The sequence below is a fragment of the Dactylosporangium sp. CS-047395 genome, from assembly GCF_050942185.1.
Lineage (GTDB): Bacteria > Actinomycetota > Actinomycetes > Mycobacteriales > Micromonosporaceae > Dactylosporangium.
Genome location: NZ_CP192015.1, coordinates 3,897,133 through 4,123,038, shown reverse-complemented (window position 1 = coordinate 4,123,038; position 225,906 = coordinate 3,897,133). Strand labels below are relative to the sequence as shown.

Here is a 225,906-nt window from a genome sequence, read left to right as displayed (position 1 = left end):
GCGCACCTGTACGAGAGCGCGGCCCTGGACGGCGCCGGCGAACTGCGGATGTTCCGGCGGATCACGCTGCCGCTGCTGCGCCCGATCCTCGCGCTGGTGCTCGTCGTGTCGCTGATCGGCTCGTTCCAGATCTTCGACACCGTGGCCGTCACGACCAAGGGCGGGCCGGTCGGCGCCACCCGGGTCATCTACTACTACATCTACCAGCAGGCCTTCACGTACTTCCACATGGGCTACGCCGCCGCGGCCGCGATGGCGCTCGTGCTGATCCTCGGCGTGCTCACGTTCGTGCAGATGCGCCTGCTGCGCGCCTCCCGATCCGATCTGACCTGAGAGGCGCAGCGATGACACGCCGCTTCACGCCGGGCAAAGTCGTGGCCTGGCTCGTGCTGATCGCGTTCCTGGTGCTCACGATCGCACCGTTCTACTGGATGGTCCGCACCGCGCTCACCCCCGCCGCGGACATCTATGCCGATCGCACCGCCGTGTTCCCGTCCCACCCGACGATGGTCAACTTCTGGCGGGTGCTCGGCCTGGTCGACGCGCAGACCGCGCGCGACGCCGGCGGTTCGGGCGCACAGATCGACTTCGTGCGGTACACGATGAACTCCATCATCTACAGCACGCTCATCGCGGGCGTGCAGACCTTCTGCTGCGCCATGGCCGGATACGCCTTCGCCCGGCTGCGGTTCCCCGGCCGGGACCTCGTCTTCGGGGTCATCATCGCCGCGCTGATGGTCCCCCCGATCTTCACGCTGCTGCCCAACTTCACGCTCGTGAAGAACCTCGGCGCCATCGACACGTTCTTCGGCATGGTCGCCCCGAACCTGCTCATGACCCCGTTCGCGGTGTTCTTCCTCCGCCAGTTCTTCCTGTCCATCCCGCGCGAGGTGGAGGAGGCGGCAATCATCGACGGGGCCGGCAAATGGGGCGTCTTCTGGCGGGTCATCGTGCCGATGAGCCGCGGCCCGCTCATCACCATCGCGCTCACCACCTCGGTGTGGGCGTGGAAGGACTTCCTGTGGCCGCTGCTCGTCGGCCGCGGGGAGCAGACCCGGGTGCTCACCGTGGCCCTCGGGGTGTTTCTCCAGCAGTCCCCCAACACCCAGCCGGACTGGACGGGGCTCATGGCCGCCTCCACGCTGTCCGTCCTGCCGGTCCTCGCCCTGCTGATCTTCCTGGGCAAGCGACTGGTGCAGTCCCTGAATTTCACCGGCATCAAGTGATCCTGAAAGGGAATCCGATGTTCAGACGATCCCGCACGGCGGTGGCCGTCGTCTCCGCCGCGGCGCTCGCCCTGCCGCTGCTGGCCGCGTGCTCCGACGAGTCCGGCTCCGACAGCGGCGGCAAGGTCACCCTCCAGTACTGGCTGTGGGACGACAAGCAGCAGCCCGCCTACCAGGCCTGCGCGGACGAGTTCGCCAAGGCCAACCCGAACGTCACCGTCAAGATCTCGCAGACCGCGTGGACGCAGTACTGGCAGAACCTCACCACCCAGCTCGCCAGCGGTGCCGCGCCCGACGTGTGGACCGACCACGCCTCCTACTATCCGCAGTTCGTGTCCAGCAACCAGATCCTCGACATCCAGCCGTTCGTCGAGAAGGACAAGGTCGACCTCGGCCAGTACCAGGGCGGGCTCGCGGATCTGTTCGTCAAGGACGGCAAGCGCTATGGCCTGCCGAAGGACTGGGACACCATGGCCCTGGTCTACAACACCAAGTTCGTCACCGACACCGCCGGGCTGGACAAGCTCACCTGGAACCCAACGGACGGCGGCACCTTCGAGCAGGCGATCGCCAAGTCCACTGTGGACGCCAACGGCAAGAACGGGCTCGACCCGGCCTTCGACAAGACCAAGGTGAAGGTGTACGGCTTCCTGCCCGAATGGGCGGACGGCTCGCAGGGCCAGAACGGCTGGGGCGACCTCGCCGTGTCCAACGGCTTCACGTACCTGGACAAGAACCCGTTCGGCACCAAATACAAGTACAACGACCCGAAGCTCGCCGAGACCATCGCGTGGTTCAAGCACATCACCGACGCCGGGTACGCGCCGAAGTACGACAAGCAGTCCACCCTCGGCCGCGACGCCGTGATGGACGCCGGGCAGGGCGCGTTCACCGTCGCCGGCTCCTGGACCATCAGCACCTACCTCGGGACCGGGGCGAAGCAGCAGTACGCGTTCGCGCCGCTGCCGACCGGCCCGGCCGGGCGCAAGACCGCCATCAACGGCCTGTCCGACGCCATCTACGCCGGCACCAAGCACCCCAACGAGGCGTGGGCGTGGGTCAAGTTCCTCGGCTCCTCCGCCTGCCAGGACATCGTCGGCGAGAAGGCCGTCGTGTTCCCGGCCATCAAGACCGCCGCCGACAAGGCCCTCGCCGCCCACAAGGCCGCCGGCCGCGACGTGCACGTCTTCACCGACGAGGCGGCCGCCCCCGGCGGGACGTTCTTCCTGCCGATCACCGACCACGGCAACGAGGTCAGCCAGATCGTCCAGGACACCCTGCAGGGCGTGATCCTCGGCCAGGGCACCCCGGCCGACGCCCTGAAGAAGGCCAACGACCAGGTCAACGCGCTCTTCAAGTAACTGCGTGCATTGAACTAAGGAGAACCATGGCACAGGTCGTCGAGCTCGGCGGACGCCACTTCGCCCTCCAGCACTCCGGCGACGGGACGCCGCGCCCCACCCCGGGCGGCATCCTGCTTCCCCCGGGCCGGGTCGCGATCCTGCACGGGCTCGGCGACGCCTCCTTCTACCGGCACGGCCAGAACTCGTGGAGCCCCTGCGGCTGGCGCCGGCTGAGCGAACCCCCGCTGCGCATCCCCAACCCGACCCGGCTCGTCACCGCGGACGACCCCGCCTTCGACGACCCGGCCCGCCACCACGGCTCCGCGGTCGCCGCGCTGCAGGGCCCGGACGGCAACACCCTCCTGCTCGGCGCCCTGGGCCTGGACACACCGCGGCTGGCCGCCGACCACGACACGCTCACCGGCTGGTACGCCGGCGACGGGGCCGAGTGGTTCGCCGCGTACGGGCCCGAGCAGGAGGTGTTCGCCGCGTACACGGACCAGCTCGCCGAGCGGTTCGGGCCGGCGCGGCGGCGGGCGGGGAACGTCTGGTGCAGCTGGTACGCGTACTACGAAACGGTCACCGAAACCCAGCTGCACAAGGACATCGCGGACCTCGTCGGGCTGCCGTTCGAGGTCGTGCAGGTCGACGACGGCTGGGAGGAAATGGTCGGCGACTGGCAGCCCAACGGGAAGTTCCCCAGCGGCATGCGGGATCTGGCCGGGCGGATCACCGACGCCGGCTTCGTCGCCGGGCTGTGGCTGGCGCCGTTCATCGCGCTGCCCGGGTCTCGCCTCGTTGCCGAGCATCCGGAGTACCTGCTGCGTGACACGTCCAGCAATTTGGTCGTCGCCGGCTCCAACTGGGGCGGCCCGTACTACGCCCTGGATCTGGCCCGCGACGACGCCCGCGCGTATGTGGCGGCGCTCATCCGGACCGTCGTGCACGAGTGGGGCTTCAAATACTTGAAGCTCGACTTCATCAACGCGGCCGCGGCTCACGTCGAGGGCCGCCCGCGGGAGCACATCTACCGCTCGGCGCTCGAACTGGTGCGCGAAGCCGCCGGCGACGACGTGTACCTGCTCGGCTCGGGCGCGATCCTGCTGCCGTCGCTGGGATTGCTCGACGGGCTGCGCTCCGGGCCCGACGTCGCCCCGATGTGGGACAACTACGCCACCGTCGACCCGTCCGACGCCACCGCGCGCAACGCCGTTGTCAACAGCGTTCACCGGCTGTGGTGGTCACCCCTCGCCGAGGTCGACCCGGACGTCATCTACTTCCGCAGCAAGCTCAACCTCCTCACCCCGCAGCAACTGCAGTGGCTGCGGGACCTGGCCGACGTCTGCGGGTTCCGGGCCATCTCGGACCCGCCGTCCTGGCTCACGCCGCACGAGCTCGAGGAGCTGCGGGTGTACCTCGAAGCGACCCCGTCCATCCAGCGCCTGGACCGCTACCGCTTCGCCATCGACGGCCGTGAGGTCGACTTCGCACCCGCCGTCGCCACCGACGGCCAGTTGTATCCGATCTCATGAATCCGATCTCATGAATCCGGCCCCGATGCTGCCGTCCGTTCGCCGCCAGCGGATCGTCGACCTGCTGGCGGCGCGGGAGTACGTCACCATCGAGGAGATCCGCGCCGCCACGGGGGCGTCCGCGGCCACCACCCAGCGCGACCTGACCGAGCTGGCGTTGGCCGGCGCCGTGACGCGCATCCGCGGCGGGGCGACCCGGCCGCCGTCACCGCGCGGCGAGGAACGGCTGCTTGCCGCGTGCCTGACCCGGGTACGGCAGGCGTTGGACCGCAAGGACCTGACCACCGTGGAGGTGGCGCTGCAGCAGGCCCTCGACGCCTGCGGCCGCCTGCGCCGCGCCTCCTGACGGTACACATGGCCGGCACAGCTCGGCCTATGTGGTTGGCGTCGATCGAGCTGGCCGGCCGACCATCATCCCGCGGCGCCGCGCCCGCTCCAACTCGATGCCAAGAGACACCGCGCCACCCTCGCAGCGCGTGATCGAAATGCTCGAGCTCCTTAATGCCGGCGAGCAGGTCCGGACTCAGCAGCTGCAGCGCGGGCTGGGCTCGGCCAGAGGGTGGCCGGCTCAGGCGTTGGCGGCCACGTCGGTGCCGGCGCCGCGGCGGCGCAGCCGGACCTCGGTCCGCCGGTGCTCGGGCAGGGTCTCCTGCTCGGCGCCCTCCACCTCGAAGCCGGCGTCGGCGATCATGTCCAGGTCGCCCTGGCCCGGCTGGCCCTCGCTGGTCAGGTAGTCGCCCAGGAAGATCGAGTTGGCGACGTACAGCGCGAGCGGTTGCTGGCTGCGCAGGTGGATCTCACGGCCGCCGGCCAGGCGCACCTCGGAGTCGGGGAACGCGAAGCGCACCATCGCCAGGATGCGCAGGCAGCGCTGCGGCGTGAGCTGCCAGGTCCCGGCCAGCGGGGTGCCCTCGAAGGGCATCAGGAAGTTGACCGGAACCGAGTCGGAGTCGAGCTCGCGCAGGCCGAGCACGACGTCCACCAGGTCGGCGTCGGTCTCGCCCATGCCCGCGATGAGGCCGGAGCACGCCGACAGGCCGGAGCCGCGGGCCTGCTCGACGGTGCCGACGCGGTCGGCGTAGGTGTGGGTCGTGCAGATCTCCTCGTAGCGCTCGCCGGCGGTGTTGAGGTTGTGGTTGTAGGCGTCGGCGCCCGCCGAGCGCAGCTTCGCCGCCTGACCCGCCTTGAGCAGGCCGAGGCAGGCGCAGATCTCCACGTCGGGAGACTCCTGCTTGATCGCGTCGATGACGTCGGCGACCCGGGAGATGTCCCGGTCGCTGGGGCCGCGGCCGCTGGCCACCAGGCAGACCCGCTCGGCCCCGGAGCGCACGCCGGCCGCGGCCGCGGTGGCGGCGTCGGCCGCGCTGAGCCACGAGTACTTCAGCACCTCGGACGTCGAGCCGAGCCGCTGCGAGCAGTAGCTGCAGTCTTCGGGGCACAGCCCGGACTTCAGGTTGACCAGGTAGTTGAGCTTGACCCGGCGGCCGAAGTAGTGCCGGCGGAGCTGGAACGCAGCGGCGAGCACGTCCATGATCTGCTCGTCGCGGGTGCCGAGGACGGCGAGGAGCTCCGCGCGGTCCGGCCGTTCGCGACGCTTGCCCTTCGCGACGAGGCGGGCGAGCAACGATTCCGCTGGACTCAGCACTGCGACGAACTCCGTTCCCGTAGGGGTGTCGGCGCCTGCCGGCGAAACCACGAGTGACAAGTGAGCAGACCGAGACCAGGTTCGGCAATCCCTGTCCGGAAGTGCGGCGACGGCGCTGCGTCATCGTTGCGCGGTCGCCAGGAGCGCGGTGGCCACCTGCCTGGCGGACCGGGCGGCCGCGGGATCCGCATCCAGCGCGGCGGCGATGTTGGCGCCGTCATAGAGCAGGACCAGCTGGGTAGAGAGCAGGCGCAGGTCGCTGAAGCCCGCGGCGGCGACGAGAACGGCGAACAGCTCGTGCAGCCAGGTCCGGAAGTCCTTGGTGGCCGTCTCCTCGACGCTGCCGGGCTGCGCCTCGGCGGCGGCGTTGAGAAAGGCGCAGCCACGGAAGCCGGGCTCGGCGAAGAGGTCGGCGAGCGCGTCGAAGACGGCCAGGATCTTCTGCTCGGGGTCGTCGACCCGGGCCTGGTACTCGGCGACGCGCTCGGCCCAGAGGGCATGCCGGTCGTGCAGGTAGGCGCGGACCAGGTCGTCCTTGCCGTTGAAGTTGTAGTAGAGCGACCCCTTGGCCACGCCTGCCTCTTCGAGGACGCGGTCGATGCCGACACTGCGGATGCCTTCGTTGTAGAAGAGCCGGTCGGCAGCCTCGAGCAGACGCTTGCGGGCGGAGGTCACGAATCCAGCTTAAGCGTGTCGGGCGTCACTTGGCTTTTTAGACAGGTCTGTCTAATACTCGGTTTTAGACAGACCTGTCTAAACGAGGTTGGGGGAGATCATGAACGAGCTGCGTGGCAAGACGGCCCTAGTCACCGGGGCCACGAGCGGGATCGGCCGGGCGACGGCCACCGCGCTCGCCGCCCGGGGAGCCACCGTCATCGTGCACGGACGGGACGCCGGGCGCGGCGAGCAGGTGGTCAAGGAGATCGAGGCGGCGGGCGGCTCAGCTCGCTTCGTCGCGGCCGACCTGACCGACCCGGCGCAGGTGAGCGCGCTGGCCGGGCAGGCGGGACCGGTGGACGTGCTGGTCAACAACGCGGGGCGGTCGTGGTTCGGGCCTTCCGGTGATCTCGCGACCGCGACGTACGACACGATGTTCGACGGCAACGTGCGTGCGGCGTATCTGCTCACCGCCGCGTTGGCCCCGGGAATGGCCGCTCGCGGATCCGGGTCGATCATCAACGTCGACAGCATGGCGGGCCTGGTCGGACTGGCCGGTGGTGCCGCCTACAGCGCGACCAAGGCGGCGTTGTCCGCGATGACGCGCTCCTGGGCGGCCGAGTTCTCGCCGGCCGGCGTGCGGGTCAACGCTGTCGCCCCTGGCCCGGTCTACACCAGCGGGGCCTCGACCGACCTGATCGATGGGCTCGCCGCCACCACGCTGCTGGGCCGGGCGGCCGATCCGACGGAGATCGCCGAGGTCATCGCGTTCCTGTCCACCGACGGCGCCGGCTACATCACCGGCGCGACCATCCCGGTCGACGGTGGTCGCACGGCCGTCTGACCGCCCCGCCGCCCGTGGCCGTTCAGCGCCGCGGGCGGCGGGCCGCCTTGTCCGCGTACATCGCCGCGTCGGCCCGGTGCAGGACCTCGTCCAGCGGGCCGCCGACCGCGACGCCGATGCTCGCCCCGATCGGCACCGCCGTGCCGCCGATGTCGGCCGGCGCCGTGAGGGCGGCGCGGACCCGGGCGGCGACGGCGTGCGCCTCGTCGAGGCCGGCGTCGTCGAGCAGGATCACGAACTCGTCGCCGCCGAGCCGGATCACCACGTCGGAGGCCTTGACGCAGCCCCGCAGCCGCTGCGCGGCGATCCGCAGCAGCTCATCGCCGGCGGCGTGGCCCATGGTGTCGTTGAGGTTCTTGAAGCCGTCGAGGTCGAGGTTGAGCACGGCGACCGGCCGCGGCGCCTCGCCGTCCGCGGTGCGGCCCGCGTGCTCCTGCAGCAGCGTGCGATTGCCCAGGCCGGTCAGCGGGTCGTGCCGGCTCTGGTGGCGCAGCTCGGCCCGGGCGGCGTGCAGCTCGGCGAGGTACCGCGCCGCCGCCCGCGACCGCATCCCGTCCAGCAGCGCGATGACGAGCCCGAGCCCGATGCCGGCCAGGAGGTTGTCCAGGGGCATCGGGTGGCCGTACAGCCGCGAGGTGAACGCGAAGAGCAGCGCATAGGACACCGAGACGCCGGCCCACGTGAGCATGGTGCCCAGCAGCTGCAGGCGCACCGCCGCGACGAGGATCGGCATGAGCATGAGCGGCCACGTGGCCGCCTGCGGCAGCGCCGACATGAACGCGGTCAGCGCGACCATCGCGACCGTGTCCAGCACCACCTGCACGATGCCGCAGCGGCGGTACCGCCGGTCGTCCCGCCCCCACCGCAGCGCCCCGAGCGCGCACCCGTTCGCCGCGACGAGCGCCACGAGCGCGGCCACGACGAACTCGCGGCGCGGGTTGAGCAGCACCGGCGCGCCGGGCGGCTGGGTGAACCCGATCATCGCCGCCGCGACGAAGCCGAACGCCCGGATCACGATCCCGGTGCGCTCGGTCGCACGCCGCCGCCGCTGCTCGGCCGGGTCACCGGCATCGGTCCAGGCGGGCGAGGCGCTCATCGCCTCTCCCATCGGCCGGGCGGCGCCGACCCTGTGGGTTCTGCGGCACCGCCTGAGGTCAGCGGGTCCTGCCGGGCGGGACGACCAGGGTGTTGAACGAGTCGGCGGGCAGGACGGCGGAGATCATCCGGTCGCCGAGCCGGTACCGGACGGGCAGGTCCTCGCCGAGGTCGTTCTGCGCCACGATGACGGTGCTGCCGTCGGGGTTGGCGAACATGAGCTGGTTGTCGTAGCCGGCCAGGCTCCAGGTGTCCAGAACCCGGGCGCCGGGGCGGACGTGCGCGGCGACGTGCTTGAGGACCTGGTAGTCGTACGTGAACCGGTAGCCGCGGGTGTCCGGGTCGACGACGACCAGGGAGTTCTGGGTCCAGCCCCATCGGCTGCGGCCACCGTCGAGCAGGCTGATGTTCCAGTACAGGTAGGCGTTGGTGCCGTTGCGCAGGTAGTGCCGCATCAGGGTCCAGGCGTAGCGGGCGTACCGCCAGTCGTTACGACCGTCGCCGCACTCCTGTTCGGTCTGGTAGATCCGCAGCCGCGGGTACAGCCGGTGCAGGGCGCCGACGGCCTTCTTGCCCTCCCACTGCACGCCGAGCCCGGTGACGTAGGCGGCCGCCGCGGGATCGGCGAGAACGTCGCCGAGGAGCCGGTCGTCGCCGCGTTCGAGGGTGCCGAGGAAGATCTCGACGCCGCGGGCGGCCATCTCGGGCCCGAGGTGGGCCAGGAACCGGGCGAGCCCGGCGGGGCTCCAGGTGCAGCTGGGAAACACCTGCGGGGAGTTGAACTCGTTCTGCGGCATCACCATCTCGATCGGGATGCCCAGCTGCCGGTACGCGTCGACGAACCGGCCGAAGTAGGCGGCGTAGGACCGCAGGTGGGCGTCGTCGAGCCGGAACATGTCGGTGCCTTCGGTGCCGGCCTGCTCGGGCCGCAGGCCGTTCTCGACGTCGTCGCTGGCCGGACCCGGCATCGCGCCGGCGTAGTGGCCGTTCGTCTTCATCCAGGTCGGCGGGCTCCACGGCGACGCCCACAGGCGCAGCCCGGGTTGCTGGGCCCGGGCCGCGCGGATGAACGGGACCAGGGTGTCGAGATCGTTGCCGACGTCGAAGTGGTCCAGGCCGAAGTCGCCGGGCGTTTCGTCGTAGGAGTACCAGTCGCGGGAGAAGTCGTTCGCGCCGACCGGCATCCGGCACAGCGAGAGGCCGGCGCCGACGCCGGGCGCGAACAGCTCGCGCAGCACCGCGTCGCGGCCGGCGTCGTCGAGCAGCGCCAGGGAGGTCCAGCCGAGCTCGTTGAAACAGGCGCCGAACCCTTCGATCCTCTGCTGCGCGCCGGCCTTCACCATGACATCCGGTACGCCCGTCACGGCGGTCACGGTCAGCCCGTCGCGGGCCTGCCAGGCGGCGTCCTGCGTCGTGACGATCCAGGTGGCTTCCATGGTCACATGCTCTCAGTGCTCCGCTCGCGCCCGGCCTGCCAGGTCGCCCACAACCCGGCGTACACGCCGCCGGCCGCGACCAGTTCATCGTGGGTTCCGGTCTCGATGATCCGGCCGTGGTCCATCACCACGACCCGGTCGCAGGCCGCGGCCTGGGACAGCCGGTGCGCGATCACCAGCCCGGTCCGCCCGTGCAGGGCCGCCGCCGCGGCGCGGTCCAGCAGGCCCGCGTGGGTCGAGCCGGCCTCGGCGGTGGCCTCGTCGAGGATCGCCAGCGCCGGGTCGGCCAGCACCAGCCGGGCGAGCGCGACCTGCTGGGCCTGCGCGTCGGTGAGCGCGTGGCCGCCGCCGCCCACCAGCGTGTCCAGCCCGTCGGGCAGCCCGTCCAGCATCGCCGCGGCCCCGGTGGCCTCCAGCGCCGCGCGAAGGTCGCGGTCGGTCGCCCCGGGCGCGGCGAGGGTCAGGTTGTCGCGCATGGTCTCGGCGAAGACGTGCACCTCCTGGGTGATCACCGCGGTCCGGTCGGGGCGGGAGACGGTACCGGTGCCGGGTGGGTGGATGCCGGCGAGCACCGCCGCGAGGGTGCTCTTGCCCGCCCCGGAGGCGCCGACGACGGCCACCTGCTCACCGGCGCCGATGGTGAGGGTGATGGCGTCGAGCACGCGGGGGCCGTCCCCGTACTGGAACGCGACGTCGCGGAGCCGGACCGCGGTGTCCCCCGCCGTGCCCGGATCGCCGGCCTGAGCAGCGGGGCTTCTGGGGCTGGTGGGGACGGTGGTGATGCCGATGATGCGGGCCAGGGAGGCGGCGGCGGACTGGATGGTGTCGAAGACGAGCAGCACCTGGTTGACCGGGTCCAGCAGCCGCAGGACGAGCAGCATCGCGGTGGTGGCCGCGCCGACGGTCGAGGCGCCGTGGTCGATGAGCACGAAGCCGGTGACCAGGACGGTGACCAGGGACAGGCATTCGGCGACGTTGAGGCGGCCGCTGAGCATGCTCTGCACCGTCCGCGCCCGCAGCGCCTGCCCGACGACGGCCCAGGAGGCCCGCATCACGCTGCGGTGCCGCTGCTCGCCGAGGCCGAACCCGAGGACGGTGGCGTAGCCCCGCTGCGATTCGATGATCTGCTGCGCCCGGGTGCTCATCGCCGCCCGTTCGGCGGCGTACACGCCCGGTCCGGTGCGCAGGTACCAGCGCATCGCCACCGCGTAGACGGGCAGCACGACGACGAACGCGGCCGCGTACGGCCATTCCAGCGCCAGCAGCCCGGCCAGCGACACGACGATCGTGAACGCGGTGGTCGTGAGCGCCCCGATGACCGCCGGGGCGGCGTCGGCCACCGCGGTGACGTCATCGCTGGTCCGGGCGATCAGGTCGCCGGTGCCGGCCCGCTCGACGCGGTGCTGCGGCAGGGCCAGCGCCCGGCCGACGAGCCGCTCGCGCAGCCCGGCGAGGACCGTCTGGTAGAGCCGGGTGGCCAGCACGGTCGTGACCGCGGTGCCGGCCGCCCCGAGCAGCGCCGAGACGCCCATGACGGCGGTGACCGTGAGCACGGTGCCGAGACCGGCCGTGCCGGCCCGCACCGCGTCGATGAGCACCCCGATCACGACCGGCGGGACCAGGCCGACGGCGGTGCCGGCGATCCCCAGCACCACCAGCGCGGCGAGCCTGGCGCGGTGGCCGCGGCCGAGCCGCCACACCTCCCGTACCGTCTGCCGGCCGGTCGCGACCGGAAGCCCGTCCTCGGCCGGCGCCGCTTCGGCTGTCGTGGTCATCGCGCCGCCGCCCGGTAGGGTGCCGGCTGGTTGGCGTGCAGGTCGATGACCCGGTCGCAGCGGCCGAGGAGGGCCGGGGAGGAGGCGATCAGCACCGTCGTACGGTCCGCGCGCAGTCGGCGGAGCCGCTCGGCGATGGTCTGCTCGGTGACCGGGTCGACGGCGGTGGTCGGATCGTGCAGCACCAGGACGGGTGCGTCGGTGGCCAATGCCCGGGCGAGCGCGATCCGCTGCCGCTGGCCCCCGGAGAGCCGGTTGCCGTTCTCCCCGACCGGGGCGTCGAGGTCGGTGGCGAAGTCGTCGCACGCCGCCGCCGCGAGTGCCGCGGTCAGCCGGTCGGGTGCGCTGGCGGGGGTGGTGAGGTTGGCGCGGATCGTCCCGGTGAACAACATGGTGCGGTGCGGTGCGACCGTGATCCTTGCGCGGTACTGCGCCGGGCTCAACTCGCCCGCCGGTCGCCCACCGAGCCGGACCTGGACCGCGTCGGCTCCCCCGTAAAGCAGGGCGTCGGCGAGGCGGGCGGCGGTTCGGTCGTCGGCGCGTATCCCGACCAGCTCGCCGGGCCCGACGCTGATAGCCGTACCAGAGAAACAAATATCCAGGTGGCCGGCGCCCGGCGCGGAAAAGGGCGGCGCGGGCTGCTGCGGGCGGCACGTGTCGAGGATGCGTGCCGCCGAGGCGTGGGCGTTGGCGAGGTTGGGGATGGACAGGCTCGCGATGCCCTGGATCTGGGGCAGCAGCGCCTGCGTGAGACCGGCCGTGGCGATGAGTTCGCCGATGCTGAGCCGGCCGTCGAGCGCGAACCAGGCCGCCAGTCCCGTCACGGCGGCGACGAACACGCCGTTGACCACGCCGGAGACCGCCTGGAACCGGCCCAGCAGCCCGGCGTTGCGCTTCGCCCCGTCCAGCGTCTCCTGGCTGGCCAGGACATAGCGGCGGACGGCTTCGCGCTCGGCCCGGATGCCCTTGATCACCCGGTAGCCGGCGACCAGGTCGGTGGCCCGCCCGACGGTGGCCGCCAGCAGCCCCTGGTACACGCGGGTGCTGCGGGCGAGGCGCTTGCTGAGGATCCCCATCAGCCACACCACCAGCGGGGCGCCGACGAGCACCAGGACCCCGAGGAACCAGTGGATGACCAGCAGCGAGGCGGCGATGAACCCGATGGCCGCGATGCGCGCGACCGGGATGGTCGTGAGCAGCACGGCGTTGGACAGCCGGCCGACGTCGTTGGTCATGGTCGACACCACACCGCCGTCCGGGGCCCGCGCCGCATTACCACGGCCGTCGACGGGGTGGAGCACCCGGATGGAGAGCGTGGTCCGCAGCCGGTGCTGCAGCATCTGTACCGCGTGGACGTTCAGCCGGTTGGACAGCCGCGCGGCGAGCGTCAACGCGGCGTACAGCGCCACCAGCACCGAGATCCACAGCACCAGCTGGCCGCTGTTCCCGGTGGCCAGCGCCCGGTCGATCGCGAGCCCCATCACCACCGGCACCGCGGACTCGCCGACCTGCCACACGACCGACAACACCATCGCCGGTACCGTGACCCGCGGCACCGAGAAGATCACCCGGGCCAGGAACCGGCCGGGGCCGTCCGCCGGGCCGACCGCGTAGGGCCGCACGGCCGGCGGGGCCGGCGCGGCCTGTCCCAGGACCGGCAGCCGGCGGGTCAGCGGCCCGCGGCCCAGCCCGGCCGGGTCGGTCCGGGTCACGACCGCTCCGCGGCTACGGGTTCCGCCTCCGGCGGGAAGCACCACTGCAGGGCGTCGGCGAACAGTCCGCGCCACCAGGCGTAGTCGTGCCCGCCGGCGAACTCCCGGTAGGCGGTGTCGTAGCCCCGGCTGGTGAGCACGTGGTCCAGCCAGCGGCTGTGGGTGTTCGAACCCTCCAGCTCGCCGACGTCGTGGAAGATGCGCAGCGGTACCGGTGCCGCGGCCAGGAAGTCGGCGATCAGCGTCGGCACAGGGGTGCGGCGCAGCAGCTCACCGGCGCCGGTACCCCACGTGAGGTCGGGGTGGTACCCGCACGACGGGGACTGGATGACGGCGTTGCCGAACGCCGCCGGGTGACGCAGCGCCGTCCACGCGGCGCACAGGCCGCCGAAACTCTCCCCGGCCAGCGCCACGTCGCGCGGGTCCCGCGACAGGGGATACCGGCGGCGCAGCCACGGCAGCAGCTCGTCGGCCAGCATCCGCGCGAACGCCGGATCACACGTCAGCTCCTGGTAGCGCCGCGCGCCGGGCTGGTCGACGAGAACGACCGCGCACGGGCGGATCCGTCCCGCCCGGAGCAGGGCGTCACGAACGCTGGGCGCGCTGTGGCCCGGCGTACCGTCGAGGTGCACCACGAACGGCAGGGCGCTGTCGTCCGGGAACTCCCCGGGCGGCATCGAGACCCAGATGCGGCGTTCGTTGCCCAGCACCTCGCTGGCCAGCACGGCCGGCTCCAGGGCCGGGGCCGGTCGCGCCTCGGCCTGATCGAGCCAGGGCAGCGGCTCCGCGTCGGGCAGCACGGCCACCGAGGCGCCGGAGAACCGCTCCACCGAGCACTCGCAGAACCGCGGTGGCGGATTGAACGGGTCCGCGACCCGCTCCTCCCCCGCCGGTCCGGATCGGCTGAACGTGTAAGCGAAGCGCAGGTCGGCCCGCATCCGCAGGGTGAGGACGCGAAACGGCGTTCCGGCCACCGGCAAGAACGAAGTGCCGATCCGGTTGTACCCGATGTTGGGTCCGATGACGACCGCCAGCGTGACCGTCGCGTAGTCGCCGGGCTCGTCGACGAACGTCACCTCCACCTCGCCGCCGGCGACCGGGCCGACCAGCGGAGCACCCGTCTGCGCGAGGTGCCGCCGGAACCGCTCCGGGCTCCACGCACCGGTCGACACCCGCTCGACGAACGGGTTCATGCCTGCTTGCCTTCCGGGCGGGCGGTTCGGGTACGGCCGAGCGGTACCACCTGCGGTGTGCCCGCCACCGGATCGGGCACCACCAGGCAGCGCAGCCCGAAGACGTCCTCGACCAGCTCGGCGGTGACGATCTGCTCAGGGGTTCCCTCGGCGACCACGTGCCCGTCCTTCATGGCGATCAGGTGGGTGCCGTAGCGGGCGGCGTGGTTCAGGTCGTGCAGCACGGCGACCAGGGTGTGGCCGGCGTGGTGCAGGTCGGTGAACAGCTCCAGCAGCTCGATCTGGTGGGTGATGTCGAGGAAGGTGGTCGGCTCGTCGAGCAGCATGATGCCGGTGTGCTGCGCGAGCGCCATCGCCACCCACACCCGCTGGCGCTGACCACCGGACAGCTCGTCGACCGGGCGGCCGGACAGGTCGGTGACCGCCATCTGGTCCATCGCCCGGGCCACGGCCTGCTCGTCGGCCTCGGTCCACTGCCGCAGGAATCCCTGATGCGGGTACCGGCCCCGGGCGACCAGGTTGGCCACGGTGATCCCGTCCGGCGCGATCGCGCTCTGCGGCAGCAGCCCGACCCGCCGCGCCACCTCCTTGGTCTTGAACGAGTTGATGTCCGCGCCGTCCAGGACCACCTGCCCGGCCGACGGTTTCACCAGCCGCGACAGGCCGCGCAGCAGCGTCGACTTGCCGCACGCGTTCGGGCCCACGATCACCGTGAACGACCCGTCCGGGATCGACACCGACAGGTCGCGGGCGATGACGCGGTGGTCGTAGCCGATCGTCGCGCCGTCGATGTGCAGGCGCGGACCGGCGGCTGCTCCCTTCGGCGTGGCCAGGTCGGTAAGGGTGGTCATAGCCGTCTCCTCGCTTCGACGAACAGCAGCCAGCCGAGGTAGCCGCCGCCGAGCATCACGGTGATGATCCCGACCGGCAGCGGGGTCGGGGCGACGTGCTGGGCGATGGAGTCCGCCGCCAGGCACAGCAGGGCGCCGACGAGGGCGGCGGGAACGAGCGTGATCCCCGCGGTGCGGGTCAACCGGCGCGCGATCTGCGGCGCCACCAGGGAGATGAAGGCGATCGGCCCGGACGCGGCCGTGACCGTCGCCGTCAGCGCCACCCCGACCACGATCAGGCCGAGGCGTGCGGGTGCGACCCGTACACCTTGGGCGGCCGCCGCATCGTCGCCGAGCTCCAGCTGGCGCATCGGCCGGCTCAGCAGCCCCGCCAGTGTCAGCAGGACCGCGATGGCGGCGCCGCCGATGACCACCTGGTGCCAGGATGTGCCGTTGAGGGAACCGGCACCCCACGCGGCCGCGGACATCGCCTGTTGCAGGGTGGCCTTCAGGATCAGCCAGGTGTTCAGCGAGAACAGCATCGCCGAGACGCCGATGCCGACGATGATCAGCCGGAACCCCTGCACGCCGTGCCGATAGGCCAGCAGGTACACCAGGAGCGCGGTGGCCATCCCGCCCAGCAGCGCCCCGCCGACCAGCTGCAGATAGCTGCCGTTGACGACCAGGATGACGAGCAGCGCGCCGGTGTAGGAGCCCTGGGAGAAGCCGATGATGCCGGGGTCGGCGAGCGGGTTGCGCATCAGCGACTGGAACACCGCCCCGCTCACGCCGAGCGCGGCCCCGAACACCACCGCCGCGGCCACCCGGGGCAGCCGCCACTCGACCACGATGTCGTGCACCAGCCCGGTCTCGCCGCCGGTCAGCGCGGAGACCACCTGCCCGGGACCGAGCTGGTACGAGCCGGTCATCAGCGCGAGCACGGCCAGCGCGGCGACCGCGAGCGCCAGCACCGCGCCGACGACGATCGACCGCCATTCGAGGCGGACCGCGAACCGGCGGTTGCGCAGCGTCAGCACGCGCCGCCCGAAGTCCACCCGTCCCGGTCCCGGCAGCCGAGCCGTGCGCGCGTTCACAGCCCGCTCGCCCTGGTACGGCGGACGAGGGCGATCAGCACCGGAGCGCCGACGAAGGCGGTGACGATGCCGACGGGCACCTCGCTCGGGTGCAGCACGACCCGGCCGAGGATGTCGGAGGCCAGCAGCAGGCTCGGGGCCAGCAGCACGCTGTACGCGAAGATCCAGCGCTGATCCGGGCCCACGATCCACCGTGCAACGTGCGGCACCATGAGCCCGACGAACCCGATCGGCCCGGCGATCGCCGTGGCGCCCCCGGCGAGCAGGGTGAGCGCGATGATCGCCAGGACGCGGGTGCGGGCCAGCCGGACGCCCTGGGCGACGGCCAGCTCGTCGCCGAGGGCCATCGCGTTGAGCGGGCCGGACACCGCGACGGCCAGGATCAGGGCGAGGGCGAAGCACGGCAGGATCGGCCACACCAGCTCCAGCGGCCGCCCGACCAGCGAGCCGGCCACCCACGACCGCATCGCGTCGAACGCGTCCGGGTTGGTCAGCTCGAGCGCCGACCCGGCGCCCCCGAGCACCGCGCCGACGCAGACCCCGGCGAGCACCATGACGACCGGCGACTGCCCCTGCCGGGTCGACCCGAGGGCGAGCACCATAAGCGTCACGAGCAGCGCCCCGGCGAACGCGAACCACACGTACCCCCGGATGTCACGGACGCCGAACACGCCGATGGCGACCGTCACCGCGAACGACGCACCGGCGTGCACGCCGAGGATGCCCGGATCGGCCAGCGGATTGCGCACCAGCGCCTGGATCAGCGCACCGGCGACGCCGAGGGCCGCGCCCACCGCGAGGCCGACGACGGTGCGCGGCAGCCGGAAGTCGCGGATGGCGAACTGGTCGATGTCGGCGGACGGATGGAACAGCGCGTCCCACACCACCGACGGCGCGATCGTGGTCGACCCGATCATGACGCTCAGCACCAGCAGGGCCAGCAGCACCGCCAGCGTGACGACCAGGCCGATCATCCGGCGACGACGCGGCCCGGGCACCTGCACGGTGCCCGGACCGTCGTGGTGCACGGCGAGAGCGGTCACTTGCCGGCTGGCAGGCTCGCCAGCGCGCGGTCCAGGGAGTCCAGGTACCGGTTGACCGCGCCGTAGGAGTTGTTGCCGGGGCAGAAGACACCGATCGCGCGGCCCGAGGTCGCGGCCGGAAGCGCCTTCCAGGTGTTGGTCTCGACCACCGGCGCGAAGGTCGTGGTCGGCTTGCCCGCGGCGTCGACCGGGTAGGTGATCACGTCGTACTTGGCCAGACCGGCGAGCTGCTCGAACGGCAGGGCCGTGTAGGCCAGCGGGTCGGCGCCGTCGGCCGCCTTCGGGAAGTTCAGGCCGAGGTCGTCCTGGGCGATCTCGACGCAGCCGATGTCCGCGATGACGAACGTCCCGGGATCGGAGCTCGCGTAACGGTCGACGTTGACGAACTTGGTACTGGCGACCACGGCCGAGTACTGCTGCTTCACCTTGGTGATGTGCCCGTCGTACTCCGCCTTCTGCCGTCCGAGCGCCTCGGTCACGTTGCCGGCCGCCGCGAGCCCGTCGGCGAGGGCCTTCCACTCGGTGTCGAGCCCCCAGAAGACGGTCGGGGCGACCGACCCGAGCTTGGTCTCGATCTCCTTGAACTCGGCGTCCGGGATCTGGACCAGGATGAGGTCCGGTTTGAGGCCGGCGAGCTTCTCGAGGTCGACCTCGTCGCCGAGGTTGGTGGCCTTCTCGAACGTCGCTCGCTGGTCCGCCGGCAGCAGGCCGAGCTCGGAGTCGCGCACCTTGGTGACGCCCACCGGCTTGCCGCCCATGTCGACGAACGGCAGCCCGGTGTTGCCGATCGTGACGACCCGCTGCGGATCGGCCGGGACCTGGATGGTGCCGTTGTCGGCCTTGACGGTGCGCGTCGTGCTGGCCGGGTTGTCGGCTTTGTCGTCGCCGTCGCCGTTGCCGCAGCCGGTGAGGACGAGCGCGGCGCTCACGAATGCGGCGGCCACGGCCGCGCCGCGCCGTTGCCGAGATGCCATGGTCATGTGCGTATCTACTTTCTCTGGATGTTCGCGATCTGCAGTTCATGGACGGTGGTGCCCCAGCCGACGGTGTGCGTCCGGGTGCGGACGAGGCCGGCGCGGCCGATGACGGCGTCGAGTTCGGCGGCGGTGCGGACACCGGAGCCGTGCACGCAGAGGGCCAGCAGGTCGGCCTCGCCGTCGTGCTCGTCCAGGTCGTCGAGGTCGAAGGTCTCCTCGACCAGCAGCACCCGGCCGCCCGGCCGGAAGTTCTCGGCCGCCCGGCGCAGCGCGTGGGCCGCGTCGGCGTCGGGCAGGGACTTGAGCGCGCGGATGATGAACACGGCGTCCGCGGCGGGGCTGGGCTCGAAGACGGACTGCTCGGCCACGCCGACCCGGGCCCGCTGCCGCTCGTCGGGGATGGTGTCCGGCAGGTCACGGCGGAGCCAGTCGGCCTGGGCGGGCAGCGCGCAGATCGTCACGCGAAGGTCTTCGTGGACGGCGACAAACTCTCCCGCCTGGGTACCGGCACCGCCGGAGTGCAGCACCAGATGCCCGACGCCACTGAGGATGCCGGACGTGGCGATCGACTCGGCCAGCGCCGACTGGAACTTGGCCAGGCGTTCCAGGTACCGGTCCTCGTAGTCCTGCTCGGCCCGCACCTCGGCGTAGGTCTGGCCGGTGACGGAGGCGTACGACGGCCGGCCGGTGCGGATCGACTCGGTGAGGCCGTGGATGCCGAGCCGTTCACGCCCGCCCACTCCGGCCGGGTGCAGCGCGTCGACCATGAACTCGACGGTGAGGACCTCGCCCACCGGCGTCAGGCCGTAGTGGCCCGGTGCCGTCTCGGTCAGCACGTCCAGGGCGTGCAGGTAGCGCAGCAGCTTGCCCAGCGCCCGCGCGTCGGCGTCCGCCTTGACGGCCAGGTCCTCGACGCCGGTCACGCCGCGGGAGATCAGCTCGGGTAGGCCCAGCTCGACGGCGGTGCGGATCGCGATCGGCGCGACCAGTTCGGTCAGGTCGTGGAGCTTCTCGAACGGGGTCTTCGTCTTCTCCGGGTCGGGCACCGCGCCGTCGGTCTCCAGCGCGACGACCTCGCCACGGCGCCAGTACCCGATGAACTCGACGTCCTCCTTGGCCACGCCCCGCTCTTCGACCAGGTGGCGGCGCAGGTCCCGCACGGCGGTGCGCTCCCCGGCGACCCAGGCGAACACCCGCCCGTCCCACCAGCCGGTGTTGCGGACCGCGTCCACCAGCAGGGTCGTCGTGCCGGCCCCGGCGCCGTCGCGCACCAGCCAGGTCACCTCGACGTGGGGCAGTTCCCGCAGGGGCAGCCGGTGGGCGTCCGCGGCGACCTCGATGAACACCTGCGCCCGCGCGTCGTCGGGCAGCTCGTCGAGCAGGCGGGCGATCGCCGGGATCGTCGTGTCGTCGCCGGCGGCGAGCAGCCAGTCCGCGCCGGCGGGGAACGCCTTCGAGCTGCCGGGACCGGTGAAGTGGATACGGTCGCCGGGCTGGGCGCGGTAGGCCCAGGTGGTGCCGACCCCGATGCCGTGCTTGACGAAGTCGATGTCCAGCTCCCCGGCCTCGGGGCGCCAGCGGCGGACCGTGTACTCCCGGGCCAGCGGCCGCGGGTGCTTCGGCGCGCTGAGGCCCTTCGCCTGCTGGACCGGCAGTACCGGCTCGGGCTGGCCCGGGTAGCGGAACAGCAGGCTGATCTCGTCGTCGAAGCCCGAGGAGTCGAACGCCGGCTGCGGGAAGCCGTTCGGCGAGGTGAACGCGCCCAGCTGCGCACCGGCCAGCGTGATCCGCCGCATTCCCGGCGTCAGGTCCGCCACCCGGACGACCTCGACCTCCCGCAGGGTCAGTGGGTGCACCGTGAGCCGGCGTGAGGTCTTCGGCATGCTGAGGGCGGCCTTTCCGATCGCGTCGCGGAGGTGTGCGGGCCGCGCACCGTTCCCGGCGAGTGGCCAGGCTAAGGTTAGGCAAACCTAATATGCAATGGTGTGCGTAGACTGCCATATTGTTTAGGGCGTGACGGCCCCGGCCCCGGTTCCCGATGACGTGAGCGACCCGCCGCCGATCCCGGCCGCCCGGTCGGACTCGACGGGGCGTCCCCGGCGCCCGCTGCTGCTCTGGGTCCGCACCGGCACCGCCCACATGCACCTCGACGGGGAGCCGACCTTCCACCTGGCCGCCGGCCAGGGCGCCTGGATTCCCGCGGAAGGCTGGAACCACCGCGCGATCATCACCGAGCCGGGGACCGTCGCGTTCCCCCTGTGGCTCCATCCCGGCACCGGGCCGCTGCCGGCACCGACCCGGTTCGCGGTGCCCGCCGGCTGGCAGGACTGGCTGATCCAGTACTTCAACCTGCAGGTCACGCCGCTCACCGGACGTGGGTACTTCCAGGACGCGATCGCCGACCTCCTTCCCGGGCCGCCTACGCCGCCTTCGTCGCCTTCGCCGCTGGAATTGCCGGAGCTGCCGGGCGCTTCGGCGGCACGAGGAGTGGCCGAGGAGTTGATTCGCGACCCGGCGCTCGACCTCACCGTCGAGCAGTGGGCGACCAGGGCGCTATCCAGCCCGCGGACCCTGCGCCGCGACTTCCTCGCCGATACCGGACTCACCTTCGAGCAGTGGCGGCTGCGCAACCGGCTGATCGCAGCCGTCGAGTTCCTGGCCGCCGGCTACGGCGTCGACCAGGTCGCGGCGCGGGTCGGCTTCGCCAGCCGCAACGGCTTCACGCGCGCGTTCAAGGACCAGTACGGACTGACGCCGCACGAGCTGACCCGCAAGCTCGCCGCCAGCTCGGCCAGCATCGACCTGACCCAGCGGGCCACCGTGGCGAGGCAGACCGACGACCTCCTGCGCATGGTGCGGGGCGACAGCACCCTCGCGGCCGCACCCGACCTGCTACCCTCGGCCCGCACACCCCCGCACGCCAACGACAAGCACGTGCTCACCTGGATCTACCGCGGCAGCGGCTACCTCGACACCGGCGAGCACCGCTACGAACGGCAGCGCGGCGTCGCCACCTGGATCCCCGCCGGCACGGAGCACGTCACCGGCCTGCGCGAGAACTCCATCTCGCTGCCCCTCGGCACCGCCGGCCCGGCCGACCTCGCCCTGACCGAGCCGCTCCAGGTGCAGTTCCCGCCCGCCTGGGACGACTACCTGATGTTCTGCGCCGTCAGCGCCCGATCCGGGCTGCACCCCGACGACTACGACCCCCGGCACATCCTCGACCTGTTCGCCGATCAGCTCGCCGCCCAGCGAGCGCTGTCGGTGCCGATGCCCACCGATCCACGGTCCCGGGCGGCGGCGCTGGACTACCTGCGCCGCATCGGCACCCCCGGCGAGCCGGCCGACGTCCCCGCCGACATCCACCGGGCCTTCCGCGAGCAGACGGGCATGACCTTCACCCGCTGGCGCTACACCGCCCGCATGCGCGTCGCCCGCGACCTGCTCCTCGGCGGCGCCAGACCCAGCGCCGTCGCCCGCCGCGTCGGCTACGCCCACCTGCCGACCTTCAGCGCCGCCTTCTCCCGGTTCCACGGCCTGTCACCCCGCGCATTCCAGGACCGCGAGGTCGGCCCGACCTGACCAGCGGCCCCGTCAGCACCGCCCGGCGAGGGCCGCCCGCCGGACGGACGGCCCACTCGCGCCGGCTTCGCGCGTCACATCTCGACGGTGCGGTTGTCGACCGGGAACTCGTCCGGGTTGTTCCGCTGGATCGCCCGGCCCATGCCGAGCAGCTGCTTGACCTTGCTGGTCGGAGCGTCCCAGAACTCGGCGGTGTCGGCATGCACCTTGATCAGGGCCAACCCGGGACTGCGCGGGCCGTCGGGAAACCACGCCTCCAACGGCTTGGACCACAACTGCTCGGCCTTGGCCGGGTCGTGGACGATCTCGGCGGTACCCGCGATCGAGGTCCATTCGCTCTTCTTGTCGTTGGACAGCGACACGTTGACCCGCGGCTCGGCCTGGATCTGGCGCACCTTGTCGGAATCGCCGTCGGCGAAGAACCACAGATCCCCGTCGAACTCGGTCTCCTGCACGGCCATCGGCCGACTGACATGATCCCCGGCGGCGGTCATCGTGGTCAGCATCGCCGACTGCGCCCTGCCCACCAGCTCAATGACTTTGCCGCGGCCGTCCTGAACGTCTGCCATTCGTCTTCTCCGATCACCGGTACCGACAGATTCTGCTACCCCGTCACGAGTACCCGCCGGAATCCGGCTCTCACCTCCCTGTTGCCGGGGTTACGCTCCGAACACGGAGGAGCGCCCGCGCAACCTTCGCGCGAGCGCTCATCCGTTTGCTGTGGGTTGGTGCCAGAGCTGGTCAGACGCCGCGGACGTTCTCCGCCTGCGGACCCTTCTGCCCCTGGGTCACCTCGTACTCGACCTTCTGGCCCTCAGTGAGCTCACGGTACCCACTGCTGGCGATGGCCGAGTAGTGGACGAAGACGTCCGCTCCTCCGTCATCCTGCTGGATGAAACCGAAGCCCTTTTCGGAATTGAACCACTTGACGGTGCCGAGAGCCACAAATCCTCCTGATCTTGGCGGGAAGCCGCCCAACCCCGGACGATACCCTGGCCGGGGCCCGGCCGTCACCGCCCCCCACCAGTTGGGTGATCCTGGCGACGCCGGCGCCCGCCGTCACTCCGGCCGGCGGGCGGCGATGGCGGCCTGAATGCGCCGTACCGTGCGCAGCGCCTTCTTCGCCGCCGCGCGGACCTCGCCGTCGAAAACCGTCACCCCGCGGTCCTCGGCCTGCAGCCGCTCCAGCGTCGCCACGACCTGCTCGTCGCCGGTCGAGCCGAGGGCGACCGCCGCCCAGTAGCGACGGTTCGGGTCCGGGTCCGCGGCCGCCTCCATCAGCCGCGGGATGACCTCCGGGGCGAACAGGGCCAGGCCGCTGGCGAGGTAGCCGATCCGCGGGAACCGGCGGCGCTCGAACGCCTCCCACAGCGCTTCCAGGGCCGCGGCGCCACCGATCTCGGCGAGCGCGTCGGCGGACCGCTGACGCACCCACTCGACCTCGTCGTCGAGCAGCGGCCGCAGCGCCGCGACGACGGAGGCATCGGAGGCGTCGCCGAGCACGCCGAGCGCCTTGATCGCCTCGTCCACCACGATCCACTGCGGATGACCGAGGAGCTCGACCAGCTGCGGCACGGCCGCGCGCACGCCCATCGCGGCGCAGCCCATCGCCGCCCAGGCCTGGCAGTTGTACCGCGTGTCAGCCAGCGCCTCGAGCAGCGGCTCATGCAGGCCGGGGTCGGCGAACACGTCCGCCTGGTTCATGGCCCGGGTGTAGATCGACCGGTGGTAGTCGCGGTAGTCGCGGACCATCGCCTGCAGCGCCGCGATCGCCGACGGGTCGCCGTGGTCGCGGGCGCGGTCGAGCAGCCGGTAGAGGTGCTCCTCCCGGCTGTCGAGGTCGCCCCGGGCCAGGTCGGCGAGGTCGGGATGCACGGCCGTCACGACCGGCATCATACGGCGCGGCCGGCGGAGACCGGTCACCTTCCGGGAGGTGCGCCGATCCGGGCCAGGTGGGCGGCCCCGCCTGGAATGCAGCCGTCGCGTTCCTGCCGCGATCCGTTGACCTCGCGACACGGCCGGAAACGTTCCACGGAACGTTCCCGCCGCGCTGCGGTCCGTTTCGCCGCCGATGCTGAGGCGTCGGTCCAGCCCGATCGACATCTGGCAGTAGGCGGAGGGGGCAGCAATGAAGGTCGGGAGCAGGCTCGCCCGGCTCGGCACGGCGGTGGCCGTCGTGGCGGCCGGGGTGGTCGGTGTCATCGCCGGCGGGGGCGATGCACAGGCGGTGGTCACGAACTCCTGCAGCAATCCGGTGCTCGCGACCAACCTCAACGGGTGGGGCTCGCTGGACGGCGGCTGGGTGACGCGCGACCCGGTCGGCGATCTCGCCGGCGCGAGCTGGGCGTTCGCCACCGGCGGGAAGAAGTTCTACATGCCGCAGCTGGCGGTGACCGCCGGGCAGACCTGGACGTTCTCGGCCCGTGACCGTCTCATCGGCGCGACGGGCACGGCAAAGATCGCGGTGGACTGGTACGGCGCCGGGGGTACGTACCTGTCCCAGAGCAATGACGCGGCCGCGGTGAACCTGCCGGCGTCGACGACGACCGGTGGCACGTGGACGGCGGTCTCGGCGACGTACACCGTCCCGGCCGGCGCGACCAGCGCTCACGTCCTGCAGTTCGGCAACGTCGGGTCGGCGACCGGCACGACCTTCAAGGCGACGATGTGTGACTACCAGCCGGCCAGCGACGAGGCCGCCGTCCGGTACGGCTGGGGAAGCCCGGCCACCTCCCAGTCCGACGAGTACAACGGCACCTCCGTCGACCTGACCAAGTGGGGCCTCTTCGGCGCCGCCGGCGGCGCCACCACCGGGTGCTCCCCCGGCCACAACGGGCACGGGCAGCGCTGCGCGTCGCAGACGAGCGAGGGCGGCGGCTACCTGTCGGTGGCCGGCACGGCCGCCGGGGTGACGGGCGGCCTCTGGGCACGGACGACGCCGTTCAAGTACGGGCGGGTCGAGGTCCGCGAACGTGCGGTTCCCGGTACGGACAACGGGGGCGCGGCCTACCACGCCGTCCCGCTGCTGTGGCCGGAGAACAACGCCGACTATGTCAACGCGGAGATGGACTTCGCGGAGCGCAACGTCGGGGCCTCGACGGTCGATCTGTTCGTGCACCACGACGGTACGCAGTCGCACTGCTCCGTCGCGATCGACTCCACCCAGTTCCACAACTACGCGCTCGACTGGCAGCCCAGCTCGGTGACCTGGTACGTCGACGGGGCGACGATCTGCACCGTCAACGTCGCGATCAACTACTTCGTCCGGACCAACGGCGGCGCGCAGCTGGACATGCTGCCCGCCGACGGCACGCTGATGCGCCCGGCCCACCAGGATGTCGACTGGATCCGCATGTATCCGACCGCGGCCACGCAGTACCACTAGGCTCCGGCAGCACCGACGGGCCGCCGACCACCGGGTCGGCGGCCCGTCACTGCGCGACCTTCATGTTCGGTGCCCGGTTGGACACGATCCGCGCGTCCGGAGGCAGGGCGAGCTGCTTGTTGTGCTGCACGGACGTTTTCCAGTCCGTCGCGACGGCGGCCGGCACGTCCACGACGTACAGCAGCCGCCGGGAACGGACGACCGAAGCGGTCAGGTTGTGCACGAACGTGTAGTCGCCCGGTGCGGGACGGTCGAGGTACTCCTTGGCGAAGAACTCCGGATGCGGTGGTTCCCCCTGCTCGAGCAGCTCGACCATGAGGATGAGCTGATCGTCGCCGGGCGGTGCGCATGCGATGTGCACCGTGACCGTGCTGGTGGTCACGGTGGTCGGCGGCACGTCGACCGAGGCCAGGTCCCGGCCGCCGCACCACGCGGGTTGCCGGTTGGCCGCCTCCGGTTCCCGCTCGGACCGGCGATCGGACATGATCACCCCGGCCACGACCGCGATGACCAGCACGAGCGCGGCGACGCCGACGACACGTAGCCACCGTCGCCCGGCCGGCGGGGTCGGCACCTCGGGCGGATCGGGTGGGGGTGCCGGCGTTTCCGGGGTTGCCGCCGGTTGCGCCGTTGGAACCGTTTGCGCCGCCAGCCACAGCTGCCGCATGGTCGCCACGCTGGTCCCGCAGTATTCGGCCCAGCGTTCCGCCTGGTCCAGGCTCGGCCTGGCGTGACCGTTCAGCCATCGGCTGACGGACGCCTTCGACGAGTACACCGCGTTGGCCAGTTGGTGGAGGCTCGCGTCGGCCTTGTCCCGGCCGAGCCGCAACTCCTGAACCAGCGACGCTTGCGCGTCGGACAGGTCGACGGGCAGCTCACCGAGCCGCCCGGGGGCGCGCCGCCTGGCCATCCGATGCCTTCCTGAAGGTCCGGCCGTGTCCGATGCAATGATGCCGGTCGATTACCTTGAGCACCAGCATCGATACACATCGTGCTCAGGAACGTTTCGGCTCCGGACCGCCGACCGGCCCACCTGTGGCGGAACGATCCCTGGAACCGTCCCGGCCTGTTCGCGGCCGCCACGAGACGGCCAGCATTCGACCGGCAAGCATTCCAACCGGAAGGAGCTACATCGATGCGTACCCGCATTCGCCGTCTGGTCGCCGTAGCCGTCGGCACCATGCTGGCGGCGACGCTCTTCCTCGTCGCCCCGGCCGCGGCACCCGCGTCGGCGGCGGCCGGCACTGACCGGCTGACCGCCGGCGAGTCCCTCGGCCCGGACCAGTACATCGTCTCGACCAACGGGGCATACCGGCTCGTCATGCAGGGCGACGGCAACCTCGTGCTGTACGGCCCGGCCGGGCCGGTGTGGGCGACGTACACCAGCGCCGGCGCATCCGTCCTGGCCAACCAGACCGACGGCAACCTCGTCGTCTACCCGAACGCCGGCGGCGTGTCCTGGGCCAGCGGCAGTGGAGGCGGCGGCGGAACGCTCGTCGTCCAGGACGACGGCAACCTGGTGCTGTACGGCTCCGGCGGCCCGACCTGGACGACCTACACCGGTGGCGGGACCTCCAAGCTCGCGGTCGCGGCCGCGATCGCGTTCGCGAAGCGCCAGCTCGGCAAGCCCTACGTGTACGGCGCCACCGGCCCGAACAGCTACGACTGCTCAGGTCTGACGCAGGCCGCATACGCCAACGCCGGCGTCGGCATCCCCCGCACGTCCTACGACCAGTGGGCCCACTCCGCTCACGTCAGTCAGGCGGCCCTGCAGCCCGGTGACCTGGTCTTCTACAACGCCGCCGGGCATGTGGCGATCTACGTCGGCAACGGCCAGATCATCGAGGCGCTCCAGACCGGCACCCTCGTCCGCTACGACTCCATCACCTACCCCGGCACTCCATACGGCTACGGCCGGGTCGCCTGACATTTCCTGCGTCCGAGGTCCCGCCGGTGCGGCCGGCGGGACCCTCGTGCCGTGCGGGTTGCGAAGCGTCGAACAGCCTGCGCCGAAAGATAAGATGTCTGGGCGCGACGGCGACGAGGAGAGCAATGTGGCACTGACGGACGAGGCGATCACCTGGCTGCGTACCTCGATCCAGTCCGGTGAGCTCCCGCCCGGCGCACGCCTGCCAACCGAGGCCCAGCTCTCCGCCGAGATGGGCATCTCGCGCAGCGGCGTCCGCGAAGCGGTCAAGGTCCTCGAAGCGGCCCGCGTCCTCGAGGTCCGCCGCGGCGACGGCACCTACGTCACCAGCCTCGCGCCCCGGCTGCTGCTGGAGGGCGTCGGCCTCGCCGTCGAGCTGCTGCGCGACGACACGCTGCTGGAGGTCATGGAGGTACGCCGGATGCTCGAACCGGTCGCCACCGGGGTCGCGGCGCTGCGGATGAGCGACGCCGACCTCGACGAGCTCGGCAGCATCCTCGACGACATGCGCGACGCCAAGGACGATGCCGAGCGGCTCATCGGCTACGACGCGGCGTTCCACCGCACGGTCATCGCCGCGACGGGGAACGAGACGCTCACCTCGTTGCTCGACGGGCTGTCCGGGCAGACGCTGCGGGCCCGGGTCTGGCGGGGGCTCATCGAGGGCAACTCGTCGCATGTCACCCTCGCCGAGCACGAGGCCATCTACCGGGCCCTGCAGGCCCGCGATCCGCTGCTGGCCCAGGCCAGTGCGCTGCTGCACGTCAACACGTCCGAAGCCTGGCTGCGGGCGGTACTGGCGCAGGCCTGAAGAATCACCGCGCCAGCCAGCCGCCGTCGACCGGGATGATGGCGCCGTGCACGTAGCGGGCGGCGTCCGAGGCCAGGAAGACCGCGGCGCCGGCCACGTCCTCGGGCCGTCCCCAGCGCCCCGCCGGGATGCGGTCGAGGATCGAACGGTTCCGGGCGGGGTCGTCCTGCAGGGCCTGGGTGTTGTCGGTAGCGATGTAGCCCGGTGCGATCGCGTTGACGTTCACGCCCCGGCCCGCCCACTCGTTGGCCAGCGCCCGGGTCAGGCCGGCGATGCCCGACTTCGCGGCGGCGTACCCGGGCACCGTGACCCCGCCCTGGAAGCTCAGCATCGACGCGGTGAAGATGATCCGCCCGGCGCCGCGGTCCAGCATCGTGCGGCCGACCGAGCGGGCGAGCACGAACTGGGCCGACAGGTTGACCTCGAGCACATGGTCCCAGTCGGCGTCGGAGTGCTCGGCGGCCGGCGCACGGCGGATGGTGCCGGCATTGTTGATGAGGATGTCCACGTCGCGCAGGCCGTCGGCGAGTTCATGGACAGCGGCGCGATCCGACAGGTCGGCCCGGATCGGGGTGAAGGACCGGCCGTGGGCCGTCACCCGCGCTGCGGCCTCGCTGCCGTGGTCCTCCATGGAGGCGCTGACGCCGATGATGTCGGCTCCGGCGGCGGCGAGGGCCTCGGCGATCGCCAGGCCGATGCCGCGCCGGCAGCCGGTCACCACAGCCAGGCGGCCGGACAGGTCGAACGGGTTCACGCGTCTCCCCCGCAGTCGAGCAGGACCTTGACATCGCCGCCGTCCTCGAGCGCCCGGAACGCCTCGGTGACGTCGTTGAGCGGTACGACCCGGGAGATCAGCGCGTCGGCCGGGATGGCGCCGCGGTGGACGAGCCGGACCGCCTCCTCGTAGTCGTCGCGCTGGTAGACGCGTACGCCGATCATCTCCAGTTCGCGCCAGAACACCCGGTGCAGGTCGACCTCGCGGGCGGCGGGATGGATCGCCACCACGACCAGCCGGCCGCGGACGGCGAGGAGGTCCGTCGCGGTGCGCACACCGGCGGCGGAGCCCGACACCTCGAACGCGACCTGCGCGCCGGCGCCGTTGGTGGTGTCCTGGATCAGGGCGGCGACGTCGTCGGCGGTGGGGTCCACAACGGACAGTCCGAGTCGCTTGGCGACCGAGCGCCGATGCGGGTCGATCTCCAGGACGGTCACCGCGGCGCCGGTCGACTCGGCGACCTTGGCGATCAGCAGTCCGACCGGGCCGGCGCCGATGACCACGGCGTGCTCCCCGGCCGTGAGGCGGGAGCGGCGGACGTCGTGGACGGCGACGGCGGTCGGCTCGATGAGGGCGGCGTGGCGCAGTGGAAGATCAGGCGGCAGCGGTACGAGCGTGCGGGCCGGAACCGTCCAGGAGCGCTGCATCGAACCGGTGGAGTCGATGCCGATGAAGTTGAGGCGGTGGCAGATGTGGGTGTGCCCGGCGCGGCAGGCGGGGCAGCGGCCGCACCATTCGAGGGGCATGACGGTGACCGGGTCGCCGACGTTGAAGCCGGAGACGCCGCTGCCCAGCGCGGCGATCCGGCCGGACATCTCGTGGCCGATGACGGCCGGGGTGCGGACCCGGTGGTCCATCGCGCCGTGCAGGATGTGCAGGTCGGTGCCGCAGATGCCGGTGTAGGCGACGTCGATGCGGACCTCGCCGTGGCCGGGCGGGACCGGGTCGGCGTCACGGACGGCGAAGGTGCGGTCGCCGAGATAGAAGGCCGCGCTGGTCATGCGTTCTCCTCGGACAGATGCCACACCTGCTGCATCGGTGCCCACCAGTGGCCGGTGCCGGGCTCGGCGAGCGACTCCTGGCAGGGGTCGGTGAGCTTCCACCACTCCTGGGTCACCGGGTCGGCGGCGATGCGGGCCTGGTCGGCGTCGTGGTCGGTGCCGACGTACTCGTAGTAGCCGAACAGCAGGTCGTCGTGGATGAAGATGGTGTAGTTGCGGAAGTTGGCCGCGCGCAGGGTCGCCTCGACGCCCGGCCACACCGCGGCGTGCAGGTCCAGATAGGTCTCGCGGTGTTCGGGCCGGAGCCGGATCACGGCGGCAAAGCGTTGCACCGTTGGGGTTCCTTCCTACAAACGACCGAAGAGGTGGTACGTCCGGGCCGCTGTACCGGCATAGATCGCCTCGGACTCCGCCGGCGACAACGGGGGCAGCGCCCGAGCCAGGGCATCGCGCACGCCACGGTAGTCGGCGGCGAGCAGGCAGACCGGCCAGTCCGAGCCGAACATGAGTCGTTCGGGTCTGAACAGCTCGACCGCCGCCAAGACGAACGGGGCGAGGCCGTCCGGGGTCCAGTCCGGCCCGGCCTCGGTGACCAGGCCGGAGAGCTTGGCCGTCACGTTGTCGTGGGCGGCCAGCGCGGCGAACCCGTCGCGCCAGCGCTCCAGCCCGGCCGCCCCCTCGTCGATGCGCGGCTTGCCGAGGTGGTCCAGCACGAACCGCAGCCCGTCGACGGCCTCGGCGGCGCGGGCCGCGGCCGGTAGCTGGTCGGCCCGGATGACGAGGTCGAACACCAGCCCGGCGGCCGCGACGGCAGCGAGCCCGCGCCGCACGTCGGGACGGTCGAGGTAGTCCGGGTCGGCCTCGCCCTGCACCTGGGAGCGCAGGCCGACGAGCAGCTCTCCGCCGGGCAGCCGCCGGTAGTCCCGCACGTCGCCGGCGACGTCGCCGGCGACGTCGACCCAGGCGACGACGCCGGCAATCGGGCTACAAAAAGCTGCGATCGCCAGAAGGTCGGCCGCCTCGTCGGGGTGGCAGCGTCTGCCCTCGACAAGGACCGTCGCGTCCACGCCGTTCGCGTCGAGTTCGACGCGCAGGTCGTCGGCGGTGAAGGGGCGCCGGATCGGTTCGAGGCCGGGCTCGTCGAGCCAGGAGTAGCCGCGCGCCGGGTCCCACAGGTGGTGGTGCGCGTCGATGATCACGCGGCGGCGCCGGTCTGCCATTCCGGGCCGTCCGGGAACCGGTACGCGGCCAGGGTGCCGCCGAGGATCTCCGCGCTCATGCCGGGGGTCGTCGGGGTCACGTACCGGCCGCCGCGCACGAGGACCGGGTCGGCGAAGTGCTCGTGGAGGTGGTCGACGTACTCGATGAACCGGTCCTCGGTCGTGCCGCTCACCGCGATGTAGTCGAACATCGCCAGGTGCTGCACGAGCTCGCACAGCCCGACGCCGCCGGCGTGCGGGCAGACCGGGACGCCGAACTTGGCCGCCAGCAGCAGGATGGCGAGGTTCTCGTTGACGCCGCCGACCCGGCAGGCGTCGATCTGCACCACGTCGACCGCGCCGGCCTGCAGCAGCTGCTTGAACATGACGGCGTTGTGCACGTGCTCGCCGGTGGCCACCTTGATCGGGGCGAGCGCCTTGCGGACCGCGGCGTGGCCGAGGACGTCGTCGGGTGAGGTCGGCTCCTCGATCCAGTACGGGTCGAACCGGCTCAGCTCGCGCATCCAGCCGATCGCGTCCGGCACGCCCCAGATCTGGTTGGCGTCGACGGCGATGCGCACGTCCGGCCCGACGGCGCGGCGGGCGATGCCCATCCGGCGCACGTCGTCCTCCAGGTTCCCGCCGACCTTGAGTTTGATCAGCCGGTACCCCACGTCGACCGCGTCGACGCACAACCGTTCGAGTTTCTCGTCGTCGTAGCCGAGCCATCCGGGCGTCGTGGTGTACGCGGGATAGCCGCCGTGCAGCAGCCGCTCCTCCCGCTCGGCCCGGCCCGCGGCCTTGTCCCGCAGCAGCTGCAGCGCCTCGTCCTCGGTGAGCGCGTCGCGCAGGTACCGGAAGTCGACCTGGGCGACGAGGGCCTCCGGCGACAGCCCGGCCAGCAGCTGCCACAGGGGCTTGCCGGCCCGGCGGGCGGCCAGGTCCCAGACCGCGTTGACCAGTCCCCCGGCGGCCATGTGCACGACGCCCTTCTCGGGGCCGAGCCAGCGGATCTGGCTGTCGCCGATGAGCCGGCGGGCCAGCGCGCCGGGGTCGGCGACGAGCTCGGCGACCGGCTGCCCGACGACCATGGCGGCGAGCGACCGTACCGCCGCGACCTGGATCTCGGTGCCGCGGCCCACGGTGAACACGAGCCCGTGGCCGGCCCCGCCGGTGGACGTGCGCAGCACCACGTAGGCGGCTGAGTAGTCGGGGAACGGGTTCATCGCGTCGGACCCGTCGCGGTGCCGCGACGTCGGGAACCGCACGTCGAGGACGTCGACGGACGTGATGCGCTCGGTCACGATGCTCCTGGGTTGCTAGTGCCGCGGCGCGGCGTCAGGTCTGGGCTTTGCCGCCGGTCACCCGGGAGACCACGAGGGCCACCAGGATCACGGTGCCGTTGAGGAAGTTCGTCCACTGGGCGGGGACCCCGGCCAGGGTCAGCACGTTGATGATCATGAAGAGGAGCAGGACCCCGGTGAACGCGCCGAACAGCGTGCCCTTGCCGCCGTTGAGGCTGACGCCGCCGATGACCGCGGCCGCGAAGACCTGGAAGATCGCGCCGCTGCCCTGCGCCGCCGGCACCGCCGCCAGCCGGCCGCTGATGAGCAGCCCGGCGAGGGCCGCGAGCGCGCCGGCCACGATGAGGGCGAGCCAGAGGATCCGGTCGGTGCGGATGCCCGCCGCCCGCGCCGCGTCGGCGTTGCCGCCGATCGCGTACAGCGCCCGGCCGGAGCGGGTGTAGCCCAGCGCGACGACGCCGACCGCGAACAGCGTCAGCGACAGCCACACCGAGGCCGGCACGCCGAGCCAGATGGCCGAGCCGAGGTACGTCATCGACTCCGGCAGCGCGAAGAACGTCTTGCCGCCCGAGACCCCGGTCAGCAGGCCGCGCAGCACGATGAGCATGCCCAGCGTGACGATGAACCCGTTGAGCCCGAACCGCACGATCAGCAGCCCGTTGAACGCGCCGACCAGGGCGCCGACGAGCAGCACGACCGGCACCGCGAGGGCCGGCGGCAGCAGGTGCACGCCCAGGCCGTGGGTGACCGCGGGGTCGACCACCAGCCAGGCGGCAATGCCGGGGGCGAGCCCGAACGTCGACTCCAGCGACAGGTCCATCTTGCCGGTGATGAGCACGATCGTCTCGGCCAGCACGACGATGGAGATCTCCGACATGCTCTGCAGCACGTTGATGATGTTGTCGGAGCTGAGGAACACCGGGTTGACGATGAAGCCCACGACGGCGACCACGAGGATCGCCGGAACCAGCGCCACGTCGCGCAGGCGGGCGATGGCCGGCGGGCGCCGGACCGCCGCCGGCACGGCCGGAGCGGAGGCCGGAGACGAGGCCGGAGGAGAGGCCGGGAGCGTGTCAGACATGGTCGAGGTCGACCCCTTCCATCATGGCGACGAGTTCGTTGTCGCTCCAGCCCTGGCTCAGCTCGGCGACGACGGCGCCCTGGAACATCACCAGGACCCGGTCGCAGATGCGCAGATCGTCGAGCTCGTCGGAGACCACCAGCACCGCGGTACCGCCCCGGCGCACCTCCTCCACCGCGGTGAGCAGGGTCTGCTTGGACCGCACGTCGACACCCGCGGTCGGGGTGATGAGCACGAGCACGGCCGGCTCACCGGCCAGCGCCCGGCCCAGCACGACCTTCTGCTGGTTGCCGCCGGACAGGTCGGCGACCGGCACCCGCGCACTGTCGGCCTTGATGGACAGCTCGCCGATCGTGCGCTGGGCGAGGCGTTCGCGGCGCACCGGGGAGAGCAGGCCGTACCGGCGGATCCGATTTTGAACGGTCATCGTGACGTTCTCGGCGATGGCGAGCAGCGGGACGAACCCCTCGCGGTGGCGGTCCTGCGGCACCAGTCCGACACCGGCCGCGAGCGCGTCGGACACGCTGCCCGGCCGCAGGACCCGCCCGCCGACGGTGACCGTGCCCGCGGCGGGCCGGCTCAGCCCGGCGATCGCCTCGGCCACCTCGACCTTGCCGCTGCTGCCGCCGCCGGCGATCCCGATGACCTCGCCGGCCCGGGCCCGCAGCGACAGCAACGCCCCCGATCGGGTCGTCAGGTCGTCCACCGAGAGCAGGACCGGAGCGTCCGTCGTACCGCGTCCGGGCGCCGCCTCCGGCAGGCTCACGTCCTCGCCGGTCATCGCCGACACCAGCGCCGGCCGGTCGAGCTCGGCGACCGCCGCGGTGACGATGTGCCGGGCGTCGCGCAGCACCGTCACCCGGTCGCAGAGCTGGTAGATCTCCTGCAGGTGATGGCTGATGAACAGCAGCGTCACGCCCTGCTCGCGCAGCGCCCGCAGCCGCGTGAACAGCCGCTCGATCCCGGCCGCGTCGAGCTGCGCGGTCGGCTCGTCGAGGATGATGAACCGGGCGCCGAACGACAGCGCCCGGGCGATCTCCACGAACTGCCGCTGCTCGACCGACAACGTCGCGGCGGCCCGGCGCGGGTCGACGTCGACGGACCATTCGGCGAGCAGCCGCCCGGCCTCGCGGTACAGCGTCCGCCACCCGATCAGCCGCCCGGGCCCGCGGGTGTGCCGGTTGAGGAACAGGTTCTCGGCCACGGTGAGGTCCGGGATGATCGTCGAGCGCTGGTACACGCAGGCGACGAGCCGCCGCCACGCGTCCCGGTCGCCCAGCGGCGGTGCGGGCCGGCCGTGGAAGGCGATCGCCCCTTCGTCCGGCGCCTGCAACCCGGTGAGCAGGCCGACCAGCGTCGACTTGCCGGCCCCGTTGCGCCCCACCAGGGCGTGCGCCTCGCCCTGGTGGATGACGATCCCGGCGTCGGCGAGCGCGACGGTCGGCCCGAACCGCTTCGTGATACCGACCGCCTCGACGACGGGCCGATCGGCGGTGCTCATGCGTTGTTGCCCCAGAGGGTCTTGTCGTCGAACTTGACGGTCGGCTGGCCGCCGATGGTCGCCCCGTCGAGGGTCACCAGCGGCGCCGCGAGCTGGTCCTCCAGCACGCCCTCGCGGACCTGGATGATGACGCTGCCGTGGTCGGTCGGGCCGGCCTTGAACGTCTTGCCGTCCAGCGCGGCCTTGGCGTAGTACAGGCCGTACTTGGCGAAGAGGTCGGCCGGCTGGCTGACGGTGGCGTCGATGAGGCCGCCCTGGATGTCCTTGAGCTCCTCCGGGATGCCGTCGTTCGACACGACGAAGACGTGCTTGGGGTCGGTCGGCGGGACCTGCAGGCCGCGCTGCTTGAGGATCTGCAGGGTGCCGGACAGGGCGAAGGAGGACTCCATGTAGATGCCCTTGATGTCCGGGTCGGAGGTGAACCGGGTCTGCAGCTTCGTCGCGGCGACGTCGCCCTTCCAGTCGGTCGCCTCGCCGTACACCGTGATGCCTGGATAGTCCTTCTTCATGCACTCGTTGAACGCCTCGGTGCGGTCCCGCCCGTTGATCGAGTCCAGACCACCTTCGAGCATGACGACCTTGCCCTTGCCGCCGAGCTTGGTGCCCAGGAACTGGCAGGCCTTGGTTCCGTAGGCCCGGTTGTCGGCCCGGACGACCATGTAGACGTTGCCGGTGTCGGGCCGGGTGTCGATGGTGACGACCGGGATCTTCTTGGTCGCGAGCTGCTGCAGCGTCGGGGCGATGGCCGCGGTGTCCTGCGGCGCCATGACGACCGCCTTGACGCCCTGGCTCTGGAACGTCTGGACGTTGGAGATCAGGGTGGCGATGTCGTTCTGCGAGTTGGTCGTCTTGAGCTCGATGCCGAGCTCCTTGGCCGACTCGGGGACGTACTTGATGTAGGAGTTCCAGAAGTCCGTGTCCGAGCGGGGGTAGTCCACGCCGATCAGCGGTGCGGCGGTGCCGTCGGCGGACGACGAGTCGGCCTTGTCGCAGGCCGCGGTGAACGAGGCGGTGACCAGCACCGCTGCCAAGCCCAGTCCGAGAACAGCCTTTCGGTTCACTGGGTCTCCTTGTGTGGGCGGGGTGTAGACATCTGATGTATTTATAGATCAGAGGTCAGTCCACGTCTAGAGTCCCCACAAAGGCAGCGAGGAGCGGGCTACACATATGATGTATAGCCCGCTCCTCCGGAAAAACGCGTCAGCTGCGCAGGCTCCACCGCTGGTTCGACCCGCCGTTGCAGGCCCACAGGATGAGCTTCGTGCCGTTGGCCGTCGCCGCGCCGTTGGCGTCCAGGCAGAGCCCCGACTGCACGCCCCGGACGGTGCCGTCGGAGTTGACGTTCCACTGCTGGTTCGCCTGGCCGTTGCAGTCCCAGATGATCGCCGCGGTCCCGTTGGCGGTGCCCTGGCCGCTGGCGTCGAGGCACTTGTTGCCGTACACCGTCAGCTGCCTGCTGGAGGTGGACGTCCAGCGCTGGCCCGAACCGCCCCAGCAGTCGTACAGCTGCGTCTGGGTGCCGTTGGTCGTGCTGGCATTGGGCACGTCGACACACCGGCCGGACTGCGCGCCGACGATCTCCACGTTGCTCTGGCCGCCCCCGCCGCTCGAAGCCGCGTAGCCGGCCGCGGTGATGTTGGCCTGCACCGCGTTCTCGGTGGCGTCGGACGGGTAGCCCGACGTCATCACGCCCTCGTAGAAGGTGCCGGCCGAGCCGTGGCTGTTGTCGCCGCCGATGCCGAGGATGATGGCACCCTCCTTCTTCATCGGGTTGTACCCCGACACGTTCGGCCGCTTGCCGTCGTAGAACGTCGACAGGCCGCCCGATTGCGAGTTGCCGCCGCGGATCGCCCAGTGGTTCGACTCGCCCTTGACGATCGCCGTGACGAACCGGTAGTTCACCGACGGGTCGTTGGCGTTGTACCCGGCGTTGACGCCCGAGAAGAGGCCGTTCTCCAGGTCCGCCATGATCCACGGGCCGTTGCCGGTGCCGTAGCCCCAGACCTTGATGTTGCCGAAGTAGATGGCCTCCATGGTGCCGTTGCCGTTGTCCCGGCTGTTCGTTTCCGCGTTGCCGTAGTCGAAGCAGCAGCCGCCGTTGTAGTGCGTGCCGTCGAAGATGGCGTACATCCCCTCGGCCGCGTCGCCCTTGGCCACGCCGTTGGTGTTGTTGTTGCGGTAGCCGGTCCCGGCCGCCACGTACACCCCGTAGGCCTTGTGCCCGGCGATGGAGATCGGCGCGGCGGTGGCGTCGGCAAGGTTGTCGTAGCCACCCGCCGCCGGACCCTGGAACCCGCCGGGCGGCGCCTGCGTCAGCCGGTTGTTGCGGCCCGACTGGTCATAGATGATCGTGATCAGGCAGGTGGTGTTGGCGCAGAACGAGTCCTGCGCCGAGGCGTCGGCATAGCCACCCGCGGCCAGCACGCCGATGTCCCGGGTCGCGTTGTCCGAGGAGCGCCGCACCTGGTACAGCGGGCCGCTGTAGGAGCCGTACAACGCGCGGGTCGTGCTGTGCGCGGCGACGCACGGGGTCCCGCCGGACGCGTAGATGTCGCACGGCTGGCTCGTCGCGGCCTGGGCGGCGGTCGGCACGGCGAGCGCGATCGCCCCGCCGGCGAGAAACGTGACGGCGGCCGCAAGTACCGCCGCGGTCTTCCTTCTGTAGCGCATGATGACTGCTCCGTTCCAGGGTCAGCTCCGGTTCCACCGCTGGTTGGCGGCGCCGGTGCAGGTCCAGAGGATGACGGTGGTGCCGTTGGCGGTGGCGGCGCCGTTGACGTCGAGGCACAGCCCGCCCTGCGCGCCGCTGATCGTGCCGTTGGCATTGAGGTTCCACCGCTGGTTCGTGCCGCCGTTGCAGTCCCACAGCTGGGCCTTGGCGCCCGCGGTCGCGTTCAACGGCGCGTCCAGGCACTTGCCGAGGGCCTGGATCGTCTGGCCGCTGACCGTCCAGCGCTGGTTGGTGCCGCCGTTGCAGTCCCAGATGACGGGCTGGGTGCCGTTGGCGGTGTTGCTGTTGGGCACGTCCAGGCAGCGGCCGGAGGCGGCGCTGACCAGCGTCGTGCTCCCCGACGGCGACGGCGAGCCGGTGCCGCCGCCGCTGACCCGGAACACGACCGTGCCGTGGCCGGGCACACTGGCCGAGATGGCGCCGCTCGTGCTGCTGGTCCCGCCGGTCCAGGCGTCGAGCAGGGTGAACGAGGAGCCGCTCTTGCCCACGGCGGCCGCGGTGGTCGACACCGTCGTGGTGCCGCTGCCCTGGTTGAACAGCGCGACCGCGACGTCCCCGTTGGCCAGCCGCTTGGCCAGCACCCGGCGGGTGCCGTCGTTGAACACCTGGGTCGCCTGCAGCCCGAGGGCGTCCTGGTTGATCCCGATCAGGGTCCCGTTCTTGAGGATCGTCTGGGTCGCACCGGACATGGACCGGATGTCGTTGCCGGCGATCAGCGGCGAGGCCATCACCGCCCACAGCGCGAAGTGGCTGCGCATCTCGGTGTCCGTCATGCCGCCCCGGCCGACCTCGAGCATGTCGGGGTCGTTGAACTGCCCCGGCGCCGCATATCCGGCCAGCGGCACCGTCACGTTGACGATGTTCTGGATGCCCATCGGATAGCCGTTGCTCTGGCCGGTGTCCCACGCGTTGGTGATGTCCTCCGTGGTCCGCCACAGGTTGGCCACGTCACCCCAGTTGCGCTGCGGGCCGGTCTTCGCGTGGATGCTGTTGGGGTTGATGCTGTACACAATGGGCCGCCCGGTCGCCGCCAGCGCGTCGCGCATCTTGGCGAAGGTGCTCACCTGGTCGCTGATCGAGCCGTTCGGCGAGCACCAGTCGTACTTCAGGTAGTCCACGCCCCACGCCGCGAACTGTCGCGCGTCCTGCGCCTCGTGCCCCTGACTGCCCGTGGCGCCCGGATACGAGCCGAAGTACTGCGCGCAGGTCTTGTCCACCGGCACCTGGTACAGCCCGAACTTCAGCCCCTTGCCGTGCAGATAGTCGCCGAGGGACTTCATCCCGCTGGGAAAGCGTGACGAGTCACCCTGCAGGTTGCCGGAGCCGTCCCGGTTCGGGTTGAACCAGCAGTCGTCGACGACCACGTACTGGTAGCCCAGATCCCGCATCCCGGAGCTGACGATCGCGTCGGCCATCTGCCGGATCAGCGTCTCGTTGATGTTGCAGCCGAAGGTGTTCCACGAGTTCCAGCCCATCGGCGGGGTGCGGGCCACGCCGTTGCCCAGCGCCTCGGCGGGGGCCGGGCGCAGGACGGTCGTGGCGGCCGCCAGCACCAGCAGCACGCCGGCCAGCGCACTGGCGACGCGGCCGCGCCTGGTCAGTGTTCCCATGTCGAAATCTCCAAGCCCGGTTGATGGCCAGCTCGCGTCTGGCGGAACGGCGGCGGCCGATGTGAGCGCTAACGTAACGCGCCCGACATCGGTTGGCAATGCCATCGACAAGTACGAAAAACCGTTATGTCGCAGGCCCGACGCGGGTCACGGCAGCAGTATGGGAGCGCTCACACGGTGGGGATACCGTTGAGGGTGAAGGCGGCCGGCGCAGCGGTGTTGCCGGTGTGCGTCGCCTGGAAGCCGAACTCGACGGTCGCACCCGGGGCGATCGCCGCGTTGTAGCTGACGTTGCGGGCACTCACCGATCCGCTGGTGGGCGAGAAGGTGGCGCTCCAGCCCGAGGTGATCGCCTGGCCGGCGGGCAGGGTGAAGGCGAGCGTCCAGCCGTTGATCGTCGAGCTGCCGGTGTTGGTGATCCCGACCGTCGCCGTGAACCCGGTGTTCCAGGTGTTCATCGTGTAGGTGACCCGGGGACCGGCCGCGCCACCGCTCGGCGAAGCGCTCGGCGAAACACTCGGCGAAGGGCTTTGGCTTTCATCGATGGTGGCCACGAAGGTCATGGCGCTGCGCGCGGGCAACGCGACCGTGAGCGAGCCGTTCGCCATCCGCAGCGCGCTCTGCGGCGCCACGTTCTGGCTCGCGTCGGTCAGCCAGTTCGCCACGCTGCCCGACGCGGTGGTGCCGGCCAACGTGAACTGCTGCGTCACCGCCGAGGTGTTCTTGTTGATGGCGACGATGACGACCGTGGAGCCGTTGCGGTACGCCGAAACGTACACATTGGACGCCGGGTTCGCCGTCGCGTCGATCCGCACGTACCCGGGCCGCACGAACCGGGCGAAGTGCGCCATCATCGCACCTCGCTTGCTGATCCGGCCGTCTTCACGCATCGGGCCGTAGCTGCGCCGCAGGTACCACCACACGTACGCCTGGAACTGCGCGTCGACCATGGCGTGGTGCATGTGCTCGGCCACGTCCAGCGCCCCGGGCCACGCGTCCGCCGAGTCGGAGCTGTTCGGGTAGTACACCTCGGTCATCCACAGTTCCTTGCCCGCACCCTTCTGCTGAAACAGCGGGTAGGGGAAGTTCGCGTACGGCGTGCCGTACAGGTGCGCCCCGATGATGTCCACATTGGCCAGTGCGGCCGGATCGTTGAGAATAGGGTCGGACATGGACTTCACGTACTGGAACGACTCCGGCGCGATCACCCGGGTGCCGATCGAGCCCGCGTTCGCCTTCAGGAAGTTCACGAGCTCGGTCGCCGTCCACCACGTCCACGTCGAGGCGTAGTCGGGCTCGTTCTGCACCGAAATCGCGTACAGGTTCACGCCATTGCCGCGCAGGTAGCTGGTGAAGTCGTTGAGGTGCTGGGCGTAGGCGCCGTACGCGCTGTATTTGAGCCGTTTGGCGTTGGTCTGGCTGCCGCGGGTGAACGTCTCGGTCATGCTCGCCGGCGGGTTCCACGGCGAGGCGAACACGGTCACCCCGAGCGCGGCCGCCCGCTGCGCCGTGGCCAGGTCGCGGCCCCAGTCCGACTGGTTCTCGTTCACCGGGATCCGCAGCATCGAGAAACCCAACTGCCCTTCGCCGGTACCGAATGCGGTGTCCCGCTGCGCCGCGGTCAGATCGCCGATCCACAGGGCGTGCGCCATCGCACCGAACCCGCGGATCGTCTGTCGCGGCGCGGCCGGATTCACGTTCGCCGCGGCCGCCGAGGCTTCCCCTGCCTGCAGCACCGACGCCGCGACGGCGAGCACCGGCACCGCCCCCATGGTCGCCAGGACACTTCGCCGGCGCACCACACCTGGCCGTTGCTGATCGTCGGTCATGCCTGTCCTCCTGGTCGTCAAAGCCGCTGTGAGCGCTCACAACCATGAGCAGCGAATGGACGGCGGTCAATCGGAGCCGCCGGAATGGCGGACCCGCCCCGCACCGGCGCCGTGAAACTTGCAGCCGTCAGCCGGCCCACAGGACGTCGGTCACGTACTCCACCGCTTTGGCCAGATAGCGGCGGTACGTGCTCAGCGGCAGCCCGAGCACCTCCGCCGCCGCCTCCTGGGTCGGCGCCGGCCGCACGTACGTGCGGTGCAGCACCGCGTGCAGCTGCTGCCCCTTCGGCAGCTCGCCGACCCGCAGGACGGCGTCCTCGATCGCGGCCCGCAGCTGCGCGGCGTCCGCGGCCAGGGCCGAGCCCACCAGCGGGTTGGCCGCGAGCCGCTCGGCCCGGTGCAGGGACTGCAGCGCGGCCCGCACGGCGGCGTCGAAGCCGGCCCGGCTCAACGGCGCCGGCCGCAGCAGCGCCGCCGGGGCGGGCCCGGAACCGCCCGTGTGGCCGCGCTCGTACATCAGGTCCAGCCAGACGCCGACCGGCAGCCGCCGCCAGTCGATGCCGAACCCGACGTGCGGCACCCCGCCGACCTCGACCCGCACGAGGGGCGCGAAGGCGAGGTAGTCGAACTTCGGCGCCCAGAACTCCTCGTCGACCACGATCACGAACGACCAGGCCAGGGGGCGGGTGAGCCATTCGGTCAGGGCGGACACCGGCCCGGCGACCACCATGTACGGGTCGCGCTGGTGGTCGTCGACCCCGGCCGCGAACCGGTTGATGAGGACCTGTTCGCCGGGGCGGAGCGCCACGTGGTCGAGCACGGCCCGCACGACCGGGTCGCGGTCCTCCAGCGGAGAGCCGCTCGGGCACAGCACATGATGGGAAAACCCGGCCACCCGATCACCGGTACGCACCACCGCCAGCCGCTCGGGCTGCTCGGCCAGCCAGGCCCGGGCGAGCGCGGCGCTCACCGGCCCCTCGAAGCGTTCGATGGTCGCGCACACCTGCTCGTGCTCGTCGGCGCGGGCCGGCACCACCGCCGCCGACCCCTGCGTCCGCAGCGCCGCGATCACCGCGCCGAACGGACCGTGCCGGTGGATGAAGAACAGATCGGCGGTGCGCAGACCGGCGACCGCGTGGTCGAACACGAGCCGCTCCCAGGCCCGGAACCGCTCGGGTACGCGCCGCTGGAACTCGGCGACCAGCACGTCGCGCGCGAGATCGTGGACGGCCAGCCCGGCCGGGCCGCGGCTGACGAACGGCAGCCGGGCCAGCCACTGCCACACCGCGGGGGCGTCCGCGCCGACGGTACGGGCGAGCAGCTCCTCCGTCGTCGTCCACGCGATCGCGCAGGTGGCCAGGCCGGTCAGCTGGGCCGGCGCCGGCACGTCACCGACGAACGACTGCAGCAGCGTCGAGATCAGGTCCGGCGCGTCGGCGAGCGTGTCCGGCACCTGCCCGCGGGCGGCCAGGTCGGCCAGCAGCGCCATGGTCAGCGGGTGCCCGGCGCCGAGCGCGCTCAGATGCGGCCACACCGACGCTTCCACCCCGGCGTGGGCGAGCAGCTGGGCGGTCTCGGCGGGGCCGAAGAGGTCGAGCCGGTACACCGTCATCAGCTCCCGCCACCCGGCGTCGGCGCGCCACGGGGCGGCCGGCGGCTCCCGGCCGGCCAGGACGACCACGGTGTCGGCGTCCAGGCCCGGCACGAACTGGGCACGCAGCCAGCCGTCGATCGGGGTGAGCTGCTCGTAGCCGTCCACGAGCAGGACCGTCCCGGCGGGCAGCGGCCAGCCGACCGCCTCCCGCAGGCCGTCCGGGGACGGGTCCACGTCGCGCCCGTCGACCTGAATCACGGTCCGGCCGGCCGCGCGGGCCCGGGCACCCAGCTCGGCCAGCAGCGTGGTCTTGCCGATGCCGCCCTGGCCGTGCACGAACAGCACCCGCCGCGCCGACCGCCCGCCGACCGCCGCGTCGAAGGCGGCGAGCTCCTCCCGGCGGCCCACGAACCGCTGCCGCCGGGCCGACTCGAGCACCTCGCCGAGGGACGTCGACACGTCATCCACTGTCCACCCGGCGGTGCCGTTTGAACAGCGATTGACAACTGTTTGACCTGGCAACTGAGCACCGTGCGGGCCGATCCTCGCGGCATGAGGATCCTTGTCACCGGCGGTACCGGCTTCGTCGGCTCGCACAGCGTGGCGGCACTGCTCGCCGCGGGCCACGACGTCCGGCTCCTCGTCCGCTCCCCCGGCCGCATCGGCCCGGCCCTGGAACCGCTCGGTGTGCGCACGCCGGTGGATCACGTCGTCGGCGACGTCACCGACCCCGGCTCGGTCGCCCGCGCGCTGCCCGGCTGCGACGCGGTCCTGCACGCCGCCGCCGTCTACGACCTCGACGCCCGCGCCCGGCCGGCGATCGCCCGGACGAACCTCGCCGGGGCGGAGACCGTGCTGCGGGCGGCGGTCGACACCGGCTGCGACCCGGTCGTGCACGTCTCCAGCACCGCCGCGCTGCTCAAGCGGCGGGCCACCGTGACACCGGACTCGGCGCTGTCGAGCACGCCCGGGACGTACATCCAGTCGAAGGTCGCGTCCGAGGCCGTCGCCCGCGCGCTGCAGGACACCGGCGCCCCCGTGGTGATCGTGCAGCCCGGCGCCGTCCTCGGCCCGGACGACCCGCACCTCGGCGACCAGGCCCGGCGGCTGCGCGACATCGTGCGCGGCCGGTACCCGATGTGGCCCAGCGGCGGCCTGCACGTCGTCGACGTCCGCGACGTCGCGGCCGTACATGCGGCCGTTTTCACGCAACCGTCCAAGCCCCGCAACTACCTGGTCCCCGGCCACTTCGTCGACGGCGCGACGATGTTCGCGACGCTGCGGGTGCTGACCGGCCGCCGGCTGCCGTGCCTCGTCGTGCCGGCCGCCGCGATGCTGCCGATGAGCTGGACGATGTCGACGCTGCAGCGGGTGGCCCCGTTCCGCCTTCCGGTCGACCACGAAGGGGTCGTCTTCACCGGTACCGCAACCCGCTGCGACGACTCCCGCGCCCGCGACGACCTCGGCGTCGAGCCGCGCGCCCTGCTCGAGACGTACGGCGACACGATCCGCTGGCTGCACCGCACCGGCCAGCTGACGGACCGCGAAGCCGGCACCGCGGTGTCCCGATGACCGGAGAGCGACGCCGGCACCGCGGTGTCGCGGCGAGCGGGCCGCGACGCCGGCACCGCGGTGTCCCGATGAGCGGACAGCGACGCCGGCACGGCGCGGTGTCCCGGTGAGCGGACAGCGACGCCGGCACCGCGCGGTGTCCCGGTGAGCAGGCAGCGACGCCGGCGCCGCGGTGTCGCGGCGAGCGGGCCGCGACGTCGGCGCCGCGGTGGTCCGATGAGCGGCTGGACGGCCAGCGTCGCCGCGACCGCCGTGTCGACGTACGCGCTGGACGCCTGGGCCGCCGCGGCCGGTGTCGCCCTGGTCGCGTCGGGTTTGCTGGACGGCGTCCCCAAGTTCTGGACGGTGGCCCTATTGCTGGCCAGCTACGCGGCCTGGGGGTTGGGTCTGCGCACCAACCTGCGGGCGAACGCGGCGCTGCTGGCGAGCACCGGCACGAGTACCAACGTCATCTCCAAGGCCGCCCACGACCTGACCCGCCGCCTCACCACCAACGCCCGCGCACCAAGGCTCGCGGCGGCGATCGGCTACACCGGCACCCAAATCGCGGCCGAAATCCCCTATTACGCGGGCGCGTTCGGCACCGCCGCCCTCAGCGACACGGTCGGCACCGAGGAGGCCGTGCTCTTCCTCGCGGGCGCCAACCTCGCCGCCGGCGCGTACGAGTACGGCCTCGCCCGCCTCACCCGCACCTTCCTCGGCCGGCGCCGCCGCCGGTACGCGTCGTTCGACACCGACTGGGTCCCGGCGCAGTACCTGACCGGCTACTACCGCACGGTGGAGCCGGACGAGATCGCCACCATCGCCTTCCTCGTCGCCGCGATCCGCCACGCCGAACCCGGCCGCCCCGTGCTGTTCTTCGGCACCGGCCCCACCCTCCACCACGTCTTCGCCGCCGCCGAGATCGCCTCCGAGATCCACCTCAGCGACTACCTCCCGGCCAACCTGACCGAGATCCGCCGCTGGCTCGACCGCGACCCCGCCGCCCACGACTGGCGCCCGTTCGTCCGCTACACCCTCCAATGCGAGGGCATCGCCCACCCGACCGACGAACAGCTCACCGCCCGGGAAGAACTGACAAGAGCCAAAATCACGTATTTGGTGCCGGTCGACGCAAGCCACCCCCGCCCGCTCGACCGCTCCTACGCCACGGTGATCAGCCCGTACTGCGCCGACTCCGCGACCGGTGACCGCGCCACGTGGCAGCTGTTCATGCGCCACATCACCGGCCTGGTCGAGCCCGGCGGCCTGTTCGTCACCGCCGCCCTGCGCCGCTGCCGCGGCTACACCGTCGCCGGCAAGACCTTCCCCGGCGCGAACATCGACGAGCACGATCTACGCGCGGTGCTCCGCCCCGAGTTCACCCCGGACGGCGGCACGATCGAGGTCCGCCGGACGGGCCAGCACACCACCCACGGCTACTCCGCGATCGTGCTCTGCCACGCTCGCCGACGATTGCCGCCGCCCGTCCTTCAGCCAGCCTCCGGAGGACACATATCCGCAGAAGCGGCCATCGGTGAGCTGCCGGTGCACATGGTGACGGCCACGTCTAGGTCGGCGTCGGGGTTATTGCTACCAGTGATCCGTGGCCAAAGTGCTGCTGCCCGCGACACCTGGGCCCGGTGTTGGTCGGCAACACTGGGCCAACAAACTCCTGTAACCGCAGCTGTGTCTGCGCGATAGTTCGCGGCATTGTGCACGCTGGCTGGCGGACGTTCGGTGCGCGATCCCATGAAGCTCCGCGATCTCAGCCCGGCGGCGCCCCACTCAACGTCGTGAACCCCGGGCATGACAGAGACCGAGCTTCCGCTGGCCGGGGCGCCAGGTTTGTCATCGATGGTTGCGCGGCGCAGCAGGAGGGCGAGCATTGTTGCGAGCATCGCGGCGGCGTCCGGGGTTGGAGGCGACCAGCGCGGGTGAGGGCGGCGGCGGTGGTGCTGACGGTGAAGAGCAGGCCGCTCGCAGCTGGAACAACACCACCATGATCGATCAGGGTGCACCGGTGAGGTCATTCCCGTTGCAACAGGGGCAGCGTGACAACACCGACCCGTAGTGGTCAGCCACGGTCGGCAGGCATGTCGGGGCCGAGTCGTGGCTGGAGTGCGATCGCTTCGTTGCCACTTCGACCCAGCCGTGGTCGCGATCTCCTCGCAACCGTTTCTGGCCGATGCGGGACGACTTTGATGCGGTTGACCTGGCCTTCGAAGGCGCCAGAACCAGCCATGCGCGCGATGCGGATCCGGAGCCCGGTCAGTCAACCCGGATCCGCAGGCGGCTCGGCAGATTTGCGGCGCCGCCGTCTACGTCTCTGGGTCTGGCCGGCAGGAGGCGTCACGGGACCTTCGACGGGTTTCCCGCAGTTGGTCCGGTGCGGCTTCCGGTTGGGAGGTTGCTCGTGCGCTGGTGGTGAGTTCAGCGCGTCGAGCACGTGTAGCGCATGGACCCGTTCTGCGGGCGTTCGATCGCGGCCGAGGGACCACAGTGCGACGAATGACCGGGTGAGGTGCTGCAGGCTGGAGCCGCCGCCGCGGGACGGTCTACGTCGCAGGAGGGCAAGCACAACGGCTGCCATGGCGGGTACAGCAAGCGCTGCGATACTTTCAACCAGCCCAAGCTTCATCGGAGTCCTCTCAACCTCTTGATTGGAACCAAGAGGATGAGATCTCCGTCTGGCCGAGTACGATACGCCATGACCTGGGCTTCCGCCCACGGTCTTGGCGGGCTTTTGCGCCATGTGCAACACTGGTCAAGTTTCGGTCTTGATCATTTCGTGCACTGGCCATTTGGCTCTACCGTGTTGAGGTTTTGCTGTGCGCAGAACCGGACTACCGTACGGAGTCCCTGACTGCCGGCGAGCGCTTCGCGCCTTCGCTCTCATAGCAGCTCAAGCTACGTATGGCCATATCGTGACCGGCAATCAACAGACGCCTCCCAGACCCAGTTGGCGTGCGCACGCGGCAACCGCACTGGTCTCTCTCTAAGGTCATTCGCATCGAGTCCGGCGCCATTGTCCGTTCATTGTCGAGCATTCCCAGCCGGCAAGCCCGTCCAGCGCAGCGAACGAGTAGTTCCTGGCCCGGCGCGCACTCCCGCCCGCATCAGCGCTCGTCACCACCGCAGCGCGAGATCATCGCCATTCATGTTTCTCGATCATATTGATGCGATTTCGGCCCTAGCCGGCGCAGTGCGATCCAGGAACGGGCTGAAGTACTGCGCTGACCAGACGATCTGAGGTCCCAGCCCACGATGAAAACCCCCTTGCCGTTCGCGCCGGGTCGCTGTGGCTCGGGCCGTGGATAGCATCGACTCGAACGGCCAGACTTACACCGGCCGGCCGCAGGTGTGCAAACGGTCGTAGACTCTCGCGAGCCACCGCCTGTACGGTCCTGGCAGTCCCGTCGGGCTCCCTACGCGGACCGTCCCAGGCGGCGTGTGAGAGCAAGAAGTCGATACCTACCGCCTCGTGCTGCAGCATCTCCCCAGAAGCACACGCGGACCCGCGGGCTGCAACCCGGCACGGCCGCTACTGAAACGTCGGCTGCCGCGCGACCCACGGAATGAGGTGTGCAGCTTCCGTCGTCGGCAATGAGCTGCTCCCGCCACGTCGGCGGCGGTGATGTGCTGGTGCGTCCACCGGTGGAAGACCAGCCAGCCGCAGTTGGCCACGCCCAGCGGCGGCTCGGCGGCCACGGCGAAGACGTCTCGACCGCGCGGGAACCGCCCTCTGAGGAACAGGTCGACGCAGTGCTGCACCAACTCTTCCTCCGCGGCCTTCCCGTCCCGCCACGACGACACACAGGCCGGCCAACGGTACCGCGGGCAGCAGCGCGGCGCTACTGTACTGGTCGGCGTCCGGCCGCCCGTCAGCCGGCGTCCGGCGGGCGGGTCTCCTCGAGGCGGCCGTCGACGAGGCGCAGCCAGCGGTTCACGTTGATCCCGGCCAGGAAGCGCTCGTCGTGGGAGACCACCACCAGCGCCCCCTCGTAGGCGTTCAAAGCGCTCTCCAACTGCCCAACGCTGACCAGATCGAGGTTGTTCGTCGGCTCGTCGAGCAACAGCAACTGCGGCGCCGGTTCGGCGCCCAGCACGCACGCCAGGGTCGCGCGCAGCAGCTCACCGCCGGAGAGCACGCCGACCGGCAGGTGCGCGCGCGGGCCGCGGAACAGGAAGCGGGCCAGCAGGTTCATCCGCTGGGCGTCCGGGGTCTGCGGGGCGAACGCGGCCAGGTTCTGCGCCACCGTGCGGGCCGGGTCGAGCAGGTCGAGGCGCTGGGAGAGGTACGCGATGCGCCCGTCGGCCCGTTTGATCTCGCCGCTGTCGGGTTGCAGGTCGCCGTTGATGAGGCGGAGCAGGGTGGACTTGCCGGCGCCGTTCGGGCCGAGCAGGGCGATCCGTTCCGGGCCGCGGATGGAGAGGTCGACGCCGGTGCCGGTGAACAGGGAGCGGGCCTGCAGTCGTTCGGCGGTGAGCAGGGTGCGGCCGGCCGGGACGTTGGTGCCGGGCAGGACGATGGCGATCTTCTGGTCGCTGCGCAGGGCGCGTTCGGCCTCGTCGAGGCGGGCCTTGGCGTCGCCGACCCGGGCCGCGTGGACCTCGCCCGCCTTGCCGGCGGACTCCTGGGCGTCGCGTTTCATGGTGCCGGCGAAGATGCGGGGCAGGCCGGCGCTCTTGAGGTTGCGGGCCGCGTTGCCGGCGCGGCGGGCCGCGCGTTCGCGGGCCTCCTGGGCCTCGCGCTTCTCGCGTTTGAGGTCATGTTCGGCGCTGCGGATGTTCTTCTCCGCGACCTCCTGGGCGGCGCGGACGGCGTCCTCGTAGGCGGTGAAGTTTCCGCCGTGGAAGCGCAGGTCGCCGCGGTCGAGTTCGGCGATGCGGTCCATCCGGTCCAGCAGGGCCCGGTCGTGGCTGACCAGCAGCAGGCAGCCGGTCCACTGGTCGAGGACGTCGTAGAGCTGGTGGCGGGCGTCGAGGTCGAGGTTGTTGGTCGGCTCGTCGAGCAGCAGCACGTCGGGCCGCGGCAGCAGCTGGGCGGCGAGGCCGAGGGAGACGACCTGGCCGCCGCTGAGGGTGTCCAGGCGGCGGTCGAAGCCCAGCTCGCCGAGGCCGAGCCGGTCGAGCTGGGCGCGGGTGCGCTCCTCGATGTCCCAGTCGTTGCCGATGGCGGTGAAGTGCTCCTCGGCGGCGTCACCGCCTTCGATCGCGTGCAGCGCGTGCAGCAGCGGGGCGATGCCCAGCACCTCGGCGACGGTCAGGTCCCCGGCCAGCGGCAGGCTTTGCGGCAGATACCCGATCGAGCCCTGGACCGTGACCGTGCCGCTCGTCGGCCGGTGCTCCCCGGCGATGAGCTTGAGCAGCGTGCTCTTCCCGGCGCCGTTGGGTGCGACGAGGCCGGTCCGCCCGCCGCCGATCGTGCAGGTCAGGTCCGCGAAGACCGGGGTGTCGTCGGGCCAGGAGAACGAAAGGCTCGAGCAGACGATGTACGCGTCAGACATGGGGCAGCAACCTCGAGGTGAGAGCGGGAACACGGCCGCGAAACAACGAAGTCGTCGTGGCCTGTCATCGCTCGTCTCCCCATCCGTCTGATCATTCGCGATCCACCGTAGCACCACAACCGCGGGACGGCCGCCCCGGCGGGGACGGCCGTCCGAAGCGAGCTACCGGGCCAGGTCGGTGCCGCGGCCCCTCATGTACGGCTGGCGGACCCACGACTTGAACGCGGCCAGCGCGGCCGGGGACGAGCCCGGCGACCAGGGCTCCTCCTTGATCACGTCGAAGTAGGTGAGCAGCTTGACCGCCGGGAACGCGCCCCCGCGCAGCGCCGTGTTCATGGCGTCGATCCACTGCGCCTTGTCGCCGCCGTCCTCGGTCGACGCGAACTCGCCGAGCATCACCGGGCGGTGCGGGGCGACCGCGCGGGCCTTGGCGTAGGCGGTGGCGAAGGTCGCCTCGAAGCTCGTCCAGTGGTCGCCGGCCGGGTCCCAGGACGGGCCGAAGCCCCAGTTGTACCCGTCGATGCCGACCCAGTCGACGTACGCGTCGCCGGGGTAGGCGGCGGCCGGGTCGTTGTAGGGCTCGTCCGGGGAGGAGCCGTTGTTGAAGGCCCACGCCCACTGCACGTTGCGCGCGCCGGCGGCCGTGACGAGGCGGTGTACGTGCCGGTACGCCCGCACGTACAGGGAGGGGTCGTTGTTGTTGTTGGCGATGCCCCACGGGTACCAGTTGCCGTTGAACTCGTGGCCCCAGCGGACCAGGATCGGGCGGCCGACGGCGGCGAACTCGCGGGCGCGGGCCTTGATGTAGGCGTCCCACGTACCGTCGATGATGTCCTGCAGGTGGATCTGGGCGGGGTCGGTCGCGCCGAGCGCGGTGTCCCACGGCTCCCAGGTGTAGTGCGGCATGATGCCCTGGCGCCAGAGGGCCCTGGCCTCGGCGACCGGGAACGGGCGGCCGCTCGCCCAGCTGTCGAACCACATCACGCTGGCGGGCGTGACGCCGTACAGATGCTTGACGTCGGCCGCGATCGCGGTCGGGTCGCCGTCGCGGAACATGCCCAAGAACCGGGTGGGCGGCCCTCCGTGCGCCTCGGCGGGGCCGGAACCGAGGCCGGCCACCACCAGCCCGGCGGCCGCCGCGCCCAGCAGTGCTCGTCTGCGCATGTTGCCTCCATATCGATGAGAGCGCTCTCTGCGTCGCGGCTGACTATAGACGAAAGTCGTTGGTAGCGCTTCCAGCAATCCTTGACAAGGGACCGGCCGTCCGCCCAAGCTGAGCGTAGGCCGCACGATTGGAAGCGCTTCCAATCCGGCCGTGCACGGGATCCCGCCAAATCCCCGGCTCGATGTACCAGATGGAGACACAACCATGTGGAGGACCCGATTGACCGCGCTGGTCATCGCGACGCTCGGCATCACCGCCGGGCTGAGCGCGACCAGTGCGCAGGCCGCCATCGGCCCCAGCTTCACGGACAACTTCAACGGTTTCGACACCGGCCGCTGGCACAAGGCCGACGGCTACAGCAACGGCAGCATGTTCAACGCCGGCTGGCGCGCCGACCACGTCTGGTTCAGCGGCGGGGTCATGGGCATCAACCTGGACAAGACCCCCTGCCCGGGCGGATGCTCCGGCAAGCCCTACGCATCCGGCGAGTACCGCACCAACGACCTGTTCACCTACGGGCGCTTCGAGGCGCGGCTCAAGGCCGTCAAGAACCCCGGCACCGTGACCTCGTTCTTCACCTACACCGGGCCCAGCGACGGGCAGCCCTGGGACGAGATCGACGTGGAGATCCTGGGCAAGAACCCCACCCAGATGCAGACCAACTACTTCACCAACGGCGTCGGCGGCCACGAGACCGTCATCAACCTCGGGTTCGACGCCTCGGCCGGGTACCACAACTACGCGTTCGAGTGGTGGAACCAGGGCACCATCAACTGGTTCGTCGACGGGCGGCTCGTGCACCAGGAGACCGGCTCACGCGGGGCGCTGCCGACCCATCCGAAGCGCATCATGATGAACCTGTGGCCGGGGATCGGCGTCGACGGCTGGCTGCAGCCGTTCACCTACCCGGGCCGGACGCTGACCGCCAACTACGACTGGGTGAAGTACACCAAGTACTGAGCCGTTCTCACGCGGACTCCCGCACCACGATCCCGGTCGGCAGGATGACCGACACCGGTTGGCCGCCCTCCAGCAGGTCGACCAGGATCCGGGCGGCCTCGCGGCCCAGCGACTGCACCGGCTGGTGCATGGTGGTGAGCGTCGGATCGGTGTGCAGCGCGATCGGCATGTCGTCGAAGCCCACCACCGCCACGTCGCCGGGGACCGTGCGGCCGGCCGCGCGCAGCACCCGCATGGCCCCGGCCGCCATGTTGTCGTTCGCGGCGACCACGGCGTCGAGGTCCGGTCGTGCGCTCAGCAGCGCACGCATCGCCTCGGCGCCGCTGGCCTCCATGAAGTCGCCGGGCGCGGTCGCGCCCGGCTCGAGCCCGGCCAGCCGCAGCGCCTCGGCGTAGCCGCGCAGGCGTTCCCGGCCGACCGCGGTGTCGCCGGGCCCGGTGATCATCGCGATCCGGCGGCGGCCGGCCCGGATCAGGTGCTCGGTCGCCGCCCGGGAACCGCCGGCGTTGTCGACGTCGACGTAGTGCGGCGGCGTCCCGTGCAGCGGCAGGCCGATGAACACGGTCGGCAGCCCGGACTTCGCGGCGACGTCGACGAGCGGATCGGCACCCCGCGTGGCGACCAGCATCACGCCGTCGGCCCCGCGGGTCTGCAGGAACGTCTGCAGCCGGCGCAGGCCGTGGTCGTTCGTGGCCAGGCTGAGCATGAGGTGCAGGTCGGTCTTCTCCAGCGCGGCCGAGGCGCCGACGATGACCTGGGCGAAGAACGGGTCGCCGAACACCTCGGGCCCGTCGCCGGAGACCGCCAGCACCACCACCCCGGTCTGCCGGGTGGCCAGGGCCCGCGCGCTGCGGTTGGGCGTGTACCCGAGCTCCCGGATCGCCCGCTCGACCGCGTCCCGCTTGGCGTGGCTCACGTTCGGGCCGTTGTTGATGACCCGGGAGGCGACCGTGCGCGACACTCCGGCGCGCTCGGCGACCTCGTCGAGGGTCGGCGGCCGGGAAGGGACCGGCGACATGCGGTCATGGTAGCTCAACCACCGGCGACGACGAGGCCGGTCACCGCGGCGGTGACCGGCCTCCCCCCGTTGTGCGGAACGCGTTCAGCAGTCGGGAATCACGACGCCGCTGTTGTCCTTGGCCACGTCGTTGCCCCAGCGGCTCAGGTAGTACGCCGAGACGTACTGCCCGGCCGGCCCGACGTCGAGGTCGGTCCGCAGCCAATAGTGGTTGTAGGAGCTGCCGCTGCCGATCTGGCGGCCCCAGACCTTGCAGTACACGTAGTTCGTGCCGGCGTACAGCGTGCCGGTCTGCGCGGTGCTGCTCGGCGAGGCGTACCCGGGGGCGTTGGCGAACGTGTCCACCCAGTACTTGCCGGCGGCCGGCGGGGGCGGCGGTGCCGACGTGCAGTCCTTGATGACCGAGCCGCCGTTGTCCCGCGCCTCGTCGTTGCCCCAGCGGCTCAGGTAGTAGGCGGACACGTACTGGTTGGCCGGGCCCTCGTCCGGGTCGGTCTTGAGCCACCAGTGGTTGTAGGAGCTGCCACTGCCGATCTGCCGGCCCCAGACCTTGCAGTACACGTAGTTCGTGCCCGCGTACAGCGTGCCGGTCTGGGTCGTGCTCGTCGGCGAGGCGTAGACCGGGGCGGCCGCGAACGTGTCGACCCACGCCGTGCCCGGGTTGGTCGGCGGCGGCGCCGGAACCGTGCTGCCGTCGGGGTTGTAGAGCCGGATCGCGCCGTAGTAGTCGCCGTAGCCCATCACCGCCGACACCCGCACGTAGGAGCCCGAGTTCGGCGACTCCACCATGTAGCCCTGGCCGATGTACATGCCGACGTGGTGGATGTTGCCGGAGGTCCCGAAGAACACCAGGTCGCCGGGGAGCAGCGGGGCCAGGCCGGAGCCGCTGTACCAGCGCCCGACCGCCCGGCTGGAGCCGAACTGGCCCTGTGCCGTGCCGGCGATGACGTCCGCGCCGACGGCCAGGTAGTAGGCGTACCGGACCATGCCCGAACAGTCCAGTCCGCGCACGTGGCAGTCGTTCGGGGCACCGTTGGACGCGTCGCACGCGCCGTAGGACAACCCGGGCGTCGGGCCGTGGCCGCCGCCCCACGAATACGGGGTACCGATGAGTCCGCAGGCTTGGTTGACGGCGTTGTTGGCCTGGGCCGCGGCGCCGGACTGCTTGATGTTGCAGGCCGTCGCCGCATCGGCGGGCGTGGCCCGGCCCGCGACCGAGAACACGGTCGCCACGAGGACGAGCGCGACCAGCAGGGCCGGCCAGCGCAAGCGGTGCAAGGTGTTGGTCATGCCGCCGAACGTATGGACGCCGACGCATACGCCGGCTAAGCGCGGACTAAGCGCGCACCATCCTGCCGCCTGACTGCCGCATCCCCAGCTCAGCGGGCCCGCGCGCGGCATAGTCGCGACTGAGCCGCGCGTATGGTCGCGCTCCCTAGGGTTCGGCCCATGCGAACCCGTATCCTGCTCGCCCTGGCCGTCCTCGCGGCGGCCCTGCTCGCCACCCCGGGCACGGCGTCGGCCTACGACGGCTCCCCGTGCAGCCGCACGCAGAACACCGTCTACACCATCTTCAAGGTCCAGTACTGTCCCTTGTGGACCGGTGGGGTGCCCGTCTACGACCTCAGCGCCGTGTGGAGCGGCGGGAACCAGGCCCCGGTCGGGTACCTCACCTACGGCGGCTGGTCCAACTGGTTCAACGGCCAGGCCCAGTTCGGCGAGTACTACCTCAACGGCAGCGTGCACAACAACTGGTGGGCCTTCACCCAGGCCGACAACGGCGCCTGGGGCTGGGTGCCGGAGGTGTACTTCAGCGGTGGCAACAACGACGAGAAGGACGCCGGGCTCTACGACTGCGCCTCCGCCGGCAACTGGTGCACCCTGCCATGAGACGGGCCGCGGCGTTACTCCTGCTCTGCGCCGCGTTCGTCGTCCTCCCGGCGCTGCCCGCCAGCGCCGGGACCTGCGGGCAGACGAGCGCGACCACGGTCGACCCGAACACGGGCTGGCGCTTCACCAGCCGCTGGACGTGCGGCAACACCAGGGGCGCGCGGTTGTACGGCGACGCCGCCTACGGCACGCCCACCGCGTACATGGACAGCACGACGAGCTGGTTCCTGTGCTACCGGCGCGGCGAGGCGCACTCCGGCGGCAACGACGTCTGGTACTACACCCTCGGCGACCGCCCCTTCCCCGGCATGGAGGCGCGCGGCAACTGGGGTTACATGCCCGCCGTCGACGTGTACACCAGCACCGACCCCTGGCCCGGCATGGCACCCTGCCCGGAGGCGTTCTCCCCGCCCGCCCGCACCGACGGCCGGCGCCCGGTGCTGTTCGTGCACGGCTACGACACCGCCGGCGACAGCTGTTCCTCGGTGTGGGCCAACGCCAAGCAGATGTACCGCAACCACGGCTGGACCGACGCGCAGCTCAAGACCGTCACCTACTACGGCGACTACACCGGCTGCGACTACCGCCTCTACGGCAACGGCACCCGCGACATCCCCATCGAGCAGCTCGGCAACTCCCTCGCCTGGCTGATCTGGAACACCTGGTCGAAGTTCGGGGTGTCGATCGACATCGTGGCGCACTCGATGGGCGGCCTGGTCACGCGGGCGGCGATCACCGGCACGCAGTACCCGGGCACGGCCCCGTCCACCAGCCAGGCCTGGCCGCCGTACCTGTACGTCGAGGACGTCAGCACCCTGAGCACCCCGCACGCCGGCGCCTGGGCGTCCTCCTCGATCACCTGCATCGCGGCCTGGCACAACACGCAGTGCCGGCAGATGAGCGCGGACGACCCGTTCATGCGCGACTGGATCCAGGGCCGGGCCAACCCGCAGGCGCAGGTGCGCGGCGGACGGGGCGGCACCGACTGGACGATCGAGGGCGCGGCCGACGACGGGCTCATCTACTTCGACAGCGCGCTGGACTTCGACGCCACCGCCAAGATGGGGCACAAGATTCTCTACAACCCCGGGCAGGGCCTCAGCCACGCGGGCATGCGCACCGCCGGACCCGGCTCCTACGGCATGTACTACTGCGACTACTACAACCCCTGCGACATGACCCCGCCGTTCGCCAACCCGTTCTCGTACCCCAACTACGACCTGAGCGGCTGGAACACCAACGGCGCCGGCACCGCGCCGGTCGAGGTCGCGATGTGGGGCAACTATTACGCCAATGGACGCTGAGCAAACACTGGACCGGGTGCCGCCGAACCGGCAGAATCGACGCCGGCAGATTTCTGCCGCAGTCGCGCCTTCCGGCACCCGGTCCAGAGGCATCGCATGGACGCATCGGCCCAGGCAGGGCCCCGATCGGTCCCCGTCGGCGTGCTCATAGAACGGCACCGGCGGCGGGCCGGACTAACTCAGGAGTTACTCGCCGAGCGCACCGGGATCAGCGTCCGGGCCCTGCGCGACATCGAACGGGACCGGGTCCGCACCCCGCACGCCGGTTCCCTGCACCGGCTCGCCGCCGCCCTCGGGCTGAGCGAGCAGGAGCGCGACGAACTGCTCGCGGTGCTCGACCGGGACGGCCGCGAGCGGCGCGAGAAGACCGAGGTCGACGTGCTCGGCCCGCTGACCGTCTCGCGCGGCGGGCAGCCGATCGGCATCGCCACCTCGGCCCAGCGCGGGCTGCTCGGCCTGCTCGCGCTGCAGGCCGACCAGCCGGTGTCTCGGGACGAGATCGTCGAGACGCTGTGGGGCGCCCGACCGCCGAAGACCGCGGCGACCCAGGTCCACGCGGCCGTCGGGCGACTGCGCGCGATCCTCGAACCGGACCACGGCCGGCGCTCGGCGGACGGGGTACTGCCGTTGACGCACAACGGGTACCGGCTGCGCATCGACGGCGACGCGGTGGACGTGACCCGGTTCGCCGGGCTCGTGGCCCGCGCGGCGAAGATCGGCGCGACGGTGCCCGGCGACGCGCTGGGCCTGCTGGAGGAGGCGCTGCGGTGCTGGCGCGGGCCGGTGCTCGCCGACGCCAACCCCCGGCTGCGCGGGCATCCGGCCGCGGCCGCGCTGGGCCAGCGGCGCCTCGCCGCGGCGCTGCGACTGGCGGACCTCGCGATCGAGCTGCGGCTGTACGAGCGGGCCGTCACCCCCCTCTCCCGCCTGGCCCGCGACGAGCCGTTCCACGAGGGGCTGCACACCCGGCTGATGCTGCTGCTGGCCGGCGGGGGCGAGCGGGCGGCCGCCCTGCGCCTGTACGCCGAGGTCCGGGCCCGCCTCGTCGACGAGCTCGGCGTGGAGCCGTCGCAGGAGATGCAGGCCGCGCACGTGCGGGTGCTGCGCGACGAGGTGCCGCAGGCCCACGAGACGGTCGAGGTGCCCCCGGTCCGGGAGGGCGCCGCCGCCGCGACGGTCCCGGCCCTGCTGCCGCCCGACATCCCCGACTTCACCGGCCGCGCGGCCGAGCTCTCCGCGGCCCGCAAGCTGCTCACCGGCGGCAAGGACGCGCTCGTCGTGGTCGGCGTGGCCGGCATGGGCGGGGTCGGCAAGACGGCGTTCGCGGTGCACCTCGCGCACGGCGTGGCGGCCGGCTACCCCGACGGCCAGCTCTACGTGAACCTGCGCGGCATCGACCCGGCCCCGGCCACGCCGATCGAGGTGCTGGCCCGGTTCCTGCGCGCGCTCGGCGTCGACAGCCACGCCGTGCCCGACGACGAGGTCGAGGCCTCCGCGTTGTACCGCAGCCGCGTCGCCGGCCGCCGCATCCTCGTAGTGCTCGACAACGCCGCCGCCGAGGACCAGGTCCGCCCGCTCCTGCCCGGCTCGGCGACCTGCGCGGTCATCGTCACCGGCCGGGCCCGGCTGGCCGGCGTGGAGGGCGCCCGCTGGTTCGACCTCGGCGACTTCGCCCTCACCGACGCGCTGCGGCTGCTGGGCGAGGTGGCCGGGGCCGACCGGGTCGCGGCCGAGCCCGCCGCCGCGGCCGATCTCGTGCGCCTGTGCGGGAAACTGCCGCTCGCCGTCCGGGTCGCCGGCGCCCGCCTCGCCGCCCGCCCCGGCTGGCGGCTGGCCGACCTCACCGCGCTGCTCGCCGACGAGCGCCGCCGCCTCGACCGGCTCACCGCCGGCGACCTGGAGGTGCGCGCGTCGCTGGCGCTGAGCTACCGCGGGCTGAGCGCCGTGGCCAAGCGGCTGCTGCGGATGCTCGGCCTGTTCGACGCGCCCGACGTGCCGGTATGGCTGGCCGCCTGCCTGCTGGAGGCGCCGCCCGACGACGCCGTCGAGCACCTCGACGCGCTCGTCGACGCGCAGCTGCTGATGCTCGCCCGCACCGACCAGATCGGGCAGGTGCGGTACCGGCTGCATGATCTGGTCCGGCTCTATGCGCGCTCGCTCGCGGAACCGGACGAGTCGGCCGGCGCGCTGAGCCGCGGCCTCGGCGGCTGGCTGGCGCTGGCCGAGCGGATGGCCGTCGGGGTGCCCGGCCCGTGCTTCGCGGTGCTGTCCGGCCCGGCCGCCCGCCCGCCGGTGCCGGACCTGAGCCGCTTCGACCCCCTGGAGTGGTTCGACGCCGAGCGCTCGGCGCTGCTGGCCGCCGTCCGCCAGGCGTGCGAGCACGACCTCGACGACCTGGCCTTCAGCCTCGCCGGCACCCTGGAGAAGTACTTCGACCTGCGCGGCATGTACGAGTCCTGGCGCAGCACCAACGAGCGGGTCATGCACCTGTGCCGGCGCACCGGCAACACCCTCGGCGAGGCGGTCATGCTGCGCGGCCTGGCCGAAGTGCGCGCCTGGAACAGCGCCGGCCCCGGCGCGATGGCGGGCCTCGAGGCCGACGCCCGCCGGCTCACCGACCTGTTCACCGCCCTGGCCGAGCCGCGCGGGATGGCCGACGCGGCCGTGATGCTCTCGTGGGGCCTCGTGGCCCGCGGCGCGCACGCGGAGGCCCTGGCCGCCGCCGAACGCGGGCTGCGCCTGGCCACCGACGCCGGGCACGTGGGCGGCCGCGCCCGCGCTCACGTGGCGATCGCCGTCGCCCTGCGCGAGCAGGGCCGGTCCACGGGCATCCTGGAGCACCTGTTCGCCGGCCTCGACGACGCCCGCGCGCTGGGCAATCCGCGCTACGAGGCCGCGGTCCTGCAGTTCCTCGGCATCGGCCACGGCGAGGCGGGCCGGCTCGACGAGGCCCTCGCGTTCCTGGAGGAGTCCCGGGTCATCTCCCAGCGCTACCGGGACCACTACGCGCTGGCCCTCACGATGCTGGCCCTGGCCCGGGTGTACAGCAAGCAGGCCGACCCCCGCGCCCGCGCCGCCGCCGAGGCCACCCTGGCCCTGGGCCGCGAGTACACGATGTCGCACCACGTCGCCGACGCGCTGGGCGTGCTCGGCGAGCTCGACCTGGCCGAGGGCCGGCCCGCCGCGGCGCTGGACCGGCTGCGCGAGTCGGTGCGGCTGTGGCGTACCCGCGGCTGGTCCTCGTTCCTGGCCGCCGCCCTGCGGACCCTCGGCGACGCGGAGCACCCGGCCGACCCGGCCGCCGCCCGCGCCGCGTGGACGGAGGCCCGCGGCCTGTACGCCGGCCTGGGCGCCACCCAGCAGACGGCCGAGCTGGACGCCCGGCTGAGCCGCTAGGGCACCGGCACCGGCGCCGGGGCGGCGACCACGTCCCGCACCCGCGGCCGGCGCACGCCGACGATCAGCAGGTAGCCGACCATCCAGAGCTCGCCGACGGAGGCGGGGTAGGCGAGCACCTCGGCGACGGTCTCGGCGCCGGGCACGAGGTACCGCACGAAGGCGCTGATGACGTAGCCGACCCCGCCGCCGACGAGGATCCAGCCCAGGACCCGGGGCATCCAGCCGGTCCGCAGCGCGCACCAGCCCATCGGGATGAGCCACAGGCCGAAGAACAGCGCGGCGACCCCCCACACGTCGTCGCTGATCTGGTACAGCAGCTGGACCGTGGCGGCCGCGTCGCCGAACGGCTCGGCGGCGATCCCGCCCGCGGTGGCCAGCAGCGCGGCGCTGATCAGGCCGGCGACCGCGTTGACCATCCCGAAGGCGGCGATGCAGGCCGCCGCGACGGGCTGCACGGCGTGGAACAGGCGCTGGAACCACACGGCGGTGAGGGCCTGGGTGACGACCAGCATGAGCTCCACGGCGACGACGACCCGGGCCTGCGACTCGTGCGCGACCAGGTTGGCCAGGGTCGCCTGCGGATCGCCGGGCGCGAAGAGCCGCGGGAGGAACGCGAAGTAGAAGCCGAACCCGGCGATGGCCACGCCGAGATAGAGCAGCCCGGTCATGCGGGCGGTGCGGACGCGTGCCGTTTCCATGACCCCTCCTCGATTGGTGTGTGACGGTCAGCCGCGCCGGTACGCGACGATCCGCACCACGGCGGACGTCAGCGCGGCCAGCACGAAGGCCAGGTAGAGCGCGTTGGCGATCCAGAAGTGCTGGACCTCGGCCATGGCCAGGCCCAGCGGCACGATCGACGCGATGCTCATGACGTAGAACCCGGCGTACTCGCCCCGCCGGTTGATCGCGCGGTCCCGCTCGTCGGTCTTGCCGACGTCCTTCGGGGCGGCCATCCCGGCGACGATCGCGACCAGGATGGACAGCACGATGCTCGCGCCGATGGCGACGGCGGTCGCGATGAGCATCGGCCGCACGTACGGGATGGTGGCCACGTCGGTGCCCGGCACCTTCGACAGCACGGTGGTGAGGTAGACGGCCGGGACGACGAGGCCGACGACGGCGTAGATCCAGGCGCGCTGCTCTTCGGACGACATGCCCCACGCTCCCATGTCCAAAATACTTGACATGTCGAAGGTAAAGCACGGCCGACACCGTGTCTAGAATTTTTTACGTCAACCATGGACTTGACCGATCGACGTCGATGGGCCTAGTTTTCACTCACATCGATAACCGATGAAAATTCCGACCGCCAACGGAATGCCTCGGGAGGCTTCACCATGCCCATCGGCCACGCTCCGCCGCGCCCGGTTCTGGCCGGCGCCGCGCTCGTCCTCGCCACCGCGCTCGGCGCCGCCGCGATCACGGTCGGCACCGCCGGCCAGGCCGGCGCGGCCGCGAACAGCTGCGGCAACGTCTTCGACGACTTCAACTACGCCTCGTCCGGCGACGCCGGGTTCACCGGGCACGGCTGGGTCCCGCGCAGCAACGCCGGCGGCCCCGGCGTGCCCGGCGCGACCTGGTCCCCTTCGAGCATCACGTTCCCGACCTCGGGCGGGCAGAAGGTGATGCAGCTGACCGCCTCGACCGACGGCACCGGCGCCGGAACCCGCCAGGCCGAGGTCTACTCGGCGCAGAAGCGCTACTTCGAGGGCACCTACGCCTCACGCATCCGCTTCACCGACACACCGGCGAGCGGCAACGACGGCGACCACGTCAACGAGACGTTCTTCGCGATCAGCCCGCTCAACGGCGACCTCGACCCGACGTACAGCGAGCTGGACTTCTCCGAGTACCTGCCCAACGGCGGCTGGGGCGAGGCAGGCCCGATCAACTACCAGACGAGCTGGTACACGTACCGCAACGAGCCCTGGTACGCCGACAACACCCACTCCGAGGAGCGGCGCAGCTTCGACGGCTGGCACGACCTCGTGGTGCAGGTCTCCGGCGGGCACGCCAAGTACTACATCGACGGCGCCCTGGTCGGCGACCACGCCGGCAAGTTCTACCCGCGCCAGACGATGACCGTGAACTGGAACGTGTGGTTCATCGACACCGCGACGCATTCGGGCGGCACGGCGACGTACGTGCAGCAGGTCGACTGGTTCCTGTTCGCGCGCAACCAGGTGCTGTCCCCCGCCGCCGCGACGGCACAGGTGGCCGCCTATCGGGCCGCCGGCAACAGCTTCACCGACACGTTCGACACCGCGCCGGCGTGTGGGAGCACCGGGAGTACCGGAGCGATCATCGGCAACGGCAGCAACCGCTGCATCGACGTCCCGTCGGCGACCGCCACGGACGGCAACCAGCTGCAGATCTGGGATTGCAACGGCACCGCCGCCCAGCAGTGGACCTTCAACGCCGACGGCTCGATCGGCGCCCTGGGCAAGTGCATGGACGTCTCGGGCGGCTCGACCGCGGACGGGGCGGCGATCCAGCTGTGGACGTGCAACGGCACCGGGGCGCAGAAGTTCACCCTGACCGCCGCCGGCGACCTGGTGAACACCCAGTCCGGCAAGTGCGTCGACGTGGCGAACGTGGCCACGGCCAGCGGCTCGAAGCTGCACCAGTGGACCTGCCTGGGCGCCAGCAACCAGCGGTGGCACCGGTGATCAGGCGTTGAGATAGGCCAGCACGGCGAGGACCCTGCGGTTGTCGTCGTTGGACGGCGGCATGTCCAGTTTCGTGAGGATGTTGTTGATGTGCTTGCTCACCGCCTTCTCCGTGATCCGCAGCTTCACCGCGATCGCGGCGTTGGAGCGGCCCTCGGCCATCTCGCCGAGGACCTCCCGCTCCCGGGCGGTGAGCACGGCCAGGGGCTCCCGGCGGGCCAGCAACTGCGAGATCACCTCATGATCCATGGCCGTGCCGCCGTCGGCCACCCGGCGGACCGCCTCGATGAACTCGCCGACGTCCGAGACGCGGTCCTTGAGCAGGTAGCCGACGCCGCCCTGCGGGGTGCCGAGCAGTTCCCGGGCGTAGAGCGGCTCGACGTGCTGGGACAGCATCAGGATCGGCAGGCCCGGCACCTGGGTGCGGGCGGCGATCGCGGCCTGCAGCCCCTCGTCCGTGAACGTCGGCGGCAGGCGCACGTCGATCACCGCCACGTCGGGCTTGTGCGCGATCAGGGCGGGCAGCAGCGCCGGGCCGTTGTCGACGACCGCGACCACGTCGAAGTCGAAGGCCTGCAGCAGCCGGGTCAATCCGTCACGGAGGAGGGCATGGTCCTCGGCGATGACAACGCGCACGGCAACTCCATGGTGACGACGGTGGGTCCCCCGGGCGGGCTCGACAGCGCCATCGTGCCATCGAACGCGGCCAGGCGGCGCTCGATCCCGCGCAGCCCGGTGCCGGCCGCGGAATCGGCGCCGCCCGTGCCGTCGTCGGTGACCACCATGCTCAGCACGCCGTCCGCGTGCCGCAGGGCCACCGAACCGCTGTGGGCGCGGCTGTGCCGGATCATGTTGGCCAGGGTCTCGGCCACGGCGAAGTACGCGGCCGACTCCACCGGCGTGTCGGGCCGGCCGGGCAGGTCGATCTCGACCGTGATCGGCAGCGGCAGGCTGATCGCCAGCGCGCGGACCGCCCCGCCGAGCCCCCGCTCGGCGAGCACCGGCGGGTGAATGCCCCGCACCAGGTGGCGCAGCTCGACCAGGGCGGCGCCGCTGGACTCGCGCGCCTCGGCCAGCAGCTGGTGCGCGCCGGCCGGGTTCCGGTCGATCAGCGCGTCGGCCAGGCCGATCATCATCCCGAGCGAGACCAGCCGGGCCTGCACCCCGTCGTGCAGGTCGCGCTCGATCCGGCGCAGCTCGGCGGCCTGGGCGTCGACCGTGTCGGCCCGGCTCGCCGACAGCTGCACGACCCGCAGCCGCAGCCCGGCCGCCTTGGTCGGGGCGAGGAACAGCTTGGCGAACATGGCGTCGACCCGCCGCAACCACGGCGCCAGCCACAGCCCGCCGACGAGGATCACGAAGCCCTGCGGGAGGCAGAGCAGGCCCTCCTCGAAGTTGGCGACCGACCAGATGGCGCCGTAGCCGTACCACCCGGTGCCGAGCCAGATCCACAGGGGCGTGAGGGTCAGGCCCAGCAGGCCGTACAACGGAATCGCCAGCGCGATCAGGCCCAGCGCGAGGCCGACGATCGCGCCCGGCACCAGCCAGGCGAGGTCGCGCCAGGTGGCGGGGTCGGTCACGGTCCACCGGAACCGCTGCCAGCCGCCGGCGACGGCCCGTTCGGGCGCCGGATGGTACGGCCGCGACACCAGCACCCCGGCCCGCGAGGCGCACCGGCGCTCCAGATCGCAGCGCATCCGCACCAGCGTCATCGTCCACGGCACCAGCGCCAGGCCGAGGAACGGCACCGGGGTCAGCGCGAGCGCCACGACGGCCACCACGAACAGCAACAGGTTGGTGACCGCGAGCCCGGCCACGGCCATCCCGGACAGCACGGAGCGCACCCCGCGCCCGGCCCACTGGCCTGCGCGTTCACCCCATGCGGCAACCCTCACCCGTCATATTGTGCCTGCCCACTCATCCCCGGATGGTGGTGGTAGCACCCCCATGCCGGAGGACGTAGCGCTCCTGACGCGCCGGGCCCCCGCCGGTTGGATAGGGACATGACGACCACGATGACGCCGACGCGGACGGCGGCCGGCAGCGACTTCGCCGTCCTGACCCGCCGGATCAACGCCGAGGGGCTGATGGAACGCCGCCCCGCCTACTACTTCGCGCGGCTGACCGTCGTCGCGCTCATGGTCGTCGGCGGCTGGACCGCGTTCGTGCTCATCGGCTCGTCCTGGTGGCAGCTGATCACCGCGGCGTTCCTCGCCGTCACCTTCACCCAGCTCGCGCTCGTGGCCCACGACCTGGCCCACCGGCAGGTGTTCCGCACCAAGCGCCCCAGCGAGATCGCCGGGATGGTCGCCGGGAACATCGGCATCGGGATGAGCTACGGCTGGTGGATGGACAAGCACACCCGCCACCACAACAACCCCAACCACGACGACCTCGACCCGGACGTGGCGCCCGAGGTGCTCATCTGGGCCACCGAGTCGGCGTTCGGGCGGCGCGGGCTGAAGGGCTTCATCACCCGCCACCAGGCCGGGCTGTTCTTCCCGCTGCTGACCCTGCTGGCCATCGACCTCAAGGTCTCGAGCATCAAGGCCATTCGCAACGGTACGGTGAAGCGGCGCCGTCTGGAGACCGCCCTGCTGATCGGGCACGCCGTCGCGTTCCTCGGGGCACTGCTGCTCGTGCTGTCCCCGCTGCAGGCGCTCGCCTTCGTCCTGGTGCACCAGGCCATCTTCGGCGTCTACCTCGGCATGACGTTCGCGCCGAACCACAAGGGCATGCCGCACCCGACCGGCGACGAGGACTTCCTGCGCAAGCAGGTGCTCACGTCCCGCAACGTGCACGGCAACTGGCTCACCGACGTGGCCCTCGGCGGCCTGAACTACCAGATCGAACACCACCTGTTCCCGGGCATGCCAAGCGCCAACCTGCGCAAGGCCCAGCCGATCGTGCAGGAGTACTGCGCCCAGATCGGCGTCCCCTACGCCCAGACCGGCCTGATCACCTCGTACCGGCAGGCGCTTCGGTATCTGCACGAGGTCGGGGCACCGGCCCGCGCCGAGCACGCCGGCCGCTGAGCGGGGGCCGGCGGCGGGGCGCCCAGTCCTTGAGCCCCAGCGCCGGCTTCTCGACCAGGTGCCAGGAGCAGGCGGCCACCGCGGCCACCGCCACGACGGACGTCAGCAGGTACACCGTCCAGCCGAACCGGGGCACGCCCAGGATCGCGAGGGCCTGCTGGATCGGGAACGCGTAGATGTACACGCCGTAGGAGTAGTCGTTGCGCCGGCCGACCCGGCGCAACACCTTCGGCAGCCGGACCCCGGCCCACAGCAGCAGGTAGACGAACGCGACGACGAACGGCCCGAACAGCGGCCAGTCCAGCCACAGCGACACCGCCACCAGCACCAGGGCGGCCACGCCGAGCACGTCGTTGCACGGGATGACCGACCGGTACAGGTTGGCGGTCATCCCCAGCACGAACGCCAGGACGAACACCACCAGGTAGAACAGGCGGAACCAGCCGAGCACCGGCACGTGCACCGAGTGGACGTCGGCGAGCGGGCCCGGCTCGGCGGGGCCCCGTACCGTATCCGCCACGGTCACCGCCAGCAGCACGGCCGCGAAGGCCGGCACGACCCAGCGGGCCCGCCGCAGCAGGGTGGTGACCGCCAGCCCGAGCACCAGCAGGTAGCAGGTCAGTTCGGTCTTGAGCGTCCACAGCGAGCCGTTGAGGGCGCCGGCGAACGCGGCCTCGCGGGTCACGCCGGACACGTCGCCCTGGCCCTGGTCGGTCAGGACGTTGTTGAGGACGAAGCCGAACGGCCCGTCCGCGGCGGTGAAGAAGCCGGCGACGGTGTCGTGCTCGTACCAGTACAGCAGCGGCGCGAGGACGAACGCCATCGCGACCAGGCAGACCCAGTACCCGGGGAAGATCCGCAGCACCCGGTGCCAGGTGAACCGCGCCGGGCCGGTGCGCCGGCCGCTGCGCGAGATGAGAAAGCCCGACAGCCCGAAGAATCCGGTGACCGCCACCCCGCCGGTGTCGAGCAGCATCCGGACCGGCTCGTGCCCCGGCCCCCAGCCGATCACCCCGGCGTGGCCGACCATGACCAGCAGCGCGAAGCACAGCCGCAGAAACCCGAACGCGTTGTCCCGCTGGTGCTCGTACGCCTGCTCCAGGCTCACGTGATCCTCCCCCGTCGTAGCGGACACCTTAGTGAGTTCAGGGCACAGCAGGAAGGCCGCCCCGATGCGGGACGGCCTTCCTGATTTCCGGGCGTCAGCTCAGCGCGAACTTCTGCGCCGCACTGCCGTTGCAGTCCCAGATCTGCAGCCGGGTGCCGTTGGCCGTGTTGCCGCTCGGGGCGTCCAGGCAGCGGCCGGACTGCGGGTTGCGCAGCGAGCCGTCGGCCTGCTGGACCCACGCCTGGCCGCCGACCCCGTTGCAGTCCCACAGCTCGACCTGCGTGCCGTTCGCCGTGCCGTTGCCGATGATGTCCAGGCACCGGTTCAGCGTCCGCAGCGAGGTGTTGGCGTTGTGGAACCAGTGCTGGTCCACCGCGCCGCCCTGGCAGTCCCACAACTGCACCGCGGTGCCGTTGCTGCCGGTGTCGTCGCCGGCCACGTCGACGCACTTGCCGCCGGGGCCGTTGATGGTGCCGCCGCCGTTCACCGCGAACTTCTGCGCCGCACTGCCGTTGCAGTCCCAGATCTGCAGCCGCGTACCGTTGCCCGTGTTGCCGTTGGGCGCGTCGAGGCAGCGCCCGGACTGCGGGTTGCGCAGCGAGCCGTCGGCCTGCTGGACGAACTTCTGGCCGCCGACGCCGTTGCAGTCCCACAGCTCGACCTGCGTGCCGTTGGCGGTGCCGTTGCCGTTGATGTCCAGGCAGCGGCCGAGCGTGGACAGCGAGCCGTTCGCGTTGTGCGTCCAGCGCTGATCCACCGCGCCGGACTGGCAATCCCACAGCTGCACCGCGGTACCGTTGCTGCCGGTGTCGTCGCCGCTCACGTCGACACACTTGCCGCCGGGTCCGGTGATCGTCCCGGCCGCGCCCGTGCCACCGGAACCGCCGCCGCTGGTGATCAGGAACCGGTTGTTGGCCGTGTTCCAGTGCGTCGCGAGGTACGACCCGGCGGGCGGGTTGGTGTTGAAGTAGTCGTCCTTGTTGCAATCGAGGCGGTTGTCCTGGGCCTGGTCGCCGCAGACGATCCGCATCACCGTGCCGGGGCCGTCGTTGTAGCACATGATGTCGTAGTCGTCGGTGCAGTGGCCGTACGCCGTGTGGTTCGGCGAACTGCTCATCACCGCACCCATCGCATGCGTCAGCTCGTGCGCCGCCGGCCCGGAGGCCCAGCAGCCGGAGTCAACCCGGCTGAAGCTCGCCCCGGAGTTGTTGTAGTTGTCCTGCCCCGGCCGGTCGTCGAGGGTCACGTAGGCCACGCCACACAGCGCGGTCGCGTCCACGTACATCAGGTACTTGCGGTCACTGCGGTTGTAGCCCTGGGCCTGGATCGCCTGGACCGAGGCGCCGAAGTCGCTCAGCGCGCTGTTGGCGATGGCGACGCTGGTGACGGAGATGTTGCACGAGCTGTCGGTGACGAACCGGACGTGCCGGGTGCCGCCGGTCTGGGCCGCGGACGCGCTGTAGATGTCGTCGACACCCTGGGTCCACGTCCTGATGGAGCCGAGGTACTGGCCGAGGCGGTCGGCGTTGCTGGATCCGCGCACGTACAGGACCTGCACCCGGTTGCCGGACTGGCCGTCACCGTCGCAGACGATGTTCGCGGCCGCTGCGGCCTGTACGGCGTTCTTGGCCTCGGCGAGCGGCGCGACCGACTTGGTCACGTCCATGCCGGCGAAGGCCGCGTCGGGTCCGTGGGTACAGGCGCCGGGGACGTTCTTGACCTCGAACAGGCCCTTGCAGCGCCCGGTGCCGACCTTGAACCCGTCGTAGTTGAGCCCCCGCGCGTGATCGTTGGCCGGAATCGTGGGATCCGGCGGCCCTTGCTGCTGTTGCTGCTGCGCCCACGCGGGCGCGGTACCGATGCCGACGACGAGCAGGGCGCCCGCCATGATGGCGAGCACCCTGCGTCGCGGCCTGAACTTCAATCGAATCATGGACATCTCCCGCTGGCGGACGGGTCAGGAATGCCCAGTGTGTGACGTCTCATCGCCATCGAACAATGTCCAACAGTGAATTGTTGAACTTTGTTCACTGTTCGCAGGCTTTGATCACCCCCGCGCTGGTCAGACGCCGCACGTGAAGCGGAAGTGCGTGTCCGGGATGATCAGGTTCGCGCGGTCCGAGTCGAAGACCTTCGTCGTGCGGTTGCCGCCGTTGAGCGCGGCGAGGAAGTGGTTGTCGAAGACCCGGATGCCGACGGTACCGTCGGACAGGCTGAACGTGGAGAACAACTCCCACGTGCCGATCCGGGTCGCGTCGGTGTGCAGCACGTCCGACACCTGGGTGGTGTTCAGGCCGCCGCTGTTGACCGCCGTCACGTAGTTGCCGGTGAACGTGCGCAGCGCGAAGTGGCCGAACAGGTCGCCCTGCGGCACCTTGGTGAACCGCTCCCACGTGCTCGGCCGGGTGGCGTTGGTATGCATGACGTCCGTCGTGCGGCCTCCCCCGCCGACCGCCGTGACGTAGTGCCCGTCGGCGGTCTGGATGAAGCACGTGAACGGGTCGATGGCGGCGTGCGCGGCGGACGGCGTCACCAGGATCGCCGCCACGGCGGCCGTGACCGTGCCCACCACGCTGAGCAGCTTGCCGCGGATGTTCATGATGTCTCCCTCGCTGGGCGCCGCTCGGCACCCTCAAGGTCGAACGCGTGCCATCCCGTGCCATCGGGCGGACCTGTCCGATCCACGACCCCTTGCCGAAAACCTTTTCGGCGCCCATCGTGTACCCCAGTCGCATCGACAAGCAGCGATTCTTTGCGCTTTTCGGAGGTACACCATGGATCGGAAACGGGCAAGTGCGCTCGCGGTGGCCGCCGTGCTGACCACCGGCCTGGTCGCCGCACCGGCCGCGTCCGCCGCCGGCACCGGATGGCTGGCCCGGCCCGCGGCGGACGGCGGCGGGGTGGCCCCGATCGGCGGCACCGTCCCCGGCCTCACCGGCGCCGCGGCCGAGGCGGCCGGGGGCGCCGCCCTCAAGCACTTCGCGCAGACCCGGACCGCCGGCCGGGACGGGGCCCGGGCCCAGGTGCAGGCCGCGCAGCTGCACACCGACTGGGGCGTGAACCTGCCCAGCGCGACGACGCAGGGCATCCACGCCACCCAGAGCGTGCTGGACTCGGGCGTCACGACCACGTCGGGCGGCGACTACGTCTACGCCCCGACCGCGCTGCCCGGCGGCGGCGCCTGCATCGAGCTGACCACCGCGTACACGCCCAGCGGCCCCGACCTGTGGGCCTGGGACTGGTGCGGCGGGCGCGACGGCGTCGGCAAGCTCACCCCGATGAACGCGACCTTCCTCAACACGTACACCACGGTCGTCAACGGGCGGCGCGCGTACAGCATGGACGAGCACAAAACGTCGACGACGAGCAACACGTGGACGGTGTACCTGTACAACTACCTCACGCACGCCTGGGACACGTACTTCACCAGCTCCGGGACGTACGACCTGCCACAGTTCAACTTCGGCTGGAACATGTTCGAGATCTACACGTCGGTCAACCCGGCCACCGGCGCCGGCTACTACTGCCAGACCTTCGCCGGCCGCGGCTTCGAGAGCAGCGCCGTCCAGGTGTCCGTCGGCGACACCTGGGTCGCGGCCTCGCCCGCCAACACGTCGACCACGCACCGCAGCATCCCGCCCGGCAGCGCGTACGACTGCCCGGCGCTCACCTTCTCGATGCTCAACGCCAACGACCACTGGCTCGCCCAGATCGGCGGCACCCAGCCCACCGGCACGTCCTACGAGGCCGAGTCGTCCGCCAACACGCTCGCCGGCCAGGCCGCGATCCGCACGTCGAGCGGCGCTTCCGGCGGGGCGTTCGTCGGCTACGTCGGCAACGGCACCGCCAACACCCTCCGGTTCAACACCATCACAGCCACCGCCGCCGGTACCCGCACCGTCCGCCTCTACTACGCCAGCGGCGCGGCCCGCGCGGTGACGCTGACCGTCAACGGCACCGCCGGCCCGACGGTGAACACCCCGTCGACCGGCGGCTGGGACACGGTCGGCTCGGTCACCGCCACCGTGACCCTGCGGGCCGGCACCAACACCATCCAGCTCGGCAACACCACCGGCTGGGCGCCCGACATCGACCGGATCGTCGTCAGCTAGGCCAGCTGGGTGCCGATCACCGACAGCAGCTGGAGCTTCTCGTAGCTCTCGCTGCCCGGGATCGCCGTGTACACCAGCAGCGCGTGGGCCTGGTCGGGGTCGAGCAACGACTGGCAGGCGACCTCGAGCAGGCCCACCTCGGGATGGATGTAGCGCTTCGTGTGCGCGTACCGGACGCCGATCTCGTGCTCGTCCCAGACGGCCCGGAACTCCGCGCTCTCCTTGAGCAGCAGCCGCTGCAGGTGCGCCGCCCACGACTCGGGCCCCCGCAGCGCCACGGTCGAGCGCAGCCCGGACGCGAACACCCGCGAGTGCAGCCCATGGTCGTCCGGGTGGTACATGGCCCGGCAGGCCGGATCGGTGAACCACCGGTACCCGATGCTGCGCGCCGGCCCCGTGTACCGCGTGCTGTCCCCGGTCAGCGCCACCCCGAGCGCCGTCTGCCGCAGCGTCTCCCCCAGCTCGGTCACGATCTCCGCCGGCGTGTCGGTGAGCCGGTCGAAGATCCGCAACATGCCCGGGCTGATGTAGTCCCCGCCGGTACCCCGGTTCGGCGGATGGTGCCCGGCCAGCCGGAACAGATGATCCCGCTCATCGAGCGACAGATGCAGCCCCTGCGCGATCGACCCGATCATCTGCTCCGACGGATGCGGCCCGCGCTCCCGTTCCAGCCGGCTGTAGTAGTCGGCCGAGATGTGGCAGAGCGCCGCCACCTCCTCCCGCCGCAGCCCACTGGTCCGCCGCCGCTGCCCGCGCGGCAGCCCGACGTCCTCGGGCTGCAACGCCTCCCGGCGCCGCCGCAGAAATTCGGCCAGCCCCGCCCGATCGATCATGGCTCCGTTGTACCACCGCCGCGGACCCGTAGCCTGGGATCGAGAGGCCGTGGATAACCCTGCGTAGCCGGCGCAGCCTGGACGCATGGACCTCACCGACCTTTCCGGCAAACTGGCCGTCGTCACCGGCGCGAACGACGGCGTGGGCCTCGGCATCGCCACCCGCCTGGCCCGCGCCGGCGCGGAAGTCATCATGCCCGTCCGCAACATCGGCAAGGGCGAAGCGGCCATCGCCGCCATGCCGGGCGCCGTCTCCCTGCGCCGGCTCGACCTGTCGTCGCTGGAGTCGGTGGCCGCCCTGGGCGCGGAACTGCTGGCCGAGAACCGCCCGATCCACCTGCTCATCAACAACGCGGGCGTCATGACCCCGCCGTCCCGCCAGACCACCGCGGACGGCTTCGAGCTGCAGTTCGCGACCAACCACCTGGGCCACTTCGCCCTCGTCAACCACCTCCTGCCGCTGTTGCAGACGGGGCGGGCGACGGTCACGTCCCAGATCAGCGTGGCCGCCCGCCAGGGCACCGTGAACTGGGACGACCCGAACTGGGAACGCTCGTACAACGGGATGCGCGCCTACGGCCAGTCGAAGATCGCGCTGGGCCTGTTCGGGCTGGAGCTGGACCGCCGCAGCCGCGCCTCGGGCTGGGGCATCACGAGCAACCTGGCCCACCCGGGCGTGGCGGCCACGAACCTCCTGCAGGCCCAGCCGGGCATGGGCCGCCCCCGCCCGACGCTCGGCGGCCGGCTGATCCGCACGCTGGGCCGCCGCGGCATCCTGTTCGGGACCGTCGAGTCGGCGGCACTGCCGGCGCTCTACGCCGCTACCTCCCCCGAAGCCAAGGGCGGGCGGTTGTACGGGCCGAGCGGCTTCCAGCACCTCGCGGGCGCGCCGGCGGAGCAGGCGGTGTACGCCCCGCTGCGCAGCGAGGAGGACGCGGCCCGCCTCTGGGACCTCTCGGAGAAGCTGACCCGGTAGTCAGCCGAGCGCGGCCAGGGCGGCGGCCGCGGCGCGCAGGGTGCGGCGGACGGCTTCGTCGTCCCAGGCCATGCACTCGGAGCTGGTGCCGAACTCGATGGCACGGTCCCGCTCGGCCAGCTCGCCCAGGTGCGGGCCGGTCGCCGTCGCGCTCGGCACCAGGTCTTCGGTGGGCACGCCCAGCCGCCACAGCGCCTCGGCCGCCGGGCCCGGACGGATGGTCCAGCGCAGGACGTCGAGCAGGTCGGCGGTGAGGTCGGTCCAGCCGCGCTCGACAACGAGCGCGGCGGCCCGGAGGGCCGTCGCCCGGCGATGCGGGGCCGACTCGGCCAGCCAGGGCCTTGCCCAGCCGCCCGACGCGCGCTGTGGCGGGTACCGGCGCGGCCTGGAACACCCGGATCCAGTTGCCGCCCGGGTCGATGACGCTGAACCCGCCCACCCCGTCGGCGTTCTTCCGGGCCCGGGGCCGCGTCATCCGAATCGCCGGCGGACGACCGATCGGCTGGGGTGCGCGGGTGCCCGGTCGTGCGCCGTGAGGTCGTCGGCGCTGACAACCAGGCAGCCGAGGGCCTCGGCCAGCACCGCCCGCTGGACGGGCGTGAGCGGGTTCGCGAAGATGGCGGCATCGATGCCGGCCGCGCGGCAGAACTCCGCGATCTGCCGGACCTTGCCGTAGGTCAGCAGCGTCCGCCGGGAGAACGGCCGCACCATCCGGGCCGCCCCGCCGGGACGTTCGTTCCACCGGTCAGAAGCTCCCCGGCGCTGCACGAACCGATGCACCACCCGGGCACCGCGCGCCTCGGCCAGTGCGGCAAGTTCGTCAAGACGGATCTCGTACTGCTGCTCCTTCGCCGAGAACAGCCCGATGAGCACGACGCCGGCGCCGTCGAGCGGGTCATGCAGGCTCCGGTACTGCTTCACCATCCCATGATCGCGCCGGCCCCGGAGGTCGGCCAAAGGCTTTTCCGCGACGCCTTAGTCGGGCCAGCTCAGCGTGGCGCCGAGGGCTGCGGCAAGCCGGGAGATCGTCTCCCGCGCGGTGGGGTTCGCGACGTGCTCGGGGAGCCAGGCGCACGCGATGTAGGCGCCCACGACGTCGGCGGAGGCGCAGACGGCGGCCAGGCACTCCGCGATCTGCGCGATCGAGGGGCCGGGGCCGGACGGGAAGCGCGCGCCCGGCAGCTCGGCGCCGTCGATGACGTCGATGTCGAGGTGCAGGTAGACGGGGCCCAGACCGAGGCGGTCGAGGGCGGCGGTGAGCCCGGCGGGGCCGGCCGGCACGCAGTGGACCTGGCTGGCGGCGAGGCTGTCCCGCTCCGCCGGGTCGAGGTCGCGGGCGTCGGCGAGGATCACGCCGGCGTCGGGTACGGGCCGCAGGTCGAGCTCGTCGTCGAACAGGCCGGGCGTCCGGCCGGTCAGCATCGCCAGGGCCATGCCGCCGATGTACCCGCTGGTCGAGATGGCGGGAGTGTTGAAGTCGCCGTGCGCGTCCAGCCACACCACCGCCAGGTCGCCGTGGCGGCGTTGCAGGGCGGCCACCGCCGCGCGGGAGGTCGGGCAGTCACCGGAGAGGACCAGCGGCCGTGGTACCCCGGCCACCGCGTCGGCGGCCGCCCGGTGCAGCCGGCTCATCCGGGCCGGCACCGGGCCGGGGGGCAGGCCGGGCAGGTTCGGCACCACCGCGCCGGCCGGGACGGGGAACGCCGGGACGAGCTCGTCGAGGTGCCACGGGGTGACCATCAGGTCCCATGCGATGCCGGTGCTGTGGTCGGCCACGAGTCTCCCGTCCTCGGTATCCGCTCGGCCAGATTGTCCGGCACTCCGCCGGCAGCGGGAAACCGAGTTCGCCGGCCACCACCCCGGATCTGCCGTGCGGAGCGCGTCGCCCGGGACTGGTGACATGCTGTGATCGTGAAGCCCAGGTGCTCTCTTTATGTGGACGTCGGCTACCTGCTCAGCGCCGCGGCCGTCCGGGTGACCGGGACGTCGTTTCGCAACGGGATCCAGGTCGACTACGAGCCCCTGATCGATGCGCTCGTCCAGCAGGCCGAGCGGCTGTCGGAGCTGCCGGTACTCAGGGTGCACTGGTACGACTCCGCCCGAGACGGCGTGCCCGACAATCAGCAGCAGTTCATCGGTGAGCTGCCCAACGTCAAGCTGCGGCTCGGCCGGTTCGGCGTCGATGGCCAGCAGAAGGGCGTCGACCTGCGCATCGGGCTCGACCTGGTGGCGCACGCCCGCAACGGAGCCGCGGACGTGTTCATCCTGGTTTCGGGGGACGACGATCTCACCGAAGCGGTCGAGGAGGCCCAGGTCCATGGCGTGCAGGTCATACTGCTCGCCGTTCCCAACGCGGACGACAAACCGCACGGCATCAGCCGGCACCTGATCCGGGCCGCCGACGGGCTCAAAATCATCTTTCCGCACACTGTCGACCAGACGGTTACGAAGGTCCAGGTGCCGCCGATGACGGATGCGACCGCGCAGTCAATGGCGGTCGCTGCGCACGGCGGACGAACGCGAGCCAAGGCTCCGTCCAGGGATCTCGCCAACGATGGAGGTTCCGGCGCCCTCCGGCTGCCCATGCTGCCGTCCGGAGGAGCCATCGGCAGCGAGCCGTCGAGTGCGCCGCAGTACGAGGATCCCGCTGAGCTTGCCGAACAGATCGACTCGGTCGTCGACAACGTCCTGCTGACGTTCCGCAGATCCGCCACGCCGGACGCGCTGGCGGAACTCACAGCAGGGAAGCCGTCGATTCCACGGGACGTCGACAAGGCATTGTTGACCGACCTGTCCGAGCGCCGCGGTGGAATCGAACTGAGTGAGGCTGTTCGCCACAAGCTGCGGGCACGGTTCTGGGAGAAGTACGACGATGCCTAGTCGCAGGTCAGGGCGCGCGTTGAAGTCGCTCAGACCACCGCCAGGTCGACCAGGTCGGGGTCGCCGGTGCGCCACGCGGGCACGGTCACGGCGACGTACCGGGCTGATGCTCCGGCGCTGAACGGGGTGTAGGCGGACCCGTCGGTGGACGTGTCGATGCGGGCGTCGGGGCGGGTGCCGGCGGTCCAGGTGAGCGAGACCGCGGCTACGGTGCGGGCCGTACCGAGGTCGACGACCATCCGGCCGCCGGGACCCGGCCGCCAGGAGGTGGCGGGGTCGCCGTCGACGGCGCGGGAGGGTTCGCCCATCCCGGCCGGCAGCGGCGAGGTGGGGAAGGTGGTACGGCCGCGGGCCAGGTCGGTGGACGGGGTGACCGGGCCGCCGGTCGTCGCGGTGTAGGAGCGGGTGGCGCCGGCCGGCACCTGGGCCTGCGTGGACCAGGCCCCGGCGGCGAGCCGGACGTTGACGGCGGCGCCGGCCGGTGCGGTGACGGTGAGGTGGTGCGAGTCCGCGACGTTGAACCGGGTTCCGGCCGGCGCCGTCCCGGTCACGGTGAACCGGGCGGGCAGCACGGCGCCGGCCCCGGCGGGCACGGAAGCGGTCAGGTCCAGGCCGCCGTCGGCGCGGGCGACGCCCAGGCCGCGGTACAGCCGGTCGCCGCGCGGCAGCGCGAGCACCGCGCCGCTGACCGCGGTCGTGGACAGGTTGAGCAGCGTCAGGTACCCGTCGGCGTCGCTGAGCCGCAGCGTCGCGGGGCCACCGGTGGGCAGCCGTCGCGCGGCGGCCGCGGCCAGGTCGGTGCCGGCGCCGGCGTAGCCCTCGATCAGCGTCGCGGCCGGGACGGTGACGAGGGTCGGCGAGGCGGTGACCGGGCCGGTGCCGCCGTGCGCCACGATCCCGGCGCGGCCGTCGATCCCGGCCCACGTGCCCAGCGTGACCGTACCGGGGGCGGCCGCGGCGGTGGTCCAGGTGCTGCCGTCCGTCGAGGTCTGCACGAGGTACGCGGTGGCGTACGCGACCTCCCAGGTAATCGTCACGCCGGTGAGCTGGACGGTGGCGCCGAGGTCGACCGCGAGCCAGCTGTCGGCCCGGCCGCGCTCCTCCCGGGCGACGGCCCAGCGGGTGGCGGCGTTGCCGTCGACGGCGTTCGCGGCCGGATACGCCGGGTCCGCCGATGACACGGTGACGGTACGGCCACGCGCACGGTCCGTCCCGGCGGTGTCGACCGCCTCGAACGCGTACATCGAGTAGCCGTACTGCGTGGCCGCGCTCCGGCCGAGGAACCGCACGTGCCGGGCGGAGCGAGCGGGAAACGTCAACCGATCGGTGCCGCCGTCACCGACCCCGGTCTGGGGCGTGACCGTGCCGGACGGGCCGGTGAAGGACCGGTTGCCGTCCAGGCCGGGAACCCCGGGCATGGTCAGGTTGAACAGCGTCAGCGTCGACGGGCCGGGGCCGGCGTAGACGACGGTCCCGGTCGGCAGGGTGGCGTAGCCGGCCCACCCGGCGGCGGTCTGCAGGACGGTCGCGGTCGCGTCGACGCCGTCGCGGGCGGCCGTGAAGGCGCCCGTCCACTGTCGCGCCGGCGCGGCCGTCTGGACCGGCAGGAACGCGGGCGCCCGGGTGTCGACCAGCCAGTTGTCGTGGCCGGGCTGCCAAAGGAACTTGACCTGGCCGGCCTTGGTGACCGCGGCCGCGAAGCCGGCGGCGCTCTGGTGCGCGGTCAGCCCGACGACCGGGCCGAAGTCCCGGGCCCCGGCGGCGGCCGCGTAGAACTCGGCGCTGGTCACCGGCTGCACCGGGGTGGCCCGCCAGCGGTGGAACAGGTACGCGATGGCAAGCTCGGCGCGGGCCTCCGGCTCGTACTTCTCCTCACCGCTGAACTTGGTGAGCCGGTTCTCCGGCGCGTACTGCAGGTAGGGCATCAGGCGCGCGGCCAGGTCCGCCTCGGCGCGGGCGGCGTGCGGGTCACCCTGCACCTGGGCGAGGAACGCCAGCGGCAGCACGTCGCGGCCGTACAGGTGGTAGCGGTCGGACACCATCGGCATCACCGGTTCGCCGGCGTCGCTGGCGAGCAGCTGCAGCGTGGCCCACAGCTCCCGGCCGTTCGGCTGGCCCGTCAGCACCTGTGGCAGCGGACGGCCGGCGGCGAGGAAGTGCGCGGCCGCCCGGCCCGCGGTCCGCCACAGCTCGGCCTGATAGTGCGGGTTCGCCGACCCGTGGTTCTCCACGATGAACGTGTCGTGCAGATTGCGTGCCACGTTCCACGCGCTGACCGCCCGGCCGTCGATCACGGCCGGGTTGGCCCGGTCGGCGGCGGGCAGCCCGCTGGCGTTCGCCGCCCAGAACACGAACCGCTCCCGCCAGCGCGCCGCCTCGGCGTCCCCGTCCGGCGCCCACGCCAGTCCCGGCGCGAGGGCCTGGGCGTAGACGCCCATCTCCTCGAGCTTGGTGTCGCCGAGGTACCCGCCGGTGCTGCCGTTCGGCGTCCAGGAGCCGCTGAGCGGGTCGTTCCCGGTGCCCAGCCCGTACGCGTACGCGGCCTGCCCGCGCGCGATCGCGTCCACGTCCGCCCGGGTGGCCGCGTCCAGGCTCGTCCACAGCAGCCGCGCCGCCAGGACGAAGTACAACTCGAACGTCGAGTCCCAGAACAGCTGGCGCCCCCACTCGCTGCCGCCCGCAAGCCGGTTCGAGGCGGCGAACCGGCTGATCGTGGCCACGGTCCGGGCCTGCAGCGTCGCCGCGTCGACACCGGCCAGCGCGGCGTCATATCCGTCGGTCGTCAGCAGCACCGCGTTGCCGAGCACGGCGGCGAACCGGAAGTCGGCGGCGCGGTACGCCCCGATCGCCGGGTCCCACTGCTGCTGCACCCAGCGGGTGTGCACGAGCAGCAGGCGCCGGTACTCGTCCGCGACCGGGTCCACGACCGCGGCCCCGGCGGGCAGGCCCAGCGCGGGCAGCGCGATCGCACCCCCGGCGGCCCCGAAAGCGGCGAGCAAAGATCGACGGGTCAGCATCGTTGTACCTTCACAACGCCCACCGCACCGGGTCAACATCCAGCGGCAAGGTTTACAAAACCTCGAGCGGGAAGGCGCCCTTGGTGGAGCGGACAATGCACCATGCGAACCGGTGAGTCCCGGTCGTGGACCCGGCACTCCGGGCCGTGCAGCGTGGCGCCGGTTGGACTTACTGATCGACGGTGAAGATCACTGAGCGTCCTACGGCTGCGGCTCGCTTGTAGAAGTTCCGCACATCTTGCAGGTAATGCCAGGTGTACTCGAAGTCCTCGTCCTCAAGGGCGCCTTGGTAGTCGTCCGGATCGATCAGGTCGTAGCGCTCGCGCAGCCACGCCTCGTCAACCGAGTCCAGCGCCTCGGCGACTGCGGGGACCTGGTCAGCAAGGATGTGCGCCACGATGTACTCCCCGCCCTCGTAGTGCTGCCCTCCACCGAGCACCGCCAACTCCAGCGGCCCGCCACCATGCCGGCCAAGCCGCAGCGTGCCATCGGTGAGGCAGCGGTGCATCGCATCCCAGGCCTTGTCCACCTCACACAACCAGTCCTCGTCCCACGCGCCCTCGACATCGGCGACGAAGGCACGGACCTCAACATCGTCACGCGTGGCGACAAGAGCCTCGTCCCGCGACTCGGTCAGCGCGAAAAGCACCCCCCGGCATCCCATGGAGACAGATCGTACGACCACCGACGAGCACCGCGCTGACCGCCGACACAGGAATGGCAAGCCCAGGCAACCTCACGGATTTGCCGCGAGTTTCGCGCGGTTGGTTCTGGTCAGACGAGATGGTCGCAGTACGGCGAACAGGTCCGGCCGAGGCGGTGGCCGAGATCCTGCAAAAGGCTTCCGAGCCGCTCGACCTCTTCAGCGGTCGGCGGAGTGATGGCGGCACCGGCCGCGATGTGTTCTCCGACCTGGTACAACGTCGCGTACAGGTCCTCAGCGGTCGCTCGATCGAGCCGCAGCGTGATGTCGTCCTTCACGTGGCGAAGTTACGCTCATGCCGCGGACAGGTCAGCCGGTCCGGCTCCCTGCGGGTCAATCCCGATCCGGGAGGTCCTCGTCGCCGTCGAGTTCCCGCTCGACCTGTGCGGTGCGGTCGGCGCGCTCCTCCGACTCCTTCTTGAGCTGCTCGAATTCCTCATCCGCCCGCTGGATCGGGTCGTCCACATTGGTGGCCTCTGACTCAGTCATGTTCGGCGTCGTACCCGCAGTCCTGCCCGTACAAACGATCCGATCCGATCGGTTCGCCTGCGTGCAATACCGCCGGGGGGCGCAGTTCAGCCGGGCGAGACGATGCCGTACTCGTGGATCTTCCGGTAGATCGTCGCTCGGGACATGCCGAGCGACTCGGCGGCTTTGATCTTGTTGCCTTCCCAGTCGACGAGGCTCTGGACGATCGCGTCGCGCTCCATCGCCTCGAGCGGGCTGAGCAGGCGGCGGCTCACGGTGCGGCACTCCGGCGGCAGGTCGTCGGGCAGGATCGCGCCGCTGCGCCGGCGCTGGACGATCCGGCGCAGCACCTGCCAGAGCTGCTCGATGTTCCCCGGCCAACTCGAGCGGACCAGCAGCTGCATCGCCTCGGGCGAGCAGGTCAGCCGGCCGTCGGGGGCGAGCCGGGACAGGATGAACGGCACCAGCGCCTGGACGTCCTGGACGTGGTGGCGCAGCGGCGGCAGCTCGACCGTGCTCGGGAAGAAGCGCAGCAGGCCGGCGAGCTCGTCGCCGTTGTGCCGCGGGCCCAGCGTGACCGCGACCCACGGCCGCGCCTCGGCCGCCCGCGCCTCCTCCAGCAGCCGGGCGACGCCGCGCCGCCGGCTGGGACTGAGCCGGTCGACGTGGGTCAGGACGATGGCGGCGCCGGGCGCCGGGTCCGGGGTGGGCAGCAGCTCGCGGCGGGCGTCGGCGAGCCAGCCGCGGCGGGCGGCGTCGGCCGCGTCGAGCACGGCGAAGTGGGCGCCCGGGCGGCGCTGCTGGTGCAGCGCGCGGATCACCGACAGCTTGCCGGTGCCGGGCTCGCCCTCCAGGGCCAGCCAGTCGCCGGCCTCGTGGACCGTCTGCACCTGGTGGCAGCCGCGCAGCCACAGCGCGCCCGCGCCGACCAGACCCGGCAGGAACATGCGCGGCAACGGGGCCGGCTCGGCCGCCGCGGGTAGCGCGCGCTCGGTGATCTTGACGTGCACGACTCCGCCCGCGAGCCGGCCCGCGCCGCGCACCGGGCGGCAGTACATCCGCGCGTGCCGGCCGCTCGGCAGCTCGACGACGACCGAGGCGGCCGGGGTGCGGCCCGCGAGCACCTCGGCCGCCTGCGCCAGCAGGCTCGACTGCTCGGCCGGGTCCAGGGCCTGCCGGGCGTGTTCGTTCATCATCACGACGTCGTTGTTGAGCGCGAAGACGATGCCGGCCGTGCGCCGGCAGGTGCGCAGGTACTCCTGCAGCAGCTCCAGTTCCCGGATGCCGCTGTCGTTGAGCAGCGCCTGCTGGATCTGTCCGGCGGTGGTCTTGGCCAGCGTGAGCAGCAGCGGGTCCGCGTCCCGCCGCCAGCAGGTCAGATCGACGGCGCCGACGGTCTTGCCGGAGATCGGGTGGTGGATCGGCACACCGGCGCAGGCCAGGTCCTCGAGGTGCTCGGCATAGTGCTCGTGGCCGAAGACGTGCATCGGCCGGCCACCCTCCAGGGCCGTGCCGATGCCGTTCGTGCCGACGTACTTCTCCGCGTAGCTGAACCCGGGCGCGAGACGGACCCGGTCGAGGTGCCCGTCCAGAGCGCTGCCGGCGTCGAGGCGGGCCAGGACGAGCCCGGTCTGGTCGGTCAGGATGATGCTGATCGGCTGGCCGTCGAGGTCCTCGCGCAGGTGGCGCAGCACCGGCAGGGCGCTGCGCGACAGCGGGGTGTCAAGGTCCGGATCCCGCATGTAGCGCAGGTCGACCCGGTCGGCGGCCACGTTCCAGTGCCGGGAGCGCCACCAGGACGCGAGGATCGCGTCGCGCACCTGGTTGGTGTCGACGGTCTCGGCGGTCAGGAACTGTTCCCTGGTCTTGGCGAGCTTCGGGTTGTCGGCGGAGTCGTCCGTACGCGCCGAACCAGGCGGCATGGGCGGACCCCCTTGTCCGCTGGAGCCCGGGGCCGGTTCGGGGGTGTCCGGACCGGGCTCAGGTTTCGTCCTTGCTACACCGTACGCGCCCCGCCGCCCCGGACCGTCTCATGTTGAGACCCCATCGCGCTCGCCCGGGTGTGGGCTGGGCGGATGGACGAGTCGTTCAACCCTTGGACCGTGGTCAACATCGTCTTCCACCACTTGGCCGCGCAGGGCCTGCATCCGACGCTCGGCGCCGCCGACCCCGGCGCGCCGGCGGCCGACCTGCTGCGCGCGCTCGGCATCGCGCCGGCGATCGAGGGCGATCGGCGGGCCGGTGAGCAGGTGCGCCGGGAGCTCGGCGAGATCCGCCAGGCGATGTTCGGCGAGGCTGACTCATTGTGAGACCGCCGTGACGCCGCCGGTGGGGTTGCATCCCTGGGGCAGGACGAGTCAACGGTGAGGAGTGACCCATGAGTCGGCAGAGTGTGGCCAAGGCTCATCAGAAGATCCAGGAGCTGTCCTGGGAGCCGATGTACCACCAGCCGGTCTCGCACTACGGGACCGACTACACCTTCCGCAAGGCGCAGAAGAAGGACCCGCTCAAGCAGGTGCTGCGCTCGTACTTCCCGATGCAGGAGGAGAAGGACCACCGGGTGTACGGCGCTTCGGACGGCGCGATCCGCGGCAACATGTTCCGCCAGGTGCAGGAGCGCTGGCTGGAGTGGCAGAAGCTGTTCCTGTCGATCATCCCGTTGCCCGAGATCTCCGCCGCCCGCGCCATGCCGCTGCTGTTCCGCACGGTGCCCAACCCGGAGCTGCACAACGGCCAGGCGATCCAGATGATCGACGAGGTCCGGCACTCGACGATCCAGCAGAACCTCAAGCGCCTGTACATGAACAACTACATCGACCCGGCCGGTTTCAACAGCAGCCTGCGCAACTTCCAGAACGACTACTGCGGCACGATCGGCCGGCAGTTCGCCGAGGGCTTCATCACCGGCGACGCGATCACCGCGGCGAGCATCTACCTGACGATCGTGGCCGAGACGGCCTTCACCAACACCCTGTTCGTCGCCATGCCGGCCGAGGCCGCGGCCAACGGCGACTACCTGCTGCCGACGGTCTTCCACTCGGTGCAGTCCGACGAGTCGCGGCACATCAGCAACGGCTACGCCACGCTGCTCATGGCGCTGTCCGACGAGTCCAACCACCAGCTGCTCGAGCGCGACCTGCGCTACGCCTGGTGGAACAACCACCGGGTGGTCGACGCGGCCATCGGCACCTTCATCGAGTACGGCACGAAGGACCGCCGCAAGGACCGCGAGTCCTACGCCGAGATGTGGCGCCGCTGGATCTACGACGACTACTACCGCAGCTACCTCGTGCCGCTGGAGAAGTACGGGCTGGTCATCCCGCACGACCTGATCGAGGAGGCGTGGAACCAGATCTGGAACAAGGGCTACGTGCACGAGGTCGCCCAGTTCTTCGCCACCGGCTGGCTGGCCAACTACTGGCGGATCGACCCGATGACCGACACCGACTTCGAGTGGTTCGAGAGCAAGTACCCGGGCTGGTACAACCGCTACGGCAAGTGGTGGGAGCAGTACAACCGCCTGTCGCGGCCCAACGGGCACCACCCGATCGTGGCCGAGGACGTCGACTACCAGTACCCGCACCGCTGCTGGGTCTGCATGGTGCCGTGCCTGGTCCGCGAGGACATGGTCATGGCCGAGGTCGACGGGCAGTGGCGCACGTACTGCCACGAGGCCTGCCGCTGGACCGACACGGTGGCGTTCCGCCCGACGTACCAGGGCCGCGAGACGCCGAACATGGGCCAGCTGATCGGCTCCCGCGAGTGGGAGACGCTCTACCACGGCTGGAACTGGGCCGACGTCGTGACCGACATGGGCTTCGTGCGCGACGACGGCAAGACGCTCGTGGCCCAGCCGCATCTGGACCTCGACCCGTCGAAGATGTGGACGCTGGACCACCTGCGCCGGATGGACCCGCTGCAGAGCCCGAACGTGCTGCTCAACCAGATGACCGACGAGGAGCGCGCGAAGTTCCACGCCGACTACATCCGTGGCGGCCCGGCCGGGCGCCCGTTCCGTCCCCAGGACTGAGCGGCGGCGATGGGCGACAAGCACCGGGTCCGGTTCGAGCCGGTCGGCATCGAGATCGAGGTGCCCGAGGAGCAGACGGTCCTGCGCTCGGCTTTCGAGCAGGGGCTGATGCTCATGCACGGCTGCAAGGAGGGCCAGTGCGCCGCCTGCAAGTCGTTCGTGCTCGACGGCGACGACATCGAGCTCGACCGGTACTCGACGTTCGCCCTGCCCGACTACGAGCGCGAGGAGGGCTTCACGCTGCTGTGCCGCGCCCACGTGTACGAGGACGTCACGATCGAGCTGCTCAACTTCGACGAGGAGATGATCCGCTCCGGCCTGCCGATCCAGCAGGCGGTGGCCGAGGTCGTGTCGATCACCCCGGTGACGCACGACCTGCGGCACCTGGTCCTGCGGCTGATCGAACCGGCCGAGATCATGTTCTTCCCGGGCCAGTACATGGACATCGCGGTGCCGGGCACGGACGTGACCCGCTCCTTCTCGATGGCCAACACCGCGGGCCCGCTCGAGTTCGTGATCAAGGTGTACCCGGGCGGGGTGTTCTCCTCGTTCCTCGACGGCCGGCTCGCGGTCGGCGACCGGCTCGAACTGACCGGGCCCTACGGGGTGTTCACCCTCCGCGATGCCCCGGACCGCGACGTCGTGCTCGTCGGCGGCGGTGCCGGGCTCGCGCCGATCCTGGCCGTGTTGCGCTCGATGGCCGAGCGCGGCATCCGGCGCAAGGGCACCTTCTACTACGGTGCCCGGACCCGCGCCGACCTGTGCTTCCTCGACGAGATCGGGGCGCTCGTGGCGCGGCTGCCGGACTTCGCATTCGTGCCGGCGCTGTCGGAGGACGAGTGGGACGGCGAGGTCGGCTTCGTCACCGACGTGCTCAGGCGGTTCGAGACCGATCTGCGCAACGCGGACGCCTACGTCTGTGGTCCGCCGCCGATGGTCGAGGCGGCGATGCCGGTGCTCGAGTCGCTCGGGGTGCCGGCGAAGCACATCTACTACGACAAGTTCACCACGACTGGTGGGGAGGACTGATGACGATCGCGACGGAACGCAGCGTTCCCAAGCCCGTCTTCACCGACGCCGAGGCCGGCGCCAAGGAGTTCCCGGACTCCAATGCGCGCCGGTTCAACTACTACGTCCCGCAGAAACGCAAGCAGTCCCACTACGAGGACGTGACGGTCGAGGTCCAGCCGGACCCGCGGCACTACCTGTCGCAGGGCTGGCTGTACGGCTTCTCCGACGGTCGCGGCGGCTACCCGCTGGACTGGACCGCGTTGAAGGCGTGGGGCTCGGACCGGCCGGAGCCGGCGCGCGGGCCCGGGTCCGGCGGCAAGGGCTACGACTGGCCCGCGCACGGCTGGCACGAGTTCCGCGACCCCAACGAGGAGTGGGAGCTGTCGCTGTACCGCTACAACTCCAACGTCGTGCGGCAGGTCACGCAGAACGTCGAGGCGGCCCGGCACTCCGGCGCGTTCGCGCAGTGGAACCCCAACTGGGTGCGCTTCGTCGAGCGGCACGTCTTCGCCTGGATGCACGTCGACCACGGACTCGGGCTGTACCTGTTCGCCAACGCCAACCGGCGCGCTCCCACCAACATGCACAACAACGCGATCTCGGTCAACAGCATGCACCGCATCCGGGCCGCGCAGGACCTGGCGCTCTACGGGCTGACGCTGAGCGAGGAGATCGACGGGTTCGACGGCCGGGCGCACCTGGACGCCTGGGACGGGGATCCGGCGTGGCAGGGCGTGCGGGAGACCGCCGAGCAGCTGACCGCGATCGACGACTGGTGCGAGGCGATCTTCGCGGCCAACGTGGTCTTCGAACCGCTCGTCGGCGAGCTGTTCCGCAGCCACCTCGTGCAGCAGGCGGCGCCGCGCAACGGCGACTTCGTGACCCCGACGATCGTCGGTGCGGAGGAGTACGACTTCTCCGAGCGCGACCTGCGCTACACGCGTGCGATGTTCGAACTTCTCACCGCCGACCGCGAGTTCGCCGAGCACAACAAGGCGATCATGCAGGGCTGGATGACGGACTGGGTGCCGCGGTCCATCGCCGCGGCGCGGGCGCTGCAGCCGCTGTGGTCGCAGCCGGACGCCAAGCCGCTGCGGTTCGAGGACGCGCTGGAGACCGCCAAATCCCGGTTCACCGGCATCGTGGCCGACCTCGGCCTCGACACCCCGAAGGAGCTGGCCCAGTGACGCAGTTCAAGACGGCCGCGAGCCCGTTCCGGTCCGACAGCACGGCTTCCAACATGTGCGGCTTCACGCTGATGAACAACCAGGTCGGCGTGGTCGTGGCGCAGGTCATGGCGAACCGGCCGAATGTGCGGGTGACGCCGCTGCCCTCGATGATCCGGGTCGACGCGCTCAACCGCATGGACGTCGTCTACGACGAGGTCTCCGAGGCGCTCGGCGAGGAGCCCGGCTACTTCGACGCGGCCGAGTTCGAGGAGAGCATGTCGACCCACTACGGCCGGATGATCCACGAGGACGACCGCACCATCATGTTCGCCAACCCCGAGGACGCCGCCGAGTACATCGGTTTCGACCTCACCGCCGGAGGATCGAGGTAACCGCCGTGTACGAGAAGGACGGCGAGCGGTACTTCATCGTCGACAGCCACATGCATTACTGGAACGCCGCGCCGGACAACTGGGTGGCGGGCGCCGAGCAGTACGCCAAGGGCTGGATCGAGTGCTTCCACGCCTACCAGTCCCTCGGGCCGGCCGAGACGCACTGGCCGATCGAGAAGTTCCAGAAGTACTCCGAGGCAGACCTCATGCGCGACGTGTTCGAGGACGGACACGTCGACGTCGCGATCTTCCAGCCGACATACCTCAAGGAGTGGTACCGCGAGGGCTTCAACACCACCGAACGCAACGCCGCGCTGGGCGAGAGACACCCCGGACGGTTCATCGCCAACACCCGGTGGGACCCCCGCGAGGGCGAGGACGGGCTGAAGGAACTGGCCCGCAACGTCGAGCGCTACGGCAGCAAGGGCGTCAAGCTCTACACCGCCGAGTGGCGCGACGGATCCCGCGGCTGGACGCTGCGCGACCCGGCCGCGTACCGCTACCTGGAGGCCTGCCAGGAGCTGGGGATCGTCAACATCCACGTGCACAAGGGCCCGACGATCTGGCCGCTGGACAAGGACGCGTTCGACGTCTCCGACGTCGACCGGGCCGCGACCGACTTCCCCGGGCTGAACTTCATCGTCGAGCACGTCGGCCTGCCCCGCATCGAGGATTTCTGCTTCATGGCGACGCAGGAGCCCAACGTGTACGCCGGGCTGTCGGTCGTCATCGGCGGTCTCATGCACGCCCGCCCACGCTTCTTCGCCAAGGTCATGGGCGAGCTGCTGTTCTGGGTCGGCGAGGACAAGATGACCTTCGGCAGCGACTACGGCATCTGGGAGCCGAAGTGGCAGATCGAGGGCTTCGTGGACTGGGACTACCCGGACGACGAGTTCTCCGACTACCCGCGGGTCACCACGGCGACGAAGAAGAAGATCCTCGGGCTCAACGCGGCCAGGCTCTACGGCATCGAGGTACCCGCGCAGTTCCGGCTCGACGCCGGGCAGGGCACCCCCGGCGCCCGCGACGACGCCGTCGGCGTCTCGGCGGACTCACCCGCGGCCGCGCCGGCATGACGGTCACCACCGCGGGAACGCTGCGGTCGCGCATCCTCGCCGCGCTCGGCGGGGTGCGCGACCCGGAGCTCGACGAGCCGATCACGGTGCTCGGGTTCGTCGCCTCGTGCACGGTGGACAGCGACGGGCGCGCGGAGGTGCACCTGCGCCTGCCGACGTACTTCTGCGCGCCGAACTTCGCCTACCTCATGGTCGCCGATGCCTACGACGCGGTGTCCGCGCTCGACGGGGTGCGTCGCGCGGACGTGATCCTCGACGAGCACTTCGCGGCGGTGGCGATCAACCAGGGGGTGGCCGCCCGCGCCGGGTTCGTCGGGTCGTTCGGCGCGGAAGCGGCGGGCGAGCTCGATGCGCTGCGCGCCGACTTCCTGCGCAAGGCCGTGCTGGCCGGCACCGACCAGGTGTGCCGGCCGCTCGTTGCGGCGGGCGCGACACCGGACGACCTGGCCGCGACGACGCTCGGCGAGGTGCCGGACACCCCGGCCCTGGCCCGGCTGCGCCGCCGCCGGGCGGACCTCGGGCTGCCGGCCGGCGACGGGGCGCCGCTCGTCGTCGACCCCGGCTCCGGCACCGGGGTCGAGGCCGCCGCGGTGCCGCTGCACCTGCGCCGGGCCCGGCTGACCCGCACCAGCCTGGAGGCGAACACCGGCATCTGCCGCGGCATGCTGCGGCACCGCTACCCGATCGACCCAGAAGCGGAGGACGAGTCATGAAGGCTGTACGGCTGCATGCCTACCACGAGCTGCCCGTGGTCGAAGAGGTGCCGGAACCGACCGTCACGGGTCCGTTCGACGTGGTCGTGAAGGTGGGCGGCGCCGGCGTGTGCCGGACCGACCTGCACATCGTCGACGGGCAGTGGGCCGCGGCGATGGGCGTGCCGCTGCCGTACACCCTGGGCCACGAGAACGCCGGCTGGGTGCACGCGGTCGGCTCGGCGGTCAGCAGCGTCGCCGTCGGCGACACCGTGATCCTGCACCCGACGCCGACCTGCGGGCTGTGCCGCGCCTGCCGGGCCGGCGACGACATGCACTGCACCGCGAGCTCCTTCCCGGGCCTGTCCACCGACGGCGGCATGGCCGAGCTGTTGCTGACCTCCGAGCGCGCCTGCGTGAAGCTCGACCCCGCCACGCAGCCCAGCGACGTGGCCGCGCTGGCCGATGCCGGCATCACCGCCTACCACGCCGTGCACAAGGCGGTCCCGCTGCTCTACCCCGGCACCACGTGTGTGGTCATCGGCGCCGGCGGCCTCGGCCACATCGGCGTGCAGTGCCTGGCGGCCCTGACGGCCACCCGGATCGTCGTCGTCGACCGCAATCCGGACGCGCTCAAGCTCGCCGAGCAGATCGGTGCCGGGGACACCGTCGTCGCTGACGGCAGCCACGTCCAGGCCGTGCTCGATCTGACCGGCGGCCGGGGCGCCGACGTCGTGCTCGACTTCGTCGCCGAGGAGGGCGCGGAGCACGACGGCTTCGCGATGACCGGGCGGGCCGGCTCCTACTTCGTCATCGGCTACGGCGGGACGCTGCAGGTGCCGACGCTCGACATCATCTCGACCGAGCGCAACATAGTGGGAAACATCGTCGGCACCTACAACGACCTCGCCGAGCTCATGGTGCTGGCGCAGTCGGGCCGGGTGACGCTGCACACCCGGGCCTACCCGCTGGACGCGGCGGTCGACGCCCTGCAGGACCTCGACGCCGGCCGGGTCCGCGGCCGCGCCATTCTCGTGCCGTAAGGAGACCGGCGATGGCCAAGGAACTGCGCTTCGGCGCTGAGGCGCGAACCCTGCTGCAGGCCGGGGTCGACAAGCTCGCGGAGGCGGTCAAGTCCACCCTCGGGCCGAAGGGCCGCAATGTGATCCTCGAGAAGATCACCGGCTCGCCGGTCGTGACCAACGACGGCGTCACCATCGCGCGCGAGATCCACCTCGCCGACCAGTTCGAGAACATGGGCGCGCAGCTGGTGAAGGAGGCCGCGATCAAGACCAACGACATCGTCGGCGACGGCACCACCACCGCCACGGTGCTCGCCCAGGCGATCGTGCGGGAGGGGATGGCGGCCATCGGCGGCGGCGCCAATCCCGTGCTCGTCAAGCGCGGCGTCGACCTGGCCGTCGACCGGCTGGTCGAGCACCTGCGCGGGGTCGCCCGGCCGGTGTCGACCCGGGAGGATCTCGCCCGGGTGGCGGCGATCTCGGCCAACGACGACAACACGGTCGGCGCGGTGATCGCCGAGGCGCTGCACACGGTCGGCGACGGCGGCATCGTCACCGTCGAGGAGTCGCCGCGGCACGGGATGAGCGTGGACTTCGTCGAGGGCTTCGAGTTCGACAACGGGTACCTCTCGCCGTACATGGTCACCAACCCGGCGAGCCTCGAGGCGGTCGTGGAGGACCCGTACATTCTGCTGTGCAGCGAGAAGATCACCAAGGTCCAGCAGCTCATGCCGATCCTCGACAAGATCATGCGGGCCCGCCGGCCGCTGGTCATCCTGGCCGAGTCAATCGAGGGCACAGCGCTGTCGATGCTTGCGCACAACCACGTCAACGGCGTCCTGCAGTGCGTGGCCGTACGGGCACCCGGTTTCGGCGACCGCCGGCTGCACAAGCTGGAGGACATCGCGGCCATCACCGGCGGGGCGGTGCTCAGCCGGCACTCCGGCTTCACGCTGGAGACGCTCGGCCTGGAGCAGCTCGGCCGGGCCGCACAGGTGCGGGTGACCGCCGATCGCACGACGATCATCGACGGCGGCGGCCCGGTCGAGGGCGTGCACTTCCGGCTGGCGCAGCTGCGCGCCGAGCTGGCCCGGGCGAGCTTCGGCGTGGACGAGGACGTGCTGACCGAGCGGATCGGCTCACTGTCGGGCAAGGTCGCCGTGATCCGGGTCGGCGCGCCGACGAACGCCGAGCTCAAGGAGCTGCAGCACCGGGTCGAGGACGCATTGTCGGCGACCCGCGCCGCGATGGCCGAGGGGATCGTCGCCGGAGGCGGGGCGGCGCTGCTGCACGCCGAGTCCGCCCTGGACGATCTGCACGACCTCGACGCCAAGGGCGACTACGCCGTCGGGGTGGCCATCGTCCGCCGGGCGCTGGCGGAGCCCGCGTTCCTGATCGCGGCCAACGCCGGCTACTCGGGTGAGGAGGTCGTGGCCCACGTCTCCGAACTCGGGTACGACGACGGCTTCGACGCACTGGAGGGGCGCTTCGGCAACATGCTGGAGATGGGCATCGTCGACCCGCTGCGGGTGGCCCGGGCCGCGCTGCAGAACGGCGCCTCGGTGGCCGGTCTGCTGCTCACCACCAACACGCTGGTCGCCGAGGAGCAGACCCCGTGGGGCGGCAGCCGCGCGCTGATGACCGAGTTCGGACCGCTCGACGAGGGTCTGGTCCAGCCGTCACCGGACTCCAGCACACCGCAGTCGCTCGGCCTCGGCCCGTCGGTCGGCTAGCCGATGCGGACCGCGGCGGATCCCGCGCTCACGCTCATGCGGCCGCGGCGCGGGATCCGGGGGGTCGTGGCGCTGCTGGGACCGGCGTTCGTGGCGGCTGTCGCCTACGTCGATCCCGGCAACTTCGCGACGAACTTCTCGGCCGGGGCCCGGTTCGGCTACACCCTGGTCTGGGTGATCGTGCTCGCCAACGTCATGGCCATGCTCGTGCAGTACCTGTCGGCGAAGGCGGGCCTGGCCACCGGGCGGGACCTGCCGGACCTGTGCCGGGAGTACCTGCCCGCGCCCGTGTCCCGCGCGCTGTGGGTCCAGGCCGAGGTCGTCGCGATGGCCACCGACCTGGCCGAGTTCGTCGGGGCCGCCGTCGGGCTCAACCTGCTCTTCGGCGTGCCCCTGTTCCCGGCCGGGCTCATCACCGCCGTCGTCGCCTTCGCGATCCTGGCCATGCAGCAGCGCGGCCACCGCCCCTTCGAGCTGGCGATCGTGGGCCTGCTGGGCGTCGTCTTCGGCGGATTCCTCTACGACCTGCTCGTCGTCGGCGCCGACGCGCCGTCGGTCGCGGCCGGGCTCGTCCCCGGCGTCGCCGGCGGCGAGGCCCTGCTGCTGGTCTGCGGCATCATCGGGGCCACCGTGATGCCGCACGTGATCTACCTGCACTCCGCCCTGACCAAGGCCCGGGTCGCCGGCCGCGACGCCGCCGAGCGCCGGGAGCTGCTGCGCTTCCAGCGCCTCGACATCGTCGTCGGCCTCGGCGCGGCGGGCGCCATCAACCTGTCGATGCTGCTGATCGCGGCGTCGCTGGCCGGCCGGGCGGGCGGGACGGGCGGGGCGGGCTTGGAGTCGATCGAGGGCGCCCACGAGAGCCTCGGCCGGCTGGTCGGCGGCGGGGCGGCGCTCGCCTTCGCCGTGGCGCTGCTGGCCTCCGGGCTGTCGTCCTCCAGCGTCGGCACCTACGCCGGCCAGGTCGTCATGCAGGGTTTCATCCGCCGGCGGATCCCGCTGTTCGTGCGGCGGGCGATCACGATGACGCCGGCGCTGCTGGTGCTCGGGCTGGGGCTGCCGGCGACCGGGAGCCTGATCGCCTCGCAGGTGGTGCTCTCCTTCGGCGTGCCGTTCGCTTTGGTACCGCTGCTGATGCTGACGCGCCGGCGCGACATCATGGGATCGTTCGTCAACCGCCGCCGGACCGACATCGCCGCCGGGCTCGTGGCCGCGGTCATCATCGGGCTGAACGTCCTCCTGCTGTACAAGACCCTGTTCTGAGACCTCTACAACAGCCGCGCGACGACGCCGACCCCGGCCGTCACGGCGCTGAGCAGCAGCAGCGTCCGGTTGTGCGCGCGCCACCACGAGATGCGCACCTGCAGCCAGCCCGGCACCTCGTCGACGCGGACCAGGCGCAGCGCTACGGCATTGAGCACCGCGGTGACCACGCCGACGCCGCCGAGCAGCACCGCTGGTTCGGCCAAGCCCTCCATAGAAGCATCCCACCCGTCGCGGAGGGCATCCGCCGTCTCACTCTGAGACACCCCGCCGCGCCAACAGCGCAGCCATAGCGCGGTCATTTCGGCACGTGTTGTCGCACAATGGCCGCCTTGCCGAGCGCCCGCAGGCGCAGATCGCCACCCGAGTTTCCCGCTGGAGCGTCTCGCCGGGCCCGGTCAGCGCCAGGTCACCGTGCAACAGGATCGGGCCATGTTCGAGGACGGTCACGAGCGTTGGTTCGGGTGGGGTCTCAACGGCACCGTCGCGCAACGCGTACCGCAGGGCACCGCTGGGACAGCGTTCCACCACGTCGGCGACTGCGGCCGGATCAGCATTGTCCGGCCTGATCCAGGGACGGGCTTTGACGTCGAAGACCTCCGGAAGCCCGCGAAGACACTCGGCGAAGTGCAGACAGCGGCTGCTCTCGAAGGTCACTGTGATGCCGGACCCGCGGTACGGCTTCGGTGTGGGGTCAGCCATGGTGATCAGTCAGAACTGGGATCTGGCCGGAGTCGGACCACCCGTTTGCCGAATCCGTGCCGGCTGGCGACGTCGATGTACGCGCGGGCGATGTCTTCGAGGGGATATTCCGCCTCGATCGGGACCACCAGTCGGCCGTCCGCGATCAAGGCCTGTACCTCGCTCCAGACGGTGGGTGACATGCCGTCGCGATTGCCTCTGGCCTGGACTCCGTATCGCTGGACCGCAGCGTGGTCGGCGATCGTGTTGATCCGCTTCGGCGAAACACCTAGCTCGATGGCCAGATCGACATAGCCGCCGCCGAATGTGTCGATCACGGCGTCGAGGCCGTCCGGGATCATGGCTCTGAGCCTGGGCCCCAGGCCTCGGCCGTACTCGACCGGTTCGATCCCCAGAGTCAGCATCCGATGCATGTTCCCGGCCGAGGTGGCTCCGATGACCCGGGCGCCGGCCAGCCGGGCCAGCTGGCCGGCGAGCACGCCGACCCCGCCCGACGCGGCCGAGACGAACACCGTCTCCCCGGGCGCCGGGTCCACAGCCGCGACCGCCGCCCACGCCGTGGCCCCCGCGGCCGGGACGATCGCGGCCGCGGCAAAGCCCAGACCCGCCGGTTTGGGTCCTACGGCACCCGTATCGACGAGAGCGAAGTCGGCCATGGCGCCGCGCTGGGCGTAGCCCACCACCTCGTCGCCGACGGCGAAGCCTGTGACGTCCGGCCCGAAGCCGGCGACGACCCCGGCGAAGTCGTGACCCATGCCTTGCGGGAAGTCGGCCGGCCAGATCTGGTGGAACGCGCCTTCCCGGATACCCACCTCGGCCGGGTTGAGCGACGCGACCACCACCTCGATCAGCACCTGCCCGGCCGTGGGCTGCGGGCGGGGAACGTCGACGAGCTGCAGGACCTCCGGGCCGCCGTACCGGGTGAATTGGATTTTCCTCGCCATGGCTGCCCCTTATGCCTCGACCGTGACGCGCTCGAGCACGAAGATCGGCATCTTGCGATCGGTCTTCGTCTGGTACTCCACGTAGTCCGGCCAGATCTCGATCGCCCGGTCCCACCAGAGCTGGTACTCGTCGCCGTCGACCTGACGGGCCACGTAGTCATGCTTGTCGGGGCCGTCCTGCAGCTCGACATGCGGGTTCGCCTTGAGGTTGAAGTACCAGGCCGGGTTCTCCGGGGCGCCGCCCAACGACGCGATCACCGCGTAGTCACCGTTGTGCTCCACCCGCATCAGCGCCGACTTGCGAAGCTTGCCGCTCTTGGCGCCCACACTGGTCAGGATGATGATGGGCGCGCCGGCAGGGTTGAGCCCCGTGTCGCCCTGGCCGTCGTTCGCCTCGAACGCCGCGACCTGGTCGGCCGAGATGTCGAAGGTTCCGCGTAGGTACTCACCGTGTAGCGGCATGAGGCTTCACTTCCCGTCGGTCGCGTTCTTGTGGTGGGCCGATCCGCCGGCTGCCAGGCGCATGAGATCGGTGTCGAAGTCGAGGTCGTCCGCGGACTTCTCCGCGCGGGTCGCGTTGCCGTCGAACTGGTGTTGATAGCCCTGCCAACCGCCACCGGCGATGGCTTCCCCGACACCGGACCGGACCAGCTCGGCGAATTTGGATGCGGCGCGGTCGATTCGCTTGCTGAGGGCCGGATCGGCCCAGTCCTCGGGCGCTGCGAACAGCGATGTCGGCACGGACATGGCCCGCAGGAACGCGAACAGTGGACGGAGCTGTTCGTCGACCACCATCGCGTGCCGCGCGGTGCCTGCGGTCGCGCTCAGAATGACCGGTTTGGCGACGACCAGGTCGTTGTCGAGCAGATCGACGAACAGCTTGAACAAGCCGCTGATGCCGGCCTTGTAGACCGGTGTGGCGACGATGAGCCCGTCGGCCGAGCCGACCTGCTCGATCGCCCGCTGCACCGGCTCGGTGGGGCCGGCCGACACGAGCGAGCGTCCGAGATCGGCGGCGATCCCGGCGAGGTCGAGGAAGGAGGCCGTGATCTCGGAGCCGGTCGCCCGGACCCGGCTCATCACCGCCATCGCCGTGCGTTCGGCCAGGAGCCGGGTCGTCGACGGGTCGCTGACGCCGGCGCTGATCACCAGGAGCCGGGCCGTCATCGGAGCGCCTGCGGGAAGCGGGCCGGCGTGGCCGAATCGCTGTCCTGGTAGGGCGACGCGCCGACCAGGTTGTCACCGCGGTTCGGGTTCGGCCTGGGCTGACGCGGCTCAGTGTCGCCGTACTTGGCTTTGACGAGGCTCGCATGGGTCGGCGAGGAGGGGACGCCGGGGGCCCGGCGACTGTCGAACTCTTTGCGCAGTACCGGCACGACCTCGGTCCCGAGCAGCTCCAACTGTTCCATCAAAATCTTGTGCGGCAGGCCCAGGATGTCGAGCGCCCACAGCTGGCGTTGGTAGTCGCCGAAGTTCTCGCGGAAGGTGAGCGTCTTGTCGATGATTTCCTGAGGACTGCCGATGCTCAGCGGGGTGCCGTTGGCGATCTGCTCCAGATCGGCGCCTCGGAAGCCCGCGAAGCCCTCGAAATAGGGCCGGTACTGGGCCCACGCGTCCTGCGACCGGCGGGCGACGAACGCCTGACCGCCCAGGCCGACGATGGCGTGGGCGGCCGGACCGTGTCCATGGTGTTCGTAGCGCCGGCGATACAGGTCGACCAGCCGCTTGAAATGCAGGTTGGGGGCCAGGATGTGATTGGCGAAGAAGCCGTTGCCGTAGTAGGCGGCCTGCTCGGCGATCTCCGGAGTGCGGATCGAGCCGTGCCAGACGAACGGCGGCACGTCGTCCAGGGGACGGGGCGTGGCGGTGAAGCCCTGCAGCGGCGTCCGGAACTTCCCCTCCCAGTTGACGACGTCCTCGCGCCACAATCGGTGCAGTAAGTTGTAGTTCTCGAGCGCGAGCTCCACACCGTCGCGGATGTCGCGACCGAACCACGGGTAGACCGGGACGGTGTTACCCCGGCCGATCATCAGGTCGAGCCGGCCGTCAGCGAGGTGCTGCAGATAGGCATAGTCCTCGGCCAGCCGCACGGGGTCGTTGGTGGTGATGAGGGTGACCGAGGTCGACAGTGTGATCTTCTTGGTCTGACCCGCGACGTAGGCGAGCATGGCCACCGGTGACGAGGCCGCGAACGGTGGGTTGTGGTGCTCACCGAATGCGAACACGTCCAAGCCGAGTTCCTCGACGAGCAGCGCCGACTCGACGACACCCTTGATGCGTTCGTGTTCGGTGGGGGTGTATCCGGTGTTCGGGTCGGGCTCGATGTCGGCCACGCCCATGATGCCGAATTCCATGGCGCTTCTCCTTCTGAGGCACTGTTGCCCGGCGGAAGGGGTCCGGGCGGCCACCGGTGGACGCGATCACCGGTGGCCCGTTGCATCTGCCGAGCCGCTCACCGCGTCAGGCGGCAGGGACGAGGGCGCTTTCGCGGATCGTGCGCAGCGCGCCGGCCCAGCTCTCGAGCTGGTCGAACAGCAGCCGGGCGGCGCCGGTGTGCATGTCGGCCGGCTTGAAGTCGGCGAAGTTCTCGAAGTCGGTGAACAGCGAGAAGCTCAGCTGCTGCTGCACGTGGGCGACCTGCAGTTCGCTCATGACGCCACGCAGGTGCTCGATGGCCCGGGCGCCGCCGACGCCGCCGTAGCTGACGAACCCGGCCGCCTTGTTCGTCCACTCGCTGTACAGGAAGTCGATCGCGTTCTTCAGCACACCGGAGGTGGAGTGGTTGTACTCGGGAGTGACGAACACGAAACCGTCGTAGCCGGCGATCTTGCTGGCCCACGCCTTGGTGTGGTCCTTCGAGTACAGGTCGGAGCCGGCCTTGGCCGAAACAGGCTCATCCAGGTGCGGCAGGGGGTAGTCCGCCAGGTCGAGCAGCTCGTACGCGGCGGCGGTGCGCCCGGTGGCCCGGGAGAGCACCCAATCGGCGACGACGGCGCCGTTACGGCCGGGACGGGTGCTGCCCAGGATGACAGCGATCTTCAGGGCGGACATGACCTGCTCCTCATCGGTTACATGAACTTTCACGTGAAACCCTGGCAGCCGGTTACATGAAATTTCATGTGACGCTAGACTCGGCGGGTGACGGCCGAAGGAGCACCTTGGCTGACGGCGGACCAGATGCGCGCCTGGCGGGCACTGCATGCGGCCGTCGTCGTGCTGCCGGTGGCGCTGGACGCCCAACTGCAGCGCGATGCCGGCATCAGCCATTTGGAGTACTACGCCCTGGCCGGCCTCTCCGAACAAGCTGATCGCACGCTGCGGCTCAGCGACCTGGCCATCCTGACCGGGGCCGAGCTGTCGCGCATCTCGCACCTGATCGTCAGGCTCGAAAAACGTGGCTTGGTGGTACGCCGACCGGACCTTGAAGACGCCCGCTACACCAACGCCGTGCTGACCGAGCAAGGCTGGGAACTGGTCAAACAGGCTGCGCCCGGGCACGTAGCAACGGTGCGCAAGTTGCTGTTCGACGACCTCGACAGCACCGGCCTCCAGGAGCTCCAGCACGCGGCGAGCCGGATCGTCGCCGCGCTGCACCACTCCGACCTTCCGCTCGCGCCGACGATCCGAAAAGCCCTGCACCCGCCGGAGTGAGCGAAGCCCGAACCCGGACGAGTGACGGCAGGCCGCGGCCACGAGCCGGCGCCGCCGTCGACGAAGACCGTCACCTCATGCCCACGCGTCGCCAACCTTTCCGCGCGTTCATCGGCCCAAAGCCTTCGCGAGGCGGCGAGCCTTGCACGTACGACGCCGAGGATCGGCGGGGCGCGCGGCCGACTCGGTCCGATCGACGTCAGAGGTGCCGTGCGGCATGAACGAGCAGTTCAGTCTGATGGTGGGCCGCCGGGGACTCGAACCCCGAACCTGTCGATTACCGAAGAGAAGAAGGAAGCACTCCCATGACCGCTCGCGCGGGGAGCGGACGTGCTACTCGTTCGACTGCTCTGCCAGTTGAGCTAGCGACCCAGGACCCGATCGTCGCACGGCGCGCGGCGGGCGGGCGATCCAGTTTCGTCAGCTGAGCGCCGGCGGGTCGAAGACCAGCGCGTCGTCCCGCAGGCGGCGGAACAGCCGGCGGTCCCTGGCGTAGTGCTGGCGCAGCCGCCACGGGGCGCGGTCGCCCTGCAGCGGAAGCCGGGAACGGGAGCGCTCGAAATACCCCGACGACATTTCGACCAGCGGTGCCGTCGTCAACGGCTCGGCCGGCAGGCGGGGCACCACGCTCCGCTTGCCGCGGCGCCGCATCCGCAGCAGCAGCCGGGTCACGTACGACGAGACCAGGTCGGCCTTCAAGGTCCAGGCCATGTTGGTGTAGCCCAGCACGAAGGCCAGGTTCGGCACCCCGTCCAGCATCATGCCCTTGTACACAACGCGCTGTGCAGGGTCCACCGGTTCGCCGTCCACCGTCAGGGATATGTCGCCCAAGGGCAGCAGGTTCAGGCCCGTGGCGGTGATGACCACGTCCGCGTCCACAGTGGAGCCCGACTCCAGGCGCAGGCCTGTCGGGGTGAAGGTGGCGATGTGGCCGGTCGTCACCGAGGCGGCGCCCGAGCTGATGGCGGCGAAGAAGTCGTTGTCCGGGACCAGGCACAGGCGCTGGTCCCACGGATCGTAGGACGGCTCGAAATGCTCGTCGATCGGGTAACCGTCCGGCAGGGCCTTGCGCACGCCCGCGCGGAGCATGGCTCGCATGCGGGCGGGGCGGCGGCGGCTGTACTGGTACAACCAGGTCGAGATCTTGATGTTTTTCCAGCGCACGATGCGGTGGACGGCTCGCGGCGGGAGGAAGCGGCGCAGGGAGTCGGCGACGCGGTCGCGGGCGGGGAGCGAGAGGACGAACGACGGGGAGCGTTGCAGCATGGTCACGTGGGCGGCGGTCCGGGCGAGGGCGGGCACCAGGGTGAAGGCGGTCGCGCCGCTGCCGATGACGACGACCTGTTTTTCAGTGACGTCGAGGTCCTGGGGCCAGTGCTGAGGGTGCACGAGCGTTCCGTTGTACTGCGCGACGCCCGGCCAATCGGGCGTGTAGCCCTCGTCGTAGCGGTAATAGCCGGTACACAGGAACAGGAAGCGGCACGTGCGGGTGGACGACCCCTCGACGGTCACGGCCCAGCGGGCGTCCACTGTGGACCACTCGGCGCGGACGACGCGGCTGCGGTACGTGATGTGCCGGTCCACGCCGAAGCGGGCGGCGGTGTCGCGGAGGTAGCCGAGAATCCGGTCGCCGGACGCGATCGCGTCGCGGTCGGTCCACGGGCGGAAGGCGTAGCCGAGGGTGAACATGTCGGTGTCGGAGCGCACGCCGGGGTACCGGAACAGGTCCCAGGTGCCGCCGCTCGCCGCGCGGGCCTCGAGGATCTCGTAGGTCAGGCCGGGCGCGTCGCGGGTCAGGTGGCAGGCCGCCCCGATGCCGGAGAGGCCGGCCCCCACGATGAGTACGTCGACGTGCGCACGGTCCACATCTGCCAGCATGGCAGCCGATCGGACCGTGCGCATCGCCTGACGTGGAGCGGCCGAGGAGAGCGCGGGTGCTACTGGCCAGATCCTCCGCTTGCGCGGAGGTTCCCGAATCGAACGGTGAGAAGGAAGCGCCCGCATGGCCTCGGCCTGTACACAACCTACACCGGTGCTACGCCGGCAGCAGCTCGGTCAGTCGGTCCAGGGTGTAGACGTCGGAGCCCTCCGGGAGGCCCTCGGGCGCGTCGATGCCGACGTAGGTCACCGGGCCGGCCGGCGGCTCGCCGGTCCACAGGGCCACCGGTGCCCTGGTGCGCCAGCGGTCGACGAGGTACGACATCGTCAGGTACTCCCGCTCGACGAGCGCGCGCACCCGGTCCGCGGTCGTGTACGTGTTGCCCTCGACGCGGTTGAACGCCGGGCGGCCGTGCAGGTACAGGTGCAGCCACACGGCCTGCCAGCCGTCCCCGTCGCGGGCGAAGACCATCGGCAGCGCGATGCGGCCCTGGCCGCGCAGCTGCGAGCGGGCCCGCACGGTACGGGCGTCGAACGGCGGCCCGCCCTGGTCGCGGGTGCGCGTCTGGTATCCGAACATCGACTCCGCCACCTCCTCGAACGACTCACCGGCGTAGATGTATACCTGCGGCACCACGAATGCCCCGCCGACGGTCAGCGGCACGTCGATGAACTCGGTCGCGCCGTCGCGGGCGTCGGTGATGTCGCCGGAGTGCACCATCCCGTCGTGGTGGTAGTTCGTCCACGACACCTGGCCCGCGGTGTGGAACTCCTCGTCCAGCAGGAGCACCGACAGGTCGTAGTCGGTCCGCCTGCGCTTCTGCCGCCAGTACATGAAGAAGCGCAGCACCTCGCCCGAGACCGGGGCGCGGGAACCTCGCGGCAGCACCGCGAAGCCGCCCTCGGCCGCCTTGCCCGACAGCGGCAGGGCCACGCCGAGCACGGCCGGGTCGACCAGCAGCGGGTGGGCCGGCTCCGGCAGCCGCGCGGTGATCTCCGCGTCGAGCCGGTCCGACAGCTGGGCCACCAGCTCGCCCGGCAGCGTCGGCCGGGTGTCCGGCCCGACCCAGGCGCGCCGCGAACGGTTCGCGAACATGCGGGTCGGCGCCGGCGTCAACCGATTGGCGACGTGCTCCCGCAATGAGCACAGCACCCGGCCCGACGCCGAGCCGAGCACGCCCGTGACCGCGTCGACGACCGCGGCCCGGTCCGCCGCGGACGCCTGCCGCAGCAGCCGGTCGGCGTTGCGCAGCAGCAGTCCCGGCGCGGCGGTGAGCACGGACGCGGCAGGCGCGATGGCGCCCGCGCGGATCGCCGCCTCGGCGCGCCCCGCGATGCCGGTGACCCGGCGCTCGCCGCGCGCGACCGTGAACACCTCGTGGGCGTGCGGCCACTGGGGGTACTCGTGCGGGTGCAGGCGTTCCCCGAGCCGCTTCCACGGCTCCGCGAAACGGGCGACGTCGCCGAGCTTGGCCGGGTTCGCGCCGACGACCGCGTCGAGCGCGGCCAGCAGCACCCGCCGCTCCCGGCGCGGGAACGCCCGGAACCGGGTCGGGACGGCCAGCGAGGCATCGCCGCCGGAGACGTGACAGGCCAGCCGCAGCACGTCGGTCGTGGTGTCCACGGCGACCAGGGGCCGGCCCAGCACGAGCCGGACACCGTTGAGCACGGCCCGGTTCTCGCGCACCGGAACGGCCAGCGGCTGCGGGCCGTCGGCACACGCGACCGCGAGCTCGCCGAGGACCGCGAGGTCGGCTGGGCCGAGCGGGGCCGTAATTGCGGCCAGTTTCACGTAAAGTCGCTCCGCCTCGCGCTCGGCCGTTTCGCCGAGGTGCAGGACGGTCAGCCGGTCGCCCGCCGCCGCGAGGAACGTGTCGTGGGCGGCCAGCAGCTCGTCGTAGGTGTGCTGGTACGTACCGTAGCCGGGCAGCTCCAGCAGGCTCACCAGCCCCGAGCCGAGCAGCGCCAGCAACTGCTCCTCGGTGGCCGCCGAGCCGCCGGCGAGCACGGCTGCGCGCAGCCGCTGCACCCAGAACTCGATGGTGTCGGGGACGTCGTGCGGGAAGCCGACGAAGTACGCGTTGTGCTGGACGTGGTCCCCGACGAGCTCGCGCACCGCCGCCACGACGGTGGCCGCCAGGTCGATGGCCGGCCCGGGTGCCAGGCCACCGATGTGGTCGAGCACCGCCCGCGAGGCCGCGAACCCGACGTCGAGCAGCGCCGCGTCCAGCTGCCGGGCAACGGCCGTGCCGTCTCCGGCCGCCCCGGTGCTCGCCGGCACGCGCAGCGTCTTCTGGATGATCAGCTTCTCGAACACGTACGCAACGGTAGGCCCGAGCCGCGCGCAATTCGAGCCGGTTTCATACACTGGCCGACCTGTCAGGCGCAACGAAGGGACGCACATGGCCCGCCCATACAGCCCCGGACCGAAGCAGTTCGTCTTCACCGCCGGTGACGGCGACGACGAGCAGGTCTCCGTGGCCGACCCGCAGGAAGCCTACGTGGCGTTCTCCGCGTTCTTCCGGGGCCGCGAGTCCGACACCTACACCGTCAAGGACGAACCGGCGGGGCAGCGTCTGGTGCTCATGCCCCGGCTGGGAGTGATCTCCCGGATCCGGGACGCCGGCCAGCCGCGGACGGAACACCTCAAGATCGACCGGGCCAACCGCTACCTTCCGAGCGCGATGCTGTTCTTCGAGAACGGCTACGCCGGCCTGGACCACTTCGGCCAGTGGTTCTCCGACCTCGCCGACCTCGACGCGGCCCCGGAGACCCGCGGCGCCGCCCGCGCCGCCACGTTCACGACGGAAGCGGCCGCCATCACGGAAGTCGCTCGGATCTGGGCCGATTCGGGCTACGTCGACCCGAGCGACCAGTTCTACATCTTCTTCGACTCGCGGGACGTCGACGATGACCGGGCCGAACGCGCCGAGCTGCTCAAGCTTATCGAGTTCCTCGGCCTCGAACGCGCCGACGCCCCGGCCGAGGCCGCCCCGGGCGAGGTCTGGGTGCGCACCGACCCGCGGCTCGTCGCCGAATGCGCACGGTGGTAGCGACCGTCACCGCAGGGCCGCCGCGAGTTCGGCGGCGTTGTCGAACGCGGCGGCGGCCCGCCCGGCTTCTTCGTCGGTGAGCTGAACGGAGTCGGCGCGGGCCAGCATCTCGGCCGCAGTCTCCGGATCGTGCCGCACCATGGCGAGCTCGGCCCGGTAGACCAGGACCTCCACCTGCTCGACCGGGTCGTCGTCGGCCTGCGAGCGGGCCAGCGCGCTGTCGAGGATCCGGACCGCCTGTTCGACGCTCCCCCTGGAATCGGCCTGCACGACGGCATTCGCCAGCGCCTTGCCCAGCCGCCCGGCCGGCGTGGTGGCCGGCTCGGGCGCGGTGGCGGCGCCGCTGAAGACGCGGATCCAGTTGCCGCCCGGGTCGATGACGCTGAACCCGCCGATCCCGTCGGCGTTCTTGCGTGCCCGGGGCCGGGTCATCCGCGGCGTTCCGGACACCAGCACCTTGCCGTACGCGGCGCGCATGCCGGACACGAAGGCCCGGTGCAGTCCCTCGATGTCCGGGGTGATCACCAGACAGGAGCCGTAGGACTGCTCCGGGTCGAATCCGGGGATCTCGAAGAACTGCAACTGCAGGTCCTCGCGCTGCAACCCGGCGCACGCGTAGGGCTTGCGCTGCTGGTACGTGGTCCGGAATCCCAGGACCTGGTAGAAGGCGATGATGTCGTCGATGGACGCGCACGGCAGCAGGGGAACGGTCACCTCGTTTGGCCATGCCTCCTTCCTAGGCGACATGGGGTGCCCGTCGCCCATGGAAATGGCCGATCATCGCCTGCGGCTGTCCGATCGGCCGATCACTCGCTATTCGGCGAGCTGGGCCGGTTCGCAGGCCGGGCAGGTCCGGGCCGGCCAGATGAGCCGTTCGTGGTGGAGCACGGCCTCCGTGCCGTCCGGGGCGACGACCTCGACGTGCGCGGCTCCCCGCCGCTCGACCCACCACCAGCGCGCGTGGTGGCCGTAGTACGAGAACGTGCCCGGGCCCTCGGGGTCCGCCTCCAGCCGCCCGCCGTCGGCCATGACGACGGTGACGGTCCAGCCGGCGCCGGGGTGGCCGGCGGGCAGTACAAGATGCAGATCCCCGTCGATGTCGGACCGGAACCGCAGGTCATCGATCAGCGTCACACGCGAACGATACCCACTCCGGTCACGGGATGTTCACATGATCCCGGTCGCGCCGCATACTCAGCTACGTCGATATTTGCGGAGTCCTACGAACGTCACCACTGAAGGGTTTGCCTTGGAACACGCGTCAAAGCCGAGGCGTCGTCGCGCCCTGTCCTGGATCGTGGCCGGCGCGGCCGCGCTCGGGATCCTGCTGCCCGCGACGGCGGCCTACGCCGACTCGCTGCCCAACCTCCCGCAGAACGCCAACGGCTACGAGCAGTCGTTCTCCCCCGCGTACGACTACGACACCGACGGCTGCTACGCCGTGGCCGCCATCAGCCCCAGCGGCACCCTCAACGCCGGCCTGAACCCGACCGGCGCCCTCAACGGCAACTGCCGGGACCAGTCCGACCTGGACAAGTCGCAGACGTACTCCCGCTCGAAGTGCAACAACGGCTGGTGCGCGATCGTCTACGCCAGCTACTTCGAGAAGGACCAGGCCATCCCGGGCCTGAGCATCGGCGGCCACCGGCACGACTGGGAGCACGTCATCTCCTGGGTGAACCAGTCGACCAACCAGGTCGAGTACGTGACGACGACCCAGCACTCCAGTCAGGTGACGTACGCGCGCTCGCAGGTCCGGTTCGACGGGACGCACCCGAAGACCGTCTACCACAAGGACGGCGTGTCGACCCACTTCTTCCGGCTCGCCAACTCCAACGACGAGCCGCCGGAGAACCACTACCACACCTGGCGGTACCCGGCCCTGGTCGGCTGGGACGGCTACCCCAGCACGGCGCTGCGCGACCGCCTGATGACGGCCGACTTCGGCTCGGCCACCATCAAGATCAACGACGGCCGGTTCGTGCCGCTGCTGACCGCCTCGAAGCCCACCGGCATCCCCTTCAACCCGGCCGGCTGAGTTTGGCGCGTGCTGCCCGGACCCCCGTGCCGGGCAGCACGCACGTTTCAGTCCAGGCAGAACTCGTTGCCCTCGGGGTCGGCCATCACGATGTGGCCGAACCTCAGCGGCGGCTCGGGCTCGAAGCGGGCCAGTTGGGTGCCGCCGACGCCGGTCAGCCGCTCCGCCTCCTGCTGCAGAGCGGCCATCCGGCCCTCGCCCTGCAGCCCGGCCGCGGCGCGGACGTCGAGGTGGACGCGGTTCTTGACGGTCTTGCCCTCCGGGACGCGCTGGAAGAACACGCGCGGGCCGGTGCCCGCCGGGTCCACGATCGCCGAGGCCCGGTTGCGCTCCTCGGCCGGCACGCCCATCGCGTCCAGGGCCGCCTCCCAGGTGTCGAAGCCGGGCGGCGGATCCGCCAGCTTGTACCCGAGCGCCTCGATCCAGAAGGCGGCCAGCGCGGCCGGGTCGGCGCAGTCGAACGTGATCTGCACGGTTCGCGTCGTCGTCATGCCAGCAGTCTTACCCCAATCGCGGACAGGAGCGGTCCGGGATTCGTGGAATGATCGGGTCCGTGACCGCCGAACGGGTGTTGCGCCTCCTCGCCCTGTTGCAGCGCCGGGCCTCGTGGACGGCGGCGGAGCTGGCCGCGGAGCTCGGCGTGACCGACCGGTCGGTGCGCCGCGACGTCGAGCGGCTGCGCGCGCTCGGGTACCCGGTCCACGCCACCGGCGGGGTCGGCGGCGGGTATCAGCTCGGCGCCGGCACCCGGCTGCCGCCGCTGCTGCTCGACGACGAGGAGGCGATCGCGACCGCGGTCTCGCTGCGGATGGCCTCCGCCGGCACGGTGGCCGGGGCGGGCGAGGCGGCGCTGCGGGCCCTGGCCAAGCTCGACCAGGTGATGCCGCCGCGGCTGCGGGCCGAGGTGCGGGCCGTGCACGGGGCCACCGACACCCTGATCGGGCCGGGCGTCGAGATCGACGCCGAGGTGCTCGTGACCCTCGCCCGGGCCTGCCGCGACCAGGTGCGCGTGCGCTTCCGCTACGCCGGGGCCGACGCGGAACGCACGGTCGAACCGGTCCGGCTCGTCACGACCGGGCGGCGGTGGTACCTCATGGGCTGGGACCTGGACCGCGACGACTGGCGAACCTTCCGCCTCGACCGCATGCGCGACGTCGCCGCGACCGGGTGGCGCTTCCGGGCCCGCGAACATCCGGATCCGGCCGCGTTCGTACAGCGGGCGGTGACCGAGTCGCCGTACCGCCACGTCGCGCGGGTGCGGTTGCGCGCCCCGGCCGACCGGGTCCGGGAGCTGGTGCCGCCGCAGGTCGGGCGGGTCGAGGACGACGGCGGCGAATGGTGCGTGCTCGTGTCGGGGGCGGATCGGCTCGACGCCATCGCCGTACACGTGGCGCGGTTGGGCTTCGAAACCCAGATCCTGGAACCGGCCGAACTGCGCGAGGCGGCCAGGGACCTCGCCGCGCGCCTCACCGCCATTACGATCGCGCCATGACTGGGCCCACCCCGGAACAGATCGACCACTACCTGGACATGTTCGAGCAGCTGGACGCCGCGGATTGGTGCATCGGCGAGAACCTGGGCTGGACGGTCGTGCGCGCACATGGCCGGACGCTCACCGCCGAGGACGCGATCCGCCTGGTCGGCGGCGACCCGGACACGGTGACGACGGTCCGCCCGGTCGACGTGCGCTACGAGGACGACGTCGTGTACGTCGAACAGCGCGGCGACGCCGTGATGCTGCTCGACTACGCGGCCATCTGCGCGGAAGCGCCCATGATGCGCCGGCTCGCGCACAACGCGGCCGTGCACGGCGTGTTCTGGGGCATCAACAACTGGAACACCCTGTTCTACGCGCTCGACGGCGAGGTCGTCACCGAGCTCGACACCCTGCGCCCGGACGACCGGACGGGCACCGACCCGGACGCGCTGAACGACCACCTGGGCGCGCTCATCGAGCTGGACGCCCGCCCCGATCGCGGCGCGATGCGCGACTGGCCGACCGCGATGGCCACCGTCGCCGCGCTCACCGGGCTCGACCTCGACGCGGACTGGTTCCGCCGGCCCCAGCGCTGCACCACCGTCCGCTGATGGTGCACCTCCCGGACCTGCTCGCCGCGCCCGACGAGGCCGTCGTCCCGGCGCTGTCCGGTCTCGACGCGGCGGCCCGGGCCGACCTCCACCGCCAGGTCGAGGCCGCCTTCACCGCCGACATCGAGTACCGGATCCGCCGGCAGGGCAGCGGCCCGGAGCTGACCGGCCGGGACCGCAAGCGGCTCAAGCTGTGCCTGGTCGCGGTCGAGCCGCCGGCCGATCGCATCCCGCGCGACGACGACGAGATTCGCGTCGCCACCGCCCGCGGCCGGCGGTTCCTGCAGGCCTCCGCCGAGCACGCGGTGCGGATGATGGCCGGGGCGGGGTACCGCGGCTGGGCCTGGGTCGCCGTCCGCGAGCTGGAGCGGCGCGGCCTGGTGGACCTGCCGCCCGACGACGACTACGTGCTCGCCGTCGTCGGCGCGTTCGTCGACGCCGCCCGCTGGTCCGACGCGTACACGGGGCCGGCCCCGGACGCGACCGCCCGCACCGCCGACCGCCTGCTCGCCGACCCCGACCTGTTCGACAAGGTCTTCTGGCGCCTGTTCGAGGCCGACCGCGACCGCGCCGCGAGCCTCACCGGTGCCGACCGCGATCCGGGCTGGCCGGGCAGCACCTGGCACGAGGCAGTCCTCGACGTGATCGCCGCCGGCCGGGCCGACCGCTCGCGCGTGCTCGACGCGACCCTGGCCGCCCTGGCCCGCGCGACGTCGGGCTACCGCGCGGGCTGGTTCGTCGGCCTGCACCGCGCACTGGCCCCGTCGGCGGCCGAGATCGCGGCCCGGCAGCCGGCCTACGACCTGCTGCTGCGCTCCGGGATCGGCCCGGTCGTGATGCTCGGTCTGGACGCGTTGCGAACATCGCCGTTCGACGCCCCCAATCTCGCGGCGGCCGTGCACGCCCCCGGCAAGGCGGTGGCCCTCAAGGCGTTGAAGCTCGGCGGCGCCCCGCTCGCGCCCGCCGCCCTCGACCACCCGAACGCCGACGTGCGCGCGGCGGCGGCGAAACTGCTCGGCCGGACCGTGCCGACGAGCACCGCACAGCCGATCGAGCGCGCATTCGTGCAAACCGCCGCATTGGTACCGCTCGTGCCCATCACCGACCCCGCCGAGCTCGCCGAGGCCGCCGCGATCCTGGTCGAGCACCCCGAGGACGCCGAGCTCGCCGAGCGCGTCCTGTGCGCATGTGCGCGTCTGGGCGCGAATCCCGAGCGCATGGGCGGGGTCGCCAGACGCGCAGTCCGCCGCGCGGCCGCGGATCCCGTCGCGGCCGAGGCGCTCTCGGTGATCGGCCAGGTCCTCGCCGCGGCGGCCGGGCAGCGCCGGTTCCGCGACGCGAAGGTCCCGTTCAAGGCGGGCCTCCTGGCCGCCCGCGCCCGCGAGATCGCCGACGCGCTGCTGGCCGGCACCCCCTTCACCCCACTGGCCGAACCGACCCACGCGGGCGGCTGGATCGACCCGCCCGAGCTCGTCCGCCGCCTGTCCACTGTGGACCTCCACCCGGCCGACGCGGTGGCGGCGCTGCTGCGGCTGGGCCCTGACCCGGCCTCGTTCGGCCCGGCGCTCGCCGCCGACGTACCCGGCCCGTTCGGCGCGGCCCTGCGGCACGCCCTCGGCGGCCCCGCCCCGGCCGCAAAAGGAGCCGACGTCCCGTATGCGATCGCGGCGGCCCAGCAGCGACCCGCCCTGGAGCCGCGATTGTTGCTGGACGGCACCATCGGCTTCAAGGCGATCGGCTCCTGGCCACCGGCGGATCCCGGCCCGCTGCTGCCCACCGTCGCCCTGGGCACCATCGACGACCACCGCGACCAGTACCTCTACCCGGTCTGGGGCCCCTGGCTCGCCACCACCTGGCCGGCCAACCTCGACCTGCCCGCCGCGCTCGCGCTGCTCCAATGGCCGGACGGCACCTTCGGCGGCTTCACCGCACAGTCGGCGCACGCCCCGCTGCCGCCGATCGCCCGTCTCCTGATGGCGGCCATGCTCGGCGCGCCCCGCCTCACCGACCGCGTCGCCGGCACCGACGCCGTCCTCGACCTCGTCCCGGACCGGCTCGCCCCGGCCGACCTGGGCGCGGCGATGGCCTGGCTGGCTCCCGCGGTGCCGCTCCAGCGCTGGGCCGACGCCCTCCGCCCGCTGCCATCGGTGGACGTGGCCGCGATCCTGGCGGCCCTGCTGCCCACCCTCGACCGCTCCCGGGCGGGCCTGTTCACCCTCGTCGAGCTCCTGGCCGACACGGGCGTCCCGGTCCCGGACGGCGACCTGCGCGACTGGCTGGCCGGCTTCACCGGCACGAGCAAGGCCGCGCGAGCCGCCTCTAGGATGTGCTCGTGACGCCGCTGAAGATCGTTGAGACGCGACCGGGGAACTTCTCGCTGCTGCTGAACGCCGGCTCGGCCCCCGCCGACGTGGTGGTGGACGAGCTCGGGCACGAGCCGAACGGGTACTTCTGGGAAGGCGTGGCCCAGCTGCTCGTCGCCACCGAGGCGCCCGACCTCGACGGCCGGTTCAAGTACGACCCGGAGGGCGGCATGTTCTGCGCCTACGGCGAGGACCGCCCGGCCCTGGAACAGCTCGGCGCGCTCATGGCCGCCGTGGCCAACGATCCCGAGCGCATGCGCGCCGTCGTCGGCCTCGCCGAGGAGCGCGGCGTCGAGTTCGACGACTGACTATTCGCGCACGGGCAGCAGCGCGTCGAGGATCGCGGTCAACGGCGCGCGCAGCTCCTCCGCGGTCGCGTCGCGCAACGGCTGCAAGCCGACGGCCGAGCGGACCACCGCGATGCCGACGCCCAGTGCCACCACCATCTGCGCCTCCAGCAGCCGTTCGTCCGCCGGGGCGCCGGTGGCCTGCAGCACCTTGTGGCTGAAGTCGAGCAGCGCCTTGCGCCGCAGGCTGTCCACCTGGGCGTCGCCGGAGACGCGCAGCAGCATGAGCACCGGATGCTCGTCGAAGTCCGGCCACGCCTCCCGGGAGAGCTGGTGGGCGAGCGCGTCCGCCACGGCCGTGCGGTCCCGGGCCTCGTCGCCGAACCGGGGTGCGTCCTCGAGAGCGGCCTTGAGCAGGCCCTCCTTCGAGCCGAAGTACCGCTTGATCAGCGCCAGGTTCACCCCGGCGTCCGCGGCGATGTCACGCAGCGTGGTGCGCTCGTAGCCGAGCCGCGTGAACCGTTTCCGCCCGGCCTCGAGCAGCGCCCGCCGGGTGGCGGCCGCATCCCGCCGGCGCGGTGTGGGCATGGCCACGGCGCCCTCCTCTCCGCTCGCCGCAGGGTCCACCGTGCACAAGTAATCACATGATGACTTGTACCGCCGCCGCGATCAAGGAGGGCCGCCGGGCCAACGGGGTCAGGAGAGCAGCTCGACGTACCCCTCGGTGCCGTGTACCCGAATCCGCTCGCCGTCGCGGATCAGGCGGGTCGCGTCGACCACGCCGACGACGGCGGGCAGGCCGTACTCGCGCGCGATCACCGCGCCGTGCGTCATCAGCCCGCCCACCTCCGTCACCAGTCCGGCGGCGGCCACGAACAGCGGCGTCCAGCTCGGGTCGGTGTGCGGCGTGACGAGGATGTCGCCCGGTGCCAGGTCGGCCTGCGTCATGTCGAGGATGACGCGGGCCCGGCCCTCGACGGTCCCGGCCGAGACCGGCAGCCCGGTGAGCGCCCCGGCCGGCACGTCGTCGCGCCGGTACGAGCCGGTGATGGTCTCGCCGTCCGAGGTGAGCACCCGCGGCGAGCGCAGCCCCTCGAAGGTCCGGAACTCCTCGCGGCGCCGGCGGACGAGCTCGTCGTCGACGCGGCCGGTGCGCACCACGTCGTACAGCTCGTCGAACTCCAGGAAATAGATGTCCTCCGGCTCGGGCAGCCCGAGGCCCAGCAGCGCCTGCTTGTAGAGGAAGTAGCGGCTGATCATGCCGTACTTCGGGTACTCGCGGTAGCCGATGAAGGTCCGCACCAGGTCGATTTTCCGCTTGGTCTCCTCGGCCTTGGCCGCACCGTCCGCGAGCGCCCGCAGCCGCTCCAGCAGCACGCGCTCCCATTCGAGCGCTTCGAGGCGGCCCTGCTCGAAGCGGCGCCGGCTCTCCCCCGGGGCGAAGTTGCGGACGTTGCCAAGGATGAGCGGGACGAGCATCGACGGCTGTTCCCGCCACCGCGGGCGGGTGATGTCGATCTCGCCGATGCAGCGCATGCCGTACCGGTCGAGCCAGCCCTCGATCGCGTCGCGCGCCTCGGCACCGCCGGGCACCTTCGGCAGTTCGTCGAGCGGGCCCGAGGCCTCGAGGAAGGCCACCACCTCCGGGTGCGGGCGGATCGCGTCGGCCACGTCGAGCAGGTCCAGGCCCATCTCCGAGGTGATGTTGTGCGGTACCGACTGCGTGAGCACGTCCGCCGCGTTCTTCTCCCCCAGCCAAATCTCCAGCCGCTCGTTCAGCCACCACGTCGCCTCCATGGCCGACATGAACACCTGGTGGCTGCGCCGGTCGAACAGCAGCCGCCGCAGCTCCTGCAGGTCGGCCCGGATGAAGTCGAGCAGCGCCTCCCCCGACTTCGTGCGGATCTCGCGCGCCGCGGCGGCGACGGAGGCCTCGCTCGCCGCGATCAGTTCGGCCACGACGGCCGGGTCGGGGTCGATCGGGTCCGGCGCTCCTCCGGCGATGGGCGGTGGCGGAACCTCGGCCGGTACCGTCGGAATGAAATCGCGGTCGAGCACGCTCCGCAGCGCGTCGCCGGTCAGCGGGTCGCCCTTGCCGATGAGGTCCACGAGTGCGGCCCGGCTCGCCGGATCGGCCACCCGCGCGGTGACGTCGACGAACAGCCGGCCCCCGGCCACCGCCATCGGGACCGGCGTCGTCATCTGCCAGAAGGAGATGCCGAGCGGCCGCATCGCCTCGGTCATCATCTGCTGGTGGCCGACCGAGAGGTACACGTGATTGTTGGAGTCGGCCCGCGCCGGCACCGGGAACAGCGTGGTGATCGGCCGGCTCTGCACGATCTGGAAGCCATCGCCGTCCAGGCACCACTCGATGTCCTGCGGGCGGCCGAAGTGCGCCTCGATCCGCCGGCCGAGCCGCTCCAGCGCGACCACCTGCTCGTCGCTGAGCGCCGGGCGCTCACCCGCGACCGAGCTGGCGACGATCGCCCCGTCGCGGACCTGGTACACGTCTGGCGTGACCCGGCCGGAGACGAGGTCCTCGCCGAGGCCGAGCACCGCGTCCACATTGGTCACCCGGCGGTTGCCGGTGACGGGGTCGGCGGTGAACATGACGCCGGCCGAGTGCGCGTCGACCATCCGCTGCACCACCACCGCCATGTGTACCGTCCGATCGTCGATCCCCTGCTGCCGCCGGTACGCCACCGCCCGATCCGTGAACAGCGAACCCCAGCAGCGCCGCACGTGCTCCAGCACGGCGTCCGGACCGGTCACGTTCAGGTAGGAGTCCTGCTGCCCGGCGAACGAGGCCGTCGGCAGGTCCTCGGCCGTCGCACTCGACCGCACCGCGTAGGCCGCGCCCGGGTCCACCGTCGCCGTGATCGCCGCCGCGACCTCCTCCGGAATCGGGGTGGCCTCAATGGCCCGCCGCCGATCCGCGCCGGTCGCCAGGCCACCGGCCAGCATCAGGCGGAACGCGGCCGTCGTCACGCAAAAACCGCCGGGCACACGGATGCCCTCGATCCGCCGCAGCTCCCCCAGATTCGCGCCCTTGCCCCCGACGTCCGCGCCCCGCGAACCGTCGACCGCATCCAGCCCCACCACGTACTGCACGCTCACAGCAACACCTCCGAGCCGACGATTCTGCAGCGCGACCCGGGTCTTGCCGCAAGCCCCCCAGCCTGCTATATGTTAAAAGTGGCAGGGAGCGATGGCTCCTTGCTTTTTGTTTTTCCACCGCCCGCGTGTACCGCACCACCGCCTGGGTAGACACCGACGCTCGGGACGGCGCGGAGGTGCGGGATGGCGGTTGGCCGGCTTGCGGCCCTCGGATGCGCGGCCCTCGCCGCGGTGCTCTACGGCCTGAGCTCGCTGCTGCAGGCGACCGGGGCCAAGAAGGCCGCGAGCCTCATGCGGGTCGTGCGCCAGCCGTGGTACGTCGCCGGCGTGGCCCTGGACCTGCTCGCGTGGCTGCTGTCCGTGGTGGCCCTGCGCACCCTGCCCGTGTACCAGGTGCAGGCGGTCCTGGCCGCCTCGCTCGCGGTGACCGTGGTCGCCGCCCGGTTCTTCCTCGGGGTCCGGCTGCGCCGGGTCGACGGGGTGGCGGTCGCCGCGATCGTCGCCGCGCTGGTCGTGCTCGCGGTCAGCTCGGGGCCGCTGCCGCCGGTGCACGCCTCCGTCGCCCTGCGCGCCGGCCTCCTGGCGGCCGCCGCCGCGGTCGCGGCCCTCGGATACGCCATGGCCCGATCGGGCCGGGCCGCAGCCTGTGCGGCAGTGGCCGGGCTGGGGTTCGGCGGTGCCGCGCTGGCCGTCCAGGCCGTCGCGGTGCCGCCCAGTCCGGTCCGGCCGAAATGGCTCCTCGCCCTCGCCACCGACCCGGCCGTGTGGGCCCTGGCGGTGTTCGCGGTGGCCGGGGCGCTGCTCTACGCGCGCTCCCTCGAGGCGGGCGACCCGTCCCGGGTGACCGCGGTGCTCTGGGTCGTCGAGGTCGTCGCGCCCTCCGCGGTCGGCGTGGCACTGTTCGGCGAGACGGTCCGCGCCGGCTGGGAGCCCGCCGCCGTGCTGGCCCTGCTCGCCGCCGTCGCGGCCGCCGCCGTGCTGGCCACGAACTCCGCGCACCGCGTCCTGGAGGCGGCCCGATGAGCGAGGGCATGCCCGACCGGATGATCGTCAAGGTCAAGGCGGATGCGACGGTACTGGTCTGCAGCGACCTGCACCTCGGGCCGCGCGCCACGGAGGCGAGCGCGCAGATGGAGCGGGATCTCGTCGCGCGCCTGGAGCGCTGGTCCGGCCCCGGCGCCCTGGTGTTCAACGGGGACACGTTCGAACTGTGGGGCGAGCCGGGCAGTACCGTCGCCGAGGCTCTTGACGCCCATCCCCGGCTGGCCGCCGCGATCGGGCACTTCGCCGCCGAGCCGGGCCGGGACGTCGTCGTGATCGTGGGCAACCACGACGCCCCGATCGCCTGGGACGGCGTCTCCGCCGACGTGCTCACCGCCCGTCTCGGCGCCTGGTGCGCGCTGGCCGCCGATCTCGTGCTGGCCACGCCGGCCGGGGAGCGGGTGGTGCGGGTCGAGCACGGGCACGCGTTCGACCCGGCGAACCGGTTCACCGACCCGCGCAACCCGCTGGACTCGCCGCTCGGCCAGCACATCGTGCAGGAGGTGCTGCCCGAGGCCCGGCGCACGCCGCTGCTGGCCGACATCGGCGGGCTGGCCGATCCGAACGCGATCGGGCGGTACATCGCGTCGCGGCTGGTGTACCGCCGGCTCGGCAAGCACGTGTGGTGGCTGGGGCTGCCGATCCTGCTCACCGTGCTGCTGCCGCAGATCGAGCGGTGGACCACGCTCATCGCGCTGGGCCTGCTCGCCCAGGCGCTGCTGCTGTTCGCCCTCGCGGTGCTGACCTCGCGGACCGTCTACTCGGCGATGGCGGGCAGCCGGTTCGGACCGCGCGGCAGCAGCCTCAACGCCATTCCCAAGGCGGCGGCGGCCGCGCTGTGCGGCGACGGTACCGTGGCCGGGCTCATCACCGGGCACACCCATCAGCCCGAGGTCGCCGCGGTCGAGGGCGGCTTCTACGCCAACACCGGGTCGGGCACCCGCCAGGTCGAGCAGCGCCGCGCCCACTGGTTCCTGCCGCCGGTGTTCGACGCCGTGCTGCGCCGCTGCTGGGTCGAGCTCGACGTCGACCGGGAGGTGCGGGTGCGGCTCGTGGTGGCCGAGTCGCCGGCCGGGGACGCCACCTGGCTGGAGCGGATCGCGATGCGCCGGGTGCCCGCCCTGCCGGTCGCGCCGGAGGTGGTCGCGACCCTGCCGGGCTGCACGGCCTGGCCGCTGCAGCAGGACCTGCTCGCGGCCCGGGCCCGGGCGGCGCGGGTGCGGGCGGCCGCGGCCGGGCTGGTCGCCGCGGTCGCCGTGCTCGGCGTGGCCTCGGCCGTCACCGCCCCGCTGCGGGGCCGGCTCGCCGCGCTGCTGGACGTGCTGCCGGTCGCCGCGCCGCAGGCCGCCGGGACCGCGGTCGTGTTCGTCAGCGCCGCGCTGCTGCTCGTCGCCTGGGGCCTGCACCGCGGCCGCCGGCTGGCCTGGCTCGTGGCGGTCTGCCTGCTGGCCGGCAGCGCCCTGCTGCACCTGCTCAAGGGCCTCGACGTCGAGGAGGCGGTGGTCGCCCTGGCCGTCGCCGGCTGGCTGGCCAAGCAGCGCAGCGCGTTCCCGGCCCGGCCCGACCATCACCAGGCGCGCCGGGCCGCGTACGTGCTCGGCGTCGGCGCGGTGCTGACCATCGGGCTGTCCACCGCCCTGGTCGCCGGGACCGGCGTCCGCGGGAGGCGCGGGCACAAGGCGGAGGCGATCGCCGAGATGCTCGCCGGGCGCGGCGGGCCGCTGCCGAACACGTCGCCGCTCATCGCGCCGATGCTGTTCGCGACCGGGCTGAGCGTGCTGCTGCTCGGCGGCTGGCTGCTGCTGCGCCCGCGGCTGGGCCGCCGCCCGAGCGCGGCCGACCACCGCGCCGACCTCGAACGGGCCCGGCGGATCGTGGCCGAGCACGGCGGGGACACCCTCGGGTACTTCGCCCTGCGCGCCGACAAGGAGTGGTACTTCACCGGCGACTGCGTGGTCGCCTACGACGTGCGCGAGGGCGTCTGCCTCGTCTCGCCCGACCCGATCGGCCCGCCGGAGCAGCACGCCGAGGCCTGGGCCCAGTTCGTCGCGTTCGCCGACGGGCAGGGCTGGCCGGTGACGGTGGTCGGCGCGGCCGAGTCGTGGCTGCCGGTGTACCGCACCGCCGGGACGCACCCGGTGTACCTCGGCGACGAGGCGATCGTCGACTGCTCCGCGTTCACGCTGGAGGGGCGGGCGATGAAGTCGCTGCGGGGCGCGTACAACCGGGTGCGCAAGGGCGGCTACACGGTCCGCTTCCACGACCCGGCCACGCTGCCGGCCGCACTCGTGGCCGAGCTGCTGGACCTGGCCACGCAGAGCCGCCAGGGCGGCGAGGAGCGCGGCTTCTCGATGACGTTGTCGCGGCTGTTCGAGCCGGCCGACACCGGGCTGCTGCTGTCGGTCGCCTACGGGCCGGACGGGCGCCCGGCGGGCTTCATCCAGTGGATCCCGGCCGCCGACATCGCCGGCTGGTCGCTGGACGTGATGCGGCGCAGCACCGCCGAGGACGTGCCGAACGGCCTGACCGACTTCCTCATCATCGAGACGATCCTGCACCTGCAGGCCCGGGGTGACTGGGGGCTGGGGCTGAACTTCGCGGTGCTGCGCGGGGTGCTCGCGGGCGAGCGCGGCAGCGGGCGGCTCAGTGAGGTACAGCAGCGGATCCTGCGGCGCGTCGGCGGGCGGACCCAGATGGAGACGCTGTGGCACTTCAACGACAAGTATCAGCCGCTGTGGCGGCCGCGCTACGTCGTGCTCGACAGCCTGACCAGTGCGCCGCTGCAGGGCCTCGCGGTCGCCGCGGCCGAGGGGGTCACGCCCGCTCGTCCGGGCCGGGCAGCAGCGGCCCGAGTGGGCCCAGGTCCAGATTGAGGTCGGCGGGTTCGAGGCCGAAGTGCTCGCGCAGCTCGGTCATCTTCTCCTCCAGGGCCATGAGGGTGGCTCCGATCTCCTCGACCTGTTCGTCGCTGAGCCCGCCGGCGTCGATGCGGCGCAGCGCCTGGCGCTCCATGAGCTGGCGCAGCAGCTCCACGACGGTCAGCACGAGACCCGCGAAGCCCCGCTCGACCGAGTCCCGGTCGACCTCGATGCGCTGCGGCCGGGTCATCGCGGCGCCACCGTGCCGGCCGACGCGAGCAGCGCCCGCAGCGAGACGTACACCAGGTCGACCCCGGCGATGGAGATGGTGAGCTCGCCCGAGACCACGACCCCGGTCGCCAGGACGCGGTCCAGGAGGTCGACCAGGGCGACGGGCTGCGTGGTGGTCATGACGCGGTGAACGAGTAGGGCGGCCAGGGACCGGTCAGTTCGAGGCGCAGGTCGTCGTGGCGGGCCGCCTCCTCGGCGACCAGCCCGGCGAAGTCCTCGGCGGCGGCCCGGTCGACCAGGTAGGCGGCGTTGAGCAGCATCGGCTCGGGCCGCCCGGTGAGGCGGCGGGCGGCGGCGGCCCGTTCGGCGAGGGCCTTGTCGGTCGCCTCGGCGTCGTCGTGCGCGCGCTTGCGCCGGTCGTCCTGGGCCCGGCGGCGGTTCAGGTACGCGGTGCCGGGCCGGTCGGATGTGGTGGCGGGCGGCTCCGGGGCGAGCTCGGCGTACATCTTGACGCCCCACTCCGCGCGGCCGCCGACGCGGTCCAGGACGGCTTCGAGGTCGGCCCGGCGCTCGCGGAGCATGGCGCGCAGGCCGTCGTCGTCGCGGTACACGGTGGCCAGCTGGGCCGGGACGACCGCGTGCCGCTCGGCGAGGGCGGCCACCACGCCGTGGTGGGCGCGGGCGGTGCGGTCCAGCCACTCCAGGTTCTCCAGGTTCGCGCGCAGGGCCTCCTCGTCGAGCTCGACCGGGCTGACGACGGCGGCGAGACCTTCGCCGGCGACCGCGCGCACGGGGGCGCCCGCGATCCCGGCGAGGCCTTGCACCGGGCCGGGATCGAGGCCGCGGGCCACGGCGTGCAGCCACTCACCCATCGGGGTCCTCCTCGATGGCCTTGCGGGCGGCGCCGGGCGCGAGCGGCTCGCGGGCCTTCGAGGTCAGCCACGGGTCGTGCTCCCACCAGTCGATGCCCATCTGCCGGGCGGTGTCGACCGAGGCGACGACGAGGCGCAGCTTGAGGGTGAGCAGCTCGATGTCGAGCAGGCTGACCCGGATGTCGCCGACGATGACGATCCCCTTGTCCAGCACGCGTTCCAGGATGTCGCCGAGGTTCGCCGGTTCGTGGCCCGTGGTCAGCACCTGGCCGGACTGCGGGTTAGGGCGCATCGCCGTCGCCCTTTCCGCGTTGGTACTGCTTGATCCTGCGCAACCCGGCCAGATCGCCGTCGGGCGTGAGGTCGGCCCGGTACACGGCGAGCAGATCGCCCGACGACGGGATGCGCCGATCCTCGACCACCTCGACCTCGACCCGCCAGCCGCCGTCGTCGCAGGCCTCCAGTGCGGTGATGCCGGACGCCGACTTGCCGGTGAGCTGCCCGATCTCGCGCACCGCGGTCCGGGCCACCTCGGCCGTGCCGAGCGGCTCCATCTCTTCGTAGTCATCACGCACGGTTCGGCTCCTACTCCGCCGGCCGGATCAACCGGCTCAGCAGCTCACGCTGGCGCTCGTCGGCCGTCGCGGCGTCGATCCGCCCGGCCGCCCGGGCCTCGTCGACCTCCTGCAGCTCGCGCCGGATCACCGTCGGGTCGTACAACTCGTGGTCGACCTCGTCGCGGATCAGCTCACCGACCCAGACCGCCACACGGACGGGCGCGAGCGGGGCGGTCAGCAACGCGCTCACGAGTCCCATGTCCGGGCCTCCGGGCGCAGATCGGCGACGAACTCGTAGGGCGCGAGCGGACCCAGCAGCCGCACCTCCAGCTGTCCGGCCCGCCGCTCGGCCAGCCCGGCCACGGCCCGCTCCAGGTCGTCCTCGCGGGCCAGGTCGGCCAGGATCGCCACGTCGGCCGCGCCGTACTCGCCGGGCGGCTCGCGGGTGACGACCCCGGTCGCGATGGGCGCGACGGCGTCGGCGACGGCCCGGGTGTCGGCCGCACGCCGGGCGTCCAGGGCCCCCTGCACCAGCCGGCCGAGCGCGATCCGCTCGTCGCGGGCGGCCTCGGTGGGCCGGTCCCGGATGGCCGCGCGCAGCTGGTCGATGCGCGGGTCGGCCGCCAGCACCTCGCGCAGGACGGCGTCGGCGACGTAGCGGGCGCTGATCACGTACTGCGCCTTGCCCTCCAGCCCCGCCAGCGCCGCGAGAAAGTCGTCGTGGTGCGTGGCGAGCAGTTCGTCCACGACCGCGGTCCGGTTGGCGAGGACGGCGCCGAACCGCACCGGCAGGACGGGTACCACCGCGGCGGTTTCGTCCAAGAGCGCCTCGTGGGCCAGCAGGTCGTCGGGTGTCCCCAGTGGACGGTCGAGGTCCAGCTCGCTGATGAGCGCGGCGAGCTCGCCGTGGCGGACCGCCGTGACCGTCGCGCCGCCGATGCCGGTGGCCTGCGGGTCGGTCTCGATCGCGGCCGGGACGATGCCGTAGACGTAGACGGCCGAGTCGGCGGCCATGTCACTCCTCCTCCCGCCGGCGGCGCCGCGGCACCCGCTCGGGCTCCTCGGCCGGCTCGACGATGTCCTTAACCTTCTCGCCGGCCGCCTCGAGCACGCCCTTGGTCTTGTGCTTGGCCCCGCCCTCCTGCATGTCCTGCACGAGCTCGGGCAGGCCGGCCTTCTCCTGGGCGATGTCCAGGCGGTTGACGGCCTCGGCGAACTTCAGGTACGTGTCCACGCTGGCCACCACGATCCGCGCGTCGACGGTGAGCAGCTCGATGCCGACGAGCGACACCCGCACGTACGCGTCGATCACGAGGCCCTTGTCGAGGATGGTGTCGACGACCTCGGCCAGTGACGTCGAGGTCGGACGGTCGACGACTCCGCTGCTCATGACCGGCTCCTTCGGTGGTGACGGCTGTGGCCGGTGCCGTTGTGGCCGTTGCCATTGCCGTTACCGTTGTGCGCGTTGCCGTTGTGCCCGTTGCCGTTGTGCTCGTTGCCGTTGCGGGCGTTGCCGTTGTGGCCGTTGTGCGCGGCCTGCTCCTCCCGCATCGCCGTCTCGTGGTCCTTCACCACCTCGCCGTCGTGGATCTCGCCGCGCCAGCCCTCCACGCCCTCCGGGTCGAGGATCGACTGGGTCATCACGTGCCGGCGGAAGTGCTTGAACTCCAGCCGGGCGCGGCGGCCCTGGGCCCGCCACAGGTTGCCGGTGCGCTCGAAGAGGCCCTGCGGGTGGTACTCCATCGCCAGCATGACGCGGGTCATCCGCGGCCCGATCTCGTGGAAGGTGACCGAGCCGTCGACGTGGCCCTTGGCGCCCTTGGACTTCCAGACGATGTTGTAGTCCGGGATCTGCTGGACGATGGTCGCCTCCCACGTGCGGTGCGACCAGAACACCTGCGCCTTCCAGTTGGTCTTCTCGTCCGACTCCTGCTCGACGCTCTCGACCTTCTTCATGAAGCTCGGGAAGTCCGCGAACTGCGTCCATGTGTTGTACGCCAGCCGCACCGGAACCCCGACGTCCAGCTGCTCCTCGATGTTGGTGAGCTTGAGCTTCTTGGGCTTCGATCCGCCGCCGCCGAAGACGCCCTTCACCTTGTCCTTGAGCCCGGCCCAGCCGCTGGACAGCGCCGCCCGCATCGGCGACTTGCCCTCGGCGAGCTTCTCGGCCCCGGCGGCCGCGGCCTTCATCTTGGTGCCGCCACCGCTCGCGTACTCGGTCAGCCGCTCGGTCAGCGAGCCCATCCGCTTGCCGGCCGTGTCGACCGCACGCCGGCCGACGACCGTGGCGAGCTCTCCCAGCAGCCCGGACATCTGGCCGCTCGCTTGCTTGGCCATGGCTCGCTACTCCTCCCGGCGGCGACGCACCGGAGCCCGGCGGCGCCGCGGCGGCGGACCGGCGGTGGCGAGCTCGTCGTCGTCCTCTTCCTCGTCCTCGTACTCGTCCTGCGGCTCCGGCTCCGGCTCGGGCTCCCGCTGCCGCTTCTGTTCCGGCTCCCGCTGGCGCTCCCGCTTCTGCTCCGGCTCCCGCTTCTGCTGCTGCTCCGGCTTGCGCTCCTCCTGCGGCTCCTCCTCGGGCTCCTCGTCCTCGTCCCGGCCGCGCAGCCGGTCGCTCATGGACCCGACCCGGTTCGACACCGCGGCCATCGCGGCGTCCTTGGCCGAGGCGAGCAGCGGGCCGCCCATCTCCCCGAGCTTGCCCAGCTCCGGCGTCGACTTCAGCGCGCGCAACCCGTGGTCCAGCACCGATCCGGGCCGGCTGAGCCGCCCGGTCGCGGCGGCCGCACCCAGCAGCAGGCCCCAGCGCAGTTTGCGTTGCCGCCCGAGCAGGTAGCCGATACCCGCAGCCAGAACGACCTGTGTCTTGCAGTTCATGGTTTCTCCCTCGGCTCGTGTGAGGGCTTCCAGATCAACCCGGCTACCCGGGCCCCTCAGGGCGAAACCGTCATTCGCCGGTAACTCCACTCGATGAGGGGTTGCAGGACGGACAACAGCCGTTCCCCCTCATCGGTGAGCGCGTAGCGGATCTGCACCGGCGTGCTCGGGATGACCGTGCGCGCCACCAGGCCCTCCTGCTCCAGCTCCTTCAGCCGCAGCGCGAGCAGCCGGTCGGAGATGCCCTCGATGGCCGATCGATACTCGCCGAAGCGGCGCGCGCCCCGGTGCGCGGCCAGCAACACGGCCGCGGTCCAGCGCCGCCCCACGAGTTCCAGCGCGTCGGCGAAGACGCGGCAGCTCGGTTCGTCGATACTCACTTACCGAAGGTTAGTAACTCACCAGGAGTTTGGCCACGGTACTTCGCGGTCGCATCGTGGACGGCATGACCGACTACGGACACCCGATCACCTTCGGGCTGAGCCTGGACCCGGCGGCCGACCGCCTGCCGGAGACCCGCCGCCTCGCCCGCGCCGCACAGGCCCACGGCCTGGACTACCTCGCGGTGCAGGACCACCCCTACCAGCCCGGGCACCTCGACGCCTGGACCCTCATCAGCCACCTCGCGGCGCACACCGAGACCGTCACGTTCGTCACCGACGTCGCCGACCTGCAGCTGCGGCCGCCGGCCATGCTGGCCAAGGCGGCGGCGTCGCTGTCCGTGCTCACCGGCGGGCGGGTCACCCTCGGCGTCGGCGGCGGGGCCAGCACGGACGCCATCGCCGCGATGGGCGGCGCACGGCGATCCCGCGGGGACATGGTGACGTACACCGCGGAGGCCCTGCAGGTCATGCGGGCCGCCCTGGCCGGGCAGGGGGTCCGCCTCGCGTCGGAGCAGCACACGATCGAGGGGTACGACGGCGGGCCCTTGCCACCGCGCCCCGTCCCGCTGTGGCTGGGCAGCCAGGGCCCGCGCATGCTCGCGGTGACCGGGGCGCTGAGCGACGGCTGGATCTCGCCGCTGAACATCTACGTGCCGCCGGCCGAGGTGCCCGCCAAGCAGCGGCGCATCGACGAGGCCGCGCTGGCCGCGGGCCGGCGACCGAGCGACGTGCGGCGCGTCTACAACGTCATCGGGCCGCTCGCCGACGCCGCGCATCTCACCGAGTGGGCCTTGGAGCTCGGCTTCGACACGTTCGTGTTCTGGCCGACCGACGCGCCGCGGCGGCAGCTGGACCGGTTCGCGGCCGAGGTCGTCCCGGCCGTGCGGGCCGCCGTGGAGGCCGGGCGATGATCGTCGGACCGGCCGACCGGCGGTACTCCGCGCTGCGCTCGACATACACGAAACGCGGGACGCCGGCCGCAATCGCGTTGCCGCGCTCCGCTTCCGAGGTCGCCGACACGCTCGGCCACGCCCGCACGCACGACCTGGCGATCGCTGTGCGCAGCGGCGGGCACGGCCTGGCGGGCACCGCCACGAACGACGGCGGCCTCGTCGTCGATCTGTCCACCATGGACGAGGTCACCGTGCTGGACCGCGACGCCGGACTGGTGCGGGTCGGCGCCGGCGCACGCTGGGCCGACGTGGCCGCGGTGCTGGGCCGGCACGGGCTCGCGATCAGCGCCGGTGACCACGGCAACGTCGGCGTCGGCGGACTCGTCACCGGCGGCGGCATCGGCTGGCTCGTGCGCTCGTACGGGCTCACGATCGACCACGTCCGGGCGGCCGACGTCGTGCTCGCCGACGGCCGCCTGGCCCGGGCCGACGCCGAGCACGACCCGGAGCTGCTGTGGACGGTGCGCGGCGCGGGCGCCGGGGCCGGGATCGTCACCGCGTTCGAGATCACCGCGGCCCGCGTCCGCGACGTCGGCGTGGGCCAGTTCGTGTTCGCGGCCGGCCGGGACGGCGGCGTGCTGCGCCGCTGGGCGTCCACACTGGAGGGTGCGCCGCGCGAGCTCACCACCGCGGTCACCGTGTTCCGCGACGGCGGATCGGCGGTCGTACAGGTGACGGCCGTGGTCGCGGACGGCAACGCGGGGCGGGTGCGGAAGGTCCTGCAACCGCTGCGCGAGATCGGGCCGCTGCTGGACAGCCGGGTCGACGTGGTGCCCTATCCGGCGCTGGTGTCGCCGGCGCACAAGCACCCGAACGTGGGCCAGCAGCCGGTGACGCTCACCAACGGCCTGTTCACCCGGCTGCCGGCCGAGGCGGTCATGGGGCTCGTCCACTCCGGACGGTCGCTGGTGCAGCTGCGCTCGGTCGGCGGCGCGGTCAACGACGTGGCGGCCGATGCGACCGCCTACGCGCACCGGCACCAGAACGTGCTCGTCCTCGCCTCGGTGTTCCCGCCCCAGAGCCGCGCGGCGCTGGAGTCGCAGTGGCGGGGCCTGGCCGGGAGCGCTGGCGGGGCGTACGTGAACTTCGAGAGCGCCCGGGACCGGGCCGCGTTCGCGCGCGTCTATCCCGGCCGGACCGGCGAGCGGGTGGCGGCCGCGTGGGACCGGTACGACCCCGAGGGCCTGCTGCGGCCCGGGACTTTCGGCCCGGGCTAGTCGGGCGGTCCGGCACGGGCGCTGGGCACGCCTGCGGGCCGACGATATAGGTGTCAACGAGGAACACGGCACCAGGAGGCCGAAGATGAGCGCCACCACCAACCAGCGGGCGAGCCGGCTCGAGCACGTCGAGGCGCCCGGGAGCATGCTCACCAGGACCGCGGCGCGGGGTCTGGCGATCCTGCGGTACGCCACCGGGTTCGTCTTCCTCTGGGCGTTCCTCGACAAGGCCTTCGGCCTCGGCTACTCGACCCCGTCGGCCAAGGCCTGGATCCACGGCGGCTCGCCGACCAAGGGCTTCCTCAGCTCGGTCGACGTCGGCCCGCTGCAGGGCTTCTTCCACACCATCGCCGGCACCTGGTACGCCAACTGGGGCTTCATGCTCGGCCTGCTCGGCATCGGCATCGCCCTGATCGCCGGCATCGGCCTGCGCGTCGCCGCCGTCGCCGGCACCGTGCTCATGGCCTTCATGTGGCTGGCCGAGTTCCCGCCCGCGAGCGGCTCGTCGAACCCGGTCGTCGACTACCACGTCGTCTACGCCATCGTCATGATCGTCAGCGCCGCCGCCTACGCCGGCCAGACCTGGGGCCTGGGCAAGCGCTGGGCCAAGCTCCCGATCGTGCAGAAGAACCGCTGGCTCATCTGAACCACAAAGGTCTGAACACGCAAGACCGTGAGGCCCCGGGACGCGACCCCCCAGCGTCCCGGGGCCTCCGCGCGTTGGATGCCGTCCAGCGGGTAGGGCCTCGCGATGATTCCAGAACACAGCGTCGTCGTGGGCGTCGACGGCTCGCGCGAGAGCCTGCAGGCGGTCGTCTGGGCGGCCGCCGACGCGTCCCGGCGGGCACGGCCGCTGCACATCGCGCACACGTTCACAAGGCTTCCGGTGTACGCCCCGATCGCCGCGCAGGCCCTCGCCCAGCTGGAACGGGGCATGCACGAGGCGGCCGCCGCCATCGTCTCGGAGGCCTCGGAGCGGGCGCAGGCGACCGCGCCCGGAGTACGGCTGACGACCAGCATCCAGATCGAGTCACCGGCCCAGCCGCTCCTGCGCGCGTCCGAGCGGGCCGACACGCTCGTGGTCGGCAACCGGGGCCGGGGCGGCTTCGCCGGGCTGCTGCTGGGTTCGGTGAGCATCGAGCTCGCCGCCCACGCCTCGTGCCCGGTCGTCATCGTCCGGGAGGCCGACCGGGCACCCGGGCCCGAGGCCGGGCGGGTGGTGATCGGGGTCGACGGCTCCCACGACGCCGATCGGGCCCTGCAGTTCGCGTTCGAGCAGGCGTCGTACCGTGGCATCGGTCTGACCGCCGTGCTCGCCTACGACCGTGACGACCTCGAGGACCTGGAACGGCGCACTCTCGCGGAGTCGACCGCGGGGTGGAGCGGGAAGTACCCCGACGTCGACTTCCGCCAGGAGCTGGTGCGCGGCGGCGCGGCCGAGCGGCTCACCGAGCGGTCCGCGGGTGCCGAACTGCTCGTGGTCGGCTCCCGCGGGCGCGGCGGCTTCCGGGGCCTGCTGCTCGGCTCGGTCAGCCAGATCGCCGTCCAGCACGCCGCCTGCCCGGTCGCCGTGGTTCGCTAGGTGGTCAGCACGGCCGCGCCGGTGACCCGGTCCGCGGCGAGATCGGCGAGGGCGTCCTCGGCGGCGTCGAGCGGGTACGGCGTGACCGTCACCCGCAGCCGGTGCCGCTCGGCGATCTCCAGGAACTCGCGCCCGTCCGCGCGCGTGTTGGCGGTGACGCTGCGCATGGTTCGCTCCTGGAACAGGTGCTCCTCGTAATTCAGCGACGGGATGTCGGTCAGGTGGATGCCGGCGATGGCGAGCGTGCCGCCCCGGTCCAGCGCGGCCAGCATCGGCGGCACCAGCGTGCCGACCGGCGCGAACAGGATCGCCGAGTCGAGCGGCTCGGGCGGCGCGGTGGCGTCGGCCGAGGCGGCGCCGAGCGACAGGGCGAGCTCCCGGGCGGCCGGCGAGCGGGTCACCACGTGCACGGTGGCTCCCTGCGCGACCGCGACCTGGCAGGCGAGGTGGGCCGAGGCCCCGAAGCCGTACAGGCCGAGCCGCCCGCCCTCGGGCAGGTCGCTGCGGCGCAGGGCCCGGTAGCCGATGATGCCCGCGCACAGCAGGGGCGCGACCTCCTCGTCGCCGTAGCCCTCGGGCAGCCGGTAGACGTAGCCGGCGGGGGCGGTGCAGTACTGCGCGTAGCCACCGTCCGCGTCCCAGCCCGTGTAGCGCGAGTACGGGCACAGGTTCTCGGCGCCGCGCCGGCAGTACCGGCACCTGCCGCACGTCCACCGCAGCCACGCCACGCCGACCCGGGTCCCGACCGGCATGTCGCTCACCCCGTCGCCGAGCGCCTCGACCGTGCCGACGACCTCGTGCCCGGGCGTGGTGCCGGGCCGCTTCGGGGTCAGGTCACCCTCGGCCAGGTGGAGGTCGGTCCGGCAGACGGCACACGCCCGGACGCGCACGAGCACCTCGCCGGGGCCCGGTTCGGGTACCGGCTTCTCGACCCGCCGCAGCGGATGCCCGCCGATCGGCCCGGGCGCGTGGACCTGCCACGCGGTCATCGTCGCCATGGTTCTCAGTGTCGCGTGCCGTTCGGCCCTGAACCCTCGCCCCGCGGAGGGGCAGCATCGGATGTGGGGATCGTTTCGGAAGGAGTACTGCGATGACGTACCGATATGGCCCGGTCGTCGTGGGGGTCGACGGCTCGGCCCACAGCATGGGCGCCCTGCGGTGGGCCGCCGACGAGGCCGGCCGCAGCGGCCGCACGCTGCTCGTGGTCGCGGTCGACCCGCGGGACGCCGGCCTCGCCGAGCAGGCGGCCGAGGAGGCGAGGCGCTGGCGCTGCGGGATCGCCGCCGAGGCGCGGACCCACCACGGCGCCCCGGTCGACGTCCTGCGCGACCTGGCCCGCGACGCGCGGCTGATCGTGGTCGGCGGCCGCGGCACCGAACCCGGCGAGGAGCAGCCGATGGGCCCGGTGAGCCAGGCCCTGGCCGACGAGGCCGAGGCGCCGGTCCTCATCGTGCACGCGGCGGACCGCTGGGCGGCTCCGGACGCGACCCTGCCGCTGAGCGCTCCCGTGGTGACCGGCTTCGACGACTCCGAGGCCTCCCGCCGCGCCCTGCGCCTGGCCTTCGAGGAGGCGGCCGCCCGCGGCGTCCCCCTCGTCATCATCCAGGCCTGGACCCACCCCGACCTGTGGCGCCCGGGCGCGGACCGCGGCGCCGACCTGCACGCCGAGCAACTGGCCGTCCAGGCCGCCCTCGACGAGGCCGCGGCCCGCTGGAAGGCCGAGTACCCGGCGGTCGAGGTCGACGTCCGCAGCGAACCCGGCGACGCGGTGGAGGCCCTGGCGGTGGCGTCGCAGTGGGCCGGCCTACTGGTCGTCGGCACCGGCTGCGCGAACGGCGAGTCGGTGGTGGACGGCGTCCTGCGGTACGCGGCCTGCCCGGTGCTGGTCGCCCACACCTCGCCCCACGTCACCAGTAGTTTGGGGACATGACCGATGCCGTGATCGAAGAGCTCCTGGCCGCCGACCGCCGCCTGCAGTCCGCCCAGCGCACGAGCGACGTGGCCGCCCTCGACGCATTGCTGGACGACCGCCTGATCGCCATCGGCCCGGACGGCGGCGAACACACGAAGGCCGAGGACCTGTCCGCGCACCGCGAGGGCACCTCGGTCATCGCGACCCTCGTCGAGGAATCCCTGCTCGCCGTGCACGCGGGCGATGCGGGGGTGACGTTCTTCCTGGGTACCGTCAGCGGCACTTACGCGGGCGAGCCGTTCTCGGCGCGGCTGCGGTACACCCGGACCTGGATTCGCGACAGCGCCGGCCGGTGGCGCATTCTGGCCGCCCACATCGCCCCGGTCTAACCGATGCCGCCCACCGCCCACATCGCCCCGATCTGAGCGGTGCCGCCCACCGCGTACCGCCCCGGGGACGTCCTGCGGCGCTCATGCCCTTCACGCCGGCGGGCGACGACGTGGCCGATGCGGCGGGGCGGGCGTGGCGCTTCGACGGCCCGCGGGCGTGGACGGCGTACGACGGCGGTGAAGGCGTTCCCGTGCGGCCGCTGAACCGCCTCGTCGAAGGCGCGCTTCCAGTGCAGGGCTCCCGTTAGGTCGAACTGGTTCAGTGGCTGAACGCGGCCGGATTCGGCCCAGTAGGTGAATGCGGCCGGATTCGGCGCAGCGGCTGAACGCGGCCGGATTCGCGTGAAGCGGGTTTCGGGTCATCGGGGGCGGCTCTACAGTGGCGGCAGGGTGTGCGGCGTGGGGAGGGGGAGTCCGGGGTGAGCCTCGGCCTGCTGGCCCTGATCTCGGTCGCCGGGCTGCTCGGTCCGTTGCTGGCCCTGCCGCGGCGCTGGGGCCTGCCCGTCATCCTCGGTGAGCTGCTCGCCGGGGTCGCGCTCGGGCCGACCGGGGCCGGTGTGCTCCACACCGATGAGCCGGCGTTCGCGTTTCTGGCCAACGTCGGGTTCGCGTTGGTCATGTTCGTCGCCGGATCCCATGTGCCGATCCGCGAACCGGCGATGCGCACCGCCCTGCCGGTCGGGGCGTTCCGGGCCGGGCTCGTCGCCGTCGCGGCCGTGCCCGTGGCGTTCGTGATTGCCCGTGGGTTCGGGACCGGGCATGTTGCGCTCTACGTGGTGCTGCTCGCCTCCTCCTCGGCCGCGCTGATTCTGCCGATCGTCAACGCCGCGGGGCTGGGCGGGCCTGCCGTGCTGGCGTTGCTGCCGCAGGTGGCACTCGCCGACGCGCTCTGCATCATGGCGTTGCCGCTGGCCATCGATCCCGGGCGGGCCGGGCGGTCCGCGGTCGGGGCCGGGATCCTGGTCGGCTGTTCGGTCCTGTTGTACTTCGGACTGCGGCTGGTGGAGCGGCGCGGCTGGCGCAAGCGGCTGCATCGGCTGTCGGAGCGGCGGAAGTTCGCGCTCGAGCTGCGGATCAACCTGGCGCTGTTGTTCGGGCTCGCCGCCATTGCCCAGGCCGCCCGGGTCTCCGTGATGCTGGCCGGATTTGGGTTCGGGTTGGCCGTGGCGGCCGTCGGGGAGCCCCGCCGGCTCGCGAAGCAACTGTTCGCGGTCACCGAGGGGTTCATCGGGCCGGTGTTCTTCGTCTGGCTCGGGGCCTCGCTCGACGTGCGGGCGCTCGGGGCCCGGCCCGCGCTCATCGGGCTCGGCGTTGCGCTCGGAATTGGGGCCGCGGTCACCCATTTCGCGCCGCTCGCGACCGGGCAGCCGATCCCCCTGGCCGGGCTCGCCGCCGCCCAGGTCGGCGTGCCTGTCGCGGCCGCCACACTCGGCAGCGAGGAGCGCCTCCTGGCCCCCGGGGAACCCGCCGCCCTGGTGCTGGGCGCACTCGTGACGATGGCCGTCGCGACCGTCGCCGCATCCCGAGCCGCCCGGGCCACGACCGCCCCAAATACGTGAAACCGGCCGCGCCGTTTCTCGGGCGGCCCCAAATACGTGAAACCGGCCCCGCCGCGGCGAGCGACGGGGCCGGCATCAAGCAATCCCTACGCGGTCGCGCAGCTCACCGAGGTAGTGGCGCCGGCCCGGCCGGGCGCGGGTGGCGGACACCCGGGTGGCGCTGTCGGGCCGGCAGCTGCGGCGCCGGGGCATGGCCGAGGTGGGGTACTCGGCCGGCGACCCCGTCCCTGCTCACCCCGGGCTGATCCCACCGTCCTCGGTGCTGGTCCAGGCCGGGTTGCGGGCGATCTCCCACGGGTACCCATCGGGGTCGATGACGATCGAGTCGTACCCGCCCCAGAACGTCTTCCCGGGCTCGCGCGCGACGGTGCCGCCGGCCGCGCGCGCCTTCTCGGTGAGCTCGCGTACCTCGTCGTCGGACGGCACGCAGGTGCCGAGGGTGACGCCGCCCCAGCCGGTGCCGACCGCGACCGCCGAGTCCTCCGCCAGCTTGGCCCGGTCCCAGATGGCGACGATCATGCCGCGGCGGGCGAAGAAGACCGGGTCGCCGTTGTCGCCGCCGGTGCCCTGCCAGCCGAGCGCCTCGTAGAACGCCCGGGCCCTGGCAACGTCCGCCACCCCGAGCGTGATCATGTTCAGCCCATGCTCCATGCCGCCAGTCTGCCCGCCGCCCCGCGCCGCCGTCTTGAACGAATCGGTCGTCCGGACCCGAGCGGTTGAAGCTGGGAGGTGTGGCGGCGTGTCAGCCGGTGGGTTCGGGGTAGGCGCACGGGTGAGGTGGGCGTTGACGGTGCGTCCCCGGAGCGGCTTGGAGGTCGTCATGACGGTGGCCAAGCGATGGACGATCGACATCGTCATCGATGAGGAGAGCGGCAACACGGCGGCGGAGGCCCGGCTGCGGATGGAGGACGACAGCCTCCTGGTCGGCACCGGGTGTGCCCGGCTCAACCCGGCCGATCTGGACATTCCCGAGATCGGCGACGAGCTGGCGGCGGCCCGGGCGCTGAACGACCTGGGGCATCGGCTGCTGCTCACGACCGCGGCGGACATCGAGGCGGTGACCAGGATTCCGGCCGTGCTCAGCTGAACCCGGCCGAAACCCCGAAGGCCGGAGCTCAGCCGAGCCCGGCCGAAACCCCGAGAGCCGGAGCACAGCTGAGCCCGGCGGAACCCCGAGAGCCGGAGCTGAGCTGAGCCCGGCCGAAACCCCGAGGGCCGGCCCCAAGCAGAAGGGGCCGGCCCCGGTGTTTTACGCGGTCGCGCAGCTCACCGAGGACGGCGCGGTGCCGCTCGCGGTGAAGCCGTAGGTGGTGGTGCCGTTGGCGCCGACGTTGCCGTTGTACGTCTCGTTGCGCACCGTCACCGGGGAGGTTGACGTCACGCGGCCGTTCCACAGGGAGCTGATCGACGCGTTCGCGCCCGACCAGGTCGTGGTCCAGCCCGAGATGGCCGAGGAGCCCGTGTTGCGTACGGTCACCTCGCCCTGGAAGCCGCCCTGCCAGCTGTTGATGGTGCGGTAGGTGGCGGAGCAGCCCGCCTGGCCGCCGCCACCGGGGGTGGTCGGGTTGCCGGGGGTGGTGGGGTTGGTCCCGCCGCCGTTGACCGCGGCGGAGAAGGAGGTCACGGCGAGGCCCTGGCCGCCGATCCACGGCTCGAAGCCGGCCTGGATGCTGGTGAGGTACCAGGAGTTGGTGGCCTTGCCGCGGGAGACGACGTCGTTGATGAAGGACTTGACGTCGAAGCTCCAGCTGGAGATGGCCGACGGCGCGACGTAGGAGACCACGTCGTTGCCGCCGTTGTTGCCCTGCCAGACCTCCCACGAGCGGCCGGCGACGCTGGCGGTGCCGACCCGGGAGCCGACCGGCTGGATCGAGCCCTGGCGGTTGAACCAGATCATGATCTCGGTCGCGTTGACGCCGTTGGTCTTCGGCGTCGGGTCGAGCCAGATGTCGTAGGCGGCGTCGAACGTGCCGCCGACATAGCTGTACGAGATGCTGGTGTTCGCCGAGCTGATCGCGCTGATCTGGATCGGCAGGTTGGTGCCCGGCGAGCAGTTGCTGTAGTGGCAGCCGATGTAGATCGCCGGGTACGACGCCGGCGCCCCGTTCGTCGGCTTGTTCGCGTTGATCTGGGAGATCGAGAAGCCGCTGTTGGTGACGTTGATGCACTGCTGGGCGCTGTTGCCCCAGTTGTTGTTCATGACGACATAGCGGCCACCGATCGTGGTGGAGCCGTACTGCTCGCAGATCTGTGTGTCGGCACTGGCCGGCGATGCGGCACTCACCACCGCCACCACGCCCGCGGCGAACAGGCCGGCCGCCGCGATGACGCGCAGCGCTTTGCCCATGGGTTCCCTCCTTGCATGCGGAAACACTCCTGGACGCGGACGCTAGGCAACCTCGCGGAAAGCGGCGACACGACGGCATGACATTTACCGTTATCGCTGCTCAGGGCGCTTCGGGGAATGTGAAACGTACATCGTCGAACACGCATACTCGGGCCGTCGGCGGGTAGCCGGGATGGGTATGAGCGAGCCGGGTACGTTCTTCGGGCAGCCGCGCGTTCTGGCCAACCTGTTCGGGGTCGAGCTGTGGGAACGGTTCTCGTTCTACGGCATGCAGGGCATCCTGCTGATCTACCTCTACTACTCGGCGGCCCGCGGCGGGCTCGGCATCGACGAGGACACGGCGACCAGCATCGTCGGGGCGTACGGCGGCGCGGTCTATCTCTCCACGATCCTGGGCGCCTGGGTGGCCGACCGGCTGCTCGGCCCGGAGCGGGTGCTGTTCGCCGCCGCGGTGCTGGTGATGGCCGGGCACATCTCGCTCGCGCTGCTGCCGGGGCTGCTCGGGGTCGCGGTCGGGCTGGTGCTCATCGCGATCGGCAGCGGCGGGGTCAAGGCCAACGCCACCTCGCTCGTGGGCACCCTCTACGCCGAGGACGACCCGCGCCGCGACGCCGGCTTCTCGCTGTTCTACCTCGGCATCAACCTCGGCGCGCTGGTCGGGCCGCTGCTCACGGGACTGCTGCAGCAGGAGGCCGGATTCCACTGGGGCTTCGGGCTGGCGGCACTGGGGATGGCGATCGGGCTCGTGCAGTACACCATCGGCAGGAAACAGCTCAGTGGACCGGCCCGGGAGGTGCCCAATCCGCTGCCGCCCGGGCGCCGTCCGCTGGTGGTCGCCGTCGCGCTCGCCGTCGTCGCCCTGATCGCGGTGGTCGTCGCCACCGGGCTGCTGCCCGCGGGCCGGCTCGCGACCGCCGTCGTGGTCGTGAGCGCCGTCGCCGCCGCGGCCTATTTCGCCGTCATCCTCTCCAGCCGCGCGGTCTCCGGCCTCGAACGCCGGCGGATGCTGGGCTTCCTGCCGATGTTTCTCGCCAGCACCGTGTTCTGGTCGTTGTACCAGCAGCAGTTCACGGTCGTCACGATCTACTCGGACCAGCGCCTGGACCGCGACCTGTTCGGCTGGGAGATGCCGGTCTCCTGGGTGCAGTCGATCAACCCGGTCTTCATCATCGTGCTGTCGGGCGCGTTCGCGGCGCTGTGGACCCGCCTCGGCGACCGCCAGCCCTCGACGCCCGTCAAATTCGCCGCCGGTACCGCGCTGATGGGCGCCGCGTTCCTGCTGTTCCTGCCCCTCGCGGGCGGCGGCCCCAACAGCGCGCCGCTGCTCGCCCTGGCCGGCATCCTGCTCGTGTTCACCGTCGCCGAGCTGCTGCTCTCCCCGGTCGGGCTGTCGCTGGCCACCAAGGTCGCGCCAGCCGCGTTCCGGACCCAGACGGTCGCGCTGTTCTTCCTGTCGGTGGCCCTGGGCACGGCGCTGTCCGGGGTGCTCGCGCGCTACTACAGCACCGAGCACGAGGTCGCCTACTTCGGCATCCTCGGCGCCACCGCCCTGCTCTTCGGCGCGCTGCTGGCCGCGCTCACGCCCCTGGTCCGGCGCCTGCTCAGCGGCGTACGCTGAAAACAATGAGAGCGGTCAATGTGCTGGTGGCCGCGCTGGTCGCCGTGCTGCTGACCGGCGGGTGCTCGCGCGGGCGGGCGGACCCGGCGCCGACGTCGACCGCCGCCCCGTCGAAGTTCGTGCCGCGGCTGCGGGCCGGCACGCAGGTCGAGCTGACCGCCGCGGTGTCCCAGGTGTTCGGCGCGCACGCGTTTCTCATCGCCGATGTGGACCTGCCGCCGTCCGGGCAGCTCGTCGTGTCCGACGCGGCGGTGACCGTCGCGGTCGACGACCTGGTGACCGTCTCCGGCCTGGTCCGCCAGCTCGACCGGGCGGCGCTGGCCCGGTACGGGGCCGACGATCCGACCGGCCTGGCCGTCGTCGCCGCGTCGGTGCGCAACCTAGCGTCGTGACGCGGCCGGGCGGGCGGTGCGGGCGCTCCACCGGCCGTCGCGGTGCTCGACCTCGATCTCGTGCCGGAACGCCGCCGAGATGGTCGCGCTCGTGAGCACCTCGGTCGCCGGTCCGGCCGCGACGACCCGGCCGCCGGCCAGGATCAGCGCGTGCGTCGTGGTCTCCGGCAGCTCCTCCAAGTGGTGCGTGACCAGCACCGACGTGAGCCCCGGATGGGTCCGCGGCAGCATCGCGACGGTGTCCAGCAGTTGCTCGCGCGCGGCCACGTCGAGGCCGGTCGACGGCTCGTCGAGCAGCAGCAGCCGCGGCCCGGCGATGAGCGCCCGGGCGATGAGGGTCCGCCCGCGCTCGCCCTGCGACAGCGTCGGCCACCGGTCGCCGATCCGCGGGCCCAGGCCGAGCAGGTCGATGAGCTCGTGCGCGCGGGCCCGCTCGGCGGCGGTCGGTTCCCAGCGATTGGGTGTTTCGACGGTACCCGTGATGCCCGTCAGCACCACCTGCCCGACCGTCAGCGGCGATCGCAGCGGGTGGCGCGGATTCACGTGCCCGATCGACCGGCGCAGCGCCTGCAGTTCGACCCGCCCGAGTTCGTGGCCGAGCACCTGCACGGAGCCGGTCGTCGGGTGGGTCACCGCGCCGCAGAACCCGAGCACCGTGCTCTTGCCGGCGCCGTTGGGCCCGAGCATCGCCCAGTGCTCGCCCGCCTCGACGGTGAAGTCGACGCCGTGCAGGATCTCCTTGCCCTCGCGCCGGAACGTGACCCGGTGCAGCCGCAGGACGCTCACATCGATCCCTTCACGCCGTCGATGAGCCGGTAGGACGCGGCGACGGCTCCGTCCGCGTCCCGGTCGCGGATCGCTTGCACGATGGCCGCGTGGGCATCGCGCACCGCGGGGTCCTCGGGGAAGACGGCGGTGTCCTCGATGGACTGGTGGATCGCGCCCGCGACGGCGTCGTACAGCCGCAGCAGCAACGGATTCCCGCTCGCGACCACGACCCCGCGGTGGAAGTCGGCGTCCGCGGCCACGTAGCCGGCCCGGTCGCGCGCCTCGTGGGCGGCGGCCCGGGCGGCGAGCGCCGCGTCGAGGTCCGCGACGGCGCCGGGGGTCGCGTGCCGCGCGGCGAGCCGGGCGGCGGCCGCCTCCAGCCCGGCGCGCACGTCGAGCACGGGGGTGAGCGCGGCGGCCACCTCGTCGCGCACGAGCACGCCGGTGATCTCGTCCGTCGCGCGCACATAGGTGCCGTCGCCGATGCGCGGGTCGAGCAGGCCGGTGACGCTGAGCGCGCGGAGGGCCTCGCGGACGGTACCGCGGCTGACCCCGAGCTCCTCGGCCAGCTGATGCTCCCCGGGGATCTTCTGCCCGACCGGCCAGCTTCCCGAGCGGATGAGCGTCCGGAACTGCTCGGCCACCTGCATGACCAGGGGCGCCTGCCGGACGGGACCGCGCAACGACACGCCAAGATCCTATGCAGATGTCCGACATTTGTACAACCCGCGGCTGCGCGATGATGTATCCGTGACGACGGTCATCGATCTTGACGCGCGCCCCGCCGACGACCCGGAACGACCGCGGCCCGCCCGCCACCGCCGCTGGTGGGCCGCCGCGATCCTGCTGGTGCCGCTGCTGGTCGGCGGCTCGGGCGCGGCGCCGGCCCGGGACCCGGTGGCGATCCTGGCGGGCGACCGGATCAGCGCCGTGGCCGGGGACGTGTCCACGATGTACGTGATGTCGGCCGGAATCCTCGCCGCGTTCCGCCTGCCCGGCGGCGCCCGCGCGTGGTCGGCGCCGGTGCCGGAGGGCGCACACCTGGTGTACACCGGCGCGACGCGGGTCGTCGTCAGCGTCCTGAACGATCCGGTGCTGATCGGGCTCGACGCCGGTACCGGAGCGGAGGTCTGGCGCAAGAGCGGCTGGATCCCGGCCGTCCACGGCTGCACCTGCGCCGACGGCGTCGTGCTCGCCCAGCACGTCGCGGCCGCGGGCACCCTGGACATGGCCGGCCTCGACCCGGCCACCGGGGCCGCGCGCTGGTCGCTCGAACCGCCCCTGGGCGGCGCGCAGCGGCTCGTGTTCACCGGCGACCTGCGCGTCCAGATCGCCGTGCTCGACGCCGGCGGCACGCTGCGGCTGCACCGCGCCGACACCGGCGCCGTCGTGCGCACCGTCACCCTCGAGAGCCCCGGCGCCGTCGACGGGTTCGCGCTCTCCGGTGACCGGCTGCTCGCCTACCGCACCGGCGACCGGGCCACCGTGTTCGACCTGACGACCGGCCGGCGGTTGTGGGAGCACAAGGCCGCCTACCTGCTCTGGTGCGGGCCGATGCTGTGCACCGGCGACGAACAGGGCCCGACGACCGTGCTCGACCGCGACACCGGCCGCGAGCTGTGGAAGATGGACGGGCCGCCGTCCGGGGTGCGCCTGACGGGCCGGTACCTCATGGCGCCGCCCGGTACCGACGGCATTCGCATCCTGGAGCCCGCCACCGGCCGGCAGGTCGCCCGGCTCGACGGCTGGACGCCCGTCGGAGCCCTGGACGAGCCCCGCCTGATCGTCGCCGGCGGCCCGCTGCTCGGCGTCCTCGACCCGGCGACCGGCCGGGCGAAGGTGCTCGGCCGGGCCGACGCCAAGGCCGATCCGCAGGACTGCTTCATCACCGGGGCGCTGCTGGTGTGCCGGTTGGACGCGAGCCGGGCCGGGGTCTGGGAGGTGCCGGCCTGACCCCGCGGCGTGGGGCTTACCCCCCGCACATTCGGGGGTCCGGGGTACCGACTTCGGGGCCCGGATTTTGAAGGATCGTAGGCATGACCGCCGTTGTCACCAAGCCCGTCCGGGATCCGTTCATCGACCTGCTGCGGGTGCTCGCGATGGGCGTCGTGCTCGGCATGCACTGGCTCACGCCGCTCATCACCGCGCCGGGCGGGCAGATCCGGGTCGAGATCCTGCCCAGCGGCCCGGCGGCCTGGATCGCGAGCTGGTGCATCCAGGTCATGCCGGTCATCTTCCTGGCCGGCGGGGTGGCCAACACCGCGGTCGCCGGCGCGTACCGGGGGCGGTTCGCGCAGTACCTCGCGGTGCGCGGGGCGCGGCTGGTCGTGCCGGCCGTCGTCCTCGTCGGCGTCGTCGCGCTGGTCGCGAGCGCGGCCGGCGGGCTCGGGCACCCGCAGATCGGCCGCGCGGTCAGCCTGTCGGCAATGAAGCCGCTGTGGTTCCTCGCCGTCTACCTCGGTGTGCTGGCGCTCGCCCCGGCGATGGTGGCGGCCCAGCGGCGCTTCGGCTGGGGCGTGCCGGCGGCGTTGGCGGCGGCCGCGCTGGGCGTCGACGCGGTGCGCTTCGCCGGGCACGAGTGGGCCGCGGTGCTCAACTACGCGTTCGTCTGGCTGTTCGCGCACCAGCTCGGCATCGCCTACGCCCTCGGCGCGGTGCGCTCGGCGCGGCCCGGAACCCTCGCCGCGGCCGGGATCGGCGCCGTGGCCACGTGCGTGGGCATGGTGGCGCTCGGCCCGTACCCACCGTCGATGATCGGCCTCAGTGACGTGCCGGTGTCGAATCTCGCGCCGCCCACCGGCGCCCTGGTCGCCCTCGCGGTGGCCCAATTCGCCGCGATCACCTGGCTGGGGCGGCGGTTCGGCGGGGCGCTGCGCACCGAGCGCTGGCGGCGCACGCTCGACGAGGCCAACAAGCCGCTGATGACCATCTACCTCTGGCATTTGCCCGCGATGGTACTGCTGGTCGGCGCCGGACTGGTCGCGCCCGCCCTGCTGCTGCCGGAGTCCGGTCCACAGTGGTGGCTCGTCCGTCCACTGTGGCTGGTCGGCTGCGTGGCGATCCTCGTCGGCCTGGTCCGGGTGTTCCACCGCTTCGAGTCGGTGCGGCTGCCCGCCCTCGGCACGCACGCCCGACCGGCAACGGCGCTGGCCGGGATCGCGCTGGCCGCGGCCGGCATCGCGTGGGCCTGGCAGCACGGCGCGGCCCTGGACGGCGGCCTGGTCGCCCTGGTCTGCTCGCTCGGGTTCCTCGCCTACGCTCAGGTGCCGACGAAGGAACGCGTGAAAGCGGCCGCAAATGAAGCCGCGCTCATCGGCCGGCCGAAGTGATAGCCCTGGGCCAGGCGGTAGCCGGCGGCGTGGAGGCGCTCGGCCTGCTCCGCGGTCTCCACGCCCTCGGCCACCGCGTCGATGCCGAAGTCGGTCGTGAAGCCGATGAGGTTCTTGACGATGACCGCGCCCGCGCTGCCCGCCGCCGCCCCGCTGACGAACGACTTGTCCACCTTGAGCACGTCGACCGGGCAGTTCAGCAGCAGGCTCAGCGAGGAGTGCCCGGTGCCGAAGTCGTCCAGGGCGACCCGCAGCCCGAGTTCCTTGAGCCGGCGCAACTGGTCGGCGGCGATCTCGGTGTTGAGCACCGCGGTCTCCGTCACCTCCAGGATCAGCCCGGCCGGGTCGGCGCCGGTCCGGCGCAGGATGGCCACGACCGTGTCCACGAAGCCCGGGTCGGCGAGCTGGCGGGCCGAGACGTTGACGCTGATCCGCGGACCGTTCTCGCCGTGGGTGTACCGCCAGTCGGCGAGCTGCCGGCACGCCTGCCCGAGCACCCACGTGCCGATCTCGTCGATCGCCCCACTGCGCTCGGCCAGCGGGATGAACACGTCCGGCGGCACCAGCCCGCGCGTCGGGTGCTGCCAGCGCAGCAGCGCCTCGGCCCCGGCCGGGCGGCCCGAGGGCAGTTCCACGATCGGCTGGTACAGCAGGAACAACTGCTCGTCGCGCAGCGCGGTGCGCAGGTCCTCGGAGAGCCGGGCGGCCTCGGCCCCGGCGAGGTCCATGCCCGGGTCGAACCACTGCCAGTGCCGCCCGCCGGAGCCCTTCGCCGCGTACATGGCGACGTCGGCCCGGCGCAGCAGTTCCGCCGGGTCGTCGCCGGGGCGGGAGTCGGTGACGCCCATGCTCACGCCGGGGGTGACGACGGTGCCGTCGAGGTCGGCCGGCTGCTGGACCGCCGCCACCACGCCGGCCAGGAGGGGCTCGACGTCGTGGGCATCGGTCAGTACCAACGCGAACTCGTCACCGCCGAGGCGCACGACGGTGCCGTGGTCGCCGACCGTCGCCGCGAGGCGGGTGCTGGTGGCGGTGATGAGCCGGTCGCCGACGTGGTGGCCGAGGCGGTCATTGACCAGCTTGAAGTCGTCGAGGTCGAGCAGCGCGACGCGGAAGCGGCGGTCCTCGGCCAGCAGGCGCCGGGTGTACTCCTCGAACAGGATCCGGTTGCCCGCGTCGGTCAGCGCGTCGTGGGTCGCCTGGTGGGTGAGCCGGTCCTGGTAGCGGTGCAGCTCGCGCAGCTGGGCGTCGACGGTGGTCAGCAGCCGCTGGTTGTCGCGCAGGGCGATGATCTGCCGGACGATGACCAGGCCGGTGAGCGCGACGGCGACCGCCTCCATCGCGCGGACCTCGCCGGGCTGGTTGGTGCTGGTCGCCAGCAGCAGCCCGTCGGCCCCGGCGACGGCCAGGAACGGCACGATGCTGATCCGGCGCTTGCGCGGCTTCTCGGCCGGCCCGTCGGCGGCGCGCAACTGGCTCGTCGCGGCCAGGTGGATGGCCAGGGCCGCGATCGGCACCGAGACGAGGCTCGTGGACAGGTACGGCCGCGCGACCAGCAGCGGCGTCAGGCTGCCGAACCCGGCGCTGACCGCCGCCCCGCCGGCCAGGATGCGCAGGGCCCGCCGGTCGAGCCGTCCGGCCCCGGCGAACGCGACCTTCACGAACGTCGCCATGGACACGAACGCGACCAGACTGATCGAGAGCATCGCGCCGGCGTTGCCGGTCTGCCCGACCCAGCCGCGGTGGTCGCGGAGGATGAAGTGCCACAGCACCGCGCTGACCGTGATCAGCACCACGAAGGCGTCGATGCCGAAGCGGATCCAGTCGCTGCGGCTGCGCTGCCACGACGGCAGCCGCAGCAGCGCGAACAGGACGGTCCCGAGCACGGACAGGTAGCCGGCGAGGGTGAACGGCCCGACCTTCTGCGACGGCTCCGCCCCGCCGGTGGCGTCGACCGCGTTGGCGATCGTGCCGAGGGCGAGCAGCACCGAGGCGAGACCGAGATGCCGCCAGAACCGCCGCGTCGCCTGGTCGAGGTCGCCCCGCCGGGCCGCCGTCCAGCACGCGCGCGCGGCGAGCAGCGCGACCACGGGCAACGGCAACCAGCCGACGACCGGATGGCTCCACACATGCCCGATGCCGGCGATCACCCACGCCGCACTCGCGGCGAGCATCGCTGCGGCGGCGACCAGCGAGCCGTACGCCTGGATCACACCATGAGTTCGCACCACGCCCTGACGTCGGCCGCGCCGGCCGGAACTTGAGCCCTCAAGCGTTGCGGTCGAGGACGTGCCGGCTCCACGCCTGGATGGCGTCGGTCTGTGCGGGGGTGAGGGGGTCGAAGAAGTACCGCCGGATGTTCTCGGCGTGTCCCAGGATGGCGTCCCGGACCGCATCACGTCCCTTGGCGGTGAGCCCGATCCCGGCGCGGCGGCCGCCGGGTTCGTGCGCGATCCGCTCGACGAGCGCGCGCTGCTCCATCCGGGTCAGCTGGTGGGCGACGCGGCTCTTCTCCCAGTCGAGCGCCTCGGCGAGCTCCCCGACGCGCAGCCGGCCGCCCTGCGCCTGGTGCAGGGTGACGAGGACGCTGAACTCGGCCTTGGAGATGCCGTGGTCGCGCTGCAGGCCGCGGTCGAGCTCGCGGGCCAGGACGCGCTGGGCCTGCATCCAGTCGTTCCAGAGCTTCCACTCCTCGGGCCGCAGGTCCATGTTGCCCAGCTTAGTGCAGCGTCGTATAGAGTTGACGCGTCAACTCGCTGGAGGAGGTTGGGCATGCCCCGTGTGATCGTGGTCGGCGGAGGGTACGGCGGCTCGCTGGTCGCCAAGTCCCTCGACACGCTGGCGGACGTGACGCTGATCGATCCCCGGGAGGGCTTCGTCAACGCGGCCGCGTCCCTGCGCGCCCTGACCCGCCCGGATTTCGCCCCGAACGCGTTCTTCCCGTTCGCGTCGCTGCTCGCCCACGGCCGGGTGGTGCACGACCGCGCGGTCTCGGCCGACCCGGGCGGCGTGACGCTCGCCTCGGGTGCGCGGGTGGACGCTGAGTACGTCGTGCTGGCGACCGGTTCGAGCTACCCGTTCCCCGCGAAGCCGGTCTCGACCGCCATCGCCCAGCAGCTCGACGACCTGCGCGCCGCGCACAAGGAGCTGGCCGCGTCGACGCGCGTGCTGATCGCGGGGGCCGGCCCGGTCGGGCTGGAGCTGGCCGGGGAGATCAAGGAGGTCTGGCCGGACAAGTCGGTGCTCGTCGTGGACCGGGGCGCCCAGCTGCTGCCCGGATTCCTCCCGGAGGTGCGCGCGGATCTGCACCGCCGGCTGGACGCGCTGGGTGTCGAACTCCGCCTCGGTACCGTCCTGCCCGCCCTCCCGGCGCTCGAACCCGGCCGCCGCGGACAGGTCGGGGTGCTCGCCGCGGACATCTGGTTCCGCGCCTTCGGCGTGCACGTCAACACCGACTACCTGACCGACGGCCGGTTGACGCCCTTGAACTCGCAGGGTCTGGTCCCGGTGACCGACCGGCTGCACGTGCGCGGCTACGAGCACGTCTACGCCCTCGGCGACATCGTCGACCTGCCGGACCCGAAGATGGCCTCGTACGCGATGACCCACGCCGAGGTCGTGGTGCGCAACATCGCCGCCCAGCTGTCCGGCGAACAGCCGCCGGCGGTGTACGTGCCGCCCGTGGAGCGCCGGATCCTCCTGCCGCTGGGCACCCGCGGCGGGGTCGGCCAGCTCCCGACGCACGCCGGGGTCGCGCCGGCCGCGCCGGAGGTGGTCTACGAACGCAAGGGCCGCGACCTGTTCACCGCCCGCTTCGCCGAACGCTTCACGGTTTGACATCCTCGGCGCCCGAAACGCGCTCGAAGCCGTCGTCGCTCATGGACTCAGCAGGAAGTCCCGCAGCCCGTCGACGGCCCAGGCGATGTCGTCCTCGTCGGTGTACGGGGCCAGCCCCAGCCGCAGCCCGTGCTCGTCCGGCACATCCAACCGCCGGAACGGCTCGTAGGCGTAGAAGGACCCCGCCGGCGCCAGCACGTCCCGCGCCGCCAGGAACTCGAAGGCATCCCACGTCCGCCGGCCCGGCAGCGTGACCAGCAGCGTCGGGGTCCGCGAGGCCGCGCGTGAATGCACGACCGCATTCCCGCCAAGCCCAGCGATCCCGTCTTCAAGCAACCGCAAGAGCCGAGTCTCGTGTACCTCGATCGCCTCCCACGAAGCCCGCAACTGCTCACGCCGCGTAGTACAAGAACCCGGCGCGAGCGCAGCGAGGAAGTCGACGGCGGCCGTAGCACCGGCCATGATCTCGTACGGCAGGGTGCCCAGCTCGAACCGCTCCGGCACGTCGTCCGTAGCCGGCAGCAGCTTGTCCGGCCACAACGAAGCAAGCAGCGAGGGATCCGCGCCGAGGACACCACAATGCGGCCCCAGCAGCTTGTACGGCGAGCACACGAACAGGTCCGCCCCCAGCGCAGGCACGTCGATCAGCGCGTGCGCGGCCAGATGCACCCCGTCGACGTAGACCAGCGCACCCACCGCATGCGCGCGGTCGGCGATCGACCGCACCGGCGGCCGGGTGCCGATCAGGTTCGACGCGCCCGTGACGGCGACCAGCCGCGTCCGATCGGTGATGGCGGCCTCAACCGAAGCCGGGTCCACCTCGGACGTCACGGGGTCGAAGTCGATCCAGCGCACGGTCGCCCCGGCCCGCTCCGCCGCCTGCACCCAGGGCCGGACGTTGCAGTCGTGGTCGAGCCGCGACACCACAACCTCGTCCCCCGGCTGCCACTGCTTGGCGAGGGCCCGCGAGAAGTCGTACGTGAGCTGCGTGGCACTCCGCCCGTACACCACCCCGCCGGCGGGCACGCCGAGCAGGTCGGCGTACGCCGAACGAAACGCCGTCACCGCATCGTCGGCGTTGCGCTGGGAGCGCGAGGTCCGCCCCCGGTTGGACAGCGGCCCGGTCAGGGCGGAAGCGATCGCCGCGCCGACGACCGAGGGCGTCTGCGTCCCCCCGGGCCCGTCGAAGTAGGCGATCCCGGACGAGAGAGCCGGAAACTCACCGCGCAGCGCAACAACGTCGTACGACATGCCGATCAGTCTCGCAGCGCCAGCGGCCCGCCGTGCCCCGGGAGGCCGCGGTCGGGTGGGATCGCGGGTTCCGTGCCGTCGCTCGCCGTAATCCCCTGAGCGCGGGTCATGTCACCCAACTGCGTGAAATAGGCACCGACTGCGGCAAGCGCGGAGCGCACCGAGGCGAGCAGCACCGAACCCGCGCGTTCGACCACGTCGGCCTCGAACCGCTCGAACGCTTGCACCCCTTCGAGCACCGCCTCCTTCAGCTCGCGCAGCAACCGCACGTCAGCGTCCGCGTACGCGTGGCACAGCGCGGTCACCTGGCGGTGCGAGACATCCGCGAGCAGCAACTCCTTGGCCGCGGTGAGCGAACCGCGCACGAACGAGCCGTCCAGCGCGGCCACATCCGCGTCGTAGGCGCGCACGTCCTGGTGCGGGTCGCAGAAGCCGACGGTGTGCTGCCACAGCACCCGCAGATCGTCCTGCAGCAGGCCGTCGAGGTAACTGACCAGGAAGCGGCGGTGGGCCTCCAGGACGTACTGGGCCTTGAACGGGGTGAGCTCCGCCGGGTCCTCGCCCAGCGTGGCCACGGCCGCGGTGAAGCCGTAGTCGGCGGTGAGCGCGTTCTCCATGCCGACGAGCAGGTAGACGAACCGGACCCAGGTCCGGAACAGCTCCTCCAGGGGCAGCGCGCGCAGGCCGGCCTCGGTCAGGACCACGCCCCAGCGGGCGCCGAAGGACAGCCGGCGCAGGTGGCCGATCTGGTACATGGCCAGCTGGGCGTCGATCTCGGCGTGGGCGTGGTGCAGCACCTTGCGGTAGGCGGCGGTCGCGTCCAGCCCGGCGTGGTTGCGCACGATGTGCGGGCCGCCGATGTGCAGGTGGACGAACTCGGTCACGTCGAAGACGGCGCCGCCGATCGCCATCCAGTGGCCGGCCTCCTCGGTGTTGTGCCGGGCCAGGTCCGACACGTCGAAGCGGGGGCCCTGCTGGGCGTGGCCGAGGTACGTCGTGAACACGTCCTCCCCCAGCCGCCCCTCGGCGACCAGCCGGCGCATGTACTCGCGGCCGTCGCCCGGCGCGATGCCGGTCAGCGCGCGGACCACGGCGGCGGCGAACGGGGCGCTGCCGCAGACGTAGAAGTGCGCCCCGCGGCCGCCGTCCTCGACCGGGCGCAGGAGCTCACGCAGTACAACCGCGTCGTTGGCAATGATGGCGTCGACGCGCCGGCGGTGACCGTCGAGCACGGTGTGGGTCTTGCCGTCGAAGGCGACGGACTTGTCGGCGCGGGAGAACGCGACCTCCAGCCGGAGCCGGCCGTCGGCCGCCGCCGCGTCCAGCAACTGCCGGGCCTCGTGCTCGACGAACTCGGCGGGGGTGCGGACGCCGAGGTAGAGGTGGCGCTCGCGGCCGGCCAGGAAGCCGAGGAACGGGGCGATGCCGGAGCCGGCCGCGAACATGACGACCGGCACGTCCGGGTCGGCGGGCAGCCGGAACCGGGGCGTGGGCACGATCTGCAGCGGGATCCGCTTGCGGCCCTCGGCGGCCGCGCGGCGCAGGAAGTGCGAGGCGGCGCCCTGGCGCGGGCGCGGGTACGACCACGGGGTGCGCGCCGAGGTGTACTCCAGCCCGGCCACCACCAGCCGCAGCGTCGTCGCGGGTTTGCCGGGCGGCGGGGCGGAGGCGATCGAGTACAGGCGGAACGGTTCCGGCGGCACGAGCGCGCAGAACGCGTCGGGCTCCCCCGGGCCGGCCTTCCACAGCCGGGTGACGTCGTACCCGCCCGCGTACAGCAGGTTCAGCACGTCCCACAGCTCCCACTGGTCCTCCATGCGCGCGTCCACGACACGCTGCCAGGAGCCGACGGCGGTGAGCCGGACGAGCCGCTTGGCCACGTCCCGGCCGATCGGGCGCAGCCGCGCGAAGCGGAGCAGGGTGCGCAGCGGCAGCACGTCGACCTCGCCGAAGCCGGCCCGGCAGGCGACGGCGGCCCGCCAGCGCGGGGTGAGGCCGACGAGTTCGTCGCCGGTCGCCTGCAACGCCGCCACGGTACGGCGGACAAGCTCGTCATCGTGCTCGGCCAGCACCCCGACGCGGTCGCCGGGCTGGTGGTGCACGCCCTGCCCGGTCACGTCGAGGTCGAGGTAGCAGGTCCACCGGCCGGAGTCGCCGGTGACCACCCGGCCGCGGCGGGCGGTGCCGAACACCACCGGCGGGCCGACCGGCGGGCGGCGCTCGTCGCGGACCACGGCCAGCTCGCCGTCGACCTTGTCCCAGGTGCGGTCCTTGAACAGGCCGGTGAACCGGGCGCCGGTGGTCACCTGCCGGCCGACCTTGAACGACACCTCCAGGAACCCGTACGCCTTGATCCGGTGCAGGCCCATCCAGCCCCGGTCGCCGACGTAGGCGTCGAGGACCGCGTTGTACACGCCGCGCAGGGTGCTGTTGCGGGTCTGCTCGATGTACTGGCGGACCGACACCTCCCGCAGCGCGGCCACCAGCTCCTGCCAGTGCCGCGGGAAGAACCCGGCCAGGTAGGTGCTCTGCTGCCCGACCAGCGAGCCGTAGTCGCGCCGCTCCAGGAACGCGTCGATCGCGTGGACCTGGGGCTGGGCGGTGCCGCTGGGGCTCGGCGCGCCGTCGAAGATCGGGACACCGGCGGTGCCGACGGTCTTGGCCCACAGCACCTGGTCGAGCGGGCGGCGGGCGCGGGGGTTGGGGTCGATCTGCGGGTACACCACCTGGGTCACGTGCTGCAGGCGCTCCAGCACGACCAGCAAAGCCCGCTCGACCAACTGCGGATCGTCGGCGACCACCGCCTCCTGCGCCTCGACCATCGCCCGCAGCACCGGCGTCAGGCCCATCGCGAACTCGGTGGTGACCAGGTAGAAGACCCGCTCGGCGGCGTTGTTCCAGGTCGGCACCAGCAGGTCCAGGTTCGCGAGGGCCCGCGGGCCGGCCGGATCGCGCAGCCGCCAGTTGTAGAAGAACAGGTCGATGTAGGACACCGCCGGCTGCTGCTTGCCCAGCCGCGCCGACACCGTCTGCCACGGCCGCAGCAGCGCGTCGGGCAGTGCGGCGGGCGGGTCGATGGCCATGTACTGGTACGCGTGCGCGAACACCCCGAGCAGCGTCGAGGCGCGCAGGAGATACCGGTCGGGCAGCGCCTCGGGCCGCGCGTCGAGGACGGGCAGCGCGTCGAAGGCCCGGCGCAGCGCCAGCCGCCGGAACAGCTCGGGCAGCCGGTCGGTCATCTCGTCCCAGGCCCGGTGCGACTCCGGGAACGCGGTCAGCGGCGGCTCGACCGGCAGGAAGCCGTGCTCCAGCGACAGGAACCCGTCCAGCTCGTGCCCGGCCTGCCGGTTGTGCGCCTCGGCCGCCTCGATGACCCGCCGGGCCGCGACGCTGGGCCGCCCGACCGGGTGCAGCGAGGTGAGCTGGCCCGCGTCCATGAGCGCGGTGACATCGGGATCCACGAACCAGAAGGCCAGCTCGTACCGTCCGATGCGCAGCCGGTCGCCCGCTTCCAGCACGTGCCGGGTGACCCGGGCGTCGTTGACGAAGGTGCCGTTGGTGCTGCCGAGGTCGGTCAGCACGAGCCGGTCCCCGTCCAGGTCCAGCCGGGCGTGGCGGCGGGAGACGTCCCGGTCGTCGAGCGCGACCACCGCTCCCAGGCTGCCGCCGCCCCCGTCTCCCGTGCTGCCGCCGCCCCGGCCGAGCACGACCGGCAGCGGGCACACCCGCTCGGTCGTCTCGCGGGTGTGCCGATCGGTGAGCCGCAGCCGGAGGTCAGGAATGGTAGATCACCGCGCGGCACAGGTCGGCCCGCGACAGCGTCCCCACGAGGGCGCCGTCGTCGACCACGGGGAGCCGGCGCAGGTTCCGCTCGAGCATCACGATCGCGGCGCGGGCCAGCTCGTCGGCCGGCCGTACCGTCGCGGTGTCCCGCACGACCAGGGGGTCGACGACCCGGTCGGCGAGGGTGCGGCCGCGCTCCAGGAACAGCGCGAACGCGTCGGCCAGGGTGCCGCCGGCCGCGGTCACGTCGTCGAACCCGGGCAGCATGGCCCGCACCAGGTCCTCCTCGGCAAGCGCGCCGACGAACCGCCCGTCGTGGTCGAGCACCATGAGCTGCCCGACCTCGGACACACTGATCACCTCGGCGGCCCGGCGGATGGTCGCGCCGAGCCGGATGTACGCCGGGAACGCCGTCATGACGTCGCTGACGAGCACCCACTCAGTATCGTGACCTTGGCCACTGCAAAGATCAGTCTTTTGGACATCCTTACCATGGAGCAACGGTTCCGTCGTACTGATGGAAGAGGCCGGTCGGGCCGTCGTCGTCCAGCAGCGCCAGCCGCACCGCCGCCGCGGCCGCCTCCGCCGGATCGCCGTCCGCGGTCTGCGCGCGGGAGTTCAGGTCGGTCCGGCGCAGACCCGGGGCCAGGGCGTTGACCCGGAACCCGGGCAGCGCCTGGGCATAGAACAGGGTCAGCGCGTTGAGGGCCGCCTTCGAGGAGCGATAGGCCGCACCGGTACCGGCCGTCTGGTACAACCCGCCCGCCGCGCTCCACGTCAGCGAGCCCGTCCCGCTGGAGATGTTCACGATCCGCGGATGCTTCGAGCGGCGCAGCGCCGGCAGGAACGCGTTGGTGACCGCGAGCACGCCGAACACGTTCGTCTCGTACGTCGTCCGGAACGCCGCCACGCTGCTGTCCGGCGGCGCGCCACCGTCGTCGGCGATGATCCCGGCGTTGTTCACGAGGATGTCCAGCTCCGGCACGGCGGCGCTCGCCGCGTCGATGCTCGCCTGGTCGGTCACGTCGAGCTGGATCGCCCGCCCGCCGATCGCGGCCGCCGCCTCCTCGCCCCGGCCGAGGTCCCGGGCCCCGACGTAGACGGTCAACCCGGCCGCCGCGAGCTGCTGGGCGATGTGCCGGCCGATGCCCTTGTTGGCGCCGGTGACCAACGCCGTGGAAAAGTTGCTCATGCGGAGAGCCTGGCGCGTCCGATCGGGGCATTCCAGGTACAACCGATGCCTGGAACACGAGGAGGCGGCCATGGCGCGCGCGGAACTCGGGCGCTTCCTGCGGGACCGGCGCGAGGCCCTGCGGCCGCACGACGTGGGCCTGCCCGCCGGACCCCGGCGCAGGACCCCCGGCCTGCGGCGCGAGGAGGTCGCCGGGCTGGCGGCGATGTCCGTCGAGTACTACGCCCGCCTCGAACAGGCCCGCGGCCCCCAGCCGTCCCGGCGCATCCTCGACGCGCTCGGCGCCGCCCTGCGCCTCGACCCGGCCGAGCGCACCCACCTGTTCCGCCTGGCCGGGACCGCCCCGGCCGCCCCGCCCGGACCGTCCCGCCGGGTGCGGCCCTACGTCGCCGGGCTGCTGCACCGGGTCGACGCGGCGGCGGTGGTCACCTCGGCCGCGTACGACGTGATCGCCTGGAACCCGCTCGCCGCGGCGCTGCTGACCGGCCTCGGCGACCACCCCAACCTGGCCCGCCGGCGCTTCCTCGGCGGCCCACCGGCGAGCTCCGGTGCGGAGGAGTTCGGGCACATCGCGGTCGCCCGGCTGCGGGCCGCCGCCGACCGCTACCCACACGACGAACCCCTCGCGCGGCTGCTGGATGAACTCAGCGTGAGCGAGGAGTTCCGCCACGTGTGGGCCCAGAATCCGGTCCGGGCCCCGGGACACCGCTCGAAGATCATTGAGCACCCGGTCCTCGGCTCCCTGCACGTGCACTGTGACGTGCTCGAAGTCCCCGGCGACGACCAGCAGGTGGTGTTCCTCACGGCCGATCCGGGCTCGGCGTCGGCCAGAGCGCTGGAAAAGCTTGCCTGAGCTGTGACTTTTCCGGCTCCGGTCCGGTGCTATACGGTCAGTGAGTGAGAATTGAGCGTCATTGGTGGAACGGCGACAACAGCGTGCGGGGACGTAGGGACATCTACATCCGAACCAATGGCGAGTCCTGGGAGGTCGAGGCCCGGGTCGGCGGCGGTTCCGGCCGGTCGAAGATCCACCAGTGCCCCGGCCAGCAGTCGGCCGAGATCCTGGCCGGCGCGTGGCGGGCCGGGAGCAGCCGGTGGCAGGTTGTAGCGCCCTGATCACCATTGCCCGGGATCAGGTAGACTGACGTCGAGGCCGCCCTCCCTGGCGGCCGCGCTCGATGTCCCACGCCACGTTGCCGCGGCCACGACGGCCTGCGCCGGGCGGGATATCCCCTTCGACGTTCGGAGAGTTCATGGCGGCCCGCCGCCCTACGTTTGCTGATCTTGGCGTGCCCAGCGCGCTCACCCGTGTCCTCGCGGCGAACGGCGTTGACAGCCCGTTCCCGATCCAGGCCGCGACCCTGCCCGACGCGCTCGCCGGGCGCGATGTGCTCGGCCGGGGCCGCACCGGCTCCGGCAAGACCTACGCCTTCGTGCTCGCGGTCCTGACCAGGCTCGCCGCCACCGCCAAGCCCAAGCGGGCGGCGGGCCGGCCGCGGGCGCTGATCCTCGCCCCGACCCGCGAGCTGGCCACCCAGATCCACACCGTGATGGCCCCGCTGGCCCAGGCGGTCGGCCTGCGCACGGCCACCGTCTTCGGCGGCGTCGCGTCCGGCCCGCAGGTCAACGCGCTGCGCTCCGGCGTCGACGTGCTGGTCGCGTGCCCGGGCCGGCTCGCCGACCTGGTCGACGGCGGCCACGCGCGGCTCGACGCGATCGAGATCACCGTGCTGGACGAGGCCGATCACATGGCCGACCTCGGGTTCCTTCCCGTGGTACGGCGCCTGCTCGACCAGACCCCGCGGACCGGCCAGCGGCTGCTGTTCTCGGCCACGCTGGACGCCGGCGTGGACGTGCTCGTGCGGCGGTACCTCAGCAACCCGGTCGAGCACAGCGTCGACACGGCGCTGTCCCCGGTCGCCGCGATGACCCACCACGTGCTGCACGTGCACGCCGAGGACCGGTTCGCGGTGCTGGTCGAGCTGACCGCGGCGCCCGGGCGGACCGTGGTGTTCACCCGGACCAAGCGCGGGGCGCGGGCGCTCACCCGCCGGCTCGTGACCGCCGGGGTGCCGGCCGTGGAGCTGCACGGGAACCTGGCCCAGGCGGCCCGGACCCGCAACCTGCGCGCCTTCTCCGACGGGGACGTGCGCACGCTCGTGGCCACGGACATCGCGGCGCGGGGCATCGACGTGGAGGACGTGTCGCTCGTCGTGCACGCGGACCCGCCGTCGGAGCACAAGGCGTACCTGCACCGCTCGGGCCGCACCGCCCGCGCCGGGGCGACCGGCACGGTGGTCACGCTGATGACCGCCGGGCAGGCGGCCGAGGTGCAGGAGCTGACGCGCAAGGCCGGGATCAAGGCCACCACGACGCGGCTGCGCCCGGGTGACCCGCTGCTGCACACCTTGGCCCCGGGCGAGCGGGTGCTGGTACCGCAGCAGCCGGCGGCCTCCCCCGAACCGGTCGCGAACGGCCGTCCCCAGCAGCGCAAGCCGCAGACCGCCAACGGCGGCCGGGGCCGGCGCGGCGGGGCGAAGCCGGCTTCCGCGTCCACGCGGCACGCCCCGGCGGAGACGGTCGCGGCCCAGCCGCGCACCGGTGCCGCCGCGTTCTCGTCCCGGGCCTGGCCCGGCCGGCGCGGCGGACGTTAATCAAGAACAGAAACGGCGCCCGGCCACATTGGCCGGGCGCCGTTCACTGTTCATCTGTGGTTCAGATGGCGCGGATGTTCGCCGCCTGCGGGCCCTTCTGGCCCTGCGTGATCTCGAACTCGACCCGCTGGTTCTCCTCGAGGCTGCGGAAGCCGCCCGCGGAGATCGCGGAGTAGTGCGCGAACACGTCCGGGCCGCCGCCATCGGGCGAGATGAAGCCGAAGCCCTTTTCCGCGTTGAACCACTTCACAGTGCCGACGGTCATAGCTGTCTCCTTCGCAGAGCAGTCGGAGGCCACACCGTGTGGCCTCGCTCGCGTCGCCGCTTTGATGACCCTGCTTCCGGAAACCCGGCAATACTGACCGCGCCCGTGGGTGCGATACCCACGGGCGCGGCAACGTATGTGGAAATCAAGCTTGCAACACGCCAACTTTAGCACGGGCCCGGCAGATGCACTGGCCACCGCCATCGATTTCGCCCTCCCGGGCGAGCGGGTGAGATCAGTAGGAGAACGTCGTCGCGCCGGAATCACCGATCCACTCCCACATCGGCACGGTCCCGCCGAGGGTGGCGCCGTCGATGAGCGCGGCCTTGTCGAGGTGCCGGGCATCGAAGCAGATCGGGCAGACGAGGTACCGCCCGCCGGCCGCCGCGTACCGCGCGACGAGGCCGGCCAGGGGTGGGCAGCCCTCGCACGCGACCGCCGTCGCCACCCCGGTCACGGCCAGCCGGGCCGCCTCCTTGGTCAGGAACATCAGGGTCGGCCGGCCCGACTCGGCCGCCCCGACGGCGACGAGGAACGCCACCGTGACCCGTTCCGCGTCCTCCAGGCCGGTGATCAGGCTGACCACGGCCTTCCCGCTCGCACTTGTCATGGCCCGGGACGGTAGCCACGGCGCCGGGCCGGGGCGTGGGCAGAAATGCCCATCTTGGCGCGCGCCCGGCGAGGTGGCTGAACGCGACATAAGGTCAACAGGGTGAGCCCCGAGACGTTGCTGCTGCTTGCGCTGGGCGCCCTGGCCATCGTGGCGGCGGTGCGCTGGATCGGCGAGCGGACCGGCCTGCCCGCCGCCGCGCTGCTGCCGGTCGTCGGCATCCTCTACGCGCTGCTGCCCGGCCCGAACATCTCGCTGGACCCGCACATCGCGCTCACGTTCATCCTGCCGCCGCTGCTGTACTCCGCGGCGCTCGACTCGTCCCTGCTCGCCATCCGGGCCAACCTGCGGATCGTGATCGGACTCTCGGTGCTGCTGGTGCTGGCCACGGCGATCCTGATCGGGGCCGGGTTCGCGCTGTTCGTGACCGGGGCGACGCTCGCCGCCGGGGTGGCCGTCGGGGCCGCCTGCGCGCCGCCGGACCCGGTGGCCGCGCTCGCCGTCGGGCGCAAGGTCGGGCTGCCGCCGCGGCTGATCACGATCATCCAGGGCGAGGGGCTGCTCAACGACGCGACCGCGCTGACCATCCTCAACGTCGCGGTGGCGGCGGCGGTCGGCGGGCACTTCTCGGCGCCGATGGCGGCCGGGTTGTTCCTGCTCGCGGCGGCCGGGGGCACCGCGGTCGGGGTCGGGGTGGCCTACCTGGTGCGGATGCTGCGCCCGATCGCCAAGGACGCGCTGCTGGCCAACGCGCTGTCGCTGGCCACGCCGTTCGTGGCGTATCTCGTCGGTGAGCGCCTGCACGTCAGCGGCGTGCTGGCGGTGGTCGTGGCCGGGCTGATCGTGGGGCACGACACGCCGCGCTCGGGGACCGGGGCGAGCCGTCTGCAGACCACTGCCGTGTGGCGGCTGGTCGATTTCCTGCTCGAGGGGCTCGTGTTCCTGCTCATCGGGCAGCAGCTTCCGGCGGTGTTGCGGGGGCTCCGGCAGTACACAACGGGAACCATCGTGACCGCGCTGGCCATCTCAGTGGGCGTGACCCTGCTGCTGCGGCCGGTGTGGCTGGTGCTGACGCAGGCCGCGCACCTGCTGCTGCGCCGCGAGGACGAGGGGCTGGCCGGTCGCGAGATCGCCGCGCTGAGCTGGGCCGGGACCCGCGGGGTGATCAGCCTGGCCGCGGTGTTCACGATCCCGCTGGTCACCGACGCCGGCGAGCCGTTCCCGGACCGGGACCTGCTGCTGTTCTGCACGTTCGTGGTGGTGCTGGTCACGCTGGTCGGGCAGGGGCTGTCCTTCGCGCCGCTGGTCCGGCTGCTCAAGCTGCGGCACAACGCGGTCGACGACGCGCGGGAGCGCAACGAGGCGCGGGCGGCGACGGTGCACGCGGCGCTCGACCGGCTCGACGATCTCGACCAGGACGAGCCGGCCGAGCGCGCCGAGATCGAGTCGCTGCGGCGCAAGCTCAAGGAGCGGCTGCGACGGTACGAGCACCGCCTCGACCTGCTCAAGGACGCTGACTCCGACGAGCTGCCGGTGTCGGAGCGCTACGAGTCCGCTCTGCGGATCCGGCGGCTGGCGATCGAGGCGCAGCGCGACGAGCTGCTGCGCCGCCGGGACGCGGGCCTGCTGTCGGACGAGGCGCTGCGCCGGCTGGAGCGCGAGCTCGATCACGAGGAGCGGGTCCTTCCCGACCGTCCCGCGTAAAGGTTCCGCGTAATCCCATCTGGTGAGTGGGATTGACGAACGAGGGCCATCTTCACTACATTACCTACTCACTAAGTAGACAACGTAGAGAATGACCTCCCCCAAGGATGGCTCCCCGTGAAGCTGCGTACCCGCGCGCTCGCCGTCAGTGCCGCGTTACTCCTCCCCGGGACCGCGCTGACCGCCTGCGCCGGCACCGCCGACAACTCGACCTCCGCGGACAGCGGCGGCGCCGTGACCCTGTCGCTCGTCGCCTACTCGACCCCGCAGGCGGCGTACGAGCAGCTCATCGCCGCGTTCCAGAAGACCGACGCCGGCAAGAACGTGAAGTTCACCCAGTCCTACGGCGCCTCCGGCGACCAGAGCCGCGCGGTGGCCAGCGGCCTCAAGGCCGACGTCGTCGCGTTCTCGCTGGAGCCGGACATCACCCGCCTGGTGACCGCCAAGCTGGTCGACGCCGGCTGGAACAGTGACCAGTACAAGGGCATGATCACCGACTCCGTCGCGGTCATCGGCACCCGCAAGGGCAACCCGAAGAACCTCAAGACCTGGGACGACCTGACCAAGCCGGGCGTGCAGGTGCTCACCCCGAACCCGTTCACCTCGGGCGGCGCCAAGTGGAACATCCTGGCCGCCTACGGGGCCAAGACGAACAAGGGCAAGGACGCGGCGGCCGGGGCGGCGTTCCTCGACTCGCTGTTCAAGAACGTTCCGGTGCAGGACAACAGCGGCCGCGCCTCGCTGCAGACGTTCACCAGCGGCAAGGGTGACGCCTTCATCTCGTACGAGAACGAGGCCCTCTTCGCCCAGAAGAACGGCCAGGCCGTGGACTACACCGTGCCCGACGACACGATCCTGATCGAGAACCCGATCGCGGTGACCAGCAACAGCGCCCACCCGGCCGAGGCCAAGGCGTTCGTGGACTACCTGCACACGGCCGAGGCGCAGAAGATCTGGGCCGACAACGGCTACCGCCCGGTCGTCAAGGACGCCGGCGGCCGCACCTTCCCGACCCCGTCCGGCCTGTTCACCATCGGTGACCTCGGCGGCTGGTCGAAGGTGAACAAGGAACTGTTCGACCCGGGCAACAGCGTGATGGCCTCGATCGAGCAGAAGCTCGGCATCTCCACCTCGGCCGCCCCCAGCCCGGCGGCGTCCAAGTAATGACCGCCACGGCCGTCAGCAAGCCCACCGGGTCCGGCACCGCGCCGGGCCCGGCCGGGCCGCGTGTACGCCGCCCCCGGCCCCGGGTCGGCACGGCGCTCAGCCTGGGCACGGCGGTGCTGTACCTCAGCCTGATCGTGCTCATCCCGCTCGCCGCCGTCGTGTGGCGCTCGACCGAGGGCGGATGGGACACGTTCTGGCGGGCCGTGCAGACCCCGGACGCCTGGGCCGCCCTGAAGCTCACCGTCGGCGCCTCGCTGATCGTGGCGCTCGTCAACGTCGTCATGGGCACCGTCATCGCGTGGGTGCTCGAGCGGGACAAGTTCCCCGGCAAGGGACTCGTCGACACGCTCATCGACCTGCCGTTCGCGCTGCCGACGATCGTGGCCGGCCTGGTGCTGCTCGCGCTGTACGGCACCAACAGCCCGATCGGCATCAACATCGCCTACACCCGCTTCAGCGTCGGGGTCGCCCTGCTGTTCGTCACGCTGCCGTTCGTCGTGCGCACCGTGCAGCCCGTCCTGCGCGAGCTGGACCGGGACATGGAGCAGGCCGCCTACTCGCTGGGCGCCTCGCCGTTCACGACGTTCCGCCGGATCATCCTGCCCAACCTGGCCCCGGCCATGATCTCGGGCGCCGGGCTGGCCTTCACCCGGGCGATCGCCGAGTACGGCTCGACGAACCTGCTCACCGGCAGCATCCCGTTCGAGACCCAGGTGTCCGCGGTGAACATTTTCGGTCGCATCGAGAGCGACGACACGACGTCGGCGGCGGCCATCTCCACCGTGCTGCTCGTCGTCGCCTTCGTGGTGCTGATCGCCCTCGACCTCTTCCAGCGCTGGAGTGCCCGCCGTGGCTAAGTACCCGTTGCGCATCCTGGCCCTTGTCTACCTGCTGTTCCTGCTCGTGCTGCCGGTCGGCCTGGTCATCTGGCGCACCTTCGAGCACGGCCTGCGCCCGGTCATCGACACGCTCACGTCGGAGAACGCCACCCACGCGTTCGCCGTCACGCTGTCCGTGGCGATCTGGTCGGTGCTGGCCAACACGCTGTTCGGCGTCCTGGCCGCGCTGCTGCTCGTGCGGCACCGCTTCCCCGGCAAGCGGCTGTTCGGCGCCCTCATCGACCTGCCGCTGGCCGTGTCGCCGGTGGTCGTCGGCCTCGCCCTGATCCTCGTGTACGGCAAGTTCGCCCCGGCCGGCGGCTGGCTCGAGCGCAATGGGCTGCAGGTCATCTTCTCGCTGCCCGGCATGGTGCTCGCCACCATCTTCGTCTCCCTCCCGCTCGTCGTGCGAGCGATCGTGCCGGTGCTGGAGGAGATGGGCGACGAGCAGGAACAGGCCGCCCACACCCTCGGCGCGTCGCGCTGGCAGACGTTCCTGCGGATCACGATCCCCGGCATCCGCGGCGCGCTCGGCTACGGCGTGGTGCTCTGCCTGGCCCGCGCGCTCGGCGAGTACGGCGCGGTCGCCGTCGTCTCCGGCCGCCTCGTCGGGCAGACCCAGACGGCGACGCTGTTCGTCGAGGAGCGGTACCAGAACTACGACCAGACCGCGGCGTTCACCACCGCCAGCGCGCTGGCCCTGATCGCGATCGTCATCCTGCTCATCACCAAGCTCCTGCGGCCGAAAGAGAACGCCTGATGGCCATCGAAGTGCGCGACGTGAACAAGTCGTTCGGCAAGACGCCGGTGCTGCGCGACATCTCCGTCGACATCGCCTCCGGGTCGCTCACCGCCCTGCTCGGCCCGAGCGGCGGCGGCAAGTCGACCCTGCTGCGCGTGATCGCCGGCCTGGAGCGGCCCGACACCGGCTCGGTGCGCATCAACGAGGTCGACGCGACCGGGCTCACCCCGCAGCGGCGCAATGTCGGCTTCGTGTTCCAGCACTACGCGGCGTTCAAGCACATGACGGTGTACCGCAACGTCGCCTTCGGCCTCGAGGTGCGCCGCCGCCCGAAGGCGGACATCCGCAAGCGGGTCATGGAACTGCTCGAACTCGTGCACCTCGACCAGTTCGCCGACCGCTACCCGGCGCAGCTGTCCGGCGGGCAGCGCCAGCGGATGGCCCTGGCCCGCGCGCTGGCCCCGGAGCCGCAGGTGCTGCTGCTCGACGAGCCGTTCGGCGCCCTCGACGCGCAGGTGCGCAAGGAGCTGCGCACGTGGCTGCGCCGGCTGCACGACGAGGTCCACGTGACCACGGTGTTCGTCACGCACGACCAGGAGGAGGCGATGGACGTCTCCGACTCGATCGTGGTCCTCGCCGACGGGATCGTGCAGCAGGTCGGCACGCCCGGCGACATCTACGAGAACCCGGCCAACCCGTTCGTGATGAGCTTCCTCGGCCCGGTCACGCACCTGGACGGCAAGCTGGTGCGCCCGCACGACGTGGCCCTGTCGCGCGAACCCGGGGGTACCGAGGCGACCGTCACCCGGATCGTGTCCCTCGGCTTCGAGGTGCGCATCGAGGCCCGCGCGGGCGAGCGCGACGTCTGGGCCCAGCTGACCCGGGCGGGCGCGAAGGCAATCGACGTCAAGCCCGGCGACACGGTGTACTTCAGCCCCTCCGCCGAGGCCCGCACCCTGGCCGCCGTGTGACGGCCTCGGTTCGCATGCTGCCCAAGCGCATCGAGTACTCGATCCGGGCGCTGGTCGCCCTGGCCGGCGCCGCGCCGCAGACGGTCAAGGCCCAGGACGTGGCCGACGCCCAGGCGATCCCGCCCGGATACCTCTACGACCTGCTCGCCGACCTGCGCCGGGCCGACCTCGTGCAGGTCCAGCGGGGCACCGGCGGCGGGTACGCGCTCGCCCACCCGCCGGCCTCACTGACCCTCGGCGAGATCGTGCGCCGCCTGGACGGCCCCGGTCAGGACCCGCCGGCCGGCCACGACGACCTGCCGCCGGACCGGGCGATCGAGCGGCTGCACCACCTGTGGGACCGCGCCAACCGGGTCCGGCTGGACTACCTCGACGCGGTCACCCTGGCCGATCTCATCAACTCCCACTGACCGCGAGCTCCTTGGGCGGTGCCGTGAAGTCGCGGCTGGGCAGGGGCGCGAGGCCGTCGCGCTGCACGGCGGCGATCGCGCCGACGGCGGCGTTGGGGACGCCCGCGGCGAGCGGGGCGGCCGCCATCGCGCCGTACTGGCCCGGGGCCGCGCCGACCATGCCCGCGGTGACCAGTTGCGGCGCCGCCACCACGAGGGAGAAGTTCTGACCCTTCGCGCCCAGCCCCGACTGCCCCGCCACGGGACGGCCGACGGTGGCGCGGACGGTGGTGGCGGGGACGGTACCGCCGCCGCATCGGTCGCCGAACGCGGACCTGTCGCCCACCGGGCACCGGCCGGCGTCCATCGCGGCCCGGGCCACCTCGGGGCGCAGGACCTGCTCGCAGTGCGGCCCGATGCCCTCGACCGCCTGCCCGCCGGCGTCGTCGACCTTGGCCACCGGCAGCGGGTCGCAGCGCTTGCCGTCGGCGGCCAGCGTGGCGTACGCGTTGGCCAGGTCGAGCGTGGTGGTCGCGGAGACGCCCAGGGTGAACGCGCCCCACATCTTGCCGTTGTCGCTGAGCATCTTGTCCTCCGGCGCCCGGAACCCGATGCCGAGGCGCTTGGCCATGGCGATCACGGTTTCCGCGCCGAGCTGCTCCTCCAGCGGGATGAAGTACGTCACGACCGCGTGCCGGAACCCGTCCCACATGGTGCGCCTGCCCGACAGGTACGCCGGATCGCCGCTGTTCGCCGGGCAGTAGTGCGGCCCCTCGCAGGCGGCCGGGCTGTTCGGGTCGATGACATACTTCGACACGTACCGCCGCTTCGTGTCGATCGTGTGGTCCAGCGTCATGCCGCTCTCCAGCGCCGCCGCCAGCGTGAACATCAGGAACGGCGCGCCGGCCTGGCCCCCCGGCGTCTCGGCGTTACCGGCGACCAGCGGGTCCACGAGGTCCGGCCCGGACGCCCGCCACGGCGGCTGCCCCGTGTCGGTCGCACTCGGACCGGGCGGCGGCCGCTTGAAGGTGCGGTTGGCCGCCATGGCGCGGATCAGCCCGGTCCCCGGCTCGATCGTGGCGAGCGTGAAGAGCTTCCCGTCGGCGACCGGCACCACCTGGTCGACCCGCTGCTTGGCGCCCTGCTGGAGCTGCGGATCAAGCGAACCGCCTATCTTGTACCCGCCGTGCCGCAACCGATCGCGCCGCTGCGCCTCGTCGTCGCCGAAGGCCGCCTGCGCCTGCCACCACGTGACGACGGCGTCGCAGTAGTACCCCAGTCGTTCACCGGCACCCGCAGGCAGCTCTCCCGGGGGTCGTCGGTGTCGAACCGCGCGATGAGCGTCCTGCCGTCGGCCGCGTACAGCTCCGACGCCTTCTGCTGCTGCGGGACGGACGCGCTCTCCGGGGTTGACGCGGCGTCGTCCCGGGTCTGCCACACGACGACCCCGGCGACCACCGCGAGCACCACGACCACGGCCGCCGCGATCAGTCCCCTGGTGCGTCCCGGCTGCCGCCGCGGCGACTCCAGGATCGATTCGGTGTGTGACTCTCCGGTCATCCGCTGCCCCCGCTGCTCGCTCACCGTGAGGGCTCTGAGCATACCGATCGATGCCCTCGTCGCTTGGACAATGCGCTCACGGTTTGGTTGCGTTGGCTTCCTCTCCTGTCGGCAATCCGGCACTTGCCCCCGGAAATGCGTTGCCGTGGCCCGCCGGTCCGGGCGATGCTGGGCGGGCACCCCCGGTGCGCAGGTCACCGTTACTTCCGCTCTTAACGGGGAAATGCGGGTTCGACTCCCGCCGCCGCCCTCCCGGGCGGCGTCGACCAACGGTAGGTCACCTTGGCCGAAAGGCCATGTCACGGCGGCCGTTTGGACCTCGGGGGTGCACTCGACCTTGTGGCATGGCGCGTCTACCCTTCGCCGGGGGCGACATCCGGCCGCCCGCCTGGAGGAACGAGCATGAAATCCAGCAGTCGAGTGCTGCTCGCGGTCGTACTGTCCGGCGCCCTGGCCCTCACCGCGGCCTGCAGCGGCTCCGACAAGGCCGATAAAACCGACAAAGGCGGCGCCGCGAACAGCTCGGCGGGCCCGGCCGGCACCGGCGACGCGCGCGCCGACCTGACCAACGCCTTCAACAAACTCGCGGGCGTCCCCGCGACCTACTCGACGTCGTCCGCGGCGGGCGGCAACGCCGGGACCAAGCTCACCGGCTCGACCGACCCGGCCAAGAAGTCCAGCACCGCCAAGATGACCGTCACCGCGGCCGAACAGCAGGTCAACGCGGACGTCATCATCGTCGGCACCGACGTGTACGTGAAGGTCAGCAAGGAGATCCCCAACGTCGACGCCAAGAAGTGGATGCGCGTCGACAGCGCCAAGACCTCGCTGGCCAAGCTGGGCCTGGGCAACCCCGGCGACCCGGCCAACATCAAGGGCTTCGCCGACGCCATCGTCACGGCCGAACGCACCGGCGCCGGCGCGTACAAGGGCACCTTCGACCTGACCAAGCGCCCCTCGCCCGCAACGACCACTGACATGATCCAGAAAATGGGCGACGCGGCGAAGACCGTGCCGTTCGAGGCCACCATCAGCCCCGACGGCTACCTGGCCAGCCTGTCGTTCGAGACGGCGGCGGTCGGCCGGCAGGTCCCACCGACCACGTCGAAGACCACGTTCAGCGACTTCGGCAAGGCGGTGAAGATCAGCAAGCCGGCCGCTTCGGAGATTCAGCCTACGAACGCCGCCTTCCTGGCCCAGTTCGCCGCCTGACGCTTTTGTACCCGGGGCCGCTTCCTTATGCGGTCCCGGGTTTCGCTTCTTGTTTCGCTTCTCGTTTCGCTTCTTTTGCGGGTCCCGGGTTTCGCTTTGTCTCGCGGGTCTCGGGTTTCGCTTGTTCGCGGGTCTCGGGTTTCGCTTGTTTTGTTTTGTTTCGCGGGGGCCTTACAGCGGCAGTCGATACACCGAGACGTGCGACGCCGACTCTCCCGTGAACTCGGCGCCGGTCCAGTCGGCGTGCCGGGTCTCCAGCGTGAACCCGGCGAGCTGCCCCATCAGATCGAGTTCGGCCGGCCAGATGTACCGATGCGGGCTGCGCGTCAACCGAGCCTGCCGCCCCCCGCCGAAGTCGAACGTGAAGTGGTGCGACACGATCCGCTGATTGAGCACGTCGAAGGTGTCGAGCCCGACATACCCAGGCTCCGACCCGAACACCACGGCACCCTGACCGGGCGGAAGGCGCCGCAGGTCGGGCACCCACAGCTCCACCACGAACCGCCCACCCGGCCCAAGATGCCGGGCCGCGTTGCGGAAACACGCGACCTGCTCGGCCTGGGTCAGCAGATTCGAGATCGTGTTGAACACCAGATACACCAGGCTGTACTCCCCCGGCGCCCTCACATGCGCCATGTCCCCCGCCACCACGGGAATGGTCCCCTCGTCCACCTTCTCGCGCAGACGCCGCAGCATCGGCCCGGACAGCTCAATCCCCGTCACCGGCACACCGGCCGCGCGCAACGGCACCGCGATCCGCCCCGTCCCGATCGCGAACTCCAACGCCGCCCCACCCGAGGCCAGCGCCGCGAGCCGACTCACGGCCGGCTCCACCACGCCCGGTGCGAACATCCCCTCACCGGGGGTGTCATAGGCATCGGCGATCTCGTCGTCCCACGGCTCGTCAGGTGACATGCCTCGACCCTTCCGGACCACGGCACCCCATGTCCACCAATTACGGCCGAACGGCGGTATCGCCCACCGGTCAACTCGCCACCGTGACGGCCTCGCCCCACTGGCGCCACTCGCCCCACGGGTCAGCTCGCCAGCGTGACGGCATCACCCCACTCACCCCTCGGGTCAGCTCGCCAGTGCGGCGGTATCACCCCACCGGTCAGTTTGGCCGTGTAGCGGTGTCGTGAACGCGGTCCCGTAGTCGACGGCGAGCAACGCGGACATCCGGACAAGGTCGACGATCAATACACGTCCCGGACGTAGCGTTTGTCGGCCGACAGCTGTTTCACATAGGCCGCGGCGGCGCCGGGATCCATGGCACCGTATGCGGCGACGATCTCACGCAGCGTGGCGTCGACGTCCTTGGCCATGCGGGTCGCGTCGCCGCAGACGTACACGTGGGCGCCGTCCTGGAGCCAGGACCAGAGGATGGCGCCGTGTTCACGCATTCGGTCCTGCACGTACACCTTCGCGCGCTGGTCGCGGGAGAACGCCAGGTCCAGCCGCGTGAGGACGCCCTCCGCGCGCAACTGGTCGAGCTCGCGCTCGTGGTAGAAATCGGTTTTCCGCCGCTGCTCGCCGAAGAAGAGCCAGTTCGCCCCGCGGGCACCACGGGCCTGTCGCTCATGCAGAAACGCCACGAACGGCGCGACCCCGGTCCCCGGCCCGATCATGATCATCGGTACCGAGTCGTCGGCAGGCGGCCGGAAATGCGGCGACCGCTGCAGAAACACACGCAGTTCGGTATCCGTTCGCGCATCGGCGAGGTACGTCGAGCACACCCCCTTCCGCACACGCCCGGCCTCGTTCTCGAACCGCACGACGGAAACCGTGGTCGCCACCCGTGCCGGATCGACCAGCGGCGTCGAGGAAATCGAGTACTGCCGGGGTTGCAGCCGCTTGAGCACGCCGACCCACTCGTCCGGGCCGGCCTTGACGAGATGCTCGGCAACGACATCGATGGCTTGGCGCCCCCACGTGTACTTCGCGAGCTCACCCTGATTGTCCGGCCGCAGGAGTGTCCGCAGTGGACTCTCCAGCCCCCGCTCGGCGACAAACCGCATGAGCGCCGGGGTGATCCGCGTGATGTCGAGCCGGTGCAGCAGAGCGTCGCGCAGCTCCATCTCGCCGCCGACGTCCACCATGGCCACCGGATCGAGCCCGGTGACGCTCAACCACTCGTCCACAAGGGACGGACAGTTGACTGGCCACACACCGATCGCGTCGCCGGCCGCGTAGCCGAATGCGCTTCCGACGTCGAACGTGAACTCGCGCACCTCCTTGGCCGAGCCGGCACCGCTCAGCAATCGGTTGCCGCTCAGCCTGGCCATGACCACCTCGCCACGACCGCCCGCGCGCGGCACGGACACCGCCGACGCCGGAATGTGCGTTTCCGGCAGTTTCCGTGCGGACATGCGCGCCGCAGACACCGCAGGATCGAAACTGCGCGCCACGGAAACAGCCGGCATGGAAGTGTGCGCCGCCCACACGGGCGGCCCGGAAGCGCGCGCCGCCGACACGGGCAGCCCGGAAGCGTGCTGCGCGGAAATGTGCGCCGCCGACACGGCCGGCCCGGAAACGGGCGGTGCGGAAACGGACGGCGCGGAAGTGTGCCCGGCGGACGCGGGTGGGTCGGCAATGCGCAGGCTGTGCAGCACGGCTTCGAGCCAGCCGTGGGCGGCGGTTTCGAAGTCTGGCTCGCAGTCGACCTGGGGTGTGATTCGTTCGCCGCCGAGTTGGGCCAGGCGGGCGTCGAGGCGGCGGCCGTGGCCGCAGAAGTCGGCGTAGCTGGAGTCGCCGAAGGCCAGCACGGCGAAGCGGCGGCCGTCGAGGCGTGGGGCGTCGGCCTGCAGGGAGTCCCAGAAGGCGGCGCCGTTGTCGGGGGCGTCGCCGTCGCCGTACGTGCTGGTGATGAGCAGGAGGTCGTTCGCTCCGCCCAGTAACTCGCCGGCGTCGGTTGTCATGTCACGTAAATTGGGCCGCCAGCCCTCTTCCGACAGGCGGCGGGCCACCTCGGCGGCGAAGTCCTCCGCGTTGCCGGTCTGCGAGGCCCACAGGACGTCAACCGTTCGCACCTGCTCGTCGACACTTCGCACCTGCTCGTCGACACTTCGCGCCTGCTCGTCGACGGTTCGCATCTGCTCGTCGACGGTTCGCAGGTGCTGGTCGACGCGGAGGTGCGGCGGGCCGGGAGCCGGGTTCGTCCGGTCGTCGGCGGCGGTCGGTCGGTGGTGGATCCCGGCCAGGTAGCCGTTGACCCAGGCCGCGCGGGCCGGATCGAACGGGGCGTCCGCCGGCAAGCGGGGCACCATTCCCGGCGCCGGGGGATGCTTGGTGAGGGCGTTGAGGAAGCCGCCGAGGTACATCCGTTCGGGCTCGGTGAACGACGGCGGGCCGAGTTCGAATCCGTCCTCTGTGCCGAGTTCGAATCCGTCCGCAGTGCCGCGTTCGAGTCCGTCCACAGTGGAGTTAGCCGGGACGAGGTCGGTCGGTGGAGCGGTGGGCACCACCCGGGTCAGGCGGACTGCGCAGGCCTTCAACTCCGGCTGGTAGGAGATCGGGTCCACGGCGTCGGAGGTCAGGGCGTTCACGGCTAGGTCCGCCCCGAACATGTCGTTCCAGTGGAACGGGGCGAAGCAGTCGCCCGGACGCACAGTGTCGGTCACGGTCGCGGGCAGGACGGCGCGGCCGCGGCGGGAGGTTAGTTCTACCTGGTCGCCGTCGGCTAGGCCCAGCATTGTTGCGTCGGCTGGGTTGAGTTCGATGTAGGGGCCCGGGTTGAGTTTGTTCAGCTTCGCCACCCGGCCGGTTTTGGTGAGGGTGTGCCACTGGTGCGGTACGCGGCCCGTGTTGAGCAGGAAGGGGAAGTCGTCGTCCGGCAACTCGTGCGGGTCCAGATGGGGGCGCGGGAAGAAGACGGCGCGGCCGGTGGGGGTGGCGAAGGTGAGGGCGGAGGCAGTGCGGTACCGGATGGGATTGCGGCTCTTGGAATCGGGTGGGGCGGGCCACTGCACGGGCTCCCGGCGGAGTCGCTCGTAGGTGATGCCGCGCAGGTCGTAGCCGGTTTGTGGGTTGTGGAAGGCGCGGATCTCGGCGAAGACGTCCTCGGCGCTGCCGTAGCTGAAGGCGTCGCCGTAGCCCATGGCGACCGCGACCCTGGCGATCAGCTCCCAGTCGGGCAGGGCCTCGCCCGGCGGGTCGGCGGCGGCGCTGACGAGGGTCAGGTTGCGCTCCGAGTTGATCATGATGCCGTCGATCTCGGACCACATGGCGGCGGGGAGGAGGACGTCTGCAAAGGCGTTGGTCTCTGTTTGCGTGAAGGCGTCCTGGGCGATGACGAGTTCGGCGCGCTCCAGGGCGGCGGTGACGGTCGCGCGGTTGGCGACCGAGGCGACCGGGTTCGTGCAGATGATCCAGCAGGCCTTGATGTCGCCGGCGGCCATGCGTTCGAACATGTCGATCGTGCCCTTGCCGACGTCCGTTCGCACGGTGCCCGGCGGCAGGTTCCACACCTGTTCGACGAACGCGCGGTCGGCGTCGACCAGGACCGAGCGCTGGCCGGGCAGGCCGGGGCCCATGTACCCCATCTCGCGGCCGCCCATCGCGTTGGGCTGGCCGGTGAGCGAGAACGGGCCGCTGCCCCGCCGGGCGATCGCGCCGGTGGCCAGGTGCAGGTTGATGAGCGCGTTGGTGTTCCAGGTGCCGTGGGTGCTCTGGTTGAGGCCCATGGTCCAGCAGCTCATCCACTCCCCCGCGGCGCCGATCGCCTCCGCCGCCGCGATCAGGTCCGCCTCCGGGATGCCGGTGATGTCCGACACCACCGCCGGCGGGTAGTCGGCCAGGAACTCGGGCATGGCCGCCCAGCCCTCGGTGTGCGCCGCGATGAACTCCTCGTCGAGGTGACCGTTCGTGAGGAGCAGGTGCAGCAGGCCGTTCAGCAGGGCCAGGTCGGTGCCGGGCCGGATCTGCAGGAGCAGGTCGGCCTTGGCGGCGGTCGCGGTGCGTCGCGGGTCGACCACGATGAGTTTCGCGCCCGCGCGCATCCGGTCGAGCATGCGCAGGAAGAGGATCGGGTGACAGTCGGCCATGTTCGAGCCGATCACCAGGAACACGTCGGCGTGGTCGAAGTCGTCGTACGAGCCGGGCGGGCCGTCGCTGCCCAGTGACAGCTTGTAGCCGCTGCCGGCGCTGGCCATGCACAGCCGCGAGTTCGATTCGATCTGGTTGGTGCGCACGAAGCCCTTGGCCAGCTTGTTGGCCAGGTACTGCGCCTCGAGCGTCAGCTGCCCGGACACGTAGAACGCGACGGCGTCCGGCCCGTGCTCGTCGATGACGGCGCGCAGCCGGTGCGCCGTGTGCGCGATCGCGTCGTCGACGCTCGTGTCGCGCATGGGGCCGGCGCGGTCGGGCCGGATGCGGGCCCGCTCGAGGCGGCCGGGCGCCGCGAGCATCTCGGCGCTGGTCGCGCCCTTCGTGCACAGGCGGCCAGCGTTGGCCGGGTGGTCCTTGTCGCCGGACACCTTGCGCACGCGCCGGCGTCCGTCGGGGTCCGTCGCCACGTCGAGGACCATGCCGCAGCCCACCCCGCAGTACGAACAGACCGTGCGGGTCTGCGTCACGCGGCAGACGGTACAAACGCTGCGTTTCGACAAGGGCGCACAAAGGCGCACAGTCGCGTCCGGAGCGATGTGAGGCCGGAGGGTCAGCCGGTGAGCGTCTGGTGGGTCAGGTCGAGCTGGGTGCGGTACCAGCTGATCTTTTCCCGGATGCGTTCCTGCTCGTCGCGCAGGGCGGCGATCTTGGACTCGATGTCGCGGTCGTGTTCTTCGAGGAGCTCCGCGCGCTCGGCGAAGGTGGCGTCGCCGCCGCGGGCCAGTTCGGCATAGCGCAGCATGCGGGCGATCGGCATGCCCGTGTCGCGCAGGCAGCGCAGGATGCCCAGCCAGGTCAGGTCGTCGTCGGTGAAGACGCGCTGGCCGCCGGCGTTGCGGTCGACGCTGTCGAGCAGGCCGATGCGCTCGTAGTACCGCAGCGTGTCGAGCGAGAAGCCGGTGCGCTCCGCCGTCTCACCCGGGGTGTATGTCATCCCTCAGTTGTACAAGCAAGCGGGCCGGCAGGTGCCCGTCATATACCTGTCATAACCATGGTGACCGATTTCAACCCTTCCTTGACCAGCGAAGGATGAGAAGGTCAGGCAAGCAGAAGGTTGACAGCGGTCGAACTTTTCCGAGGAAGCTCCTGAGCGCTGTTGCCACCAGGCAAGAAGCGCGACGATCAAAGCGTGACAGAAACCACCGTGGTGCTTGTCCTGGTGATCGTGACCGCCCTCGGGTTCGACTTCACCAACGGCTTCCACGACACGGCCAACGCGATGGCCACGTCCATCGCCACGAAGGCGCTGCGGCCGAAGACCGCTGTGCTGCTGTCGGGCATCCTGAATCTCATCGGCGCGTTCCTCAGTGTCGAAGTCGCGCTCACCGTCACCAACGCGGTGGTGAAGATCCAGAACTCCGACGGCACACCGAAGGCGAACCTGCTCGAAGGCGGCGGATTCGCCCTCCTGCTCATCGTTCTCGCCGGCCTGGTCGGCGGGATCGTCTGGAACCTGCTGACCTGGCTGCTCGGTCTGCCGTCCAGTTCGTCGCACGCGCTGTTCGGCGGCCTGGTGGGCGCGACGATCGCGGGCCTGGGCTGGGCCGGGGTCAACTGGAACGGCAACGGCACCAAGCTCGACGGGCTCGTCGGCAAGGTCCTGCTCCCCGCGGTCATGTCGCCGATCATCGCGGGCGTCATCGCGGCGGTCGGGACCTGGCTGATCTACAAAGTGGTCGTCGGCGTCGCGCAGCGGTTCACCGACAACGGCTTCCGCTGGGGCCAGATCGGCTCGGCGTCGCTGGTGTCGCTCGCGCACGGTACCAACGACGCCCAAAAGACGATGGGTGTGATCACCCTCGCGCTGATCGCGACCGGCGACTGGACCGACACCAAGAACATCCCGTTCTGGGTCAAGGCCGCCTGCGCGCTCGCCATCGCGCTGGGCACCTACCTCGGCGGCTGGCGGATCATCCGCACGCTCGGCAAGGGCCTCGTCGAGATCGCCCCGCCGCAGGGCATGGCCGCCGAGGCCTCGTCCGCCGCGGTCATCCTGGTCTCCAGCCACCTCGGCTTCGCGCTGTCGACCACGCACGTCGCGACGGGCTCCATCCTCGGTACCGGCGTCGGCAAGCCCGGCGCGCAGGTCCGCTGGTCCGTGGCCGGCCGCATGATCCTCGCCTGGCTGATCACGCTGCCCGCGGCGGCGATCGTCGGCGCCGTCATGTGGTTCATCGGCAACCTCATCGGCGGCCTGGCCGGCGCCGTCGTGGTCTTCCTGATCCTCGTCGCGCTCGCCGGGTACATGTACTGGCACTCGCGCAAGAAGCCGATCGACCACAACAACGTCAACGACGAGTGGGAAAACCCGAACCAGCGGGACGAGCTCAAGACCGAGGTGACTGCCTGATGTCGCAGAATCTGCAGTTCGCGCTCCAGGCCGCCTGGAAGGTCCTGCTCGTCGGCCTGCTGCTGGGCGCCGGCCTGCCGACCCTGTTCGCGCTCGGCGTGCGCTCGCTCGCCTGGGGCGCGGGCGGCAGCGCCGAGGTCACGGATGACGGTACCGTCGCCAAGGCCAACCCGATCGGCACGGTCCTGGGCTGGGTGTGCTTCGTCGTGGTGCTGCTCGGCGTCGCGCTGGGCATCACCTACATCGTGGCCAGCGGCTTCGGCAAGATGCTGAGCTTCGAGCACGTCTTCCCGACCATCGTCGACAAGAAGTAGGGGGCTCCGTGAGCGACTCCCGCTCCAACTTCCTGGTCCGCGCCGTTGACTGGCTGCGGGCCGGGTACCCGACCGGCGTGCCGCGCCAGGACTACGTGGCGCTGCTCGGCATCCTGCGGCGCAAGCTCAGCGAGGACGAGGTACGCAAGATCGCCCGTGAACTGGCCGGCCAGTCGAACCCGGGCGACCCCATCACCACCGAGGACATCGAGGCGATGGTGAAGGAAGAGGTGTTGCAGAACGCGACTCCCGAGGACGTCGTGCGGGTGTCGGCGCACCTCGCCGCCGGCGGCTGGCCGCTGGCCGATCCGCCGCACGAGGACTGACGCTTTCCTGCCTGCAACGGCCCGGCGCGCTTCGGCGTCGCCGGGCCGTTTCACGGTGTGCGGTGCCGCCTCAGGTGTCGTACTCCCCGCTGTCCCACGGCGGCGCGAAGGCCATGTAGTTGCCGGGGTGCAGCTCGACGTACCAGTCGATGTCGCCGTCCTCGTCGTCCTCGTCGTCCTCGTCGTCGCGCGGGATGAGCCCGAACGCGGTGCCGAACCGTTCGACGGTGAACGGTGCGATCTCGATCCGGTCATACGTCACGTCGCCGAGTTCCCGCAGCCGCTGCTCGTAGGTGGCCGTTCGGGCCGCGAGGTCCATCGTGCCGCGCGGGCCGAACGTGTCGATGCGCGCTTCGAGCAGTTGTCCGTCCGGATCGAACAGATACAGCGCGACGAACTCCTCGCCGGCGTCCCCGCCGAAGCCCGGGCGGAACGGGGTGGTGAGGAAGAACTGGCGGCCGTCGCTCGTATGGCCGATGTGCTTGGCGTGGTAATCGTCGTGATCGATGGCGATGCGCTCCGGCGGCGGCCAGATCGTCACGGTCTCCCCCTTTTTCCGCCCGATGCCGATCGTCACCCTAGCCCGGCGCCGGCCCGCGCCGTGCTCCGGATGCACAGGAAGAACATCGGTCGGCGAACCGATGTGGTCAAGATCGGCGGCGTGGTTACATCCGGTGTCGCCGATGGGCGTGGAGGGGTGGTCCGGATGACCGACGTGGCGTTCGCGGGGGACGGGGCCGGGGAGGGCGAGCTCTCCTGGGGCCAGCAGGACATCTGGCGCGCGATGGTGCGGCAGGAGTCCTGGATTCCGAACGGGGCGTGGGGCCCGCTGCCCGAGGGAACCACGCTCGACGAGGTGCGGGACCGGCTGCGGTACCTCATGAGCCGCTTCCCCACCGCCCGCACCCGGCTGCGGTTCCGTGACGGCGCCGGCCCGCTGCAGGTGGTGGCCGACCGCGGCGAGGTCGCGCTCGACATCGTCGACGCGGCCGCCGGCGAGGACCCCGCGGCGCTGGCCGAGCGGACGCGGCTGAAGCTGCAGGAGGACCCGTACGACTTCGAGCGCGACTGGCCGATCCGCATGGCCGTGGTGCGCCAGAACGGCGCGTTCACACATCTCGTCGTGGTCATGTGCCACCTCGTGACCGACGCGTTCGGCGCCGGCGTGCTGCTCGAGGAGCTCGACAAGCGCCCCGAGACGCCGGTGCCCGACCTGCAGCCCCTGGAGCAGGCCCGATGGCAGGCCTCCGCACCCGGGCAGCGGCAGCACACGATGGCGCTGCGGCACTGGGAGGCGATCCTGCGCGAAATGCCGCTTCGACGGTACCCGCAGTCGCGCGCACCCCAGTCGCCCCGGCACTGGCGCGGCGAGTTCCAGTCGCCGGCGCTCAGCATGGCCCTGCGCTCGGTCACGGCCCGGACCGGCGTTCCCGCCGCGCCCGTGTTGCTCGCCGTGTTCGCGATCGCCCTCGCCCGGGTCACCGGCCTCAATCCGGTCGTCGTGCGCCCCATGGTGAACAACCGTTTCCGTCCCGGGCTGGACCGGATCGTGTGCATGCTCGCCCAGTACGGTCTGTGCCGCCTCGACATCGCCGGCCTCACCTTCGCCGAGGCGTTCGAGCGGGCTCGAAGGTCGGCGCTCAGCACGTACAAACACGCGTATTACGACCCGGCGGGACTGGACGCCCTGATCGAACGGGTCACCGCCGACCGCCCGGGATTGCAGCTGCCGTCCTACTTCAACGACCGCCGCGACGACGCCGCGCTCGCGGGCGCGCCGGTGCCGGGCGACGAGGACATCGTCCGGGCCGCGCACACGGGCACGTTCACCTGGACGACCAAGCAGGACGTGCCGTTCGAGCCGCTCATCGTGCACATCGACGAGCTCCCGGGGGCAACGCAGGCAATCGTTTTCTGCGACACGCACGCGATCGCCCCCGACGACGCCGAGGCGCTGCTGCGCGGGCTGGAAGCGGTCGCGGTCGAGGCGGCCTTGGACCCGGACGCGCCTACCGGGGTGTCGTGAACGAGAACAGCTCGCAGGTCATGTTGTAGTACCGGTCGGTCTGCCCGAGATGGCGCATACCGATCCGCGCGCAGACGGCCTGGGACGCGGTGTTCTCCGGATAGGTCACCGCGAGGACCTCGTCGAACAGGCCCTCGCCCAGCACGCGGGCGGCCGCCTCGGTCGCGTACCCGTTGCCCCAGGCGTCGGGGTGCAGGTACCAGCCGATCTCGGTCTCGCCCGACGGCCGCAACGGCAGGTCCGGCCCCGACGCGAGAATCCCGATGAGCAGCAGCGTCCCGAGCGGCACGTCGTCCTCCCGGCGCCGGACCGACCAGACGGCGTGCCGCCCGTCGTCGTACCCGCGCCAGCGCGCGATCGTGGCCCGGGCGTCGTCGAGGTCGGTGAGCAGCCGGGGGCGGGCGCCGATCCAGCGCTGCACCTCCCACCGCGAACACATGTCGAGCACGAACGGGGCGTCGTCGTCGCGCCATTCGCGTAGCAACAGCCGGTCGGTGGTCAGCTCCCGCACTCCTCCGATCGTACCGACGCCGGCCCGATCGGTGCGCCGGTTGCGGGGGGCTCCTCTTGTACCGACGCGGGCTCGTCTGGTGCGCCGGTTGCCGGGACCTCCGACCGTACCGATGCCGGCCCGTTCGGCTCGCCGGTTGCCGGGACCTCCGACCGTACCGACGCGGGCTCGATCGGTTCGCCGGTTGCCGTGCCTGAGCCGACGTGCGCGAGGTTGTAGCCGTCTGGATAGGACTTGGTGACGATGCCGTCGGCGAATAGTGGCGTCGTGCGCGGACGCGCGAAGAAGCGCAGCAGCAGCGCGCGGACGCGCAGTGCGGTGTGCAGTCCGGCCCGCGCCCACAGCGGCGGCCGTGGCACGTCGTACGCAGCGCGCAGCGGCTCGTCGTACAGCGCGCCGATGAGCGCGTCCGCCGCACCCCGCAGCCGGGCCGGGATGCGGCCGCGGAGCAGGTCGCGGGTCGTCCGCTCGATCTGCGCGGCCTCCGGCGTGGGGTGCAGCTGGGCGCGCTCGTACTGCTCGAGGTACGCCTCGAAATCGCCGAAGCTGTCCGGCAGGTCGCGCACGCCCATCAGGCGGCCGACCCGGCGATAGAAGACGGCCGCCGCCTCCCGTTCGTTCGCGGTGGGGCGGCGCCAGCCGTACCGTCGCAGCCAGCGCATCGGGATGACTACCAGCGCGGCGAGGACGTAGATGCTGTCGCCGTTGTCCAGTGCGAAGCCGCGGTGCGCGTCGTTGAGCCGGCGGATGGCCAGCTTCCCGCGCGCGGATTCGGTGCCGTGCAACAGGATCTCGTACATGATGATGCCCGTGTCATCCGCCCGTTTGCGCGGCGAGCGCAGGATCGCGCCGGTCGCGACCAGCTGACGGGCGACCCGCGGCAGGGCGAACGAGCGGTTGAACGCGAGGTTGAACGCCATGCGCATGTCCCACGGGAACTCTTCGGTGAGCGTGAGCCGGTGGATCGCCAGGTGGTCGGCGACCGGATCGAGCGCCTCGATCCTGCGCGCGTTGTCGAATCGTCCCCGCATGGCCCCGAATTCTACGAACCGGCCGCATCCCGCCGCGGCCGGCGTTGCGCCCAGACTGCGGCCCAAACACCCGGCCGCATCCAGCGGCATCCAGCCGCATCCGGCCGCGGCTGGCGTTGCGTGCGGACCGCGGCCCAAGCACCCGGCTCCATCCAGCCGCATCCAGCCGCGGCCGACGTTGCATGCGGACCGCGGCCCAAATACCCGGCCGCAGCTGGCGTTGGCGTGCGGACCGCGGCCTTAAAGCGGACCGCACGGCCCTATAAAGCGGACCGCGGCCTAAAAAGCGGCCGCGTTCAAGTATCGACCCGCCAGGTCGCGGAGGAAGTCGCGCAGTTCTGGCGGTTCGAGCACGGTGAACGGAATGCCGACCTTGCCGAGGTAGGTCACGAGGTCGAACAGCGAGTCGGTGCCGGTCGCCAGTTCGCAGGCGTCGTCGCCGAGCGGGGTGAGGCGGCCCGAGGTCGGTGTGCTCCAGTCGGCGAGCGCCGCGGCCGGGGCGGCGAAACGGATCCGCGCGCGGTAGCGGAACGGCGCCGCGGTCACGCCCCGCAGCACGTGGGCGGCGGCGTCGCCGCCGGGAGGCTCACGCGGTACAAAATGGCGCACCGGCCCTTTTAACGGCAGGGGCGTGATCCGGTCCGCGCGGAACGTGCGCCAGTCGCGGCGGTCGCCGTCGAACGCGAGGAGATACCAGCGGCGGCCGGTGTAGACGAGGGTGTGCGGTTCGACGTCGCGGGTGCTCGTTTCGCCGTCGTGGGACGCGTATTCGAACACCAACCGCTCGTGTGCGTGCGCGGCCGCGGCGATCGTGGTGAGTGTGTCGACGTCGACGACCGGGCCGCCGCCGGCCGCGGACACCGTGGTGCTGCGCAGGGCGTCGACGCGCGGGCGCAGCCGGCGCGGGAGGGTGCGTTCGAGCTTGCTCAAAGCCTGCAGCGACGCGTCCTCGATGCCGGCGACGCTCCCCGCCGCGGCCGCGCGCAGACCGACGGCGACCGCGACCGCCTCGTCGTCGTCGAGCACGAGCGGTGGCAGCGCGTTGCCGGCCGCGAGCCGGTACCCGCCGCCGGGGCCGGTCGTCGAGTCGACCTGGTACCCGAGCTCGCGCAACCGGTCGACGTCGTGTCGCACCGTCCGCGTGGTGACCTCCAGCCGCGCGGCCAGCTCAGCGCCCGTCCACTCCCGGCGCTGTTGCAGGAGCGACAGCAATTGCAGCACTCGAACGAGCATTGAGGAACGATATCTTCCGCAATCGGCGCGACGATGGGGGCATGACATTCCGAGGCATGGCCACCGTCTCCTACTACGCCGCCGACCACGCCGCCGCGCGCGACTGGTACACGCGGGTCACCGGCGTCGAACCGTACTTCCTCCGCGACGGTTACGCCGAGTGGCGGCTCGGCGACCGCCAGGCCGAGCTGGGCCTGGTCGACGCCCGCTACCGCGCCCCGGGCACCCCGACCGGCGCCGTCGGGGCCGTCCTGTACTGGCACGTCGACGACATCGAGGCCGAGCTCACCCGATTGCTTGAATTCGGCGCCATTCTGCACGACAAGCCGCAGGACCGCGGCCAGGGCTTCATCACCGCCACGGTGCTCGACCCGTTCGGCAACCTGCTGGGGATCATGTACAACCCGCACTACCTGGAGATGCTGTGACCGCGCAGACGATGGACGCCCCGACCTTCGACGCGTGGCTGGCCGGCACCACGGAGCGCGAGGTCTGGCTGGTCCTGGCCCGCAAGGGCCACCCGGGCCTGACCGCCGCCGAGGCGCTGGACATCGCCCTCTGTCACGGCTGGATCGACAGCCACCGCCGGCGGCACGACAATCGCCATTTTCTGCAGCGGTACTCCCCGCGCCGCCCCGGCAGCCCCTGGTCCCAGGTCAACGTCCAACGCGCCGAGTCCCTCGAGGCCGCCGGCCGGATGCGCACCGGCGGCGACGCCGAGATCGCGGCCGCGCGCACGGACGGGCGGTGGTCGGCCGCGTACCCACGGCAGTCGGACGCCGAAATCCCGCCCGCCCTGACCGACGCGCTCGCGGCCGATCCACGCGCGGCGGCGACGTTCGGGGCGATGTCCCGCAGCAGCCGGTACGCCATCATGCTCCCGCTGTTCAAGGCCCGAACCGACAAGACTCGCGCCACCGCGCTCACCCGAATCCTGCGATCGTTGACCTGAAGCTGTCGATTCGCGCGGCCGGCGTTCGACAAAGGGGTGCACGACAATCGGGAAATCGTGAAGGAGAGCGACATGGCGCAGTACGCGGTGCTCATCCACGCGGCCGACTCGGCCCCCGAGGGCTCGGACGAGCTGCGGGAACACGACCGGCACGCGCAGGACCTGGAGTCCTCGGGCGGCCTGGTGGCGGCCTTCGCGCTGGAACCCGCGGCGACCGCGACCACACTGCGCGCCGACACGGTGACCGACGGCCCGTTCGTCGACGCCAAGGAGGTCATCGCCGGCTTCTACGTCATCGAGGCGCCCGACCTCGACGCCGCGTTGCGGATCGCCCGCGGCAACCCGGTCCTGCGCATGGGCGGCGCCGTCGAGGTCCGCCCGGTCGCCGGCGGCTACGTGCGCCCGACGGCGTGAGCGTTTCCGGACAGCTCGCCGATGCGCACCGTCGCGGGTGGGGCCTGGTCCTCGCCGCGGCGGTGCGCGTCACCCGCGACATCGACCTGGCCGAGGAGTGCGTCCAGGAGGCCTACGCGTCGGCTTTGGCGACCTGGCCCGTCGACGGCGTCCCGGCCAACCCGATCGGCTGGCTGACCACCGCCGCCAAGCGCCGCGCCATCGACGGGATCCGCCGCGAGCAGGTGTACCGCACCAAGCTCGCGCTCCTCGCCGTCCCGCCGCCGCCCGAGGAACCCGCGCCCGACCTGCTGGGCCTGATCTTCACCTGCTGCCACCCGGCCCTGTCGCCGGAGGTCCGACCGGCCCTGACCCTGCGCCTCGTCTGCGGCGTCTCGACCGCCGAGCTCGCCCGCGCCTTCCTGGTCGCGGAGCCGACCATGGCCGCCCGCCTGACCCGCGCCAAGAAGAAGATCACCAAAGCGCGCATCTCGTACCGTATGCCGGACGCAACCGACCTTCCCGACCGTTTGCGGGCGGTGCTGGAGGTCGTGCACTTGCTGTACACGACGGGACACACCGCGACGACAGGACCTGCTCTGCTGCGCAATGACCTCGCCGACCTCGCGTTGTATCTGGCGCGCACGCTGAGCGAGCTGATGCCGGACGAGCCGGAGACGCAGGGGCTGCTCGCGTTGTTGCTCGCCACCGACGCGCGCCGCGCCACGCGCACCGACCCCGGCGGCCGGCTGATCCGCCTCGAGGATCAGGACCGGTCACGCTGGGACTGGGCGGCGATCGCCGAGGCGGACACGCTGATCGTCCGCGCCCTGCGCGCCGGTCGCCCTGATCGCGCCGGTCGCCCTGGTCACCCCGGCCGCGCCGGTCGCCCCGGCCGCTACACGCTGCAGGCCGCGATCGCCGCCCTGCACGCACAGGCGCCCACCTTCGAGCAGACCGACTGGCCGCAACTGCTGCGCTTGTACGGCGAACTGCTCACCATCTGGCCGTCGCCCGTCGTCGCCCTGAACCGGATCGTGCCGATGTCACGCGTTCACGGCCCGGAACACGCTTTGCGCGCCCTCGAAGTGCTGGCCCACGACGAGCGGCTGGCGGGCTACCAGTACCTGCCGGCCATCCGAGCCGATCTGCTCGAGCGCTTGGGCCGGCACCCCGAGGCCGCCGCCGCGTACCGCGAGGCGCTCGCCCTGACCACGAACGAGCCCGAGCGCGAGTTCCTCACCCGCCGCCTCGACACCGCCTAGAGACAACTCAACCCCGCGTAGAGACAACCCGACCCCGCGTAGAGACAACTCGCCGCTGCGTAGAGACAACTCAACGCCGCATAGAGAGTCGAGCACCCGTCCTCCAGCGACTTCGGCCAAGCGCGGGTCATGGCTGCGGACGAGGCAACTCGACACCGCGTAGAGACAACCCGACCCCGCGTAGAGAGTCCAGCACCCGTCCGCCAGCTACTTCGGTCAAGCGCGGGTCATGGCCGCCGACGAGGCAACTCGACACCGCATAGAGACAACCCGGCGCCGCATAGAGACAACCCGACACCGCGTAGAGACAACTCAACGCCGCGTAGAGAGTTGAGCACCCGTCCGCCAGCGACTTCGGTCAAGCGCGGGTCATGGCCGCGGACGAGGCAACTCGACACCGCGTAGAGACAACTCGATGCCGCGTAGAGACAACTCGACGGCGCGTAGAGTCGAGTTGCCTCGCGGAACGGACACCGGGTTTCGCGCGGGTGTGGAGAGCTGCGAGCATGGTCGATGTGACGTGGTTGGGCGAGGCTCCCCCGGACGACGAAGAGCGCAAGAGCCGGCGAACCGGGGCGGCGCTGGTTGTCGTTGCGCTGACGGTGCTCGCGGCGATCGGTGCCGCCGTTGTGCTGTTCACCGCCCGCGACGAGCAGCCGGCCGTGCAGGCGCACCGGGGCGAGCAACGGGCGACGTTCGAGTCCGCCGATGGCAAGCTCGAAGCGGCCATCTACCGGATTGACGGCCTGACCGAGGTGGTCCTGCGCCGGCCCGGGGCGACCGCCGATCGCGACATGGTCTCGTTCGGCTGCACCCGGGAGGAGGACGGCCTGTTCATCGCGGCCGTCACCGTGCGCGCCGGCAGCCTCGTCACGCGCAACGGCAACGGCGACGAGCGCGAGTTCTTGTTCGACGAGAAGACGCTGCGGCCGGAGACCACGCTCGGCCGCTGCTAAGCCCTGTCCAGTCGATGATGTCGAGCCGAGACGGAGTCCAGATTTCGTCTGCGTGCGCCCCGTCGAGGCCTGGTTACCGGTGCACCAGGACGACCGACTCCCGCTCGGCCACGTCGGCGAACGCGCGCATCCGGCTCAGCACGGTGTCGCGAGTTGTCACCCGGCCTTCGCGGGAGTTGCGCAGGCCGCCTTGGCCTGGCCGGCAGCCGTAGAAGCCGGGCCAGCCGTGGCGTTCAAATCCGGGCCGGCCTTCGCATTGGGATCCGGGCCGACCTTGGCAAAGCAGCCGGGCCGACCTTGGCAACGAAATCCGGGCCGACCTTGGCAAAGCATCCGGGTCGGCCTGGCGTTGGAATCCGGGCCCGTCGCCGGCCGGCATGATCGGCAGGACGGGGCCTACCCTTCGAGCTGCTTGCGGAACCGCTCCTCCTCAGCGCGCTGGTTGGCCTCGTAAACGGCCATCATGTTGATCCGCGGGTCCTTCTCGTCGAAGGACGCCTCCGTGCCGTCCGGGCGCACGAGCAGTGGCACCTCGCTGCCGATCGCGACGTCGATGGTGTCCAGGTGCTGCTCGATCTCCAGTCTGGTCCGCTCGCCGTTCGGGGCGGTGAACTCGACGATGTAGTTGTGCAGCGTGATCGAGCCGCCGCCGCGGTTGCCGGATCTGTGCGGGCTGTACAGCGTGCGGATCCGCGAGTCGATGACGCGTCCGGTGGTCCTGACCCACTTGCGGCGGCGGAAGAACATCCCGCCATCGTCGGAAGTCCCGCCGTGCCAGGCAAGACCGGCGCCGGAACGCGACAGCGGCGGGCCCGCGGCACGGGCCCTACAGCGGCGGGCCCGCAGCACGGGCCCGCCGCCACATGGGACGAGGGTCAGGTGTTCGAGGCGAACAGCTGCCGGATCTCGTCCGCGCTCAGTGCGCGGTCGTACAGGTGCACCTGGTCGACGGTACCGTCGAGGTAGTCGACCGGGTTGCCGCCGAACTTGCCGCGGCCGATGACCGTGTGGCCGGTCGGAGCGGACTGGGGCAGGCAGGCGCTCGCGGTGCCGGCCAGCTCGCCGTCGACGTAGAGCCGCAGCTCGCCCTTCACCGTGTCGCGGACGCCGACGAGGTGGTACCACTGGCCCACGTTCGGCTTGACCGGGGCCAGGGCCCGCACGCCCGCGAAGCTCATCGCGAAGCGCTGGTCGGCGCCGGAGTACTGCAGGTAGAAGTCGCTGTTGGTCGGGCCGTCCTGGCTGACGACGGTCTGGAAGGCGCCGTCGGCCTTGTCGAGCTTGACCCACGCCGCGGCGGAGTAGTCCGAAGCGGTGTTCAGCAGCGGCTTGCCTGCGTCGAGGTACTGGGTCGCGCCGTCGAGCGAGACGCCGTTGCCGGTGTGGGCGTCGACGAACGCCGCCCCGCCGACGAGGTTCGCGTCGTTGTCGCCGGCCGCGTCCGCGGCCACGGTGCCGCCGGTCTCGTCCAGCGGGTAGAACACGACGCCGGTGAGGCCGGGGGTGCCGGGCGGCGGCTGCGGGAGGTTGCTCGCCGAGCCGTCGGCCTGCTTGATGATTTTCTGGTTGATGGCCTTGACCTGCTTGAGGTCCATCTTGGTGACCTGGCGGTCGTAGGTGAAGAAGCCGTTGAGCTCGGCCTCGACGTCGGTGATCTGGGTGTAGATCGAGCCGCTGATGCCGCAGGCCTTGGCCGAGGTGATGACCGCCTCCTGGTTCTCCACGTACTTGCGGGTGAGCGTGGCCGAGTCCGGCTCCATCTCGTACGCCTGCCCGTCGCCGAACCACATGTGGTTGGACGTCTTGAGGCCGAAGCCGCCGTGCTCGCCGTCGATCGCCACCCGGTTGCCCGACGGCGACGGTGACGCCGGCCCGAGGTACTGATGGAAATCGATCACGTCGCCGCGCCCGGAGTCGCCGTGCGAGTTGCAGCAGTTCACGCCGCTGTGCGCGTCGACCAGGCGGGTCGGGTCCTGGGCCTTGACGTCGTCGGCGATGCGGCCGGTGGCGGCGCGGTCCCATTCGCCCCAGCCCTCGTTGAACGGCACCCAGGCCACAATGGACGGGAACGAACTGTGCTCGCGCACCATCTCGTGCAGCTCCGACTCGAACTGCCCGCGCCACGCCTCCGGGATCGGCCCGGTGTTCGCGGCCGGCATGTCCTGCCAGACCATCAGGCCGAGCTTGTCGGCCCAGTAGTACCAGCGGTCGGGCTCGACCTTGATGTGCTTGCGCACCGCGTTGAAGCCCATCGCCTTGTCCTGCTCGAGGTCCCACTTCAGGGCGGCGTCGGTCGGCGCGGTGTACAGGCCGTCGGGCCAGAATCCCTGATCCAGGTTGGCCAGGTTGAACAGGATCTTGCCGTTGACGGTGATCCGCAGCTTGCCGTCGGCCCCCGGCGCCGTGCCGATGGTGCGCATGCCGAAGTAGGAGCCGACGGTGTCCACGGTCTTGTTGCCGTCGAGCAGGCTGACCTGCAGGTCATAGAGGAACGGGTTGTCCGGCGACCAGAGCTTCGGATTCGGTACCGGCAGCCGCAACTCCGTCCCCGCCGCTCCCGTCACGGTGCCGACGACCTTGTTGCCGTTCTTGGCCACCGCCTTGACCTTGAGGTTCGTCCCGCCGGCGACGCTCGCGGTCAGCTTCAGCGCGCTTCCGGCCACGTCGGGCGTGGTGGCCAGGCCGCTGATGGAGGCGGCGGGAACGGGTTCCATCCAGACGGTCCGCCAGATGCCGGAACTGCCCTGGTAGAAGATGCCGTGGTCGGAGGTGCGCCGCTGCTTGCCGATCGGCTGGCCCGTCGCGTCGGTGAGGTCCTCGGCCCACACGATGAGCTCCTGCGGCCCGCTCGCCGTCAGCGCGTCGGTGACGTCGACGTCGAAACCGTCGTACCCGCCGCGGTGCGTGGCCACCTGGGCCCCGTTGACGTACACCCTGGCGTCGTAGTCCACGGCCCCGAAGTGCAGCTGCAGCCGCTGGCCCGACCCCACGTTCCAGTTCTTGGGCACGGTGAAGGTCCGCCGGTACCACATGCGGTCCTCGTGCCGCTGGATGCCCGACAGCGCCGACTCGATGGGGTACGGCACCAGCACGCGCTCGCCCAGGCTCTGCCCCGCGGGCACGGCCTGGTTCACATCGGCGCGGGCGAATTCCCACACGCCGTTGAGGTTCTGCCACTTGTCCCGGGTCAGCTGCGGGCGCGGGTACTCCGGCAGCGCGTTGTCCGGTCCGACCTTGCCGGTCCACTTGGTGGCCAGCGGCGGGATGCCGGCGTGCCAGGTGGGCGAGGTGTCCGGCGGCGGCGCGGCGGCGGCCCCGGCCGGGATGGTGAGCGTCGTGACGACGGCGGCGGCCAGCAATTGGCCAAGTCGCCTGTCCAGTCTTCGCATGGTGGAATGCCCCTTCGGCGTTGGCGGAGCTGCGGAGAGTGCACTCATCTGAACAAATATGCTCAGCAACCGTCAAGAGAAGACGATCAACACGTTCCAATCGAACACATTCACACACGAGGCGATCGCCGCGGTTCGGCAACTGCGGGAAATCGTTTGCCGCAGCGCCGCCCGCGAGGTCGAGGAACTGGACGGCGAACCGGCGTCGTGGTGGTACCGGATCAGGTGATGCCTTGCAGGACGGTCGCCAGGTTGCGGGCGAACGTCTCGTCGGGGTCGAGGTGGGCGCCGTCGACGACCAGGCGGGCGACGGTCGGGTAGCGGCCCGTGTCGAGCATCCGGGTCAGGTACGGCCCGAGGCTCGACTGCCACGCGGCCAGCTCGGTGCCGGTGGTGCGGGCGGTGCGGCGCTCGGTGATCTCCGCGCGCAGGGCGCCGATCATGAAGGCGTTCAGCACACCGAGGGCTCGCTGCAGGTCGTCGAGGTCGCGCACGCCGGGCGCCCGGCTCAGCGCCGCCGCCGTCGCCTCCCCGACGGCCAGGGCGTTGGGGCCGAGGTGCGGCCGGCCGCCCAGCAGATCGGCGAACCACTCGTGGGCCAGCGCGGCCGCCCTGGTCCGGTGCTTGATGGCCAGAATCGTGGCGCGCCAGTCCGCGCCGTCGCCGACCTGAGCGGTCTCGCCGTGGACGGCGTCCACCTGCTTGACGCTCGGGACCGTGGGCCGCCGGTCCGCGCCGTGGACGGCGTCCACCTGCTTGACGCTCGGGACCGTGGCCCGCCGGTCCGCGCCGTCGTCGGCGTCGGCGTCGGCGTCGGCACCGGCGATCTCGGCGTAGACGGCGTCCACCATCAGGTCGAGGATCTCGGCGCGGTTGGCGACGTAGTCGTACAGCCGCATCGGCCCGACGCCGAGCGCCCCGGCGAGCTTGCGCACGGAGAGGCCGTCCAGCCCCTGGTCGTCGGCCAGCCGGACAGCCGCGGCGGCGATCTTCGCGCGGTTCAGCGGCACCGGCGCGGCCCGCGGCTGCGGCTCGGGGCGTTCCCAGACCGGCTCGTTAGCGTACGGCGTCTCCACGAAATACAGTGTACGGTAAGGGCATGCGCATCGCGATCGTGGGCGGCGGGCTCGGCGGGTTGACGCTGGCCCGAATCCTGCACCGGCAGGGGATCCAGGCCATCGTGTACGAGCGGGAGGCGAGCCGGTCCGCCCGCTCCCAGGGCGGCTCGCTCGACCTGCACCCCGAGTCCGGCCAGCACGCCCTCGCCGCCGCGGGTCTCGACGGGCGGTTCCGGTCGCAGGCGCGCCCCGAGGGCGAGGAGCACCGCATCCTGGACCCGGCGGGGCGGGTGCTCGTGCATCACATGCCGCGGCCCGGCTCCTTCGACGGGCGGCCCGAGATCGACCGGAACGCGCTGCGGGATCTGCTGCTCGATTCGCTCCCGGACGACACCGTGGTGTGGGGCCGGCGGCTCCGCGCGGTCACACCCCGCGACGGCGGCGGCTTCGAGCTGTCGTTCGAGGGCACTCCAACCAGCGACTGCGACCTCCTCGTCGGCGCGGATGGAGCACGGTCGATCGTGCGGTCGCTGCTGACCGACGCGCGACCGTCCTATGTGGCCACGCTGGTCGAGCTGAGCATCGCCGACGCCGACCGCCGCCACCCGGCCGTCGCGGAGCTGGTCGGGCCGGGGAACCTGTGGTACATCGGCGTGAACCAGATCCTGGCCGCGCAACGCCTGGGCGACGGCACCATCCGGGTCGGGGTGTCCATGCGCGAGGAGGTATACACAGTCGGTACACGAGAAGCGCTTTTGCAGTTGTTCGATGGCTGGGATGCCCGCCTGACCGCGCTCATCGAGGCGGCCGACGGCGAGCCGGTGCCGCGGCGGATCGAGGCGCTGCCGATCGGGCTCCGCTGGGAGCACCGCCCGGGCGTCACGCTCATCGGCGACGCCGCGCACCTCATGCCGCCGGTCGGCGAGGGCGCGAACCAGGCCATGCTCGACGCCGCCGAACTCGCCGCCGCGCTGGCCGCGAATCCCGGCGATGCGGACGCGGCGATCCGGGCCTTCGAGGCGGCGATGTTCGAGCGGGCGCGCGAGATCGGCGAGATGTCGGCCCGCGTGCAGGCGATGATGCTGTCGCCGACCGCGGCCGAGGACGTCACGCGCTTCTTCACGGCCGGGCCCGGCTGATCGGTCCTCGTAGGATACGCTATCCGGAGAGTTCTCCAGAAAAGGACGACGCAATGGTACGGGCGGACGCGCGGGAGAACCGGGCCCGCATCCTCGAGGTGGCGCGGCAGGCGCTGGCGGAGGACGGCGGCACCTCGATGAACCAGATCGCCCAGCGGGCCGGGGTCGGGCCGGGCACGCTGTACCGCAACTACCCGACCCGCGAGGCGCTCGTGCTGGCCGTCTACCAGCTCGACCTCGACCGGCTCATCGACGCAGTACCGGCGTACCTCGAGTCCCATCCGCCCGTGGAAGCGCTGCGCGGGTGGACGACCGAGCTCGTCGACGCCATGAGGCGCAAGCACGGCCTCGGCGACGCGCTCAGTCCCGGGCTGCACCAGTCGATCACCGAACGCTCGTACGGCCCGGTGATCGGCGCCATCACCCGGCTGCTCGACGCGGGCAAGGCGGCCGGCGCCATCCGCCCCGACGCCGATCCACGCGACTTCCTGCAGCTCACCGGCGCACTGTGGCGGGCCGCCGCGCTGCCCGAGGACCGGTCGCAGCCGATGCTCGACCTGATCCTCGACGGCCTCACGGCAGGCACCGGCCGCCGCACGCCGTGAACAGCGGGCACCGGCCGCCGCACGCCATGAGCGGCCGGCGCTCGCCGCGGGCCACTCACGGCAGGTGCCGGCCGCAGGCCATGAGGAGCAGGTCCTGGGCGGGCGCCCGGACCGGTTCGCCGGTGCCGTAGTGCCAGTCGAGGTCGGTGGCCTCCAGGCGCTTCCCGGTCAGGTCGACGCCGAAGAACGCGATGTTGCGCGGGCTCATCCCGCCCAGCACCATGGCCATCCGATCCAGCGGCACCCGCCGGTCCAGCCCCAGCCCGACGGTGATGTCCAGGCCGTGGATGACCTCGTGGGACAGCGCCCCGACCGGCCCGCCGCCGGGTGGCGTCCACGGGTGCGCGATGTTGTCCCGCACCGCCGCGAGCAGTTGCGCACTGCTCATCCGCGCCGCGTCCCGCCGGGCGGTGCGATCGGCCATGCGATTGAACCCGCCCGAGCGCAAAAGTTCGAACGCTACTTTGAGCGCACTCGAACGGAACGGCTGCGTCGTGTGCGCCACCACTTCGCGCACCCGCCAGCCCGCACACAACGTCGGCGCGTCCCACTGCTCGGGTGTCAGCCCGGCCAGCATGTCCGCGAGGTCGGCCCGCTCCCCCGCCACGGCCGCCCGGATGTCGTCATCGGTCACGTCCCGCTCCTTCACCTCATGAGGTTTCCTTGAGGTGTACGAACGGGACGCCCCGAACTCATCGCGCCGCTCGGGTCCTGAACTCGGGCCACGGCGGCATGTCGGGCTCGTCGCCGTCCTCGAGCCGGTCCCACCAGCCGGTACGGTTGACGTAACCGTCGAACCAGGACTCCAGACTCGGCGCGTCGACGTACCAGGCCAGCTCCGGCACACCGGGGTTGGGCTCGAACAACAGGACCATGCCCTCGTCGGTACGGCAGTCGACGCACGCGTACATGCCGCACCCCCAGCTCAGGATCGGCAGGACGCCCTCGGGCCAGGCCCACTCGGTTCCGGCGCCGTCGGTGCGGTTGGCGCGGTACACGTCGACGGCCTGCTCGTCGGTCGGCCCCGACACCAGGCTGAGCAGCTGGTAGTCGGGCCCGAACCCGCCGTTGGCGAAGCCGCCGTAGACCGCGGCGAGCAGCGGATGCAGCGGAAACCCGAGCTCACGCTCGACCGCCGCGATGTCCTCGGCCCGCAACGGGGCGGGCCGTTCATCGAGCGGCAGCGTCGGATCGTCCTCGGCGGCCCGCGCCGCGATGCGGGCCAGCAGGGGTCCATAGTCGGTCATGGTCACATCATCGCCGCCGGGGTCAGCCGCGGCGCCATCGGCGTCGAGGCCGGGGTTCGGCCGCGGCGTCGGGCCGGCGGTGCCAGGTGCGTTCGGCCTCCGCGTGCCACCAGGCCGGCGGGGACGGTCCCACGATGCGCGCGGTCGGCTGGTCCGGATGCAGACCCAGGCGCCGCAACGGCTCGGGCGCGACCCGGATGTCGAAGAAGCCGCGCCAACGCCCAAGCGCGGGGTCCGGCCCACAGCACAGGTTGATGCGAATGTCATCGGCGTCAATGGGCATCCAGTCGATGCCCCGCTCGCGCAGTCAGCCCCGCACGGCCGCCGCGGGGCGCGGGCAGCCCGGCAGGTTCTCGTACGACGCGATCGATACCCAGTCGTCCATGCCGAAAATGGTGCCACAAGGTCTCAACCGATGCGTCTCCGTCGCCTGATGCCGGCGCCGATCGCCACGGCCAGCGACAGCACCGCCAGCAGCAGCGCGGGCGCGGCGACCCCGGTGATGTCCTCGCCGGTACCGCGGGCCAGCACCATCACCGCCACGATCCCGGCCACCATGAGCGCCGCGACGCCCAGCGCGAGGTACTGCACGACGCTGAGCATGCCGACCACCTCCGATCGCACCATCAGCCTGGCCTCACCCGCCCGCCGGGTCAACCGCCGACCGCGATGTCGGCGATCTCCCACGCCCCCGCCTCGGTCGGCTCGATCTTGAGCAGCAGCACCCTGGTCACGGCGCCGGCGACAACCGTGACGGAGCCCGTGCGGTCCTGCACGGAGGCCTTGATACAAGCCGCGTTTGTACCGCCTGTGCCCACCACAACCCCCGCCAGTTCCTCCTCCGCCAGGCGTTGCCGATAGTCCACGGTCAGCCACTCGTGAACCGTGCGGAAGTCGCGGCTCCGTACGGCCTCACACACCGCGGCCACGAGCTCGAACGGACCGCTCGCGGGTCGCGCCGCCGGACTGGGCGACGGCGACGGCGACGGCGATGGGGACGACGACGCGCTCGGGATCGCGACCGGTGGCGGAGGCGGCGGCGCGCCGCGGGCGGCCCAACCGGCGAGCCCGCCCGCGACGGCGGCCAGCACGACGAGCGCGACGACCGCGACGGAGAACCCGCGCCGCGCCCGGACAGGCGGGACCGGGTCGTCGGGCGGCTCGGGCGGCCGGTACGGCTCGCAGTGCTGCAACGGCTCGGCCGCCGCCGCCCCGTGCGCACCGAGCCGGATCGGCCGCGAGGCGGGCGGCGGGAACGGGCCGGTGGCGGACCAGAACGCGGCGTACGCGTCCCGCACCTGGCGATGCGCCTCGCCGATGTCGGCCCGGGTGATGCCGGCCGCCCGCACGTGCTCCGCGCTGTCGCGCACGGCGAGGCCCTCGCGGACCTCGATCGTCCGCCCGGCCGCGTCGCGGAGCTGTTCGTCCCCGCCGACGCCGAAGTCCGCACCGCGGGCGGCGACGATCCAGTACACCAGCGTCAGCGGCGCGAGCGCGGCATCCTCGACCTCCCGGATCACCACCCGCCCCGGCGTCAGCGCGGCCTCGGTCAGCGCGTGGCCGTTGGTGGCCGCTTCGAGCACCGAGGCGAGCCGCTCCGCCGGCTCGAACCCCGGCCGCAGCACGGTCCGGAAGTCATGCCGCCGCGACGACCCGACCGCGTACGGCCACGCGGCCGGCCCGCCGCCACTCACGACGCGGCCGACCGGTCGCGCCGCTTGTGCCGGTCGAGCCGGCAGGCACCGAACTCCGTGCTCCTGTCCAGCGCGACGGTGAGGTTGGCAAAGTAGTTGCTGGCAGTCTTGCCATGCGATCGCGGATAGAGCCACGAAACCGCGGACGGCGCACCGGTGCCCCGCTGCGTGTCCGGCGACGGGCTCGTCTCCGCACCGCCGATGCCGACCGAGACGAACGGGAACGCGACCGTCAATCGGAACGGCGACGCCGCCAGCCTCGCCACCAACCGCCCCAGGGCGCTGTCGCCGGCCTCGCTCTCGCGGATCAGGACGTGATCCTCGGGGGTCAGCGCACAGGCCAGCGGCATCTCGACATTCAGTGGCTCCAGGAGCTTGCCCTCGCGGCGCACCATCGCCGTCCCGTCGTGGTCCGCGTAGCCGGGGCCGACCGCGCTGACCGGAATCAGGCGGCAAGGGACGCCGTTGTCGATGTGAAAATCGGCGAAACGCTGGAAGGGCTCGATTTCCATGAGGCGTTCGATGACTTTTTCGAGCCGGTACCCGTTGAGCAGGTCCCATTTGGTGACGACCAGGTGCACCGGTCGATGCAGCCGCGTCAGACTGCTGAGCAGCGCACGCAGCTGGTATTCGAAATCCTCCTCCGACGCCTCCTCCCGGACCCCGTCCATGAAACGCCGGAGTTTCAATCCGTCGATGAGGCCGAGCACCGCATGGGCCGAATTGAAGGCACGCAGCACGACCGCGGAATAGCGCGTCAGGAAATGTCCGCGAGCCGGAACACCTCATCGGTCTCTGCGACGTGAACGCGGGCCGATTCGGGCAGGTCGAGCCCGGGCAGCAGCGCGCCGAGCCGGGCCAGGGCCTCATCCCGGGCCATGGGCCGGGTCGTCAGCTCCACGACCCGGTACGGTTCGGAGTAGCTGAGCGACGACACGGTCATCGCGTCCTGCCGAGCCACCGCGGCCGCGATGCGGTCGACGTCCGCCGGCGCGTGGGGTGCGAAGTACACGTTCAGGGTCCACGCCCGGTCGCCGCCGCCGTCGGCCCGCGCCTGCGCGGTCGTGACGAAGTGGGGCAGCGCGCGGTAATCGGGCAGTGCGCAGTCGTCCCAGCCGGCCAGCGGCTCCGTCGGCGGCTCGGTGCACGCGGCCAGCATCCGGCGCACGGTGACGGGCACGTGCCGGCCGTTGCGGTACGCCAGGGCGGCGGCCGCCGTCAGCGCGACCGTGGGGTCCGCGGAGGCCAGGCCCTCGTGGAGCCGCTGCTCGATGCGGCGGTCGCGGACGCCGACGACGGCCAGGGCGAGATTCGCCGAGGCGCGACCCGGCGCGCCGGCGGCGAGCAGGGCGTCCAGGATCGGCTCGGTGACCGGGAACCAGGCGAGCAGGGCGGCCGCGCGGGTGACCACCTCGCCGTCGGGGTCGGCGACCCAGCGGACGACGGCGTCGAGGCGGGCCACGCACGCCTGGTACGCGCGGTAGGACCAGCGGTCGCTGAGGTAGCGGTCCCAGAAGTACGGGTCGTCGAGCTCCACCTCGTGCTGGTCGTCGTAGAGCCACGCGGTCTGCTGCCGCTCCTGCTCGTCCGTCAGCCCGTCGGCCAGCGGATAGGCGGCCTCGGCGGAGAACGGGAGGTCGCCGGCGTCGCGCCGGCCGAGCGACGCGTTGGCCAGGGTCGCCAGCACCCACGGCCGGTCGGGTGTCGCCGGGTCGTCGACCAGCTCGACCAGGAACGGCACCGTCGCCGCGGCGACCTGCCACACGCTCTGGCCGCAGATGTGGCTCGCCAGGTCGCTGTGCGCCGGTTCGCGTACGGCCGGATCCGGGTCCCGCAACGCCCGCAGCAGCTCGGGCACGCGCGTCGACGGGCCGTCGGCGCCGTGCAGGTCGGCCCAGGGCACCTCGTCCAGCGCGGGTCCCGACCTCATGATTGGCAGTATGCGCTGCCGCACAACGGTTCGGGCGGGCGGATGGGCCACACTCGTCGGGTGGAGCTTGAGCAGATGCGGACCGAGCTGACCGGGTACTGCTACCGCATGCTCGGTTCCGGCTTCGAGGCCGAGGACGCGGTGCAGGAGACGCTGGTGCGCGCGTGGCGGGCCGCGGACCGGTTCGACGAGCGGCGGGGGTCGGTGCGGACGTGGGTGTACCGGATCGCGACCAACGTGTGCGTGGACATGCTGCGCAGCGGGCAGCGGCGGGCGCTCGCGGTGGACTTCGGGCCGCCCGCGCGGGGCGGGGACGCGCTGGGGGCGCCGCTGGACGAGGCGGTGTGGGTGCATCCGATCCCGGACGCGCGCGTGCTGCCGGAGGACACGGTCGTGGCGCGGGAGACGGTGCGGCTCGCGTTCGTGGCGGCGTTGCAGCATCTGGCGCCGCGGCAGCGGGCGGTGCTCATTCTGCGCGATGTGCTCTGCTGGAGCGCCGGCGAGGTGAGCATGCTGCTCGAAACGAGCACCGCGTCGGTGAACAGTGCGCTGCAACGTGCACGCTCGACGCTGCGCGAACACGCACCGGCGCCCGGCGATCCGTTCGAACCGGGCGATGCCGCGCAACGGGAGCTGCTCGATCGGTACTGCGCGGCGTTCGAGCGGCACGATGTGGACACGCTCGTTTCGCTGTTGCACGAGGACGCGACGATGTCGATGCCGCCGTTCGCATGGTGGCTGCGCGGGCGGGACGCGATCCGGGCCGCACTGCTGGATCCCGAGGCCTCGTGCGCCGGTGCGTGGCTGGAACCCGTGCGGGCCAACGGATCGGCGGCGTACTGGCAGGTCCGGCCGGACACAGACGGTACAAACGCGGCGTTTGGGCTTGTGCTCCTGGACGTGCGCGACGGGCGCATCAGCGGGATCGTCACCTGTCTCGACGTGCCGCGGCTGCAGCCACTGTTTGCGTGACGGCGAGGGCGGCGAACGCGACGATCACGAGGACGGCGAAGGCTTCGGGCGGGACGAGTCCGATCGTGTTGCTCCACGCGGCGTGCACCGCGCCGAGGAACCCGCCGGGGGCGACGCCGGCCGCGGCCAGCCAGACGTCGCGCTCCAGCAGGGCGTGGACCGCGGCGAGCAGGCCTCCGGCGAGCAGCAGCAGCGGGGCCGTGCGGGCCGTCCATGCCCCGGCGGCGTGGCGCACGGCCAGGCCCGTCGCGAGGATCAGGGCGAGGGTGGCGGTGATCGCGAGCCAGAACACCACGAGCGCGGCGAATCCGAACGGGGTGTCGCGCAGGGCCCGGACCATCTGGATCGCGGGGCTGAACTCGTGGTCGGTCCAGGCCCCGTTGTGGCTTCCCGCCCAGCGGTCGTACAGGTAGACCTGCGCCAGCGCCGCCAGCAGTACGCCGCCGGCGGTCCAGGTGAGCGCCGTGGCGAGCGGGCGGCCGGAGTCCAGCGGGTCGCGTTTCGGGCGGCGGATCAGCAGCCACAGCCCGAGGGCCGCGGCGACGATGCCGCCCACGACGGTCGCGACCAGCAGGTCGGCGGGGAAGTCGCTCAGGGCCAGGCGGGCAGCGCTGTCGCCGCTGTCGGAGTAGTGGCCGACGCCGGCGAGCAGGAGCGCGGCGGCGGTCCCGAAGGCCAGCGTGGCGCCCAGGCCGGCCCAGGCGCTGCGGATCAGGATCGCGGCCGCCGTGCCGGCGAGGGTGCGGGCGGGGCCGCCGGCGCCGATGTACGCGACGAGGGCGAGGGCGGGCAGGAGCGCGGTCGGTTCGGCCAGGGTTCGGGCACCCGCCACGAAGTTGTACCGTCCATCGGCGGTGAACACGGCGATCAGCAGGACGGCGGCCACGAGCAACGCGCTTCGCAGCGGCAGTTTCCGCACTTTCCGCGGCGCGGCCACCGAAGTTTCCGCCCCGGTTTCCGGCGAAGTTTCCGGCGAAGTTTCCGGCGAACTTTCCAGTGCCTGGACGGCGCGCAGGGCTCCCTGAGCGACAAGCAGCTCCGGCTGCTCCAGCACGGTCGGCGCGACCCCCAGCGCCCGGTGCAGCAGCGTCGCGACCAGCGGCATCCGGCTGGCCCCGCCGACCAGGAACACGCCGGTCAGCGTCTCCAACGTCACCCCGGCCGCGAACAACGTCGTCGTGGTCAAGGCAACCGTCCGATCCAGCCACGGCCGGGCCAGCGACTCGAGCTCATCGCGCGTCATGTGCACATCGCGCTCGAAGAGCGGCACCGGCAACCCCGCCTGCGTCGCCCGGCTCAGGTGCTCCTTGGCCGCGCGGGCGTCCTCCCACAGCTGCCGGCGCAGCCGCCGGTCGGGAACCGTCCCGGGCGAGGCCAGCCGCCGCCACCGCTCCGGGTCGTCGGCGGCGACCCCGCGGCCGACCCAGTCCACCACGGCGGCGTCGAGGTCGAGCCCGCCGACGTCGTCGAGCCCGTCCGCGCGGACCACCTGCCAGCCGCCGGCCTCGCGCCGGACCACGGTGACGTCGAACGTGCCGCCGCCGAGGTCGTACACGACGAGGGAGGCACCGTCGCCGGCCTGCCGGCCGAGGAAGGAGGTGAAGTACGCGGCGGCGGCGACCGGCTCGGGCACCAGCCGTACCGGCCCGAACCCGGCGGCGCGGGCAGCGGCGAGCAGCAGGCCGCGGCGGGTCTCGGCCCAGTTCGCCGGGTGGGTCAGCACGACGTCGGGGATGGGGCCGCCGGCGGCGCGCTCGGCCTCGGCACGCACGCGGGCCAGGACGGCGCCGATCGCCTCGGCGAGGGGCACCTCACGATCTCCGAGCAGCAGCGTGCCCTCGTTGATCCGCCGCTTCGGGTTGGGTTCGAACCGCGTCGGGTCCAGCCGCGCGCCGCGTTCGGCGTCGCGGCCGGTCTGCAGGCCGCCGGTGTCGTCGGCGAGGATCGCGGACGGCAGCAGCGGCGAGGCGTCGAACAGCAGCGGCTCGAACCGCCCGTCGGCGGGTTGCAACACGGCCACCGTGTGCGAGCTGCCGAAGTCGATCCCCAGTCGAGCACCGTGATCCACCACGGTGCTCGACCGTAACGCGCGCTGTGTTGCGAGGGATCAACCAAACGGTTGCTAGGGCAGGACCCAGCGCTGGTTCGCGCCGGCGAAGCAGTCCCAGATCTGCAGCCGCGTGCCGTCGGTGGAGGTGTTGCCGGTCACGTCGAGGCAGCGGCCCGACGCGGTGTTGACGAGCGTGCTGTTGGCGGTGTTGTAGGACCACTTCTGCGCACCGGTGCCGTTGCAGTCCCACAGCTGGATCTTCGTGCCGTTGGCGGTGCCGGCCGACGTCACGTCCATGCACTTGCCCAGGGCGCGCAGCGAGCCGTCCGAGGCGACCGTCCAGTTCTGGGCGGTGGTGCCGTTGCACGCGTAAAGCTGGATCGCGGCCCCATTCGCGGTGCTCGCCGCGGCCACGTCCACGCACTTGCCGGCCAGGCCGGTGATGCGGCCCGTGCGACCGGTCGGCGGCGGGGTGGTCGGGCCGACGCCGCCGGTCGCGATCTCGTACGCCGCGCTGATGAGCGAGTTGGAGCCGGTCGCGTCCTGGGACAGCTCCCAGAACATGATGCCGCCGCCGTTGGACATGGCCCACTGCGTCTTGCGACGGACTGTGGGCAGGCCGTTGTAGCACTCGTTCACGCCGTTGACGGTGGTGCAGTCGCGGTTGGCGTTGGCCGGGTCGCGGGCCACGAGGTCGGCGTAGGTGACGTAGCTGGGCCGGGAGTAGACCGGCACGCCGATGACCGCCTTGTTCGCCGGCAGGCCGCGGCCCTTCCAGAAGTTCACCGCGGCGACCGACCAGTCGTAGTTGGCGTGCGGGCTGCCGCCGTCGTAGGTCATGATGTTGAGCCAGTCGACGTAGCCGAACACGGCCGGCTGGACGCCGTTGGCGGTGCCGCCCTCGGAGACGACGGCCGCGGTGAGCAGCTTGCCCCGGCTGTGCATGGCGGTGCTCAGCTGCGACATGAGCGCGGTGTAGTTGTTGCCGGAGGTGCCCGGGTCCGGGTACTCCCAGTCGATGTCGACCCCGTCGAGGTTGTACTGGTTGACGAGGTTGACGACGTTGTTCACGAACGCCGTTCGGGCGGTGGCGTTGCCGGCCAGGGACTCGAACGCGGAGTCGTTGCCGTCGTTCCAGCCGCCGATCGAGATCGACACCTTGGTGTTGGCGGCGTGGCCGAGCGAGACGATCTGCTGCAGCTTCGAGGGGTTGTCCAGGCCGCCGAGGCTGCCGTTGGCGTTGGGCAGGACGAACGCGTAGTTGATGTGGGTGAGCTTGTTGTACTGGATCGCGGTGGCGCTGCCAGCCCATGAGGGCATGTAACCGATGGACCGGAAACCGTTGGGCAGCGTGGCGGCGCTGGCCGACGGCTGGACGGCGAAGGCCACGGCGGCGCCCGCGGCAATCGTGACCGCCGCGATGGCTAGGGCGGATCGGCGCATAGGGGCTCCTTCGGGTGAGGGGTGAGCTCCTTGGCCAGGGACGATAGGAAAGTTAACTGTCTGTTGTCAATGTGTGTCTTAGTTCAAGTCGCATATTGACGCAGGCCACGGCGGGTCATAGGGTCCTATGGATCTGTTAAGTAACCTCACAAATCCGCCTGGGAGGTGAGCAGATGCTCAGACTCAAGTCATTGGCGTCCGCCGCGCTGATGGCAACGATCGTCGCGACCGGCCTCGTGGTGACCTCGCCCGGCGCCGCGCAGGCCGCGGTGGTGTGGAACGAGGAGTTCAACGGCGCGTCCGGCCAGGGCGTCGACGGCTCGAAGTGGAACTTCGACACCGGTGGCGGCGGCTTCGGCAACTCGGAGCTCGAGTACTACAACAGCGGCACCAGCAACGTGTACCAGAACGGCCAGGGTCAGCTGGTCATCGAGGCCCGGCGCGAGAGCGGCGGGCGGACCTGCTGGTACGGCACCTGCCAGTGGACGTCCGGGCGCATCCAGACGTCCGGCAAGTTCACCCAGCAGTACGGCCACATCGAGGCCCGCATCCAGGTGCCCAAGGGCAACGGGCTCTGGCCCGCGTTCTGGATGCTCGGCGGGGGCAACTGGCCCGCCGACGGCGAGATCGACATCATGGAGAACGTGGGCCGCGACCCGAACACGGTCTACGGCACCATCCACGGCCCGGGGTACTCCGGCGGCAACGCCGTCGGCGGCACCCGCAACATCGGCCAGCCGCTCGGCAACGCGTTCCACAACTTCGCCGTCGACTGGTCGCCGAACCTCATCATCTGGACCATCGACGGCTCGGAGTACTTCCGGGCCACGCCGTCCAGCACCCGCGGCAACCCGTGGGTGTACAACCACGGGTTCTTCATCATCATGAACCTCGCGGTCGGCGGCAACTTCCCCGGCAGCCCCGACGGCAGCACGCCGTCGGTCAACCGGATGCTCGTCGACTACCTGCACGTCAGCACCAGCACCACCACCCCGCCGCCGACCGGCAACGCGTTGCGCGGCAACGAGAGCGGCCGGTGCATCGACGTTCCTTCGGCCAACCCGGTCGACGGGGCGCGGCTGCAGATCTGGGACTGCAACGGCACCGGCGCGCAGCAGTGGACGATCGGCTCGGACGGCACCGTCCGCGCCCTCGGCAAGTGCATGGACGCGGCCGCCGCCGGCACCGCCAACGGCACCGCGATCCAGCTGTACACCTGCAACGGCACCGGCGCCCAGCGGTTCACCCTGACCGCGGCGGGCGACCTGGTGAACGTCAACGCGAACAAGTGCGTCGACGCGGCGGCCCACGGGACCGCCAACGGCACGAAGCTGCAACTGTGGGACTGCAACGGCGCCGCGAACCAGAAATGGACGCGCGCGTAGGTCAATTTCGCGGCGCCCCGGTCATTCGTGGCCGGGGCGCCGTAGAAAGACCCTATGACGACACTCGATGCGCTCGAGGGCCTGCACGGCGTCGTCGCGGTCCGCCGCGGCGAGACGATCCTGGAGCACTACGGCACCGGCCCGGACGCGTCCTGGGCCCGACAGCTCGGCGTCGTCGAATTCGGCCCGGAGACGCTGCACGATCTCCGGTCGATAACCAAGAGCATCACCGCCATCTTGTACGGCACGGCGCTCGCCGCCGGGCACGTCCCCGAGCCGTCCGAGCCGCTGCTGCGCTCCTTCCCGCGCTACCCCGACCTCGCCGCGGACCCGTCGCGGGCCCGGCTCACCGTCGAACACGCACTGACGATGTCGCTCGGCCTGGAGTGGCGTGAGGACCCGCCGTACACCAGCCCGGACAACGCGGAGATCGCGATGGAGCTGGCCCCGGACCGGTACCGCTACATCCTCTCCCGCCCGATCGCGGAGCCGCCGGGCAACCGCTGGAACTACTGCGGGGGCGCCTCGGCGCTGCTCGGCGCGCTGATCTCCGAGGGCACCGGGTGCGCGCTGCCGGAGTACGCCCGGCTGCACCTCTTCGAGCCGCTGGGCATCGACTCGTCCGAGTGGATCACCGGCGCCGACGGAGTGCCGTCGGCCGCTTCCGGGCTGCGGCTGACCCCGCGCGCACTGGCCCGCATCGGCACGATGATCCTCGCCGACGGCGACGGGGTCGTGCCCGCGTCCTGGCTCGCGACCATGCTGCAGCCCCGGCTGGCGACCGACTGGGGCGGGCAGTACGGCTACCAGTGGTACATCGAGCAGGTCGACGGCCACCACGTGCTCGCCGCCATGGGCAACGGCGGGCAACGCCTCTTCGTGTTGCCGGAACTTTCCTTGGTCGTGGCAGTGACCTGCGGAAACTACGACGGCAACGAGCAGTGGGTCACCCCGCTCACAGTCCTGCGCGATTTCGTCCTGCCGAACTGTCGAATCTGAACCCCACAGGTTCGACGTACCTGTGTCGGGACTTTTCTGTTGAGGGGGACGCATGGCACTGCCTGAGGTGGTCGGACGGGACGAGTGGCTGGCGGCGCGGCGGGAGCTGCTGGAGCGGGAGAAGGCGGCGCGGCGCGAGCTGGATCGGGTCAACGCGGAGCGGCGGCGGCTGCCGATGGTACGGATCGACAAGCCGTACCGGTTCGAGGGCGCTTCCGGCACCGTCGGGCTGGCGGAGCTGTTCGAGGGGCGGCCGCAGCTGATCGTGCAGCACGTGATGTTCGGGCCGGACTGGGATGCGGCCTGTCCCAGCTGCACCGCGGGCATCGACGAGATGGCGCCGGCGCTGCTGGCGCACCTGGCCAACCGGGGCACGACGTTCGCGCTCGTGTCGCGGGCGCCGTACGCGAAGCTGGCCGAGTACGCCGCCGCCCGCGGGTGGCGGATTCCGTGGTACTCCTCGGCCGGCGACGACTTCAACTTCGACTTCGCGGTGTCGTTCGACGAGGCGGTGCAGCCGCCGGTGTACAACTACCGGGCGCTGCCGGTCGTGGACACCTCGGAGCTGCCGGGGGTCAGCTGTTTCCTGGCCGCCGACGGCGCGGTCTTCCACACCTACTCGACGTACGCGCGCGGCACCGACTTCGGCGGGGCGTACGCCTGGCTGGACCTCACCGCGCTGGGCCGGCAGGAGGAGTGGGAGGAGCCGAAGGGCCGCGTCGACCACGCCCGGGCGGCCGTTCCGGACTTCGCGGTCTGAGTCCTCGTCCAGGGCGACCTCGTCGCGGTGGCACGTTTCCGGGATTCGACCGTCCCGGGTTCCCCGTAACTTGAGTGATGTCAGCAGCGACAACCACTTCCCAGGGGGAAACCGAAGATGAGCGACATCGACACCTACGACAGCGGCGACACCGGTCACGACGTGGACTACGGCCAGTACTCGGCCGGCCAGGAGCACGACGCCCTCGACCAGCTGCACCAGGCCCAGGGCTCCGAGCACGACGCCCAGTCGCAGTTCGGCATCTACGAGAACGACCACCACGCGCAGGAGTCGACCGACTTCTCCACCGGCTCGCACGTCGAGTACGACCAGCCGGCCGCGGTGCACTACTCGGCCGACAACTACACCAACTACAGCCACGACGCGTCCGAGGACGACCACGTCTTCGCCGCCGAGGGCTCCGAGTCCTCGCACTCGGCCCAGTTCTCCGAGCTCGACGCGCTCTCGCAGCGCTTCGACGCCGCGTTCGCGGAAGGCACCCAATTCCACGGCGAGGGCGGCCAGTACGGCGTCGCCGCCAACTAGCACCACAAGGGCTACCCCTGGCTCGAGGCCGGTCACCGTCACGGTGGCCGGCCTTCGCCATGTCCGGCGCGAAAGCGGGCGGATCCTGTCCGGTATCCCGGTTAGCGTCGCACCTGTCACCGACCTGGACAGGAGCGCATCATGCAGTTCGTCTCGACCCGCATCATCACCGCCGACGTGGCCGCGCTGGTCGCCTTCTACGAGCGCGCCACCGGCCGCGCGGCGGACTGGGCGACCCCCGACTTCGCCGAGATCCGGACCGCGGTCGCGACGCTGGCCATCGGCAGCACGCGCACCGTGGCCCTGTTCGCCGAGGGCGCGGCCGAGCCGGCCGCCAACCGCTCGGTGATCGTCGAGTTCCTCGTCCCCGACGTGGACGCCCTGCACGAGCGGCTGGCGGTCCCGCCCGTCGCCGGGCCGGCCACCATGCCCTGGGGGAACCGGTCGCTGCTGGTCCGCGACCCCGACGGCAACCTGGTCAACTTCTTCACCCCGGTCACGGCGGCGGCGAAGGAGAAGTACGAGACGCACGGACTAGGCTCACGGGGGTGATCACGGAGTTCGGGGTGGAGCTGGACGACGGGCGCCTGCTGCACGCCTACGACTCGGGCGGCGACGGCCCGGTCGTCTACTGGCACCACGGCTCCCCCAACATCGGCGAGCCGCCCGCTCCGCTCTTCGAGACCGCCGACCGGCTCGGCATCCGCTGGCTGTCCCACAACCGTCCCGGCTACGGCGCCTCCACCGCGGTCCCCGGCCGCACCATCGGGTCGGTGGCCGCCGACGTGCGGGCCGTGGCCGACGCGGCCGGCGTGGAGCGCTTCGCCGTCATGGGCCACTCCGGCGGCGCCGCCCACGCACTGGCCTGCGCCGCGCTCCTGCGGGACCGGGTCGTCGCGGCCGTGGCCGTCTCCGGGCTGGCACCGTTCGACGGGAAGCCCGACTGGTTCGCGGGCATGGCCGACGGCGCGGAACGGTCGCTGCGCGCGGCCGGCCAGGGCCGGGCGGCCGTCGAGCGGCACTACGCCGAGGCCACCGGCGAGGAGGACATCGGCTTCCTACCGGCGGATTGGGCGGCCCTGCAGTCCGACTGGGCCTGGTTCGACGAGGTCGTCCCGCCGGCCCTGCTCATGGGACCCGGCGGCCTGATCGACGACGATCTCGCCTCCACGACCCCGTGGGGCTTCGATCTCGCCGCGATCAGCTGCCCGGTCCTGCTCGTCCACGGCGCCGCCGACCGCATGGTGCCCGCCGCGCACAGCGAGTGGCTCAAGGCCCACATCAGCCGGGCCGAGCTGCGCATCATCCCCGACGCCGGGCACATCACCGCCATGCGCCAGGGGCACGCGGCGCTCGAATGGATCAAGGAACAAGGGACGGCCGCCGGGACCGGCGGCCGTCCCCTCGAACACTAGGCGTACGCCTCCAGCTCGTAGATCCGAGCCGCCCCGTCCGTGGTCTGGGTCGGGGTGATGATGTTCAGCCGCACGTACCGGCCGGTGACGTTGACCGCGTGCGTCGTCACGTCGGCCGTGTTGCCGCGCGGCGAGGCGACCGTGGTCCAGTTGCTGCCGTCGCTGGACACCTGCAGGTCGAAGTCCCGGGTGTCCCAGGTGTTCGACTCGCCGCCGGCGCCCGCGTGGCGGACCACGATCGAGCTCAGGTGGTTCGAGGCGCCCATGTCGACCTGCAGGAACTTGTTCGTGCCGAGCGAGCACCACTTGTCGGCGTTGCCGCCCGAGACGCTGCCGTTCACGGCCTTGTCCGGGCCCTCGGTCGAGGCGCACGACGAGTCCGCCGTGGCCGCCTTGTTGAGCAGGAGGTTGCCGCCGGACGCGGCGCCGTACACCTCGAACTCGTAGATGCGGGCCGCGCCGTTGCCGTCGTTGGCGGGCGTGCCGATGTCGAGCTTCACGTAGCGGGCGGTCCGCGCCGTGAACTGGTTGAGCGTGCGGCTGGAGCGGTTGCCCGAGACCGAGGCGGCCTGGCTCCAGTTGGTGCCGTCGGTGCTGGTGGAGATGGTGAACGCGCCGGTGTTCCAGCCGGTGTTCTCGGCGCCGAGGCCGGCGTGCTTGAGCACGACCGCGCCCACGGACTGGTTCGAGCCGAGGTCGACCTGCAGGAACTTCGTCGCCGCGGAGGTGCAGAACTTGCTGTTGTTCATCAGGGTGCCGTCGACGGCCTTGTCCGGGGACTCGGCGGTGGCGCAGGCGGCGGAGCCGGTGGCCGACTTGCCCTGGGCCAGGTTCGTGCCCAGGTTCGGCGGCGTGGCCGGCTGGGTCGCGCCGTCGGTGAACGACGGCGGGACGTTGCTCGCGCCGGTGCCCCACGACGACGGGCTGGTCCCCATCGTGTACTGCAGCGTCCCACCGGCGGCGAGGTCCGGGTAGCGCAGGTAGTTGTTCGCCACGGCGGTACCGTTGCGGGTCAGGCTCTGCACGTATTGCGACGACGCGCTGCCGCCGTTGATCTGGATGTTGCCGGCCGAGCGCTGGATGAGGATCGACGGGAACGACGGGCCGTGGATCGCGAGGGTGTCGGCACCCGGCGTGGCCGGGTACATGCCCATCGCGGACCAGACGTACCACGCGGACGTGGCGCCGAGGTCGTCGTTGCCCGGCAGGCCGCCGGCACCGGTGGTGAACTGCTCGTTCATGACCCGCCGGACCGCCGAGGAGGTGCCGGCCGGGTACTGCGCGAAGTTGTACGCCCACGGCACGCCGTGCTCCGGCTCGTTGCCGAGGTAGAAGTACGGCCGCGACAGGCCGGCGTTGAGCTCGGTGAAGTGGTGGTCGAGGCGCTGCTTGGCGGTCTGCGGGCCGCCCATCAGGTTGATCAGCCCGGCGAAGTTGTAGGGCACCATCCACGTGTACTGCGCGGCGTTGCCCTCGGTGAACGGGCTCTCCTGGGCCGGGTTGAGCGGCCAGGGCCAGGTGCCGTCGCTGTTGCGCGGGTGGATGAAGTTCGACTCGGTGTTGAAGGTGTTGCGCCAGTACTGCGCGCGCGTCATCGCCGAGTTGTAGGTCGTGGTGTCGCCGAGCGCCTTGGCGAACTGGGCCACCGCGAAGTCCGACGCCGAGTACTCCATGGAGTCCGACGGCGCACCGGAGATGTACTTCTTCGACTCGTACTCGGACTCACGCCCGCGGATCGGCGAGCCCTGCATGCCCTGCCCGGCGATCGCGTTCTTCATCAGCTGCAGCGCGGCCGCGGTGTCGAAGTTGCGCGCGCCGAACTGGTACGCGGAGTCGACGATGATCGGGCCGGGGTCGCCGGTCATGACGAAGTCCTCGTTGGTCTGCTGCGACCACTTGGGCAGCAGGCCGCCCTGCTGGCCGTCGAGGACCATCGACTTCATGATGTCGCTGGTGACGTCGGGCGCGATGAACGCGACGAGCGCGGCCCACGAGCGGTAGATGTCCCAGCCGGAGTAGTTCTGGTACACCGGGTGGGTCGCCGTGTGGATCGCGTTGTCGAAGCCGCGGTACTGGCCGTTGACGTCGCTGGAGATGTTCGGGTTGACCAGCACGTGGTACAGCGCCGTGTAGAACTTCTGCAGGTCGGTGGCGCTGCCGCCGGTGGCCTGGATGCGGTTCAGGGCCGTGTTCCAGGCGCTGTTGGCGTTGGTCCGCGCGGTGTCGAACGAGGCGGTCTCGGCGTTGAGGTTCGCGGTCGCGTTGGCGACGCTGACGAACGAGACGCCGATCTGGGCGTTGACGGTCGCGTTGGAGGTGGTGTCCCACGTGACGAAGCCGCCGGTGTTGACGCCCGAGGTGCTCGTCGAGCCGTTGCTGATCGTGGAGCCGTTCCAGGTGCCGACCGAGGACGGGGCCCGGTCGAACTTGATCGAGAAGTAGATCGGGTAGGTCTTGCCCGAGCCGCAGAAGCCGCCGGCGGTCTGCATGCCGGTGACGGTGCTGCCGGAGATGCTGATGTTGCCGGTACGGTTACCCGTCGCGCTGCGGCTGGTGTTGATCAGCAGCCGGGACTGGGTGTTCGACGGGAACGTCAGGCGCATGACGCCGGTGCGGGTGGTCGAGGTGACCTCGACGTTCGTGGAGTACTTGTCCAGCCGGTTCTTGTAGTAGCCGGCCTGGGCGACCTCGTTGGACTTGGTGTACGCCGAGGCGTAGCTGGTCCACGCCGTGCCGGGCGAGGAGCCGAGCGCGCCGGTGACCGGCAGCATCCCGAGGTCCTCGTTGTTCGGGCAGCCCGCGCCGTTGAAGTGGGTGAGGCTGAACTCCTCGATGGTCCGGTCCTTGTCGCGGTACCCGGACGGCGAGGCGGTGGGGGTGTCGGGGCTGAACTGGAGCATGCCGAAGGGCACGGTGGCACCCGGGAAGGTGCTGCCACCCGCGCCACCGCCGACCGGGTTGGGCGAGTTGCTGTCGTCCGTACCGATCAGTGGATTCACGTATTGGGTCAGGTTGAGGTCGGCGGCCTGGGCGGGGGCCGCGAACTGCACAACGGCGAGGGTGCTGCCCAGCAGGGCGGCTCCCGCGCCGGCGAGCAGCCGGTCGACCTTGCGGGATCGGGGCATGGTGTCTCCCGTTCGGTGGCGGTGAGGACGGGAGAGCGCTCTCGATGGATATTCATAGTCCCTGATCCGCGTTTGGTCAACATTTGTCAATACACCCGCAGGTCAGGCCCTCGTCACCATCCGTGAGCATCAGCAAACCCACCGGAACGGGCTGCCGCCGAAGGTGTTGGCGTCCATCAGGTGCTGGGCCGCGCCGCCGATCACCCGGCCGTCGGCGCTGATGCCCCCCATCTGGTACTTGCTGAAGCCCGCCGGCAGCGCCAGCCCCACCAGGTCGCCGAAGCCCCACACCGCCGCCATCTTCGAGCCGCTCAGCGTCACCGTGCCGTCGGCGGCGAGGGCCCGCACGTAGATGCCCTGGGCCACCGAAAACGGCTGCGGGGCCGGGGTGCCCGGCGTGGTCAGCCGCCAGCGCACGTGGTTGTCGAAGTCGACCGCCCATTCCCCCGCGATCGCGTTCACCATGCCCTTGCCGACCCCGTCCGGCAACGGCAGCTCGAAGCCGGTGCCGTCGGGCCGCCACACGTACGGCCGGTACGCGTCGTAGAGCCGCCCGACGATCCCGCCGACCCACCCGTCGTCGCTGATCCAGAGCGCGGCGCCGCTCCCGCCGGGCACCGTGAGGAGCTCCGCCTTGCCGTCGCGCCAGAGCACCGGTTTCGAAACCTCAGCAGCCGTGTAGTACCCCACGACCGTGCCGGCCGCGTTGATCCCGCTGCCGGACAGCGAGGCCGAGACCGGGACCCCACCGGGCAGCGGCAGGACGTTCATCCGGTCCGTGAACGTCACGGCGGCGGACCGGCCGGCGACGTTCGCGGTGCCGACCGCCGTGCCGGACGCGTTCACGGCGTGCAGGTACTGCACCTGCTCGTCCCCGTCCACGCTGAGGATCACCCCGTCGCGCCAGATCACCACGCCGGTGTGGGTGTCCATGAGGCCCGCGGCCCAGTGCCCGGTCGAGTCGATCACCGGCGGCCCGGTGCCCTCCACGCCGCTGGGCAGCGGCAGCATCTGCACGTCGCAGTTCGGCGGGGCCGACGGCAGGCCACTGGTCGGTGCCGGGTACGGCCGGCCCCGGTCGGCCGGTTGCGGCGGCTGCCGCAGCCCGGCGATCGCGGCCGAGCCGACGGTGAGCACGAGCACGAGGACGGCGGCCAGCCCGACCACGGCCTGCCGGCGCCGCCGGACCCGGGCCCGCCCGGCGCGGAGCAGCCCGTCGGCGGTGAGGGCCGTGCCGGGCCCGTCGAGGTCGCGCAACTCCTGCAGCGGGTTCTCCTGGAGCGGGTTCATGCCAGCGCCCCCTCGGAGCCGACCAGGATGCGGCGCAGCGCCCGCAGCCCGTGCGAGGTCTGGCTCTTCACGGTCCCCTCCGAGCGGCCGAGCACCCCCGCCACCTCCTCCACCGACATGTCACACAGGAACCGCAGCACGAGTACCGTGCGCTGGCCCTCGGGCAGCGACCGCAGCGCGTCGCGCAGCACGAGCCGCTGCTCCACCCCGGGCGTCTCGACGACCGGCAGGGTCGGCGGCGGGCTGTCCCACAGCAGCACCTTCGACCAGAACCGCCGCCGGTCCGACAGGGCCGAGCGCACGACCATGGTGTGCACGTACGCGTCGAGGTTCTCCACCTCGCGAATGCGCGCCCACCGCTGGTACAGCACGGTCAGCGCGTCCTGCACCGCGTCGTCGGCCCGGTGCCGGTCGCCGACGAGCTGGTACGCGATGCGGTGCAGCCGTGGCAGCCGAGCGGCCACGTACTGCGTGTAGTCGTGCTCGAGATCCGGTCGCACCCGTGACGGTCCCTTCGCCGGCGGTCACAGGGTAGAGGCAGCCGATCACCCGCGGGGTTGTGCCGGGAACGCAATCTGTCAATGATTGGCAGAAGTCCCGCGCGATTTTCGCAGAGTCAACAACTTCCAACAGGTACCAAGGAAATTCATGGGGATCGTTGACACGTTGCGTCGGAAAATGTTTGCTACGTCACGTGAACCCAACCCGCCGTGACCTGTTCCGCCTGGCCGCCCTGGGTGGCCTCGCCGGAACGCTCGCCCTGGACAGTCCCGCCCAGGCCGTCACGGCGAGCACGTTCAGCCCGATCCGCCCGCCCGCCACGCCCCTCGCGGTCCGCTCGCCCTACCTGTCGACGTGGCTGCGCGCGGACACCCTGCCCGGCAACTGGCCGACGTTCTGGGCCGGCGCCGTCACCGCGATCACCGGCATCGTGCGCGTCGACGGCCGGCCCTACGTGTTCATGGGCGCCCCGTCCGGCGGCTGGCCCCTGGCGAATCAGACGGGCCTGGTGGTCACCGCGACCCGGTCCACGTTCACGATCACCGCGGGCGCGATCCGCCTCGAGGTCGAGTTCCTCTCCCCCGTCGACCCGGCCGACCTGCGCCGGCAGTCGGTGCCGATGTCGTACCTCAGCATCACCGCCACCTCGACCGACGCGAACACCCACCAGGTGTCGCTCTACGTCGACGTCTCCGGCGAGTGGGCGCACGGCGACCGCACGAAGCAGATCTCCTGGACCACCCAGATCGTCGGCACGCAGCGCGCGCACAGCTTCCAGCCCGCCGCCCCGACCGTGCTCGCCGAGGCGGGCGACCAGGCCTCCTGGGGCACCGTCGTCTTCGCCACCGACGAGGCGGCCGGGCTCACCTGGCAGACCGGCGCCGACGCCACGGTGCGGGCCGCCGCCGCGAACACCGGCGCGCTGCCGAACACGGCCGACGGCAACCAGCCCCGCGCGATCAACGCGAGCTGGCCGGTGTTCGCCTTCAACCGGGCCCTCGGTGCGGTCGGCCCGGCCGGCAGCGGCCCGGTCGTGTTCGTCATCGGCCACGTGCGCACGCCCGCCGTGTCCTACCTCGGCGCGCAGCTCGACCCGTGGTGGCGCACCCACTGGACGGCCTGGCCGGACATGCTGACCTGGTTCCGCGCCGACCGCGACGCCGCCCGGGCCGGGGCGGTCGCACTGGACGCGCAGGTCACCGCGTGGGCGAACCAGGCCGTCGGCACCGCACCCGCGAGCGAGCAGTACGCCGCGATCTGCGCCCTCGTGGTCCGCCAGGCGTTCGGCGGCACGGAGCTGGTCAACCGCAACGGCTCGCCCTGGGTGACGCTGAAGGAGATCTCCTCCAACGGCGACTTCAGCACCGTCGACCTGATCTACCCGGCGTTCCCGGCGTACCTGCGGATCGCCCCGCGCTGGCTCGAACTGCTGCTCGCCCCGATCTTCGACTACACCGAGGTGCAGGGCTTCGACAAGCCGTTCGCACCGCACGACCTCGGCGTGTACCCCAACGCGTTCGGCCGCATCGGCCAGGACGAGGAGGACATGCCGGTCGAGGAGTCGGCGAACCTGCTCATCATGGTCGCGGCGCTGCTGAGCCGCATGCCGGCCGCGCGGGCCACCGCCTACGCGACCGCGCACTACGCGAAGCTCAAGAGCTGGGCCGACTACCTGGTCGCGAACCTGCCCGACCCCGGCAACCAGAACCAGACCGACGACTTCACCGGGTTCATCGCGCACAGCGTGAACCTGGCCCTCAAGGGGATCGTCGGCATCGGCGCCATGGCCGGCATCGCCCGCTGGGCCGGGCAGAGCTCCACCTATGCGGCGACCGCCCGCCAGTACATCGCGCAGTGGGCCACGCTGGCGCAGAACGGGCCGCGCACGCACCTCAAGCTCACGTACGACGGCGCGGACTCGACGTGGAGCCTCAAGTACAACGGCTTCGCGGACCGGATCGCGGGCACCAACCTGGTCCCGCCGGCCGTCGCGGCCGAGGAGGCCGGCTGGTACCTGCAGAACCAGCACGCCTACGGGGTGCCGCTCGACCCGCGGCACACGTACACGAAGGTCGACTGGGAACTGTGGACCGCCGCCTTCCTGACCGGGCAGACCGCCGCGCGCGACATGCTCATCGGCAAGGCGTACACCTTCGCGAACACGACATCCTCGCGGGTGCCCTTCACCGACTGGCACGACACCGACAGCGGCAACCAGTCGGGCTTCACCGCGCGGCCCGTCATGGGCGGCGCCCTCGCGCTGACGACGCTGCGGCACACGCCGAACGGGCTCACCGGCGCCTGGCCGCTGCGGGGCTCACTGCTGGACGCCAGCGGCAATCTCGGCGACCTGAGCGGGTCCCCGGCGGCCACCGCGCGCCCCGTGGTCCGCACCGACAACGCGTTCACGGTCATGGCCCGGGTCAACCCGTCGGATCTCTCCGGCTTTCGTACCGCCCTGAGCCAGGACGGATCCCGCGCGAGCGGGTTCTACCTGCAGTACGCCGGCGGCGACAACCGGTGGGCCTTCGCGCTGACGGCCGCCGACGCCGACAACACGACCTCGGCCCGCGCCCTGTCCACCGCGGCGCCGGCCCTGAACACGCCCGTCCATCTCGCCGGCGTGTACGACGCCGACGCCGGCCAGCTGCGCCTGTACGTCAACGGCGCGCTGCAGGGCCAGGTCTCGTACACCGGCGGCTGGCAGGCGAACGGGCCACTGGTGATCGGGCGGGGCAAGTGGAACGGGGCCGCCGCCGACACCTTCGCCGGCACCGTCGAGGACGTGCGCACGTACGACCACGCGCTGCCGGCCGCCACCATCGCCGCCGCCGCGGGCCTGGCCACGAACCAGGTCGCGGCGTTGCAGTTCGACACCGCAGACGCGTCCCTGACCCTCAGCGGCGGCGCGGCGCTCGGCGGCGGCTTCAGCGGCACCGGCCTGGCGCTCAACGGCAGCACCGGTTACGCGACCACGGCCCGGCTGGTGGACACCGCGGCGAGTTTCTCCGTCTCGGCGTGGGTCCAGCTCGCGGCGACGTCGAACTTCGCCACGGTGGCGGCGCAGGACGGCGCGCAGGTGAGCGGCTTCTATCTGCAGTACTCGGCGGCGGACAACGCCTGGGCGTTCGCGATGCTCGCCGCCGACGCACCGAACGCCGCGGCGACCCGGGCGGTGTCGCCGTTCCCGCCGCGAACCGACGGGTGGACGCATCTCGTGGGGGTGCGCGATGCGTCCACCGGCCGGCTGCGGCTCTACGTCGACGGGGTCCTCGTCACGACTGTGGCGATGGGCTCGGCGTGGGCCGCGGGCGGGGCGTTCACGATCGGCCGGGGCAAGTGGAACGGCGGCGACGCCGACCACTTCCCCGGCCGCATCGACCAGCTGAAGGTGTGGACCCGGGCATTGACGGACGCCGACGTCCGCGCCATCGCTTAGCAGCCGATCTGGCAGGGCGACTGCCAGTTGACCGAGAGGCAAGCACCGACGTACAACGTTGTGAGAGCGCTTTCTGTAAAGGAAGTTTAACGTGGCCGCCATCCACAAACCGCTCGCCGTCATGCTGCTCGTCGTCGCCGGCCTCGCGGTCGCGCCGACCACCGCACAGGCGGCGACCGCCGTCTGTGCCCAGTACTGCGACACCCGCGACCCCGCCCAGGCCCGCCAGGAGACGTTCCCGACCGGCACCCTGCTGATCAACAACCGCCGGATCGTCCTGCACGTCTCCGACGTGGACGGCATGGCCTGGGGCTCGATCGACGCCGGCACCCAGGACGAGTCCGTGTGGCTCGACCGCACCTTCGACGGCGGCGCCACCTGGGACGGCCTGCTCGGCAAGGCCTGGATCCCGGCCGGCTGGACCGGCACCCGGACCCTCATGTACAACCTCGCCGACCCCTCCCACCACCGCCGCGGCATGATCCGGGCCTGCGGCGACGCGCACGGGGTCGCCTGCACCGGCTGGGTGCACGCCGGCGTGTGCAACCCGACCTGCGACAACACGAGCGGCGGGACCGACGCCGACCCGGTGCGCACGGTGACCCTCAGCGGCCGCACCATCGCCCTGCACCTCGACGCGGGCGGGATGGCCTGGGGCGCGCTCACCGGCAACCGCGCGGGCGACGAGGTGTGGCTGGACCGGTCCTTCGACGCCGGCGCGTCCTGGCCCGGCGGCTCCTCACTGGGCCGCACGACCAGCGGCCGCACCAACCGCTTCAACGTCACAGACCCGATTTCCCTGTTGTACGGCGGGTCGGTGCGCGCCTGCGGCCGGGCCGTCGAGAGCCAGAGCGGGGCCTGCACCGCCTGGGCCCGCCCGTCGAGCAACCGCCTGCGGGCCGCCGCCGACGCGCTCATGTACTCCTACGACCCGTACCCGGCCTGGTACCCCTCGAGCTGGTGGAACTCGGCGGTGGCTTTGAGCACCGTCATCCAGTACACCCGGAAGACCGGCGACCAGACCTATGCCTGGGCCGTGCGGCGCACCTTCGACGTGAACCGCGTGGCATTCCCGGCCGGCGCCCGCTCCAGCGACCCGATCGACGGCCACTTCATCAGCCGTTCCATCGACGACACCGCCTGGTGGGGCCTGACCTGGATCGACGCCTACGACCTCACCCACGACCAGAGCTACCTGACCGAGGCCGTGACGATCGCCGACTACGTCAGCGGCTTCTGGGACACCTCCACCTGCGGCGGCGGCGTCTGGTGGGACCGCGAGCGGACCTACAAGAACGCGGTCACCATCGGGCTGTACCTGCGCCTCACCGCCGCCCTGCACAACCGCATCGCCGGCGACACCGCGTGGCTCGCCAAGGCGGTCACCGGCTGGAACTGGCTGCGCAACAGCGGCCTCATCAACGGCTCCAACCTGGTCAACGACGGCCTCACGACCGACTGCCGCAACAACGGCCAGACGGTCTGGAGCTACAACCAGGGCCTGGCCATCGGCGCCGCCATGGAGCTCTACCGGGCCACCGGCAACGCGACCTACCAGGACACGGCGCGCCGCCTCGGCACCGCCGCGATCGGCTCCACCGCCCTCGTGCGCAACGGCATCCTCACCGAGTCCTGCGACCCCGGGCAGTCCTGCGACGACAACCAGAAACAATTCAAGGGCGTGTTCATGCGGTACCTCGCCGAAGCCGGCCAGTTCCAGACGTTCGCCGTCACCCAGGCCAACTCCCTGTGGTCCACCCGCGACCCGATGAACCGCATCGGCAGCCGCTGGGCGAGCCCGCCCTCCCCGCCGGACTGGCGCACCCAGGCCGGCGCCCTGCAGGCACTGCTGGTGGCCTCATGAGCGCGCGCCACGCGCGGCACGTGGGAATCCTCCTGCAGCTGCGCTCCCGCCCCTGGGTCTCGGCCGCCGCCCTGTCCTGCCGCTTCGGCGTCGACGTCCGCACCATCTACCTCGACATCGACCTGCTGACCGCGGCCGGGCTGCCCATCGAGGCTGTGCCGGGCCGCGCGGGGGCCTACCGGCTGGCCGCTCACGCGGTGTTGCCGGCGGTTGAGGAGCCGCTGGCTGAGACGGTGGAGCCGCTGGACCACTACTTGCGCGGGACGCGGAGCCGGGAGCAGCTGCGGCAACTGGGGCAGCGCGCCTATGCCCGTCAACAGCGACTGATCCTGCACCGCCTCGCTGGCTAGCCCCCTCTTGCTGGATGGGTGACTGAGAGTCTCCGCTTTGGCTGGACGGTTCGCGAAGGTCTCGCCACTGTATGGGCGCCTTGGCACCGTTGGTTACCGCGTTATGTCCTGAAAAGCGGTGGGGGAGCAAGCTCCACCCACACCCCCTCAACAGAGCACCGGCTGCTACTTGCGGCGAAAGGTCGGTAGCGCGCTCCTCCTTGCGGCGAAGCGTTTGCTGCACCAAATGTTGGAGGGCCGGAGCTCTTGGAGGGGTCAGCGGGCGCCCTGGTATTCCTTTGCGGCGGCCTCGGGGTCCAGGGTTGGGCCGGAGGGCAGCAGCGCTACGAAGGGTAGGGGTAGGCGGGCGGCTGCGGTTGGGCTCATCTGCAGGCGTTGGACGGCGTCGGTCGACACGATCGGGAAGCGCTGGCCGGATTCGGTGACCAGGTTGTAGCCGCCGTCCTGGCCTGCTGTGGTGGTGGCCAGGACCAGCACGCCGGTGCCGGGGACCAGGGCGACCGAGGTGGCCAGGTCGGTGTCGGTGCCGGCCTTGGTGGCGATCGGCGGGGCCGCGTTCGAGGCGGGCATGGCCGGGGGCAGGCTCACCGTGGCCGCCCACGGGGCGTCGCCCGGTGGGGTGCCCGGCTTGGTGCTCACGCACAGTGGCTGGCCGCGCACCGGGTCGACGCCGGTCGGGACCTCCTTGGGCCAGCCCGCTTTGCCTGGCACGGGCTGCTGGGAGGTCGCGGTGTTGGCCGCGCCGGGGTCGCCCTTGACGAGTTTGCTGTCGCCGGCCAGCAGGAGCGTGGCGGTGAACGCGGTGATCGGGCCGAGGCCGTCGGACTGCACCAGGGAGTAGCTGGCGGGCTGGCCGGCCACCTGGGTCTGCACCACGTCGCCGATGTTCGCCTGGACCGGCAGCGTGGCCTTCGGGGCGCCGCCGCGCTGGATGGCCGGGATCGCGATCTCGGGGCCCTCCGGCAGGGTGTCGAGCACGCGCGGCGGGACCGCCATCGAGCGGGCGTTCTGCAGGCCGAGCACGGCGCGGGTGTTCCCGGTCAGCCGGTACCGGCGGCCGGACGTGATGAGCCAGCTCGTCCCGCCGTCCTCGGCCACCACGGCCGACGCCGGGCCGAGCACGTTCTCGGTCGGCGCGGGCGCACCGGCCAGCACCTCCACCTCGGCGCGCACGACGGTCGAACCTGAGGGCAGTACACACACGGTCCAGGGACCGGTCGTGAGCCGTTGCGGCAGGCCGTCGGGGGCGCCGGGGATGCCGACCGGAAGCCCGCGGCGCTTGCCGTCCAGCACCGAGGGCCGCACCTCGGTGGGCTTGCCGCCGCCGACGAGCAGCGCCGAGCTGAGGTTGAGCGCGGGGTGCAGGACCCCGTCGACGAGCACGTACCGGTCGCCGGTGCCCTTGACCAGCACGGCGCCCGAGTCCGGCAGGGCCGGTCCGCTGCCGCCGCCGAGCAGCCCGGCGATGCCGAACCCGGCCATCACCAGGACGGCGATGACGGCGCTGCCGATGAGCGTGCGGTTCAGCCGCCGGTTCGGGTCCTGCCCGGCCTCGTCGACGCCGAGCACGAGGCTCGTCACGCGCCTGCGGCTCTCGTAGTCGTAGGCTGCGACGTGATCCCGGGTGGTCGCCATCGCTTTGCTACATCCTCCGTCGGTTTGTCCCCCGCGTCGTGCGGCACCATGATACGTGCACCACACTCGATACCACTGACCGGAACGGGGGCGGCGACACAGTGACGGCACAGGTGGCGGAACCGATCACCCCCGAACCGGCTCCCGGCCGCACCGGCCGCCGGCTGCGGATCGGCCGCGGACGGCTCATCGCCCTCGAGGCGGCGGTCGGCGCCGCGCTCGCCGGCGCGGCCCTGCTCGGCGTCGGCGGCTGGACCATCCTCGGCGTCGCGGTCGTCGTCCTGCTCGTCGCGTTGCTGCGCCGCGACCGCCGCTGGCTGACCGAAGTACTCGCCGCCCGGGTCCGCCGCGACGCCACCACGGGCGTGCTCGCCGCCGGCCGCCCCGTCCCGGCCACCGACACCCCCGGCGTGCTGACCGGGGCGGAGGCTCTGGGTGCGGCGGCCGAGGTGGCCCCGCACCTGGAGGTCGTCGAGTGCACCGACCGCAACGGCTACCCGCTCGGCGTCGCGTGGGACGGCCAGGGCTTCGCGGCCGCGGTCGAGCTCGACACCCGCCGGCCGCTGCGGTTGGACCTGGGCCGCCTGGCCGCGTCCGCCGCCGACGACGACATTCCCCTGGCCGGCGTCCAGCTCCTGATCGAACAGGTCGGCGTGGCGAGGATGAACGGCCACGGCGCCGTCCCGCACGCCCGCGACCCCTGGCCCGGCGCCGACCTCCCGCTCATGCGGCGCGCCTGGGTGGTCGTCCGGTACGAGCCGATCTGGGCCCCGGACGCCGCCCGCCGCCGCGGCGAGGGCGGAGCGGACGGCGCGCGGCTGGCCGTGGCCGCCGCGCTGGCCCGGTTGCGGGTCAGGCTGCTGGGGCGCGACCTGGCCGCGGCCCCCTTGGACGCCGCGAGCCTGGCCGCCGTCATCCGCACCGTGGGCGACCCCGGCCCTAGGGGCGAACTGGACCGCGACTGCTGGGCGACTAGCACCGCCCACCATCACACGCTGGGCGCCACGATCGGCTCCCCGGCGGACTGGCTGGCGTTGTTGGACGCGGCTGCGCGTACAACCGCGGACCGGGCAGTGATCTCGCTGACCGTCGAACTGGACGGGCCCTCGACCCGCACCCGGGCGGCCGTGCGTCTGGTGGCGGCGGACAAGGTGGTGGCTCAGCAGGCGAGCCAGCGGTTGCAGGCTTCCGCCCTGACTAGCCCGCTGACCGGCGCCCAGACCGCGGGCCTACTGGCAACCCTCCCCCTCGGCGGCGGCCCCCGGCCGCTGACCGGCGCGATCGGCTGGGTGGCGCGATGAAGCCCCGCACCGGTGACGCCGACCTGACCCTGCTGCCCTCGGTACGCTGGGCCGGCCCTTCCCACGTCGACCTGCCCTTGGAGATCCCGCTCGGCGGCGTCTTCCTGGGCATCGACCGGACTGGACGTCCGGCGTCGATTCCGGCCATTCAGCCGCGGCCGGTACGCATCGGCGTGCTGGGCCACCCGGCGTTGGCGGGCGCGCTGGCGTATCGGCTGCTGGGGGTCGGGTGCCAGGTCGCGGTGCTGACGGCCGATCCGCGCTATTGGTCGGCGTTGCGTTCGTTGGTGAACACTCCGGCGTTGACCTGGCTGGACGCGCCGTCGAATTGGCCGCCGTCGCCGGGGAGCGCGCCTGGGACGTATCCGGGGCCGCAGGTGCTGATTGTGGATTATCCTACGCCGCCGCCGCTTTGGGTTGGGGAGCTGCCTTGGTGCACTGTGCTGCACGTTTCCAGTGTTTCGCCGGAGAGTTCTGAGTTCTGGGCTCGTACTGACGCTATTTTGCTGACTGAGTCGGGTTTTTCTGCGGCGATTACTCGGCGTTGGGACTTGGATGCTTCGGCGGCTGATGATCTGCGTGAGGGTGAGATTGCGTTGGCTGATCGGCATGGGGTTGTTCCGCTGGCATTTCCTCGGACGCCCTGAAGTTCTCGGGCTTTAAAGCGTCGGGCCGGACCGATGGGCACCGCAGCAGTGCGCTCGGCCGATGGTTCGGCCCGCCTGGCGGCGGTCCACAGAGTTAGCGTGGTCCCGGCCGGACTGCGGTCAAGGTTGGTGGTCCAGACCGTAGGGGACTGCCGGATTCGTCGTGGTCATCATTCGGTGGTACAACTCAGGAATTTGTGTTTTTCGGTATTTGCGATTGTTCGGTTTTGGGTTCCGCCTGTATTGGGCCCGGTGGGACAATTGTTGGGTGCGGCAGATGTCATTGTTTGGCCGGGTCGAGTTGACGGCGATGCGGGACACTTCGAGGCGAAGAAACTATTCTGCGCGCAACGAAGCTTTCCGCAAAGAACACAAGCGGCATCGCGATTGGGGGCTTGTCCAACGCCACGCCGAGAAGTTGCGGCAAGTGCGGGAGGTCGCGCTAGTCGAGGGTGGGGAACGCGGGCCTCAAGTAGACGGTGGTCCGGGCGGCGTCGCCGGAATAGGCGCGGGTGAACATGCTGTGCAGCCTGCCGGTCTTGTCGGGCCAGCGGGGCAGCAGGCGCCTGGCGACGGCGTCGTAGGCGCGCCGGTCACCGGTGCTGCCCAGCCAGTCGCCGACCCGGCGGGCGATCTCGGTGTGGCCGATCATCGGGCGCATGAAGGCCGAAGCGGACGATACCTCGGTCACCGCGCCCGACGGGAGGCCGACGCGGAGCATGATGCCGGCCCGGTGCGTGGCCGCGACCTGCTCGGTCAGGACGCCGGGGATGCGCGGGACGAGCGGGGACGGATCGGCGGGCAGGCCGGCGTCGGCCAGGACGGCGGCGACGAGGTCGGGTTGCCAGCCGGGGAGCTCGTAGTACACCTTGGCGCCGAGCCGGCCGTCGCGGCCCAGGCCGATCCCGAGTTCCTGGCAGAAGCCGGCCGATTCCAGGCGGGCGAAGGCGGCCAGGGCCGGGGCCGACGGCGGCATGCCGAGGCGCTGCAGGGCGGTGGCGACGCGGTGGAAGGCGCGGCCGTCGGCGAGGTCGTGGTGCAGGGCGCTGAGGTAGATCTTCAGGACCTCGTTGCCGTTCGTGTCGGCGTCAACGCCGGCCCAGACCCAGAAGCGGCAGCCCTCGGGGACGGGGAGGGACGGGTCCACCATGGCCTCGATGGCGGGGCGGGCGCGGGACCACGACTCGCCGAAGCCGAGCAGTTCCGCGGCGCGGCCGATGGCGTAGAGGCCGCTGACCGCGCGGGGGAAGGCGGGCAGGACCGGGTCGCCGACCTCGACGGTGTACCGCAGCGCCGGTGTGCCGTCGGTGACCGACAGCTCCACCGGCAGGCCGCCGGCCAGACCCGAAAGCTGGGCCGTGGGCCACGGGGCCGGGGCCGCCAGGGACTCGCGGGTGAGTTCGCGGAACGCCGCGACCGCGCGGTCGGGGTCGATGCCGAGGTCGGCGGCGACGGTACCGATGACTTGGTCGTAACCCAGGATGCGCTCGGGCGGCGGCGGGGTGCGGTCGGCTTGCGGGGGCGCGGCGACCAGCAGGGCGCGCAGGGCGGTGGCCGTGGTGAAGATGCCGCGGGCGTCGATGCTGCGCTCGGTGAGGCCGCCGCCGCTCGGGTCGGGGACCAGCAGCTCAGCGTCGCCGGGCCAGCCGCCGCCGGGGCGTTGGGCGTCCAGCAGGGGCAGCGGGTCGGCGGTGGCTCCGGTCAGGGTGAGGCTGTGCAGCCACAGGGCGTGGCCGAAGGCGGTCTGTGGAGCGCGGACGGGGGCCGGGACCGGGGTCAGGCCCGGCCGGGCCGCGGCCACCCAGGCCTCCAGGGCCGTTGTCGTGGCGTAGCCGTCCTCGGCCCACCAGATGCTGGTCCAGCGGCCCGGGGGGCGCTGCCAGGGGGCGATGAGGCGGATGAAGGCACTGGCCAGCTCCGTACGGTCCAGCTGTCCGGCCTCATGCCTGGCCAGCAGGGCGGTGGCGGTGACATCCGGCGTGGGCTGGGACCAGCGGCGGGTGCGGGAGACGTCGTTGTACGTGCGGTACCCGCCGTCGCTCTCGTGCGCCGCCAGGAACGTCAGGGCGCTCTCGGGAATCGCGCGGCCCCGAGCGGCCAGCAGCCGGACCGCCCACGCCGTCGAGTCGGCGTCCGGGGCCACGCCGCCGTGGTAGCCCCAGGCGCCGCGGGGGCCGATGACCGACAGCAGCCAGTCGGCCGCGGCGTCGGCGCCCTCCGCGGCGGCCTTGCGGACGGCCGGGTCCAGGTGGTCGGCCGCGGCCGCCATTGCCAGCGCCGTGCCCGTGTAGCCGGTCACCCAGGCGTCCGAGGTGCCGACGGCGACCATGAAGTCGCTCCAGCTTCCGCGCGGGTGTTGCAGGCGTCGCAGGTACTCCACCGCCCGTGCCGCAGCAAGCATCGTTCCCCCGTTCCGGACCGGCCGTGACCTCGGCGCATGCGCGAGGCGCGACTTATCGACGTGCATGGCACAATACGGGGTAACCGTGATCCTTTTCGAAGCGCCGCCCGCGGGGGGCAGGAAACGGGAGCGTAGATGAGCGACTTCTCGCAAGCGTCACTGGTTGCGGCGGCCGGGGTTGACCCGTGGAAGCTGCGCGACCAGTTCACCGCCGGTGATCCGGAAGAGATCTACGCCATGGCGCGTGGGTTCAACCAGGCCGCGGCCCAGCAGGGCGACGCGGTGACCCTGGCGACCAAGGGCCTGGAGAAGGCCGGCGACGGGTACAAGGTCAACAATGCGACGCCGATCGATGTCGATGCGCAGGTCGCCGAGGCCAGCAAGCAGCTGGGCAACAACGGCGAGAAGCTGGGCAAGATCGCCAAGCTGCTGTCGGAGACGGCGAGCGACCTGTCGCAGCGCACGACCAAGGCCAACACCCAGATCAACACGCTGGTCAGCGACGTCAACGGGATCATCGGCGAGTGGAACCAGCAGGTCCGGCAGTACCACAACGACCCTGATTTCCAGCAGAACCGGCAGCAGTACATGCAGCCGTTCATCAACCGCGCCGTGCAGAAGGTCAAGGACGCCGGCGGGCCGCTGACGACGTCGATCGGCGAGTACGAGAAGTACCTCTCGGACCACCTCAAGGCCATGGCCGACCTGGGCTTCATCCCGCCGACGAACCTCGACGAGGGCCCGGGCGACGTGGACGTGCCCGACCCGACGGCCGCCGGCAAGGGCACCGTCGACGCGACGAAGCTGACCGACCCGGCCGCCGCCAAGGCCGCGTTCGACAAGAACACGCAGTACCTCGACCTGCTCAACGCCAAGCAGAAGGCCGGCGTCCCGCTGACCGAGGCGGAGAAGAACTGGCTCAAGGGGTACTACGAGGAGGTCACCCCGCACTTCGGGGAGATCAAGGACTGGGCCGACAAGCAGATCGGGGTCAAGCCGGGCGAGAAGCCCGACCAGAAGGACCCGTTCGTGCAGATGGTCAGCCGGGTCGGCGACGGCTTCCTGAACCTGTCGCAGAACGTGCCGTACAACGAGCTGCCGAAGTCGGCGCGGGACATCATCGCCAGCAACCTCGGCGTCACCGACCCGTCCGACCAGGTCGGCTTCTTCGCCACCCCGGGTGAGCGGCACATCGGCGAGCCGTGGCCGCCGAAGACCGACCCGGCGCTGCTGGCCGCGGCCGGGTTCACCGGGCTGCTCAACGACTACTCCAGCGACGGCGTGGCCCCGAGCAACGAGCTCGCGTCGAACCTCAAGGACGCCTCGCTGCGCTGGAAGCACCAGATCAACGTCATGTACGCGAACTACAAGGCCGACTACCCGATCGCGCACGGCTACGACCCGTCGCTCAAGGAACTGTCGGTCGACGACTGGAACAAGCTCATGCCGGACGAGCTGTCGTCCGACGCGCTCGGCGTGGTGGCCCGCAACCGGCCGTTCACCAACGACTGGATCGTGAACAACGCGGCCGAGCGGCGCGAGGTGATGGGCATGAACTGGCAGTCCGGCCAGGGCGCGTCCGACGTCCTGCTCTCGGCGAGCATGCGCGGGCACGGCCTGTCCGACGACGCCGCCGCCAAGGCCGGGCTGGCCATCGTGCAGGACGCCGGCACCGACTACGACGGCCTGGCGCGGATGGCCAACGACAAGGTCAAGGGCGCCATCGCGAACGTGGGCATGACCTATGTGGACTCCTTCGCGCAGTACGACACGGGCCCGAACGGCGTCACGACGATCACGCTGCCGGACGGCACGAAGATCTCGGGCTTCCAGATGGACGCCGCCACCCGCGGCAACTTCCTGAAGTTCGTCGCGGCCAGCGACCCGGGCGTCTACCAGCACTTCCGCGAGGGCACGCTGGCGCGGGGCGGGGACTACCTGGAGATGGCCATGAAGGCCGGGCACACCGACCCGAGCGATCCGGTGTACCAGCGGGCCATGGCCGACGCGATCCGCCTGACCAGCAGCACCGACGCGGCCGCGGCCGGCGTGATCAACGACATGGTGCTGCAGAACGGCATGGACGACAAGGCGAAGAAGACGGCCGAGGACCTCGCGTACGCGCAGGCGATGTCGGACTACAACGTCAAGAAGGGCTACATCGACGGCGTCAACACGTTCTTCGACATCGCCGGCCTGATGCCCCTGCCGCCGCAGGCCAGCACGGCGCTGGACGTCGGCTCGACCGCGTTCGGCATCATCACCGACGCCGCGATCCAGGAGCCCGAGGCGCCGGACCAGAACCAGTACATCACCAACCTGCAGCAGTACGTGGTGGACCTCGCCAACGGCAACAACGCCGAGGCCTCGGCCCACGCCCGGGTGCAGGACAACATCGTGGCCATGACGATCGACGCCAGCGCCAAGTCCGGCCACCCGATCATGGTGTCGGACGGCAACGGCGGCATGGTGCCGGTGACCGCGGACTCCGACGGGCAATACCCGGAGGCCGTCGTCCGCCAGATCTACAACAACCTCGACAACTACACGGTGGACCTCGGCGGGCGCACCGTCGACGGCACGATCGGCGCGCCGTCCACGTCGGACAAGGACCACGGCGGCGGGTACAACACCCAGTTCAGCACGACCGCCTCCGGCACGGGCGCGGACCAGGTCGGCTCCCTCGGCGACGCCGGCGGCAACTGGTCGAACACCGACGACCAGTACCGCATCTACTACGGCGACGAGACCCGCTTCACCTACCACGAGCCGACCACCTGGGACGGCGCCTACGTCGACAAGCAGGTGCCGGACAACAAGGGCGACACGAACACCACGGCGCCCGTCATCCCGGTCAAGTGAGGCTGACCCGACTCGGGGCGGTGCTGGCCGGCCTGCTGCTGCTGGCCGCCTGCACCGACCCCGCGCCGGACCCGGCGCCGAGTGCCACCGGGCCGGCCCCGTGCCGCACCGACGCGTTCACCCAGGCGGCGAACGCGGTGCTGTGGGCCGGGCCGAAACCCGGCGACGCCGCCAGTCAGGCGGCGCTGCCGGCCGCACTCACCGCCGTCGACGTGCGCACCGGCCAGGTCCAGTCGTACTGCGCGCTGCCCACTCCGCCGGGCGGTGCGAAGCGCGCCGAGGACCAGCTCCTGGGCGCCTACCTCGCCGACCCGGATCTGCTGCTGCGCACCCAGTACTTCTCCCCCGGGTACCGCTGGTTCGCCGCACCCGGCCTGCCGCTCGTCGACGTGGCCGGCGGCCGCATCGTGGCGACGGACTGGCCCGGCGTGACCGTCGGGCTGGGCCGCGAGATCGCGCTCATCAGGACCGGCGACGCCACCTGGTGCACCCGCACCCTGCCGCCGAAGAACGGCGACGCCTGCACCCCGCTCACCGGGCCGGGCGGGTCCGGCAGCTTCGTCATCGGCTCGGCCGGCACCCCGGTCTGGCTGCCGGCGGCCCCGCAGCCGTTCGCGTTCGACGCGGCCACCGGATATGCGAGCACCGACGGCACCCGCCTGTACGGCGCCGAGACCCTGACCGCCACCGCCCGCCAGGCGGCCCCGCTGCGCCCCGCCGATCCTCCGGTCGACCTCGACCCGACCGGCCGCGGCGGCTTCGCCACGGTCGTGCCCGGCCAGCCGCAGGGGTGGACCGGCGTCAACGACTGGTTCTGGGTCGAGTCGATCACCGACGGCACGATCCGTACCAGCCACCACCGCACCGCGGCCCGCAACAGCGACATCAGCTGGATGTGGGGCGGCGCCCGGGACCGCTCGCGGGCCGTCACCGAAGGCGGCAAGGTCGCGGTGACCGCCGCCTACCAGAGCGACGGCAGCACCCGCTTCGGCGCGCTGCAGGACGGCTCGACGAAGGTGACCGCACTCCCCCTCAAATGCCCGCGGCCGGACTCGTTCTGCCGCATCCTGGCCTGGCCGGACGGCAGCCTCGGCAACGAAAGCGCGCCCGCACCGTAGCAACCGATGCGGGCGCGCCAGGAGAACCCCGAGCCTTACGACATGCCGTCGACCACCTGTTGCGTGACGCCGCTCTTCGCCGCCACCGTGGTCACCTGCACGAGCTGATCCCCGGCGTCGGCGGTGACGTCCGCCCGCTGCCCGGAGACATCGGTGTTCACGGCGGCGCCCTGCGCGCCCTTGGCGTGCTCGGCCTTGGCCTGATCGAGCACGTTGGCGAGCGAACCGGCCGGCCCGACGTCGCCGAACGCGCCGGCCGAGACCAGCGTGCCGTTGACGGTGTTGCCGGCCTTGTCGGCCTGCTCGCTGGCCTGCCGGCTGATCTTGCCGCCCTGCCGCAGCTGCTCGGTGTCGTACGCCATGTCCGCCACGGTGTGCCTCCTGCCTATTCCTCGGGCTAATCCTCGCCCAGCACGCGCGGGCCGGCTTCCAGGTGCGCCGACCACACGTCGTCCTCGACCAGCCAGTCCGGCCGCTTGCGCTGCTTGTCCTTGCGCTCGTCGGCCGCGCCCGCCTGGGTCGGGGGCAGGTACGCCCCGCGGCCCTGACCCTGGCCCTGACCGGCGGCCCGGCCCGCGACCGGCTCCATCGGCTCGCCCGGCAGGCGACCCGCCCGGCCCCGCGCCGAAGCGGCGGTGGTACCCGGTCCCATCAGCGATTCCTGGGCCATGCCACGGCCGCCGCCGGCACCGGACCGGCCGCCGCGCCCGGCCGCCAGCAGCCCCTCTTCCGGGACGCCACCGCCGCCGGTACGGCCGCTCGCGCGCAGGTTGCGGGCCCGGTTCGTCCAGGTCGACTCCGGCTCGGTGACCAGCGATCGCCGGCGGTTGGCACCGCCGCGGCCGCCGTCGAGGCCACCCTGCATGCCGCCCTGCATCGGCGGCACGTAGGGCCGGCCGCCCTGGCTGGCCTCCTTGAGCGCCAGCTGCTCGGCCGCGTACGCCTTGGCCGCCATGCGATCGCCGGCCTGCTGGCGCAGCTGGGCCGAGGCCGGGTTGTTCGGGTCCAGGCTCGGCGGGACGAGGCCGCCGTACATGCCGCCGGTACCGCCGCCGCCACCCCCGCCGCCGCCACCGAGGGTCGGGGCGAGCGTCAGGGGACCGTTGCCGCCGAGCAGCCCGGTCGGGTTGCCGCCGCCGTCGAGGCCCTCCAGGCGCGAGGCGTACTGCTCCACCTCGCCGAACGGCTTGCCGGTGACCGGGTCGATCCAGCGCCCGGTCGTCGGGTCGTACTCCTGGCCCGTCGACGGGTCGATGAGGTACCCGGTGCGCGGGTCCTTGACCCAGCCTGCGAAGTCGCCGTCGCCCGGCCCGACGACCGAGGAGCCCGGGAACGTCCCCGAGCCGACCTGCGAGCCGTTGCCGGTCGTCGTCGTCCCCGCACCGACGCCACCGACCGTGCCGATCGTGCCGACCGTACCGATCACGGCCGCGTTGCCGTTGCCGTCGCTGTTGCCGCCCGACGAGATCGGCTGCGCGCCGCGCGAGGCGTTGTTGGTGCCGCCGCCGGGGCCGGTGCCACCGTCGTCGGCGCCGCCGCTGCCGGCCCGGGTGGGTGCCGTGTCGAGCGCGCCCGGCTGGAAGGCCTCATACGCGGCCGACCACTTGTCGATCTCCTTGTTGAGCACGGCCGCCGCCTGCGCCTCGCGGCGGTCGATGGCGTTGACCCGGCCCATGGACAGGGCCCCCTCGGGGCCGACGATCTTGTCCACGTCCTGGTTGAACTCGTACTCTTCCTGGTACATCGTCATCTGGGCGCTGCTGCCCGTGGTGGAGGCCTTCGACAGGCCGCCGGCCACCGCGTCGGCGTAGCCGCTGACGTTGCTCATCCAGTTCGCCACCGGGACGGCCCGGTCGCCGAAGTTCTGGTACGGGTCGCCGTACTGCTCGGTGACCTTGGCCGACGTGCCCTGCAGGTGCCCGGCCGCGTTGCGCAGCGCCTCGGCGAAGTTGCGCCAGGTCGTCGCCACGGACTCGAGCGAGTAGGGCTCGCCGCTCTCCAGCTTGGTCTTGGCGGTGTAGTAGTCGTAACTGGCCATGTTCGCTCCAGTTAGTAGGCGCGGGACTGGCCCATCCGGGCCGCTCGCTGGGTGGCCGGGTCGGCTTCGCGGGCCAGGTCCGCCGCGGCGAGCGTGCGGCTGGCCAGGTCGGTCATGTCGATGCCGACCTTCTTGAGCTCCTGCACCATCGACCGGTAGGAGTCGGACAACCGGGCGAAGGCCGCGGCCCCGCCGGGAATCTCACCGAACGCGGCCTGCGGAATCAGGTTGCTCAGCAACTGGTCCTGCAGATCGGCCGGCTTCTGCTTCTCCCGCAGCTCGGCCGCGGCCTTCTCGAGCCGCTCCGGGTCGAAGACCTGCCGGCCATTGTCGGTCCATCCGTACGCGTCGCCCACCGTCATCCCTCCAGGCGCTCTGACGTGACGGGCCGGGACGGATCCCGGCCCGTTCCCGTGGAAATCAGCCGGCGATGACCCGGCTCATCTGCTGGTTGGTGTCGGACGAGATCGAGCCGACGTTGTGCACCGCCATCTTCTGCGAGTTGAGGTCGGCGGTGTACTGCGCCGTGCGCTGGTGGTAGCGCGCCGTGCGGTCCTCGAGGGAGGCACCCGTGAGGGCGTCCAGGGCCTCGGAGACGACGCCGGTGAGCTTGCTGCGCACGCCTTCCCAGATCCGGTCCCAGTCGGCCTGGGAGTTGCCGGTGACGCTCGCGATGGTGGCGATGTCCTCGTTCTTGAACTCGATGTAGCCGCTGCCGCTCATCCGCTGGCCCTCTCTCTCACATGCCCTGGGCGACGGACGAACCGACACCCGCCTTGGCGGCCTGGGTGGCCTGGTCGGAACCGGCCTCCGCGGTCGCCCGCAGCTTGGCCAGGTCGTTCTGCAGCTCGGTCAGGGTCTCCGAGAGCGCCTTGCCGCCGCCGCCCAGACCGGAGAACGTCGACGAGGTGATCTGCCCCGCCGGGGCCTTCATGGCCGCCTCGCTGAGCCCCGCCTGGGCGAGGATCTTCTGGGTGACGCCCTCCATCTCGGAGACGGCGTTGTTCACGACGCTCTCCGCGGCCAGTACGGCCGAAAGATCGATCTTCACACCGGACACTGCGCACCCTCCTCAAGGTGGTGGATCGTTGCCAGTCGTTCACTCCAGCGCCGAGCACGACTCGACCAGGTGGTCCTCGGCCGTGCGAGCCTTGAAGTAGATCGACATCACGTTCGAGCTGTCCTTCGCCTTGGCCGCCGCGACCGCCTCGGTGATCGCCGCGTCCGCGTCGGCCAGGTCGCCGTACACCGGGAAACTCTCCGGCACCTTGGCGGCCTTGATGTCGCCGCGGGTGATGCCGATGCCCTGGTGGTAGTTGTCGGTGACCTGGGCCGTCTCGGCCCACACGTCATCGGGCACCTGCTGCCCCCGCGCCACGTACTTGACCTGGTTGGCCGCCCACGACGCCGCGAAGATGTGGATGTCGCTCAGCGCGGTCGAGCAGGCCGAACCCGGGATCGCGGCCACACCCGCCGGGCGGGTGAGGCTGCGCGACGGCGGCTTGGTGTAGCTCGGCGCCGCCGACGGTCCGGACGTGGTCGGGGTGCTTGACGGAGCGGCCGGGGTCGTGGCCGGGGCGGTCGGGGCCGTGCTGGTCCCCGCCTGGGGGTCGGACGAGTCCGAGCAGGCGGCCGCGAAGGCGAGCGCCGCGGCCGTCAGGGCCACGGCACGGACGCCCCGTGCGGTCGATCGCTCGTGCATGTCGTTGAACAAAGCCTGGCTCCCCCGTCGAACACCATCTTCAATATATCGTTCCAGGACAAGTATCGGCGGCCACAAGAATATTTACCTGTTCCGCGCCATGATCACTCCACCTCGGGGCGGGCGTCCAATCGGGCGAGCTGGATGGGCACGGATCCGTACCGGCGATGCACGAGCGTTCCCCGCCCGGGCGGCAGCTGCGCGGGCCGCACCCCGAACATCGGCGCCTCGTCGCGGGGCGCGCTGAGCACCACGGCCGGGAAGCTCAGCTCGCGCATCGCACCCAGGAACGGGTCCATGAGCGCCCGCGCGGCGCCGCCGGCCCGCCGGGCCACGTACGGGTACATGCCGATGTCCCGGGCCTGGGACAGGAACGGCAGCAGCGGGATCAGCGGGTTGACGCCCGAGGCCACCAGCTCGTAGTCGTCGACGAGCAGGTAGATGTCGGGCCCGGTCCACCAGCTGCGGGTGCGCAGCTGCTGCGGGGTCACGTCGGCGCCGGGCAGCCGCTTGGTGAAGCCCTCGACCAGCCCGGCGACCAGCTCCTCGGCCTGCGACTGGTTGGCCGCGTAGCCGAGCAGCGACTCGCCGGTGAACTCGCCGAGCAGGCTGCGCCGGTAGTCGAGGAGGATCACCTTGGCCTGCTTCGGCCGCCACGTGTCGACGACCTGCCGGCCGACCGCCCGCAGCGTCGAGGTCTTGCCGGACTCGGCGTCGCCGAGCAGGACCAGGCCGGGCTCGCGCCACTCGAACTCGACCGGGCGCAGCCGGCCGCCCTCCAGGCCGAGCACGATGCCCTGCTCGCGGGACTCCTTCGGCAGGTCCGCGAACTCGACCAGGGCCGGCAGCAGCCGCACCCGCGGGGCCGCCGGGCCGTCCCAGTAGTCGGCGACCGCCTGGACCAGGCCGGAGACGCCGGCGGACAGATCGTCGGCCTGGCGGCGGCGGTCGATGCGGGGTACCGCCGCCAGGAACTGCATCTTGTCCGGGCTCACGCCGCGGCCGGGCCGGTCGCCGGCCACCGCCAGCTGGGCCTTGCGGTCGATCTCGGAGTCGAGCGCGTCGCCGAGCTTGAGCTCCAGCTTGGTGCCGATGAGGTCGCGCAGGCCGAAGCGGAAGTCGAGCCAGCGGTTCGCGGTCAGCATCAGGTGCACGCCGTAGGTCAGCGACCGGGCGGCCAGGCTGATCAGCGCCGACTCCAGGTCCTCGTAGTCCTGGCGCAGCACCGCCCAGCCGTCGACGACCAGGAACACGTCGCCGAACCGGTCGTCGTCGACCACGCCCTGCTCGCGCAGCCGCCGGTAGTCGGCCATGGTGTCCACGCCGAGCTCGCGGAAGCGCCGCTCGCGGTCCTCGATGATCGCGCCGACCTCGGCCACGATCCGCCGGGCGACCTCGGCCTCCTGCCGGCCGGCGACCCCGCCGACGTGCGGCAGCCCGGACAGGCCGAACAGCGTCCCGGAGAAGTCCAGGGCGTAGAACTGCACCTCGGCCGGGGTGTGCCGCAGCGCCAGGGCGCAGATCACGGTCCGCAGCAGCGTCGACTTGCCCGAGCGGGGCCCGCCGACGACGGCCGCGTGCCCGCCGGAGCCGGCCAGGTCCACCCACATCGGGTCGCGGCGCTGGTAGAACGGCCGGTCCACGATGCCGACCGGCACCCGCAGCGGCTCGGCCCGCGGGTCGGCGCCGTAGCCGCGGCCCGGGCGCACCCGCAGGTCGGTCATGAGCGTGTCGAGGGTGTCGGGGGCGCCCAGCGGCGGCAGCCAGACCCGGTGGGCCGCGGTGCCCTGGCCGGTGAGCTGGGCGACCATCGTCGACAGGATGGTCCGCTGCGCGCTCTCGACCTCCTGCAGGTTGACCGTCTCCGTGGTGTCGGCCGGGTCGCCCGACCACGGCATCGTCCGGCCCGCCTCGGACGCCTGCGGGGCCGGCTGGAACTCGGCCTTGAACGGCCGCACCTCCAGCTCCCCGGCCAGCAGCTGGTCGCCGACCTGCTCCTGGGTGCCGTAGGGGCCGGAGACGTACGCGGCCCGGAACCGGCGCAGGTTCGCCGACTCACCCCGCATGTAGCCGTGCCCGGGCGCGCTGGGCAGGCTGAACGCGTCCGGTACGCCGAGCACCGTGCGGCTCTCCTGCTCGGTGAACGTGCGCAGGCAGATCCGGTAGGACAGGTTCGCCTCCAGCCCGCGCAGCCGGCCCTCGTCGAGCCGCTGCGAGGCGAGCAGCAGGTGCAGGCCCAGCGAGCGGCCGAGCCGGCCGATCTGGGCGAACAGGTCGGCGAAGTCCGGCTTCTGCGACAGCAGCTCGGAGAACTCGTCGACGACGATGAACAGGCTCGGCAGCGGCGGCAGGTCGGCCCCGCGCTGGCGGGCCCGGTCGTAGTCGCGGACCGAGACCAGGTTGCCGGCCGCGCGCAGGATCTCCTGGCGCCGGTTCATCTCGCCGGACAGCGCCTCCTGCATGCGGTCGACGAGGGCGAGGTCGTCCTGCAGGTTCGTGATGACCGCGGCGACGTGCGGCAGCGTGGCCATCCCGGCGAAGGTGGCGCCGCCCTTGAAGTCGACCAGCACCAGGTTCAGCGCGTCCGGGCCGTGCGTCGAGGCGAGCGCGAGCACGAGGGTGCGCAGCAGCTCCGACTTGCCGGAGCCGGTCGCGCCGATGACCAGGCCGTGCGGGCCCATGCCGTCGTACGCCGACTCCTTGATGTCCAGCTCGAGGATCCCGCCGTCGGCCGCGATGCCGATCGGGGCGCGCAGCCGGTCGCGCAGCGCCCGCGGCGCCCACAGCGACGCCAGGTCGAGGTGGCCCGGGTCGTCGATGCCGAGCAGGCCCGGCAGCGTCTGGTCGACCGTGGAGAGGTCCTCGGCCTGCGCCGTCACCACGTCGAGGCGGAACTCGGCGACCTGCTCGGCCAGCGCCGCCGCCACCGCCGGGCGCAGCGTGTCGGGCCGGCCCAGCGGGGTCAGCGAGGTGCCGACCCGGGTGTCGAGGCGGCCGTCGGCGGCGACGAGCTCCACGCCGTGGCCGCGGACCAGTTCGGCGGTCCGCCCGTCGAGGTCGACGACGGTCGCGGACTGCAGCCCGTCGGGGTTGAGCAGCAGCTCCAGCCCGGTCGTCAGGCCGCCGTCGAGGACGATGAGCAGGTGCGGCACGTCCGGGTCGGCGGCCGCGTGCCGGTTGAACCCGGGCCGGTTGGCCAGCTCGTCCTCCAGCCACTCCTCCAGCACCGCCAGCGACGGGTTGACCAGCCGCACCGGCCCCGCGTGGTCGAGCTCGGTCGGGTGCTGGGCGTGCGGCAGCCACTTCACCCAGCCCCACTGGGCGGCCTCGGCGTCGCCGGTGCACACGATCAGCCGCAGGTCGGTCGGGGCGTGCCAGGTGACGGCCTGGGCGACCAGGGCCCGGGCCAGCGAGCGGGCCTCGTCGCGGTCACCGGACAGCGCGATCGCGGCGTAGCGGCGCAGGGACAGCTGCACCGGCAGGTCCGGCACCGCCGAGTGGCTCGCGATGAACCGGCGCAGCGCCAGCGCGCACAGCGGGTCGAGGTCCTCGACCGGCCCGGTCTCGCCCGGCACCAGCTGCGTGGACAGGTACTGCGGCCCCAGCCCGAGCCGCAGCCAGCCGAAGTCCGGATCGAGCGGCCGCCGCTCCCACAGCCGCGCCGAGGCGGCCACCGACCACAGCTGGTCCGGCGCGGGCGCCACCCACTCGGCCGCCTCGCGCTGGGCGTCGGCCGTGCGCCGAACCCGCTCGCGCATCCGGCCCAGGTACCGCAGATAGTCCCGCCGGTTGTGCTCGGCGTCGGCGCGCTGGGTCGCCCGGGCCCGCAGCAGCGAACCGGCCACCATGGCCAGCGACGAGAACAGGAAGAACGACCCGGCGACGTAGGTGATCGGGTTGCTGGGCGCGGCGAAGAGGTACGCCACCGACCCCAGCCCCGACAGCGCCGGCAGCGCGGTCAGCCAGACGTTGCCCGAGTCCGGCTTGGTCAGCTCGGGCGGCGGCTGCAGCAGCACCTCGCCCTCGGGCACGCTCGGCCGCGGTGTCCGGGGCGGGCGGCGGAACGCCGTCGTGGGCAAAGCGGAACCCCCGTGTGACATATTGTGACCGTCGATGCGGCCGCTGGAACTCTTCGATCGATGAAGTTACCCTACGGACCGGCATGACAAGGCACACGAGCAGCACCGGCGTCGCCGGCGGGGGAGCGCGATGACGCGGAGTACGACGACGTTACCGTCCGTTGACACCGGCCACGGCGGGGCGTTCTGCCGGGTCCGGCTGGCCGCGCCGGGGGTCCAGGTCGACCTGGCCGTGCCGTCGGCGGTGACGCTCGCCCGGCTGCTGCCGATGCTGCTGCGCCAGGTCGGGCAGGACGAGCACGAGGCCGGCGGCTGGGTGCTGTCCACCGCCGACGCCGAGCGGCTCGACCCCGGCACGACGCTGTCCGAGGCCGGCGTGGCCGAGGGCGCGCTGCTGGTGCTGCACCGCGCGGCCGAGCGCACCCCGCCGCCCGTCTACGACGACGTCGTCGAACTCATCGCGCAGGACGGCGTGCCCCGGCCCTGGGCCACCAGGGACCTGCGGCTCGCGTGCGCGGCGCTGGTCACCGTCGCGGTGCTCGGCGGCCTCGGCGCCCTCGCGGCCGCGGGTGGCGTCATCGCCGGCGGGCTCGCCGGCGGCCTGGCCCTGCTGCTGCTCGCCATCGCCTGGGCCATGTCCCGGGCCGTCAACGACCTCGCGGCGGCGACCCTCGCGGCCGCGCTCGCCGTGCCCGGCGCCGCGCTGTGCGCCGCCGAACTGCTCGGCGGCGACTGGGGGCGCGGGCACCTGCTCATCGCCGGGGCGGCCGCGCTGCTCGTCGCCGCGGTCAGCCCGGCCGTGGTGGGCGGCGGCGACCACGTCTTCGCCGCGTTCGGCATCGTCGCCCTCGCGGCCACCCTCGGCGCCCTGATCGCGATCCTGGCCGACGCCCGGGCCGCCGCGGCCGCCGCCGTCGTGGCGCCGCTCGCCCTCGGCGCGACCACGCTGCTGCCGACGGTGGCGCTGCGCTCGGCCCGGCTGCCCCGCCAGCCGCTGCCCCGTTCCGCCGAGGACCTCGCCGAGGTGTACGGCCGCCTCGACCTCGAAGGCGCCACGCACCAGATCGCCCGGGCCCGCCGCCTGCTGTCCGGGCTGCTCGCCGGCTGCCAGGCGGTCATCGCCGGCGGCGCGCTGGTGCTGGCGGCCGACCCGTCGCTGTGGTCGCGGCTGCTGGCCGGCGTCCTCGCGCTGCTGGCCCTGCTGCGCGGGCGGCTGTTCCGCGAGCGGGAGCAGGTCGGCGCGGTCGCCGTCGCGGTGTCGGCCACGCTGCTCGTCGGGGCCGGCATCCTCGTCGTGCGGTTCCTCGGCCACCCGGGCATCCTCATGGGCGTCCTCGCCCCGTCGCTGGGCGGGATCGCGCTGCTGGCCGCGGTCATCGGCGGGTTCGCGGGCCGGCGCAAGGCGACCCCGCGGCTGGCCCGCGGCCTCGACGTGCTCGAAACGACGCTGATGCTGTCGGTGGTGCCGCTCGCGCTGGCGGTGTGGAACGTGTACCGCACCCTGATGGACCTGCGGGCGTGAA

209 protein-coding genes, 1 tRNA gene and 1 pseudogene (2 of these 211 cut by a window edge) are annotated in these 225,906 nt (G+C 71.8%); 92 read left to right on the top strand and 119 right to left on the bottom strand.

Annotated features, from left to right (window positions below; all coding sequences use genetic code 11):
• The 5 genes in view from ACQP00_RS19375 to ACQP00_RS19355 are tightly spaced (at most 26 nt apart) and all read left to right on the top strand, a layout consistent with a single transcriptional unit that may run on beyond the window.
• Window positions 1-333: the final stretch of a carbohydrate ABC transporter permease gene (locus ACQP00_RS19375; RefSeq protein ID WP_433221012.1), read on the top strand. 630 nt of this gene lie to the left of the window's left edge; 333 of the gene's 963 nt are visible here — the last part of the coding sequence; its start codon lies beyond the left edge, outside the window; its stop codon occupies window positions 331-333.
• 11 nt (window positions 334-344) lie between these two features.
• The gene (locus ACQP00_RS19370; RefSeq protein WP_433221010.1) at window positions 345-1,226 is read left to right on the top strand and encodes a carbohydrate ABC transporter permease; all 882 of its coding nucleotides are present in this window, start codon (window positions 345-347) and stop codon (window positions 1,224-1,226) included.
• A 17-nt stretch (window positions 1,227-1,243) separates the two neighbouring features.
• The gene (locus ACQP00_RS19365) at window positions 1,244-2,587 is read left to right on the top strand and encodes an ABC transporter substrate-binding protein (RefSeq protein WP_433221008.1); all 1,344 of its coding nucleotides are present in this window, start codon (window positions 1,244-1,246) and stop codon (window positions 2,585-2,587) included.
• Between the two features lie 26 nt (window positions 2,588-2,613).
• Window positions 2,614-4,101 (top strand): glycoside hydrolase family 36 protein, encoded by a 1,488-nt coding sequence (locus ACQP00_RS19360; RefSeq protein ID WP_433221006.1) that lies wholly within the window; start codon window positions 2,614-2,616, stop codon window positions 4,099-4,101.
• A gap of 10 nt (window positions 4,102-4,111) precedes the next feature.
• Entirely contained in the window at window positions 4,112-4,447 is a 336-nt protein-coding gene (locus ACQP00_RS19355; RefSeq protein ID WP_433221004.1) for a DeoR family transcriptional regulator, read from the top strand.
• A 222-nt stretch (window positions 4,448-4,669) separates the two neighbouring features.
• On the opposite strand, the gene bioB is transcribed toward ACQP00_RS19355, so the two are convergent.
• Window positions 4,670-5,746 (bottom strand): biotin synthase BioB, encoded by a 1,077-nt coding sequence (bioB, locus tag ACQP00_RS19350; protein WP_433221002.1) that lies wholly within the window; start codon window positions 5,744-5,746, stop codon window positions 4,670-4,672.
• Between the two features lie 120 nt (window positions 5,747-5,866).
• Window positions 5,867-6,421: a TetR/AcrR family transcriptional regulator gene (locus tag ACQP00_RS19345; protein ID WP_433221000.1), complete on the bottom strand. Its 555-nt coding sequence runs from the start codon at window positions 6,419-6,421 to the stop codon at window positions 5,867-5,869.
• Window positions 6,422-6,521: 100 nt separating this feature from the next.
• On the opposite strand from ACQP00_RS19345, the gene ACQP00_RS19340 reads away from it, so the two are divergent.
• Window positions 6,522-7,247: an SDR family NAD(P)-dependent oxidoreductase gene (locus tag ACQP00_RS19340; protein WP_433220998.1), complete on the top strand. Its 726-nt coding sequence runs from the start codon at window positions 6,522-6,524 to the stop codon at window positions 7,245-7,247.
• A gap of 22 nt (window positions 7,248-7,269) precedes the next feature.
• Here the strand turns inward: ACQP00_RS19340 and ACQP00_RS19335 are convergent, their stop codons facing one another.
• Genes ACQP00_RS19335 through ACQP00_RS19290 form a run of 10 tightly spaced genes read right to left on the bottom strand, consistent with a single transcriptional unit; the run spans window position 7,270 to window position 20,285 of the window.
• Window positions 7,270-8,343: a GGDEF domain-containing protein gene (locus tag ACQP00_RS19335; RefSeq protein WP_433220996.1), complete on the bottom strand. Its 1,074-nt coding sequence runs from the start codon at window positions 8,341-8,343 to the stop codon at window positions 7,270-7,272.
• Between the two features lie 58 nt (window positions 8,344-8,401).
• Complete coding sequence (locus ACQP00_RS19330) at window positions 8,402-9,778, bottom strand: glycoside hydrolase family 30 protein (protein WP_433220994.1); 1,377 nt, start codon at window positions 9,776-9,778, stop codon at window positions 8,402-8,404.
• A gap of 2 nt (window positions 9,779-9,780) precedes the next feature.
• Window positions 9,781-11,553, bottom strand: a complete 1,773-nt coding sequence (locus ACQP00_RS19325) for an ABC transporter ATP-binding protein (protein ID WP_433220992.1) — start codon at window positions 11,551-11,553, stop codon at window positions 9,781-9,783.
• On the bottom strand, window positions 11,550-13,265 hold the full coding sequence (locus ACQP00_RS19320) for an ABC transporter transmembrane domain-containing protein (RefSeq protein ID WP_433220990.1): 1,716 nt from the start codon (window positions 13,263-13,265) through the stop codon (window positions 11,550-11,552). Before ACQP00_RS19320 ends, ACQP00_RS19325 begins: the two co-directional genes overlap by 4 nt.
• Window positions 13,262-14,458, bottom strand: coding sequence for an alpha/beta hydrolase (locus ACQP00_RS19315; RefSeq protein ID WP_433220988.1), 1,197 nt, complete (start codon window positions 14,456-14,458; stop codon window positions 13,262-13,264). The genes ACQP00_RS19320 and ACQP00_RS19315 overlap by 4 nt, the downstream gene beginning before the upstream one ends.
• The gene (locus ACQP00_RS19310) at window positions 14,455-15,309 is read right to left on the bottom strand and encodes an ABC transporter ATP-binding protein (protein ID WP_433220986.1); all 855 of its coding nucleotides are present in this window, start codon (window positions 15,307-15,309) and stop codon (window positions 14,455-14,457) included. Before ACQP00_RS19310 ends, ACQP00_RS19315 begins: the two co-directional genes overlap by 4 nt.
• On the bottom strand, window positions 15,306-16,382 hold the full coding sequence (locus ACQP00_RS19305; RefSeq protein WP_433220984.1) for a FecCD family ABC transporter permease: 1,077 nt from the start codon (window positions 16,380-16,382) through the stop codon (window positions 15,306-15,308). Before ACQP00_RS19305 ends, ACQP00_RS19310 begins: the two co-directional genes overlap by 4 nt.
• Complete coding sequence (locus ACQP00_RS19300; protein WP_433220982.1) at window positions 16,379-17,425, bottom strand: FecCD family ABC transporter permease; 1,047 nt, start codon at window positions 17,423-17,425, stop codon at window positions 16,379-16,381. The genes ACQP00_RS19305 and ACQP00_RS19300 overlap by 4 nt, the downstream gene beginning before the upstream one ends.
• Window positions 17,422-18,399, bottom strand: coding sequence for an ABC transporter substrate-binding protein (locus ACQP00_RS19295; RefSeq protein WP_433220980.1), 978 nt, complete (start codon window positions 18,397-18,399; stop codon window positions 17,422-17,424). Before ACQP00_RS19295 ends, ACQP00_RS19300 begins: the two co-directional genes overlap by 4 nt.
• A gap of 14 nt (window positions 18,400-18,413) precedes the next feature.
• Window positions 18,414-20,285: an SIP domain-containing protein gene (locus ACQP00_RS19290; RefSeq protein ID WP_433220978.1), complete on the bottom strand. Its 1,872-nt coding sequence runs from the start codon at window positions 20,283-20,285 to the stop codon at window positions 18,414-18,416.
• A gap of 130 nt (window positions 20,286-20,415) precedes the next feature.
• On the opposite strand from ACQP00_RS19290, the gene ACQP00_RS19285 reads away from it, so the two are divergent.
• The gene (locus ACQP00_RS19285; RefSeq protein ID WP_433220976.1) at window positions 20,416-21,984 is read left to right on the top strand and encodes a helix-turn-helix domain-containing protein; all 1,569 of its coding nucleotides are present in this window, start codon (window positions 20,416-20,418) and stop codon (window positions 21,982-21,984) included.
• Between the two features lie 74 nt (window positions 21,985-22,058).
• Here the strand turns inward: ACQP00_RS19285 and ACQP00_RS19280 are convergent, their stop codons facing one another.
• The 3 genes from ACQP00_RS19280 to ACQP00_RS19270 form a co-directional block, all read right to left on the bottom strand.
• On the bottom strand, window positions 22,059-22,553 hold the full coding sequence (locus tag ACQP00_RS19280) for a pyridoxamine 5'-phosphate oxidase family protein (RefSeq protein ID WP_433220974.1): 495 nt from the start codon (window positions 22,551-22,553) through the stop codon (window positions 22,059-22,061).
• A 172-nt stretch (window positions 22,554-22,725) separates the two neighbouring features.
• Window positions 22,726-22,929, bottom strand: coding sequence for a cold-shock protein (locus ACQP00_RS19275; RefSeq protein WP_433220972.1), 204 nt, complete (start codon window positions 22,927-22,929; stop codon window positions 22,726-22,728).
• 114 nt (window positions 22,930-23,043) lie between these two features.
• Window positions 23,044-23,868 (bottom strand): HEAT repeat domain-containing protein, encoded by an 825-nt coding sequence (locus ACQP00_RS19270; RefSeq protein WP_433220970.1) that lies wholly within the window; start codon window positions 23,866-23,868, stop codon window positions 23,044-23,046.
• Between the two features lie 244 nt (window positions 23,869-24,112).
• On the opposite strand from ACQP00_RS19270, the gene ACQP00_RS19265 reads away from it, so the two are divergent.
• Window positions 24,113-25,369, top strand: coding sequence for a family 16 glycosylhydrolase (locus ACQP00_RS19265; protein WP_433220968.1), 1,257 nt, complete (start codon window positions 24,113-24,115; stop codon window positions 25,367-25,369).
• 46 nt (window positions 25,370-25,415) lie between these two features.
• Here ACQP00_RS19265 and ACQP00_RS19260 read toward each other — a convergent pair whose 3' ends face one another.
• Complete coding sequence (locus tag ACQP00_RS19260; RefSeq protein WP_433220966.1) at window positions 25,416-26,279, bottom strand: helix-turn-helix domain-containing protein; 864 nt, start codon at window positions 26,277-26,279, stop codon at window positions 25,416-25,418.
• 225 nt (window positions 26,280-26,504) lie between these two features.
• Here ACQP00_RS19260 and ACQP00_RS19255 point away from each other — a divergent pair, with 225 nt between their 5' ends.
• Both ACQP00_RS19255 and ACQP00_RS19250 read left to right on the top strand, forming a co-directional pair.
• Window positions 26,505-27,296, top strand: coding sequence for an NlpC/P60 family protein (locus ACQP00_RS19255; RefSeq protein ID WP_433220964.1), 792 nt, complete (start codon window positions 26,505-26,507; stop codon window positions 27,294-27,296).
• Window positions 27,297-27,423: 127 nt separating this feature from the next.
• Entirely contained in the window at window positions 27,424-28,107 is a 684-nt protein-coding gene (locus ACQP00_RS19250; protein ID WP_433220963.1) for a FadR/GntR family transcriptional regulator, read from the top strand.
• 4 nt (window positions 28,108-28,111) lie between these two features.
• Here ACQP00_RS19250 and ACQP00_RS19245 read toward each other — a convergent pair whose 3' ends face one another.
• From ACQP00_RS19245 to ACQP00_RS19190, 12 genes are all read right to left on the bottom strand, one after another.
• Complete coding sequence (locus ACQP00_RS19245; protein WP_433220961.1) at window positions 28,112-28,861, bottom strand: SDR family oxidoreductase; 750 nt, start codon at window positions 28,859-28,861, stop codon at window positions 28,112-28,114.
• A complete protein-coding gene (locus ACQP00_RS19240; RefSeq protein ID WP_433220959.1) occupies window positions 28,858-29,883 on the bottom strand; it encodes a zinc-dependent alcohol dehydrogenase in 1,026 nt (341 codons plus the stop codon). The genes ACQP00_RS19245 and ACQP00_RS19240 overlap by 4 nt, the downstream gene beginning before the upstream one ends.
• Window positions 29,880-30,215: an L-rhamnose mutarotase gene (locus ACQP00_RS19235; RefSeq protein WP_433220957.1), complete on the bottom strand. Its 336-nt coding sequence runs from the start codon at window positions 30,213-30,215 to the stop codon at window positions 29,880-29,882. Before ACQP00_RS19235 ends, ACQP00_RS19240 begins: the two co-directional genes overlap by 4 nt.
• A 15-nt stretch (window positions 30,216-30,230) precedes the next feature.
• Complete coding sequence (locus ACQP00_RS19230) at window positions 30,231-31,082, bottom strand: amidohydrolase family protein (protein WP_433220955.1); 852 nt, start codon at window positions 31,080-31,082, stop codon at window positions 30,231-30,233.
• Entirely contained in the window at window positions 31,079-32,389 is a 1,311-nt protein-coding gene (locus ACQP00_RS19225; RefSeq protein ID WP_433223896.1) for an enolase C-terminal domain-like protein, read from the bottom strand. Before ACQP00_RS19225 ends, ACQP00_RS19230 begins: the two co-directional genes overlap by 4 nt.
• Before the next feature lie 31 nt (window positions 32,390-32,420).
• Window positions 32,421-33,467, bottom strand: coding sequence for an ABC transporter permease (locus ACQP00_RS19220; protein WP_433220953.1), 1,047 nt, complete (start codon window positions 33,465-33,467; stop codon window positions 32,421-32,423).
• On the bottom strand, window positions 33,460-34,968 hold the full coding sequence (locus ACQP00_RS19215; protein WP_433220951.1) for a sugar ABC transporter ATP-binding protein: 1,509 nt from the start codon (window positions 34,966-34,968) through the stop codon (window positions 33,460-33,462). Before ACQP00_RS19215 ends, ACQP00_RS19220 begins: the two co-directional genes overlap by 8 nt.
• Complete coding sequence (locus ACQP00_RS19210; protein WP_433220949.1) at window positions 34,965-36,029, bottom strand: sugar ABC transporter substrate-binding protein; 1,065 nt, start codon at window positions 36,027-36,029, stop codon at window positions 34,965-34,967. The genes ACQP00_RS19215 and ACQP00_RS19210 overlap by 4 nt, the downstream gene beginning before the upstream one ends.
• A gap of 139 nt (window positions 36,030-36,168) precedes the next feature.
• On the bottom strand, window positions 36,169-37,638 hold the full coding sequence (locus tag ACQP00_RS19205) for an arabinofuranosidase catalytic domain-containing protein (RefSeq protein WP_433220947.1): 1,470 nt from the start codon (window positions 37,636-37,638) through the stop codon (window positions 36,169-36,171).
• A 21-nt stretch (window positions 37,639-37,659) separates the two neighbouring features.
• Entirely contained in the window at window positions 37,660-39,309 is a 1,650-nt protein-coding gene (locus tag ACQP00_RS19200) for a glycoside hydrolase family 27 protein (protein WP_433220945.1), read from the bottom strand.
• Window positions 39,310-39,479: 170 nt separating this feature from the next.
• On the bottom strand, window positions 39,480-41,138 hold the full coding sequence (locus ACQP00_RS19195; protein WP_433220943.1) for a cellulose binding domain-containing protein: 1,659 nt from the start codon (window positions 41,136-41,138) through the stop codon (window positions 39,480-39,482).
• A gap of 127 nt (window positions 41,139-41,265) precedes the next feature.
• Window positions 41,266-43,191: an ATP-binding protein gene (locus tag ACQP00_RS19190; protein ID WP_433220942.1), complete on the bottom strand. Its 1,926-nt coding sequence runs from the start codon at window positions 43,189-43,191 to the stop codon at window positions 41,266-41,268.
• 93 nt (window positions 43,192-43,284) lie between these two features.
• Here ACQP00_RS19190 and ACQP00_RS19185 point away from each other — a divergent pair, with 93 nt between their 5' ends.
• Together ACQP00_RS19185 and gntF are read left to right on the top strand one after the other, a co-directional pair.
• Entirely contained in the window at window positions 43,285-44,304 is a 1,020-nt protein-coding gene (locus tag ACQP00_RS19185) for an NAD-dependent epimerase/dehydratase family protein (protein WP_433220940.1), read from the top strand.
• Between the two features lie 216 nt (window positions 44,305-44,520).
• Window positions 44,521-45,987 (top strand): guanitoxin biosynthesis pre-guanitoxin forming N-methyltransferase GntF, encoded by a 1,467-nt coding sequence (gene gntF / locus ACQP00_RS19180; protein ID WP_433220938.1) that lies wholly within the window; start codon window positions 44,521-44,523, stop codon window positions 45,985-45,987.
• Between the two features lie 2,180 nt (window positions 45,988-48,167).
• Here gntF and ACQP00_RS19175 read toward each other — a convergent pair.
• The gene (locus tag ACQP00_RS19175) at window positions 48,168-49,793 is read right to left on the bottom strand and encodes an ABC-F family ATP-binding cassette domain-containing protein (protein ID WP_433220936.1); all 1,626 of its coding nucleotides are present in this window, start codon (window positions 49,791-49,793) and stop codon (window positions 48,168-48,170) included.
• Window positions 49,794-49,955: 162 nt separating this feature from the next.
• Window positions 49,956-50,957 carry a glycoside hydrolase family 26 protein gene (locus ACQP00_RS19170; RefSeq protein ID WP_433220934.1) on the bottom strand — a complete coding sequence of 334 codons (1,002 nt, stop codon included), beginning with the start codon at window positions 50,955-50,957 and terminating at the stop codon, window positions 49,956-49,958.
• Between the two features lie 205 nt (window positions 50,958-51,162).
• On the opposite strand from ACQP00_RS19170, the gene bglS reads away from it, so the two are divergent.
• Window positions 51,163-51,918: a beta-glucanase gene (bglS, locus tag ACQP00_RS19165; protein WP_433220932.1), complete on the top strand. Its 756-nt coding sequence runs from the start codon at window positions 51,163-51,165 to the stop codon at window positions 51,916-51,918.
• A 7-nt stretch (window positions 51,919-51,925) separates the two neighbouring features.
• Here the strand turns inward: bglS and ACQP00_RS19160 are convergent, their stop codons facing one another.
• Both ACQP00_RS19160 and ACQP00_RS19155 read right to left on the bottom strand, forming a co-directional pair.
• Entirely contained in the window at window positions 51,926-52,936 is a 1,011-nt protein-coding gene (locus tag ACQP00_RS19160; protein ID WP_433220930.1) for a LacI family DNA-binding transcriptional regulator, read from the bottom strand.
• 84 nt (window positions 52,937-53,020) lie between these two features.
• Window positions 53,021-54,226: a C40 family peptidase gene (locus ACQP00_RS19155; RefSeq protein WP_433220928.1), complete on the bottom strand. Its 1,206-nt coding sequence runs from the start codon at window positions 54,224-54,226 to the stop codon at window positions 53,021-53,023.
• Between the two features lie 159 nt (window positions 54,227-54,385).
• Between ACQP00_RS19155 and ACQP00_RS19150 the strand changes: the two genes are divergently transcribed.
• The 4 genes and pseudogenes from ACQP00_RS19150 to ACQP00_RS19135 all read left to right on the top strand — a co-directional run bounded on the left by ACQP00_RS19150 (window position 54,386) and on the right by ACQP00_RS19135 (window position 59,526).
• Window positions 54,386-54,826: a hypothetical protein gene (locus ACQP00_RS19150; protein WP_433220926.1), complete on the top strand. Its 441-nt coding sequence runs from the start codon at window positions 54,386-54,388 to the stop codon at window positions 54,824-54,826.
• Complete coding sequence (locus ACQP00_RS19145) at window positions 54,823-56,130, top strand: esterase/lipase family protein (protein WP_433220924.1); 1,308 nt, start codon at window positions 54,823-54,825, stop codon at window positions 56,128-56,130. Before ACQP00_RS19150 ends, ACQP00_RS19145 begins: the two co-directional genes overlap by 4 nt.
• A 96-nt stretch (window positions 56,131-56,226) precedes the next feature.
• Window positions 56,227-56,394: pseudogene (locus tag ACQP00_RS19140) on the top strand (helix-turn-helix domain-containing protein); the annotation flags it as partial.
• Between the two features lie 66 nt (window positions 56,395-56,460).
• Entirely contained in the window at window positions 56,461-59,526 is a 3,066-nt protein-coding gene (locus tag ACQP00_RS19135) for an AfsR/SARP family transcriptional regulator (RefSeq protein WP_433223894.1), read from the top strand.
• Here ACQP00_RS19135 and ACQP00_RS19130 read toward each other — a convergent pair.
• A complete protein-coding gene (locus ACQP00_RS19130; protein ID WP_433220922.1) occupies window positions 59,523-60,227 on the bottom strand; it encodes a DUF4386 domain-containing protein in 705 nt (234 codons plus the stop codon). The genes ACQP00_RS19135 and ACQP00_RS19130 overlap by 4 nt on opposite strands.
• A gap of 27 nt (window positions 60,228-60,254) precedes the next feature.
• Window positions 60,255-60,683, bottom strand: coding sequence for a hypothetical protein (locus ACQP00_RS19125; protein WP_433220920.1), 429 nt, complete (start codon window positions 60,681-60,683; stop codon window positions 60,255-60,257).
• A gap of 183 nt (window positions 60,684-60,866) precedes the next feature.
• Here ACQP00_RS19125 and ACQP00_RS19120 point away from each other — a divergent pair, with 183 nt between their 5' ends.
• Window positions 60,867-62,198, top strand: coding sequence for a ricin-type beta-trefoil lectin domain protein (locus tag ACQP00_RS19120; RefSeq protein WP_433220918.1), 1,332 nt, complete (start codon window positions 60,867-60,869; stop codon window positions 62,196-62,198).
• Here the strand turns inward: ACQP00_RS19120 and ACQP00_RS19115 are convergent, their stop codons facing one another.
• Both ACQP00_RS19115 and ACQP00_RS19110 read right to left on the bottom strand, forming a co-directional pair.
• Window positions 62,199-62,834, bottom strand: a complete 636-nt coding sequence (locus ACQP00_RS19115) for a response regulator transcription factor (RefSeq protein ID WP_433220916.1) — start codon at window positions 62,832-62,834, stop codon at window positions 62,199-62,201. It abuts the gene before it with no gap.
• The gene (locus tag ACQP00_RS19110; protein WP_433220914.1) at window positions 62,786-64,093 is read right to left on the bottom strand and encodes a sensor histidine kinase; all 1,308 of its coding nucleotides are present in this window, start codon (window positions 64,091-64,093) and stop codon (window positions 62,786-62,788) included. The genes ACQP00_RS19115 and ACQP00_RS19110 overlap by 49 nt, the downstream gene beginning before the upstream one ends.
• Before the next feature lie 108 nt (window positions 64,094-64,201).
• Here ACQP00_RS19110 and ACQP00_RS19105 point away from each other — a divergent pair, with 108 nt between their 5' ends.
• Entirely contained in the window at window positions 64,202-65,233 is a 1,032-nt protein-coding gene (locus ACQP00_RS19105; RefSeq protein WP_433220912.1) for a fatty acid desaturase family protein, read from the top strand.
• On the opposite strand, the gene ACQP00_RS19100 is transcribed toward ACQP00_RS19105, so the two are convergent.
• The 3 genes from ACQP00_RS19100 to ACQP00_RS19090 all read right to left on the bottom strand — a co-directional run bounded on the left by ACQP00_RS19100 (window position 65,157) and on the right by ACQP00_RS19090 (window position 68,940).
• Window positions 65,157-66,341: an acyltransferase family protein gene (locus ACQP00_RS19100; RefSeq protein WP_433220910.1), complete on the bottom strand. Its 1,185-nt coding sequence runs from the start codon at window positions 66,339-66,341 to the stop codon at window positions 65,157-65,159. The genes ACQP00_RS19105 and ACQP00_RS19100 overlap by 77 nt on opposite strands.
• Window positions 66,342-66,435: 94 nt before the next feature.
• A complete protein-coding gene (locus ACQP00_RS19095; RefSeq protein ID WP_433220908.1) occupies window positions 66,436-68,229 on the bottom strand; it encodes a ricin-type beta-trefoil lectin domain protein in 1,794 nt (597 codons plus the stop codon).
• A 174-nt stretch (window positions 68,230-68,403) separates the two neighbouring features.
• Window positions 68,404-68,940, bottom strand: a complete 537-nt coding sequence (locus ACQP00_RS19090) for a fascin domain-containing protein (protein ID WP_433062874.1) — start codon at window positions 68,938-68,940, stop codon at window positions 68,404-68,406.
• Between the two features lie 175 nt (window positions 68,941-69,115).
• Between ACQP00_RS19090 and ACQP00_RS19085 the strand changes: the two genes are divergently transcribed.
• Window positions 69,116-70,453: a carbohydrate-binding protein gene (locus ACQP00_RS19085; protein WP_433220906.1), complete on the top strand. Its 1,338-nt coding sequence runs from the start codon at window positions 69,116-69,118 to the stop codon at window positions 70,451-70,453.
• Here ACQP00_RS19085 and ACQP00_RS19080 read toward each other — a convergent pair.
• Window positions 70,450-71,286, bottom strand: a complete 837-nt coding sequence (locus ACQP00_RS19080; RefSeq protein WP_433220904.1) for a helix-turn-helix transcriptional regulator — start codon at window positions 71,284-71,286, stop codon at window positions 70,450-70,452. The genes ACQP00_RS19085 and ACQP00_RS19080 overlap by 4 nt on opposite strands.
• An 85-nt stretch (window positions 71,287-71,371) precedes the next feature.
• Here ACQP00_RS19080 and ACQP00_RS19075 point away from each other — a divergent pair, with 85 nt between their 5' ends.
• The gene (locus ACQP00_RS19075) at window positions 71,372-72,262 is read left to right on the top strand and encodes an SDR family oxidoreductase (RefSeq protein WP_433220902.1); all 891 of its coding nucleotides are present in this window, start codon (window positions 71,372-71,374) and stop codon (window positions 72,260-72,262) included.
• On the opposite strand, the gene ACQP00_RS19070 is transcribed toward ACQP00_RS19075, so the two are convergent.
• The 3 genes from ACQP00_RS19070 to ACQP00_RS19060 all read right to left on the bottom strand — a co-directional run bounded on the left by ACQP00_RS19070 (window position 72,263) and on the right by ACQP00_RS19060 (window position 74,038).
• Window positions 72,263-72,439 carry a hypothetical protein gene (locus tag ACQP00_RS19070; protein WP_433220900.1) on the bottom strand — a complete coding sequence of 59 codons (177 nt, stop codon included), beginning with the start codon at window positions 72,437-72,439 and terminating at the stop codon, window positions 72,263-72,265.
• Between the two features lie 294 nt (window positions 72,440-72,733).
• Window positions 72,734-73,183: a hypothetical protein gene (locus ACQP00_RS19065; RefSeq protein WP_433220898.1), complete on the bottom strand. Its 450-nt coding sequence runs from the start codon at window positions 73,181-73,183 to the stop codon at window positions 72,734-72,736.
• 54 nt (window positions 73,184-73,237) lie between these two features.
• Window positions 73,238-74,038 (bottom strand): arginase family protein, encoded by an 801-nt coding sequence (locus ACQP00_RS19060; RefSeq protein WP_433220896.1) that lies wholly within the window; start codon window positions 74,036-74,038, stop codon window positions 73,238-73,240.
• A gap of 159 nt (window positions 74,039-74,197) precedes the next feature.
• On the opposite strand from ACQP00_RS19060, the gene ACQP00_RS19055 reads away from it, so the two are divergent.
• Window positions 74,198-75,142: an NYN domain-containing protein gene (locus tag ACQP00_RS19055; protein ID WP_433220894.1), complete on the top strand. Its 945-nt coding sequence runs from the start codon at window positions 74,198-74,200 to the stop codon at window positions 75,140-75,142.
• Between the two features lie 29 nt (window positions 75,143-75,171).
• Here ACQP00_RS19055 and ACQP00_RS19050 read toward each other — a convergent pair whose 3' ends face one another.
• From ACQP00_RS19050 to ACQP00_RS19030, 5 genes are all read right to left on the bottom strand, one after another.
• Window positions 75,172-78,159 carry a discoidin domain-containing protein gene (locus ACQP00_RS19050; protein WP_433220892.1) on the bottom strand — a complete coding sequence of 996 codons (2,988 nt, stop codon included), beginning with the start codon at window positions 78,157-78,159 and terminating at the stop codon, window positions 75,172-75,174.
• A gap of 169 nt (window positions 78,160-78,328) precedes the next feature.
• A complete protein-coding gene (locus ACQP00_RS19045; RefSeq protein WP_433220890.1) occupies window positions 78,329-78,808 on the bottom strand; it encodes a YfbM family protein in 480 nt (159 codons plus the stop codon).
• A 125-nt stretch (window positions 78,809-78,933) separates the two neighbouring features.
• Entirely contained in the window at window positions 78,934-79,140 is a 207-nt protein-coding gene (locus tag ACQP00_RS19040) for a hypothetical protein (RefSeq protein ID WP_433220888.1), read from the bottom strand.
• 55 nt (window positions 79,141-79,195) lie between these two features.
• Entirely contained in the window at window positions 79,196-79,351 is a 156-nt protein-coding gene (locus tag ACQP00_RS19035; protein WP_433220886.1) for a hypothetical protein, read from the bottom strand.
• A gap of 86 nt (window positions 79,352-79,437) precedes the next feature.
• Window positions 79,438-81,252, bottom strand: a complete 1,815-nt coding sequence (locus tag ACQP00_RS19030) for a sigma-54-dependent Fis family transcriptional regulator (protein ID WP_433220884.1) — start codon at window positions 81,250-81,252, stop codon at window positions 79,438-79,440.
• A gap of 153 nt (window positions 81,253-81,405) precedes the next feature.
• On the opposite strand from ACQP00_RS19030, the gene ACQP00_RS19025 reads away from it, so the two are divergent.
• The 10 genes from ACQP00_RS19025 (at window position 81,406) to ACQP00_RS18980 (ending at window position 91,718) form a co-directional block, all read left to right on the top strand.
• Entirely contained in the window at window positions 81,406-81,639 is a 234-nt protein-coding gene (locus ACQP00_RS19025) for a hypothetical protein (protein ID WP_433220882.1), read from the top strand.
• A 68-nt stretch (window positions 81,640-81,707) separates the two neighbouring features.
• Window positions 81,708-83,360 (top strand): methane monooxygenase, encoded by a 1,653-nt coding sequence (locus ACQP00_RS19020; protein WP_433220880.1) that lies wholly within the window; start codon window positions 81,708-81,710, stop codon window positions 83,358-83,360.
• Between the two features lie 9 nt (window positions 83,361-83,369).
• Window positions 83,370-84,389 (top strand): FAD-binding oxidoreductase, encoded by a 1,020-nt coding sequence (locus ACQP00_RS19015; RefSeq protein ID WP_433220878.1) that lies wholly within the window; start codon window positions 83,370-83,372, stop codon window positions 84,387-84,389.
• Complete coding sequence (locus ACQP00_RS19010; RefSeq protein WP_433220876.1) at window positions 84,389-85,558, top strand: toluene hydroxylase; 1,170 nt, start codon at window positions 84,389-84,391, stop codon at window positions 85,556-85,558. Before ACQP00_RS19015 ends, ACQP00_RS19010 begins: the two co-directional genes overlap by 1 nt.
• Entirely contained in the window at window positions 85,555-85,932 is a 378-nt protein-coding gene (mimD, locus tag ACQP00_RS19005) for a propane 2-monooxygenase effector subunit MimD (RefSeq protein ID WP_433220874.1), read from the top strand. Before ACQP00_RS19010 ends, mimD begins: the two co-directional genes overlap by 4 nt.
• A gap of 5 nt (window positions 85,933-85,937) precedes the next feature.
• Window positions 85,938-87,008 (top strand): amidohydrolase family protein, encoded by a 1,071-nt coding sequence (locus ACQP00_RS19000; protein ID WP_433220872.1) that lies wholly within the window; start codon window positions 85,938-85,940, stop codon window positions 87,006-87,008.
• Window positions 87,005-87,721, top strand: a complete 717-nt coding sequence (locus ACQP00_RS18995) for an iron-sulfur cluster assembly protein (RefSeq protein WP_433220870.1) — start codon at window positions 87,005-87,007, stop codon at window positions 87,719-87,721. Before ACQP00_RS19000 ends, ACQP00_RS18995 begins: the two co-directional genes overlap by 4 nt.
• Window positions 87,718-88,743, top strand: a complete 1,026-nt coding sequence (locus ACQP00_RS18990; RefSeq protein ID WP_433220868.1) for an NAD(P)-dependent alcohol dehydrogenase — start codon at window positions 87,718-87,720, stop codon at window positions 88,741-88,743. Before ACQP00_RS18995 ends, ACQP00_RS18990 begins: the two co-directional genes overlap by 4 nt.
• 11 nt (window positions 88,744-88,754) lie before the next feature.
• Window positions 88,755-90,455: a chaperonin GroEL gene (gene groL / locus ACQP00_RS18985; protein WP_433220866.1), complete on the top strand. Its 1,701-nt coding sequence runs from the start codon at window positions 88,755-88,757 to the stop codon at window positions 90,453-90,455.
• Between the two features lie 3 nt (window positions 90,456-90,458).
• On the top strand, window positions 90,459-91,718 hold the full coding sequence (locus tag ACQP00_RS18980; RefSeq protein WP_433220864.1) for an Nramp family divalent metal transporter: 1,260 nt from the start codon (window positions 90,459-90,461) through the stop codon (window positions 91,716-91,718).
• Window positions 91,719-91,723: 5 nt separating this feature from the next.
• On the opposite strand, the gene ACQP00_RS18975 is transcribed toward ACQP00_RS18980, so the two are convergent.
• The 7 genes from ACQP00_RS18975 to ACQP00_RS18945 form a co-directional block, all read right to left on the bottom strand.
• Complete coding sequence (locus tag ACQP00_RS18975; protein WP_433220862.1) at window positions 91,724-91,933, bottom strand: hypothetical protein; 210 nt, start codon at window positions 91,931-91,933, stop codon at window positions 91,724-91,726.
• A 37-nt stretch (window positions 91,934-91,970) separates the two neighbouring features.
• The gene (locus ACQP00_RS18970; RefSeq protein WP_433220860.1) at window positions 91,971-92,420 is read right to left on the bottom strand and encodes a (4Fe-4S)-binding protein; all 450 of its coding nucleotides are present in this window, start codon (window positions 92,418-92,420) and stop codon (window positions 91,971-91,973) included.
• A 5-nt stretch (window positions 92,421-92,425) separates the two neighbouring features.
• Window positions 92,426-93,274 carry an NADP-dependent oxidoreductase gene (locus ACQP00_RS18965; protein WP_433220858.1) on the bottom strand — a complete coding sequence of 283 codons (849 nt, stop codon included), beginning with the start codon at window positions 93,272-93,274 and terminating at the stop codon, window positions 92,426-92,428.
• A 99-nt stretch (window positions 93,275-93,373) separates the two neighbouring features.
• Window positions 93,374-93,826, bottom strand: coding sequence for a nitroreductase family deazaflavin-dependent oxidoreductase (locus tag ACQP00_RS18960; protein ID WP_433220856.1), 453 nt, complete (start codon window positions 93,824-93,826; stop codon window positions 93,374-93,376).
• Between the two features lie 6 nt (window positions 93,827-93,832).
• Window positions 93,833-94,531, bottom strand: coding sequence for a CE1759 family FMN reductase (locus tag ACQP00_RS18955; protein ID WP_433220854.1), 699 nt, complete (start codon window positions 94,529-94,531; stop codon window positions 93,833-93,835).
• Window positions 94,528-95,718 (bottom strand): CE1758 family FMN-dependent luciferase-like monooxygenase, encoded by a 1,191-nt coding sequence (locus ACQP00_RS18950; RefSeq protein ID WP_433220852.1) that lies wholly within the window; start codon window positions 95,716-95,718, stop codon window positions 94,528-94,530. Before ACQP00_RS18950 ends, ACQP00_RS18955 begins: the two co-directional genes overlap by 4 nt.
• A gap of 106 nt (window positions 95,719-95,824) precedes the next feature.
• On the bottom strand, window positions 95,825-96,415 hold the full coding sequence (locus ACQP00_RS18945; protein WP_433220850.1) for an NADPH-dependent FMN reductase: 591 nt from the start codon (window positions 96,413-96,415) through the stop codon (window positions 95,825-95,827).
• An 87-nt stretch (window positions 96,416-96,502) separates the two neighbouring features.
• On the opposite strand from ACQP00_RS18945, the gene ACQP00_RS18940 reads away from it, so the two are divergent.
• Window positions 96,503-97,015, top strand: a complete 513-nt coding sequence (locus ACQP00_RS18940) for a MarR family winged helix-turn-helix transcriptional regulator (protein ID WP_433220848.1) — start codon at window positions 96,503-96,505, stop codon at window positions 97,013-97,015.
• A gap of 239 nt (window positions 97,016-97,254) precedes the next feature.
• On the opposite strand, the gene ACQP00_RS18935 is transcribed toward ACQP00_RS18940, so the two are convergent.
• The 3 genes from ACQP00_RS18935 to ACQP00_RS18925 all read right to left on the bottom strand — a co-directional run bounded on the left by ACQP00_RS18935 (window position 97,255) and on the right by ACQP00_RS18925 (window position 101,210).
• Window positions 97,255-97,387: transfer RNA gene (locus tag ACQP00_RS18935), tRNA-OTHER, on the bottom strand.
• Between the two features lie 48 nt (window positions 97,388-97,435).
• Entirely contained in the window at window positions 97,436-98,890 is a 1,455-nt protein-coding gene (locus ACQP00_RS18930; protein ID WP_433223892.1) for a flavin-containing monooxygenase, read from the bottom strand.
• Between the two features lie 160 nt (window positions 98,891-99,050).
• Window positions 99,051-101,210 (bottom strand): hypothetical protein, encoded by a 2,160-nt coding sequence (locus ACQP00_RS18925; protein ID WP_433220846.1) that lies wholly within the window; start codon window positions 101,208-101,210, stop codon window positions 99,051-99,053.
• Between the two features lie 85 nt (window positions 101,211-101,295).
• Here ACQP00_RS18925 and ACQP00_RS18920 point away from each other — a divergent pair, with 85 nt between their 5' ends.
• Entirely contained in the window at window positions 101,296-101,946 is a 651-nt protein-coding gene (locus ACQP00_RS18920) for a hypothetical protein (RefSeq protein ID WP_433220844.1), read from the top strand.
• Window positions 101,947-101,952: 6 nt separating this feature from the next.
• Here the strand turns inward: ACQP00_RS18920 and ACQP00_RS18915 are convergent, their stop codons facing one another.
• Entirely contained in the window at window positions 101,953-102,693 is a 741-nt protein-coding gene (locus ACQP00_RS18915) for a VOC family protein (protein ID WP_433220842.1), read from the bottom strand.
• Window positions 102,694-102,759: 66 nt separating this feature from the next.
• Window positions 102,760-103,080, bottom strand: a complete 321-nt coding sequence (locus tag ACQP00_RS18910; RefSeq protein ID WP_433220840.1) for a hypothetical protein — start codon at window positions 103,078-103,080, stop codon at window positions 102,760-102,762.
• Between the two features lie 115 nt (window positions 103,081-103,195).
• Here ACQP00_RS18910 and ACQP00_RS18905 point away from each other — a divergent pair, with 115 nt between their 5' ends.
• A complete protein-coding gene (locus ACQP00_RS18905) occupies window positions 103,196-103,984 on the top strand; it encodes an NPP1 family protein (RefSeq protein WP_433220838.1) in 789 nt (262 codons plus the stop codon).
• 47 nt (window positions 103,985-104,031) lie between these two features.
• On the opposite strand, the gene ACQP00_RS18900 is transcribed toward ACQP00_RS18905, so the two are convergent.
• Window positions 104,032-104,475: a VOC family protein gene (locus ACQP00_RS18900; protein ID WP_433220836.1), complete on the bottom strand. Its 444-nt coding sequence runs from the start codon at window positions 104,473-104,475 to the stop codon at window positions 104,032-104,034.
• Window positions 104,476-104,537: 62 nt separating this feature from the next.
• Here ACQP00_RS18900 and ACQP00_RS18895 point away from each other — a divergent pair, with 62 nt between their 5' ends.
• The 4 genes from ACQP00_RS18895 to ACQP00_RS18880 are packed head-to-tail and all read left to right on the top strand — an operon-like array spanning window position 104,538 to window position 108,743.
• The gene (locus ACQP00_RS18895; RefSeq protein ID WP_433220834.1) at window positions 104,538-105,476 is read left to right on the top strand and encodes a helix-turn-helix transcriptional regulator; all 939 of its coding nucleotides are present in this window, start codon (window positions 104,538-104,540) and stop codon (window positions 105,474-105,476) included.
• A complete protein-coding gene (locus ACQP00_RS18890; RefSeq protein WP_433220832.1) occupies window positions 105,473-106,072 on the top strand; it encodes a DUF6461 domain-containing protein in 600 nt (199 codons plus the stop codon). Before ACQP00_RS18895 ends, ACQP00_RS18890 begins: the two co-directional genes overlap by 4 nt.
• Complete coding sequence (locus ACQP00_RS18885) at window positions 106,072-108,408, top strand: DUF6493 family protein (RefSeq protein WP_433220830.1); 2,337 nt, start codon at window positions 106,072-106,074, stop codon at window positions 108,406-108,408. Before ACQP00_RS18890 ends, ACQP00_RS18885 begins: the two co-directional genes overlap by 1 nt.
• The gene (locus ACQP00_RS18880; RefSeq protein WP_433220828.1) at window positions 108,405-108,743 is read left to right on the top strand and encodes an Imm51 family immunity protein; all 339 of its coding nucleotides are present in this window, start codon (window positions 108,405-108,407) and stop codon (window positions 108,741-108,743) included. The genes ACQP00_RS18885 and ACQP00_RS18880 overlap by 4 nt, the downstream gene beginning before the upstream one ends.
• Here the strand turns inward: ACQP00_RS18880 and ACQP00_RS18875 are convergent, their stop codons facing one another.
• Window positions 108,744-109,310, bottom strand: coding sequence for a TetR family transcriptional regulator (locus ACQP00_RS18875; protein ID WP_433223890.1), 567 nt, complete (start codon window positions 109,308-109,310; stop codon window positions 108,744-108,746).
• A gap of 108 nt (window positions 109,311-109,418) precedes the next feature.
• Window positions 109,419-111,839, bottom strand: coding sequence for a rifamycin-inactivating phosphotransferase (gene rph, locus ACQP00_RS18870; protein WP_433220826.1), 2,421 nt, complete (start codon window positions 111,837-111,839; stop codon window positions 109,419-109,421).
• A gap of 183 nt (window positions 111,840-112,022) precedes the next feature.
• Here rph and ACQP00_RS18865 point away from each other — a divergent pair, with 183 nt between their 5' ends.
• Both ACQP00_RS18865 and ACQP00_RS18860 read left to right on the top strand, forming a co-directional pair.
• On the top strand, window positions 112,023-112,862 hold the full coding sequence (locus ACQP00_RS18865; RefSeq protein WP_433220824.1) for a hypothetical protein: 840 nt from the start codon (window positions 112,023-112,025) through the stop codon (window positions 112,860-112,862).
• Entirely contained in the window at window positions 112,859-115,753 is a 2,895-nt protein-coding gene (locus ACQP00_RS18860; RefSeq protein ID WP_433220822.1) for a phosphatidylglycerol lysyltransferase domain-containing protein, read from the top strand. The genes ACQP00_RS18865 and ACQP00_RS18860 overlap by 4 nt, the downstream gene beginning before the upstream one ends.
• Here the strand turns inward: ACQP00_RS18860 and ACQP00_RS18855 are convergent.
• From ACQP00_RS18855 to ACQP00_RS18805, 11 genes are read right to left on the bottom strand one after another with little or no spacing between them, the layout of a single operon-like run.
• Window positions 115,695-115,988 carry a gas vesicle protein K gene (locus ACQP00_RS18855; protein WP_433220820.1) on the bottom strand — a complete coding sequence of 98 codons (294 nt, stop codon included), beginning with the start codon at window positions 115,986-115,988 and terminating at the stop codon, window positions 115,695-115,697. The genes ACQP00_RS18860 and ACQP00_RS18855 overlap by 59 nt on opposite strands.
• A complete protein-coding gene (locus ACQP00_RS18850) occupies window positions 115,985-116,149 on the bottom strand; it encodes a gas vesicle protein (protein ID WP_433220818.1) in 165 nt (54 codons plus the stop codon). Before ACQP00_RS18850 ends, ACQP00_RS18855 begins: the two co-directional genes overlap by 4 nt.
• Entirely contained in the window at window positions 116,146-116,841 is a 696-nt protein-coding gene (locus ACQP00_RS18845; RefSeq protein WP_433220816.1) for a GvpL/GvpF family gas vesicle protein, read from the bottom strand. Before ACQP00_RS18845 ends, ACQP00_RS18850 begins: the two co-directional genes overlap by 4 nt.
• Window positions 116,834-117,133 (bottom strand): gas vesicle protein GvpJ, encoded by a 300-nt coding sequence (gvpJ, locus tag ACQP00_RS18840; protein WP_433220814.1) that lies wholly within the window; start codon window positions 117,131-117,133, stop codon window positions 116,834-116,836. Before gvpJ (ACQP00_RS18840) ends, ACQP00_RS18845 begins: the two co-directional genes overlap by 8 nt.
• Window positions 117,123-117,416 (bottom strand): gas vesicle protein GvpO, encoded by a 294-nt coding sequence (gvpO, locus tag ACQP00_RS18835; RefSeq protein WP_433220812.1) that lies wholly within the window; start codon window positions 117,414-117,416, stop codon window positions 117,123-117,125. Before gvpO ends, gvpJ (ACQP00_RS18840) begins: the two co-directional genes overlap by 11 nt.
• Window positions 117,417-117,426: 10 nt before the next feature.
• Window positions 117,427-117,648: a gas vesicle protein GvpG gene (locus ACQP00_RS18830; protein WP_433220810.1), complete on the bottom strand. Its 222-nt coding sequence runs from the start codon at window positions 117,646-117,648 to the stop codon at window positions 117,427-117,429.
• Entirely contained in the window at window positions 117,645-118,412 is a 768-nt protein-coding gene (locus tag ACQP00_RS18825) for a GvpL/GvpF family gas vesicle protein (protein ID WP_433220808.1), read from the bottom strand. The genes ACQP00_RS18830 and ACQP00_RS18825 overlap by 4 nt, the downstream gene beginning before the upstream one ends.
• 1 nt (window position 118,413) lies before the next feature.
• Window positions 118,414-118,788: a gas vesicle protein GvpJ gene (gene gvpJ / locus ACQP00_RS18820; RefSeq protein WP_433220806.1), complete on the bottom strand. Its 375-nt coding sequence runs from the start codon at window positions 118,786-118,788 to the stop codon at window positions 118,414-118,416.
• On the bottom strand, window positions 118,785-119,735 hold the full coding sequence (locus ACQP00_RS18815; protein WP_433220804.1) for an SRPBCC family protein: 951 nt from the start codon (window positions 119,733-119,735) through the stop codon (window positions 118,785-118,787). Before ACQP00_RS18815 ends, gvpJ (ACQP00_RS18820) begins: the two co-directional genes overlap by 4 nt.
• Before the next feature lie 6 nt (window positions 119,736-119,741).
• Complete coding sequence (locus ACQP00_RS18810) at window positions 119,742-120,272, bottom strand: hypothetical protein (RefSeq protein ID WP_433220802.1); 531 nt, start codon at window positions 120,270-120,272, stop codon at window positions 119,742-119,744.
• 56 nt (window positions 120,273-120,328) lie between these two features.
• Window positions 120,329-120,652, bottom strand: coding sequence for a winged helix-turn-helix transcriptional regulator (locus ACQP00_RS18805; RefSeq protein ID WP_433220800.1), 324 nt, complete (start codon window positions 120,650-120,652; stop codon window positions 120,329-120,331).
• Between the two features lie 65 nt (window positions 120,653-120,717).
• Here ACQP00_RS18805 and ACQP00_RS18800 point away from each other — a divergent pair, with 65 nt between their 5' ends.
• From ACQP00_RS18800 to ACQP00_RS18785, 4 genes are all read left to right on the top strand, one after another.
• A complete protein-coding gene (locus ACQP00_RS18800) occupies window positions 120,718-121,566 on the top strand; it encodes an LLM class flavin-dependent oxidoreductase (protein ID WP_433220798.1) in 849 nt (282 codons plus the stop codon).
• The gene (locus ACQP00_RS18795; protein ID WP_433220796.1) at window positions 121,563-122,825 is read left to right on the top strand and encodes an FAD-binding oxidoreductase; all 1,263 of its coding nucleotides are present in this window, start codon (window positions 121,563-121,565) and stop codon (window positions 122,823-122,825) included. Before ACQP00_RS18800 ends, ACQP00_RS18795 begins: the two co-directional genes overlap by 4 nt.
• A gap of 85 nt (window positions 122,826-122,910) precedes the next feature.
• Window positions 122,911-123,471 carry a hypothetical protein gene (locus tag ACQP00_RS18790; RefSeq protein ID WP_433220794.1) on the top strand — a complete coding sequence of 187 codons (561 nt, stop codon included), beginning with the start codon at window positions 122,911-122,913 and terminating at the stop codon, window positions 123,469-123,471.
• A 105-nt stretch (window positions 123,472-123,576) separates the two neighbouring features.
• Window positions 123,577-124,407, top strand: coding sequence for a universal stress protein (locus ACQP00_RS18785; protein ID WP_433220792.1), 831 nt, complete (start codon window positions 123,577-123,579; stop codon window positions 124,405-124,407).
• Here ACQP00_RS18785 and ACQP00_RS18780 read toward each other — a convergent pair.
• Complete coding sequence (locus ACQP00_RS18780) at window positions 124,404-125,405, bottom strand: zinc-dependent alcohol dehydrogenase family protein (protein WP_433220790.1); 1,002 nt, start codon at window positions 125,403-125,405, stop codon at window positions 124,404-124,406. The two genes, ACQP00_RS18785 and ACQP00_RS18780, sit on opposite strands and share 4 nt — an antisense overlap.
• Window positions 125,406-125,497: 92 nt before the next feature.
• Here ACQP00_RS18780 and ACQP00_RS18775 point away from each other — a divergent pair, with 92 nt between their 5' ends.
• The 3 genes from ACQP00_RS18775 to ACQP00_RS18765 all read left to right on the top strand — a co-directional run bounded on the left by ACQP00_RS18775 (window position 125,498) and on the right by ACQP00_RS18765 (window position 128,267).
• Window positions 125,498-126,337, top strand: coding sequence for a universal stress protein (locus tag ACQP00_RS18775; RefSeq protein WP_433220788.1), 840 nt, complete (start codon window positions 125,498-125,500; stop codon window positions 126,335-126,337).
• On the top strand, window positions 126,334-126,708 hold the full coding sequence (locus tag ACQP00_RS18770; protein ID WP_433220786.1) for a nuclear transport factor 2 family protein: 375 nt from the start codon (window positions 126,334-126,336) through the stop codon (window positions 126,706-126,708). Before ACQP00_RS18775 ends, ACQP00_RS18770 begins: the two co-directional genes overlap by 4 nt.
• A gap of 419 nt (window positions 126,709-127,127) precedes the next feature.
• Complete coding sequence (locus ACQP00_RS18765) at window positions 127,128-128,267, top strand: cation:proton antiporter (RefSeq protein WP_433220784.1); 1,140 nt, start codon at window positions 127,128-127,130, stop codon at window positions 128,265-128,267.
• Between the two features lie 231 nt (window positions 128,268-128,498).
• Here ACQP00_RS18765 and ACQP00_RS18760 read toward each other — a convergent pair whose 3' ends face one another.
• Window positions 128,499-128,918, bottom strand: coding sequence for a VOC family protein (locus ACQP00_RS18760; protein WP_433220782.1), 420 nt, complete (start codon window positions 128,916-128,918; stop codon window positions 128,499-128,501).
• A 169-nt stretch (window positions 128,919-129,087) separates the two neighbouring features.
• On the opposite strand from ACQP00_RS18760, the gene ACQP00_RS18755 reads away from it, so the two are divergent.
• On the top strand, window positions 129,088-129,354 hold the full coding sequence (locus ACQP00_RS18755; RefSeq protein ID WP_433220780.1) for a DUF1876 domain-containing protein: 267 nt from the start codon (window positions 129,088-129,090) through the stop codon (window positions 129,352-129,354).
• Between the two features lie 162 nt (window positions 129,355-129,516).
• Here the strand turns inward: ACQP00_RS18755 and ACQP00_RS18750 are convergent, their stop codons facing one another.
• Window positions 129,517-130,614: a GH12 family glycosyl hydrolase domain-containing protein gene (locus ACQP00_RS18750; RefSeq protein ID WP_433220778.1), complete on the bottom strand. Its 1,098-nt coding sequence runs from the start codon at window positions 130,612-130,614 to the stop codon at window positions 129,517-129,519.
• Between the two features lie 178 nt (window positions 130,615-130,792).
• Here ACQP00_RS18750 and ACQP00_RS18745 point away from each other — a divergent pair, with 178 nt between their 5' ends.
• Window positions 130,793-132,232: a peptide MFS transporter gene (locus ACQP00_RS18745; protein ID WP_433220776.1), complete on the top strand. Its 1,440-nt coding sequence runs from the start codon at window positions 130,793-130,795 to the stop codon at window positions 132,230-132,232.
• A 5-nt stretch (window positions 132,233-132,237) separates the two neighbouring features.
• Window positions 132,238-132,624: a hypothetical protein gene (locus ACQP00_RS18740; protein WP_433220774.1), complete on the top strand. Its 387-nt coding sequence runs from the start codon at window positions 132,238-132,240 to the stop codon at window positions 132,622-132,624.
• On the opposite strand, the gene ACQP00_RS18735 is transcribed toward ACQP00_RS18740, so the two are convergent.
• Both ACQP00_RS18735 and ACQP00_RS18730 read right to left on the bottom strand, forming a co-directional pair.
• Window positions 132,613-133,410, bottom strand: a complete 798-nt coding sequence (locus tag ACQP00_RS18735; protein ID WP_433220772.1) for an ABC transporter ATP-binding protein — start codon at window positions 133,408-133,410, stop codon at window positions 132,613-132,615. The genes ACQP00_RS18740 and ACQP00_RS18735 overlap by 12 nt on opposite strands.
• On the bottom strand, window positions 133,407-134,081 hold the full coding sequence (locus ACQP00_RS18730; RefSeq protein ID WP_433220770.1) for a FadR/GntR family transcriptional regulator: 675 nt from the start codon (window positions 134,079-134,081) through the stop codon (window positions 133,407-133,409). Before ACQP00_RS18730 ends, ACQP00_RS18735 begins: the two co-directional genes overlap by 4 nt.
• A gap of 61 nt (window positions 134,082-134,142) precedes the next feature.
• Between ACQP00_RS18730 and ACQP00_RS18725 the strand changes: the two genes are divergently transcribed.
• Both ACQP00_RS18725 and ACQP00_RS18720 read left to right on the top strand, forming a co-directional pair.
• Window positions 134,143-135,345 (top strand): PQQ-binding-like beta-propeller repeat protein, encoded by a 1,203-nt coding sequence (locus ACQP00_RS18725; RefSeq protein ID WP_433220768.1) that lies wholly within the window; start codon window positions 134,143-134,145, stop codon window positions 135,343-135,345.
• Window positions 135,346-135,428: 83 nt separating this feature from the next.
• Window positions 135,429-136,721: an acyltransferase family protein gene (locus ACQP00_RS18720; RefSeq protein WP_433220766.1), complete on the top strand. Its 1,293-nt coding sequence runs from the start codon at window positions 135,429-135,431 to the stop codon at window positions 136,719-136,721.
• On the opposite strand, the gene ACQP00_RS18715 is transcribed toward ACQP00_RS18720, so the two are convergent.
• Both ACQP00_RS18715 and ACQP00_RS18710 read right to left on the bottom strand, forming a co-directional pair.
• The gene (locus ACQP00_RS18715) at window positions 136,652-138,952 is read right to left on the bottom strand and encodes a putative bifunctional diguanylate cyclase/phosphodiesterase (protein ID WP_433220764.1); all 2,301 of its coding nucleotides are present in this window, start codon (window positions 138,950-138,952) and stop codon (window positions 136,652-136,654) included. The two genes, ACQP00_RS18720 and ACQP00_RS18715, sit on opposite strands and share 70 nt — an antisense overlap.
• 37 nt (window positions 138,953-138,989) lie before the next feature.
• Entirely contained in the window at window positions 138,990-139,430 is a 441-nt protein-coding gene (locus ACQP00_RS18710; RefSeq protein ID WP_433220762.1) for a MarR family winged helix-turn-helix transcriptional regulator, read from the bottom strand.
• A gap of 63 nt (window positions 139,431-139,493) precedes the next feature.
• Here ACQP00_RS18710 and ACQP00_RS18705 point away from each other — a divergent pair, with 63 nt between their 5' ends.
• Window positions 139,494-140,558, top strand: coding sequence for an FAD-dependent oxidoreductase (locus ACQP00_RS18705; RefSeq protein ID WP_433220760.1), 1,065 nt, complete (start codon window positions 139,494-139,496; stop codon window positions 140,556-140,558).
• 39 nt (window positions 140,559-140,597) lie between these two features.
• On the opposite strand, the gene ACQP00_RS18700 is transcribed toward ACQP00_RS18705, so the two are convergent.
• The 4 genes from ACQP00_RS18700 to ACQP00_RS18685 are packed head-to-tail and all read right to left on the bottom strand — an operon-like array spanning window position 140,598 to window position 146,784.
• Complete coding sequence (locus ACQP00_RS18700) at window positions 140,598-141,809, bottom strand: cysteine desulfurase-like protein (RefSeq protein ID WP_433220758.1); 1,212 nt, start codon at window positions 141,807-141,809, stop codon at window positions 140,598-140,600.
• Between the two features lie 5 nt (window positions 141,810-141,814).
• On the bottom strand, window positions 141,815-145,534 hold the full coding sequence (locus ACQP00_RS18695) for an FHA domain-containing protein (protein WP_433220756.1): 3,720 nt from the start codon (window positions 145,532-145,534) through the stop codon (window positions 141,815-141,817).
• A 49-nt stretch (window positions 145,535-145,583) separates the two neighbouring features.
• Complete coding sequence (locus ACQP00_RS18690) at window positions 145,584-146,027, bottom strand: CBS domain-containing protein (RefSeq protein WP_433220754.1); 444 nt, start codon at window positions 146,025-146,027, stop codon at window positions 145,584-145,586.
• A gap of 52 nt (window positions 146,028-146,079) precedes the next feature.
• Window positions 146,080-146,784, bottom strand: coding sequence for an SDR family NAD(P)-dependent oxidoreductase (locus ACQP00_RS18685; RefSeq protein WP_433220752.1), 705 nt, complete (start codon window positions 146,782-146,784; stop codon window positions 146,080-146,082).
• Between the two features lie 70 nt (window positions 146,785-146,854).
• On the opposite strand from ACQP00_RS18685, the gene ACQP00_RS18680 reads away from it, so the two are divergent.
• From ACQP00_RS18680 to ACQP00_RS18670, 3 genes are all read left to right on the top strand, one after another.
• Window positions 146,855-147,637 (top strand): helix-turn-helix transcriptional regulator, encoded by a 783-nt coding sequence (locus ACQP00_RS18680; RefSeq protein ID WP_433220750.1) that lies wholly within the window; start codon window positions 146,855-146,857, stop codon window positions 147,635-147,637.
• A gap of 44 nt (window positions 147,638-147,681) precedes the next feature.
• A complete protein-coding gene (locus tag ACQP00_RS18675; protein ID WP_433220748.1) occupies window positions 147,682-147,900 on the top strand; it encodes a hypothetical protein in 219 nt (72 codons plus the stop codon).
• 137 nt (window positions 147,901-148,037) lie between these two features.
• The gene (locus tag ACQP00_RS18670) at window positions 148,038-149,438 is read left to right on the top strand and encodes a DEAD/DEAH box helicase (protein WP_433220746.1); all 1,401 of its coding nucleotides are present in this window, start codon (window positions 148,038-148,040) and stop codon (window positions 149,436-149,438) included.
• A 61-nt stretch (window positions 149,439-149,499) separates the two neighbouring features.
• On the opposite strand, the gene ACQP00_RS18665 is transcribed toward ACQP00_RS18670, so the two are convergent.
• Both ACQP00_RS18665 and ACQP00_RS18660 read right to left on the bottom strand, forming a co-directional pair.
• Complete coding sequence (locus ACQP00_RS18665; RefSeq protein WP_433062662.1) at window positions 149,500-149,703, bottom strand: cold-shock protein; 204 nt, start codon at window positions 149,701-149,703, stop codon at window positions 149,500-149,502.
• Window positions 149,704-149,938: 235 nt separating this feature from the next.
• Window positions 149,939-150,313, bottom strand: coding sequence for a hypothetical protein (locus tag ACQP00_RS18660; protein WP_433220744.1), 375 nt, complete (start codon window positions 150,311-150,313; stop codon window positions 149,939-149,941).
• A 102-nt stretch (window positions 150,314-150,415) separates the two neighbouring features.
• Here ACQP00_RS18660 and ACQP00_RS18655 point away from each other — a divergent pair, with 102 nt between their 5' ends.
• From ACQP00_RS18655 to ACQP00_RS18630, 6 genes are all read left to right on the top strand, one after another.
• Entirely contained in the window at window positions 150,416-152,017 is a 1,602-nt protein-coding gene (locus tag ACQP00_RS18655) for a Na+/H+ antiporter (RefSeq protein WP_433220742.1), read from the top strand.
• A gap of 117 nt (window positions 152,018-152,134) precedes the next feature.
• Window positions 152,135-153,181 (top strand): sulfate ABC transporter substrate-binding protein, encoded by a 1,047-nt coding sequence (locus ACQP00_RS18650; RefSeq protein ID WP_433220740.1) that lies wholly within the window; start codon window positions 152,135-152,137, stop codon window positions 153,179-153,181.
• On the top strand, window positions 153,181-154,041 hold the full coding sequence (gene cysT / locus ACQP00_RS18645; RefSeq protein WP_433220738.1) for a sulfate ABC transporter permease subunit CysT: 861 nt from the start codon (window positions 153,181-153,183) through the stop codon (window positions 154,039-154,041). The genes ACQP00_RS18650 and cysT overlap by 1 nt, the downstream gene beginning before the upstream one ends.
• Window positions 154,034-154,822 carry a sulfate ABC transporter permease gene (locus ACQP00_RS18640; RefSeq protein WP_433220736.1) on the top strand — a complete coding sequence of 263 codons (789 nt, stop codon included), beginning with the start codon at window positions 154,034-154,036 and terminating at the stop codon, window positions 154,820-154,822. The genes cysT and ACQP00_RS18640 overlap by 8 nt, the downstream gene beginning before the upstream one ends.
• Entirely contained in the window at window positions 154,822-155,775 is a 954-nt protein-coding gene (locus ACQP00_RS18635) for a sulfate/molybdate ABC transporter ATP-binding protein (RefSeq protein ID WP_433220734.1), read from the top strand. Before ACQP00_RS18640 ends, ACQP00_RS18635 begins: the two co-directional genes overlap by 1 nt.
• Entirely contained in the window at window positions 155,772-156,185 is a 414-nt protein-coding gene (locus tag ACQP00_RS18630) for an RrF2 family transcriptional regulator (RefSeq protein WP_433220732.1), read from the top strand. Before ACQP00_RS18635 ends, ACQP00_RS18630 begins: the two co-directional genes overlap by 4 nt.
• Here ACQP00_RS18630 and ACQP00_RS18625 read toward each other — a convergent pair.
• Together ACQP00_RS18625 and ACQP00_RS18620 are read right to left on the bottom strand one after the other, a co-directional pair.
• Window positions 156,172-157,281, bottom strand: a complete 1,110-nt coding sequence (locus ACQP00_RS18625) for a penicillin-binding transpeptidase domain-containing protein (RefSeq protein WP_433220730.1) — start codon at window positions 157,279-157,281, stop codon at window positions 156,172-156,174. The genes ACQP00_RS18630 and ACQP00_RS18625 overlap by 14 nt on opposite strands.
• A 53-nt stretch (window positions 157,282-157,334) precedes the next feature.
• Window positions 157,335-157,748: a hypothetical protein gene (locus ACQP00_RS18620; RefSeq protein WP_433220728.1), complete on the bottom strand. Its 414-nt coding sequence runs from the start codon at window positions 157,746-157,748 to the stop codon at window positions 157,335-157,337.
• A gap of 378 nt (window positions 157,749-158,126) precedes the next feature.
• Between ACQP00_RS18620 and ACQP00_RS18615 the strand changes: the two genes are divergently transcribed.
• Window positions 158,127-158,936, top strand: a complete 810-nt coding sequence (locus tag ACQP00_RS18615) for a hypothetical protein (RefSeq protein ID WP_433220726.1) — start codon at window positions 158,127-158,129, stop codon at window positions 158,934-158,936.
• Window positions 158,937-159,107: 171 nt separating this feature from the next.
• Here the strand turns inward: ACQP00_RS18615 and ACQP00_RS18610 are convergent, their stop codons facing one another.
• From ACQP00_RS18610 to ACQP00_RS18600, 3 genes are all read right to left on the bottom strand, one after another.
• On the bottom strand, window positions 159,108-159,851 hold the full coding sequence (locus ACQP00_RS18610) for a methyltransferase domain-containing protein (RefSeq protein WP_433220724.1): 744 nt from the start codon (window positions 159,849-159,851) through the stop codon (window positions 159,108-159,110).
• Window positions 159,852-160,132: 281 nt separating this feature from the next.
• The gene (locus tag ACQP00_RS18605) at window positions 160,133-164,461 is read right to left on the bottom strand and encodes a molybdopterin-dependent oxidoreductase (RefSeq protein WP_433223888.1); all 4,329 of its coding nucleotides are present in this window, start codon (window positions 164,459-164,461) and stop codon (window positions 160,133-160,135) included.
• A 131-nt stretch (window positions 164,462-164,592) separates the two neighbouring features.
• Complete coding sequence (locus ACQP00_RS18600; protein ID WP_433220722.1) at window positions 164,593-164,976, bottom strand: MerR family transcriptional regulator; 384 nt, start codon at window positions 164,974-164,976, stop codon at window positions 164,593-164,595.
• A gap of 195 nt (window positions 164,977-165,171) precedes the next feature.
• Between ACQP00_RS18600 and ACQP00_RS18595 the strand changes: the two genes are divergently transcribed.
• Genes ACQP00_RS18595 through ACQP00_RS18585 form a run of 3 tightly spaced genes read left to right on the top strand, consistent with a single transcriptional unit; the run spans window position 165,172 to window position 167,032 of the window.
• Window positions 165,172-166,392: an inorganic phosphate transporter gene (locus ACQP00_RS18595; protein WP_433220720.1), complete on the top strand. Its 1,221-nt coding sequence runs from the start codon at window positions 165,172-165,174 to the stop codon at window positions 166,390-166,392.
• Window positions 166,392-166,706: a hypothetical protein gene (locus ACQP00_RS18590; RefSeq protein WP_433220718.1), complete on the top strand. Its 315-nt coding sequence runs from the start codon at window positions 166,392-166,394 to the stop codon at window positions 166,704-166,706. Before ACQP00_RS18595 ends, ACQP00_RS18590 begins: the two co-directional genes overlap by 1 nt.
• A gap of 8 nt (window positions 166,707-166,714) precedes the next feature.
• Entirely contained in the window at window positions 166,715-167,032 is a 318-nt protein-coding gene (locus ACQP00_RS18585; protein WP_433220716.1) for a DUF3349 domain-containing protein, read from the top strand.
• 70 nt (window positions 167,033-167,102) lie between these two features.
• On the opposite strand, the gene ACQP00_RS18580 is transcribed toward ACQP00_RS18585, so the two are convergent.
• Entirely contained in the window at window positions 167,103-167,573 is a 471-nt protein-coding gene (locus ACQP00_RS18580) for a hypothetical protein (protein ID WP_433220714.1), read from the bottom strand.
• A 165-nt stretch (window positions 167,574-167,738) separates the two neighbouring features.
• On the opposite strand from ACQP00_RS18580, the gene ACQP00_RS18575 reads away from it, so the two are divergent.
• Window positions 167,739-169,058, top strand: a complete 1,320-nt coding sequence (locus tag ACQP00_RS18575) for a condensation domain-containing protein (protein ID WP_433220712.1) — start codon at window positions 167,739-167,741, stop codon at window positions 169,056-169,058.
• Here ACQP00_RS18575 and ACQP00_RS18570 read toward each other — a convergent pair.
• From ACQP00_RS18570 to ACQP00_RS18560, 3 genes are all read right to left on the bottom strand, one after another.
• Window positions 169,042-169,569 (bottom strand): GNAT family N-acetyltransferase, encoded by a 528-nt coding sequence (locus tag ACQP00_RS18570; protein ID WP_433220710.1) that lies wholly within the window; start codon window positions 169,567-169,569, stop codon window positions 169,042-169,044. The genes ACQP00_RS18575 and ACQP00_RS18570 overlap by 17 nt on opposite strands.
• Window positions 169,557-170,600: an oxygenase MpaB family protein gene (locus ACQP00_RS18565; RefSeq protein ID WP_433220708.1), complete on the bottom strand. Its 1,044-nt coding sequence runs from the start codon at window positions 170,598-170,600 to the stop codon at window positions 169,557-169,559. The genes ACQP00_RS18570 and ACQP00_RS18565 overlap by 13 nt, the downstream gene beginning before the upstream one ends.
• A 279-nt stretch (window positions 170,601-170,879) precedes the next feature.
• Window positions 170,880-171,833: a helix-turn-helix transcriptional regulator gene (locus ACQP00_RS18560; protein ID WP_433220706.1), complete on the bottom strand. Its 954-nt coding sequence runs from the start codon at window positions 171,831-171,833 to the stop codon at window positions 170,880-170,882.
• Window positions 171,834-171,874: 41 nt separating this feature from the next.
• Here ACQP00_RS18560 and ACQP00_RS18555 point away from each other — a divergent pair, with 41 nt between their 5' ends.
• From ACQP00_RS18555 to ACQP00_RS18535, 5 genes are all read left to right on the top strand, one after another.
• Window positions 171,875-172,261, top strand: coding sequence for a VOC family protein (locus ACQP00_RS18555; RefSeq protein WP_433220704.1), 387 nt, complete (start codon window positions 171,875-171,877; stop codon window positions 172,259-172,261).
• Entirely contained in the window at window positions 172,258-172,785 is a 528-nt protein-coding gene (locus ACQP00_RS18550; RefSeq protein WP_433220702.1) for a YdeI/OmpD-associated family protein, read from the top strand. Before ACQP00_RS18555 ends, ACQP00_RS18550 begins: the two co-directional genes overlap by 4 nt.
• Before the next feature lie 72 nt (window positions 172,786-172,857).
• Window positions 172,858-173,199, top strand: a complete 342-nt coding sequence (locus ACQP00_RS18545) for a YciI family protein (protein WP_433220700.1) — start codon at window positions 172,858-172,860, stop codon at window positions 173,197-173,199.
• Window positions 173,196-174,443 (top strand): RNA polymerase sigma factor, encoded by a 1,248-nt coding sequence (locus tag ACQP00_RS18540; protein ID WP_433220698.1) that lies wholly within the window; start codon window positions 173,196-173,198, stop codon window positions 174,441-174,443. Before ACQP00_RS18545 ends, ACQP00_RS18540 begins: the two co-directional genes overlap by 4 nt.
• Before the next feature lie 506 nt (window positions 174,444-174,949).
• Window positions 174,950-175,399, top strand: a complete 450-nt coding sequence (locus tag ACQP00_RS18535) for a hypothetical protein (protein WP_433220696.1) — start codon at window positions 174,950-174,952, stop codon at window positions 175,397-175,399.
• Between the two features lie 396 nt (window positions 175,400-175,795).
• On the opposite strand, the gene ACQP00_RS18530 is transcribed toward ACQP00_RS18535, so the two are convergent.
• Together ACQP00_RS18530 and ACQP00_RS18525 are read right to left on the bottom strand one after the other, a co-directional pair.
• Complete coding sequence (locus tag ACQP00_RS18530; RefSeq protein WP_433220694.1) at window positions 175,796-176,146, bottom strand: hypothetical protein; 351 nt, start codon at window positions 176,144-176,146, stop codon at window positions 175,796-175,798.
• 128 nt (window positions 176,147-176,274) lie between these two features.
• A complete protein-coding gene (locus ACQP00_RS18525; RefSeq protein WP_433220692.1) occupies window positions 176,275-178,788 on the bottom strand; it encodes a LamG-like jellyroll fold domain-containing protein in 2,514 nt (837 codons plus the stop codon).
• Between the two features lie 58 nt (window positions 178,789-178,846).
• Here ACQP00_RS18525 and ACQP00_RS18520 point away from each other — a divergent pair, with 58 nt between their 5' ends.
• On the top strand, window positions 178,847-179,017 hold the full coding sequence (locus ACQP00_RS18520) for a hypothetical protein (RefSeq protein ID WP_433220690.1): 171 nt from the start codon (window positions 178,847-178,849) through the stop codon (window positions 179,015-179,017).
• On the opposite strand, the gene ACQP00_RS18515 is transcribed toward ACQP00_RS18520, so the two are convergent.
• Window positions 179,010-179,864, bottom strand: coding sequence for a TetR/AcrR family transcriptional regulator (locus ACQP00_RS18515; protein WP_433220688.1), 855 nt, complete (start codon window positions 179,862-179,864; stop codon window positions 179,010-179,012). The two genes, ACQP00_RS18520 and ACQP00_RS18515, sit on opposite strands and share 8 nt — an antisense overlap.
• A gap of 23 nt (window positions 179,865-179,887) precedes the next feature.
• On the opposite strand from ACQP00_RS18515, the gene ACQP00_RS18510 reads away from it, so the two are divergent.
• A complete protein-coding gene (locus ACQP00_RS18510; protein WP_433220686.1) occupies window positions 179,888-180,985 on the top strand; it encodes an FAD-dependent oxidoreductase in 1,098 nt (365 codons plus the stop codon).
• 53 nt (window positions 180,986-181,038) lie between these two features.
• Window positions 181,039-181,590: a TetR/AcrR family transcriptional regulator gene (locus ACQP00_RS18505; RefSeq protein ID WP_433220684.1), complete on the top strand. Its 552-nt coding sequence runs from the start codon at window positions 181,039-181,041 to the stop codon at window positions 181,588-181,590.
• Between the two features lie 55 nt (window positions 181,591-181,645).
• Here the strand turns inward: ACQP00_RS18505 and ACQP00_RS18500 are convergent, their stop codons facing one another.
• The 6 genes from ACQP00_RS18500 to ACQP00_RS18475 form a co-directional block, all read right to left on the bottom strand.
• Window positions 181,646-182,224 (bottom strand): maleylpyruvate isomerase family mycothiol-dependent enzyme, encoded by a 579-nt coding sequence (locus ACQP00_RS18500; protein WP_433220682.1) that lies wholly within the window; start codon window positions 182,222-182,224, stop codon window positions 181,646-181,648.
• A 58-nt stretch (window positions 182,225-182,282) separates the two neighbouring features.
• A complete protein-coding gene (locus tag ACQP00_RS18495) occupies window positions 182,283-182,837 on the bottom strand; it encodes an SMI1/KNR4 family protein (RefSeq protein WP_433220680.1) in 555 nt (184 codons plus the stop codon).
• 408 nt (window positions 182,838-183,245) lie between these two features.
• Complete coding sequence (locus ACQP00_RS18490; protein ID WP_433220678.1) at window positions 183,246-183,464, bottom strand: hypothetical protein; 219 nt, start codon at window positions 183,462-183,464, stop codon at window positions 183,246-183,248.
• Window positions 183,465-183,490: 26 nt separating this feature from the next.
• Window positions 183,491-184,531, bottom strand: coding sequence for a hypothetical protein (locus ACQP00_RS18485; RefSeq protein WP_433220676.1), 1,041 nt, complete (start codon window positions 184,529-184,531; stop codon window positions 183,491-183,493).
• The gene (locus ACQP00_RS18480) at window positions 184,528-185,271 is read right to left on the bottom strand and encodes a hypothetical protein (RefSeq protein WP_433220674.1); all 744 of its coding nucleotides are present in this window, start codon (window positions 185,269-185,271) and stop codon (window positions 184,528-184,530) included. The genes ACQP00_RS18485 and ACQP00_RS18480 overlap by 4 nt, the downstream gene beginning before the upstream one ends.
• A 17-nt stretch (window positions 185,272-185,288) precedes the next feature.
• Window positions 185,289-186,461: a hypothetical protein gene (locus ACQP00_RS18475; protein WP_433220672.1), complete on the bottom strand. Its 1,173-nt coding sequence runs from the start codon at window positions 186,459-186,461 to the stop codon at window positions 185,289-185,291.
• Between the two features lie 60 nt (window positions 186,462-186,521).
• Between ACQP00_RS18475 and ACQP00_RS18470 the strand changes: the two genes are divergently transcribed.
• A complete protein-coding gene (locus ACQP00_RS18470; protein ID WP_433220670.1) occupies window positions 186,522-187,433 on the top strand; it encodes an RNA polymerase subunit sigma-70 in 912 nt (303 codons plus the stop codon).
• Here ACQP00_RS18470 and ACQP00_RS18465 read toward each other — a convergent pair.
• Both ACQP00_RS18465 and ACQP00_RS18460 read right to left on the bottom strand, forming a co-directional pair.
• Window positions 187,390-189,504, bottom strand: a complete 2,115-nt coding sequence (locus tag ACQP00_RS18465) for an Hsp70 family protein (RefSeq protein ID WP_433220668.1) — start codon at window positions 189,502-189,504, stop codon at window positions 187,390-187,392. The two genes, ACQP00_RS18470 and ACQP00_RS18465, sit on opposite strands and share 44 nt — an antisense overlap.
• Window positions 189,505-189,555: 51 nt before the next feature.
• The gene (locus ACQP00_RS18460) at window positions 189,556-190,926 is read right to left on the bottom strand and encodes a glycosyl hydrolase family 18 protein (RefSeq protein ID WP_433220666.1); all 1,371 of its coding nucleotides are present in this window, start codon (window positions 190,924-190,926) and stop codon (window positions 189,556-189,558) included.
• 173 nt (window positions 190,927-191,099) lie between these two features.
• On the opposite strand from ACQP00_RS18460, the gene ACQP00_RS18455 reads away from it, so the two are divergent.
• The 6 genes from ACQP00_RS18455 (at window position 191,100) to ACQP00_RS18430 (ending at window position 196,031) form a co-directional block, all read left to right on the top strand.
• Window positions 191,100-192,311, top strand: a complete 1,212-nt coding sequence (locus ACQP00_RS18455) for a ricin-type beta-trefoil lectin domain protein (protein ID WP_433220664.1) — start codon at window positions 191,100-191,102, stop codon at window positions 192,309-192,311.
• Window positions 192,312-192,365: 54 nt separating this feature from the next.
• Complete coding sequence (locus tag ACQP00_RS18450) at window positions 192,366-193,310, top strand: serine hydrolase domain-containing protein (RefSeq protein WP_433220662.1); 945 nt, start codon at window positions 192,366-192,368, stop codon at window positions 193,308-193,310.
• A gap of 52 nt (window positions 193,311-193,362) precedes the next feature.
• Complete coding sequence (locus tag ACQP00_RS18445) at window positions 193,363-194,070, top strand: DUF899 domain-containing protein (protein ID WP_433220660.1); 708 nt, start codon at window positions 193,363-193,365, stop codon at window positions 194,068-194,070.
• Between the two features lie 117 nt (window positions 194,071-194,187).
• On the top strand, window positions 194,188-194,616 hold the full coding sequence (locus tag ACQP00_RS18440) for a hypothetical protein (protein ID WP_433219826.1): 429 nt from the start codon (window positions 194,188-194,190) through the stop codon (window positions 194,614-194,616).
• A gap of 141 nt (window positions 194,617-194,757) precedes the next feature.
• The gene (locus tag ACQP00_RS18435; RefSeq protein ID WP_433220658.1) at window positions 194,758-195,168 is read left to right on the top strand and encodes a VOC family protein; all 411 of its coding nucleotides are present in this window, start codon (window positions 194,758-194,760) and stop codon (window positions 195,166-195,168) included.
• Window positions 195,165-196,031, top strand: a complete 867-nt coding sequence (locus ACQP00_RS18430; RefSeq protein WP_433220656.1) for an alpha/beta fold hydrolase — start codon at window positions 195,165-195,167, stop codon at window positions 196,029-196,031. Before ACQP00_RS18435 ends, ACQP00_RS18430 begins: the two co-directional genes overlap by 4 nt.
• Here the strand turns inward: ACQP00_RS18430 and ACQP00_RS18425 are convergent.
• The 3 genes from ACQP00_RS18425 to ACQP00_RS18415 all read right to left on the bottom strand — a co-directional run bounded on the left by ACQP00_RS18425 (window position 196,028) and on the right by ACQP00_RS18415 (window position 200,946).
• The gene (locus ACQP00_RS18425; protein ID WP_433220654.1) at window positions 196,028-199,156 is read right to left on the bottom strand and encodes a GH92 family glycosyl hydrolase; all 3,129 of its coding nucleotides are present in this window, start codon (window positions 199,154-199,156) and stop codon (window positions 196,028-196,030) included. The genes ACQP00_RS18430 and ACQP00_RS18425 overlap by 4 nt on opposite strands.
• Window positions 199,157-199,285: 129 nt before the next feature.
• Window positions 199,286-200,446 (bottom strand): hypothetical protein, encoded by a 1,161-nt coding sequence (locus ACQP00_RS18420; RefSeq protein WP_433220652.1) that lies wholly within the window; start codon window positions 200,444-200,446, stop codon window positions 199,286-199,288.
• Window positions 200,443-200,946 (bottom strand): SigE family RNA polymerase sigma factor, encoded by a 504-nt coding sequence (locus ACQP00_RS18415; protein ID WP_433062504.1) that lies wholly within the window; start codon window positions 200,944-200,946, stop codon window positions 200,443-200,445. Before ACQP00_RS18415 ends, ACQP00_RS18420 begins: the two co-directional genes overlap by 4 nt.
• A gap of 194 nt (window positions 200,947-201,140) precedes the next feature.
• Between ACQP00_RS18415 and ACQP00_RS18410 the strand changes: the two genes are divergently transcribed.
• From ACQP00_RS18410 to ACQP00_RS18400, 3 genes are all read left to right on the top strand, one after another.
• Window positions 201,141-204,386 carry a glutaminase domain-containing protein gene (locus ACQP00_RS18410; protein WP_433220650.1) on the top strand — a complete coding sequence of 1,082 codons (3,246 nt, stop codon included), beginning with the start codon at window positions 201,141-201,143 and terminating at the stop codon, window positions 204,384-204,386.
• Window positions 204,387-204,477: 91 nt separating this feature from the next.
• The gene (locus ACQP00_RS18405) at window positions 204,478-206,250 is read left to right on the top strand and encodes a glycoside hydrolase family 76 protein (RefSeq protein WP_433220648.1); all 1,773 of its coding nucleotides are present in this window, start codon (window positions 204,478-204,480) and stop codon (window positions 206,248-206,250) included.
• Window positions 206,247-206,600 (top strand): helix-turn-helix transcriptional regulator, encoded by a 354-nt coding sequence (locus tag ACQP00_RS18400; RefSeq protein WP_433220646.1) that lies wholly within the window; start codon window positions 206,247-206,249, stop codon window positions 206,598-206,600. Before ACQP00_RS18405 ends, ACQP00_RS18400 begins: the two co-directional genes overlap by 4 nt.
• 255 nt (window positions 206,601-206,855) lie before the next feature.
• Here the strand turns inward: ACQP00_RS18400 and eccB are convergent, their stop codons facing one another.
• Entirely contained in the window at window positions 206,856-208,235 is a 1,380-nt protein-coding gene (gene eccB / locus ACQP00_RS18395) for a type VII secretion protein EccB (RefSeq protein WP_433220644.1), read from the bottom strand.
• Between the two features lie 113 nt (window positions 208,236-208,348).
• Here eccB and ACQP00_RS18390 point away from each other — a divergent pair, with 113 nt between their 5' ends.
• Together ACQP00_RS18390 and ACQP00_RS18385 are read left to right on the top strand one after the other, a co-directional pair.
• Window positions 208,349-209,536, top strand: a complete 1,188-nt coding sequence (locus ACQP00_RS18390) for a type VII secretion protein EccE (protein WP_433220642.1) — start codon at window positions 208,349-208,351, stop codon at window positions 209,534-209,536.
• On the top strand, window positions 209,533-210,183 hold the full coding sequence (locus tag ACQP00_RS18385; RefSeq protein ID WP_433220640.1) for a hypothetical protein: 651 nt from the start codon (window positions 209,533-209,535) through the stop codon (window positions 210,181-210,183). The genes ACQP00_RS18390 and ACQP00_RS18385 overlap by 4 nt, the downstream gene beginning before the upstream one ends.
• A gap of 442 nt (window positions 210,184-210,625) precedes the next feature.
• Here the strand turns inward: ACQP00_RS18385 and ACQP00_RS18380 are convergent, their stop codons facing one another.
• Window positions 210,626-212,584: a hypothetical protein gene (locus ACQP00_RS18380; protein WP_433220638.1), complete on the bottom strand. Its 1,959-nt coding sequence runs from the start codon at window positions 212,582-212,584 to the stop codon at window positions 210,626-210,628.
• 135 nt (window positions 212,585-212,719) lie between these two features.
• Here ACQP00_RS18380 and ACQP00_RS18375 point away from each other — a divergent pair, with 135 nt between their 5' ends.
• Both ACQP00_RS18375 and ACQP00_RS18370 read left to right on the top strand, forming a co-directional pair.
• The gene (locus tag ACQP00_RS18375) at window positions 212,720-215,446 is read left to right on the top strand and encodes a hypothetical protein (protein ID WP_433220637.1); all 2,727 of its coding nucleotides are present in this window, start codon (window positions 212,720-212,722) and stop codon (window positions 215,444-215,446) included.
• Complete coding sequence (locus ACQP00_RS18370) at window positions 215,443-216,564, top strand: hypothetical protein (RefSeq protein ID WP_433220635.1); 1,122 nt, start codon at window positions 215,443-215,445, stop codon at window positions 216,562-216,564. The genes ACQP00_RS18375 and ACQP00_RS18370 overlap by 4 nt, the downstream gene beginning before the upstream one ends.
• Window positions 216,565-216,599: 35 nt before the next feature.
• Here the strand turns inward: ACQP00_RS18370 and ACQP00_RS18365 are convergent, their stop codons facing one another.
• The 7 genes from ACQP00_RS18365 to eccCa all read right to left on the bottom strand — a co-directional run bounded on the left by ACQP00_RS18365 (window position 216,600) and on the right by eccCa (window position 224,335).
• Window positions 216,600-216,926, bottom strand: coding sequence for a hypothetical protein (locus ACQP00_RS18365; RefSeq protein ID WP_433220633.1), 327 nt, complete (start codon window positions 216,924-216,926; stop codon window positions 216,600-216,602).
• 35 nt (window positions 216,927-216,961) lie between these two features.
• Window positions 216,962-218,602, bottom strand: coding sequence for a hypothetical protein (locus tag ACQP00_RS18360; RefSeq protein WP_433220631.1), 1,641 nt, complete (start codon window positions 218,600-218,602; stop codon window positions 216,962-216,964).
• Between the two features lie 11 nt (window positions 218,603-218,613).
• Window positions 218,614-218,958 carry a hypothetical protein gene (locus ACQP00_RS18355; protein ID WP_433220629.1) on the bottom strand — a complete coding sequence of 115 codons (345 nt, stop codon included), beginning with the start codon at window positions 218,956-218,958 and terminating at the stop codon, window positions 218,614-218,616.
• 64 nt (window positions 218,959-219,022) lie between these two features.
• Window positions 219,023-219,325, bottom strand: coding sequence for a hypothetical protein (locus tag ACQP00_RS18350; RefSeq protein ID WP_433220627.1), 303 nt, complete (start codon window positions 219,323-219,325; stop codon window positions 219,023-219,025).
• 16 nt (window positions 219,326-219,341) lie between these two features.
• Window positions 219,342-219,653, bottom strand: a complete 312-nt coding sequence (locus ACQP00_RS18345) for a hypothetical protein (RefSeq protein ID WP_433220625.1) — start codon at window positions 219,651-219,653, stop codon at window positions 219,342-219,344.
• Window positions 219,654-219,701: 48 nt separating this feature from the next.
• Window positions 219,702-220,304, bottom strand: coding sequence for a hypothetical protein (locus ACQP00_RS18340; RefSeq protein ID WP_433220623.1), 603 nt, complete (start codon window positions 220,302-220,304; stop codon window positions 219,702-219,704).
• A gap of 104 nt (window positions 220,305-220,408) precedes the next feature.
• Window positions 220,409-224,335, bottom strand: a complete 3,927-nt coding sequence (gene eccCa, locus ACQP00_RS18335) for a type VII secretion protein EccCa (RefSeq protein ID WP_433220621.1) — start codon at window positions 224,333-224,335, stop codon at window positions 220,409-220,411.
• A 178-nt stretch (window positions 224,336-224,513) separates the two neighbouring features.
• Here eccCa and eccD point away from each other — a divergent pair, with 178 nt between their 5' ends.
• Both eccD and ACQP00_RS18325 read left to right on the top strand, forming a co-directional pair.
• Complete coding sequence (gene eccD / locus ACQP00_RS18330; protein ID WP_433220619.1) at window positions 224,514-225,905, top strand: type VII secretion integral membrane protein EccD; 1,392 nt, start codon at window positions 224,514-224,516, stop codon at window positions 225,903-225,905.
• Window positions 225,902-225,906, top strand: partial view of a S8 family serine peptidase gene (locus ACQP00_RS18325; RefSeq protein WP_433220617.1) — the 5' end (the start) only. It continues 1,276 nt past the right edge of the window; 5 of the gene's 1,281 nt are visible here — the first part of the coding sequence; its start codon is at window positions 225,902-225,904; its stop codon lies beyond the right edge, outside the window. The genes eccD and ACQP00_RS18325 overlap by 4 nt, the downstream gene beginning before the upstream one ends.

What these genes read in the sequence shown, in the direction of transcription:
- ACQP00_RS19170 (WP_433220934.1), bottom strand. Translation starts at nt 50,957, where the DNA reads ATGCGCAGACGAGCACTGCTGGGCGCGGCGGCCGCCGGGCTGGTGGTG.
- ACQP00_RS18525 (WP_433220692.1), bottom strand. Translation starts at nt 178,788, where the DNA reads ATGCGAAGACTGGACAGGCGACTTGGCCAATTGCTGGCCGCCGCCGTC.
- ACQP00_RS18900 (WP_433220836.1), bottom strand. Translation starts at nt 104,475, where the DNA reads ATGACGACGACGCGAACCGTGCAGATCACGTTCGACTGCGCCGACCCG.
- ACQP00_RS18605 (WP_433223888.1), bottom strand. Translation starts at nt 164,461, where the DNA reads ATGGTCCTCGACGTGGCGACGGACCCCGACGGACGCCGGCGCGTGCGC.
- ACQP00_RS19195 (WP_433220943.1), bottom strand. Translation starts at nt 41,138, where the DNA reads ATGACCGACGATCAGCAACGGCCAGGTGTGGTGCGCCGGCGAAGTGTC.
- ACQP00_RS18980 (WP_433220864.1), top strand. Translation starts at nt 90,459, where the DNA reads ATGCGGACCGCGGCGGATCCCGCGCTCACGCTCATGCGGCCGCGGCGC.
- gvpJ (WP_433220814.1), bottom strand. Translation starts at nt 117,133, where the DNA reads ATGCGCCCTAACCCGCAGTCCGGCCAGGTGCTGACCACGGGCCACGAA.
- cysT (WP_433220738.1), top strand. Translation starts at nt 153,181, where the DNA reads ATGACCGCCACGGCCGTCAGCAAGCCCACCGGGTCCGGCACCGCGCCG.
- ACQP00_RS19075 (WP_433220902.1), top strand. Translation starts at nt 71,372, where the DNA reads ATGGACCTCACCGACCTTTCCGGCAAACTGGCCGTCGTCACCGGCGCG.
- ACQP00_RS18770 (WP_433220786.1), top strand. Translation starts at nt 126,334, where the DNA reads ATGACCGATGCCGTGATCGAAGAGCTCCTGGCCGCCGACCGCCGCCTG.
- ACQP00_RS18475 (WP_433220672.1), bottom strand. Translation starts at nt 186,461, where the DNA reads ATGAGGTCGGGACCCGCGCTGGACGAGGTGCCCTGGGCCGACCTGCAC.
- gntF (WP_433220938.1), top strand. Translation starts at nt 44,521, where the DNA reads ATGAGCGGCTGGACGGCCAGCGTCGCCGCGACCGCCGTGTCGACGTAC.
- ACQP00_RS19010 (WP_433220876.1), top strand. Translation starts at nt 84,389, where the DNA reads ATGACGATCGCGACGGAACGCAGCGTTCCCAAGCCCGTCTTCACCGAC.
- ACQP00_RS18660 (WP_433220744.1), bottom strand. Translation starts at nt 150,313, where the DNA reads ATGACAAGTGCGAGCGGGAAGGCCGTGGTCAGCCTGATCACCGGCCTG.
- ACQP00_RS19155 (WP_433220928.1), bottom strand. Translation starts at nt 54,226, where the DNA reads ATGACCAACACCTTGCACCGCTTGCGCTGGCCGGCCCTGCTGGTCGCG.
- ACQP00_RS18380 (WP_433220638.1), bottom strand. Translation starts at nt 212,584, where the DNA reads ATGCTTGCTGCGGCACGGGCGGTGGAGTACCTGCGACGCCTGCAACAC.
- ACQP00_RS19050 (WP_433220892.1), bottom strand. Translation starts at nt 78,159, where the DNA reads ATGCTGACCCGTCGATCTTTGCTCGCCGCTTTCGGGGCCGCCGGGGGT.
- ACQP00_RS19315 (WP_433220988.1), bottom strand. Translation starts at nt 14,458, where the DNA reads ATGAACCCGTTCGTCGAGCGGGTGTCGACCGGTGCGTGGAGCCCGGAG.
- ACQP00_RS19185 (WP_433220940.1), top strand. Translation starts at nt 43,285, where the DNA reads ATGAGGATCCTTGTCACCGGCGGTACCGGCTTCGTCGGCTCGCACAGC.
- ACQP00_RS18755 (WP_433220780.1), top strand. Translation starts at nt 129,088, where the DNA reads ATGACGGTGGCCAAGCGATGGACGATCGACATCGTCATCGATGAGGAG.
- ACQP00_RS18700 (WP_433220758.1), bottom strand. Translation starts at nt 141,809, where the DNA reads ATGTCGTACGACGTTGTTGCGCTGCGCGGTGAGTTTCCGGCTCTCTCG.
- ACQP00_RS18960 (WP_433220856.1), bottom strand. Translation starts at nt 93,826, where the DNA reads ATGCCGCTACACGGTGAGTACCTACGCGGAACCTTCGACATCTCGGCC.
- ACQP00_RS18865 (WP_433220824.1), top strand. Translation starts at nt 112,023, where the DNA reads ATGGCGGTTGGCCGGCTTGCGGCCCTCGGATGCGCGGCCCTCGCCGCG.
- ACQP00_RS18685 (WP_433220752.1), bottom strand. Translation starts at nt 146,784, where the DNA reads ATGAGCAACTTTTCCACGGCGTTGGTCACCGGCGCCAACAAGGGCATC.
- ACQP00_RS19080 (WP_433220904.1), bottom strand. Translation starts at nt 71,286, where the DNA reads ATGATCGATCGGGCGGGGCTGGCCGAATTTCTGCGGCGGCGCCGGGAG.
- ACQP00_RS18970 (WP_433220860.1), bottom strand. Translation starts at nt 92,420, where the DNA reads ATGGCTGACCCCACACCGAAGCCGTACCGCGGGTCCGGCATCACAGTG.
- eccD (WP_433220619.1), top strand. Translation starts at nt 224,514, where the DNA reads ATGACGCGGAGTACGACGACGTTACCGTCCGTTGACACCGGCCACGGC.
- ACQP00_RS18975 (WP_433220862.1), bottom strand. Translation starts at nt 91,933, where the DNA reads ATGGAGGGCTTGGCCGAACCAGCGGTGCTGCTCGGCGGCGTCGGCGTG.
- ACQP00_RS18705 (WP_433220760.1), top strand. Translation starts at nt 139,494, where the DNA reads ATGCCCCGTGTGATCGTGGTCGGCGGAGGGTACGGCGGCTCGCTGGTC.
- ACQP00_RS18545 (WP_433220700.1), top strand. Translation starts at nt 172,858, where the DNA reads ATGGCGCAGTACGCGGTGCTCATCCACGCGGCCGACTCGGCCCCCGAG.
- ACQP00_RS19175 (WP_433220936.1), bottom strand. Translation starts at nt 49,793, where the DNA reads ATGTCTGACGCGTACATCGTCTGCTCGAGCCTTTCGTTCTCCTGGCCC.
- ACQP00_RS18560 (WP_433220706.1), bottom strand. Translation starts at nt 171,833, where the DNA reads ATGCTCGTTCGAGTGCTGCAATTGCTGTCGCTCCTGCAACAGCGCCGG.
- ACQP00_RS18915 (WP_433220842.1), bottom strand. Translation starts at nt 102,693, where the DNA reads ATGTCGCCTAGGAAGGAGGCATGGCCAAACGAGGTGACCGTTCCCCTG.
- ACQP00_RS18950 (WP_433220852.1), bottom strand. Translation starts at nt 95,718, where the DNA reads ATGGAATTCGGCATCATGGGCGTGGCCGACATCGAGCCCGACCCGAAC.
- ACQP00_RS18665 (WP_433062662.1), bottom strand. Translation starts at nt 149,703, where the DNA reads ATGACCGTCGGCACTGTGAAGTGGTTCAACGCGGAAAAGGGCTTCGGC.
- ACQP00_RS19280 (WP_433220974.1), bottom strand. Translation starts at nt 22,553, where the DNA reads ATGGCAGACGTTCAGGACGGCCGCGGCAAAGTCATTGAGCTGGTGGGC.
- ACQP00_RS19355 (WP_433221004.1), top strand. Translation starts at nt 4,112, where the DNA reads ATGAATCCGGCCCCGATGCTGCCGTCCGTTCGCCGCCAGCGGATCGTC.
- ACQP00_RS18795 (WP_433220796.1), top strand. Translation starts at nt 121,563, where the DNA reads ATGATCGTCGGACCGGCCGACCGGCGGTACTCCGCGCTGCGCTCGACA.
- ACQP00_RS18555 (WP_433220704.1), top strand. Translation starts at nt 171,875, where the DNA reads ATGACATTCCGAGGCATGGCCACCGTCTCCTACTACGCCGCCGACCAC.
- ACQP00_RS19025 (WP_433220882.1), top strand. Translation starts at nt 81,406, where the DNA reads ATGGACGAGTCGTTCAACCCTTGGACCGTGGTCAACATCGTCTTCCAC.
- ACQP00_RS18600 (WP_433220722.1), bottom strand. Translation starts at nt 164,976, where the DNA reads ATGACATACACCCCGGGTGAGACGGCGGAGCGCACCGGCTTCTCGCTC.
- ACQP00_RS18490 (WP_433220678.1), bottom strand. Translation starts at nt 183,464, where the DNA reads ATGGTGCGATCGGAGGTGGTCGGCATGCTCAGCGTCGTGCAGTACCTC.
- ACQP00_RS18425 (WP_433220654.1), bottom strand. Translation starts at nt 199,156, where the DNA reads ATGCCCCGATCCCGCAAGGTCGACCGGCTGCTCGCCGGCGCGGGAGCC.
- ACQP00_RS18775 (WP_433220788.1), top strand. Translation starts at nt 125,498, where the DNA reads ATGACGTACCGATATGGCCCGGTCGTCGTGGGGGTCGACGGCTCGGCC.
- ACQP00_RS18590 (WP_433220718.1), top strand. Translation starts at nt 166,392, where the DNA reads ATGTCGCAGAATCTGCAGTTCGCGCTCCAGGCCGCCTGGAAGGTCCTG.
- ACQP00_RS19220 (WP_433220953.1), bottom strand. Translation starts at nt 33,467, where the DNA reads ATGTCTGACACGCTCCCGGCCTCTCCTCCGGCCTCGTCTCCGGCCTCC.
- ACQP00_RS18340 (WP_433220623.1), bottom strand. Translation starts at nt 220,304, where the DNA reads ATGCACGAGCGATCGACCGCACGGGGCGTCCGTGCCGTGGCCCTGACG.
- ACQP00_RS18875 (WP_433223890.1), bottom strand. Translation starts at nt 109,310, where the DNA reads ATGCCCACACCGCGCCGGCGGGATGCGGCCGCCACCCGGCGGGCGCTG.
- ACQP00_RS18400 (WP_433220646.1), top strand. Translation starts at nt 206,247, where the DNA reads ATGAGCGCGCGCCACGCGCGGCACGTGGGAATCCTCCTGCAGCTGCGC.
- ACQP00_RS19015 (WP_433220878.1), top strand. Translation starts at nt 83,370, where the DNA reads ATGGGCGACAAGCACCGGGTCCGGTTCGAGCCGGTCGGCATCGAGATC.
- ACQP00_RS18510 (WP_433220686.1), top strand. Translation starts at nt 179,888, where the DNA reads ATGCGCATCGCGATCGTGGGCGGCGGGCTCGGCGGGTTGACGCTGGCC.
- groL (WP_433220866.1), top strand. Translation starts at nt 88,755, where the DNA reads ATGGCCAAGGAACTGCGCTTCGGCGCTGAGGCGCGAACCCTGCTGCAG.
- ACQP00_RS18810 (WP_433220802.1), bottom strand. Translation starts at nt 120,272, where the DNA reads ATGAACTGCAAGACACAGGTCGTTCTGGCTGCGGGTATCGGCTACCTG.
- ACQP00_RS19090 (WP_433062874.1), bottom strand. Translation starts at nt 68,940, where the DNA reads ATGAACATCCGCGGCAAGCTGCTCAGCGTGGTGGGCACGGTCACGGCC.
- ACQP00_RS18990 (WP_433220868.1), top strand. Translation starts at nt 87,718, where the DNA reads ATGAAGGCTGTACGGCTGCATGCCTACCACGAGCTGCCCGTGGTCGAA.
- ACQP00_RS19335 (WP_433220996.1), bottom strand. Translation starts at nt 8,343, where the DNA reads ATGAGCGCCTCGCCCGCCTGGACCGATGCCGGTGACCCGGCCGAGCAG.
- ACQP00_RS18710 (WP_433220762.1), bottom strand. Translation starts at nt 139,430, where the DNA reads ATGGACCTGCGGCCCGAGGAGTGGAAGCTCTGGAACGACTGGATGCAG.
- ACQP00_RS18375 (WP_433220637.1), top strand. Translation starts at nt 212,720, where the DNA reads ATGAGCGACTTCTCGCAAGCGTCACTGGTTGCGGCGGCCGGGGTTGAC.
- ACQP00_RS18455 (WP_433220664.1), top strand. Translation starts at nt 191,100, where the DNA reads ATGCTCAGACTCAAGTCATTGGCGTCCGCCGCGCTGATGGCAACGATC.
- ACQP00_RS19330 (WP_433220994.1), bottom strand. Translation starts at nt 9,778, where the DNA reads ATGGAAGCCACCTGGATCGTCACGACGCAGGACGCCGCCTGGCAGGCC.
- ACQP00_RS18740 (WP_433220774.1), top strand. Translation starts at nt 132,238, where the DNA reads ATGAGAGCGGTCAATGTGCTGGTGGCCGCGCTGGTCGCCGTGCTGCTG.
- ACQP00_RS19130 (WP_433220922.1), bottom strand. Translation starts at nt 60,227, where the DNA reads ATGGAAACGGCACGCGTCCGCACCGCCCGCATGACCGGGCTGCTCTAT.
- ACQP00_RS19260 (WP_433220966.1), bottom strand. Translation starts at nt 26,279, where the DNA reads ATGGCCAGGCGGCGCGCCCCCGGGCGGCTCGGTGAGCTGCCCGTCGAC.
- ACQP00_RS18420 (WP_433220652.1), bottom strand. Translation starts at nt 200,446, where the DNA reads ATGAACCCGCTCCAGGAGAACCCGCTGCAGGAGTTGCGCGACCTCGAC.
- bglS (WP_433220932.1), top strand. Translation starts at nt 51,163, where the DNA reads ATGTGGAGGACCCGATTGACCGCGCTGGTCATCGCGACGCTCGGCATC.
- ACQP00_RS18445 (WP_433220660.1), top strand. Translation starts at nt 193,363, where the DNA reads ATGGCACTGCCTGAGGTGGTCGGACGGGACGAGTGGCTGGCGGCGCGG.
- ACQP00_RS18440 (WP_433219826.1), top strand. Translation starts at nt 194,188, where the DNA reads ATGAGCGACATCGACACCTACGACAGCGGCGACACCGGTCACGACGTG.
- ACQP00_RS19125 (WP_433220920.1), bottom strand. Translation starts at nt 60,683, where the DNA reads ATGTCGTCCGAAGAGCAGCGCGCCTGGATCTACGCCGTCGTCGGCCTC.
- ACQP00_RS19030 (WP_433220884.1), bottom strand. Translation starts at nt 81,252, where the DNA reads ATGCCGCCTGGTTCGGCGCGTACGGACGACTCCGCCGACAACCCGAAG.
- ACQP00_RS18760 (WP_433220782.1), bottom strand. Translation starts at nt 128,918, where the DNA reads ATGGAGCATGGGCTGAACATGATCACGCTCGGGGTGGCGGACGTTGCC.
- ACQP00_RS18750 (WP_433220778.1), bottom strand. Translation starts at nt 130,614, where the DNA reads ATGGGCAAAGCGCTGCGCGTCATCGCGGCGGCCGGCCTGTTCGCCGCG.
- ACQP00_RS19240 (WP_433220959.1), bottom strand. Translation starts at nt 29,883, where the DNA reads ATGACCAGCGCGGCCTTCTATCTCGGCGACCGCACCTTCGCCGTCCGT.
- ACQP00_RS18995 (WP_433220870.1), top strand. Translation starts at nt 87,005, where the DNA reads ATGACGGTCACCACCGCGGGAACGCTGCGGTCGCGCATCCTCGCCGCG.
- ACQP00_RS19035 (WP_433220886.1), bottom strand. Translation starts at nt 79,351, where the DNA reads ATGACTGAGTCAGAGGCCACCAATGTGGACGACCCGATCCAGCGGGCG.
- ACQP00_RS19085 (WP_433220906.1), top strand. Translation starts at nt 69,116, where the DNA reads ATGGATCGGAAACGGGCAAGTGCGCTCGCGGTGGCCGCCGTGCTGACC.
- ACQP00_RS18435 (WP_433220658.1), top strand. Translation starts at nt 194,758, where the DNA reads ATGCAGTTCGTCTCGACCCGCATCATCACCGCCGACGTGGCCGCGCTG.
- ACQP00_RS19370 (WP_433221010.1), top strand. Translation starts at nt 345, where the DNA reads ATGACACGCCGCTTCACGCCGGGCAAAGTCGTGGCCTGGCTCGTGCTG.
- ACQP00_RS19365 (WP_433221008.1), top strand. Translation starts at nt 1,244, where the DNA reads ATGTTCAGACGATCCCGCACGGCGGTGGCCGTCGTCTCCGCCGCGGCG.
- ACQP00_RS18635 (WP_433220734.1), top strand. Translation starts at nt 154,822, where the DNA reads ATGGCCATCGAAGTGCGCGACGTGAACAAGTCGTTCGGCAAGACGCCG.
- ACQP00_RS19205 (WP_433220947.1), bottom strand. Translation starts at nt 37,638, where the DNA reads ATGCGCTACAGAAGGAAGACCGCGGCGGTACTTGCGGCCGCCGTCACG.
- ACQP00_RS19095 (WP_433220908.1), bottom strand. Translation starts at nt 68,229, where the DNA reads ATGGCGGGCGCCCTGCTCGTCGTCGGCATCGGTACCGCGCCCGCGTGG.
- ACQP00_RS19340 (WP_433220998.1), top strand. Translation starts at nt 6,522, where the DNA reads ATGAACGAGCTGCGTGGCAAGACGGCCCTAGTCACCGGGGCCACGAGC.
- ACQP00_RS19360 (WP_433221006.1), top strand. Translation starts at nt 2,614, where the DNA reads ATGGCACAGGTCGTCGAGCTCGGCGGACGCCACTTCGCCCTCCAGCAC.
- ACQP00_RS19310 (WP_433220986.1), bottom strand. Translation starts at nt 15,309, where the DNA reads ATGACCACCCTTACCGACCTGGCCACGCCGAAGGGAGCAGCCGCCGGT.
- ACQP00_RS18720 (WP_433220766.1), top strand. Translation starts at nt 135,429, where the DNA reads ATGACCGCCGTTGTCACCAAGCCCGTCCGGGATCCGTTCATCGACCTG.
- ACQP00_RS18610 (WP_433220724.1), bottom strand. Translation starts at nt 159,851, where the DNA reads ATGTCACCTGACGAGCCGTGGGACGACGAGATCGCCGATGCCTATGAC.
- ACQP00_RS18670 (WP_433220746.1), top strand. Translation starts at nt 148,038, where the DNA reads ATGGCGGCCCGCCGCCCTACGTTTGCTGATCTTGGCGTGCCCAGCGCG.
- ACQP00_RS18850 (WP_433220818.1), bottom strand. Translation starts at nt 116,149, where the DNA reads ATGACCACCACGCAGCCCGTCGCCCTGGTCGACCTCCTGGACCGCGTC.
- ACQP00_RS18855 (WP_433220820.1), bottom strand. Translation starts at nt 115,988, where the DNA reads ATGACCCGGCCGCAGCGCATCGAGGTCGACCGGGACTCGGTCGAGCGG.
- ACQP00_RS19160 (WP_433220930.1), bottom strand. Translation starts at nt 52,936, where the DNA reads ATGTCGCCGGTCCCTTCCCGGCCGCCGACCCTCGACGAGGTCGCCGAG.
- ACQP00_RS19200 (WP_433220945.1), bottom strand. Translation starts at nt 39,309, where the DNA reads ATGGGAACACTGACCAGGCGCGGCCGCGTCGCCAGTGCGCTGGCCGGC.
- ACQP00_RS18790 (WP_433220794.1), top strand. Translation starts at nt 122,911, where the DNA reads ATGAGCGCCACCACCAACCAGCGGGCGAGCCGGCTCGAGCACGTCGAG.
- ACQP00_RS18745 (WP_433220776.1), top strand. Translation starts at nt 130,793, where the DNA reads ATGAGCGAGCCGGGTACGTTCTTCGGGCAGCCGCGCGTTCTGGCCAAC.
- ACQP00_RS19325 (WP_433220992.1), bottom strand. Translation starts at nt 11,553, where the DNA reads ATGACCACGACAGCCGAAGCGGCGCCGGCCGAGGACGGGCTTCCGGTC.
- ACQP00_RS18825 (WP_433220808.1), bottom strand. Translation starts at nt 118,412, where the DNA reads ATGGCCGCCGACTCGGCCGTCTACGTCTACGGCATCGTCCCGGCCGCG.
- ACQP00_RS19255 (WP_433220964.1), top strand. Translation starts at nt 26,505, where the DNA reads ATGCGTACCCGCATTCGCCGTCTGGTCGCCGTAGCCGTCGGCACCATG.
- ACQP00_RS18860 (WP_433220822.1), top strand. Translation starts at nt 112,859, where the DNA reads ATGAGCGAGGGCATGCCCGACCGGATGATCGTCAAGGTCAAGGCGGAT.
- ACQP00_RS18365 (WP_433220633.1), bottom strand. Translation starts at nt 216,926, where the DNA reads ATGGCGTACGACACCGAGCAGCTGCGGCAGGGCGGCAAGATCAGCCGG.
- ACQP00_RS18920 (WP_433220844.1), top strand. Translation starts at nt 101,296, where the DNA reads ATGGCCCGCCCATACAGCCCCGGACCGAAGCAGTTCGTCTTCACCGCC.
- ACQP00_RS19020 (WP_433220880.1), top strand. Translation starts at nt 81,708, where the DNA reads ATGAGTCGGCAGAGTGTGGCCAAGGCTCATCAGAAGATCCAGGAGCTG.
- ACQP00_RS18615 (WP_433220726.1), top strand. Translation starts at nt 158,127, where the DNA reads ATGAAATCCAGCAGTCGAGTGCTGCTCGCGGTCGTACTGTCCGGCGCC.
- ACQP00_RS18460 (WP_433220666.1), bottom strand. Translation starts at nt 190,926, where the DNA reads ATGCGCCGATCCGCCCTAGCCATCGCGGCGGTCACGATTGCCGCGGGC.
- ACQP00_RS19295 (WP_433220980.1), bottom strand. Translation starts at nt 18,399, where the DNA reads ATGGCATCTCGGCAACGGCGCGGCGCGGCCGTGGCCGCCGCATTCGTG.
- ACQP00_RS18565 (WP_433220708.1), bottom strand. Translation starts at nt 170,600, where the DNA reads ATGCGGGGACGATTCGACAACGCGCGCAGGATCGAGGCGCTCGATCCG.
- ACQP00_RS19105 (WP_433220912.1), top strand. Translation starts at nt 64,202, where the DNA reads ATGACGACCACGATGACGCCGACGCGGACGGCGGCCGGCAGCGACTTC.
- ACQP00_RS18890 (WP_433220832.1), top strand. Translation starts at nt 105,473, where the DNA reads ATGACTGGGCCCACCCCGGAACAGATCGACCACTACCTGGACATGTTC.
- ACQP00_RS19120 (WP_433220918.1), top strand. Translation starts at nt 60,867, where the DNA reads ATGCCCATCGGCCACGCTCCGCCGCGCCCGGTTCTGGCCGGCGCCGCG.
- ACQP00_RS18800 (WP_433220798.1), top strand. Translation starts at nt 120,718, where the DNA reads ATGACCGACTACGGACACCCGATCACCTTCGGGCTGAGCCTGGACCCG.
- ACQP00_RS18360 (WP_433220631.1), bottom strand. Translation starts at nt 218,602, where the DNA reads ATGGCCAGTTACGACTACTACACCGCCAAGACCAAGCTGGAGAGCGGC.
- ACQP00_RS18815 (WP_433220804.1), bottom strand. Translation starts at nt 119,735, where the DNA reads ATGGCCAAGCAAGCGAGCGGCCAGATGTCCGGGCTGCTGGGAGAGCTC.
- ACQP00_RS18385 (WP_433220640.1), top strand. Translation starts at nt 209,533, where the DNA reads ATGAAGCCCCGCACCGGTGACGCCGACCTGACCCTGCTGCCCTCGGTA.
- ACQP00_RS18530 (WP_433220694.1), bottom strand. Translation starts at nt 176,146, where the DNA reads ATGTTCTTCCGCCGCCGCAAGTGGGTCAGGACCACCGGACGCGTCATC.
- ACQP00_RS18520 (WP_433220690.1), top strand. Translation starts at nt 178,847, where the DNA reads ATGCTCAGCAACCGTCAAGAGAAGACGATCAACACGTTCCAATCGAAC.
- ACQP00_RS18535 (WP_433220696.1), top strand. Translation starts at nt 174,950, where the DNA reads ATGGTCGATGTGACGTGGTTGGGCGAGGCTCCCCCGGACGACGAAGAG.
- ACQP00_RS19290 (WP_433220978.1), bottom strand. Translation starts at nt 20,285, where the DNA reads ATGCCGAAGACCTCACGCCGGCTCACGGTGCACCCACTGACCCTGCGG.
- ACQP00_RS18785 (WP_433220792.1), top strand. Translation starts at nt 123,577, where the DNA reads ATGATTCCAGAACACAGCGTCGTCGTGGGCGTCGACGGCTCGCGCGAG.
- ACQP00_RS19265 (WP_433220968.1), top strand. Translation starts at nt 24,113, where the DNA reads ATGAAGGTCGGGAGCAGGCTCGCCCGGCTCGGCACGGCGGTGGCCGTC.
- ACQP00_RS18350 (WP_433220627.1), bottom strand. Translation starts at nt 219,325, where the DNA reads ATGAGCGGCAGCGGCTACATCGAGTTCAAGAACGAGGACATCGCCACC.
- ACQP00_RS18945 (WP_433220850.1), bottom strand. Translation starts at nt 96,415, where the DNA reads ATGTCCGCCCTGAAGATCGCTGTCATCCTGGGCAGCACCCGTCCCGGC.
- ACQP00_RS18885 (WP_433220830.1), top strand. Translation starts at nt 106,072, where the DNA reads ATGGTGCACCTCCCGGACCTGCTCGCCGCGCCCGACGAGGCCGTCGTC.
- gvpJ (WP_433220806.1), bottom strand. Translation starts at nt 118,788, where the DNA reads ATGAGCAGCGGAGTCGTCGACCGTCCGACCTCGACGTCACTGGCCGAG.
- ACQP00_RS18495 (WP_433220680.1), bottom strand. Translation starts at nt 182,837, where the DNA reads ATGACCGACTATGGACCCCTGCTGGCCCGCATCGCGGCGCGGGCCGCC.
- ACQP00_RS18575 (WP_433220712.1), top strand. Translation starts at nt 167,739, where the DNA reads ATGACCGACGTGGCGTTCGCGGGGGACGGGGCCGGGGAGGGCGAGCTC.
- ACQP00_RS18505 (WP_433220684.1), top strand. Translation starts at nt 181,039, where the DNA reads ATGGTACGGGCGGACGCGCGGGAGAACCGGGCCCGCATCCTCGAGGTG.
- ACQP00_RS19145 (WP_433220924.1), top strand. Translation starts at nt 54,823, where the DNA reads ATGAGACGGGCCGCGGCGTTACTCCTGCTCTGCGCCGCGTTCGTCGTC.
- eccB (WP_433220644.1), bottom strand. Translation starts at nt 208,235, where the DNA reads ATGGCGACCACCCGGGATCACGTCGCAGCCTACGACTACGAGAGCCGC.
- ACQP00_RS18845 (WP_433220816.1), bottom strand. Translation starts at nt 116,841, where the DNA reads ATGGGTGAGTGGCTGCACGCCGTGGCCCGCGGCCTCGATCCCGGCCCG.
- ACQP00_RS18955 (WP_433220854.1), bottom strand. Translation starts at nt 94,531, where the DNA reads ATGACGGCCCGGCTCCTGGTGATCAGCGCCGGCGTCAGCGACCCGTCG.
- ACQP00_RS18450 (WP_433220662.1), top strand. Translation starts at nt 192,366, where the DNA reads ATGACGACACTCGATGCGCTCGAGGGCCTGCACGGCGTCGTCGCGGTC.
- ACQP00_RS19150 (WP_433220926.1), top strand. Translation starts at nt 54,386, where the DNA reads ATGCGAACCCGTATCCTGCTCGCCCTGGCCGTCCTCGCGGCGGCCCTG.
- ACQP00_RS18780 (WP_433220790.1), bottom strand. Translation starts at nt 125,405, where the DNA reads ATGGCGACGATGACCGCGTGGCAGGTCCACGCGCCCGGGCCGATCGGC.
- ACQP00_RS19215 (WP_433220951.1), bottom strand. Translation starts at nt 34,968, where the DNA reads ATGAGCACCGCCGATCGGCCCGTCGTCGAGGCGGTCGGTATCACGAAG.
- ACQP00_RS18680 (WP_433220750.1), top strand. Translation starts at nt 146,855, where the DNA reads ATGGCGCGCGCGGAACTCGGGCGCTTCCTGCGGGACCGGCGCGAGGCC.